The sequence below is a fragment of the Sorangium sp. So ce119 genome (genome assembly GCF_051524405.1).
GTDB classification, from domain to species: Bacteria; Myxococcota_A; Polyangia; order Polyangiales; family Polyangiaceae; genus Sorangium; species Sorangium cellulosum_G.
The window spans coordinates 4,270,190-4,490,000 of record NZ_CP150310.1 but is presented as its reverse complement, the minus strand read 5'-3'; the positions used below and the strand labels follow the sequence as shown (position 1 = coordinate 4,490,000).

The 219,811-nt window shown below is 73.0% G+C and carries 164 protein-coding genes, 2 tRNA genes, 3 rRNA genes and 1 pseudogene (1 of these 170 only partly in view); 95 read left to right on the top strand and 75 right to left on the bottom strand.

Annotated features, from left to right (window positions below; all coding sequences use genetic code 11):
- The 4 genes from WME76_RS16890 to WME76_RS16875 all read left to right on the top strand — a co-directional run.
- Positions 1-175, top strand: a 23S ribosomal RNA gene (locus tag WME76_RS16890) (it extends 2,833 nt beyond the left edge of the window).
- Between the two features lie 128 nt (positions 176-303).
- Positions 304-420, top strand: a 5S ribosomal RNA gene (gene rrf / locus WME76_RS16885).
- 205 nt (positions 421-625) lie between these two features.
- Positions 626-742 (top strand): 5S ribosomal RNA (gene rrf / locus WME76_RS16880).
- A 787-nt stretch (positions 743-1,529) separates the two neighbouring features.
- Positions 1,530-6,512: a DEAD/DEAH box helicase gene (locus tag WME76_RS16875; RefSeq protein ID WP_437961115.1), complete on the top strand. Its 4,983-nt coding sequence runs from the start codon at positions 1,530-1,532 to the stop codon at positions 6,510-6,512.
- Between the two features lie 160 nt (positions 6,513-6,672).
- On the opposite strand, the gene WME76_RS16870 is transcribed toward WME76_RS16875, so the two are convergent.
- Positions 6,673-6,969 (bottom strand): KGG domain-containing protein, encoded by a 297-nt coding sequence (locus WME76_RS16870; protein ID WP_437961114.1) that lies wholly within the window; start codon positions 6,967-6,969, stop codon positions 6,673-6,675.
- Positions 6,970-7,709: 740 nt separating this feature from the next.
- On the opposite strand from WME76_RS16870, the gene WME76_RS16865 reads away from it, so the two are divergent.
- Complete coding sequence (locus WME76_RS16865; RefSeq protein ID WP_437961113.1) at positions 7,710-9,038, top strand: hypothetical protein; 1,329 nt, start codon at positions 7,710-7,712, stop codon at positions 9,036-9,038.
- Here the strand turns inward: WME76_RS16865 and WME76_RS16860 are convergent.
- Positions 9,035-12,898, bottom strand: coding sequence for a protein kinase domain-containing protein (locus WME76_RS16860; protein ID WP_437961112.1), 3,864 nt, complete (start codon positions 12,896-12,898; stop codon positions 9,035-9,037). The two genes, WME76_RS16865 and WME76_RS16860, sit on opposite strands and share 4 nt — an antisense overlap.
- Positions 12,899-13,247: 349 nt before the next feature.
- Between WME76_RS16860 and WME76_RS16855 the strand changes: the two genes are divergently transcribed.
- Together WME76_RS16855 and WME76_RS16850 are read left to right on the top strand one after the other, a co-directional pair.
- A complete protein-coding gene (locus WME76_RS16855) occupies positions 13,248-14,777 on the top strand; it encodes a pre-peptidase C-terminal domain-containing protein (RefSeq protein ID WP_437961111.1) in 1,530 nt (509 codons plus the stop codon).
- A 153-nt stretch (positions 14,778-14,930) separates the two neighbouring features.
- A complete protein-coding gene (locus WME76_RS16850) occupies positions 14,931-15,203 on the top strand; it encodes a hypothetical protein (RefSeq protein WP_437961110.1) in 273 nt (90 codons plus the stop codon).
- An 82-nt stretch (positions 15,204-15,285) separates the two neighbouring features.
- Here the strand turns inward: WME76_RS16850 and WME76_RS16845 are convergent, their stop codons facing one another.
- Positions 15,286-15,924, bottom strand: coding sequence for a response regulator transcription factor (locus WME76_RS16845; protein WP_433937184.1), 639 nt, complete (start codon positions 15,922-15,924; stop codon positions 15,286-15,288).
- 315 nt (positions 15,925-16,239) lie between these two features.
- Here WME76_RS16845 and WME76_RS16840 point away from each other — a divergent pair, with 315 nt between their 5' ends.
- On the top strand, positions 16,240-17,157 hold the full coding sequence (locus WME76_RS16840) for an LpxL/LpxP family acyltransferase (protein ID WP_437961109.1): 918 nt from the start codon (positions 16,240-16,242) through the stop codon (positions 17,155-17,157).
- An 11-nt stretch (positions 17,158-17,168) separates the two neighbouring features.
- Here WME76_RS16840 and WME76_RS16835 read toward each other — a convergent pair whose 3' ends face one another.
- The 5 genes from WME76_RS16835 to WME76_RS16815 all read right to left on the bottom strand — a co-directional run bounded on the left by WME76_RS16835 (position 17,169) and on the right by WME76_RS16815 (position 21,665).
- Positions 17,169-17,945 carry an ABC transporter ATP-binding protein gene (locus WME76_RS16835; protein ID WP_437961108.1) on the bottom strand — a complete coding sequence of 259 codons (777 nt, stop codon included), beginning with the start codon at positions 17,943-17,945 and terminating at the stop codon, positions 17,169-17,171.
- Positions 17,946-18,040: 95 nt separating this feature from the next.
- Complete coding sequence (locus tag WME76_RS16830; RefSeq protein WP_437961107.1) at positions 18,041-19,594, bottom strand: hypothetical protein; 1,554 nt, start codon at positions 19,592-19,594, stop codon at positions 18,041-18,043.
- Between the two features lie 210 nt (positions 19,595-19,804).
- Positions 19,805-21,049 (bottom strand): hypothetical protein, encoded by a 1,245-nt coding sequence (locus tag WME76_RS16825; RefSeq protein ID WP_437961106.1) that lies wholly within the window; start codon positions 21,047-21,049, stop codon positions 19,805-19,807.
- 30 nt (positions 21,050-21,079) lie between these two features.
- On the bottom strand, positions 21,080-21,301 hold the full coding sequence (locus tag WME76_RS16820; RefSeq protein ID WP_437961105.1) for a hypothetical protein: 222 nt from the start codon (positions 21,299-21,301) through the stop codon (positions 21,080-21,082).
- 130 nt (positions 21,302-21,431) lie between these two features.
- A complete protein-coding gene (locus WME76_RS16815) occupies positions 21,432-21,665 on the bottom strand; it encodes a prevent-host-death protein (protein ID WP_437961104.1) in 234 nt (77 codons plus the stop codon).
- A gap of 1,216 nt (positions 21,666-22,881) precedes the next feature.
- Between WME76_RS16815 and WME76_RS16810 the strand changes: the two genes are divergently transcribed.
- The 6 genes from WME76_RS16810 (at position 22,882) to WME76_RS16785 (ending at position 29,203) form a co-directional block, all read left to right on the top strand.
- On the top strand, positions 22,882-23,109 hold the full coding sequence (locus WME76_RS16810) for a hypothetical protein (RefSeq protein ID WP_437961103.1): 228 nt from the start codon (positions 22,882-22,884) through the stop codon (positions 23,107-23,109).
- A 216-nt stretch (positions 23,110-23,325) separates the two neighbouring features.
- Positions 23,326-25,122, top strand: a complete 1,797-nt coding sequence (locus WME76_RS16805) for a serine/threonine protein kinase (protein WP_437961102.1) — start codon at positions 23,326-23,328, stop codon at positions 25,120-25,122.
- Complete coding sequence (locus WME76_RS16800; protein ID WP_437961101.1) at positions 25,115-25,729, top strand: hypothetical protein; 615 nt, start codon at positions 25,115-25,117, stop codon at positions 25,727-25,729. Before WME76_RS16805 ends, WME76_RS16800 begins: the two co-directional genes overlap by 8 nt.
- Before the next feature lie 90 nt (positions 25,730-25,819).
- On the top strand, positions 25,820-27,181 hold the full coding sequence (locus WME76_RS16795) for a glutamine synthetase family protein (protein ID WP_437291760.1): 1,362 nt from the start codon (positions 25,820-25,822) through the stop codon (positions 27,179-27,181).
- Entirely contained in the window at positions 27,178-28,332 is a 1,155-nt protein-coding gene (locus tag WME76_RS16790) for an iron-containing alcohol dehydrogenase (RefSeq protein ID WP_437961100.1), read from the top strand. The genes WME76_RS16795 and WME76_RS16790 overlap by 4 nt, the downstream gene beginning before the upstream one ends.
- 232 nt (positions 28,333-28,564) lie before the next feature.
- Entirely contained in the window at positions 28,565-29,203 is a 639-nt protein-coding gene (locus WME76_RS16785; RefSeq protein ID WP_437961099.1) for a sterol desaturase family protein, read from the top strand.
- Positions 29,204-29,554: 351 nt separating this feature from the next.
- On the opposite strand, the gene WME76_RS16780 is transcribed toward WME76_RS16785, so the two are convergent.
- The gene (locus tag WME76_RS16780) at positions 29,555-29,857 is read right to left on the bottom strand and encodes a hypothetical protein (RefSeq protein WP_437961098.1); all 303 of its coding nucleotides are present in this window, start codon (positions 29,855-29,857) and stop codon (positions 29,555-29,557) included.
- A 225-nt stretch (positions 29,858-30,082) separates the two neighbouring features.
- On the opposite strand from WME76_RS16780, the gene WME76_RS16775 reads away from it, so the two are divergent.
- The 5 genes from WME76_RS16775 to WME76_RS16755 all read left to right on the top strand — a co-directional run bounded on the left by WME76_RS16775 (position 30,083) and on the right by WME76_RS16755 (position 35,365).
- On the top strand, positions 30,083-30,619 hold the full coding sequence (locus tag WME76_RS16775) for a hypothetical protein (RefSeq protein ID WP_437961097.1): 537 nt from the start codon (positions 30,083-30,085) through the stop codon (positions 30,617-30,619).
- Between the two features lie 124 nt (positions 30,620-30,743).
- A tRNA-Gly gene (locus WME76_RS16770) sits at positions 30,744-30,816 on the top strand.
- A gap of 244 nt (positions 30,817-31,060) precedes the next feature.
- On the top strand, positions 31,061-32,509 hold the full coding sequence (locus WME76_RS16765) for a flippase (RefSeq protein ID WP_437961096.1): 1,449 nt from the start codon (positions 31,061-31,063) through the stop codon (positions 32,507-32,509).
- 258 nt (positions 32,510-32,767) lie between these two features.
- Positions 32,768-34,510, top strand: coding sequence for a protein kinase domain-containing protein (locus WME76_RS16760; protein WP_437961095.1), 1,743 nt, complete (start codon positions 32,768-32,770; stop codon positions 34,508-34,510).
- A gap of 69 nt (positions 34,511-34,579) precedes the next feature.
- A complete protein-coding gene (locus tag WME76_RS16755) occupies positions 34,580-35,365 on the top strand; it encodes a hypothetical protein (protein ID WP_437961094.1) in 786 nt (261 codons plus the stop codon).
- Here WME76_RS16755 and WME76_RS16750 read toward each other — a convergent pair.
- Both WME76_RS16750 and WME76_RS16745 read right to left on the bottom strand, forming a co-directional pair.
- Positions 35,329-35,589: a GlsB/YeaQ/YmgE family stress response membrane protein gene (locus tag WME76_RS16750; protein WP_437961093.1), complete on the bottom strand. Its 261-nt coding sequence runs from the start codon at positions 35,587-35,589 to the stop codon at positions 35,329-35,331. The genes WME76_RS16755 and WME76_RS16750 overlap by 37 nt on opposite strands.
- Positions 35,590-35,985: 396 nt before the next feature.
- Entirely contained in the window at positions 35,986-37,857 is a 1,872-nt protein-coding gene (locus WME76_RS16745) for a protein kinase domain-containing protein (protein ID WP_437961092.1), read from the bottom strand.
- Positions 37,858-38,134: 277 nt separating this feature from the next.
- On the opposite strand from WME76_RS16745, the gene WME76_RS16740 reads away from it, so the two are divergent.
- Positions 38,135-39,217, top strand: coding sequence for a tetratricopeptide repeat protein (locus WME76_RS16740; RefSeq protein ID WP_437961091.1), 1,083 nt, complete (start codon positions 38,135-38,137; stop codon positions 39,215-39,217).
- A 78-nt stretch (positions 39,218-39,295) separates the two neighbouring features.
- On the opposite strand, the gene WME76_RS16735 is transcribed toward WME76_RS16740, so the two are convergent.
- On the bottom strand, positions 39,296-40,870 hold the full coding sequence (locus WME76_RS16735) for a protein kinase domain-containing protein (protein WP_437961090.1): 1,575 nt from the start codon (positions 40,868-40,870) through the stop codon (positions 39,296-39,298).
- A gap of 238 nt (positions 40,871-41,108) precedes the next feature.
- Between WME76_RS16735 and WME76_RS16730 the strand changes: the two genes are divergently transcribed.
- Together WME76_RS16730 and WME76_RS16725 are read left to right on the top strand one after the other, a co-directional pair.
- Positions 41,109-43,583: a hypothetical protein gene (locus tag WME76_RS16730; RefSeq protein ID WP_437961089.1), complete on the top strand. Its 2,475-nt coding sequence runs from the start codon at positions 41,109-41,111 to the stop codon at positions 43,581-43,583.
- Between the two features lie 4 nt (positions 43,584-43,587).
- Positions 43,588-45,423 carry an ATP-binding protein gene (locus WME76_RS16725; protein ID WP_437961088.1) on the top strand — a complete coding sequence of 612 codons (1,836 nt, stop codon included), beginning with the start codon at positions 43,588-43,590 and terminating at the stop codon, positions 45,421-45,423.
- Positions 45,424-45,482: 59 nt separating this feature from the next.
- Here the strand turns inward: WME76_RS16725 and WME76_RS16720 are convergent, their stop codons facing one another.
- From WME76_RS16720 to WME76_RS16705, 4 genes are all read right to left on the bottom strand, one after another.
- Entirely contained in the window at positions 45,483-46,697 is a 1,215-nt protein-coding gene (locus tag WME76_RS16720) for a phosphodiester glycosidase family protein (RefSeq protein WP_437961087.1), read from the bottom strand.
- Between the two features lie 90 nt (positions 46,698-46,787).
- Complete coding sequence (locus WME76_RS16715; protein WP_433937158.1) at positions 46,788-47,279, bottom strand: hypothetical protein; 492 nt, start codon at positions 47,277-47,279, stop codon at positions 46,788-46,790.
- Entirely contained in the window at positions 47,276-47,782 is a 507-nt protein-coding gene (locus WME76_RS16710) for a hypothetical protein (protein WP_433937157.1), read from the bottom strand. Before WME76_RS16710 ends, WME76_RS16715 begins: the two co-directional genes overlap by 4 nt.
- 230 nt (positions 47,783-48,012) lie before the next feature.
- Positions 48,013-48,771, bottom strand: coding sequence for a hypothetical protein (locus WME76_RS16705; RefSeq protein ID WP_437961086.1), 759 nt, complete (start codon positions 48,769-48,771; stop codon positions 48,013-48,015).
- A gap of 174 nt (positions 48,772-48,945) precedes the next feature.
- Between WME76_RS16705 and mutY the strand changes: the two genes are divergently transcribed.
- A complete protein-coding gene (gene mutY / locus WME76_RS16700) occupies positions 48,946-50,172 on the top strand; it encodes an A/G-specific adenine glycosylase (RefSeq protein WP_437961085.1) in 1,227 nt (408 codons plus the stop codon).
- Positions 50,173-50,555: 383 nt separating this feature from the next.
- Positions 50,556-50,711 (top strand): hypothetical protein, encoded by a 156-nt coding sequence (locus WME76_RS16695; RefSeq protein WP_020736650.1) that lies wholly within the window; start codon positions 50,556-50,558, stop codon positions 50,709-50,711.
- Between the two features lie 86 nt (positions 50,712-50,797).
- Here WME76_RS16695 and WME76_RS16690 read toward each other — a convergent pair whose 3' ends face one another.
- Positions 50,798-51,370, bottom strand: a complete 573-nt coding sequence (locus WME76_RS16690; protein ID WP_437961084.1) for a hypothetical protein — start codon at positions 51,368-51,370, stop codon at positions 50,798-50,800.
- Between the two features lie 263 nt (positions 51,371-51,633).
- Between WME76_RS16690 and WME76_RS16685 the strand changes: the two genes are divergently transcribed.
- From WME76_RS16685 to WME76_RS16675, 3 genes are read left to right on the top strand one after another with little or no spacing between them, the layout of a single operon-like run.
- Positions 51,634-52,311 carry a hypothetical protein gene (locus tag WME76_RS16685; RefSeq protein ID WP_437961083.1) on the top strand — a complete coding sequence of 226 codons (678 nt, stop codon included), beginning with the start codon at positions 51,634-51,636 and terminating at the stop codon, positions 52,309-52,311.
- On the top strand, positions 52,308-52,721 hold the full coding sequence (locus WME76_RS16680) for a hypothetical protein (RefSeq protein ID WP_061613632.1): 414 nt from the start codon (positions 52,308-52,310) through the stop codon (positions 52,719-52,721). Before WME76_RS16685 ends, WME76_RS16680 begins: the two co-directional genes overlap by 4 nt.
- Positions 52,718-53,752, top strand: a complete 1,035-nt coding sequence (locus tag WME76_RS16675; protein ID WP_437961082.1) for a hypothetical protein — start codon at positions 52,718-52,720, stop codon at positions 53,750-53,752. The genes WME76_RS16680 and WME76_RS16675 overlap by 4 nt, the downstream gene beginning before the upstream one ends.
- Before the next feature lie 28 nt (positions 53,753-53,780).
- On the opposite strand, the gene WME76_RS16670 is transcribed toward WME76_RS16675, so the two are convergent.
- Positions 53,781-55,271 carry a sulfatase gene (locus WME76_RS16670; protein ID WP_437961081.1) on the bottom strand — a complete coding sequence of 497 codons (1,491 nt, stop codon included), beginning with the start codon at positions 55,269-55,271 and terminating at the stop codon, positions 53,781-53,783.
- Between the two features lie 76 nt (positions 55,272-55,347).
- On the opposite strand from WME76_RS16670, the gene WME76_RS16665 reads away from it, so the two are divergent.
- Together WME76_RS16665 and WME76_RS16660 are read left to right on the top strand one after the other, a co-directional pair.
- Positions 55,348-56,451: a hypothetical protein gene (locus tag WME76_RS16665; RefSeq protein ID WP_437961080.1), complete on the top strand. Its 1,104-nt coding sequence runs from the start codon at positions 55,348-55,350 to the stop codon at positions 56,449-56,451.
- An 86-nt stretch (positions 56,452-56,537) separates the two neighbouring features.
- Entirely contained in the window at positions 56,538-58,634 is a 2,097-nt protein-coding gene (locus WME76_RS16660) for a hypothetical protein (protein WP_437961079.1), read from the top strand.
- A gap of 65 nt (positions 58,635-58,699) precedes the next feature.
- Here WME76_RS16660 and WME76_RS16655 read toward each other — a convergent pair whose 3' ends face one another.
- Complete coding sequence (locus WME76_RS16655) at positions 58,700-60,583, bottom strand: aconitase family protein (protein ID WP_437961078.1); 1,884 nt, start codon at positions 60,581-60,583, stop codon at positions 58,700-58,702.
- A 482-nt stretch (positions 60,584-61,065) separates the two neighbouring features.
- Here WME76_RS16655 and WME76_RS16650 point away from each other — a divergent pair, with 482 nt between their 5' ends.
- From WME76_RS16650 to WME76_RS16630, 5 genes are all read left to right on the top strand, one after another.
- Entirely contained in the window at positions 61,066-61,413 is a 348-nt protein-coding gene (locus WME76_RS16650) for a roadblock/LC7 domain-containing protein (protein ID WP_437961077.1), read from the top strand.
- Complete coding sequence (locus WME76_RS16645; RefSeq protein ID WP_437962119.1) at positions 61,410-61,877, top strand: type II 3-dehydroquinate dehydratase; 468 nt, start codon at positions 61,410-61,412, stop codon at positions 61,875-61,877. The genes WME76_RS16650 and WME76_RS16645 overlap by 4 nt, the downstream gene beginning before the upstream one ends.
- Before the next feature lie 39 nt (positions 61,878-61,916).
- Positions 61,917-62,447 (top strand): acetyl-CoA carboxylase biotin carboxyl carrier protein, encoded by a 531-nt coding sequence (accB, locus tag WME76_RS16640; RefSeq protein WP_437961076.1) that lies wholly within the window; start codon positions 61,917-61,919, stop codon positions 62,445-62,447.
- A gap of 22 nt (positions 62,448-62,469) precedes the next feature.
- Positions 62,470-63,816 carry an acetyl-CoA carboxylase biotin carboxylase subunit gene (accC, locus tag WME76_RS16635; protein WP_437291734.1) on the top strand — a complete coding sequence of 449 codons (1,347 nt, stop codon included), beginning with the start codon at positions 62,470-62,472 and terminating at the stop codon, positions 63,814-63,816.
- Positions 63,817-64,108: 292 nt separating this feature from the next.
- Entirely contained in the window at positions 64,109-67,945 is a 3,837-nt protein-coding gene (locus WME76_RS16630; protein WP_437961075.1) for an FAD-dependent oxidoreductase, read from the top strand.
- Positions 67,946-68,074: 129 nt separating this feature from the next.
- Here the strand turns inward: WME76_RS16630 and yhbY are convergent, their stop codons facing one another.
- A complete protein-coding gene (yhbY, locus tag WME76_RS16625) occupies positions 68,075-68,377 on the bottom strand; it encodes a ribosome assembly RNA-binding protein YhbY (protein WP_437961074.1) in 303 nt (100 codons plus the stop codon).
- A 375-nt stretch (positions 68,378-68,752) separates the two neighbouring features.
- On the opposite strand from yhbY, the gene WME76_RS16620 reads away from it, so the two are divergent.
- Positions 68,753-69,547 (top strand): arginyltransferase, encoded by a 795-nt coding sequence (locus WME76_RS16620; protein WP_437961073.1) that lies wholly within the window; start codon positions 68,753-68,755, stop codon positions 69,545-69,547.
- Positions 69,548-69,963: 416 nt separating this feature from the next.
- Positions 69,964-71,019, top strand: coding sequence for a methylmalonyl Co-A mutase-associated GTPase MeaB (meaB, locus tag WME76_RS16615; protein ID WP_437961072.1), 1,056 nt, complete (start codon positions 69,964-69,966; stop codon positions 71,017-71,019).
- 165 nt (positions 71,020-71,184) lie between these two features.
- Here the strand turns inward: meaB and WME76_RS16610 are convergent, their stop codons facing one another.
- The 3 genes from WME76_RS16610 to WME76_RS16600 all read right to left on the bottom strand — a co-directional run bounded on the left by WME76_RS16610 (position 71,185) and on the right by WME76_RS16600 (position 73,238).
- On the bottom strand, positions 71,185-71,478 hold the full coding sequence (locus WME76_RS16610; RefSeq protein ID WP_437961071.1) for a hypothetical protein: 294 nt from the start codon (positions 71,476-71,478) through the stop codon (positions 71,185-71,187).
- Positions 71,479-71,629: 151 nt separating this feature from the next.
- The gene (nth, locus tag WME76_RS16605) at positions 71,630-72,487 is read right to left on the bottom strand and encodes an endonuclease III (RefSeq protein ID WP_437961070.1); all 858 of its coding nucleotides are present in this window, start codon (positions 72,485-72,487) and stop codon (positions 71,630-71,632) included.
- A complete protein-coding gene (locus WME76_RS16600; RefSeq protein ID WP_437961069.1) occupies positions 72,456-73,238 on the bottom strand; it encodes a Fic family protein in 783 nt (260 codons plus the stop codon). The genes nth and WME76_RS16600 overlap by 32 nt, the downstream gene beginning before the upstream one ends.
- Here WME76_RS16600 and WME76_RS16595 point away from each other — a divergent pair.
- Positions 73,189-74,721 carry a hypothetical protein gene (locus WME76_RS16595; RefSeq protein WP_437961068.1) on the top strand — a complete coding sequence of 511 codons (1,533 nt, stop codon included), beginning with the start codon at positions 73,189-73,191 and terminating at the stop codon, positions 74,719-74,721. The two genes, WME76_RS16600 and WME76_RS16595, sit on opposite strands and share 50 nt — an antisense overlap.
- Here the strand turns inward: WME76_RS16595 and WME76_RS16590 are convergent.
- Positions 74,705-80,002, bottom strand: coding sequence for a protein kinase domain-containing protein (locus tag WME76_RS16590; protein WP_437961067.1), 5,298 nt, complete (start codon positions 80,000-80,002; stop codon positions 74,705-74,707). The two genes, WME76_RS16595 and WME76_RS16590, sit on opposite strands and share 17 nt — an antisense overlap.
- A gap of 343 nt (positions 80,003-80,345) precedes the next feature.
- Here WME76_RS16590 and WME76_RS16585 point away from each other — a divergent pair, with 343 nt between their 5' ends.
- From WME76_RS16585 to WME76_RS16570, 4 genes are all read left to right on the top strand, one after another.
- Positions 80,346-80,645, top strand: a complete 300-nt coding sequence (locus WME76_RS16585; RefSeq protein ID WP_061616096.1) for an FtsB family cell division protein — start codon at positions 80,346-80,348, stop codon at positions 80,643-80,645.
- A 288-nt stretch (positions 80,646-80,933) separates the two neighbouring features.
- Positions 80,934-82,568, top strand: a complete 1,635-nt coding sequence (locus WME76_RS16580) for a hypothetical protein (protein ID WP_437961066.1) — start codon at positions 80,934-80,936, stop codon at positions 82,566-82,568.
- A 406-nt stretch (positions 82,569-82,974) separates the two neighbouring features.
- Complete coding sequence (locus WME76_RS16575; protein WP_437961065.1) at positions 82,975-83,595, top strand: hypothetical protein; 621 nt, start codon at positions 82,975-82,977, stop codon at positions 83,593-83,595.
- Between the two features lie 110 nt (positions 83,596-83,705).
- Positions 83,706-85,259 (top strand): M57 family metalloprotease, encoded by a 1,554-nt coding sequence (locus tag WME76_RS16570; RefSeq protein ID WP_437961064.1) that lies wholly within the window; start codon positions 83,706-83,708, stop codon positions 85,257-85,259.
- 174 nt (positions 85,260-85,433) lie between these two features.
- Here the strand turns inward: WME76_RS16570 and WME76_RS16565 are convergent, their stop codons facing one another.
- On the bottom strand, positions 85,434-86,213 hold the full coding sequence (locus WME76_RS16565; RefSeq protein ID WP_437961063.1) for a hypothetical protein: 780 nt from the start codon (positions 86,211-86,213) through the stop codon (positions 85,434-85,436).
- Positions 86,214-86,533: 320 nt separating this feature from the next.
- Between WME76_RS16565 and WME76_RS16560 the strand changes: the two genes are divergently transcribed.
- Positions 86,534-87,649, top strand: coding sequence for a DUF1566 domain-containing protein (locus WME76_RS16560; RefSeq protein ID WP_437961062.1), 1,116 nt, complete (start codon positions 86,534-86,536; stop codon positions 87,647-87,649).
- A 120-nt stretch (positions 87,650-87,769) separates the two neighbouring features.
- Here the strand turns inward: WME76_RS16560 and WME76_RS16555 are convergent, their stop codons facing one another.
- Together WME76_RS16555 and WME76_RS16550 are read right to left on the bottom strand one after the other, a co-directional pair.
- Positions 87,770-88,648, bottom strand: coding sequence for a class I SAM-dependent methyltransferase (locus WME76_RS16555; RefSeq protein ID WP_437961061.1), 879 nt, complete (start codon positions 88,646-88,648; stop codon positions 87,770-87,772).
- Between the two features lie 67 nt (positions 88,649-88,715).
- The gene (locus tag WME76_RS16550) at positions 88,716-90,428 is read right to left on the bottom strand and encodes a serine/threonine-protein kinase (RefSeq protein ID WP_437961060.1); all 1,713 of its coding nucleotides are present in this window, start codon (positions 90,426-90,428) and stop codon (positions 88,716-88,718) included.
- A gap of 321 nt (positions 90,429-90,749) precedes the next feature.
- Between WME76_RS16550 and WME76_RS16545 the strand changes: the two genes are divergently transcribed.
- Positions 90,750-91,577, top strand: a complete 828-nt coding sequence (locus WME76_RS16545; protein WP_437961059.1) for an SDR family oxidoreductase — start codon at positions 90,750-90,752, stop codon at positions 91,575-91,577.
- An 86-nt stretch (positions 91,578-91,663) separates the two neighbouring features.
- Here the strand turns inward: WME76_RS16545 and WME76_RS16540 are convergent, their stop codons facing one another.
- Positions 91,664-94,072, bottom strand: a complete 2,409-nt coding sequence (locus WME76_RS16540; RefSeq protein WP_437961058.1) for a DEAD/DEAH box helicase — start codon at positions 94,070-94,072, stop codon at positions 91,664-91,666.
- Positions 94,073-94,627: 555 nt separating this feature from the next.
- Between WME76_RS16540 and WME76_RS16535 the strand changes: the two genes are divergently transcribed.
- From WME76_RS16535 to WME76_RS16515, 5 genes are all read left to right on the top strand, one after another.
- A complete protein-coding gene (locus WME76_RS16535; protein WP_437961057.1) occupies positions 94,628-94,981 on the top strand; it encodes a DUF4398 domain-containing protein in 354 nt (117 codons plus the stop codon).
- Positions 94,982-95,005: 24 nt separating this feature from the next.
- On the top strand, positions 95,006-95,482 hold the full coding sequence (locus tag WME76_RS16530; RefSeq protein WP_437961056.1) for a DUF4398 domain-containing protein: 477 nt from the start codon (positions 95,006-95,008) through the stop codon (positions 95,480-95,482).
- Positions 95,483-95,619: 137 nt separating this feature from the next.
- The gene (gene lspA, locus WME76_RS16525; RefSeq protein WP_437961055.1) at positions 95,620-96,324 is read left to right on the top strand and encodes a signal peptidase II; all 705 of its coding nucleotides are present in this window, start codon (positions 95,620-95,622) and stop codon (positions 96,322-96,324) included.
- Between the two features lie 200 nt (positions 96,325-96,524).
- Positions 96,525-97,289, top strand: a complete 765-nt coding sequence (lspA, locus tag WME76_RS16520; RefSeq protein ID WP_437291711.1) for a signal peptidase II — start codon at positions 96,525-96,527, stop codon at positions 97,287-97,289.
- Positions 97,290-97,291: 2 nt separating this feature from the next.
- On the top strand, positions 97,292-98,230 hold the full coding sequence (locus WME76_RS16515) for a prolipoprotein diacylglyceryl transferase (protein WP_061618800.1): 939 nt from the start codon (positions 97,292-97,294) through the stop codon (positions 98,228-98,230).
- 257 nt (positions 98,231-98,487) lie between these two features.
- On the opposite strand, the gene tatC is transcribed toward WME76_RS16515, so the two are convergent.
- From tatC to rlmN, 3 genes are read right to left on the bottom strand one after another with little or no spacing between them, the layout of a single operon-like run.
- Positions 98,488-99,372 carry a twin-arginine translocase subunit TatC gene (gene tatC, locus WME76_RS16510; RefSeq protein WP_437961054.1) on the bottom strand — a complete coding sequence of 295 codons (885 nt, stop codon included), beginning with the start codon at positions 99,370-99,372 and terminating at the stop codon, positions 98,488-98,490.
- Entirely contained in the window at positions 99,369-100,013 is a 645-nt protein-coding gene (gene tatB, locus WME76_RS16505; RefSeq protein WP_437961053.1) for a Sec-independent protein translocase protein TatB, read from the bottom strand. The genes tatC and tatB overlap by 4 nt, the downstream gene beginning before the upstream one ends.
- 44 nt (positions 100,014-100,057) lie before the next feature.
- On the bottom strand, positions 100,058-101,425 hold the full coding sequence (rlmN, locus tag WME76_RS16500; protein ID WP_437961052.1) for a 23S rRNA (adenine(2503)-C(2))-methyltransferase RlmN: 1,368 nt from the start codon (positions 101,423-101,425) through the stop codon (positions 100,058-100,060).
- A gap of 51 nt (positions 101,426-101,476) precedes the next feature.
- On the opposite strand from rlmN, the gene WME76_RS16495 reads away from it, so the two are divergent.
- From WME76_RS16495 to WME76_RS16480, 4 genes are all read left to right on the top strand, one after another.
- Positions 101,477-102,793 carry an OmpP1/FadL family transporter gene (locus tag WME76_RS16495; protein ID WP_437961051.1) on the top strand — a complete coding sequence of 439 codons (1,317 nt, stop codon included), beginning with the start codon at positions 101,477-101,479 and terminating at the stop codon, positions 102,791-102,793.
- Positions 102,793-104,166 carry an OmpP1/FadL family transporter gene (locus WME76_RS16490; RefSeq protein WP_437961050.1) on the top strand — a complete coding sequence of 458 codons (1,374 nt, stop codon included), beginning with the start codon at positions 102,793-102,795 and terminating at the stop codon, positions 104,164-104,166. The genes WME76_RS16495 and WME76_RS16490 overlap by 1 nt, the downstream gene beginning before the upstream one ends.
- A gap of 134 nt (positions 104,167-104,300) precedes the next feature.
- The gene (locus WME76_RS16485) at positions 104,301-105,122 is read left to right on the top strand and encodes a glycoside hydrolase family 16 protein (RefSeq protein WP_437961049.1); all 822 of its coding nucleotides are present in this window, start codon (positions 104,301-104,303) and stop codon (positions 105,120-105,122) included.
- Positions 105,123-105,209: 87 nt separating this feature from the next.
- Complete coding sequence (locus WME76_RS16480; protein ID WP_437961048.1) at positions 105,210-106,004, top strand: SDR family NAD(P)-dependent oxidoreductase; 795 nt, start codon at positions 105,210-105,212, stop codon at positions 106,002-106,004.
- Here the strand turns inward: WME76_RS16480 and hflC are convergent, their stop codons facing one another.
- The 4 genes from hflC to WME76_RS16460 all read right to left on the bottom strand — a co-directional run bounded on the left by hflC (position 106,005) and on the right by WME76_RS16460 (position 110,983).
- Positions 106,005-106,955 (bottom strand): protease modulator HflC, encoded by a 951-nt coding sequence (hflC, locus tag WME76_RS16475; protein ID WP_437961047.1) that lies wholly within the window; start codon positions 106,953-106,955, stop codon positions 106,005-106,007.
- Positions 106,955-107,923 carry an FtsH protease activity modulator HflK gene (hflK, locus tag WME76_RS16470; protein WP_437961046.1) on the bottom strand — a complete coding sequence of 323 codons (969 nt, stop codon included), beginning with the start codon at positions 107,921-107,923 and terminating at the stop codon, positions 106,955-106,957. The genes hflC and hflK overlap by 1 nt, the downstream gene beginning before the upstream one ends.
- Positions 107,920-109,599 (bottom strand): MFS transporter, encoded by a 1,680-nt coding sequence (locus tag WME76_RS16465; protein ID WP_437961045.1) that lies wholly within the window; start codon positions 109,597-109,599, stop codon positions 107,920-107,922. The genes hflK and WME76_RS16465 overlap by 4 nt, the downstream gene beginning before the upstream one ends.
- Positions 109,600-109,792: 193 nt before the next feature.
- Entirely contained in the window at positions 109,793-110,983 is a 1,191-nt protein-coding gene (locus WME76_RS16460; protein WP_437961044.1) for a sterol desaturase family protein, read from the bottom strand.
- 982 nt (positions 110,984-111,965) lie between these two features.
- Between WME76_RS16460 and WME76_RS16455 the strand changes: the two genes are divergently transcribed.
- From WME76_RS16455 to WME76_RS16440, 4 genes are all read left to right on the top strand, one after another.
- On the top strand, positions 111,966-113,156 hold the full coding sequence (locus tag WME76_RS16455) for a hypothetical protein (protein WP_437961043.1): 1,191 nt from the start codon (positions 111,966-111,968) through the stop codon (positions 113,154-113,156).
- A 240-nt stretch (positions 113,157-113,396) separates the two neighbouring features.
- On the top strand, positions 113,397-114,404 hold the full coding sequence (locus WME76_RS16450) for a hypothetical protein (protein WP_437961042.1): 1,008 nt from the start codon (positions 113,397-113,399) through the stop codon (positions 114,402-114,404).
- A 142-nt stretch (positions 114,405-114,546) separates the two neighbouring features.
- A complete protein-coding gene (locus WME76_RS16445) occupies positions 114,547-115,827 on the top strand; it encodes a sigma 54-interacting transcriptional regulator (protein WP_437961041.1) in 1,281 nt (426 codons plus the stop codon).
- Between the two features lie 178 nt (positions 115,828-116,005).
- A complete protein-coding gene (locus tag WME76_RS16440) occupies positions 116,006-117,133 on the top strand; it encodes a hypothetical protein (RefSeq protein WP_437961040.1) in 1,128 nt (375 codons plus the stop codon).
- Here the strand turns inward: WME76_RS16440 and WME76_RS16435 are convergent.
- From WME76_RS16435 to mxcG, 4 genes are read right to left on the bottom strand one after another with little or no spacing between them, the layout of a single operon-like run.
- Positions 117,130-119,127 (bottom strand): bifunctional serine/threonine-protein kinase/formylglycine-generating enzyme family protein, encoded by a 1,998-nt coding sequence (locus WME76_RS16435; protein ID WP_437961039.1) that lies wholly within the window; start codon positions 119,125-119,127, stop codon positions 117,130-117,132. The genes WME76_RS16440 and WME76_RS16435 overlap by 4 nt on opposite strands.
- 51 nt (positions 119,128-119,178) lie before the next feature.
- Positions 119,179-120,426, bottom strand: coding sequence for an MFS transporter (locus WME76_RS16430; protein WP_437961038.1), 1,248 nt, complete (start codon positions 120,424-120,426; stop codon positions 119,179-119,181).
- Positions 120,427-120,436: 10 nt separating this feature from the next.
- Positions 120,437-121,759 (bottom strand): aspartate aminotransferase family protein, encoded by a 1,323-nt coding sequence (locus tag WME76_RS16425; RefSeq protein WP_437961037.1) that lies wholly within the window; start codon positions 121,757-121,759, stop codon positions 120,437-120,439.
- A 54-nt stretch (positions 121,760-121,813) separates the two neighbouring features.
- The gene (gene mxcG / locus WME76_RS16420) at positions 121,814-126,241 is read right to left on the bottom strand and encodes a myxochelin non-ribosomal peptide synthetase MxcG (protein ID WP_437961036.1); all 4,428 of its coding nucleotides are present in this window, start codon (positions 126,239-126,241) and stop codon (positions 121,814-121,816) included.
- Between the two features lie 588 nt (positions 126,242-126,829).
- On the opposite strand from mxcG, the gene WME76_RS16415 reads away from it, so the two are divergent.
- The 4 genes from WME76_RS16415 to WME76_RS16400 all read left to right on the top strand — a co-directional run bounded on the left by WME76_RS16415 (position 126,830) and on the right by WME76_RS16400 (position 132,030).
- Positions 126,830-127,042 carry a hypothetical protein gene (locus WME76_RS16415; RefSeq protein ID WP_437961035.1) on the top strand — a complete coding sequence of 71 codons (213 nt, stop codon included), beginning with the start codon at positions 126,830-126,832 and terminating at the stop codon, positions 127,040-127,042.
- Positions 127,043-127,062: 20 nt separating this feature from the next.
- Positions 127,063-129,711: a TonB-dependent siderophore myxochelin receptor MxcH gene (gene mxcH / locus WME76_RS16410; RefSeq protein WP_437961034.1), complete on the top strand. Its 2,649-nt coding sequence runs from the start codon at positions 127,063-127,065 to the stop codon at positions 129,709-129,711.
- A 49-nt stretch (positions 129,712-129,760) separates the two neighbouring features.
- Entirely contained in the window at positions 129,761-131,035 is a 1,275-nt protein-coding gene (locus WME76_RS16405; protein ID WP_437961033.1) for a hypothetical protein, read from the top strand.
- Between the two features lie 98 nt (positions 131,036-131,133).
- Positions 131,134-132,030 (top strand): PepSY domain-containing protein, encoded by an 897-nt coding sequence (locus tag WME76_RS16400; RefSeq protein WP_437961032.1) that lies wholly within the window; start codon positions 131,134-131,136, stop codon positions 132,028-132,030.
- A 76-nt stretch (positions 132,031-132,106) separates the two neighbouring features.
- Here WME76_RS16400 and WME76_RS16395 read toward each other — a convergent pair whose 3' ends face one another.
- The 5 genes from WME76_RS16395 to dhbC all read right to left on the bottom strand — a co-directional run bounded on the left by WME76_RS16395 (position 132,107) and on the right by dhbC (position 137,771).
- Entirely contained in the window at positions 132,107-132,883 is a 777-nt protein-coding gene (locus tag WME76_RS16395; protein WP_437961031.1) for a 2,3-dihydro-2,3-dihydroxybenzoate dehydrogenase, read from the bottom strand.
- A 14-nt stretch (positions 132,884-132,897) separates the two neighbouring features.
- A complete protein-coding gene (locus tag WME76_RS16390; RefSeq protein WP_437961030.1) occupies positions 132,898-133,743 on the bottom strand; it encodes a siderophore-interacting protein in 846 nt (281 codons plus the stop codon).
- Positions 133,744-133,780: 37 nt separating this feature from the next.
- A complete protein-coding gene (locus WME76_RS16385; protein WP_437961029.1) occupies positions 133,781-134,767 on the bottom strand; it encodes an isochorismatase family protein in 987 nt (328 codons plus the stop codon).
- Positions 134,768-134,847: 80 nt separating this feature from the next.
- Positions 134,848-136,521 (bottom strand): (2,3-dihydroxybenzoyl)adenylate synthase, encoded by a 1,674-nt coding sequence (locus tag WME76_RS16380; RefSeq protein ID WP_437961028.1) that lies wholly within the window; start codon positions 136,519-136,521, stop codon positions 134,848-134,850.
- A complete protein-coding gene (gene dhbC, locus WME76_RS16375) occupies positions 136,518-137,771 on the bottom strand; it encodes an isochorismate synthase DhbC (protein ID WP_437961027.1) in 1,254 nt (417 codons plus the stop codon). Before dhbC ends, WME76_RS16380 begins: the two co-directional genes overlap by 4 nt.
- 623 nt (positions 137,772-138,394) lie before the next feature.
- On the opposite strand from dhbC, the gene WME76_RS16370 reads away from it, so the two are divergent.
- Positions 138,395-139,258, top strand: coding sequence for an NAD-dependent protein deacetylase (locus WME76_RS16370; RefSeq protein ID WP_437961026.1), 864 nt, complete (start codon positions 138,395-138,397; stop codon positions 139,256-139,258).
- 4 nt (positions 139,259-139,262) lie between these two features.
- Here the strand turns inward: WME76_RS16370 and WME76_RS16365 are convergent, their stop codons facing one another.
- Positions 139,263-139,841 (bottom strand): prolyl hydroxylase family protein, encoded by a 579-nt coding sequence (locus tag WME76_RS16365; RefSeq protein ID WP_437961025.1) that lies wholly within the window; start codon positions 139,839-139,841, stop codon positions 139,263-139,265.
- 178 nt (positions 139,842-140,019) lie between these two features.
- Between WME76_RS16365 and WME76_RS16360 the strand changes: the two genes are divergently transcribed.
- Positions 140,020-142,998: a helix-turn-helix domain-containing protein gene (locus tag WME76_RS16360; RefSeq protein ID WP_437961024.1), complete on the top strand. Its 2,979-nt coding sequence runs from the start codon at positions 140,020-140,022 to the stop codon at positions 142,996-142,998.
- A 206-nt stretch (positions 142,999-143,204) separates the two neighbouring features.
- A complete protein-coding gene (gene traA / locus WME76_RS16355; protein WP_437961023.1) occupies positions 143,205-144,539 on the top strand; it encodes an outer membrane exchange protein TraA family protein in 1,335 nt (444 codons plus the stop codon).
- A gap of 49 nt (positions 144,540-144,588) precedes the next feature.
- Here traA and WME76_RS16350 read toward each other — a convergent pair whose 3' ends face one another.
- Positions 144,589-145,077 carry a type II toxin-antitoxin system RatA family toxin gene (locus tag WME76_RS16350; RefSeq protein WP_437961022.1) on the bottom strand — a complete coding sequence of 163 codons (489 nt, stop codon included), beginning with the start codon at positions 145,075-145,077 and terminating at the stop codon, positions 144,589-144,591.
- A 62-nt stretch (positions 145,078-145,139) separates the two neighbouring features.
- On the bottom strand, positions 145,140-145,280 hold the full coding sequence (locus tag WME76_RS16345; RefSeq protein WP_437961021.1) for a hypothetical protein: 141 nt from the start codon (positions 145,278-145,280) through the stop codon (positions 145,140-145,142).
- A gap of 75 nt (positions 145,281-145,355) precedes the next feature.
- On the opposite strand from WME76_RS16345, the gene WME76_RS16340 reads away from it, so the two are divergent.
- The 4 genes from WME76_RS16340 (at position 145,356) to WME76_RS16325 (ending at position 150,440) form a co-directional block, all read left to right on the top strand.
- Complete coding sequence (locus tag WME76_RS16340; RefSeq protein WP_437961020.1) at positions 145,356-145,733, top strand: hypothetical protein; 378 nt, start codon at positions 145,356-145,358, stop codon at positions 145,731-145,733.
- A gap of 84 nt (positions 145,734-145,817) precedes the next feature.
- Entirely contained in the window at positions 145,818-146,411 is a 594-nt protein-coding gene (locus tag WME76_RS16335) for a Uma2 family endonuclease (RefSeq protein WP_437962118.1), read from the top strand.
- Between the two features lie 246 nt (positions 146,412-146,657).
- Positions 146,658-148,166, top strand: coding sequence for a metallophosphoesterase (locus WME76_RS16330; RefSeq protein ID WP_437961019.1), 1,509 nt, complete (start codon positions 146,658-146,660; stop codon positions 148,164-148,166).
- Positions 148,167-148,364: 198 nt separating this feature from the next.
- A complete protein-coding gene (locus WME76_RS16325; RefSeq protein WP_437961018.1) occupies positions 148,365-150,440 on the top strand; it encodes a hypothetical protein in 2,076 nt (691 codons plus the stop codon).
- 135 nt (positions 150,441-150,575) lie between these two features.
- On the opposite strand, the gene WME76_RS16320 is transcribed toward WME76_RS16325, so the two are convergent.
- Positions 150,576-150,917, bottom strand: coding sequence for a response regulator (locus WME76_RS16320; protein WP_437961017.1), 342 nt, complete (start codon positions 150,915-150,917; stop codon positions 150,576-150,578).
- A gap of 44 nt (positions 150,918-150,961) precedes the next feature.
- Positions 150,962-153,751 carry an ATP-binding protein gene (locus tag WME76_RS16315; RefSeq protein WP_437961016.1) on the bottom strand — a complete coding sequence of 930 codons (2,790 nt, stop codon included), beginning with the start codon at positions 153,749-153,751 and terminating at the stop codon, positions 150,962-150,964.
- Positions 153,752-154,078: 327 nt separating this feature from the next.
- Between WME76_RS16315 and WME76_RS16310 the strand changes: the two genes are divergently transcribed.
- Positions 154,079-155,065 (top strand): hypothetical protein, encoded by a 987-nt coding sequence (locus WME76_RS16310; RefSeq protein ID WP_437961015.1) that lies wholly within the window; start codon positions 154,079-154,081, stop codon positions 155,063-155,065.
- Entirely contained in the window at positions 155,062-156,939 is a 1,878-nt protein-coding gene (locus tag WME76_RS16305; RefSeq protein WP_437961014.1) for an ArnT family glycosyltransferase, read from the top strand. The genes WME76_RS16310 and WME76_RS16305 overlap by 4 nt, the downstream gene beginning before the upstream one ends.
- A gap of 6 nt (positions 156,940-156,945) precedes the next feature.
- Here WME76_RS16305 and WME76_RS16300 read toward each other — a convergent pair whose 3' ends face one another.
- The 5 genes from WME76_RS16300 to WME76_RS16280 all read right to left on the bottom strand — a co-directional run bounded on the left by WME76_RS16300 (position 156,946) and on the right by WME76_RS16280 (position 161,584).
- A complete protein-coding gene (locus WME76_RS16300) occupies positions 156,946-158,382 on the bottom strand; it encodes a hypothetical protein (RefSeq protein WP_437961013.1) in 1,437 nt (478 codons plus the stop codon).
- Positions 158,383-158,494: 112 nt separating this feature from the next.
- Positions 158,495-158,710: a hypothetical protein gene (locus tag WME76_RS16295; RefSeq protein WP_437961012.1), complete on the bottom strand. Its 216-nt coding sequence runs from the start codon at positions 158,708-158,710 to the stop codon at positions 158,495-158,497.
- 48 nt (positions 158,711-158,758) lie between these two features.
- Positions 158,759-159,775, bottom strand: coding sequence for a DUF3426 domain-containing protein (locus WME76_RS16290; protein ID WP_437961011.1), 1,017 nt, complete (start codon positions 159,773-159,775; stop codon positions 158,759-158,761).
- A 59-nt stretch (positions 159,776-159,834) separates the two neighbouring features.
- Entirely contained in the window at positions 159,835-160,851 is a 1,017-nt protein-coding gene (locus WME76_RS16285; RefSeq protein WP_437961010.1) for a tetratricopeptide repeat protein, read from the bottom strand.
- 271 nt (positions 160,852-161,122) lie between these two features.
- Entirely contained in the window at positions 161,123-161,584 is a 462-nt protein-coding gene (locus tag WME76_RS16280) for a hypothetical protein (RefSeq protein ID WP_437961009.1), read from the bottom strand.
- Positions 161,585-161,838: 254 nt separating this feature from the next.
- Between WME76_RS16280 and WME76_RS16275 the strand changes: the two genes are divergently transcribed.
- Positions 161,839-162,171 carry a hypothetical protein gene (locus tag WME76_RS16275; RefSeq protein WP_437961008.1) on the top strand — a complete coding sequence of 111 codons (333 nt, stop codon included), beginning with the start codon at positions 161,839-161,841 and terminating at the stop codon, positions 162,169-162,171.
- 61 nt (positions 162,172-162,232) lie between these two features.
- Here the strand turns inward: WME76_RS16275 and moeB are convergent, their stop codons facing one another.
- Positions 162,233-163,396, bottom strand: a complete 1,164-nt coding sequence (moeB, locus tag WME76_RS16270; RefSeq protein WP_437961007.1) for a molybdopterin-synthase adenylyltransferase MoeB — start codon at positions 163,394-163,396, stop codon at positions 162,233-162,235.
- Between the two features lie 88 nt (positions 163,397-163,484).
- Positions 163,485-165,044 (bottom strand): hypothetical protein, encoded by a 1,560-nt coding sequence (locus WME76_RS16265; RefSeq protein WP_437961006.1) that lies wholly within the window; start codon positions 165,042-165,044, stop codon positions 163,485-163,487.
- Positions 165,045-165,142: 98 nt separating this feature from the next.
- Between WME76_RS16265 and WME76_RS16260 the strand changes: the two genes are divergently transcribed.
- The gene (locus WME76_RS16260) at positions 165,143-165,847 is read left to right on the top strand and encodes a cob(I)yrinic acid a,c-diamide adenosyltransferase (protein ID WP_437961005.1); all 705 of its coding nucleotides are present in this window, start codon (positions 165,143-165,145) and stop codon (positions 165,845-165,847) included.
- A 50-nt stretch (positions 165,848-165,897) separates the two neighbouring features.
- Here WME76_RS16260 and WME76_RS16255 read toward each other — a convergent pair.
- The 4 genes and pseudogenes from WME76_RS16255 to WME76_RS16240 all read right to left on the bottom strand — a co-directional run.
- A pseudogene (locus WME76_RS16255) lies at positions 165,898-166,527 on the bottom strand (phosphatase PAP2 family protein); the annotation flags it as partial.
- Between the two features lie 221 nt (positions 166,528-166,748).
- Positions 166,749-167,549, bottom strand: a complete 801-nt coding sequence (locus tag WME76_RS16250; RefSeq protein ID WP_437961004.1) for a CDP-alcohol phosphatidyltransferase family protein — start codon at positions 167,547-167,549, stop codon at positions 166,749-166,751.
- 238 nt (positions 167,550-167,787) lie between these two features.
- Positions 167,788-168,948 (bottom strand): hypothetical protein, encoded by a 1,161-nt coding sequence (locus tag WME76_RS16245; RefSeq protein ID WP_437961003.1) that lies wholly within the window; start codon positions 168,946-168,948, stop codon positions 167,788-167,790.
- A gap of 351 nt (positions 168,949-169,299) precedes the next feature.
- Entirely contained in the window at positions 169,300-169,782 is a 483-nt protein-coding gene (locus WME76_RS16240) for a MarR family winged helix-turn-helix transcriptional regulator (protein ID WP_433937061.1), read from the bottom strand.
- A 346-nt stretch (positions 169,783-170,128) separates the two neighbouring features.
- On the opposite strand from WME76_RS16240, the gene WME76_RS16235 reads away from it, so the two are divergent.
- Positions 170,129-172,903 (top strand): transglycosylase SLT domain-containing protein, encoded by a 2,775-nt coding sequence (locus tag WME76_RS16235; protein WP_437961002.1) that lies wholly within the window; start codon positions 170,129-170,131, stop codon positions 172,901-172,903.
- 161 nt (positions 172,904-173,064) lie between these two features.
- Positions 173,065-174,447 carry a hypothetical protein gene (locus tag WME76_RS16230; protein ID WP_437961001.1) on the top strand — a complete coding sequence of 461 codons (1,383 nt, stop codon included), beginning with the start codon at positions 173,065-173,067 and terminating at the stop codon, positions 174,445-174,447.
- A gap of 71 nt (positions 174,448-174,518) precedes the next feature.
- Here WME76_RS16230 and WME76_RS16225 read toward each other — a convergent pair whose 3' ends face one another.
- On the bottom strand, positions 174,519-178,988 hold the full coding sequence (locus tag WME76_RS16225) for a protein kinase domain-containing protein (RefSeq protein WP_437961000.1): 4,470 nt from the start codon (positions 178,986-178,988) through the stop codon (positions 174,519-174,521).
- A gap of 292 nt (positions 178,989-179,280) precedes the next feature.
- Between WME76_RS16225 and WME76_RS16220 the strand changes: the two genes are divergently transcribed.
- Positions 179,281-179,700, top strand: coding sequence for a response regulator (locus tag WME76_RS16220; protein ID WP_433937057.1), 420 nt, complete (start codon positions 179,281-179,283; stop codon positions 179,698-179,700).
- Between the two features lie 90 nt (positions 179,701-179,790).
- Positions 179,791-180,573: a carbon-nitrogen hydrolase family protein gene (locus WME76_RS16215; protein WP_437960999.1), complete on the top strand. Its 783-nt coding sequence runs from the start codon at positions 179,791-179,793 to the stop codon at positions 180,571-180,573.
- Between the two features lie 60 nt (positions 180,574-180,633).
- Here WME76_RS16215 and WME76_RS16210 read toward each other — a convergent pair whose 3' ends face one another.
- Together WME76_RS16210 and hemW are read right to left on the bottom strand one after the other, a co-directional pair.
- Complete coding sequence (locus WME76_RS16210; protein ID WP_437960998.1) at positions 180,634-181,575, bottom strand: pyridoxal-phosphate dependent enzyme; 942 nt, start codon at positions 181,573-181,575, stop codon at positions 180,634-180,636.
- 83 nt (positions 181,576-181,658) lie between these two features.
- Positions 181,659-182,894, bottom strand: coding sequence for a radical SAM family heme chaperone HemW (hemW, locus tag WME76_RS16205; protein ID WP_437960997.1), 1,236 nt, complete (start codon positions 182,892-182,894; stop codon positions 181,659-181,661).
- A gap of 271 nt (positions 182,895-183,165) precedes the next feature.
- On the opposite strand from hemW, the gene WME76_RS16200 reads away from it, so the two are divergent.
- Positions 183,166-185,340 carry a RelA/SpoT family protein gene (locus WME76_RS16200; RefSeq protein ID WP_061614941.1) on the top strand — a complete coding sequence of 725 codons (2,175 nt, stop codon included), beginning with the start codon at positions 183,166-183,168 and terminating at the stop codon, positions 185,338-185,340.
- Positions 185,341-185,364: 24 nt separating this feature from the next.
- On the opposite strand, the gene WME76_RS16195 is transcribed toward WME76_RS16200, so the two are convergent.
- Positions 185,365-185,955, bottom strand: a complete 591-nt coding sequence (locus tag WME76_RS16195) for a YkgJ family cysteine cluster protein (RefSeq protein WP_437960996.1) — start codon at positions 185,953-185,955, stop codon at positions 185,365-185,367.
- A gap of 288 nt (positions 185,956-186,243) precedes the next feature.
- Between WME76_RS16195 and amrB the strand changes: the two genes are divergently transcribed.
- On the top strand, positions 186,244-187,512 hold the full coding sequence (gene amrB, locus WME76_RS16190) for an AmmeMemoRadiSam system protein B (RefSeq protein WP_437960995.1): 1,269 nt from the start codon (positions 186,244-186,246) through the stop codon (positions 187,510-187,512).
- Positions 187,513-187,671: 159 nt separating this feature from the next.
- Here the strand turns inward: amrB and WME76_RS16185 are convergent, their stop codons facing one another.
- On the bottom strand, positions 187,672-188,901 hold the full coding sequence (locus tag WME76_RS16185; RefSeq protein ID WP_437960994.1) for an FHA domain-containing protein: 1,230 nt from the start codon (positions 188,899-188,901) through the stop codon (positions 187,672-187,674).
- A 422-nt stretch (positions 188,902-189,323) separates the two neighbouring features.
- Between WME76_RS16185 and WME76_RS16180 the strand changes: the two genes are divergently transcribed.
- Both WME76_RS16180 and WME76_RS16175 read left to right on the top strand, forming a co-directional pair.
- Positions 189,324-189,398: transfer RNA gene (locus tag WME76_RS16180), tRNA-Gly, on the top strand.
- Between the two features lie 179 nt (positions 189,399-189,577).
- Positions 189,578-190,741 (top strand): AAA family ATPase, encoded by a 1,164-nt coding sequence (locus WME76_RS16175; RefSeq protein WP_433937049.1) that lies wholly within the window; start codon positions 189,578-189,580, stop codon positions 190,739-190,741.
- Here the strand turns inward: WME76_RS16175 and WME76_RS16170 are convergent.
- From WME76_RS16170 to WME76_RS16160, 3 genes are all read right to left on the bottom strand, one after another.
- The gene (locus WME76_RS16170) at positions 190,653-191,858 is read right to left on the bottom strand and encodes a pseudouridine synthase (RefSeq protein WP_437960993.1); all 1,206 of its coding nucleotides are present in this window, start codon (positions 191,856-191,858) and stop codon (positions 190,653-190,655) included. The two genes, WME76_RS16175 and WME76_RS16170, sit on opposite strands and share 89 nt — an antisense overlap.
- 231 nt (positions 191,859-192,089) lie before the next feature.
- Positions 192,090-192,848 carry a hypothetical protein gene (locus WME76_RS16165; protein WP_437960992.1) on the bottom strand — a complete coding sequence of 253 codons (759 nt, stop codon included), beginning with the start codon at positions 192,846-192,848 and terminating at the stop codon, positions 192,090-192,092.
- A 1-nt stretch (position 192,849) separates the two neighbouring features.
- Positions 192,850-193,680, bottom strand: a complete 831-nt coding sequence (locus tag WME76_RS16160; protein WP_437960991.1) for a hypothetical protein — start codon at positions 193,678-193,680, stop codon at positions 192,850-192,852.
- A gap of 286 nt (positions 193,681-193,966) precedes the next feature.
- Between WME76_RS16160 and WME76_RS16155 the strand changes: the two genes are divergently transcribed.
- The 11 genes from WME76_RS16155 (at position 193,967) to WME76_RS16105 (ending at position 207,202) form a co-directional block, all read left to right on the top strand.
- Positions 193,967-194,176: a ribbon-helix-helix domain-containing protein gene (locus WME76_RS16155; RefSeq protein WP_061619353.1), complete on the top strand. Its 210-nt coding sequence runs from the start codon at positions 193,967-193,969 to the stop codon at positions 194,174-194,176.
- A 315-nt stretch (positions 194,177-194,491) separates the two neighbouring features.
- Entirely contained in the window at positions 194,492-196,294 is a 1,803-nt protein-coding gene (lepA, locus tag WME76_RS16150; protein ID WP_437960990.1) for a translation elongation factor 4, read from the top strand.
- A gap of 77 nt (positions 196,295-196,371) precedes the next feature.
- Positions 196,372-197,010, top strand: coding sequence for a hypothetical protein (locus WME76_RS16145; RefSeq protein ID WP_437960989.1), 639 nt, complete (start codon positions 196,372-196,374; stop codon positions 197,008-197,010).
- 23 nt (positions 197,011-197,033) lie between these two features.
- The gene (locus tag WME76_RS16140; protein ID WP_437960988.1) at positions 197,034-198,479 is read left to right on the top strand and encodes a M16 family metallopeptidase; all 1,446 of its coding nucleotides are present in this window, start codon (positions 197,034-197,036) and stop codon (positions 198,477-198,479) included.
- Positions 198,476-199,840 (top strand): M16 family metallopeptidase, encoded by a 1,365-nt coding sequence (locus WME76_RS16135; RefSeq protein WP_437960987.1) that lies wholly within the window; start codon positions 198,476-198,478, stop codon positions 199,838-199,840. The genes WME76_RS16140 and WME76_RS16135 overlap by 4 nt, the downstream gene beginning before the upstream one ends.
- A 346-nt stretch (positions 199,841-200,186) precedes the next feature.
- Positions 200,187-201,173 (top strand): hypothetical protein, encoded by a 987-nt coding sequence (locus WME76_RS16130; RefSeq protein WP_437960986.1) that lies wholly within the window; start codon positions 200,187-200,189, stop codon positions 201,171-201,173.
- Between the two features lie 65 nt (positions 201,174-201,238).
- Positions 201,239-201,772: a hypothetical protein gene (locus WME76_RS16125; RefSeq protein WP_437960985.1), complete on the top strand. Its 534-nt coding sequence runs from the start codon at positions 201,239-201,241 to the stop codon at positions 201,770-201,772.
- Positions 201,773-201,858: 86 nt separating this feature from the next.
- Complete coding sequence (locus WME76_RS16120) at positions 201,859-203,232, top strand: tetratricopeptide repeat protein (RefSeq protein ID WP_437960984.1); 1,374 nt, start codon at positions 201,859-201,861, stop codon at positions 203,230-203,232.
- A gap of 210 nt (positions 203,233-203,442) precedes the next feature.
- Complete coding sequence (locus WME76_RS16115) at positions 203,443-204,981, top strand: serine/threonine-protein kinase (protein ID WP_437960983.1); 1,539 nt, start codon at positions 203,443-203,445, stop codon at positions 204,979-204,981.
- 62 nt (positions 204,982-205,043) lie between these two features.
- Complete coding sequence (locus tag WME76_RS16110) at positions 205,044-205,997, top strand: hypothetical protein (RefSeq protein WP_437960982.1); 954 nt, start codon at positions 205,044-205,046, stop codon at positions 205,995-205,997.
- Positions 205,997-207,202 carry a lipoprotein receptor gene (locus WME76_RS16105; protein WP_437960981.1) on the top strand — a complete coding sequence of 402 codons (1,206 nt, stop codon included), beginning with the start codon at positions 205,997-205,999 and terminating at the stop codon, positions 207,200-207,202. Before WME76_RS16110 ends, WME76_RS16105 begins: the two co-directional genes overlap by 1 nt.
- Before the next feature lie 61 nt (positions 207,203-207,263).
- Here WME76_RS16105 and asnB read toward each other — a convergent pair whose 3' ends face one another.
- The 7 genes from asnB to WME76_RS16070 all read right to left on the bottom strand — a co-directional run bounded on the left by asnB (position 207,264) and on the right by WME76_RS16070 (position 215,644).
- On the bottom strand, positions 207,264-209,276 hold the full coding sequence (gene asnB / locus WME76_RS16100; protein ID WP_437960980.1) for an asparagine synthase (glutamine-hydrolyzing): 2,013 nt from the start codon (positions 209,274-209,276) through the stop codon (positions 207,264-207,266).
- A 1-nt stretch (position 209,277) separates the two neighbouring features.
- Positions 209,278-210,870 carry a class I adenylate-forming enzyme family protein gene (locus WME76_RS16095; RefSeq protein ID WP_437960979.1) on the bottom strand — a complete coding sequence of 531 codons (1,593 nt, stop codon included), beginning with the start codon at positions 210,868-210,870 and terminating at the stop codon, positions 209,278-209,280.
- 21 nt (positions 210,871-210,891) lie between these two features.
- Positions 210,892-211,152 (bottom strand): acyl carrier protein, encoded by a 261-nt coding sequence (locus tag WME76_RS16090; protein WP_061618211.1) that lies wholly within the window; start codon positions 211,150-211,152, stop codon positions 210,892-210,894.
- Between the two features lie 218 nt (positions 211,153-211,370).
- The gene (gene nadE, locus WME76_RS16085; RefSeq protein WP_437291632.1) at positions 211,371-212,345 is read right to left on the bottom strand and encodes an NAD(+) synthase; all 975 of its coding nucleotides are present in this window, start codon (positions 212,343-212,345) and stop codon (positions 211,371-211,373) included.
- Between the two features lie 253 nt (positions 212,346-212,598).
- A complete protein-coding gene (locus WME76_RS16080) occupies positions 212,599-213,564 on the bottom strand; it encodes an aspartate carbamoyltransferase catalytic subunit (protein WP_061618214.1) in 966 nt (321 codons plus the stop codon).
- 8 nt (positions 213,565-213,572) lie between these two features.
- On the bottom strand, positions 213,573-214,136 hold the full coding sequence (pyrR, locus tag WME76_RS16075; RefSeq protein ID WP_061618213.1) for a bifunctional pyr operon transcriptional regulator/uracil phosphoribosyltransferase PyrR: 564 nt from the start codon (positions 214,134-214,136) through the stop codon (positions 213,573-213,575).
- Positions 214,137-214,309: 173 nt separating this feature from the next.
- On the bottom strand, positions 214,310-215,644 hold the full coding sequence (locus WME76_RS16070; protein ID WP_437960978.1) for a hypothetical protein: 1,335 nt from the start codon (positions 215,642-215,644) through the stop codon (positions 214,310-214,312).
- Positions 215,645-215,796: 152 nt separating this feature from the next.
- On the opposite strand from WME76_RS16070, the gene WME76_RS16065 reads away from it, so the two are divergent.
- The 5 genes from WME76_RS16065 to WME76_RS16045 all read left to right on the top strand — a co-directional run bounded on the left by WME76_RS16065 (position 215,797) and on the right by WME76_RS16045 (position 219,687).
- Positions 215,797-216,534, top strand: coding sequence for a YceD family protein (locus WME76_RS16065; RefSeq protein WP_437960977.1), 738 nt, complete (start codon positions 215,797-215,799; stop codon positions 216,532-216,534).
- 4 nt (positions 216,535-216,538) lie between these two features.
- Positions 216,539-216,733 (top strand): 50S ribosomal protein L32, encoded by a 195-nt coding sequence (rpmF, locus tag WME76_RS16060; RefSeq protein WP_020736516.1) that lies wholly within the window; start codon positions 216,539-216,541, stop codon positions 216,731-216,733.
- A 100-nt stretch (positions 216,734-216,833) separates the two neighbouring features.
- The gene (locus WME76_RS16055; RefSeq protein ID WP_437960976.1) at positions 216,834-217,829 is read left to right on the top strand and encodes a beta-ketoacyl-ACP synthase III; all 996 of its coding nucleotides are present in this window, start codon (positions 216,834-216,836) and stop codon (positions 217,827-217,829) included.
- 163 nt (positions 217,830-217,992) lie between these two features.
- Positions 217,993-218,934, top strand: coding sequence for an ACP S-malonyltransferase (gene fabD, locus WME76_RS16050; protein WP_437960975.1), 942 nt, complete (start codon positions 217,993-217,995; stop codon positions 218,932-218,934).
- A 6-nt stretch (positions 218,935-218,940) separates the two neighbouring features.
- Positions 218,941-219,687, top strand: coding sequence for a 3-oxoacyl-ACP reductase family protein (locus tag WME76_RS16045; RefSeq protein WP_437960974.1), 747 nt, complete (start codon positions 218,941-218,943; stop codon positions 219,685-219,687).
- Positions 219,688-219,811 lie beyond the last annotated feature (124 nt).

The following is a 219,811-nucleotide window of genomic DNA, read 5'->3' as shown; positions in this document are numbered from 1 at the left end:
TACGGAACGGATAACCGCTGAAAGCATCTAAGCGGGAAGCCGGCCTCAAGACCAGGTGTCCCGGGCCGCAAGGCCCCTAAAGACCCCTCGTAGACCACGAGGTTGATAGGCCGGGTGTGGAAGCCGAGCAATCGGAGGAGCTAACCGGTACTAATAGGTCGTGCGGCTTGACCATACTTCTAAGGCAAACATCGAAGCGTCGCGCCCGGAGTTCGGGTGACGAGCAGCGTGACACAGCTGGCCCAGCGTAGAGCACCGCGAGAAGCGGGCTCCGCGGGTTCCGATTGGACGCACCCACAAGTTTCCGGTGGTGATATCGAGAAGGTCACACCCGATCCCATACCGAACTCGGAAGTTAAGCTTCTTGGAGCCGATGGTACTGCCAGGGCAACCTGGTGGGAGAGTAGGACGCCGCCGGGATTTTTTTGAGCCTCCGCACAGGCAAGCGCCGTGCACGGGTTCTCTCGCCGCCAAAGTGCGGCTGGTCGCTGCTCCCAGGGCAAGCAGCGATGACGTCGCGCCTGAAGTCAGGGCGACAGGCAGGCCAGCATACCTGGCCAGGGCTGGGGCTCGCTCCTCGCGAGCCCCACCCAACGTCCGACCGGATTGGACGCGCCCGCAAGTTTCCGGTGGTGATATCGAGAAGGTCACACCCGATCCCATACCGAACTCGGAAGTTAAGCTTCTTGGAGCCGATGGTACTGCCAGGGCAACCTGGTGGGAGAGTAGGACGCCGCCGGGGTTTCTTCGAACCTGCGCACAGGCCTCGCTTGTGCGCAGGTTTTTTTTTGTTCTCCGCGCGCCGCTCGATCGCGCCCGCGGGCCTGCTCCGGGCGTTTGCAGCTCGCCGGGCTGCCGGTCTCGACAGCGACCGCGCAGCGGGGCGCCGGCACGGGGACGCCGTCGAGATCAGCGAGGCGGAAGGGGCGTTCCGAGCAGCCCGGCCCCCGGAGGGGGTGTTCGCCAGCCGGCGCGGGGCCCCGCCGAGCTCGCCTCGGACCCTGCATCGAGGCGGTAGGTCCGCCTGAACCCCCTCCCAACCTCCGTAAGCGCCGGCGGGGGGGTCCACGCGGCGGGGGCGGGCGGGCGCGCTGAGCACCGACCGAGGTGCCATAAGGTCTCAGCGCGCTCGAGGTTTCAGGCGCGCCTTGTGTGGCGCGCAACGAAACGTTCCAGCCGGCATGGCCCGAAGGGAGACATGCCGGGCGGTGTTCCATGCGCAAGCTCTCTCGCCGCCCGCCTCGGCGGATGGCCAGCGCCCGCCCGCCCCCGCCGCGTGGACCCCCCCGCCGGCGCGGCCACTCGCAAGCTCTCCCGCCGCCCGCCTCGGCGGATGGCCAGCGCCCGCCCGCCCCCGCCGCGTGGACCCCCCCGCCGGCGCGGGGCCACTCGCGAACGAGCGGTTGCGCCGCCTCCCGCCGTGAGGGATGGCTTTTGCATACCCCCGCAGCCCCCCGCTCAGGAGGGCCTCGTGGAGACTGACGCTCGGCCGAGGCGCCGCGCTGACCGGCTCCGCGCGAGCGCCGCCGATGGCCAAGAAACGCTCCCCCGAAACCGATCCGCTCGCCCGCTTCCACCCGGCCACCCAGGCGTGGTTCCGCGGAGCGTTCGCCGCGCCCACCCCCGCTCAGGCCAAGGGCTTCCCGCCCATCCTCGACGGCGCCTCCACCCTGCTGCTCGCCCCGACGGGCTCCGGCAAGACGCTCGCGGCCTTCCTCGCGGCCATCGACCGGCTCATGGCCTCGCCAGAGCCCGACGCCGCCGAGCGCTGCCGCGTCCTGTACGTCTCGCCCCTCAAGGCGCTCGCCATCGACGTCGAACGGAACCTGCGCGCCCCGCTCGCCGGGATCGCCGCCGCAGCCGAGCGGCTCGGCCTGCCCTACCGCGTCCCCCAGGTCGGCGTGCGCTCCGGCGACACCAGGCCCGAGGACCGCGCGCGGCTCGCCAGGAAGCCGCCGGACATCCTCATCACCACCCCCGAGTCGCTCTACCTCCTGCTCACCGCCAACGCGCGCGATCGGCTGCGCAACGTCGAGACCGTCATCATCGACGAGATCCACGCGCTCGTCGCGACGAAGCGCGGCGCGCACCTCGCCCTGTCCCTCGAGCGCCTCGAGGCCCTCCGGCAAGCGACCCGGCCCATGCAGCGCATCGGCCTGTCCGCCACCCAGCGGCCGCTCGACGAGGTCGCGCGCATGCTCGGCGGCGGCGAGATCGAGGGCGCCGGCGCGGGCGCGCGCTTCGCGCCCCGGCCGGTGACGATCGTCGACGCGAGCGCCCCGAAGGCGCTGGAGCTCCGCATCGAGGTGCCCGTCGAGGACATGACCAAGCTCGGCGAGGTCGCGCGGGCAGGCGAGGGGCCGCCGCCAGGGCCGGCCGACCCGGCGCAGCGCTCGATCTGGCCGAGCATCCACCCGCGGCTCGTCGAGCTCGTGCGCGCCCACCGCACCACGATGATCTTCGTGAACAGCCGGCGCCTCGCCGAGCGCCTGGCCGCCGCGCTCAACGACACCGCGGGCGCCGAGATCGCGCTCGCGCACCACGGCTCGATCGCGCGCGAGCAGCGCCAGCAGATCGAGGAGCGGCTCAAGGCCGGCCTCCTGCCGTGCATCGTCGCCACCTCGTCGCTCGAGCTCGGCCTCGACCTCGGCGCCGTCGACCTCGTCATCCAGCTCGAGGCGCCCCCGTCGGTCGCCGCCGGGCTCCAGCGCGTCGGCCGCGCCGGCCACGAGGTCGGCGGCACCTCGCGCGGGGTCGTCTTCCCCAAGCACCGCGGCGACCTGCTCGCGTGCGCCGCGGCCGCGTCCCGCATGCGCGAAGGCAAGGTCGAGGCGACCCTCTACCCGAGGAACCCGCTCGACGTCCTCGCCCAGCAGATCGTCGCCGTCGCCTCGATGGACACCCTCCACGTCGACGCGCTCTTCTCGCTCGTGCGCAGGGCCGCGCCGTTCGCCGACCTGCCGCGCGCGAGCTTCGAGGGCGTCCTCGACATGCTCTCCGGCCGCTACCCGTCCGACGAGTTCGCCGAGCTCCGGCCCCGCATCGTCTGGGACCGCGTGGGCGGCGCCGTGCGCGCCCGCAAGGGCGCCAAGCGCCTCGCCGTCGTCAACGCCGGCACCATCCCCGACCGCGGCCTCTACGGCGTCTTCCTTGATTCCGGCGGCGACGCGGCGCGCCCCGGCCGGCGCGTCGGCGAGCTCGACGAGGAGATGGTCTTCGAGGCCCGCGAGGGCGAGGTCTTCCTCCTCGGCGCCTCGTCGTGGCGCATCACCGACATCACCCACGACCGCGTCCTCGTCGTCCCCGCGCCCGGCGAGCCGGGCAAGATGCCGTTCTGGCGCGGCGACCAGGCCGGGCGCAACGCCGAGCTCGGCACCTCCATCGGCGCCCTCGCGCGGCGGATCGCCTCGCTGTCCGACGACGAGGCCGAGCGGGCGCTCGCCGACGAGCACGGGCTCGACGCGCGCGCCGCGCGGAACCTCGTCCGGTACGTGCGCGATCAGGCCGCGGCCACGGGCGAGGTCCCGAGCGACCGCGCCATCGTCCTGGAGCGGTTCGTCGACGAGGTCGGCGACTACCGCATCTGCCTCCTGTCGCCGTTCGGCGGCCGCGTGCACGCGCCGCTGTCGACCTGCATCGCCGAGAAGTGCCGCCTCGAGCTCGGCCTCGCGGTCGACACCGTGTGGACCGACGACGGCATCGTCCTGCGGCTGCCCGAGTCCGAGTCGCCCCCCGACGCGAAGCAGCTCCTGCCGCAGGCCGACGAGGTGGAGGAGCTGCTCGTCCGCGGCCTCGGCGACACCGCCCTCTTCGCCTCGCGCTTCCGCGAGTGCGCCGGCCGGGCGCTGCTCCTGCCGCGCAAGTTCCCCGGCAAGCGCTCGCCGCTCTGGGCCCAGCGCAAGCGCGCCGCCGACCTGCTCGCTGTCGCGTCGCGCTACGGCTCCTTTCCGATCCTGCTCGAGACCTACCGCGAGTGCCTGCGCGACGTCTTCGACCTCACCGCGCTCGAGGACCTGCTCCGGCAGATCGCGGCCCGCAAGGTCCGCGTCGTCACGGTCGACGTGCGCGCGCCGTCGCCGTTCGCGGCCACGCTGCTCTTCGCTTACGCGGGCAACTTCATCTACGAGGGCGACCTGCCGCTCGCCGAGCGCCGGGCGCAGGTGCTCGCCATCGATCACGCGCGCCTGCGCGAGCTGCTCGGCGAGGCCGAGCTGCGCGAGCTGTTCGACGCCGACGCGGTGGTGGCCCTCGAGGCGTCGCTCCAGCGCCTCGACGGCCGCATGCCGCTCAAGCACGAGGACCAGGTGCACGATCTCCTGCTCTCGCTCGGCGACCTCACGCGCGACGAGGTCGCGGCGCGCGCGGCGGGCGCCGACGTCCCGCCCGAGGCGGCCCGCGAGCGCGCCGCCGCCTGGATCGACGAGCTCGCGCGCGACCGGCGCGTCATCGAGATCCAGCTCGGCGGCGAGCGCCGCCTCGCCGCCGCCGAGGACGCGGGCCGGCTGCGCGACGCCTTCGGCGTGGTGCCGCCGCCGGGCTTGCCGATCGCGTTCCTCGAGCCGGCCGCCGACCCGCTCGCCGAGCTCGTCGCCCGCTACGCGCGCACGCACGGCCCCTTCCGCGCGGAGGACGTGGCGCGGCGCTTCGGCCTCGGCCCCGCGCCGGTCCTGGCCGCGCTCGCGCGGCTCGCCGAGCGTGGCCGCGTCGTCGAGGGCGAGTTCCTCCCCGGCGGCCGCGGCCGGGAGTTCTGCGACGCCGAGGTGCTGCGCTCGCTGAAGCGCCGCTCGCTGGCCCGCCTGCGGGCCGAGGTCGAGCCGGTCCCGCCGGAGGCCTACGCCCGCTTCCTCGCCGACTGGCACAACCTGCACCGCCGCCGGCGGGGGCTCGACGGCCTGGTCGCGGCGCTCGAGCAGCTCCAGGGCGCGCCGCTCTCGGCCTCGGCCCTGGAGGCCGAGATCCTGCCCGCGCGCGTCGAGGGCTACCGCCCCGGCGATCTCGACGCGCTCTGCGCGGCCGGCGAGGTCATCTGGCGCGGCGTCGAGCCGGTCGGCGACGGCGACGGCCGCGTCGCGCTCTACCTCGCCGAGGCGTACCCGTACCTCGCCCCGCCGCCCGGCCGCGCCGAGGGCGCGCTGGCCGAGGGCATCCGCGCCGCGCTCGCGCGCCGCGGCGCGCTCTTCTTCTCCGACCTCTCGCGGGAGACGGGCGCCTTCGGCCTCGACCTGCTCGGGGCGCTCTGGGATCTCGTGTGGGCCGGCGAGGTCACGAACGACACGCTCGCCCCGCTGCGGGCCCTCGGCCGCGAGTCCCGCTCGAGCGGCCGCCGGCGCGACCGCGATCGCCCCGCGCCCGGCCGCGGCCTCTCCGCCTTGCGGGCGCGCCGGATCGGCCCGCCGGGCAGCGAGGGCCGCTGGTCGCTGCTGGCGCCCCCCGGAGCCGCCGCGAGCGCGGCCGCATCGACCGCGGGCGCGACCAGCGCGAACGCGCCCGCGAACGGATCGGCCGCCGGCGCGACCGGATCGCCCGCGGGCGCGCCCGGCGAGACCGAGCGCCGCGCCGCGCTCGCGCGCGCCCTGCTCGAGCGCCACGGCGTGCTCACGCGCGAGGCGGCGGCGGTCGAGGGGCTCGCGGGCGGCTTCTCCGCCGTCTACGACGTGCTCCGCGCCATGGAGGAGGCCGGCCAGGCGCGGCGCGGCTACTTCGTCGCCGGGCTGGGCGCCGCGCAGTTCGCGGTGCCCGGGGCCGACGACCGCCTCCGCGCGTGCCGCGAGCCGTCCGACGATCCGCGGACGCTCGTCCTCGCGGCCACCGACCCGGCGAACCCGTGGGGCGCCGCCGTCCGCTGGCCCGAGCTCGCCGCGCGCGGCGACGGCGCTCCCGAGGGCGCGGTCCGCGGCCCGGTGCGTCCCCAGCGCGCCGCCGGCGCCCTCGTGATCCTGCACGACGGCCGGCTGCTCGCGTGGATGGGCCGCACCGAGCGGAGCCTCACCACCTTCCTGCCCGAGGCCGAGCCCGAGCGCGGCGACGCGATCCGGGCGATCGCGTCGGCGCTCGCGGCGCTCGTCAGCGAGGGGCGTCGGCGCGCGGTGCTCGTGGCGACGATCGACGGCGAGCCGGCGCACAGCTCGCCCCTGGCGCGCGCGCTCGCGGACGTGGGCTTCACCTCCGGGGCGCACGGCTACCTCAAGCGCGCTCCCACGGCCGAGCGGGGCCCGTGGCGCCCGCGGCAGGTGCCCGGGAACGCGCCCGACTGGGCTCGCCGCGCGGCCGCGGCGGGCGTCGACGGGTCCGAGGACGAGGTCGACGGCTTCAAGCCGCCGCCCGGCCTGCGCTCCTGGCCGGCCCAGTCCACGGCGGGCGGGTGGCGGATGTCGCCCCCCGGCGCGACCGGCGCAGGCGCGGACGACGGCGGAGCGCGCGCGGTCGAGGGCGGCCTTCCTGACGACCTCGACCTGGACGACGACGACGCGCTGTTCGACGACGGCGCGGGGCTCGACGAGGGATCGGCGTGATCTCTCCCGGCGCGCTGCTCCGGCAGCCGCGCCTGGATCACGCCTCCAACAAAAAAGGACCGCCGAGCAGCCAGGAAGGGGCGACCCTTCGTGGTTCCTCGGCGGCTCTTGCTCGTCGTGCGGCGCGGGAGGGATCTCGCGCGGCCCGCTGCCGACGAGGTCAGCCCTGGTGGCTGTGCTCGCTCGGCTTCACGTCATGGTTGCCGCGGTTCTTGCGGGCCCCGTTCGACGACTGGCTCCGCGCCTCGGCGCCCTTGCGCCCGATCGTCGCCATGTGCTCCCGGTTCTGGCTGACGACCTCGCCGCCCTTGCGGCCCGCCGCGCGCGCCTCTTCCGACGTGAACTCGTGCGCCGTGCCCTTCTCATGCGCCGCCTTGCCGCCCTGGCTCGCGATCTGGCGCTGCTGCTCCGCGTTCATCGCCGCGAAGCCACGCTTGCTCTCGCTCATCTGTCCCATGCTCCACTCCTCGGATTGATGTGCATCGTGAACGTCACTCGACGACCGTGACTACCTGCCGCCTAGCCACATCGCGCCGGCGGTGCCGGCGACGCCAGACGCTGCTGCAACGCGGGTGCCAGACGGGAGAGCTCGGACGATTCCCACGATGCGTCGAGGCCGGACAATTGATGACCACATGCCCGCGCCAGGTGTCCTCTCCAGGACCCACTGCGGCAAACTGCCTCACTGTGCGTGCGGCCGTGCGTGGGCGCCCCAACTCGTTGCGGGCTCAGCCGTGGCGGTCTCCATGGAACGTCGTGCGATCTGATTTTCTTGTTGCAATTGCCGGCGCATGCTCGTCGCTCGTCGGACGAGCGGCGAGACGATCTGTCGTCATCACGCGACACAGGGCCCCACGAGGGCTTCTCGGGATTCGCCTGAACAGCCGCCGGGTTTCGCGATCGAGCATCCGGCGACCTCCGGTGTCTCGCTGTATCGCCCTCTGCGTGATCCGCTCGGCGCCTCTCGCTTCTTGTGTGACGGTCTATTTATGTTGATGCGGTTTCGGGTCGAATGGACCGCAGGGATCCTCGGCGGGATCGTGCGGCAGGGCGGGGGAGGGCGGCGCTGGCGCGTTGCGTCTTGACATCGCGGCGCCGCTTCCGCTCTCGTTGCACTGCATCATCACGTCTGCCTCCCTCGAGCCGGCGAGGGCCGCGTCCTGGGGCTGGGGTGACGATACTTGCGGGAGATCCACGATGGCGGTTCCGATTCCGGGGGTTCGGCTCGACGGGGGCCAGCCCTTCTCACCGAAGACGACATCCTCGCCCCGCCGCGCGCGCGGGCGTTCTCCGGGGGCCTCGCGCGGCGCGGGCCTCCTCGCGCTGGCGCTCGTCGCCGGCTGCGGCGGGGCCCCGGGCGCGGCGCCCGCGGAGAGCCCGGCGTCGGGCCCCGAGCCCGCGGCGAAGGAGCCTTTCGACCTTGAAAAGGCGCTCGCCCGTGAGGCCGACGATCTGCCCGCCCGTGAGGTCCGCGCCGCGGACTGGTCGGCGCGCGCGTTCGGGGCGGCGGAGCCGAAGATAGAGCAGAAGGAGAAGCTGGTCGCGATCTCCATCCCCATCGGCACGGCCAGCCAGGTCGAGTGCTTCGTTTACAACACGATGCTCGACTCGGGCGAGGTGATAAGGAACTTCATCGAGCTCCTCGACCCCGAGAAGCTGGATGTCGCCCGCATCATGCCCTGGGAGATCAGCGTGCACCGCGAGAGCCCCGCGGTGTTCGTTCAAGCGCTCTACTTCACCCAGACCGGCGCCGGGAAGGCGGCCGGGCTGCTCAAGATCGCGCTGCACGCCGACAAGGCGCACCCCGTCGCCTGCCTGCACGACGAGGTCGGGTATGTCCGCACGTTCGAGCGGCTCGCCAAGGGGCTCTTCGACTCGTTCGACTCGAAGAGCGCCGCTGCGAAGCCCGAGTACACGGACACGGTGATCCTGCGCCTCGACAAGCTCCCTGTCGGCTTCGAGACGAGCGATCTGTTCAAGGACGAGGACGGGCAGCGACGATGGTTGTCGCGCTCTGCCACCTTCATTCCCCGAGGCCCCAGATCGCTGCACATCGAGGACGAGGCGTCCAACGTGCTCATCGATCCCGAGGGGCGCATCAAGGGAGGCGTCTGGGTCGAGACCTCGCAAGGGGCGGTGAGCCACCGGATCGAGCTGTCGCAGAAGAAGAACTTCCAGTACGACTACGCGGGAGAGGTCGAGGGCAAGAAGGTCCAGGGGACGATCTCCCTCGCGGCCAAGGCGTGGCTCGCCTCGCCGGTCGCCACCGCCTCGGAGCTCGCGCGGCTCCTCAAGAAGAAGGGCGCCTTCGACCTCAAGCAGCAGGAGTACATGCCCTCCGTCGACCCGACGAAGCCCGTCGACGTCCAGTACCTCCGCGACGCCTCGGGCTCCGTCACGGTCAACATGAGCACCATGCGCCTCGTGGGCAGCCTGGCGCCCGACGGCCGCCCGGAGTCGTTCCAGGTCTCGAGCGACGGCGCCGCGCTGACGCTCCAGCGGGCCTACGTCCGAGGGAAGCTCTAGGCACCGCCCCACCGCGCGGCGAGCGCGAGCGTCCGCGCGTTCTCGCGGCGGGCAAGGAAGAGCTCGCGCAACGCCGGGCCACCGACCATGGCGGCCCGGGCGAGCAGCCGGTCGCGCGCCGCGGAGATCGCCGCCCGCGCCCCGGCCAGATCGCCGTTCGCGGCGAGCGACTCGGCGTGGGCGAGGCGGACCAGCGACTCGCCCTCCTCGACGGCGCCCAGCGACTCGAGCGTCGACATCGCCTCGCCCGCCGCGGCGAGCGCCTCCCCGGCGCGCCCCAGGCCGAGCAGCGCCTCGGCAAGCACCGCGAGCGCCGCGGCCCGGAGGGGCGGCACGGCGCCGAGCGACGCCGCCGCGGCGCGCGCCTCGCGCTCGGCCCGCTCGAGCTCGCCGGCGAGGACGTGGGCCTCGGCGAGGTAGGTCCGCGACGTGCCGACGGCGCGCGGGTCGCCCTGCCGCTCCTCCTCCTCGATCGCCTGCCGGAGCGCCCGCTCGGCCTCCGCGAGCTCGCCGCGGTGCGCGAGCACGTGGCCGAGGTTGGCGAGGGCGAGCATCGCCGGATCGTGCAGCCCCATGCGCTGCGCCTCGTCCATGGCGGCGCGCAGCGCCCGCTCCGCGCGCTCGAAATCGCCGAGCTCCGCATGGAAGAAGCCGAGGTTGCTCCGCGCGACGCACGCGTTGCGCCGGTCGCCGGCGCGCTCGAACGCCTCGAGCGACGTCCGCGTGGTCTCGAGGCAGGCGTCGAGACGCCCGCTGGCCATGAGCTGCACCGAGCGCGCGTTGCACACCCGCCCGAGCAGCTCGGGGTCGAGCGCGCTCCGATCGTCCGCGGGCCCGTCGAGCTCCTCGAGCAGCGCGTTCGCCGCCGCGTAGTCGCCGCCGAACGCGACGAAGTTGGCGCACTCGACGAGGCACACGAGCCGCGCGCTCGCGGCCCCCTCGGCGGGCGGCTCGCCGCTCGCCGCGTCGGCCCAGCGCGCGACGCGGTCGTAGTTCCCGAGCTTGCCGGCCGCGAGCGCGGCCTGCTGGACCGCGCGGAACCAGCCCGCGGACCCGCGGCGGAGGTGGTCCGCCGCCTCGACGCCGCGCTGCTCGCCCCGCGCGAACTCGCCGCGCCAGGCGTGGGCCTCGGCCTGCACGAGGCGCAGCGCCCCGAGCAGCTCCCCCGCCGCGCCGCACCGGACGCCGCGCTCGGCGAGGTCGAGCGTGGCGACGAGATCGTTGCCGAGGAGGGCCTGCTCCGCGGCGCGCTGGTACCAGACCGCGGCCCAGCCCGGATCCCCGCCGCGCTCGAAGTGCTCCGCGAGCAGCGCCGCGTCGGCCTCGCCCGCGCGCTCCAGCCACTCGCCCGCGAGCCAGTGGCCGAGCTCGCGATCGCGCTCCGTGAGCATCCCGTACGCCGCCTCCCGGATGAGCGCGTGCCGGAAGGTGTACTCGGCCTCGCCGGCGAGGCTCTCCCCCCGGCCGCGCACGATGAGCTCGCGCTTCTCGAGCACCTCCAGCGGCCGCGCGGCGTCCGCGCCGCCGAGGAGCGCGGCCACGCCCCCGCGCCAGAACGTCTCGCCGAAGACGCTCGCCGCCCGCAGGGCGCGCCGCGCCTCGATGTCGAGCGCCTCGAGGCGGGCCTGCACCATCACGAGCACCGTCTCGGGCACGCCCGCGCCCTTGCCCCCGGCCACGGCGCGGAGCTGCTCTTCCAGGTAGAACGGGTTGCCGTCCGCGCGGTCCACGAGCGCCTTCACCAGCTCGTCGCTCGCGCCCTGGCCGAGCGCCTGGCGCACGAGCCGCTCGCTGGACCGGCGCGTCAGCCCCACGAGGCGCACCTCGAGCGCGCCGCGGGTCATCCAGAGATCCCCCAGCGTCTCGCGCATCTCCGGCCGGCCGAGCCCCAGCACGAAGAACGGCAGGTCCCGCAGGTTGCGCAGCGCCCCGTCGACGAGCCTCACGGTGGGCAGGTCGCTCCACTGCAGGTCCTCGAGCACCAGGATCACGGGCGCGCGCGCGCACTCCGCGCGGAGGAAATCCTCCCAGGCGGCGCGGAGCTGGTCGTTCATGAGCACCGGGTTGCGCCGCGCCGCGCGGAGCTGCACGTCCTCGTCGTCGGAGAACCGCGCGCCGACGAGCTCGCCGAGGAAGGCGGCCACGCGCGCGCCGCCCTCGGCCCCGCGCTGCGCGACGCGCGCCCTGAGCTTCTGCCGCCGCGCCTCGAGCGGCTCGTCGTCGACCAGGCCGATCGCGCGGCGCAGCGCCTGCGCGAGCAGCCCGAGCGCGGAGCCGGCGCGCATCGGGTCGCCGCGCCCGATCCAGATCTGCGCCCCCTCGCCGCGGGCGCGGAGCCGCTGGAGCAGCTCGTACCGCAGCCGCGACTTGCCCGATCCGGCCGGCCCGATCACGACCGCCGCGCTGGACAGCGACTCCTCCACGCACTGGAGGAACGCGGTCTCGAGCAGCGCGAGCTCCCGCTCGCGGCCCACGCACGCCGTCGGCCTGCCGAGCAGCAGCGGCGGGGCGTCGAGGTGATCGTCCCGCTCCCCGTGCAGGCGCTGCCAGGCGCCGTCGGGCGCGACGTCGAACCGGCCTCCGAGCAGCCCCGCGGTCACCTCGTCGACGCGGATCGGCCCCGCCCCCGCGGGCGCGCGGTCCTCCGCGATCATGACGACCGCGCGGTCGATCAGCTCGCCCACGGGCGCGCGGGGCCCGAGCTCCGCGCGGCCGGAGACGAGGGCCACGGGCGCCCCTCCGAGCACCGCGCGCAGGGAGAGCGCGCAGCGCGCCGCCCGCACGGCGAGGTCGGTCGGCGCCTCCGCGCTGGAGAGCGCGATGACGGGCGACTGGTCGGCGAGGATCTCGAGCTGCCCGCGGTAGCGCTCCGCCACCGCGCGCAGCGCCCGCGTCCGGTGGTCCATCGCCTGCGCCGCGCGCGCCGGCGCCTCCTCGACGGTCGCCTCGCGCGCCAGGATCAGGCTCACGACCTTGCGCTCGCTGCTCGTGATCTCGCGCGACCGGGCGCCGGACGACGTCGTGGGCCAGTCGAGCATGCGCTCGCCCAGCGCGGCGAGCTCGGACGCGACGGCGTCGCCGTCGTCCGGGCGGCGGTCGCGCGACTTCGAGAGCATCTGCGCGACCAGCGCCTCGAGCGCGGCCGGGAGCTCCGGGCGGAGCTCCCTGAGCCGCGGCGGCTCCTCGAGGACGATCTTGAGCGCCACCGAGAGCGGGTCGTTTCCCTGGAACGCCGCGCGCCCGGTGAGGCATTTGAAGAGCACGCAGCCGAGCGAGAAGATGTCCGCGCGCGCGTCGATGTCCGGCTCGCCGCGCGCCTGCTCGGGGGCCATGTAGCCCGGGGTGCCGAGCATGGCGCCCGTCGCGGTGAGCCGCTGGTCGACGCCGGCCGCGCGCGCGATCCCGAAATCGATCAGGGTGACGCCCTCCACGGCGGCGCCCGGGAGGAAGAGGTTGCTCGGCTTCAGGTCGCGGTGGACGACGCCCTCGCGGTGGACGGCGCCGAGCGTGGCCGCGACGCGCACGCCGAGCGCCATGGTCTCGGCGAGCGTGAGCTCCGCCCGGCTCAGCCGCTGGGCGAGCGTCTCGCCCGAGAGCCACTCCATCGCGAGGTACATCTGCTGCGCGGCGGTCACCCCGTCGGCGATGTACCGCACGATCCCCGGGTGCTGCAGCGCCGACAGCGTCCTGACCTCGCGCGCGAAGCGGTCCGACCCCCGCTCGCCGGAGCCCCGCAGGATCTTCACCGCGACCGTCTCGCCGCTCCGCCGATCGCGCGCGCGGTACACATCCCCCATGCCGCCGGAGCCCGCGAGACACTCGATCTCGAACCTGCCTCCGACGATCTCACCAGCGCGCATGGGCGCCCGAGCATACAGCGGCTCGCGGCGCGTCCAGCGCCATCGCCGGCCGGCCTGCCTCGCGGCGCAGGTGGCGTGTCTCGTCTCACGGGAAAATTGAATGGCCGAGAGAATTTTGTCTCACCGTGCCCGAGGGCCGGAGCGCTTGAATCGACTCAGCTTTCTTACGAACTGGCGACGATTTGGATGTCCTGCGCCGGTCGGATCAGGTTAGATATCCTCCCGGCCGGCCGAACGTCTCCTCGTGGGAACAGAGCATCGTTTCAAGCGGAAGGAGCTCTCAATGCGCCTTGTGAGATCGCGTGTCTGCGGCTCGGCCGGTGTCCGGCTTGCGGTGATGGTCGCGGGTGTGTCTGCCCTCGCCGCCTGCGTGGCGGACATGGAGGACGATCCGGCGGTGGCCGTCGGAAGCAGCCAGGAAAGCTTCGAGGCGTTCGAGCGGGCGACGTTCCGCGAGCCTGACTCCGGTGTTTACATCGTCGACGGCGACACGCCTGTCGTCGACATCAAGCATCTCCGGGAGTTCTGGGAGACCCACGTGCGCGACGGCGCCCTCATCGTGCAGCGCGCCGGCGGCAGCGACGTGGTCTGGGCATCGGGCCAGAAGAAGAGCCTCACCTACTGCGTGAGCACGAGCTTCGGCGCCCGACATGGCGCCGTGGTGGCGGCGATGACGTCCGCCACCGGCGCGTGGGAGGCGGTGGCCGACGTCGACTTCATCCACGTGAGCGCCCAGGACGCGGCGTGCACTGCCACCAACAGCGCCGTGGTCTTCGACGTGAATCCGGTGAACGTCTTCGGGCAGTACCTCGCGCGGGCGTTCTTCCCCGACACCTCCCGGCGGGAGCGCAACGTGCTCATCGACGACAGCGCCTTCGGAGCGGGGGATCCCTCGCTGGAGGCGGTCCTGCGGCACGAGCTCGGGCACACGCTCGGCTTCCGCCACGAGCACACGCGCCCCGAGTCGGGAGCCTGCTTCGAGGACAACAACTGGCGCGCGCTGACGACCTACGACGTGGCGTCCGTCATGCACTATCCCCAGTGCAACGGCATCGACGACTGGAGCCTCGTGCTCACCGCGAAGGACATCCAGGGCGTCCAGGCGCTCTATGGCCCGCCCAGCGGCGGGGGTGGTGCCGGTGGCGGCGGCGGTGCCGGTGGCGGCGGCGGTGCTGGCGGCGGCGGCGGTGCCGGTGGCGGCGGCGGTGCTGGCGGCGGCGGCGGCGGGACGGGGGGCACGCCGACGACCGAGAACTTCAGCGGCAGCATCGCCAGCTCCGCGTTCGTGGACGTGGGGTCGGGCGCCGGGTTCGACGTCACGCCGGGGACGAGCCTCCGTGTCGTCATGACCGGCACGGGCGACCCCGACCTCTACGTGAGGTTCGGGGCGGCGCCGACGACGAGCGCCTACAACTGCCGCCCGTACACCGGCGGCGCGTCCGAGACATGCACGCTGGATGTGCCGGCCGGACAGACCAAGGCGTTCGTGAAGGTCCGGGGCTACACGAGCGCCACGTTCAACGTGGCTGTGACCTACACGCGGTCGAGCGGCGGCGGCAGCAGCGGCGGCGGCGGCCGGGCGACGTCGACCACGTTCAGCGGCAGCCTCGCGGCGGGCGCGTGGGCCTCCCACGGGCCCCTCGCTGTGGTTCCAGGCACCCGCTTCGAGCTCGGGATGACCGGCTCGGGCGATCCCGACCTCTACCTGAGGTTCGGAGCGGCGCCGACCGCGGCCTTGTACGACTGCCGCCCGTACAAGGACGGCGCGGCGGAGACCTGCTCGCTGACGGTCCCCGCGGGCCAGACGCAGGCCTTCATCTCGGTGAACGGCTACACGACCAGCACGTATCAGCTCAACGCGAGCTACACGACTCCGTAGTTCCCGCCCCGACGCGCATCCCCGAGGTGGGTATCAGGCGCAGGATGAGCAGAGTACGGGGGGCCCGTCATCCAACGGGCGAGCGGCATCTCTGCACAAAAAATCGTCGCCGGAAATTGGGCACTCCACAGGGACCCTTTCTAGGGTGCTCTCATGGACAAGAAAATTGTTGCCGCAACTCTCCTGCAGGCGCTTGCCGTTGCCCAGCGCGAAGGACGCGCCGAGACCCTCGAGTCGCTCGTCGAGACGCTGCGTGTTCGCCGCAAGGACGTCCGGAGCACGCTGACCCTGCTCCACCGCCAGGGCATGGTGGACGTGCTCCGGATGCGACTCACGCTCTCCGGGTTCGCGATCGGCTCGGCGCTGATCGGAAAGACCTTGCCGGCGCTCCGCGCCGCCCCGCGGGCGGCCACCGCCGCGGCGTGAGCCGCAGCGCGGCATTCCGCGCGAGCGAGCGCTCCGAGCGCCCCGGGCGCCCCGAGCGCCCCGGCCGCCGCCCGGGCGGAGCCTAGGCCTCGACGAGGCCCGAGCGCACCGCGAGGCGGGTCAGGTCGGCCACGCTGTGCGTCGCCACCTTCGCGCAGAGGCGCGCCCGGTGCGTCTCGACCGTCTTCACGCTGATCGAGAGCTGCGCGGCGACCTCCTTGGCCGAGCGGCCCATCGCCAGCAGCCGGAGCACCTGCCGCTCCCGGTCGCTCAGCGACGCCACCATGTCGCCGCGCGAGGCCGCGTCGCGCCGCTGGAGCGCGCGCACCATCGCCGCGCTCACGTCCGGCGACACGGCGGTGCGCCCGCGGACCACGGTGCGCAGCGCCTCCACGAGGTCGGCGAGCCGGCTCTGCTTCGACAGGTATCCATCCGCGCCGGCCCGCATCGCCTCGGCCACGCGGAACTCGTCGCGGTGCATCGAGAGCACCACGAGGCGCAGCTCCGCGAGCCCCTTGAGCTCCCGGATCAGCTCGATCCCGCTGTGATCCGCGAGGCAGAGCTCGACCACTGCCACCTGACAGCGGTGGAGCTCCGGCGCGCCGAGCGCCTCCCTCGCGCTCGCAGCCTGAACGACCTCGCCCACCCCTGGCTGAGACGCGAGCGCGTGCGCCAGCGCTTCCCGTACGACGTGTTGATCATCGACGAGCAGGATATTCATGTTGACGGCCCCCCTTACCAAATTGCCTTGTATCAAAGCCGTTTGAACTCCACGAACCTGTTTTCTCGGTAAGGAGCCGCCTGGCAGCGTCGATTTCGTTCCTGCGGTGCCGGACTGGCCTCCTCGCGAGAGCGCCTTGGACGAGCGCGAGAGGGCCAGTTCGTCATGCAGCCTGGCGATCCGAGGCTCGCAGCGGGAACGGCCGTTCGTTCGGCGAGCCGGGGCGCTCCTCGGTCGCTCCGTCGTCCAGGCGTCCGGGCGCTCCGGTCGAAGCCTCTCCCGTGGCCGTTATGTTTGCGCTAGATAGGCTGCCTCATGCCTGGCCTGCGCGGAGCTCTCCTCTCCGGTCTACGACCCGACTCGGCGTTCTGGCGCCGGGCCCTCACCGCGGGCGTCACGCGCGGGCCGGAGCCCTGGGTGCGCCACAGCCCGCCGGTCTTCGGCGTGCTCTTCGCGGCCGCGCTCCCCGAGCTGCGCCGGCGCGTCGAGCAGAACCTCCGCCGCCTGCGCGGCCCGCGGTCGCGCATGGCCGACATGCTGGACACCGCCGCGGTGTTCGCCACCTACGGGAGCTGCATCACCGAGGCGCTCCTGCTCACGAGCGGCCGCGGCTACGCGGTGGAGCGGCGTTCGCGGGGCGTCGAGCACTACCACGCGTGCGCGGCGGCCGGCCGGGGGATCCTCATGGTCACGGCGCACACAGGCGGCTGGGACATCGCCGGGCAGATCCTCGGCGTCGTGCACCCCGAGGGCGTCATGCTGGCGATGCAGCGGGAGCGCGACGCCGAGGCGCGCGCCATCCAGGACGCGGCGCGGCGGCGCGCCGGCGTGCAGGTGGCGCACATCGGCGACGGGCCGCTCGACGCGCTGCCGCTGCTCAACCACCTGCGGCGCGGCGGCGTCGTCGCCATGCAGATCGATCGCGTGCCGCCCGGGATGCGCAGCCGCGAGGTCCCGTTCCTCGGCGCCCGCTGGCGCGCGCCCGAGGGCCCGATCGCGCTCGCCGCGATGAGCGGCGCGCCCATCCTGCCGGTGTTCACGCACCGCCTGGGCTTCCTCGAGTACGAGGCCGTGGTGGCGCCCCCGATCTGGCTCTCCCGCCGCGCCACCGAGGAGGAGCGGGACAGGGCGGCCGCGGAGATGATGGGCGCGATGGAGCGCTTCCTCCGCGCCCACCCGACGCAGTGGTTCCACTTCGCCCCCGACGGCCCCGTCGCGCCGGCGGCGGGCTGAGCGAGCGTGTTCTAGAGCGGACCTTCCGTGAGGCCGTGGACGAACTGCCTGACGCGCGGGTCGTCGCTCGCCTTCGCCTCCTCGGTGGTGCCGTCGAAGATGAGCCGGCCGCGGTAGAGCATCCCCACCCGGTCCGTGACCGTGAGCAGCCGGTCGAGGTCGCTGGAAACCATCACCACGGTCGCGTTCATCGCCCGCTGCTCGGCGCGGAGCAGGTCGAAGATGCGCTGCGACGTCACCGGGTCGAGGCCGGCCGCGGGCTCGTCGTAGAGGACGATCTCGCCGCGCGCGATCGTGGCGCGGGCGACGCCGACGCGCTTCTTCTGGCCGCCGGACAGGCCGGCCGGCGTCCGGTCCTCGAAGCCCGCCAGCGACACCACGCGCAGCCGCTCGGCCACGCGCTCCTCGATCTCCTCCTCGCTCAGGTCGTAGAGCCGCCGCAGCGGGAACGCGATGTTCTCTCCCACCGTCATGTAGTCGAACAGCGCGTTGTTCTGGAACAGCATCCCGAACCTGAGCCGGAACGCCTGGAGCTCGATCTCGCTGAGCGCGTGCACGTCCTTCCCGTCGACGAGCACGCGCCCGCGCTCCGGCCGCAGGAGCCCGGTGATCATCTTGAGCAGCACGCTCTTGCCCGAGGCGCCCGGCCCGATGAGCCCGTACAGGCAGCCCGTGGGCACGGCGAGGTCGACGCCCCGGAGGACGGGCATGCCCCCGAAGCTCTTCGTCAGCTGCTCGATCTGGATCATCGGTCGCGTGGCCACGGTCGCCGGGGAAGGGGCGCTCACGCCCGTACCATAGCCCTGTTCGCGGGGAGGGGGCGCGCGCGCGCTACCATGGCCCCGCTGACGGGGAGGGCGCGCGCGTCCGCGTCATGGCTTCGCTACTTGAACGTCGTCCGCGCCACGTCGAGGCGCGGGTGGGACGGGAACGAGATCCCGCGGATCTGCCCGGCGATGCAGGACGCGATGCCCGGGTTCGACGGGCTCGTGGTGACGGTGACGCCCACGGCGCGCCCGTTCTGCACGGCCGCGCAGACGTTCACCTCCATGCTCGAGGGCACGCCGCACGCGTTCAGGTAGCTGCCGCGGTTCAGCACGTTGCCGTAGGCGCCGGCCGTGAGATCGGGCGGGCCGTTGTTGCCGAGCTTGTACTCCTCGACGTAGCGCGCCTGCGCCGCCTCGCAGCTCAGGCCACCGCCGAGCGTCGGGTAGCTGCCGCCGCCGCTCGGCCGCGCCCCCCCGCCGGCGCGCGCCGCCTTGGCGCTGCCGAGGCCGGCGTCGACCTCGATCGCGACGCGGTCGGTCGCGCCCTGCACCGCGAGCTCGCGCTCCTTCTTGTGGCTGCGCTCGCGGTACCACCAGCCCGCGCCCGCGGCGAGGATGACGCCCATCAGCGCCATCCCGAGCAGCGCCTTGTACTGCGTGCCCTGCTTCTCGGCCGACACCACGGCGTCGAGCGCGCGCTTCTCCTGGACGATGTCGCGGTTCAGCTTCGCCTGCTCGGCGAACGGCGCGAACTCCTCCCAGTCCTGGATCGCGCGCTCCTCCCCGGAGAACGTGTCGCGCAGCACCTGCTCGCCCGTGAAGGATCCGGACGCGATCTGCTGGAGCAGCTCCACGCTCGAGAACGGCCCGTGGTCCATGCCGTCCTTGATGACGACGTAGCGCGGCCGCGGATCGGACTCGAGCGCCGCCTTGAGGTCCGCGAGCTTGCGGGTCGGGTCGTTGCCGTGCAGGCGCTGCGGCTGCGCGACCGGGATGGCGACCGCGAACGGCCCGTCGCCGGACACCGCCTGGATCTTCGGCAGCGACGGGGCCGACGGGACGCGCGCCTCCTCTCCGTGCCCGCCCGGCGGCATCATCGAGAGGTTGATGTCGACCTCGAAGTCGCCGTCGCCGTCGAGGTGCGACGTGTCGGCGCTCGGCGGCATCGACGAGGCGCTCGGGACGATCTGGTAGAGCGCCTGCGCGAGGGCGGCGAGGTCCGCCGGGCGGTGCTTCGGATCGGCGACCAGCGACTTGCCGAGCACCGTTTCCAGCGCGGGCGGGATGTCGGGGATCACGTCCGCCGGCCGGCGCATCCCCGGGCCGACGCTGCTGCTGGTGAGCAGCTCGTAGAGGATGGCGCCGATCGCGAAGACGCTCGCGCGCGCGTCGCCCTCGGTGCCCTTGCGCTCCTCGGGCGCGAGGCAGGCGCGGTCGCGGGGCAGGGCGGGCGCGGCGTGCGCGAGCTCCTCGACGAGCTGGAGCGCGCCGCCCGCGCGGTAGGCGAGCGACGAGGGGTGCACGAACAGGGTCCGCCCCTGCGCGTGCAGCTCGTGGAGCTGCGTGCAGAGCGGCACGACGAGGCCGATGGCCTCGCGGATATCGAAGCGACGACCGGCCGCGCGGCGCGAATCCATCTCGGCGCGGAGCGTGCCGGCGGGGATGGACATGCCGACTGGCAACGGGGTGAGGATGACCTGGGCCTGAGCAGACATCGGGGAGGAACACTACGACAACACGCCCGCTCCGCTCAACGCTGCGACGCGATGCTTGCGGTGTGGACGTGCGAAGAAGCCCGGCGCCGACGTGTGTTGAGCAGCGTGAGCGTGCGCTTCTGACGTCAGCGTTCTTCGGCGCGCGTCGGGTGTGCGTTCATCGCTTCAGGGGGCGCGCCCGGCGGCGGTCTCAGCCGGGGTGGCGGTGTCTGCGCTGACGGCGAGGGTGTGCCCTGCGAAGAAGCGGAGCAGGTCGGCCTCGCGCGGCTTCGGCCAGCGCGCGTGGTTGATCGCGCCCTTCTTCGCGGAGCAGCGGTTCCTCAGGGCGCAGTGGGGCTCGTCCCTGCTCGCCTCGTCGAGGCGCAGGAACGCGGTCTGCGCGGTCTGCGTGTCGCGCGCGCGCAGCCACCGCTCGACCGACTCACATGGGAACACGTCGTCGCACGCGCGGTAGATCGCCATCGCGGGCGGGGGAGGGCCCGGGCACGCCCACGTGGCCGGCGGGGCGTCGCTGCCGAAGGTCGCGAACGCCGCGACGCGGTCGGCGCGCATCATCGCGTAGGTCGCCGCCATGTGGCCGCCGTACGAGTCCCCGAGCGCGTAGATGCGGCGCCGGTCGACGAGCTTCTTCTCGAGGAGCTGGTCGATGAAGGCGTCGACGGTCGCGACGTCGACGTTGGCGTCGCCGGTGAAGTCGACGTCGAACGGCGCGATCGGCGTGTAGGTCTTCGAGCCACGCTCGCGCTCGCCCTGGGTCGGGTTCTTGAAGGCGCGGCCCTGGGGCGAGAGCACGATGAAGCCTGCGTGGGCGGGGTCGCCGGTGAGGTTCCACGTGGCGCCGAGCTTGCGGAGGCCCGTCTCCTTGTCGACGGCGGTCGGGTTGTCGCCCTCGGCGTGGAAGAAGACGAGGAGCGGCAGCGGCGCGCGCGTCTCCACGCCGCTCGGCGCGATCACGCAGGCGTAGCGGGGCGACCCTTCGGCGTCGCGCGCCTCGAGCACCTGGGCGCCGCGGCACGGCGGTCTGCCCAGCGTCTTGCGCAGCTCTCGCCTTGGTTCTCCCTGCTCGGCGACGCACCTCCCCTCGCTGGGCGGCCTCGCCTCGGGCGGCTTCGGCGGCTTCGCGGCGGCGGCGGCCGAGCCGGCCGCGCGGGCGCCTGCGTCCTTCTGGGCCGCGGCCGTCCGGGGCTGTCCGGCGTCGGCCGCGGCGGCGCCGGCGCCTGCGTCCCGCTCGAAGACGCCGAGCAGATCGCCGCCGTCGACCCCGGACGACGGCGTGGAGCACGCCGCGGCGATCCACGCTGCGGCGCCGGCGAGCGAGGCGCCCGCGAGCAGGGCGCGGCCGCGCCGGAGGCCAGGGGGGGCCGGCGTCGAGGTGCGCCGGGCGCGGAGGCCGGGTCGAGAGCGAGGCACGGGCGAACTGTAGTACGAGGGTTCCGGAGCTCAGCCGGGATTTCGCGCCCGGTGGAGCTCGGCGATCGGGTCAACCTCGGGCGGCGGCGGGCTGGCGCGGCCGAGCGACCCGAGCACCCACGCCAGCATGCGCTTCGTGGGCGGCACGAGAGGACGATCACCTCGGCCGTCCTCTGGGGGGAAGTCCTCTGGAAGCGTGAATGCGATATGGCGGTCTTCAGCGACGTTCACGTCGAGCTTGTGAACCTTCATGGACATGCCCGTTGGATCGATATCTGACAGGCACGCAGCAGGTCATCCGACGTGACGAGCCAGGTGTCCCGTCGCAAGCGTCCAGGATCGGCGGCAAACCAGATCACGACGTGCGTGTCGAGCAGCCACTTCAAGCTTCGTCTCCCTCGAACGCGCGCCGGATGTCGTCAGGGAGAGGTGCATCGAAGTCGTCCTTGACCTCGATCTGCCCGCGCAAGCCGCCTGCGACCGGCGCGATGCGGGCCGGCGGCTGCGCCTCGCCGAGCGCGATGAGCTCGACGCGTTGCCCACGAAGCGGCGAGAGGGCGGGCAGGGCGCGCACGATGGCGTCGTCCACGAGCACCTGGATCTTGAGCGCTTGCATTCACGTAGGATGCGGCATCGGGGGTAGAACGTCCATGCTCCGGAGGCCGCTGGACGGAGCGGACGGTGGAGCCGAGGGTCCGTAGCCCGCCGGGCGGGGCCAGGGGTGGACGGACGAAGGCGGGCGGAAGGGGACGTCTGGCCAATCTTCCGGCACGAATGGCGAGCTAGGGCGTAATGCATGCTGCCGTGCTGAGCTGGCCCGGCGTAGCTCGACGGGTCGATCTGCAGTGCAATCCCAGGTAAGCTGGACACCTCAATGGCCGATCCCACTCAGGACATCCTCGCCGCCGCTCTGTCGCTTCCCGAACGAGAGCGCCTCAAGGTCGCGTCCGAACCTGACCCTGGTTCCGCCCACCAGGAGTCCAGCCTGGGATCCGGAGAGCGATTTCAACTCAAGGGTGCAAGGGCGCAAAAAAAGAACAGATTTGCGTCTTTGCGCCTTTGCGTCTTTGCGTTAAAATCTCTCTCTCTCTCTCCTCTCACGAGGTAGATCCCTGGCAGGATTTCTGACCCGCGGTACCAGGCACCAGATTGTCCGTCTGGAGCGAGGCGGCCATTCAGGAATCGGCAAGAGTCGCTGGCGGACGCCGGGAAGTGTTGGAGTCTGGCAGCGGGCTCAGCCCAGCAGACCGAGCGGCGCATCCCCGCGCGCACGCAGCCCGGCCTCGGGAGAAGAAGGAGAACGAGCCGTGGCCGCGCCCGGCGCGAGTTGGAGTGCGGCGAGAGGCCGCCGCTCGGCGTATCAATGTAAGTTATCTTACTCGAAAGGCCTGCCGAGAGGGGGTCAGCGCGAGTTGGGATGCCGCGAAAGGCGACCCGGAGGCAATTCATGTAAGCCATCTTGCTCCAGCATGCTGCTGGGAGGCGCCTGGCGCGCGTCTGGATGCGGCGAGGGCCCACCGGACGGCGTCTCGACGTAAGCCGTCTTACGTCATGGGGCCACCGAGAGGCGTCCGGCGCGAGTTGGAATGCGGCGAGGGGCCGCCCGGCGGCGGTTTATGTAAGATGGCTTTCTTTGTCATCCCGCCGCGAGGCGCTCGGCGCGAGCTGGCAGGTGGCGAGGGACTGCCGAGCGGCGATCGGGATGCCGAGACGCCTCTCGACCCCACCGATCGCGCCCGCGCCCGTCCGGCGCGACCCGGACGAACGTACCGTGGCAACCTCCGGCCGCTTGCGGGGGAGCCCGCCGTGGCTAGGCTGGTGCGCACCCAGCCATGACGCTCTTCGATATCCTCATCGGCACCGCGCTCGCGGCGCTCCTTGCTTTTCAGATCTACGTGACCGTGCGCGTCTTTCGGAGCCGCGTCTACGAGCCCAAGCAGAAGGTCTACCAGGCGCAGCTCGTCTGGCTCCTCCCGATCATCGGCGCCGGGCTGGTGTTCTCGATCCTCCAGGAGGAAGACAAGTCCCGCCGCGACGCCTCCTCGCACCTCGGGAGCTGAACCGGCGCGCCCCCGCCGCCGGGCCGCCAGGTCCCGCCGGCGAACCCGCCCGCATCACGTCCAGCCGCCCGCCTCGCTCGCTTCTCCTCCCTCCGTCCTCCGCGCTCATCTGGCCACCTCGGCGCATCCCGCGCGATGCGACGGTGGCACAATCGAACAGGGAATTTCGGTTTCGCCCTTCGGTCCAGCGGCGCCGTGCGCTATGGCTCAGGGAGCATGGCGGACGACGTCTTCGGCATCGTCGGGACCACGCAGGCGGGTAATTTCCACGTCGAGCAGGTGGTCGCAGAGGGGGGATTCGGCGTGGTGTACCGCGCCATCCATGCCGGTTTCCGCGCGCCGGTCGCCTTGAAATGCCTCAAGGTCTCCGAGGCGAAGACCCCGCGCGAGCGCCAGCTCTTCCTGGAGAAATTCCGCGAGGAGGCCCAGCTCCTCTTCCGGCTCTCCGCCTCCATCCCGGAGGTCGTCCGCCCCCTCCACGTGGACGTGCTGCACCTGAAGCGTGGGGAGTTCGTCCCCTTCCTCGCCCTCGAGTGGCTGGAGGGCGAGTCGCTCGACAAGGTCATCGATCGGCGCAGGCTCAACCGGGAGCCGCCGATCCCGCTCCACCGGCTGATGAAGATGATGCGCCCCATCGCCCAGGCGATCGCGCGCGCGCACCGGTTCCCGAGCCCGAACGGCACGGTGTCGATCATCCACCGCGACCTCAAGCCCGAGAACATCTTCATCACGACGCAGGAGGGCACCGAGCGCCTCAAGATCCTCGACTACGGCATCGCCCAGGCGAAGACGCTCGCCGAGCAGGCCGTCGGCCGGGTGACGAACGGCGACCCGCTGAACGCGTTCTCCCCGGCGTACGGCGCCCCGGAGCAGTGGGCGCCGAAGCGGTTCGGGCAGGCGGGAACATGGACCGACGTCTGGGGTCTTGCGCTCACCATGGTCGAGGCGCTGGTCGGGCGGCAGGTGATCGAGGGCGAGGCGCAGGCGATGATGGGCACGGCGCTCGACGTGAAGCGCCGTCCCACCCCCCGGACCGAGGGCGCCAACATCCCGCCGGAGGTCGACGCGGTGTTCGAGCGCGCGCTCGCCGTGAGCCCGCGCGACCGCACGCGGGACATCGAGACGTTCTGGTCGGAGCTGGAGGCGGCGATGGGGGTCGCGCCGACGTTCGGGCGGGCCTCCGCGGACGACGGGTACTCCGTGCCGCCGCCGTCGTCGTCGATGCGCGCCGCCCCGCAGGTCAAACGCGCCGCGCACGTCTGGCTCGACGCGCCCGCGGACGGCGGGTCGCTGGAGATCGACCTCGACATGGCCCCCGCCTCGATGCGCCCGCCGAAGGGCGGCCGCCGCGACGGCCCGGCGAGCAGCGTGCGCCCGGCGCCGCCCCCGGACTCGGCCGGCCTCGAGATGGATCTGCCCGAGGGGCCGCCCGCGAGCGCGATGGGCGCGATGGGCGCGATGGGTCGCGGCGTGGGCGCGCTCGCCTCCGAGGGCGTGCCCGGGAGCGCGCGAGGCCGGGTGGTGCGCGACGATCGCGCGGGCTTCGCGGAGTCGACGCCCGTCGGCGTGCTCCCCCGCGTCGTCGGGATGGAGAGCGCCCCGCCGAGCACGCGCGCGCGCGCCGGCGGCATGGGCATGATGGAGAGCGCGCCGCCGCTGGAGGTGGCGCTCAGCGTGGCGCCGCGCGCGACCTCGATGGCGCCCGCGGTGCGCCCGCTGTCGGACATGCCGTCGACCCGCTACCGGCCGTCGGCGCGCCCGCCGGCGGACCTGCGGCCGCGCCCCCCGGATCCGAAGCCGCTCGCCGGGCCGAGCCTCCTCCAGCAGCTCGCCCTGCCCGCGGCCTGCATCGTGTTCGCGTGCGTGCTCACGGTGGCCGACCTCATCATCAAGCGATCGGGCGAGGCGCTGAGCTTCGGCCCGGTGCGCGCGTTCTGGGTCGCCGGCGTGCTGCTCCTCGTCGGCGTCGGCCTGTTCTTCTGGCGCATGCTCGGAGATCCCGGAGATGCCTGACGTGACCCCCGGCGGCGCGCTCGCGGAGCAGCGCGCCGACCAGAGCGTGTCGGCCCGCTTCACGCGGCTGATGAACGCGTCGACCTCCCGGTGGGGCGTGCTCACCGATCCCCCGCTCGTGTCGCTCGCCTCGGGCGTCTTCCTGCTCGCGTTCCTCGGCGCGCTCGGCCGCGACGCCGGCCCCTCGGTCGCGCGCGCGCTCGGCGGCCTCGTGCTCGCGCCGCTGGCGATCGCGCTCGTCGTCAGCGTGGCGCTGCGCGGCGCGCGGCGCGCCGTCGTCGCGTGGCTCGCGCGCCAGCCGTTCCCGGTGGAGAACCTGAACGCCGTGCTGAACGGACTGGGCGAGGCGCTCGAGGTCACCTTCGCCGGCGCCGTCCCCGAGACGGCGGAGCTCAACGCCGAGCTCGACAAGGTGCACCCGGATGCGTTCGTGACGGGCGGCGTCGAGGACGCGCGCTCGCTGGACATCCGCATCGGCGTCGTCGACTCGAAGCGAAACCCGGCCGTCACGAACCACCGGCGCTACGTCCGGGTCCGCGAGATCGTCGAGCGCGTGCTCGTGCCGCTCGCGGAGCGCTACCCGATCCAGAGCGTCCGGGTGAAGTAGACGCAAGCCGACGCACGCCGACACAAGCCGACGCGAGGCGCCGCGCGCGGCTTGCCATCCCGCCCGGTACCCCTGCTATCGTCGCGGCCCATGACCGCCTCGACCTCCGAGAAGCTCCTCTCCGATCTGGAAGCGCGGGGCATCACCCGCGCCAAGATCGGCGGCTTTGACATCGACGGGATCCTCCGCGGCAAGTACGTCTCCCTCGAGAAGCTGAAGAGCGCGCTCGGGAGCGGCTTCGGCTTCTGCGACGTCATCTTCGGCTGGGACATCGCGGACGTCCTCTACGACAACGCCAAGGTCACCGGCTGGCACACGGGCTACCCGGACGCGCACGCGGTCCTCGACCCGAGCACGCTGCGCGACCTGCCGTGGGAGCCGAACACGGTGGCGATGCTCGCCGACTTCCGCGACGAGCGCGGCGGCCCGCACCCGGCGTGCCCGCGTTCGCTGCTCCGGAGCGTGATCGCGAAGGGCGAGCGCATGGGCTACTCGGCGAAGTTCTCGTGCGAGTTCGAGTTCTTCCTCTTCGAGGAGACGCCCCGCTCGCTGCACGAGAAGCGCTTCGCCGGCCTGACGCCGCTCAGCCCCGGCATGTTCGGCTACTCGTGGGTCCGCGAGGGCCAGAACCAGAAGCTCATGGCGGCCATCCTCGACCAGATGCGCGCCTTCGACATCGAGATCGAGGGCCTGCACACCGAGACCGGCCCGGGCGTGTACGAGGCGGCGATCCGCTACGACGACGTGCTCCGCGCCGCGGACAAGGCCGCGCTCTTCAAGGTCGCGATGAAGCAGATCGCCCACGAGCACGGCCTCTCGGTGACGTTCATGGCGAAGTGGAACGCCGAGCTCCCCGGCTCGAGCGGCCACCTGCACCAGAGCCTGTGGAAGGACGGCCGCAACGTCTTCGAGGACGCGTCGGCGCCCGACAGGCTCCCGGCCGCGCTGCGCCACTACGTCGGCGGGCAGATCGCGCTCATGCCCGAGCTGACGGCGCTCTACTCGCCCACGATCAACGCCTACAAGCGGTACGTGCCCGGCGTCTGGGCGCCGCTCACGGCGAGCTGGGGCGTCGAGAACCGCACGGCGGCGATCCGCCTCATCGGCCTCGGCACGCCCGGCGCGCGCGTCGAGTACCGCCAGACGGCCGCGGACATCAACCCGTACGTCGCCATGGCCGCGTGCCTCGGCGCGGGGCTCCACGGCATCGAGCACGGCGTCGAGCCGCCGCCGCAGGCCTCGGGGGACGCGTCGTCCGCCGAGTCCTCGCGCCTGTCGCTGCCGCGCACGCTCGCCGAGGCGACGCGGATGCTCGCGGGCAGCCAGAAGGCCCGGGAGATCCTCGGCGAGACGTTCGTCGAGCACTATGTCAGGACGCGCGACTGGGAAGTGCGGCAGTACGATCGCGCGGTCACGGATTGGGAGCTGAAGCGCTACTTCGAGGCGGTGTGACCATGAGCCAGTTCACGGTTTGGAGCTTTCCTACACGCATCCTCTTCGGCGTCGGCGTCGTCGGGCAGACGGGCGCCGAGGCGCGCCGGCTCGGGGCGTCGCGGGCGCTGATCGTCACGGACAAGGGCGTCGTCCGCTCGGGGCTGCTCGAGCCCGTCGCCGCGTCGCTGCGGAAGGAGGGCGTCGAGGTCGCCGTCTTCGACGACGTGCTCGGCAATCCCATCGAGAAGAACGTGCACGACGGCGTCGCGGCGTTCCGCGAGGCGCGCGCCGATCTCGTCGTCGCGCTCGGCGGCGGCTCGCCGCTCGACGTCGGCAAGCTCGTCCGGCTCGGCGTGAACCACGGCCGGCCGCTCGTCGACTACGACGACGCCACGGGCGGCGATCGCTTCATCACGCCCGACGTGCCGCCGATGCTGGCCATCCCGACCACCGCGGGGACCGGCAGCGAGGTCGGCCGCTCGGGCGTCGTGACGCTCGACGTGAACCACCGCAAGACGGTGATCTTCTCGCCGTACCTGCTCGCGAACGCCGCGCTGCTCGACCCGGAGCTGACGCGGTCGATGCCGGCGTTCCTCACGGCGGCGACGGGCTTCGACGCGCTCACCCACTGCGTCGAGGCGTACGTCTCGAAGGGCGATCACCCGATGGCCGACGGCATCGCGCTCGAGGGGATCCGCCTCGCCGCCGCGCACCTCGAGCGCGCGGTCACGCACGGCAATGACCTCGACGCGCGCGGCGGCATGATGAAGGCGGCGATGATGGGCGCCGTCGCGTTCCAGAAGGGGCTCGGCGCGTGCCACTCGCTCGCCCACCCGCTCTCGAGCGAGTGCGGGCTGCACCACGGCCTCGCGAACGCCCTCTGCCTGCCGCCGGTCGTCGAGTTCAACGTCGCCGCCGCGGGGCCGCGCCTCGCCCGCGTCGCGGCCCTCCTCGGCGGCCCCGAGGACGCGGCCGCCTGCGCGGACGCCATCCGCGCCCTGCGCACCCGCATCGGGCTGGCGGCCGGCCTCGAGAAGGCCGGCGTCCCGCGCGACAAGCTCGACGCGCTGGCCGACCTCGCCGCTCAGGACGCATGCCACTCGTGCAACCCGCGCCCGTGCTCGCGCGAGGATCTCCGCCAGCTCTACGAGGCCTCCTTCGCGGGCTGACGCGCGCGCCGCGCCGCGCCGTCCGGCGACCCTCGCGCCGGACGCGCGCCGCGCCGAGCGACGTGCGCGCGCCGCGCCCGCGACGGTCGGGTGGCGCCCCCGCGCCGTCGACGCAGCGCTGACGAGGCGCTGACCGCGACGGGATCTCGGCCATTTGCCGGCATCCAGCGGGTCGCTGGGGGCCGGCCTACCTCTGGCCGACAATGGATAAATGAGGTAGCAGGGGGGCACGATGACCGTGACGACCACCGAGCGCACCGCGCGTCCAGCGACATGCCAGATGTTCGAGACGCCGCTCATCGAGCGGTTTTCACGGATTCATCCGATCACGCCGTTCGTCTTCTGGCTCCCGGTCTACGGGTATCTGGTCGTCCGCGGCGCGCGCAACGGCGTCGGCCTGCTGGAGGGGATCGGGCTCGTGCTGGTCGGCCTGTTCCTGTGGACGTTCGCCGAGTACGTCCTGCATCGATACGTGTTTCACTACGTCGGGCCGCGCCTGTGGCAGCGCCGGATGCACTTCGTCCTCCACGGGGTGCACCATGATTTCCCGCAGGACGCCGACCGGCTGGTCATGCCGCTCGGCGCCAGCATCCCGCTCGGCGTCGTGTTCTACACGCTGTTCCGCGTCGTCTTTGGCCCTGTTCCAGCGGATCCGCTGTTCGCCGGCTTCGGCCTCGGCTACCTCGTGTACGACGGCACGCACTATGCCATTCACCACTTCCGCATGAGCTCTCGCTGGGGGAAGTGGATCAAGCGCCATCACATGGTCCATCACCACACCGGGGAGCACGCGCGGTGGGGCGTGTCGTCGCCGCTCTGGGACTGGGTCTTCGGGACGATGGGCACCTCGCAGCCGGGAAAAGGGAGCTGACCGGGAGAGCGCGCCGCGGGCTCCGGAGCGCGCGTGTGTGATCGTCGGGAGCGTGGGAATCGGTCAGAGGCGCCGTGGGTTGAGAGGCCGTGAATCGGTCGCGCCTGGACGCCTGTGCGTGCGTGGACGATGCGGCGCGACGGCGTCGCGCCGAGCCGATCGAGCGTCGACGAGAGGAGGGGGAGGGGGCGGCGGGTCGGCTCGCCGCGGTGCGCGATCGCCGCGCGCGCGGCCGGGGGCCAGGCGCGCGGCGATCGCGTGACGATCGCGCGGCGCCCGCCGGGGCTCACGCGCGCGGCGGGCGGGCCTGCTTGACGTGCGTCGCGAGGAGATCGAGGTTCAGCGGGCGCTTCACAGCGAGGGGGTCGTGCCGGGCTGACCGGCCGGCACGTCGGGGAGCCGCCTCATCGCGCCGGCATAGAAGGTCCGCAGCGTGTTGCGCCCGCAGTAAGGGCACAGCCACGCCACGTCGAACCGGTCGAGGTGGGCGTTGATGCTGTGCGCCGGCGCGAGCTCCCGATCGGCCTCACCGGAGGCCGACCGACCGCGGGGGGCCCGGGTGGCCCACCCGGCGGTGACGTGCCGGTGCTCGTCCAGGGTGGCTGAGAGGCTTGCCTGGCACTCGCAAGGAGTGGAGATGAGGAACCGACTCATGCGTAACCGTCCTTCGTAGATGTTTCCGTAAAACCATGTCGGCATGCCGCGACGCGGCGTGCCCGGGAAGCGTGCTCGGGCAGCGCCCGGGAGCTTTCTCGGGAACCCTGTCCCGGAGCCATGTCCCGAAAGAGACGCGTCCCCATATAAAGGTTGGTCAGTTTGAGCTCAAGGGGTGTTAGCCTGGAGTACGGTCGCCTTGCTGTGACCGAGGAAGGGGAGTCCATGACCGCTCGACGTGCCGCTCGTGAGCGCGCGACGCTGGCGTCCGGGAGGTTGCAGGTCGTCGAGACGCGGCGGCCTGGACCGCGCTCGGTGCGCAGCTTCAAGATCCTGCTCGCGCACGACGCGCGCGCGGCGACCTGCGATCCGCTGGCCCGCGCGATCGAGGCCGCGCTGGAGAACGTCGAGATCGTGGACGCATCGTCGATCGACGACGCCCTGCTCGCGTCGGCGACCGAGCGGTTCGACGCGTGCCTGGTCTGCCTGGATCTACCGCCGGCCCCGCTCGGCGGCGCGCGCCTCGCGGCCGAGCTCGTGGGCACGAACCACCCGGTCGTGCTCGTGACGAGGAGCCTGCGCTGGCTGCCGCCCGACAGGCCCACGCTGCAGAACCTGCCGTGGATCCCGCCCGACGCGGGGACGGCCGAGATCACCAGGGCGATCACGGAGGCGACCAGCGAGTGCGACAGCATGATCCGCCGGCGCGCGCCGCTGCCCGGCGAGCTGCTCGACGCGCCCGCCTTGCGCGCGCGCCGGTGAGGGCGGCGCGCGCCGCGCGCCGGCCTGCTCGACGCGCCCGCCTTGCGCGCGCACCGGATCGAAAAAGCAGAGGAAGGGGCTTGCTCTGCGGCTCGAGATTCGATAGAAGCTTCCTCCACCTCACGCGGGACTAGCTCAGTTGGTAGAGCATCAGCTTCCCAAGCTGAGGGTCGCGGGTTCGAATCCCGTGTCCCGCTCCGAGGATCACCGGCCCCCCCTTGCGCTGGCGGTCCTCCTGCCGTTGGATGCCGCGAGGCCGAGGAGCGTCTCGTGCTCCGACGCCTCCGGGGCGTCTCCCTGAGCTGAGCTCAGGAGCGGACGACCGGCGCTCGCGCGCTGCGCGAGACGGACATCCTCTGGGGGCGCACGACGCCTGAATCCGGGTACCTCCCGCTGCGTGGACAGCGGTGCCCCACAACATTGGGACACTCGGAGGTGCTCATGCAGGATGGCCGGCGCATCGCGCTCAACGCGGCGCTGATGCTCCTCAAGCAGGCGATCATGGCCGTCCTCGGCGTCGTGTTCGTCGGCTACCTCGCGCGGAGGGTGGGGGTCGCCGCCTGGGGCGAGTTCCAGGCCTCGCTCGCGATCGCGAGCATCGTCACGATCGCCGCCGGCGTGGGCGTGAGGGGATACCTGGCCCGCGAGGTCGCCGTGCGGCCAGAGCTCGGACCACGTCACCTCGGCGCGGCGCTCGCCATCCGCGGCGTCACCGGCACGCTGGTGCTCGGCGCGACCGTGGCCGTCGTGCTCGCGACCCGCTCGGGCGTCGGCGCGCAGCTCGTCGTGCTCGCCGCGGCGTCCCAGCTCGCGACGCTGCTCTACTCGACCATGTGGCTCTCGTTCGAGGCCCACGAGCGCTTCCAGTACATCCTCTACGCGGAGCTCGGCGCCAGGCTGTTCGTCATCGCGCTCTCGGCGGCCCTGCTCGCGCTCGGCTTCGGCGTTGTCGCGGCGGCCGCGGCGTTCCTGCTCGGCAACGTGCTGGAGCTCGGGATCACCGCGCACTACCTCCGCTCGCGGCTCTACCGGCCGGAGTTCGCGACGCCCCCCGCCGAGCTCTGGCAGATCGCGAAGCGCAGCCTGCCGATCGGCGCGCTCGGCGCGCTCGCGAGCGCGCTCCTCCAGGCCGACCGCGTCATGCTCCGCGCCCTCTGCGACGAGCAGGCCGTGGGCGTCTACAGCGCCGCCTGGGTGCTCAGCGAGAACTTCCGCATGCTCCCCGACGTCCTGCTCGGCGCCGCCTTCGCCGCGGGCATGCGCCTCTACACCCAGGATGGCGACGCGTTCGGGCGCCTCTACAGCGGCTGCATGCTCGTCGCCGCGCTCTTCGGGCTGCCGGTCGCCGCGGGCGTCGCGCTGCTCGCGCCGGACATCATCCGGCTCGTCTACGGAACGACGGGCGACTACGCCCCGTCGGCGGACGTCCTCCGGATCCTCGCCTGCGGCGTCCCCGTGACCTTCGCGTTCCAGGTCGTGACGCTGCCGCTGCTCGCCGCGAAGCGCGAGGTCGCGATGGTGCAGATGCTCGCGGTGACGCTCATCGCCAAGATCGCGCTGAACCTGCTCCTCCTGCCGCGCTACCGCGCCCTGGGCGCCGCGTGCGCGACGCTGGCCGTCAGCGCCGGGTCGCTGATCGCGTCGTGGGGCATGACCGCGCGCTGGGCCCAGTTCGTCGAGCTCGGCCGGATCGCCGCGATCCTCGCCGCGACGGCGGTGATGGCCAGCGCGGCCTACGCCGCGCGCGTCCTCGCCGGGATGTGGGCGTCGATGGCGGTGGGCGTCGCCGTGTACGTCGTCCTCCTCGTCGCCCTGCGCGCCGTCTCCTTCGGCGAGCTGCGCGCGCTGCTCGCGCGCCGCGTGCGCGCCTCGCCGGCCGCGGTGGCGTGACCCGCGCGCGGCGCCCGCCTCGCCGGCCCCGCGGCGCGACCGATGTCCGCCGCGGGCGGGCCCGGCGAGCGCGCCCTCCCGTGCGCGCGCGCGGAACGAGGGGCGATCCAGATTCCGCATTTTTCGCCGGAGATGCCGGTCGCCACGGGTCTCTGTGGTTGCCGACATGCGCTCTCATCCGGCGGGATTCACGCAGGAGGAGCACGACGCCTGTGGCTCGGAGGTGACGGTGCCGCGGCCCTCCTCGTGGCATGCAGCGTGAATAGCGGAGGGCCGATGTGGCGGCGCGGGCAGGTCCGGGGGCTGGCCGGGGTGGGGCGACTCCGGCAATGGATGGCGCGGCGGCCGTCCTCGCTCCGCGCCCTCGGCGCGCCGGGGCGAGACGAGGTGAGCGCGGCGGAGCATCCGTGGAGGTCCAGGGAGACGGACCTGCCCATGGGCGACGGCGGCTACGCGCTCCTCGCGCGCCTGTCGGCAGGCGGCATGGCGGAGCTGTTCCTCGCGTGCCGGCGCGGGCCGGCAGGTATCGCCCACCCCGTCGTCGTGAAGCGCCTTCGCCCCGAGGCGCGGCGCGATCCATCGATCGTGCGGATGTTCCTCCGGGAAGCCTGGATCAGCGCCCGGCTCCAGCATCCGAACGTGATCCGGTTCCACGACTTCGTGTTTCACGAAGGGCGCCATCACCTCGTGGTCGAGTACGTCCCGGGCTGCGATCTCGCCGCGGCCGCGCGCGCGCACTTCGCCGAGGGGCGGCCGTTTCCGATCGAGGCGGCGATCGAGATCGGCCTGGGCGTGCTGCGGGCGCTCGAGCACGCGCACGGGCTCCGCGACGACGTGGGGAGCCTCGTCGGCCTCGTGCACCGCGACGTGAGCCCGCAGAACGTGCTCCTCTCGCTGGAGGGCGAGATCAAGCTCATCGACTTCGGCGTCGCGAAGATGACGGCGACGAGCGGGATCGAGGACGCCGGCCCCCTCGGCCCGGCGTGGTCGGCAGGGGGGGCGGTGCCCTCGAGCGGCGCCGGCACGGTGAAGGGCAAGCTCGGCTACGTGGCGCCCGAGCAGCTTCGCGGGCAGCGGGTCGACGCGCGGGCGGATCTCTTCGCGGTCGGGGTGATCCTGTTCGAGCTGCTGACGGGTCGGCGCCTGTTCCACCGGAAGGACGACGGCGCGACGATGAGCGCGGTGCTCTCCGGCGAGGTGCCGGCGATCGCGCCGCTCCGCCCGGCGTGCCCTGCGCTGCTCGAGGAGGCCGTGCGGCGCGCGCTCGCGCGCGATCCCGAGGGGCGCTTCGAGACCGCCGCGGACATGGAAGAGGCGCTCGCCGAGGTGCTCGCGTCGCTGCGCAGCGCGCCGAGCGGGCGCGACGAGCCGAGCTCGAGCGAGCGCGGCCTCCTCGCGGGCCAGGAGCTCGCGGCGCTCGTGCGCGAGGTCACGAGCGGGCGCGATCGGCACCGATCGATGCTCGTGCGGGGCTGCCGGCGATCTGCCGGGCCCCGCGGTCGACCTGGCACGCGGGCAGGGGCCGCGAGCCGCTCCGGGGAGGAATCGCGGGCAGGGGCCGCGAGCCGCTCCGGGGAGGAATCGCGGGCAGGGGCCGCGAGCCGCTCCGGAGAGGGCTCGAGCGCAGCGCCCGCGAGCCGCCCTGGAGAGGCGTCGCGGCGGACGGCCGAGCGGCGCCCCGGGGACGAGCGCGACGAGGCGACGCCGCGGCTGCGCGGGCTGGAGGGGGGCGTGAGCCCGCCCGAGGACAGGCGCGCGCAGGGCGACCTCAGCGAGGCCAGGGACGCCGCCACGCCGCACTGGAGGGACGCGCGCCCGCCGCGGCGCCTTCGGCTTCTGTCCTGGCTCGTGATCGCGGCCGTCACGTTCGCCGCCGGGGCGATCGCGGGCAGGGCGATCGGCGCGACGAGCGCCGGCTCCTCCAGCGCTCAGCGCCCGCGCGGCGACAGCGCGGAAACCGCGCGGCCGAGGGCAGAGGTCCATTCGGCACCGCGCCGGTGATGCGTCGAACGCGAACGGCCCTTTGCGGTGGCACAGGCAACGCCGGGCTCGCTAGCCTAGCCGGCCCTGATGTTCGTCCGGAATCTCCTGAGCCGTTCCTTCGCCATCGCCGCGCTGACCGTACCCCTCCTCGCGAGCTCCACGAGCGGGAGCGCGCTGCCTCGCCCCGCCCCCGGCGAGCCGGAGGAGCCGAGCTGGCTCGGCGCGGCCATCGAGGGGCAGTCGATCTGCGTCGGCTCGACCGTGGCGAGCGCGGGTGAGCTCGGCGACGTCCTGTATTACCGCAGCGCGCCGGGCGAGCGCGGCGAGATCTCCGTCGGGTATTACGCCTTCTTCTCGGAGGAGCGGCCCTGGGGCAACAACTGGCTCACCTGGACCGTGCTGCCAGCGCTCGCCGTGGACCTCGTCTACACGCACGGGCTGTTCTTCGGTCCGGGGATCCAGCGCGTCGCTTACGGCAAGGGCGACGTCGAGGGGTTCAGGATCGTCTACAGCGTGGGCGAGGACGGGCGGCTCGCCGTCGAGCATGGGGTCGCCGACCGCGGCGATCACAGCGAGGTGCAGCTCGATCGCGCCGATCTGCTCTCGGTCGATCCCGCGCGGCCGACCGTCTACTCGCGGTGGTGGAGCCACCAGCTCGGCGGGCAGGGCGCGGCGCCGGGCGATCTCGTGACCCGCCGCTGCTACGGCGCGGGCGCCATCCGGCCGCTGCCCCCGGACGTCGCGCTCGACTTCCGCCTGGACCGGCGCGCCGGGCCGGCGCGCGTCGTGCCCGCCGCGGCGCTGCTCGCGCGGCCCGCGGCGCCTCGGCAGCGCGATCAGGACCTCGCTTTCCGGCCGAGCGTCGCGTTGTAGATCGCGAGGAGGATGACGGCGCCCAGGATCGACGTGAAGAAGCCCCCGCTCGACTGGTACGAGGGGTAGATCCCCAGGGCCCGTCCGATGAAGCCGCCGAGCAGGGCTCCGGCCATGCCGAGCAGCGCTGTCACCACGAAGCCAGCCGGGTCGCGCCCCGGGGTCAGCAGCTTGGCGATGACGCCGACGATGAGCCCAAACAGGATCCACAACAGCACAGACATGGTTCGCTCCTCTCGACTCCGGGTCACGCCGGGGGGCGTCTTCCCGGGTCAACGCGGAGGCCAGCGTTTGCAGACGACGTGCCGGGCGCGGTGCGCTCCGTTCGCACCGCGGTGAGGCGGCGCCCCGCGGCCAGCGCGCGCGGCGGTGATGCCTTCGCGCGCGCTGGGCACCGGCTGTACGCGGCGCGCGGCGGGCGCGGCGAGGTCGAGGATCGCCGTGCTGCAGGCGCGCGCTTCACGTCGCGGAGTGAGCGCTTCGTTCGCACCGCGCCTGCGCCTCGGCGCTCGCCGTCGCCCGGCTCCTCGCCGCGCCCGCGGCGCTGCGCCCTCGATCCCGGCGTCGGGCGAGCGGGCGCTGGCGCGTCGCCCGGGCCCCTCGCTGCCCGGCGGGGGCGCTCACGGCGGCTCGACGGGGCAGGCGTGCTCCGGCGCGTCGAGCGCCCTCTCGCGCGCGTCGCCGGTCGGGGGCGCGTCGCCGTCGCGCCGCGGCGAGTGCGAGGGCGAGGTGAGCGGGGCGAGCGCGGCGCCGGCCGCGCTGAAGAGCAGGCACAGCGATCCGCCGAGCACCGTGGCCGCGACGGTGCCGAGCACGACCGGCGCGAGCCGCCGTCGGCGCCGGCGGCGCAGCCCGCTCGGGCTCCGCAGCCCGCCGGACAGGCGCGCCCGGAGCAGGACGAGCGGGGCGAGCGCGGCGTCGAGCTCGGGGCTGCGATGCGCGTCGGCTGGATCGGGGGAGGGAAGGGCGACCGCGACCGGGGCAGGCGACACGGCGAACGAGGGAAGCGAGGCCGCGTCAGGGGGAAGAGAGGCCGCGGCCGGTGCAGGCGGCTCGCTCGTCGACGGCGCGCCGACGGGCACAGGGGGCGCGGCGAGCTCGACGAGCGCGGCCGGCAGGAACGGCGGGGCGCGGTGGCCTACCCAGGTCGTCGCGGACGAGGCATCGCGGCGCGCGCTCTGCGACGAGCACGGCGGATCCAGCGGCGCGCTCCCCGGGCGCGACGAGGCGCGGTACCCCACCCACGTCGTGGTGCCCGCGGGGCGCGCCGTCGCGGCGGCGCGCCCCGTCGCGGCCTCCTCCGCGGCGCGCGCCGAGCGCGACGAGGGCGCCGCCGGGGCGCGCGCTCTGCGACGAGCGAGCGCGATGTACGCGAGCGACTCGCGCAGCGCGCGCGCGCTCTGCGGGCGATCGTCTGGATTCTTGCGCAGGCACTGTAGAATCAGCGCCTCCAGATCCGGATCGATCGCCGGCTGCAGCGCGCTCGGCAGGGGCGGCGGGGACTCGACGTGCGCCGCGGCGAGCGCGACGGCCGTCGGGCGCTCGAACGGGAGCCGCCCCGTCGCCATCTCGAAGAGCAGCACGCCGCACGCGTAGATGTCGCTCCGCGCGTCGACGGGCTGCCCTGCAGCCTGCTCCGGGCTCATGTAGGCGGGCGTCCCGATGACGAGCCTCCCGCTGTCCTCGTCGGGCACCGCGAGCAGGGGCGCGCCGGGGAGCGCGTCGGGCCCGTCGTCGCGGAGCAGCTTCGCCGTGCCGAAGTCGAGGAGCTTCACCTGCTCGAACGGCTCCCCGTCGTCGTCGACGCGCGGCACCAGGCGGATGTTCTCGGGCTTGACGTCGCGGTGGATGACGCCCGCGTCGTGCGCGTGCTGCAGCGCCGAGCACAGCGGGCGCATGATCGCGATGATGCGCTCCTCCGGCAGGATCGGCGTGGCGTTCAGGAGATCGATGAGGTCCTCGCCGTCGAGGTGCTCCGTGACGAGGTACCAGAGGCTCGGCGTCGCCGCGTCGCGCCCGACGTCGCCCGCGCCGTGCAGGCACGACGGCTCGCAGCCGAAGTCGAGGACCCGCACGATGTTCGGGTGATCGAGCCGGCTCGCCGCCAGCGCCTCGACATGGAACCTCCGGACCGCGTCCCCGGCGAGGACCCCGCCGGAGCGCGATCGGGCGTCGCTGCGCGGCCGCTCGCTCACGCCGCTCGACCCTCGAGGGCCGAGGTCCACCCCGCGCGGCGGCGCGGAGGGGCGCGTCGCGCAGGCGCGATCGCCCGCCTCGGCGCACGCGCGCGGCGACGCGGCGCGCTCGCGGATGATCTTCACCGCGCACGCGCGCCCGAGCCCGACGTGCCGCGCGCGGTAGACGCGCCCCATCGCGCCGGCGCCGATCATCTGCTCGACGAGGTACCGCCCCCCGAGCAAGCGTCCCCTGAGGAATCGCTCCGAGGACGGGAGTCCCGCGTCGAGGGGCGCGGAGGAGCGGAGGCAGTCCATGGCGCTCCCCACGCAGCAGAATGGGTGCCATCGCGCTGTGCGGACGATTCACAGCGCCCCGCAGACGGAGCGGCGGGCGCCGCCGCGCCGCGCGCTCACGGCCGCCGCGCCGGCGGGGCGCTCCCCGGGGCGCTGGCCGCGCGGGCCGCGAGGAGACCGCGCCTTCCGCTGGAAATCGCGCGCCGCCGTCCCCGCGCGCGCGGGGACGGCGGCGCGCGGGGGCTGAATTGTTCTGTTGTCGACGGCCTGTGATAGCGTGGCGCGCGAGGAGGCCCGAGTGCTCTTGAGACGATCCATTCCGTTCGCTGCGGCGCTGTTCCTGTTGCTCCCGACAGGCGAGGTGCGCGCGCAATCGGACCAGGACAGAGCGGCGGCCCGATCGCTGGCCACGCAGGGGGCCGAGGCGTTCACGTCCGGCCGCTTCGATGAGGCGATCGATCTGCTCGGCCGCGCCGAGGCGCTCGTGCATGCGCCGACGCACCTCCTCCTCATCGCGCGCGCGCAGGCGCGCCTCGGCCGGCTCGTCGCCGCCAAGGAGACGTACCTGAGGATCGTGCGCGAGGAGCTTCCGCCCACGGCGCCGTCTCCCTTCAAGAGAGCTCAGCAGGACGCGCGCGAGGAGCTCGCCGCGGTCGAGCCCAGGATCGCCACGTTGCGCATCGCCCTCGAGGGCGCCGGCGGCCGGAAGATCGGCGTGAAGCTGGACGGCCAGCCGGTCGCGGACGCGCTGCTCGGCGTTCACCGCCCGATCGACCCCGGCAACCATGTGGTCGTCGTGGCGCCGCCGGGCCTCGCGCCGATCGAGCAGGCGATCACCCTCGCCGACGGCGAGCGGAAGGAGCTCAAGATCCCGGTCCCGGAGAGCCCTGTCGCGCCTCCTGCGCCGGACGGCGCGGGCGCGGGGCAGGGCACGTGGGGCGGTGCCGACACCGGGGTTCCGCCCGACGCCCCGTCGGGCACCCCGGAGCGGAAGACGAACATGCTGCTGCTGGGCGGGGGCATCGCGGCCGCGGCGCTCGGGGTCGGCGGCGTCGTGGTCGGCTCGGTGTTCCTCGCGAAAGGTGGGTCGACGCAGAAGGAGGCGAACGATCTGAACGCGAAGCACGGCTGCGAGGCGCAGGGGGGCGCCGGCAGCCTGGAGTGCGGGCCGCTGATCCAGCGCAGGATCGAGACGCTCGACGCCGACGCCGCGTCGCAGAAGACGACCGGCGCGATCAACCTCGTCGCCGGCGGCGTGCTCCTCGTCGGCGGCGCGACGATGATCGTGCTGGAGCTGACGTCCAGGCCGGAGCCGCCGAGCTCGGCGTGGATCGCGCCCTACGTGACGCCGACCGAGATCGGGGTGCGCGGCGCGTTCTGATCGGCGCGCTCCGGCGCGCAACCCGGCGCTCCGGCGCGCTCGCCCGGTGGAGCGCTTTTCCTGCCGCGCACCGCGCGCTCAGTAGCCGAAGTCGGGCTTCTGCGGCTTCGTCGACGGTGTTGTCGGCTTCGTCGACGGCGTTGTCGGCTTCGTCGACGGCGTTGTCGGCTTCGTCGACGGCGGCTTCACGACGGGCGGGGGCTTCGTCGGGGTGGGCGGCGTCTGCGGGGGCAGCGGCTTCACGGGCGCCTCGGAGGCGGTCGGCGTCGCGCTGGGCTCGGCGGAGGCGGTCGGAGCAGGCTCCCCGACCGGGGCGCTCGCTGTCACGAGCGGCTCGGACCGCGGCGGCGGCTCCGTCGTCGGCGGCAGCGGCGGCGCGGTGACCGTCGCGCTGCCGGCGCTCGGATCGGCGGTCGCCGCGCTCGTCGTCCCGCCGCGGCCGAAGGCGAGCCAGGCGGCGACGCCCGCGCCGAACAGGGTGGCCGCCGCGGCGATCGCCAGGAAGAGCGGCGCCCTGGACGGGGGGCGGGTCGCGCGGCCCGTGACGCCGGACGACGCGCCCCACGAGTTGGCGGTGAGCTGTGGTGTGTGGCCCATGTTGGGCACCGCCGGCGTGTGGCCCATGTTGGGCACCGCCGGCGTGTGGCCCATGTTGGGCGCCGCCGGTCCGTTCTGGCCCCCCCACGAGCCGTCGGCCCGGACGACGACCGGCGGCGTGGTCGTCTCGGGCGGGGCCGGCACCGACAGCCCGGGGAAGGACGTCCTCCCCGTGCTCAGCAAGGCCAGGCTCGGCCGCGCCGCAGCCCAGGCGAAGAGGGCGCTCTTGAACTCCGCGCAGCTCTGGAAGCGAGCCCCCTGCTCGCGCGCCATCGCCTTCTGGATGATCCCGGAGAACTCGACGTCGAGGTCGGGCACGAGCTGCTGGGGCAGGGGCGCTTTCTCGAGGACGATCTTGAAGAGCAGCTCGTTGAACGTCTCCGCGTCGAACGGCACCTGGCCGGTGGTCGCCTGATAGAGCACCACGCCCATGGCGTAGATGTCGGTCCGCTGATCGACGGGGTTGGAGCCGCGCGCCTGCTCGGGCGACATGTAGTAAGGCGTGCCCACGACCGCGCCCGTGCGCGTCATGCTCATCTCCGCGCCGGCGAGCTGCGAGAACTTCGAGACGCCGAAATCCAGCACCTTCACGAAGTTGCTGAGGCCGGCCTTCGTCGGGATGATGAAGATGTTGTCCGGCTTGAGATCGCGGTGGATGATCCCCGCCGCGTGCGCCGCGCCGAGCGCCTCGAGCACCTGGGCCATGATCGGCACGGTCGCCTCGGGCCCGAGCCGCCCCATCCGCTGGATCTTGGCGCCGAGGGTCTCCCCCTCGAGGTACTCCATGACCATGTACCGCGTGCCGTCCGGCAGCACGCCGAGGTCGAGCACCTCGCAGATGTGATCGGAGCCGATCCGCGCGGCGGCCTGGGCCTCGCGCTCGAAGCGCGCGACCGACTCGGCCTGGCTCGAGATGTTCGCGTGCAGCAGCTTGATGGCGACGCGGCGCCGGATGCGCACGTTCTCGCCCTCGAAGACCGCGCCCATGCCCCCCTGGCCCAGCAACCGGACGATCCGGTACTTGCCGTCGATGATCTCGCCGATCAGCGGGCCCATGACAGCATTCCCGGTGCGGAGAAGCAGATCACGCCGCCAGGCTAGCACGGTCGCACGAGCGCGGCCTACGCCCTCGCGGCGCGAGCGCCGCGCTGCGCCGCGCCGCCCGCCCGCCCCCCGTCCTCGCTGCCCGCATCCCCGGGGCTTTCGCGGCGGCGCTTCGTGATAACGTCGCCCACGTATGGCGGTTTACGAGCTGTCGGTCGATGGCGCCCTGGTTCGCGAAGCGGAGAAGGTCGTGTCTCTCGCGGGTCGCGAGTACCCGACGCTCATCATGCGCTGGGAATCACGCCTGTTCGACCAGCCCTGGATCACCACGCTGGTGCTCGACTACGTGATCGCGCTGCCGCCGCTCATCGTCGGGCAGGCGACGTTCAACGAGGTCAGGATTGCCGCCTTCACGGGGCGCGCTGGCACGAAGTTCATGTACTTCGGCACCGAGATGAGCGCGAGCGTGCCCCGCATCGCGCCCGAGATGGAGAACGCGATCGCGCCGGCGGCGCTCTACCAGGAGTTCCGGCTGGACGAGCAGACTTGCCCTATCCCCTATCTGAAGCTGATCCAGGTCAGTCCGCGCATCTACGGGGAAGGGCTCCAGAACTACTACTCGCCGCCGATCAAGGTCGAGCGCTACGACGGGGTGGCCTCGCCGGACCTCATCGCGGACTTCTTCCCCAAGATCGTGGCGAACCTCGACCCGGTGAAGGGGACGACGCTGGTCGATCCCGCGCAGGGCTTCTGGACGGGCGCGCGCTTCCTCGGCGCCACGGCGATCGCCATCGTCCGGCAGGGCCGCGTGGTCGGGCTGCACCGCCGCGCCGGCAAGACCGACAAGGACCCGGTTCCGCCCGAGGTGAAGCGGCGTGACCCCCGGCTCGACGTGCGCGGCGACTGGGTCGCCGTCGACGTCGGCGCCGCGTCGACCGCCGTCGCCGTCCGGGGAGAGCGCGGCGGCGCGGAGTTCCTGCGGATCGGGACCGACGCGCCGCTCCGGGTGTCGGCCGACAACGAGAACCCGAGCGAGGTCGCCTTCGAGGCGCTCGCGAGGACGACGAAGGCCTGGCGCGACCGGGTGATCCTGCCGCTGACGCGCTGGGGCGACGTGCTCGTCGGGCACGCCGCGCGCGACATGCGCCTGCGGCAGGGCGCCGACGCGCACGAGCGCGCCGCGGCGTCCCTCCCGGCCCTCGCGCTGCTGCGCGAGCGGACCGAGCGCGGCGAGCCGTTCCGGCTCCGCGGCAGGAGCGACCCCGACACGGCCGAGTCGCTGAAGAAGCCGGCGCCGCCCATCATCGACGAGGAGGGGATCGGCGCGCACGACCCGTTCGATCCGATCGAGCTCTACGCGTACTACGTCGGGCTCCACGTGAACCAGCGCGCGCGGGGGCTCCACACGCGCTACGCGATCACGATGCCGACGGGCTGGTCGCCCGAGCGCCGCGCCAGCGTGCTCATCGCCTTCCGCCGTGGCCTCTTCCGGAGCCTGCCCGCGGGCCTCTGCGAGTACCACGACGTCGACGGCCTCCAGGTCGTCGACGCGGGCCCGTCGGCGATCGCCTACGCCGTCCAGGCGTTCCGCATGTTCGGCATCCAGCCGCGGGACAGCGCCGTCCCGTTCTGCGCGATCGACGCCGGCGCCAGCGAGACGGGGATCGCCTTCGGCATCCTGCGCAGCGCCAAGGCGCACGAGGAGGCGCAGGGGCTGGAGCGGATGGTCGAGTACCTCGACCCGGCGGCGATCCCCTGGCTCGGCGGCGAGCGGCTCCTCCACCGGATCGCCTACCGGGTGTACGCCGCGAGCCAGGCCGCGATGCGCGAGCGCCGCGTCCCGTTCGAGCGCCCGCCCGAGGAGGGCGCGCTCGACGGCGCCGAGGAGCTCTTCGCGAGTTCGCCCGACGCGCGCGCCAACACGTGGGCGCTGAAGGAGCTCCTGCGGCCGATCCTCGAGCGGGGGCCGAGCGCGCCCGTCGAGGAGCGGCTCGCGCTGGTCGGGCTCGACGGGGCGTCGTCCGTGGTGCCGCTCTCGATCGATCGCGGCGCGCTCGCCGCCGCGATCGAGGCGTGGTTCCAGGACGGGGTCGACGTGTTCCGGCAGCACCTCGCGGGCGCGATCGCCAAGATCGGGCGCGAGCCGGATCCGTACCAGGGGCTCCGGATCCTGCTCGGCGGGCGCCTCGGGATGAACCAGCGCTTCGCGGAGCTGCTCGCCGGCGCGCTGCCCGCGGGCGTGCAGGTGCACCGCTTCAAGGAGCCGGACAAGGCGAACCTCGGCGCGCCGACCGTCAAGATGGCGACCGCGCTCGGCGCCCTGTCGCTGCGGTTCGATCGGATCGGGGCCACGCTGCGCGCCGAGAAGCGCGACGCGTTCCGCTACCGCGTCGGGCGGGCGCGCCACGGGCAGCTCGCCGACGTGCTCGATCCGTCCGTCGACTACGACGCCTGGCGCGAGATGGGCGCTTGCCTGAAGCCGGACGTCGAGATCCTGTTCATGGCGGCCGAGGACGAGGGGGAGGTCGCCGCCGACGATCCGCGCGTGCGCCGCGCGGTCTGCGCGCTCGGGCGCGGCGCCGTCGGGCAGCGGCTCTACATCCGGGCCGTAGGGCCGGCGCGCGCCGAGGTGAGCGTGGGGCCGCCCGGGGGCGATCCGGCGGCCGGCGCCGTGTGCTGGACGGTCAACCTCGAGACCGGCGCCGCAGACAAGACCGGCGGCTGAGCGTATGGGGGCTCCGCGGCTTCACGCGCCACACGGCGGCCTCGATCCCGAGGCCGCGGCCCACGCCGGGGTCACGCCGGGCGGCGGGCCCCTGGAAGCCCCGCAGGGCGGCGACGCGCCGCCGGCGGCCGAGCCCGCGCTCCGGGCTGACGCTCCGCCGCTCGGCGAGCGCGGCGACGCCGAGGGGCGCGGCGACGCCGAGGGGTGCGGCGACGCCGAGGGGCGCGGCGTCGCGGACGCCGGGCAGACCGAGGCCCGGCTGGCCGCGCAGCTCGCGCGCGCCGAGCGCGAGCGCGAGCGCACCGCGGTCGAGCTCCGCGCGCTCTTCCGCGCCATCCCCGACCTCTGCCTCCGCCTCGACGCCGAGGCCCGGATCGTCGACTGCAACGAGCCGCGCCTCTCGGAGCTCCGCGTCGCGCCGGAGGCGCTCCTCGGCAAGCGCATGACGGAGGTGCTCCCCGGCGAGCTCGGGGAGCAGATGGAGCGCGCGATCCAGGAGGCCCGCGAGGGGGGCGGCGTTGTCGCGCTGGAGCACGCCCTCGCGGCCGCGGGCGGCGAGCGCCACGTGGAGGCGCGGGTGGTGCCGTTCCTCGACGCCGACGCCCTCGTCCTGCTCCGCGACATCACCGAGCGGCGGCGCACCGAGGAGGTGCTCCGGCAGCGCGAGGAGCGCTCGCGCGAGTCGCAGAAGATGGAGGCGCTCGGCCGGCTCGCCGGCGGCATCGCGCACGACTTCAACAACATGCTCATGGTGATGCTCGGCTACGGCGAGCTCCTCCTGCGCCGGCTCGGGCCCGACAGCGCGCTCCGGCGCGACGCCCTCCAGATCACGAAGGCCGGCGAGCGCGCCGCGGCGCTCACGCGGCAGCTGCTCGCGATGAGCCGGCGCAAGGCGCTGCAGCGCGAGGTGCTCGACATCAACGCGGTGGTGCTCGACATGCAGACGATGCTCCAGCGCCTCATCGGCGAGAACATCGATCTGCGGACGAACGTCGGCCAGGATCTCGGCTCGATCAAGGTCGACAAGAGCCAGCTCGAGCAGGTGCTCCTCAACCTGGTCGTGAACGCGCGCGACGCCATGCCGAGGGGCGGCAAGCTCGTCGTCGAGACCTCGCTCGGCGAGCCCGGCGCGAGCCCCACGGCGAAGTCGTTCGCGCCGGCGGAGCTCGACGAGGACGCCGCGCCCGTCGCGGGCGGCCCTCCCTACGTCGTGCTCTCGGTGAGCGACAGCGGCCACGGGATGGATCAGGACACGCTCTCGCACCTGTTCGAGCCGTTCTTCACGACGAAGGCGCGCGGCAAGGGCACCGGCCTGGGCCTCGCCACCGTCTACGGGATCGTGAGCCAGAGCGGCGGGCTCATCGAGGTCGAGAGCGAGGTCGGGCGCGGCGCGACGTTCCGCGTTTATCTCCCGCGCGTCGAGGACCGGGCCGAGGCGGCGCCGCCGCGCGCGCGGCCGTCGCCGGCCGGCGGCGACGAGACGGTGCTCGTCGTCGAGGACGACGACGCCGTCCGCAAGCTCATCGTCGAGGTGCTCGAGCGGCGCGGCTACGGCGTGATCTCGGCGGCGAACGCCGAGGAGGCGCTGGACGTGCTCGCGCACGAGGGGGTCGACGCGATGGACCTCCTGCTCACCGACCTCGTGATGCCAGGGATGAACGGCCGCGAGCTCGCGGAGCGCGCGCTCGCGATGCACCCGCGCGCCCGCGTGCTCTACATGTCCGGCTACGCCGAGGATGTCCTCGCGGGCGCCGAGCGCGACGGCGAGCTCACGCTCCTGCAGAAGCCGTTCACCCCCGACGCGCTCGCGCAGCGCGTGCGCGACCTGCTCGACCGGTAGCTCGCGAAGGGAGCCCGGCCGCCGCGCGTGATGGCAGCGCCGGCGGCAGCGGCCGCGCGCTAGGAGTCCGGCCGCCGCCGCCGCAGGTAGAAGAAGTCGCGCGGGGACGGCTCGGCCACGTACTCCTCCGGCTTGTACTCGACGTCCGGGATGATCGCGGACGTCGCGCGCGGCGCGCCGTCCGCGCCGCGGTCGTACAGGAGGAAGCGCGGGTAGGCGTGGTTGACGTCGAGCTCCGCCACGTCGTGCGCGCCCGCTGCCTTCATCCCGTGGGCGAGGGTGCGCGCCGTGACCGCCTCGCCGAGCCCGTAGAAGAGGCGCTTGCCGGTCGCGTCGACGCCGAGCGCCGACCGCCGGATCACCGTCTCGCCGCTCACGGTCGCGCCCCAGTCGCGGTTCGAGTCGTAGAGCGCCTGGTGGAGCTCGCCCTGCTCGACCAGGCACGGCGGCGTCTGCCGGTAGGCGGCCATGCGCGCCTCGTCGCCGCGCAGCTCGGGCCAGGTGCGGATCCGCACCGCGCCGTTCCGGTAGAGCGCGATCGTGCAGGCCCTGTCGCGCGGCGGCAGGAACGTGTCGCCGTCGAGCATCATCCCGTAGTGGCCGTGCATCGCCTTGAAGCCGCCGTTGAAGGCCGCGATGAGATCGCCGGCGTGGTCCTCGGGCACGACCCCCGGGCGACGTTCGATCGGGATGTCCGGCGAGAACGGCTCCTTCGTGCCCGCGATGAGCCGGAGGTCGACGCGCTCGAGGTCGATGGCCACGACGGCGACCGCCGCGAACACGCGCCGCGCGTCGGGGTGCACGACGCTCTTCCAGAGCACCGGGGCGTCGTCCGGACGCGCGGGATCGGCGATCGGCGTCCAGACACCGTCGCCCGTCGCCGCGACCTGCGGGAAGGGCGGCTCGTACGAGGAGGGCGGCGACGCCGGCTCCGCCGCCCGGCGCTCGCCGCGCCGCTCGGCCTCCGCCGCGGCGGCGGGCGCCGGCTCCCAGAAGGTCTTCGGGGCCGCGTGCCGGTAGATGGCCCGGTTCAGGCGGTCGGCGATGCCGTAGACCACGTCCTCGGCCCACGCGACCGGCGCCGGGCCGACAACGGCCCGCGCGCCGTCGGCGAGCGCCGGGCCGAAGCCGCGGACCTCGTGGATGCCGTACCAGAGCGCCTCGACGGCGATCGCGCAGACCGCGGCGCCGCGCAGCGCGCGCTCGGGCAGGCGAGGGCGGCGTCGCCGCCTGCGCGGGGACCCGCTGGCAGAGGGGGGCGAAGGCTTGTCCACGGCGAAGCAGAGGCTACCCCATCGCGCGGGCAGCCCCAAGTTCCGGGCGTCGAGCGGCCGCGGCCGTTCAGCGGGCGCCGCCGGCGCTCGCTACGGCTGCCCGTGCGCCATCGTCCGGGGGCCATCCTTGAACAGGATCTCGATCTTGCCCCGATCGATGACCTTCGCGACGACGCCGTCGCCGAACTTGCTGTGGTGGATGAGCTCCCCCTCGCCGAAGGTGAGGGTGATGCGGTACGGCTTGAACGCCCCGGAGGGCTGGCCCGCGATGGCGCGCTCCCAGGCGAGCGTCTGATCGCGCTCGGCGCGCTGGGCGGCGGTGAGCCGCTCCACGCCGCCGCCGCGCGGCGACGCCGAGGCCGCCCTCGGCTCGCCGGTGCTCCGCGCCGCGGCGCGCGCGGCCGCGCGGCTCTCGCGCTCGCTCTTCGGCGCTCGGTAGAGGTGGTGCGACATGCAGGTCTTGCACTCGACCTTCTTCACCACGTCGCCGACCATGGCGATGATGCGATGGGTGAGATCGAGGCGGCACTTGGTGCACCAGGCGTCGACCTCGCCGCCGGTCCTAAGCTTCTTCGTCGTCACTTCTCCTCGCGGCGCCGGTCTCGCCCGGTCTCTTTGCTTCGGTCCTTGACGTTCACTTGGGCGGTGACTTCCGGTTTGGGCAAGCCGGTCCTCGGCTCGTCCTGGCTGTCGTCTCTCTTGGCCGCGTCGTTCGGCACGAAGCGGATCTCGGTCTTGATCTCGAAGGAGAGCTTCGTCAGCACCTTCGTGATCTCGTCCGCGAACTGGGTGTGCTCGAGCACGTCGCGGATCTCCTTCGCGACGACCCGGTAGAGACCGTTCTTGGTCTCGTCGATCTGCGTATAGAGGTAGTGGAGTACCTCTTTGGGCAGCTTGAGGTCGCCCACGAAGTGCCGGATGCTCTCGGGCCCCTCGCTGAGCCTGTCGATGCCGCTCTCGACGGCGCGCTCGACCACGCGCTTGAAGATCTCCGGGATGGCGCGCTCGAAGAGGCGCTTCTTGTCGCCTTCGCCTTCCACCTTGTCCCCTTCGTCATCGCGGAGCGGCTCGGTGTCGTCGGCCATGGCTCGGGCTCCCCTAGCGGGACGGGGCGGCCACGTCAATGCGGGGGTGCGTGCGGGGTGCCGGCGTCGTGCCATGGTCCTTGGATCTGCCGGATTTCGGTGACGATGGGGAGCCCTTCGCGCGCTTCCGTCAGCCGGGAGAGCTCTTCCCTCGGCTCGCCGCCGCCCCCACAGCATGTCGCCGTGCCCAGGGCGGAACGCGCCGAGGCCGGTCGGCCGTCCGCGCGGGCTCAGAGCTCCCCGTAGGCGTCGGTCTCGTCGCTCTCGTACGGGTCCACGCCGCCGTCCTCCGACGCCGAGCGTCTGTACGATCTCAGGACCCACACCTCGGCAGCGAACCGGCCCGCGCCGCGTCGGGCGCTGATCTCGACGGTGGCGTCGTCGTCCTCGAGCGGGCAGAAGGGCCGATCCGGCTGGACGATCGGCCAGGCGTCCTCGGTGCCGTCGCTCGCGATCATGGCCCCGCGGCTGCTCCGCACGGCGACGTCCAGGTTGAGGATCCCCGGCCCGCCGACGGCGAACACCCGGTAACACGCGCCCCGGAGGGCCTGCAGCGGCTCCGAGACGATCGCGCCGCCCTCGGCCACGTGCCCCTCGATCGCCTTGGTCGAGAGCCGCCGCATGCCGTTCTCGGGGCCGCAGAGCAGCGACAGGCGGGTCACGTCCTTCACCGGCTCGCCGCTGATCTTGAAGTTTCCATAGCAGCGGACCCAGGGGCCGCCGACGCGCACCGGGAGCACCGGCAGGTCCGGATCTCCGGGGGCTCCGGCGTCACCCTGGCCTGCGTCGGCGTCCGACGGGCCGTCGGACCCGGCCGTGATCACGGGGCGCGGCGGCGCTGCCGAGAGCACGATCGGCGGCCCGGGCTTGCCCTCCCAGGGGCGCGGCTCCTCGCGGCACCCCGGCGCGGCGAGCCCGAGGAGCAGGGCGGCGCCGAGGCGCGCGGCCCGAGGGTGCGACGGGGAGAGGCTGGCGCGCCGGGACGACACCGCGGTCGGCTCTGCGCTAGAGTCCCGCGCGATGGAAGCGTTTTCTGAGCGCAGCGAGCGGCAGCCGGGTAATCCGTGCCAGGCGCGCGGAGCGCGCGAGGTGCCGCGCGATGAACCGCGCGGACGATCGCGTGTCGGAGCGCGGCGCGGGCGCAGCGGGCGGGCCCCTCGCGCGTGAGCTCGACGCCCCGATCGCCCGCGCGCGCGGGCGCCAGCCAGGCCCAGAAGCGCGCCCCGCGCCGGCGCAACCCGCCCGGTGAGCAGCACGGCGCGCCCCCGCCGGCGGCGACGGACCCGAGCGAACGCGACCGCGAGATCGCGGCCGCCCTCGCCGCGTGGTTCGACCGCGTCGCGCGCGACCTGCCGTGGCGGCGGACGCGCGACCCCTACGCGATCTGGCTGAGCGAGGTGATGCTCCAGCAGACGCGCGTCGAGACGGTCATCCCGTACTACGAGCGGTTCCTCGCCCGCTACCCGACCGTCTTCGCGCTCGCCTCCGCCGAGATCGACGACGTGCTCTCGCTGTGGAGCGGCCTCGGCTACTACCGCCGCGCGCGCGTGCTCCACCTCGCGGCGCGCGAGGTCACCCTGCGCCACGACGGCGCGCTCCCCCGCGACGTCGCCGCGCTCCGCGAGCTGCCCGGCGTCGGCGCGTACACCGCGGGCGCGATCGCGAGCATCGCGTACGAACAGCCGGTGCCGCTCGTCGACGGCAACGTCGCCCGGGTGCTCTCCCGCATCGAGTGCATCGACGACGACATCCGCAGCGCCTCGGGCACGCGGAAGCTCTGGTCGGCCGCGGAGCGCCTCGTGCGCGGCGCGGCGGGCAGCGTCCATCCAGGACGCTTCAACCAGGCGCTGATGGAGCTCGGCGCGACCGTCTGCGCGCCCCGCAATCCCCGCTGCGACGCCTGCCCCGTCGACGGCGCATGCGCCGCGCGCGCCCTCGGGAGGCAGGCAGAGCTGCCGGTGATCGCCCCGAAGCGCGACGTCCCCGCGGTTGCGATGGTCGCCGCGGTGGTGCGGTCGGGCGACCGCGTGCTCTTCGTCCGGCGCGCCGAGGGAGGGCTCTTCGGCGGCCTCTGGGAGCCGCCCATGGTCGAGGCGCGCGCGCTCGCGGACGCCCGCGCGCTCCTCGAGCAGGTCGGCGTCGAGCCTGACGCGCCGCTCCGCGAGGCCGGCCGCGTGCGCCACATCCTCACGCACCGCCGCCTCGACGTGACGGTGGCGCGCGCCGAGGTGGCGGCCCCCTGGCGCTGCCGGGCAAAGCTTGCCTCCCCCTACGAGAAGGCGGCGTGGCTCGATCCGGACGTGCTGGATATCGGCGTTTCCAAGCTCGCGCGAAAGGTCCTGTCCGCGGCGTCGGCGCCGGACGGCGGTTCCGCGCGCCGATCGCGGTAGAACCACGCCCTTGCACGCCGGATCGCGCGCGATCCGGCCTGCGGAGAGGCCGGAGACGGCCCTCGGGGCCGCTGTCTCACGGCGCTCCGGGCTCTCCGCGCTCCGCTGCGGGCGTGGAGCTGCGCCGCCTGCGGCCGGGCCGCCGCGACGCAGCGGCGCGGGTCAGGGCGAAAGCCATATGTCGCCGTGGAACGCTCCCGACACCGGCGCCGCGGCGCGGGCGCCGTGGCACGGAAGGCGCTTGGTGGGATGGCGGGCAGGCCCTCTAGCCTCGTGGCCCCGGCGGTGGCCGGAGCTCGATTGAAGCCTGGGAGCTCAGCAACATGGATGCGCGACGACGGACCACTGAGACGCTGCCCACGCCGAGCGCGGCTGTGCGATCCATGACCGTGATGGCGGACGACGGCGCGCTGTACGTGCTTCCGCTGTGCGAGCGGATCGTGCTCGACGTGCTGGCCTACGAGGACGAAGGCCTGCTGGCCTTCATCCGCATCGACGGCGAGGTGGTGGCGGAGCTGCCCGTGCTCGGCCAGGCGTGACCGAACGGTACGCCAGCGCGCGACGTGCGCGGCGGAGCGCCTCACCTCCTCGACGCGCGCCGCAGCGGCCCCGACCGCGCCGCCGCTCAGCCCACGTGCCGCCGCATCCGCTGGGTCACGGGCAGCTCGTCCTCTCCCTCGTCGTCCGGCTCCACGGACTCGACATCCTCGTCCTCCAGGAGATAGGGCAGGTCGCCGTCGTCGTCGTCGTGCGACATGGCCACGTCGCTCATGTCCTGGCCCTTCGTGGCCCCTTCGAGGAACTCCGCCCCGAGATCGCTCGCCAGATCGGCGGCGGCGTCGGCGGCGTCGGGGTTCACCTCGAACTCGGTGCTCCCGGCGTCGTTCGGGTGGTGGTGATAGCCGCGCACCTCGTCGTCGAGCGTCGGGATGACGTCGCTGATCTCGCTGCGCGGGTTCACCTTGCCGCGCAGCGGGGGCGCCGTCTCGGCGTCCATCAGGTCGGCGAACGGCTCGTCCAGCTCGCTCGTCCCGAGCCCCCTCGGGGCGCCCCGGTGCGTCTCGGCCTGCTTGCGCGGCCTTCCCGGGTCGCTGCGATCTTCTCGTTCACGGCGCTGCGTCGGGCTCGTGCGCGGCGCGCGTAGGGTCGACGAATGCGGGGCGGTGCTCTGCCTGCCTCGGGTGCTTGAATTGCTCACGGTGGTCTCCGCATGCAGGGTCCGGTCCGCAGGTGAAGCGGGCGGATACGCCAGGGGGGCGAGGACCGTGCCGAAGGGGACGCACACCGCCCGCGCCCGCGGCTTCGAGGCGCCGGCGACAGCGAGACTGCCGTCGGCAGCGGGTCGCCCACGCATCATCGAGGCGCCGGCGGCGTCGAGCGCGGCGCGCCGCACGCGCTGGGCGGGCGGGACGCAATTGAGCGTGCCAGCGGGCGCCGCCTCGGGGTAGAAGGCGCGTGGCGATGCTGGAACTCCGGACCGGGCTCTCGCTCGTGGCCGTTCTGCTGGGGGCGTCCTGGGGGCGCACCGCCGCCGCCCAGCCCGCTGCCGGCCGAGAAGCCGGGGCGGCCGAGGAGGCGCAAGCCGGCGAGGACCGCGGGGGCGCCGATCTCGAGGCGTACCGCGAGCTCGCACGGCCCCCGGGGACGGCGGCGCGCGTCGTGTCGACGGTCGCGATGGGGCGGGGGATCCGGTTCAACAACCCCTACCGCCTGCAGACGCAGCTCGGCGAGACGGCGGAGTCGCTCTCGCTCACCGCCGGGTACCTCGATCTCGGCGCCGCGTTCGCGCTGGGGCCCGCCGACGGCGTTCAGCACGGCGGCGCGCTCCGCCTCTCGATCGCGGTGGGCGGCGTCCCGCAGGAGTCGCTCACGCCGAGCTACTTCGTCGCCTACCGCGGTGTCCCGCGCGTGCTCGGCTACGGGCGGCTCGGGGCGGCGATCCTGATCGAGCCCGACGTGAACGTCGGCGGTGAGCTCGCCGTCGGGCTCGGGTACTTCCTGCTCGCCGGCGTCGCGCTCTCGGGCGAGATCGTCGGGGATCTCTTCTACGGCGCCGCGACCTACGACGCGGCCTACACCGTCTACCCCGTCGTCTCGGCGCAGCTCGGGCTCCTGATCGACCACGAGCTCTTGCCATGAGCCTGCCGGGACGCGCGCGGCGCCGCGGGCGCCTCCGGGCGAGGGAAGTCGCAGGCGTCGCGGCGCTGCTGCTCCTCGGCGGCGTCGCGCCGGTCGTGGGCGATATCGGGAGCTGCGGGCAGGCGCCGGAGGAGCTCGATCCGTACAAGTTCTTCGCGCTCAAGGCGCAGATCGATTGCGCCCAGTGCGAAGCGTGCGGCCTGCGCACCCGCGCCTGCGCCGCCGCGTGCGGCTTCGAGGTCGCGCCGGAGTTTCCGCCCGGCTGCTACCCGCTGGTGCACGACGGCGAGGTGTGCCTGCACAAGCTCAAGCTGGCGAGCTGCGACGAGTACCGCGCGTACGCGGCGGACGAGCGCCCCTCGACCCCGACAGAGTGCAATTTCTGCCCATTGTCAGGGGAGGCGCCGTGAGCGCGCGCTGCGCGGCCATGCCCCGCCGGCGCCTCGCGGCCGCCGCGCGCCTGCTCTCGCGCGCGGCGCTCGTCGCGGCGCTGTCCGGGTGCGCCTCGAGGCCAGCGATCCTCGCGAACCACGACGACTACGCCGCGTACCGCGCGACCCGCGTGTCGCGGACCCTCGAGGGGCGGCTCGCCGCGGCGTCGAGCTACCTGGAGCGCTACCCGGACGGCGCCTTCGCCGGCGAGGTGCGCGCGTACCTCGCGCGGGCCGAGCCGATCTACTACGCCGCGAAGCGCGGGACCGCCGCGGGGCTCACGGCGTACCTCGCGACGCTCCCGAGGGGCGCCTTCCGCGACGAGGCGACGCACCGGCTGCGCGCGCTCGTCCGCGACCGCAGCGCGGGCGATTCGCTCTCGCGCGCCGCCCGCGAGACGGAGGCGCAGCTCTCGAGGCAGCGGGCGGCGCGGGCGCGCGTGCGCGAGGAGCTCGCCGCGTGGCTGAGCCGCTTCCTGAGCAAGGATGCCTGGGGACGGCCCCTCGCGGAGGCGCCCGCCGAGGTGGTCGTTCCGTTCGGCTTGACGCTGCCGGCGCCCCGGTGCGCGCCTGCCGACGAGCGCGCGGGCCCGGGCGCGGTCGTCTGCGCGAAGCGGATCGAGCTCCCGTTCGTCGTGAGCTCCGGCGGCGAGAGCGCGCCGCGGCGGGCGGAGCTCGAGGTCGCCGTCCTGGAGGACGCGGCGGGCCGCCCGATCGAGGTCGCGCTCCGCGGGCCCGACCTCTTCACGCGCCTCGAGGAGGCGCGCTCGGCTCGCGAGGTCACCCCGGACGATCCCGAGGGCCGCATCGGCGGGATCGCGCTCGCGGTGGAGCTCTCGCGCGGCGCCTTCGCGGCGCGCGTCTCCGCCGGCGCGTCGTGCAGCCGCGAGGCGGAGGCGCCCGTGGTGCTCCACCTGGAGTGCGACGGGGTCCGCCTCGTGGCGCGCGCCGCGGTCGACGAGGGCGAGGACGACAGCGTGACGATCGCCGTCGCCCCGCCGGCGCGCTAGGCCGCCGCGCGGGCGTCCGCCCGGCGCGCTAGCACCGCTTGTTCTTCTTCTTCCCCTTGAGCTTCGCCGTGTTCTTCGGGCAGACGTCCTTGATGGCCGCGGAGCGCTCCTTGTAGAGCGCCTTCATCTCCTCGAAGACGGACGCCTGCTCTCGCTTGAGATCCTTCGTCTCCCCCGGATCCGCGACGACGTCGAACAGGTCGAAGGCGTCGTCGTCGCCGTAGGCGATGAGCTTGTACTGCCCGTGGATCAGCGCGCGGCGCCGGTCGTTGTCGCTCGTGCGCGGCAGGTCGACGATGACGTCGCGCGGCTCGGGCTTCGCGCCGTGGAGCTCGGGCACGAGGCTCTTCCCCGGGAAGGACGGCTCGGGCGGGGCGCCGGTCAGCTCCAGGATCGTCGGCGCGAGGTCGATCGAGCTGCGCGGCTCGTCGATCCGGCGCGGGGTGATCCCGGGCGCCTGGATCATCAGCGGCACGTGGGTGAGCACGTCCCACACCTCGAAGCCGTGGCGGAACATCTTGTGCTCGCCGAACGCCTCGCCGTGATCCGCGGTCACGATGATCGCCGTGTCCTTCCCCCACGGCTGCTGCGCGACGAACTCGAGCAGCTTGCCGACGTGCATGTCGGTGAACTTGACCTCGCCGTCGTACTTGTCGCGGGCTCGCTTGCCGAACGGCTCGATCCCCGCGTGCGTCATGTACACGTCGTGCGGATCGAGGAAGTGGAAATACGCGAAGAAGGTGCCCGAGGTGTTCGCCTTGTCGGAGAGCATCTTCAGCGCGAGCTCGAGGTGCCCCGGGCTCGTGACGTTCCGATCGGTCGTGTTGTCCGCCGAGAGCCCCGGCACGATCTCGTACACATCGAAGCCCTGCCGGAAGCCCGCCTTCTGGTCGAAGTAGAAATGCGCGTGCGCGCTCATCGTCCGCACCCCGGCCTTCTGCAGGAGCTCCGGGAACATGAGCACGCTGTCGGGGTAGTTGCCGAAGAAGTAGCCGCTGCGGTCGACCTCGCTCGGGTAGCGGCCGGCGAGGAAGCCGCCGACGCTCATCGAGGTGTACGACGAGATCGCGTAGTGGCGCGTGTAGCTGACCGCCTTCTTCTCGAACGCCGTCAGCGTGGGCGCGATGTCGCGCTCGTAGCCGTTCCACGGCATGTCCGCGCGCAGGCTGTCGATCGAGACGACGAGCACGTTCATCTTCCCGCGCTGCGCCGCCGGCGCCCCCGCGGCGCCCCCTTCCGCGCCGGCGCCGGCGCTCGCGGCGGCCGGCGCGGCGCTGCCCCCGGCGGCGGCCTGCGGCCCGGTCGCGGCGGGCTCCTGCCGCGCCGTGGGCTCCGGTGTACGCGCGGGCGGCGGCTGGCCGTCGCCCTCGCGGGAGCAACCCGGACCGGCGCCAGCGAGCGCGAGCGCGAGCGTCGCCGCGAGGCGCCGGAGGGCCGGGCGTGATGGCCTCGAGGCGGAGGAGGACGCCAGCGGTCCTCCAGGCTCCCAGGCGCTCGTACGTGAAGCGACCGTGTGCATGTGGCCGTCTTACTCCGACTCGCGCCGCTCCGCCAAAGCCGCACACCGCGGGCGAGTTCCGGTATGCTCTCGGCTCATGGCCCCGGCCCCTCGGAAACCTCCCCCGCTGCCGCCTCAGGGCCGCTCGCAAACCGCGGCGAGAACGGGGGAGCGCGCGGCGACCGAGCAGCCGAGGTCGCTCCCGCCCAACGCGCCGCGGCGCGTCGGCGAGCACGTCAGCCAGGCGCTCAAGGATCACATCACCGAGATGGCGCTCGGCCTGCTCGAGGAGCAGATGCAGGCCCGCATCGTCCACTACCGCGCCGACCTCGAGACCAACCCCGAGCTCGACGCCGTCACCGCGCAGGTCGTCGCCCAGCTCAAGGTGATCCAGGCCTCCGCGGGCGCGGGCGGGGCGAAGAACCACGACGCCATCCGCGAGGCGCACGAGAAGACCCTCTGCACCCTGCTCGAGCGGGTGATCCCCGAGGACCGCATCTCGCTGCTCGTCGAGCGGCGGCTCAAGAAGATCCACAAGAACCTCGCCCGCCTGTTCTTCCAGTCCGAGCTCCACGAGAAGACGCGCGGCCGCGACGGCGCGCCCAAGGTGATCCACCACGGCGAGCAGGCGCTCTTCTACGTGTTGACCCGCTACAAGAACCGGATCGAGGCCGAGCTCGACGGCTTCGAGTTCGCGTCCGAGGAGGCGCGGGAGCAGTCGTTCGAGCTGCTCGCGAAGCTCACGAAGGACATGCAGGACGCCTTCCTGTCGCGGCGATCGAGCGAGCTCAGGCGCATCGTCTCGGTGGTGCACGTCGTGCTCGTCGACTTCTTCAGCGTGCGGCTCGCCCAGAACCTCGCCGAGATCGCCGCGCGGGTCGTGCGGGACGCCCGCACGTTCGAGGGCAGGGCGTACGCGTACAAGGTGACGAGCGACGCGTTCCCTCGCTTCCGCGCCGCGTTCGAGCGGCACCTCATGGTGATGCTCGTCGGCTTCGCCGAGGACGAGCTGGTCGCGCAGCTCGCGGACACGGCGGGCGCCGAGCGCGACGAGACGATCCTCTTCATCACCGATCCGCACCTCTTCAGCATGATCTGCGGCGAGGTCTGCGAGGGCCTGTACGAGTTCCTCTGCAACGAGGGCTTCCTCGACCTGCCGCCCGACTGGCGCCGCGCCTCGACCGCGCCCTCTGACGGCTGACCGACGGCTGACTGACGGCTGATCGACGGCTGACCACCCGCCGCCGACCGTTCACCGAACGCTGATCCAGGAGATCCAGGGACATCATGAGACGCCACGACGTCGCGAGAGCGGGCTCCGGCCTGCTCCTCGCTCTCACGCTGCTCGCCGGCTGCGCGCGCGGCCCGGATATAGACGCCTCGGGGCTCGCGCTGCGGCGCGTGGTCATCTACAGGAACGGGGTCGCGTACTTCGAGCGCCGGGGGCTCATCGACGCCGATCAGGTGACCTTCCGGGTGCGCAAGGAGAAGGTCGGCGACTTCCTCGCGACCCTCGCGGTCATCGAGGCCGGCGGCAGCAGCGTCCGGAGCGCGTCGTTCCCGGTCGAGGTCGACGACGGTTCCGACGACGACGCGCCCGCGCAGCCCGGCCCGGAGGTGACGACCGCGCCGCGGCCGCCGGGGGACAAGGGCGCGAAGGCGCGGGACGAGGACGAGCTCGAGAAGGTGAAGCTCACGCTCGACGGGCGGGAGCACGATCTCGTGGTCGGCTACGTGGCCGAGACGCCGGTGTGGCGGCCCTCGTACCGGCTCGTGATGGGCGCGGCCGGGTCGCCGGGCGCCGCGGGCGGCGACCCGCGCGTCGCGTCGAAGCAGGCGCACCTCCAGGCGTGGGGCATCGTGCAGAACCTCTCGGGCGAGGACTGGAAGGGGGTGAAGCTGTCGCTCGTTGCGGGCGCGCCGCTCGCCTTCCAGGCGACGCTCGATCAGGCGGCGATCCCGCCGCGCCCCATCGTCAGCGACCAGGGCGAGGTGATCGCGTCCGTGCCGACGAGCGAGACGACCTTGGCCGCCGAGGCCGCGCCGCCGCCGCCGCCGCCGCCTGCGCCGATGCCGGCGGACGCGCCGTCGGCCGAGGCGGGCGCGGCCGACGAGTACGCGCGCGAGGCCGAGGAGGCCCAGGCCGACGGCAGGTTCGGGGTCGCGACCCGGGCCGACGCTGCCAAGCCGAAGCGGCGCGCCACGTCGGCTCCGGGCAGCGCCGCGCCGGCGGCGGCGCCGCAGTGGAAGGGGGACGCTCCGGTCCAGCAGTCGAAGGCCGTGGAGCCCAGGCCGATGAACCCCTCGCCGCCGCGCAACGTGAGCGCCCTCGCCGCGGTGGCGATGGAGGCGGGCACGACGCGCTACGACATCCCGTTCCCGGTCGACATCCCCGACCGGAGCGCGACGATGGTCCTGCTCCTGGCGAAGCAGGTGCCCGGCGAGTCGATCTTCCTGTTCGCGCCCGACGGCGGCGTGCCCGCGTCGAGCTCGCACCCGTTCCGGGTGGCGCGCTTCACGAACGACACGAAGGGGCTCCTGGAGCGCGGCCCCATCGCGGTCTTCGAGAACGGCGCGTTCCTCGGACAGGGCATGGTCGAGCCGCTGCCGCCCGGCGCCACGACGACGGTGCCGTTCGCGCTGGAGCGGGGCCTCGCGGTCGACACGACGCGCGAGGAGAGCGCGGAGGGCGCGCGCCTCGCGAAGATCGAGGGCGGCGCGCTCGAGATCGAGCGCGACTGGGTCACGCACACCAAGTACGCCGTTCGCAACGGCGGCGACGCCGCGGCGAGGACGCTGGTGAAGCACCCCCGCCTGCACGGGACGCGCCTGCACGCGCCGCCGAAGGGCACGGAGGACAACGTCGGCACCGGCAGCGCGCTCGTGCCGATCGACGTGCCGCGGCGGGGGACGGCGGTGCTCGACGTGGACGAGCGGCGGATCTTCCGGCAGCAGATCGACTGGCTCAGCCAGCTCGCCGACGACGCGGTGCAGGCCTACCTGAAGGACCCGCGCGCCGACGCGGCCGTGGCGAAGCAGCTCGGCCAGGCCTGGGAGATCCGGGGGAAGCTGCGCCCCGCGATCGACGAGCGCGACAGGCTGATCGCGGAGCAGCAGCGCCTCGAGCAGCAGAGCCACGAGCTGCGCCAGAACCTCCGGGCCATCGAGAAGAACCGGACCGCCGACGAGCTCCGCCGCGACCTCACGGAGCGGCTCGCGAAGTCCTCGGCGCGCCTCGACGAGATCACGAAGCGCGTCATCGTGCTCGAGATGCAGATCAACGAGCAGCAGATCCGCTTCCGTGATCTCACGAACGAGATCAAGCTCCTCGCCCCGCTCTCCCCGGTGCGCGCGCCGCCCGCAGCGCTCCGCTTCGGGCTCTGAGCCCGGCGGGGATGCCGCCATCCCCGCCGGGGGCGACGCCTCTCGGCGGGCGTCGCCGCTCGCCGCTACCTCGCTGGTTTGCTCGCGCTGGGCGGCTGCCGCACGGTGCCCGCGTGCGTCCAGCTCCGCTCCATGCCGGTGGCGAGCCACGCCACCTCGACGCGCTCGCTCCCGAAGACGGCCGCGACGCGGTCGCCCCACTGCGCGGGGGCGGGGAGCTCCACGCTCTTCTGCTCCTTGATGCTGCCGAGCGCCTCCGCGCCGACGAGGAACGTGGCGATGCCCTCGCTCGCGAACGCCGACACCGCGGTGCTCGGGACGAAGGGCGCGACCACCGCGCGCACCGATGACAGATCGGTCGCGCGCTCCGCGACCGCCCGCACCTCGTCGAGCGTCGACAGCACGAGCGCCACGCCGCCGGCCGCCTTGCCCTCGGCCGGCGCGGCCTGCGCCCTCTCGTCCGCGACCGGCGGCGCCGCCTCGACCGGGGCCGGGGCCTTGCGCGCGCGCGCCCCGACCGCCGCGCGCCCGTTCCCCTTCGGCACGCCGGCGAGCACGTCGAGCGTCAGCGGCCCCTTCCAGGGCACCGCCGGCGGCGCCGGCGGCGGCTTCTTCGTGCTCACCTGCTCGCCCTTCTTGTCGCGGAGGATCAGCACGTCGTCGGTCGGCAGCGCGCGCGGCACGGTCACCCGCACCGGCCGCTTGAACGACCGCGGATCGCCGACCGCGCCCGTGGCCACCGCGTAGGCGAGCGTCTCGGCAGACGCCACGACGAACGACGGCGCCCCGGCGATGCGCGGCTCCGGATCCGCTGTGCGCAGCGACAGGCCGCCGGGCGGCGGCGGGTAGATCTCCGACGTCACGACGCGCCGGTCCGGCTCGACGATGCGCGCGCCGGTCGCGACGAGGTCGACCAGGGCGCCCGACTGCGCGAGCACCTCGAGCACCTGCCGCGACGGCGGGGCGACGAGCAGGTCGAGCCGCGAGGGGACGCGCTTCGACTTGAGCAGCAGCGCCGCCGCGAGCATGTCGCGCAACGTCACGCCGGAGTCGCCGCCGAGGACGACCTGCGCCACCGGCTTGCCGGCGAGATCGCGGACCGGCCGCACGACGCCGTCCTCGTCCATGAGCAGCGGATCGACCGTGCCGAGATCGATCGAGACGACCTCCTCGCACGGCGCGCCCGGGTCCGGGACGAGCGCGCGGTGCGCCTTCGACCTGCGCTGATCGCGGAGGAAGACCTCGGTCTTCTCGTCGCTGACGAACAGCGCCGCCGCCGCGCCCACCTGCGGCGCGATGCCGCAGAGGACCGCGCGGTCGCCGACCGAGAGCAGCCGCGCGCTCGGCCCGGCGAACTCGAGGATCACCGGCGCGTGGTGCTCGCCCTCGATGCGCCGCACCACCTCGTCGAGGTTCCTGCGGAGCAGCTCGAGCGCGACGTCCCGCGCGCAGACGAACGGCCGCACCCTCCCCGAGAGGTGGATCTGCACGCTCCGGGGCGGCCTGAGCCAGGCCGAGCCCGTGGCGAGCGCCTGACCGAGCTGGCTCGGCGAGACGACGAGCGACAGCATGCCGATGCCGCCGACCGTCGCGAGCCGCGGATCATCGGTGAGGGCGAGCCGCGCGGGCGCGGCGAAGCGCTCGAGGTGCACCGGCGCGGGGAAGCCGATGCCCGGGCGCGCGATCGGGATGTTGTAGGTCGGGAACTCGGGCGACACCGAGTGCGGGCTCCCCTCGTCGACGTCGGCGAGCGAGCTCGCGTCGGCCACGCAGGTGCCATCGTAGGCGACGGCGACCTCGACCGGCGTCTTCTTCATGCCCGTGGCGATGGCCTCGGCCAGCGCGCGGGAGGGCGCCCTGGAGAGGATTACCTGGTCGACCTTGACCTGGACGAGATCACCGCGAAGCTGAGGATCCGTCGCCCGCCCGGCGAGGATCTTCTGGGGCATCGTGCGGGGGGGATCCCCGGCTCGCGCACGCATAGATGTTGGGCCGTCCTTATTTCTTGCTGAGCTGGAGGGTACGGCGCACGCCGTTCCCGACCACGTTTGACGTCGTCCCGTCGGCGAGACGCGCCGGCGGGATTCGCCCCGGGCGTCGCCGTGAGCGAAAGAACGGCCGCACGTTAGCCGCTCGCCGGGACAAGGGTCAAGGCGTGCTTTGGAGCGGGCCCCCTGGGGCGGGAATCGCCCGGCTGGGACCAGGATGCAAGAGGCAAAGCGCCCTCGCCGTTCGACCTCGTTCAGCGGGTCCCACTCTTCCAATGTTGCCCTTGTTCCCCTGCCGCGCCGCTGGCGGGCGGTCGGCGTGGGCGGCACGAGCGGCGCGGGACGCGCGCCGACATCCCGGACGGGGCGCGGGACGCAGGGGCAGGTTCGTTTGTTTTCCCGATCGTGCCGCGCTTGGGTAGTCTCGGCGCATGTTCCAGGCCGTGCTGAAGGAAGTCGTAGAGAACACCGAGGGCGGCATCGCGACCCTTCTCATGGATTTCGAGGGGATCGCGGTCGACAGCTACTCCAAGCCCGGGGCCGCGTTCGACATCACCACCATCGGCGCGGAGTTCAGCGTCGTGTTGAAGTCGATCCAGCGCGCCGCCGAGATGCTCGACGCGGGCAACGCCGCCGAGATCGCGATCCAGGCCGAGAAGGTCACGACGCTGATCCGCGTCGTGAACAGCTCGTACTTCGTGGCCTTCTCGATGACGCCGGACGCGAACATCGGAAAGGCCCGGTACCTGCTGCGCACCAAGGTGCCCGTGCTGCTGAAGGAGCTCTCCTGAGCGGCTTCAGCATCTCGGTCATCTCCGGGCCGAACCTCGATCGGCTGGGCAAGCGCGAGCCAGCGATCTACGGCACGGCCACGCTGGATGACATCCACCGCGCCGTCGAGGAGGCCGCGAAGGCCCACGGCGCCGCCGTGTCGTGCATGCAGTCGAACTGCGAGGGAGAGCTCGTGACCGCGATCAGCCACGCCGGCGATCGCGGCTTCCACGGCATCCTCCTCAACGCCGGCGCCTACACGCACACGTCGATCGCGCTGTACGACGCGATCCGCGCGAGCGCGCTCCCGACGGTCGAGGTGCACATCTCCAACCCCGACGCCCGCGAGCCGTTCCGCCGCCGCTCACGCATCGCGCCGGCCTGCATGGCGCGCGTGGCGGGCTTCGGTCCGAGCTCGTACGTGCTCGGGTTGCTCGGGTTGCTCGGGCACCTGGAGAAGGCGCGACCGGACGAAAGAGGTTGAACATGAGCCGTCACTCTGGTTGAAAGGCGGCAAACATCGATGGCCGAACGTCCTTCCATGAACATCAACCTCAAGCAGTTGCGGGCGCTGGTGCGCCTCCTCGAGAAGCGCAACGTGAGCGACTTCGAGTTCGAGGACGAACACGTTCGCATCCGGCTCACGCGCGGGGGCTTCGTGCCGCAGGGCGGGGCGCAGCAGCTCGCGCCCGCCGCGTTCCATATCCAGAGCGCGCCGGTCGCGCCGCCCGCCCTGGCGCCCGCGCCGGCGCCCGCCGCCGCGCCGGCGCCCGCCGCCGCGCCGCCGGCTGCAGCGTCGGCGAGCGACGAGGGGATCACCTACGTGACCTCTCCCTTCGTCGGCACGTTCTACCGATCGCCGTCGCCCGACGCGCCGCCGTTCGTCGACGTCGGCAGCGCGATCCGCGTGGGCCAGGCGCTCTGCATCATCGAGGCGATGAAGCTGATGAACGAGATCGAGGCGGACTCCCCGGGCACGATCGTCGAGATCCTCGTCGATAACGGCAAGCCGGTCGAGTTTGGCCAGCGTCTCTTCAAGGTGCGGCGCAGCTAGCGCTGCCCGGGGCGAGGGTGCCGTGTTCCAGAAGATCCTGATCGCCAATCGCGGCGAGATCGCGATGCGTGTCATCCGCGCCTGCCGCCTGCTCGGCATCCGCACGGTCGCGATCCACTCCGAGGCGGACGCCGCGGCGCTGCACGTCCGGTTCGCCGACGAGGCCGTGTGCGTCGGCCCGGCCGACGCGTCGAAGAGCTACCTCAACATCCCGCAGATCATCGCGGCCGCCGAGGTCACCGGCGCCGACGCGATCCACCCCGGCTACGGGTTCCTCTCGGAGAACGCGAAGTTCGCCGAGCTCTGCAAGAAGTGCCGCCTCACGTTCATCGGGCCGACCGCGGAGGCGATGCGGACGTGGGGCGACAAGGTCTCCGCGCGCGCGGTCGCCAAGCGCTTCGGCATCCCGATGCTCAGCGGCACCGGCGTGCTCACGAGCCCGGCGGACGCGGCCGAGCAGGCCGAGCGGGTCGGCTACCCCGTGATCCTGAAGGCCTCCGGCGGCGGCGGCGGCAGGGGCATGCGCATCGTCCGCCACGCCGGCGAGGTGCAGCGCTCGTTCGAGATCGCGACGCAGGAGGCCCTGAGCGGCTTCAAGAACCCGGACGTGTACCTCGAGCGCTACGTCGAGGCGCCGCGCCACATCGAGTTCCAGGTGCTGGCGGATCAGCACGGGGGCGTGTGGACGCTCGGCGAGCGCGAGTGCTCGCTCCAGCGCCGCCACCAGAAGGTGATGGAGGAGTCGCCGAGCCCGGCGATGGACCCCGAGAAGCGCGCCAGGATGGGCGAGATCATCCGGGCCGCGATCCTCGAGACCGGCTACACGGGCCTCGGCACGCTCGAGTTCCTCATGGACGAGCGCGGCGAGCTCTACTTCATGGAGATGAACACCCGCGTCCAGGTCGAGCACCCGGTCACCGAGATGGTGACCGGCGTCGATCTGGTCGCGCAGCAGATCCTCGCCGCCGCGGGCGAGCGCCTCACGCTGCCGGACACGCGCCCGTGGAGCTTCCGCGGCCACGCGATCGAGTGCCGGATCAACGCCGAGGATCCGCGCTCGTTCGTGCCGTGGCCCGGGCTCATCACCGAGTACCACTCGCCGGGCGGCGTCGGGATCCGCGTCGACTCCGGCGTGTACGGCGGCTTCCGGGTGCCGAGCTCGTACGACTCGCTGGTGGCCAAGGTGATCGCGCACGGCGCGAACCGGGCCGAGGCGATCGCGAGGCTCCGGTGCGCGCTCGACGAGTTCATCATCGGCGGCATTCGCACGAACATCCCGCTGCACCAGGCGCTGCTGCGGGATCCGGACGTCATCGAGGGCAACATCTCCACGCACACGATCGAGCGCGTGGTCTCTCAGGGCTTCTGACCGCGACGCACCGTCGCCTGCCCCGCCCCGGTCGGCCCGCGCCGCCATGACGCGCGCGGCCGCCCCTCGGCGCCGGCCGCGGCGGCGCGCGCGTCGCCGTGCGAGCGAGCGGCGCCCCGTCGCGCCGCCCGCCGCGAGCGCGCAACGCCTGCGCTCGCGGCGAGACGACCGCAGCGCGGGATCGACGAATGTTGCCCGGGAGACAGGTCGGAGGTACGCCCCGGTGCTAGTTTACGTCGCCCTCGAGATCGGGTGAGCAAACCCCTTGAAATAGAAAGCATTTGTCGCGGGTATGGAAGCGAACGCTGGAGTGCAGGCTGACTTCTCTTCGTGGGTGCAGGCGACCTCCGAGGTTTCCGAGCTCGAGCTCGGAATCCCTGGTTTCGGATACGCCGACCTCTTCGACCCGGCGAAGCTCGCCGAGCTGACGGAGCGCTTCGAGGACTACTTCCGCTCGTCGGACGAGGGCGCCTACGCGCGCTTCGACGCGTACCGTGCGTTCCTGCGGTCCGATCAGCCGGCCGCCTCCGGGGCCGCCGGCGACGCGGCCCGGCCCGCGCTCACGTCGGAGCAGGTCTCCGAGGCCCTGCTCGCGGCGGCGCCGTACGTCGGCCGCTTCGTTGCCAGGCTGTTCCGCGTCGAGCGCGAGGTGCAGGCGCAGATCGACGCGACCCTCGAGCGGAGCGTCCTCTGGGACTTCAAGCGCGAGTTCTCGAAGAAGCGGCTGTTCAAGCCGAGCGCCGGCAAGGCGTGGCAGGGCACGCCCGTCGAGGCGGCGCACGCGGCGCGGCGGTCGCTCGCGGCCATGGGCGCGCCGGCGAGCGTGCTCGACAGCGGCTCCGCCGCGGAGGAGCTCGCGATCGCGCGCGCGGCGCTCGCGCTGATCGAGGTCGACGAGATCGCGCGCAAGGCGGCCAAGGCCGGCGGCGCGCGGTGGACGGACGAGCTCCGCGGGCGCGCGGCGAAGGCGCGCGCCGCGCTGCGGGAGGACCCGTCGCTCGCGGCGCGCGTGGCGCAGGCGGTCGCGGTCGCGGGCGACGAGCCCACGGAGGCCGAGGACGCGGCGGTGGTCGCGTTCGCGCTCGACGCCCTCGAGGCATGGCTCGCGGCGCGCCGCGCGGACGAGCACGACCCGGCGCGGCGCTGGCCGACGCTCAAGGCGCCGCGCACGCTCGACCACCAGGCGCTCGTGCAGCTCCACCGCAAGCACGACGCGAGCGGCGGCGGCTCGGCCGAGCTCCTCGTCGGCCCGGAGCACCACCGGCGGGATCGCGACGGCTTCGCGCTGACCGACCGGCGCGCCGGCCCCCGCGAGGTCGAGAGCCAGGTCGACTACTGCCTGCTCTGCCACGATCGCGACAAGGACTCGTGCTCCAAGGGCCTGCGCGACAACAAGACCGGGGCGATCAAGTCGAACCCGCTCGGCGTCGAGCTCCACGGCTGCCCGCTCGACGAGAAGATCAGCGAGATGCACACGATGCGCGGGAAGGGCGAGTCGATCGCCGCGCTCGCGCTCGTCTGCCTCGACAACCCGATGTGCCCCGGCACCGGCCACCGCATCTGCAACGACTGCATGAAGGCGTGCGTCTTCCAGAAGCAGGATCCGGTGGACATCCCGCAGATCGAGACCGCGGCGCTCACCGACGTGCTGTCGCTCCCGTGGGGCCTCGAGATCTACGGCTTCCTCACGCGGTGGAACCCGCTCGACCCGCTGAGGCCGCACGCGCTCCCGTACAACGGGAAGAACGTGCTCGTCGTCGGCCTCGGCCCGGCGGGCTACACGCTGGCGCACCACCTCACGCGGCAGGGCTTCGCGGTCGCGGCGATCGACGGGCTCAAGATCGAGCCGCTGCCGGTCGAGCTCACGGGCGACGAGGCGCGCCCGCCGCGGCCGATCCGAGATTTCAAGCGCCTCTACACCGAGCTCGACGAGCGCGTCCTCCTCGGCTTCGGCGGCGTCAGCGAGTACGGGATCACCGTGCGGTGGGACAAGAACTTCCTCACCGTGCTCTACGTCACGCTCGCGCGGCAGCGCTTGCTGCGCATCTACGGCGGCGTGCGGTTCGGCGGGACTGTCGATCTCGACGACGCCTTCCGGCTCGGGTTCCACCACGTCGCGATCGCGGCGGGCGCGGGGCGGCCGACGATCATCCCGCTCAAGAACAACCTCGCGCGCGGCATCCGCAAGGCGTCGGACTTCCTGATGGCGCTGCAGCTCGCCGGCGCCTACAAGCGCTCGGCGCTCGCGAACCTGCAGGTGCGCCTGCCCGCGGTGGTGATCGGCGGCGGCCTGACCGCGATCGACACCGCGACGGAGCTCGCCGCGTACTACGTCGTGCAGGCCGAGAAGACGGCGGACCGGCTCGACGCGCTCGTCGCCGAGCGCGGCGAGGCCGCCGTCCTCGCGATGTTCGACGAGGAGGAGCGGGAGTTCCTGGCCGAGCAGCGGCGCCACGCCGAGGAGATCCGCGACGAGCGCGCGCGCGCCGCGCGCGAGGGGCGGCCGCCGCGGTTCCAGGGGCTCGTCGACGCGTGGGGCGGCGTCTCGCTGGTCTACCGCAAGCGGCTCATCGACTCGCCGGCCTACCGGCTGAACCACGAGGAGGTCGCCGCGTCGCTCGAGGAGGGCATCCGCTACGTCGAGAACCTCGCCCCGGTCGAGGCGGTGCTCGACGAGCGCGGGTGCGTCTCGTCGCTCGTGTTCGATCGCCAGGCGATCGTGGACGGCAAGTGGCGGAGCACGGGCGAGATGGTCACGATCCCCGCCCGCACCGTGTGCGTCGCGGCGGGGACGAGCCCCAACGTCACGTACGAGAAGGAGCGCCCGGGGTCGTTCGCGTTCGACAAGTGGCGGCAGTTCTTCCAGCCGCACCGCGCCTACGTCGGCGAGGACGGCGCGCTCAAGGTCGAGCCGGCCGCGGCGCGGGAGGGCTTCTTCACGAGCTACAACGACGGCGAGCACGCGGTGAGCTTCTACGGCGACAACCACCCGCACTACGCGGGGAGCGTCGTGAAGGCGATGGCGAGCGCGAAGGACGCGTACCCGTCGGTCGTCGCGCTCTTCCAGCGCGACATCGCGCGGCTCGGCGAGGAGCCGCAGGCGGCGCGCGACGCGCGGCGGCGCGACCTGTTCGCCCGCCTCGATCACGACTTCGTCGCGGTGGTCGAGCGCGTCGAGCGGCTGACGCCGACGATCGTCGAGGTGGTCGTGCGCGCGCCCGCGGCGGCGCGGAAGTTCGAGCCGGGGCAGTTCTACCGGCTGCAGAACTACGAGGTGAGCTCGCCGGTGATCCGCGGGACGCGGCTCGCGATGGAGGGGCTCGCGCTGACGGGCGCGTGGGTCGACAAGGAGAAGGGGCTGCTCTCGCTGATCGCGCTCGAGATGGGCGCGTCGTCGCGGCTGCTCGCGGCGCTGCGCCCGGGCGAGGAGGTCGTCGTGATGGGGCCGACCGGGACGCCGACGGACATCCCCGAAGGGGAGACCGTGCTGCTCGCGGGCGGCGGGCTCGGCAACGCCGTGCTGTTCTCGATCGCGAAGGCGCTCAAGGCGCGCGGCGATCGCGTCATCTACTTCGCCGGCTACCGGCGGGGCGAGGACCTCTTCAAGCAGGACGAGATCGAGGTGGCGACCGATCAGGTCATCTGGTGCACGGACGGCGGCGCGGAGATCCCCCCGCGGCGCCCCATGGATCGCCATTTCCGCGGCAACATCGTCCAGGCGATGCGGGCCTACGCCGAGCGGCACCTCGGCGGCGAGCTCGCGAGCCTCTCGGAGGTCCGGCGCATCATCGCGATCGGCTCGGACAAGATGATGAACGCCGTGCGCGAGGCGCGGCACGGCGTGCTGGCGCCGCACCTCGATCCGAAGCACGTGGGCATCGCGAGCATCAACTCGCCGATGCAGTGCATGATGAAGGAGGTCTGCGCGCAGTGCCTCCAGCGGCACGTGGATCCGGAGACGGGCAAGGAGACGCTGGTCTTCTCGTGCTTCAACCAGGACCAGCCCATCGACCACGTCGACTTCAAGAACCTCGCCGCGCGTCTCCGCGCGAACACGGTGCAGGAGAAGCTGTCGAACGCCTGGCTCGATCACCTGCTCGCCGAGCGCCCCGAGCTGCGGCACGTGTGACCGCGGCGCGGTCGGCGCCGTCGCCCGCTGGCGCGCGGCGGCGCCGTGTGGCCGTGCGCGTCGCGCTGGCGACCACGTGGTCGTGTGGCCGCGCGACCGCCGCCACGCGGCCGCGCGCGATCGCTCGGGTCAGCTACCGGTCGGCAGCTTGATCTTCGGCTCCTTGGGGTGGCGCCGGTACAGCAGGATCGTCCGGCCGAGGGTCTGCGCGATCTCGGCGCGGAGCCGCTCGGACAGGGACTCGGCGACGTCTCCGATGTCGTCGGGGCACTCGGTGCCCAGGCGTACCTTCACGAGCTCGTGCCGCTCCAGCGCCGTGTCGACGGCCGCGACCACGCCGTCGGTCAGGCCGGCCTTGCCGAGCTGCACGACCGCGTCGAGGTGATGCCCCAGCGCCCGGAGGTGGCGGCGCTGCTTTCCTTTGAGATCCAAAGCGTTCGGCCTTTCTTGGGCGCCCGCGCCGATCGGGTCCGTGCCTGGACCGCCGTCTCGCGGGCGCGCCGGGTCATACCGGCCCCAAGGCAAGAGGAAAAGGGGCGGGCGCGCCGCGCGGGCTCCGCAAGCCAACCGCCTCGACGTATAGGTGGGTGCATAGGGGCAAATGTGCGACGATTGTCGGCGTCCGCGCGAGCGGGCGGGGTGTTGTCGTCCGGCGCGCGTCTACCCAGGGAGCGGAGCGCGCGGTGCGGCGTCGCGCGCCGTCGCGCGCCGCGCAGGGATTTGCTTGACGTGGCCGCGCAACAGGCATCCCCTGGTTCTAGCGGCCGGCGTATCGACGGGGGCTCGAACGCTCGGATCGGCGGCAACATGGGCTCATCGAGCGAGCGAGAGGCGGTACCGGCGCAGGACGTGGATCTCCCTCGTCTGGACGAGGTGGCGGACCCGATCGAGCTCACGGTCCATGACGAGGTGAGCCCCTGCCCGTACCTCCCGGACGCCGAGGCGCGGATGCCGCTCCGGGTGCCCATCCGGCCGCTCACGCGCGCGGAGTTCGACCGGAGGCTGGTCGCGGGCAACCGTCGCCACGGCAAGCTGCTCTACCGCACCCAGTGCCCCTCGTGCCGCGCTTGCGAGCCGATCCGGATCCTCGTGCGCGACTTCGTCCCCGGGCGCACGCAGCGCCGGGTGCTCCGGCGGGGCGAGCAGGTGGTCGACGTCGAGATCGGCCCGCCCGTGACCACGCGGGAGAAGGTCGCGCTGTACAACCTGCACAAGCACGGCCGGGGGCTGATGCGCGACGACGGCCCCCTCGGCGCGGCGGGCTACGAGGCGTTCCTCGTGGACAGCTGCTGCGAGACGTTCGAGATGCGCTACCGCGTCGGCGGGCGCCTCGTCGGTGTCGCCGTCGTGGACCGGGGGCTGGAGTCGCTGTCCGCGGTCTACTCCTTCTACGATCCCGAGCTCGAACCGCTGAGCCCCGGCGTCTTCTCGATCCTGAAGCAGCTCGAGCTGTGCCGCTCGTGGGGTCTCCGGTACCTCTACCTCGGCCTCTACGTCGAGAAGTGCTCGCGGCTTGTCTACAAGGCGCAGTACCTGCCGCACGAGCGGCTCATCGACGGCCGCTGGCAGCGCTTCGACCGGCCCGCGTCCGCAGCGCCGTGACGCGAGCGCGCCCGGTGCCGGTCAGCGGTTCGACCGGCCTGTACTCGCGGCGCCGCGACCGGGGCGCGCCGCTGGATTTCGCGAGCGCTCCGATCCGAGGACGTGTCAAGAACGTGCCCATGCGGAACCGCGCCCTGGCGTTCACCTCCTGCGCTGTGCTCTCGGCCCTGCTCGCCGTCGCATGCGGCCAGACGAGACCGATCTTCGACCGTGGCGCCGGGGGCGCCGGGGGCGCCGGTTCGTCCGCGAGCGGGGAAGGGGGCGCGGGGGGAGCAGGCGGCGAGCCTGCCGCTGACGGCGGCGGCGGGGCCGGCGGCGATGGGAGCGCGGCCGGCGACGGTGGCGGGGCAGGGTAGGGGGCGCCGTATCGCCCGCGCCCGGTTGTATCCCCGCATCGCCGAGCCTAGACCGCTCGCGTGCACCCGCTCGCAGAGAAGGTCCTCGCCCGCGACACGCGCGCGACGGCGCGGGCCTGCCGGCTCGTCGACGATCGCGCCGGCGACCATGCCGCGATCCTGAAGGATCTCTTCCCGCACACCGGCCGCGCCTGGATCCTCGGCGTCACGGGCAACCCGGGGGCGGGCAAGAGCACGCTCACCGACCGGCTGATCGGCGCCTTCCGGAAGCAGGACCGCCGGGTCGCGGTGGTGGCGGTCGATCCCACGAGCCCGTTCACCGGCGGCGCCATCCTCGGCGACCGCATCCGCATGCAGGCGCATTTCGGAGACCCCGACGTGTTCATCCGTTCGCTCGCGACCCGGGGCGCCCTCGGCGGGCTGTCGCGCTCGGCGATGGATGTCGCGCGCGTGCTCGACGCATGGGGCGCCGACGTGATCCTGGTCGAGACCGTCGGGGTCGGGCAGGACGAGCTCGAGATCACGCGCATGGCGCACACCACCCTGGTCGTCGCGGCGCCCGGGATGGGCGACGAGGTGCAGGCCATCAAGGCGGGCATCCTGGAGTGCGCCGACGTCTTCGCCGTGAACAAGGCCGACCGGGACGGGGCCGACACGGCGGTGCGCGACCTGGAGCTCATGATCGCGCTCGGCGGCGAGGTGGCGAAGGCCTCGGGGCGGGCGCGCGGGCACAGCGCGGCGGCGCTCCACGCCCGCGCGGCGGACGCGGCAGATCCGCCCGGCGAGCCGCCGGAAGGGCCCTGGGTGCCAGCGATCGTGCGGACGGTGGCCACGCGCAACGAGGGCGTGGCGTCGCTCGTCGGGAAGCTGGAGGGGCACCGGGCCTGGCTGTTCGGGACCGAGGCCGGCGCGGCGCGCCGGGAGGAGCGCCTGCGCGAGGCCATGCACGTGCAGCTCCGCGACGCGCTCACCGACGCCGCGGTCGTCGTGCTCGGGCCCGCGCTCGAGGCGGCGGTGCACGCCGTCGCGCGACGCGAGATCGACCCCTACACGGCGTCGGAGCGGCTGGTCGAGGCGTTCCGTACCGGCGTCGTCACGCGAGGCACCGGAGCTTGAGCACGGCCGGAGCGGGCACCGGAGCCTGACCGCGGCCGCGCCGGTCGCCGCCTGGCGAACTCATGCATGGCGCGGTCGCTCGGGCCTCTCTCGCCCGGAGCGCTGCCATGCTCCTCGCTCGCCCTCTCCGGGCCATGGCTGCTCGGAATGTTCGTCGGATACAGCCTATCTGACGCACCGATCCAGCGCGTCTCTCTCGGCCTTGCAGGAGATATCCCACCTGTAGTCGCGGCAGATCCCGGTGTCGTCCTCGCACGCGATGAGCTCGTCGTACCTGTCGAGACAGCCGCGGCGATCCGCGTCTTCGTACCGGTAATCGTAGCGATCGAGGCACTCGTCGTACTCGCGATCGCTGCACCCCTCGCAGTCGCACTTGTAGTCGCAGAGATCGCTCTCCAGGCTGCCGCACCCGGCGGTGAGGAGACACGTGAGAGCGACGATCAGGTGCAAAGCCTTCATCGCCCGAGTCTACCTCGCGCCCTCGGCGCCAGGGCAATAACAAGCAGCAGCTCGCGGCGGGGGCGCGCGGAGCAGCGATGCGCCGCGCTGACCTGCGCCGCGGCTCCGCCGCGGCGCGCTCGATTCGCCACCTCCGCAGCGCGGGTGACGCTCACGGCTGCGCGTCGCGGCGACGAGGCGGGCGCGGCGGCTTGCGCCCCACGTTCTCCGCGCGAAACGCGCTCGGGCACGCGTCGCTGATCCCGCAGCCTCCGCACGCCGGCTTCCTGGCGAAGCAGATGCGGCGGCCGTGGAAGACCAGTGTGTGGGACACCATGTCCCGGTCACGCTGCGGGAAGAGCGCCCCGAGATCGCGCTCGATCTGCTCCGGCTTGTCGCTCTTCGTCCAGCCGAGCCGCTGCGCCAGGCGCTGCACGTGGGTATCGACCACCACGCCTTCCGGCGCTCCGAAGGCGACGCCGAGCACCACATTCGCTGTCTTGCGCCCGACGCCAGGCAGCTTGACGAACTCGGCGAGCGTCCTCGGCACCTCGCCGCCGTGACGCTCGATGAGGCCCCGCGCGAGCCCCACGATGTTCCTGGCCTTCTGGTTGAACATGCCCATCCCGAGCCGCCGGAGCAGCGCGGCGACCTCGGCGGGCTCGGCGCCGGCGAGCGCGCGGGCGTCGGGGTAGGCGCCGAACAGGTGCGGCGTCACCTTGTTGACCAGCACGTCCGTCGTCTGGGCGCTCAGCACGGTGGCCACGAGCAGCTCGAACGCCGACCTGTGATCGAGCTCGCAGTGCGCGTCCGGGTGCAGCGCGCGCAGCTCCGCGAACGTGGCCTGGGGCGGCGTGCTCGGCCGCGCGCGCGCAGGCGCCGACCGAGCCGCGGCGGTAGGCGCGGCCGCCCTCGCCCGGGCCGCCGCGGCCCCGGGCGGGCGGCGCGCGCTCCGTCCTGCGGGAGCCCCGCCCTGCGCGGGGCCGCGCTGCTTTGTCTCAGCTGACGAAGGCGCGCTTGCGCGTCTCATGCTCATCGAGGAGCTTCTCGACGCTCGCGAGGGCGTTCTCCACCGACTCCTGCACCATCTGCAGCACCGTCGTCGCCGAGCCCTTCAGCGCCTCGTAGTAGCGCTGCCGCTCGGTCGAGTGGATGATCGACGGGGGCAGGCCGGTGCGGAGCAGCAGCATGTTCATGAACAGCCTCGCGACCTTGCCGCTGTCGTTCGGGAACGGATAGACCCGGAGCAGATCGTAGTGCGCGCGCGCCGCGATCCGGATGCCGTTCCGCGTCTTCCGCGTCTCGGGGTCGTTCAGCCAGTCGATGATCTGCCGCACCTTGTAGGCGATCTTGTCCGGCGGAGCGTACTCGTGGAAGTAGAGCCGGTGCTGGGGGATATCCTTGCGGTATTTCACCGTCTTGATGTCCCCCTCCTCCGGATGGAGGATCAGGTACAGCTTCTTCACGCAGTCGATGGTGACCGGCGCCCGCTTGTTCTCGCCCTGCTCGCGCACATAGACGATGGCCTCCTTGTGGCGCCGGATGTCATCGTACGTCGGCTGAAGGCTCGAGTCCGTCACGAGCGGCGCCGGACCGCTGAGCGCCGCGCGCAGCTCGTCGAACGTGTAGACCACGCCTTCGAGCGCGCTGTCGTGGTAAATCCACGACATATCGAGGCTGTCGATGTAGCGCCGCCGGAAATCCTCCGTCTGCGCGTTCAGCCGCTGCTCGATGATCGCGCTGCGCTCCTCGATCGTGGCCCGCCGCGGGGGCGGCAGCATCGGCAGCGGCAGCGTGACGACCCGCGGCGGCTCCCGGAGCGGGACGCGGCCCGGCCGGCGTTCGATCGCGGCCGCGCCCTTCCCCTTCGTCCCGCCCGGCCGCGCGCTCTTCCTCTCGGAAACGGGCCTGTCGCTGGCTCGCTGCGGCCTATCGCTGGCGCGCTGCGGCCTGTCGCTGGCGCGCTGCGGCCTGTCGCTGGCGCGCTGCGGCCTGTCGCTGGCGCGCTGCGGCCTGTCGCTCGCGCGTTGCGGCCTGTCGCTGGCGCGCTGCGGCTTGTCGCTCGTCCGGCGCGGGCGCTCCGCCTCGACCGGCGCGGCCTGCTCCCCGCCGCCCCGGAGCTTCAGCCGTTCCTTGAGCTTCGGCTCCTCGGCGGACCTCAGCTTCTTCTTCTTGCGGAGCTTCGTGGGCTCGGCCGCCGGCGCCGCGAGCGCCCGCTCGGAGCGCGCGGCGACCTTCCTCCGGACGAGCCGCGGCTTCGCGACCTTGACCCGCGCGAGCCTCGGCTTCGTCGCCTTGGCCCGTACGACCCGCTTCTTCGCGGCCGCGCGCGTCGCCTTCTTCGCCTTCGCGGTCGCCCTGGTCTTCGCCGCCCTCGGCTTCGCGGCCCTGCCCCGCGTCACCCTGGCCTTCGCGACCCTGGCCCTGGCGGTCTTCGCCCGCGTCGCCCTGGCCTTCGTCGCCCTGGCCTTCGCCGCCCTCGCCTTGACCTTGGTCGCCCTGGCCTTCGCCCGGGCCTTGGTGGTCCTCAGCTTGGCGGCGGCGCGCGTCGACCTCGCCTTCGTCCTGGCGGCTGTCTTCCTCGCCTTCGACGCGCCGGCCCGCTTCGCGGCGGCGCGCGTCGTCTTCTTCGCCTTCGCGGCCGCCGTTTTCTTCCTGGCGGTCGTGCGGGTCGCCCGCGCCGGGGTGCGCGTTGCCTTGCGCCGCGCCGGGGCCGCCGATTTGCGGGTGGTCGCCCGCTTCGTCGTCGCTTTCCGGCGCTTGGCCGCCTTCACGGCCGAGGTGCGTCGCGCAGCAGGACGAGAGGCCGCGGCTTTCCGCTTCGGCTTGCGCGCGGTCGAACGGGCGGCAGGTTTCGCCTTCCGCGTCCGCGCCGTCGAGGCAGATCGCCTCGAGCTTGCCGCGCTCGCCTTGGTCGCTCTCTTCCGGTCTTTTTTCGAAGTTTTTCGGGTCTTCTTTGCCGCCATGGGCGTGCTTTCACACAATCGCTCAGGCTGCCCGCTGCGACGCTGCGGCGAGCTAACATACGATCCAAAAGGGCCTAATGCCGGCCCGCAGCCTAGCAATTTGAGGATTTATCCGTCAACCAGTCCGGTGCGGAAGTCTGCCGAGAGCGACTTCCCTGGGGCTGGATCGACGCTGATCCAGCTAGCACGCGCCGCCGGACGGCGCCCGCGGCGGCGCGGGGCCGCCGGGGCAGCCCTGCGGGCGAGAGGCGGCTTCAGGCCGGGATCGCGCGGCGCGGCGCTCAGCTGTCGACGTTGATCCCGAGCCGCTGCCGGACCGCGAAGTACTCCTCGCTGACGGCGAAGAGCAGGAGCTCCTTGAGCCGCTCCTTCTGGGTCACGGCGGCGCTCGCGTCGTCCGCCGCCTTGATCATCTCCTGCGCCAGCTCGAGATCGTTGGCGAGGAGGAACCCGGCGCGGTCGGCGGTCAGGTCGATCCCGGACACCCAGCGCTTCAGGTCGATGGCGCCGGCCTGGAGGAGCTTGGTCACGATGCTCGCGAGCTGATCGCGCGCCGGCCCGACGATGATCGGATCGAGGACCGACAGGTTCTCCATCACCGGCCCCTCCAGCTCCTTCGTGATCGGGAACGTGGGCGAGATCAGCTTGATCGCCGCGAACAGCCAGGCCCGCAGGCCGGTGCCTGTCGGCACCAGGTGGCGGAGGTACATGCCCGGCCGGTAGTAGGTGAGGTGGCGGGCCGCGATGAACGCCGCGGCCTGGGTCGGCAGTTCCATCTGGAGCGCCGCGGCGCCGAGCACGATCGCCGGCACGTGCGCGTGGAGGAACGAGACCCCCCCGCCGTCGTTCGGGTTCTGGAACGTCAGCGGGGGCTCGAGGCCGAGCACGCCCGCGGCGTAATTGAGCGTCTGCGACATCGGGTAGGGGTGGCGCGCGAGGTCGATCTGGTAGGCGAGCTGGTAGCCGAGCTCCTCGAGGGGCTGCCCGTTCTTCCTCAGCACGGCCGGCTCGATGACGCCGAAGATGGCGGTCAGGAGCGGATCCGCGTCCGGGTGGGTGAGCCCGGTCGTCCACCCCTCCTCGTCGAGCGGCTGCTGCGCGGCGGCGACGTTGTCCGGGCGCAGGCGCCGGAAGAAGCGCTCCTCGTCCGGCTCGGCCGCGCTCAGGCAGCAGAGCGCCTGGCAGAGGCAGAAGGCGGCGTCGGCCCGCTTCGTCTCGGTGTACAGCTTCCGCAGCAGCCGGTACGCGTCCGGCCGGTACGGGTTGCGCCGCACGATCGGGAGCTGCGCGGCCACCGCCTTGTCCAGGTACTGCGCCGGGTTGCTCGCGTAGAGGCTCGCGAGGAGCTCGTTCCGCTCGTCGTTGTCCGGATCGAGCGTCTGCGCCGCCTCGTAGGCGTCGATCGCGTCGCTCATCCAGCCGAGCTTGTCCTTGTAGAGGGCGCCCAGCCGGTCGAACGTCTCGAGCATCTTCGCCGTGTCGTTCTCCTCCGTCGCCCGGTCGAGCTCGACCTTGAGCAGGCGCTCCACGTCCTCGTGGTCACCCTTCTCGCCGCGGAGCTCGATCGCCTCCGCGAGCGCGCGGGTGAGGGACGGGTCGAGCTCGAGGACCTCGTCGTAGAACCGGGCGGCCCGGTCGAGATCGCCGAGCTGCCGGGCGCTCACGATCGCCGCTGTGTGCAGGTACTTCGCCTTCTGCCGCCGGTCGTCGATCTTGGCGGCGAGCTTCAGGACGATGTCGATGAGCTTCGACCAGTCCTTCTCCTCGCTGTAGAGCTGCATCAGCTTCGTGAGGATCTTCCGGTCGTCCGGGCGCTCGTCGAGCGCGGCCACGTAGCTCTTCGCGGCGCGCGTCCGGTCGTTCAGGTGCGTCGCCAGGAGATCGCCGATCTCGAGCAGGAGCGCGCTCCGCTCGTCGCCGGTCACCACGTCGAGCCGCCGGTGCTTGAGGCGCACGACCTCTTCCCAGTCCCCCTTGGCCTCGAAGACCCTCGAGAGCAGGGCGAGCGGGGCAGGGGACTCCGGGATGAGATCGGCGGCCTCGTTCAGCGGCCCGACCGCGCCGCCCGGGTCGCCGGCCGCGAGCCTCGCCTCGCCGAGGCGCAGCAGGGCGTCCGCCCGCTCCCGCTCCGGGAGGCCGGCGCCGAAGCGCTCCACGAGCCCCTCGTAGAGCTCCGCGGCCTCCCTGGCCCGGCCCGCGTCGAGGTTGACCTTCGCGGCGCGCGAGATCGCCGCCGGATCGTCGGGCGCGAGCGCCAGCAGCGCCTTCACGGTGCCGATCGCCTTGCCGCTCGATCCGCTCTTGCTGAGCGCGTCGACGTAGCGGAAGAGCAGCTTGAGCCCCTGCTCCCTCGGGAGCGCGTCGACCCGGTTCGCCAGCGACTCGAAATGCCGCGCCGCCTCGAGGAAGCGGCCGGCCTCGAACGCGAGATCGCCCGAGATCATGAGCCCCAGCACGCTGGTCGGGTCGAGGTCGACGGCCCGCGTGGCCGCCTCCGCGGCGCGCGCGTCGTCCTTCAGGCGCTCCCGGAGCAGGAGCGCCATCTCGCCGTAGAGCCGGGCCTTCGCGAGGTTGCCCTCGGCGGCCTCGGCCTCGCGCGCGATGAGCTCGACGGCGCTCGTCGCGTCGCCCCGGGCGAGGTAGGCCGCGCGCAGCGCCGAGCTCGCGCCCGCGCTGTGCGGCTGCGCGTCGAGGGCCATCTTGTAGCGCTCGATCGCCCCGTCCCGGTCGCCCTTCTCCTCGAGCATCTTCGCCGCCCGGATCCAGAGATCGGCCCGGCTCTCCGCCGTCTTGGCCGTCGCCGCGAGCGACTCGATCGCGCTGAGCGCCGCCGCCGCGTCGCCGGTCGCGGCCCGCACGTGCGCCAGCGACTCGAGCGCCCCGGCGTGGTGCGGATCGATCGCGAGCACCCGCTCGTACGCCTTGCGGGCGCGCTCGGGCGAGCCGATCTGCTCGAGCAGCACGCGCCCCATCGCGAGCAGGATCTCCTCGCGGCGCTTGTCGTCGGGGACGATGCCGAGCTGCCGCTCGTAGAGGGCCACCACGTCCTCCCAGCGCTCGAGGGCGCGGTAGTGCCGCCCGAGCGCGGCGAGCGAGCCCTCGTGCGCGCCGTCGATCCGGAGGATCGCCTCGAGGGCCTCGGCCGCCTTCGCGTGGTCGAGGAACTCCTCGTCGTAGAGGCCCGCGATCCGCTCGTGGAGGTTGATCTTCTGGCGCGGCGTCGCGCTGACGTCGATCTGCCGCTCCAGGTTCCGGAGGAGCTCCGTGTAGCGCCCGGCGCGGCTGTAGATGCGGTCGAGCCCGCGCAGGGCGGTGAGGCTGGTCGGATCGAGCTCGAGCGCCGCCTCGTAGCGGCGCGTCGCCTCGCCCAGATCGCCGAGCCGGTCCTCGTAGAGCTCGGCGAGCTTGCACATCGCCTCGACGCGCTCCTCGCCCCGCAGCGCCTCCGCGCGCCGCTCGAGGATCTTCGCGTAGCCGGCGTGGTCCTCGATGCGCCGGTAGATCCTGAGCAGCGCGTCGCACGTCCTCGCGTGCCCGGGGTCCTCGGCGAAGATCTGCTCGTACAGGTCGCGCGCGCGGCCCGCGTCGTTCAGCTTCGTCTCGAGGAGCTCGGCGGCCGCGGCGCGGAGATCGCGCGCCTCGCCGGGGGTCGCGGCGCGGTCGGCCCGCGAGAGCAGCACCTGGACGAGCTCCTGCCACTGCTGGGCGCGGCGGTAGACCTGCGTGAGCCCCTCCAGCGCCTTCTCGTTCGCCGGATCGAGCCCGAGCACGAACTGGAAGCACGGGATCCCGAGGTCCGCCCGCGCGACCTTCTCCGCGTACCAGGGCCCGAGCCGGTTGAAGAGCGCGATCTTCGGCTCCGGGGCCATCGCCTCGTCGGTGCTCGCCTGGCTCAGGATCTGGAGCGCCTCGGCCCAGATCTTCATGTCGCTGCCGGCCGCGCGCTCCAGGTCGACGGCGTACGCGTCCTGCTCGGGGTCCTGGGCGAGCGCCTGGGCGAACGCGAACACCCCCTGGTCCTTGTCGTCGAGCTCCCGCACGTACAGGTGCCCGATCTCGTTGAGCGCCCGGGCGCGCTCGCCCGCGCTCTCGGCCTTCTCGCTGCGCTGGAGGAGCATCTCCACGAGCTCCTCGTGCTTGCCCAGCGCCTTGCGGAGCTCCTCGAGCGCGCTGAACGCGATGTCGTCGCCGGGATCGCGCTCGAGCAGGCCCACGTAGATGGCCTCCGCCTTGTCGTGGAGCTTGCCCTTCTCGTAGATCCGGGCCGCCCGGAAGTGCAGGAGCTTCTTCGCCGCGGGCGCCTCGGCGCCGCCCTCGGCCCCGGCCTCGCCCGCGTCGACCTGATCGGCGGCCATCGCGAGCGCCTCCGCCACGCGCCCCGGGTCGGCCCCCTGGTCGACGGTCGCCTCGACCGCGAGCGCGAGGTCCGCGTCGGTCGGGCTCGCGACCAGCCGATCGATGAGCTCGTCGAGCTGGGCCTCGCTGATCGTCGCCCCCTTCTGCGGCGGCTTGCCGAGCAGCTCGACGGCGTCGAGCGCCGCGCGCGCCTCCCTCGGCCGGGCGTCCGGCGTCTTGGCGAGCAGGCGCCCCGAGAGCTCGTCGACGTCCTTGCCGGACCACCCGCGCGGCGCGGCCGCGCTCGGCGCGGGCGGCGGCTCGGTGAGGTGCGCGACGGCGACGTCGACCGCGGCCGCGCCGGAGAACACAGGCTTGCCCGTGAGGAGCTCGAAGAGCAGCACGCCGAAGGCGTAGAGATCGCTCGACGGCCCGGCGACCTCGCCGCGCAGCTGCTCGGGGCTCGCGGTCCTGACGAGCTCGGGGCTCGCCCACCCGGCGCCGAGCCGGTCGCCGCCCACGTCGACGAGGACGGGCAGCGGCTGCCCGTCCTCGTCGCGCGCGACGATCACGTTCTCCAGCTTGAGCGCGCCGTGGACGAGGCGCTGGGCGTGCAGCGCGGCGAGCCCGCTCAGGATCCCGCGGAGCAGCGGCCTGGCCTCGTTGATGTGGAGCGGCCCCGACCGCGCGAGGCGCGCCGAGAGCGGCAGCCCGTCGATGTGCGCGTACGCCACGAACGCGCGGCCGCCCACGAGACCGGCCTCGACGCCGCTCGCCAGGTTCTCGTGGCGCACCTGCGCGGCCAGGCGGACGTGGGTGAGGAACCTGCGCACCGCCCGGCTGTCGCGCGTCGCCTCGCGCCGGAGCACCTTGAGCGTCCGCGGCTCGGTGCCCCGGGTCGCCGCATAGACGAGGCCCCGCGGCCCTTCGCCGATTTTTCTCGTGATGACGAAGTCCCCGAACGTCTCGCCGGCCGCGAGCTCCTCGGGCAGGCTCAGCCCCTGGGCGCCGAGGGCGCGGACGCGGGCGTCGACCTCGGCCCGCGAGGCGACGACGGCGTCGATCAACGCCTCGATGGCGTCGACCTCGACGCAATGGTCCGTGAGCGCGCGCGCGAAGGAGGCCTTGGAGGCGCCGCCGCCGATGTCGGCCGGGTTGAAGCCGAGGAGGTCGGACGACAGGGCCATCATTTCATCAAGCGAGAAGAGGCGCTCGAGCTCGCCTCGGACGATATCAATGGACATGGGTCTCCTCGGGACGAGCCCTCGTGCCAGCGTGCGCGCGGCGCTGCGGACCTGCCGGACGGCGGGCGTGCGTCATGCTAGCGAAGCTTGCGGCGCCATGCGACCTTCGACGACGTCCTGTGTCGCTGGCGCCGCAGGTGGTGGTCGCGGCGCGGACGCGCCCGCGTCGGTCGACCGGGACGCCTTCAGCAGGGCGCGCGGCGCTGCGCGCGGCCGCCGCGCGCGCCATGCTGCTGCGCGCGCCGCGCTGGCTGGCTGACCAGGCGAGAGCCGGTGGGAGTCAACGCGGAGTTGCAGGAACGTTGGAGGAAAGTTGACAAGATTGCCGGTGACGTGCGAGCGGATGTCTGTGCGTCGAATAGCGCAGTTCCTGGAGCGGACCCTCCCCATCGCGGTGCTGGTCGTGGCGGTGGTGGGCGCTCCGATCATGATCTTCTCGCCTCACGGCCTGCCGCGCCTCCGGGAGCTCGAGAGAGAGCTCGCCGACGTCGAGGAGGAGAACGCCGAGCTCGGGAGGCAGATCGAGGCGCTCCGCGGCAGGGTGGCGCGCCTCCGCGACGACCCGACCGCCGTGGAGCGGATCGCGCGCGACAACCTGGGTCTCGTCAGGCAGAGCGAGGTTGTCTTTCAGTTCTCCCGCTGAGGACTCGAGGTTTCACAGCCCCCTCCGAGCGCTGTTGTCGGATCGATCACCGCGGCTCCTGCGGGGAGCGCCCGGCGTGATCACGTGAGCTCGCCCGGCGGGCACCCTCGCGCCGCCGGCCGCCTGCTGCCCGGCGAGGGGCCAGGCGCGCTCACGCACGCGCGCTCTGCCGATCCATCCCGCGCGCTCTCCTTATAGAAAGATCTGCCGGCGGCCTCCCGAGGCCCCGGCGCCCCTCGCGACCGCGCGCCGCGCGCCCGCTGCGTCCTTTCTGGTATCGTGGCGCGAGTGTCGCTAGACCTGGGCCGCCTCCTCATCTCCGCCGGCGCCGTCTCCAAGGCTGAGGTCGAAGCCGCCCTCTTCGTGGCGGTCCTGCGGGGCATCTCTTTCCCTCGCGCCCTCATCGATCGCGCGGCGATCAGCGAGCGCGCCCTCGAGGAGGAGCTCGATCGCCGCGGCGGCCTCGCGTTGCGGCAGGTCGTCGGCGCCCGCGAGCTCGTCGCGCGCCTGCCGCGCGCCATGTGCCGCCGCCTCGGCGCCGTCCCGATCCGCGTCGACCCCGGCGTCGGCACCGTCGATGTCGCCGCCGCCGATCCGCTCGATCGCCACATCGCCGACGAGTTCAGCTTTCACCTCGGCGCCCCGGTGCGGATCGTCCGCGCGCCGATCACCGCGATCGAGGAGGCGATCCGCGCCCTTGAGCTCGACGAGCGCGAGCAGGTCCCGGTCCGCTCGCGCCGGGCGACCCCGGCATTCCCCCACGGCGCGCCGCAGTCGACCATCCCGCCGCCGCCGTCGTACGAGGTGCCGATCCCGCTCATCCGGCGCGCCTCGGTGCCCTCCTTCGACGAGCCGAGCCTGGCCGAGCCGGAGGTCGCCCCCGCTGGTCGCCGTGGCCGGGCGCACAACGGCCACGCCCTGCTGGCCGACGCGCCCCCGCCGCAGGAGGATCCGATCCTGCCGCTCCGCCACGCCAAGGCCGCGCCCAGCGCGCCCGCCTCGTCGTCCTTCTCGTCGGTCGCGCGGCGCCCGCTGGACGTCGAGCGCGGCCCCGGCGCGGGCGGGGCCGCGCTGCGCGCCCGGGCGACCGAGCCGCCTGCCGTCTCGTTCCCGCCGCCTCCGCCGGTCGAGATCTCCCCGCCCTTCAAGCTGCTCGCCTCGATCATGCCCCAGAGCTCGCCCGGCCCCGACAGCGGGCGGGACAGCGCCGGGCGGGAGCCGGCGCCCTCCACGCGGCGCCTCGGCCGGTTGCCGCTCGACGCGGCCTCCGGGCTCGCGCCGTCGTCGGCGCGCCGGGGCTCCGCCGACGCGGACGGCCTCTCGGCGCGCGGCGGCGGCCGTCCGGAGAGCGCCGCGCCGCTGTCGAACAGGCGCTCCGGGCGGCTCCCGGCGCTGCCCCCCGCGCCCGAGCCGGATCTCTCCGACGCGCTCGACGACGACCCGCCGCCGCAGCCCTTCGTCGATCTGAGCGACGTCATCGACGCGCTCTACCTCGCGCGCACGCGCGACGATGTCGTCCGGCTCGCGCTGCGGGGGCTGCGCCTTCTCGCGGTGCGCGTCGCGATCTTCGCCGCGCACCGCGGGGTGTTCCGGGGCTTCGCCTGCAACGCGGAGTTCGGCGACCAGGAGGCGCTGCGGAAGCTCACCCTTCCGATGGACCAGCCGAGCGTCCTCGCCACGGCGGTGGCGACCCACCTCTACGTGGGCCCGATCCCCGGCACGCCCACCCACGCCCCGTTGCTCGACGTCATGGTCAACCCGAGCCTCGACGTCGCCGCCGTCTCGGTCCAGGTCGTCGGCCGGCCCGCGATGATCCTGGTCGCCGATCGGATCATCGACGCCTCGAGCGGCTCGCGCCGGATGGTCGAGCTCGCGCGCGCGGTCGGCGAGGCGTTCAGCCGGATCCTGTCCGCGCGCGGGTGAGCTGCCGCGCGACGCCGTCTCGGCCAGCGGCGACGCGGCCACGGCGATCCGGCGCGCTCCACACCGCCGCGGCGGAGGAGCAAGGCGTCGCGCGCGACCCGCTCGGCGGCGCCGCCGAGGACGACGCGGCCGCGGAGCACGTCGCGCGCGGAGCGTCGCTCGATCGCGCAGCGCGCTCGATCGCGCTCCTCTGCGGCGTGCTCGCTCGCCGAGCGTGAGGTGCCGGCGCGGATCGCGTTCGCCATCAGCGGCCGCGGGGGCGGCGCGTGTCAGGTGGAGCATGTAGAGCGCGTCGGGAGGATCTCCCTGAGCGCGTCGGGACAGGCTCGTGGAGCGCATCAGGATGATCTCCCTGAGCGCATCGGGAGTCGCTCGCAGGCACATCAGGGCGCTGCGGATCGCGTGCATGCGCGCACACCTCGAGCGCCCGACGCGCCCCACGCCGGAGACGCTCGCGCGCAGCGACGCCGCGGCCCGCGGCGACGAACTCGAGCCGCGCCTTCTCGACGCCGCGATCGCAAGCGCGACCGTCGCCGTGATCTGCGACGCGCGGCGCGTGGTCGCGGGCGAGCGTTGGACACGCCGACCCGCTGAACTGAACGCTGGTCATCGAAGCCGGTGCCCGCCAGAGCGCGGCGCCTCGGCGGTCGCATCGCGGTTGCATCTGCGGCGCGACCGCGCCCGGTCGACGGCGCGACGCTGCGCCTTCGTTTGCCGCTGTTTCTGCGCTCGCGGCCGCGTCTTCGTGCGTGCCGTGCGCAGCGCCGCCGGCAGCGCGACGCGGGCAGCGCCGCGCCGCCGCGTTGCAGACATGCGCGCCTTGGCTTTCATCTACGCAACCCAGACAGGAAAATCCCGATGCTTGTCGCCCTGCAAGTGCGCGTTGCCCGAACTCAAGAGGTGTGATTTTCCAGTGTATCTGTTCGACGCGATCCGTGTCCTTCGAGTGAAGCAAGAATTTTCTTGTGAGAGGAGAACCTCGTACGCTCCTTTCGAAATTTTTTACAATTCCGAACCCTTTTTATGAACGTCGGTCAGATTTGGCTATCCGACTGAGGGTCAACTTGGGTTAAGGCATTTGTGTCTCACCGAGTTCGCGTGGACAGCGTGATTCGCCTCCCCCGAAAGGAGCCTCAAATGCATCCTGCAAAGCCGCACCAGAGCAATGTGGTCACCCGTAAGTTCGCAGTGGCGGTCGTTGGTTTGACCGCCGTTGTGGCCGGTTGCTCGGCAGACGTCGGCGACGCCGACACCGAGGCAGTCGGCACCAATCAGCTGGGATTTGACCACTTCGAGCGGAGCGTCTTCCGCGAGGCCGATACTGGCGTCTACATTGTTAACGGGGACACGCCTGTCGTCGATATCAAGCATCTGCGCGAGTTCTGGGAGTCGCATGTGCGCGATGGTGCGCTGCTCGTCAACCAGTCAGGCCGGAGAGACGCTATCTGGACGACGGAGCAGCGGCGCGATCTCACCTACTGCGTGAGCACGGATTTCGGGAGCAGGTACGAGACGGTGGTGGCGGCGATGGAGGAGGCTGTCCAGGCGTGGGAGGAGGTCACCGACGTCGACTTCATTCACGTGGAGTCGGCCGACTCGAGCTGCACGTCGAGCGCCAGCAGCGTCCTGTTCGACGTGAACCCCGTGAACGCGGGCGGCCAGTACCTGGCGCGCGCCTTCTTCCCCGGCCAGTCGAGGTCGACGCGGAACGTGCTCATCGACAGGACCGCTTTCGGCAGCACGCAGCCCACGCTGACCGGCATTCTCCGCCACGAGCTGGGGCACGTCCTCGGTTTCCGGCACGAGCACACCCGTCCTGAGGCCGGCACCTGCTTCGAGGACAACAACTGGCGCGCCCTCACGGAGTACGACGGAGCGTCCGTCATGCACTATCCCCAGTGCAACGGCACCGGCGACAGGACGCTGAACCTCACGCCGAAGGACATCGAAGGCGTTCAGTCGCTCTACGGCGGTCCCACCGGCGGTGGCGGCGGCGGTGAAGGCGGTGGCGGTGGCGGTGGAGGCGGCGGCGGTGGTGGTGGCGGCGGCGCTGGGACGCCGGTCACCGAGACGTTCAGCGGCCGTGTCGCGCGAGGGGCGTTCGATCCGGTCGGGCCGGCCGACGGGATCGAGGTCGTTCCCGGGACGACCTTCACCGTCGTCATGACCGGGACCGGAGATCCCGATCTCTTCGTGAAGTTCGGCTCTGCGCCGACGGCGAGGTCGTTCGATTGCCGGCCTTACCTCAGCGACGCCAACGAGACCTGCACGCTCGAGGTCCCCGAAGGCGAGACGAGGGCCTTCATCAAGGTGCACGGCTACACGGGCTCGACCTACGACATCGAGGTGAGCTACTCCGCCCCGGGGGAGCCCGCGGCCGGCGGCGGCACCGCGACATCGACGAGCTTCGAGGGATCCCTCGCGCGCCGCCAGACCGCGCCCCACGGACCGATCGCCGTCGTCCCGGGCACGTCGCTCCAGGCCGTGATGAGCGGCACCGGCGATCCCGATCTCTACGTGCGGTTCGGCGCAGAGCCCTCGTTGAGCACCTTCGACTGCCGTCCTTACCTCGACGGCGCGGAAGAGACCTGCGAGCTGACCGTCCCGGAAGGGCAGTCCGAGGCCTTCCTGCTCGTGAACGCGTACGTGGCCAGCACGTACAAGGTGGACGTCAACTACACGACGCCCTGAACCGCCGGTCGCGCGGACCGCAAACGGCCGAGGCGCGCGAGGAGCGCGATGGGCGAGAAGGTCGCCCGGAGCGTGGAAGACGCGCGACGCGGAGGACACCGAGGACGGCGATCGCCGCTCCTCGGTGTACCCCGTGAAGGATCCCACGAAGCTCCAGCCCGTCCGCGGGTGGGCTCATCCAGAGCGCCAGGACGCAGCGCCGCTCCCACCCGCCTCGCAGGCCGTCGGCTCCGCGGCCACCTCGCCGAGGGGGAGGGAGGTGATGAACTCGTCATCCACCGACAGCGCCGCGTCGCCGAGCACCACGAACGTGTCGCGGCCGTCCTCGACGACGAGCTGGTCGCTCAGGATCTCGTGGCTGGCGGCGGCGACGTGGTCGAACAGGCGGATGCTCGGCGCAGCCTGCGCCGCGCGCCGCGCGACCCACGCCGCGACGGGCGTCACCGTCGAGCTCACCGGCGCGTAGATGGTGGCCTCGCCGGTCGGGATCCGGACGAAGCCCGAGGCGAGTCCGGCGCGGCGGAGCAGCGCGGCGCCGTGCTGCGGATCGAGGATCATCCGCTTCACGACGCCGGCGGCGTCGCTGAGCGAGACGTCCGCGTAGACGAGGCGACCCGAGGCGTCGAGCTCGGCGTACTCGCGCAGGACGCCGCCCGGCGGGAGCGCGCCGGACGCTGCTGGGCCCCTGCTGGGCTCCGCGCGCGACGGGCGGGTCTCGCTGGAGAGCGTCTCCGACCCATCCGGCCGGATCCGTCGCTCCACCCGGCTCTGCGCCCCGGCGGCGCCGAAGAACGTGTAAACCTTCATCTCGGCCTTCGCGCTCGTGTCCCCCGGGAGGCAGTCGGCTGCCCCCCGAGCGACCGGATCCGCGGCCGGACGTGTCGCGCTGTCGCCACAACCCACGAGCAGGCTGCCCGTGAGCGCGACCGCGAACAGTGAGGTGCGTGTGCTCATACCCACTCTTCGCCCGCGCCTCCCGTTTATTTCATGCGCGCTCTTTTTTGACGAGGCTGCCTGCCGGTTTCGCCCAGGCAGGGGGCGGACGCCGCGGCGCGCGCGTTCCGGGCAACCGCGGGGCAGCGCGCGCAGAGGAGCGACGAAGCGGCGGCGCGGGGCGCGACGGAAGCGGCGCGCGCCGCCAACGGCGCGATGGACGCGAGCGGCGCGCGCGGCGCGATGGACCTGGGCGGCGCGTACGCGAGGAAATCGACCCCGGCGCCGCGGTGAATGGTAGGCTGCACGCGCGATCCATCCGCGGACGCCGCTGCTTGCCCATGCCGAACGAGACCCCTCCCGCACATCGCTTCACCTGGCTATTGGCCGCGCTGCTCGTGGAGTCGGCGGCGTTCGCCGGATGCGTTGGAGATCCGTTTCAGGTCGGCGGCGGCGGCGGCGGTGAGCCGATCGGCGGCGGCGGCGGTGAGCCGATCGGCGGCGGCGGCGGTGAGCCGATCGGCGGCGGCGGCGGCGGAGGAGAGACCGGCGGGGGACCACCGTCGATTCCGGTGACCTGGCCGGACTCGCCGACGAAACGCTGCTCGGACGGGACGATCGTGGTGGAGCCGTGCCCGGGACCGTCCGAGCCCTTCTTCGGACAGGACGGCAACTACGAGATCGCCGTTCCCTCCTACACGGATCGCGAGGACACCGTGAGGGACTCGGTGACCGGGCTCGCCTGGGAAAAAGGGCTGGAGGACGTGACGTTCACGTTCGCCGCCGCGCAGGAGCACTGCGACGCCCTCGCCGTCGAGCAGCACGGCGGCCTGACAGGGTGGCGCCTGCCGACCCTGCGCGAGCTCGTTTCCATCATCGATTTCGGCAACACGACGGCGTTCCAGGACATCTTCGTGACCACCCCGGGCAGCATCTACTGGTCCGCGACCGACGTCGCCGGCACGGATGGCTCGTTCGCGTGGGGCGTGCTCACCACCGACGCATCCCTCGGGTACTACGCGAAGGCGGGCATGACCAACGCGCGGGCGCTGTGCGTCGGCGGCGGGGAGGCGATCCCGCCTGCCGATCTTTCGACGTTCGGCGAGGAATGGGCGCTCGATCGCTCGACGGGGCTCGTCTGGCAGCGCCAGCACGCCACCGGGACGTTCGACTGGAGCGACGCGCTCGCGCACTGCGAGGACCTCACCCTCGCCGGCAAGGCCGACTGGCGGCTGCCGAGCGCGAAGGAGCTGCTCTCGATCGTCGATGATCAGCTGACGGGGCCGGCGATCGACCCCGAGATCTTCCCGGGAGCGCCGTCGAGCATCTTCTGGTCGTCGACGCCTGCCCTCGGCAGCGCCGACAGGGCGATCGTCGTCAACTTCAACAACGGCGCGTCGCAGGACAACTCGGTCCGCGATCGGCGGCTCACGCGCTGCGTTCGCTCCGACGGGTGAACGCGCCACGCGCCGCCTGTTCCCGCGCGGCGCGCGCCCGATCGAGGACCGTCGCGGTCGAGCGCGTCGCGCCGAGCCGGCGTTCGTCGCGGCGGCGCAGCGGGCGTTCGCCGCGGCGGCTCAGCCCGCGGGCTTGACGAACTTCAGGACGAAGCGGTCGCTCGTGCCCCGCTTGTCGCCGGCCACCATGGGCGAGGCGTTCCAGTCGCGCGTGTCCGTGGGGCTCCGGAGGAAGGCCGCCTCGGCCTCGAGCCGGAAGCCGGCCCGCTCGACCTCCTCGCGCACGACCTTCTGCTCGATGCGGTGGAGCGTCTTCACCTCGGCGACGCCCGTCCCGTCTCGGCCGCTGTGATCGATGATCGCGAACACGCCGCCCGGCTTGAGCGCGCGGAAGATCGCGCGGTTCATCGCGGCCCGGTCCACCTCCAGCCACACGGCGTCGTGATAGAAGAGGATGAGGAACACGGCGTCGAGATCCCGCGCCTCGGGCGGCAACGGGTCGTCGAGCTCGCGGTCGACCCGGACCACCGTCTTCATCACGGGCTTCTTGAGCCGCTCGCTCCACGGCTTCTCCGCGAAGCGCTCGAGGACGAACCGGTTGTTCTGCCCGTAGACGACCCCCCCCGGGCCCACCGCCCGCGCCAGGAGCTCGGCCGTGTAGCCGCCCCCGGCCATGAGCTCCGCGACCTTCATCCCCGGCTGAATGCCGAAGAATGCGAGCGTTTCCGCGGGCTTCCGGCCGGCGTCGAGCGCCTTGTCGGCGTCGGCACGGTCGGCGGACTCCACGACGGCGCGCACGGAGGCAGGCACCTCGACCGAGGTGACCTGGGACGGCGCCGGGGCGGCCGCGTCGCTCGAGGCGGGGGCCGGGGCGGCCGGCGCCGCGTCGGGCGTGCCGGCAGGGGCGGCGGCCGGAGCGGACGGCGCCGCGGGAGGCGCGGAGGCGCAGCCGGTGAGCGCGGCGAGGGCGAAGGCGAGGAGGGCGTGATGGCGTCGCACGCCGCGCTGCTAGCCGAGCGGGCTGAGCGACGCAAGCGGGTCGACGCCGCGCGCGGCGCCCCGGAGGTCAGCGCAGGTGGACGACGGCGGTGCCGGCGCCCGACACGGTGACGGAGATCTGCTGCGTGCGGGCCGGGTCGACGCCCGAGGTCGCGCGCAGGTTGAAGCTGCCGCATGGCCAGCGGTACTCGCCCGGCGCCCGCACCTCGGCGGGGCCGCCCGAGACGAGCCACGCCTCGCCCGCGTCGATGCGCAGCGCGCCCTGGCACGTCGCGGCGCCCGGAGGAGTTGGGGCGGCGTCCGGCGCGCTCGCCGCTGGAGCCGGTCGTTGCAGCGGCACGATCGCCGCCCGCGCCGCGGCGGCGATCTGCGGACGCACCACGGCAGCGGCGCGCTGCGCTGCCGCGGGGTGCGCCGCGCTCAGCCGGCCCTTGGTGACGCGCACGCCGGCGACCGCGATGCCGGCCAGCGCAGCGCACGCGATCGCCGCCGCGAGCAGGCGCTGCCGCTTCGCCCCCGCCGCCGGGACGGCCACGCCGGGGGCCGAGGGCGGCGGCCGGAGCTCGTCCCGCGTCCGCTGCGCCGGGCCGAGCGCCGCCTTCGCCGCCGGGGCCAGGAGCGGATCGAGCGAGCCTTCGTCGCCCGAGACCGGGGCCACGGCGTGGAATCCGCCGCTGAGGGGAGCGCTCGACGGCTCCGAGAGCGCCGTGTCGGCGCCCTCGAGCGGCTCGATCCCGCCGGAGGGCGCCAGCGACGGCGCGCCAGGGCGACGCGTCACGCGCAGGGCGAAGGGGGCGTCCTCGTCGGCGCGCGTCAGCTCGCCGCCTTCCAGATCGTCGTCGCCGAGAGGGTCAGGCGCAGGGGGGGCGGACGTGGAGGGACCCGCAGGGCGCGACTCGGGCGGCTCCCTCAGCGCCGCGTTCACGAGGGCCGCGAGGTCCTCGGGCGCGCCGATCTCGTGGCCGGCGTCGCGCAGCGCCTCGATCGCCTCCAGCATCGCGCGGGCATCGGGGAAGCGGTCTTCCCGGCGGGGCGCGAGCGCGCGCGCGAGGAGCGCCTCGAGCGCCGGGCTCACCTCGGGACGGAGCTCGCTCGCCCGCGCCATCTGCCCCTCGCGCGCCGCCGCCATCCGCGTGGCGGCGCTGGTCCCCGGGAACGGACGCTCGCCCGTGAGCATCTGGAAAAGGACCACGCCGAGCGCGAACAGGTCGGCGCGGGCGTCGACCTGCTCGCCGTCGAACTGCTCCGGTGGCATGTAGGTCGGCTTCCCGACCAGATCGCGCCGGGCAGCGTCGCCGGCGCCGCCCCGCGTGGCGAGCGCCACGCCGAAATCCGCGATCTTCACCGCGCCGCTCAGCGAGATCAGCACGTTTCCCGGGCTCACGTCCCGGTGCACCATGAGCCGCCCCTCGGCGGCCGAGCGCTCGTGCGCGTAGCCCAGCCCCTTGAGCACCTCGGACGCCACGAAGAGCGCCACCGGCACCGGAACAGCCTCCCCGCGCGCCCAGAGCCACTTGCAGAGCCGCCCGAGGTCCGTCCCGGACACGAGCTCGAGCACGAGATAGAAGTCGCCCGCGTCATCGATGCCGAAGTCGAGCACCGCGTCGATGTTGGGGTGCTCGAAGCGGGTCATCATGCTCGCCTCGGCGATGAACAGCTGCCGGAGGTCGTCGTTGCCGGCGTGCATCGGGACGATTCGCTTGATGGCGACCGGGACCTCCGCGCCGTCCGGCCCGAGCGCGACCGCGCGAAACACCTCGCCCATCCCGCCGCGCGCCATCCGCGGTCCGATGGCGTAATGCCCCAGAACAACCCCCCTCGGTGGCGCGCTCTCCACGATGCTCCGACTCTAGATGGCACCGAGGGGCGGGGTAAAGGGGCGACCGCGCTCGACCACCGGAGATCCCTGCGGTCGATTGCACAAATCGACTCGCGGTGTTGCTGTCATCGACGGAATTGCGCTGTCCTGACCGCCGCCACGCGCGGCCGCGACCCGTCCGGGGCGCACACAGGGCGGTGGTGCGGGTTGCGCCGACGTGCGGCGCGGCGCGCGGCGGATGTCGCTCGACCTGCGTGGGTCTGATACAAGTCCGCTCAGGACATGACGCACTCTGCCTCGACCGAGCCGACTCCCGTTGTCTTCATCACCGGCGCCTCCGCTGGATTCGGCGCTGCGATCGCCCGCCGCTTCGCTGGACTGGGGGCCCGTCTGATCCTCGCGGCGCGCCGTCACGAGCGCCTGGAGGCGCTCGCCGACGAGCTCACGGGCAGGGGAGCGGGCCCATCGAGCGGCGGCGGGCGGGCGGGGGCCGCGGTGCACGTCGTGCAGCTGGACGTCCGCGATCGGGCCGCGGTCGACCGGGCGGTCGCGGAGCTTCCGCCGGGGTTCTCCGAGGTGTCGGTGCTGGTCAACAACGCGGGCGGGGCGATCGGCCTCTCGCCGGCGCACACGGCGGATCCCGACGACTGGGAGCAGATGGTCGACACGAACATCAAGGGGCTGCTCCACTGCACCCGGGCGCTGCTGCCCGGCATGGTGGCGCGCGACCGCGGGCACGTCATCAACATCGGCTCGGTGGCCGCCGAGACGCCGTATCCCGGGAGCAACGTCTACGGGGCGTGCAAGGCGTTCGTGGCGCAGTTCTCGCTGAACCTGCGCGCGGATCTCCTCGGCAGCCGGGTGCGCGTCACCGACATCGAGCCCGGCCTCGCCGAGACCGAGTTCTCGCTGGTGCGCTTCAAGGGCGACCGCGACCGCGCCGCCGCCGTCTACCAGGGCGTGAAGCCGCTCTCGGCCGAGGACATCGCCGAGTCCGTCGTCTGGTGCGCGACGCTCCCGGAGCACGTCAATGTGAACCGGCTCGAGCTGATGCCCGTCATGCAGGCGTACGCCGGCTTCGCGGTCAAGCGCCGCTCTGACCGCATGTGACCTAGCGAGGAGGGAAACCGCCAAGGACACGAAGAGAGCTCAGAGATCTCTTGCGTTGGCGGTTCAATCTCGTCTCGCTCCAATGCTCACGCCTGGTGGAGCAGGAGCGCCAGGAGGCCGAGCGCGGCGCGCTTGCGGAGGCCCTCGACGGACTCGGTCGCGCCGACGCAGAGCGGACAGCCGGCCTGGTCGCAGCGGCAGCCGGCGATGAGCTGCCGCGTGCGCGCGAGCAGCTCGTCGCGCTGCTCGTAGATGCGTTCGGAGAGGCCGACGCCGCCAGGCACGTTGTCGAACAGGAACAGCGTCGGATCGAAGACGCCGGCCACCTCGCCGCCGGGCGGCGGCTCCGGCGCCCGCGCCTCGCTGCCGTCCTCGAGCGTCTGGCCGATGTCGCGCGGATCGCACATGAGCGAGAGCGTCGCGACCGTCTCCAGCGCCCGCGCGATCCCGCGCAGCCCGTCGATGGCGGTCGCGCGGCCGAGGCCGAGCTCCTCGCAGAGCGGCTCCGGCACCGTGAGCCAGAATGACGTCGTGTGCATCTGGATGTCGGGCAACCGCACGTCGCCGTATCCCGTGTTCTCGTGGGTGTAGAACTTGATCTTCTTGTACCCCACCACCTTCTCCACGATGCTCACCTCGCCGAACGACGCCGCCGCCCGGCCGAGCGGGGACGTCGCGCTCTCGTCGAGGATGCTCACCTTGCGGTGGGTGAGCGCGGTCGTGAAATAGTCGGGGACGACCTTCGTCACGAAGGCCTTGTGGTTCTCGTAGTCGAGCCGCTCCACCTGGTACTGCTCGCCGTCGTGCTGGTAGATGGCCTGTTCGTGGAGCATCGTCGGCGCGGCGCGCCAGTCGAGCTCCGCGAGCGTCTTGCCGTGCGCCTTGTCGATGATGACGAAGTTGTCCCAGCCCACGGAGCGCAGGCTCACGTGGTTCGCCGGGTAGGCGTCCGTGGCCCAGTGAAAGCGATCGTTCGACTCGTGGACGACCCCGTTGTCCTGGAGGAAGCGGAGCGCGGCGACGGTGTCGTCCGGCGGCATCGCCGCGTACGACTCCCCCTTGAGGAACGGCAGCTCGAACGCCGCGCACTTGAGGTGCTGCACCAGGATCTCGGTGTTGTGCGGATCGATGCGCGCCGACTCGGCCCCTCGCTCGAGCAGGTAACCCGGGTTCCTCGCGAGGTACTGGTCGAGCGCCGCGCTGGTCGCGCACAGGACGGCGATGCTCGTCTTGCCGCGCCGGCCCGCGCGGCCGAAGCGCTGCCACGTCTCGGCGACCGACCCGGGGTAGCCGGCGCAGATCACCGCGTCGAGCTCGCCGATGTCGATGCCGAGCTCGAGCGCGTTCGTCGCCACGACGCACAGGATCTCGCCCTCGCGCAGCCCCCGCTCGACCCGGCGGCGCGTCTCCGGGAGGTAACCGCCGCGGTACGCCATGATCGCGTCCTCGGCCCCGATCTCCTTGCCGACGCCCTCGCGCAGGTACTTCAGCATGATCTCGACCGAGTTGCGCGACTGGCCGAACACCAGCGTGGGCACGCGGGCGCGCGCGAGATCCCCGGCGAGGCGCACCGCGCTCTTCAGGGTGCTGGCGCGCATGCCGAGCTCGGCGTTGACCACGGGCGGGTTGTACAGGAAGAAGCGCCGCGGGCCGCGCGGGGCGCCGGACTCGTCGATGAGCTCCATCTCGTCCTCGGCGACGCCGAGCAGGCGCGCGGCGTGCGCCCGCGGGTTGCCGATGGTCGCGGTCGCGCAGAGGAACGTCGGGCTCGATCCGTGGAAGGCGGCGACGCGGCGAAGCCGGGCGATGACGTGGGCGACGTGCGACCCGAACACGCCGCGGTAGGTGTGGAGCTCGTCCAGCACGACGTAGCGCAGGCGCTGGAACGTCCGCGCCCAGTGCGCGTGGTGCGGCAGGATCCCCGCGTGGAGCATGTCGGGGTTGGTCATCACAATCGGGCTGCGCTCGCGCGCCGCCCGCCGCGCGTCGCCCGGCGTGTCCCCGTCATAGACGATCGCCGGGATCGTGAGCCCCGCCTCGCGGATGAGCGCGTGCAGGCCGGCCTCCTGGTCGCGGGCGAGCGCCTTGGTCGGGTAGAGGTAGATCGCGCTGCCGCCCTGGCCCGACGCGGCGCCCTCGGCCAGCGCGTCGAGCACCGGGAGATGGAAGCAGAGGCTCTTGCCGCTCGCGGTGGGCGTCGCGACGACCACATGCCGCCCCGCCTGGGCGGGCTCCGCCGCGCCGCCGGGGTCGAGGCGCGCCGCGCGCGCGGCGATGAACGCCCGGGCCTGGTGGTCGTACAGCCGGGTGATGCCGCGCCGCTCGAGCGCGCCGCGGAGCGCCGGCGACAGCGCCTCGGGCATCGGGGCGGTGCGCGCCTCGGCCGGCGGCAGCTCGCGATCGGCCGTGAAACAAGGGCGAACGTAGCCCGAGGCCAGCCACGACGAGATGACCGTCTCGACGCCGGTCTCGATCTTCCAGGGGGGCGACGGCATGACGCGGGCATACTAAACAGATGCGCCGTGTCACTCAACCGGATCGGGCGCGGCGGGCGCGGTGGGTGGATCTTCGATGATCCATCGGGCCGGACCGAGTCAACGCGGCGCGCGGCGCGGATCCGGCGCGAGGGAGGTCGGAACCGACGCGGCAGGCGCGCGTACGGCGGAGAGAGGAGCTCGCGTGTCCGCGGGCGAGATCCGGTGTTCGCGGCCCGCCGGCGCGGCCGAGGTCCTGCTCGCGCGCACACGGGGGCGCCGGCGAATGACCCGTTTGCGCGCAAGGGATGGGAAGCGCGGATACGGCGCGTGAGGCGATGTCTCAGCGTCGTCGCCGCGCCTGCTGCCTCGACGGACAGCGCGCTGCGCGCCTCGTGGGCGCGCTAGGGCGCTGCCCGAGGACCCGCCGGCCTGGTGTGCTGGTTGCCTGAGGATCGAGCCGACCGGCGACGGAGACCCGTAGTCGAGTCCCACATCCGCTGTTTGACCCGCCGATCCCGGACGACCGCGCGACAGCGCGGCCGCTCGTCCGGGGACGGCCACGAGGTGTTGACCATGAGAAAGGCAGTGTTCTTGACGCTCCTCGGCGCGTCGGCGGCGGGGTGCGCCGCGCGCACGGCCACGTTCGACGAGCGGCTCTTCGCGTCGCAGGCGCTGATCCGGACCGCCGAGGAGGTCGGCGTCGAGGAGGTCCCGCGGGCGGACCTCCACCTGCGCCTCGCGCGGGAGCAGGTGCAGAGAGCGCAGCGCCTGTCGGCCGAGGGGACCCCCGATCGGGCGCGGCGCATGCTCCTGCGGGCGCAGGCGGACGCGGAGCTCGCGATCGCCTGCGCGCGCGAGGCGCGGGCCCAGGCCCTCGCGCGCGAGGCGCTCGGAGAGGTCGGATCCATCCAGGAGCAGCTCCGCTAGGGGCGCGGGAGGAGGCGCGGAACCATGCGATGCAACCAGGGGACGGTGGTCATGCTGCTCCTCGGCGGGCTCCTGGGGTGCGCGAGCACCCCGCTGCCGCCGAAGGAGCTCATCAGCGCGAGGAAGAGCTACGAGCGCGCCCGGGCGAGCGCTGCCGCGGAGCTCGCGCCCACGGACCTGCACGACGCCCGCGAGGCGCTGGAGCGCGCGGAGCGCGCGTTCGCCGACGACGATGAGCTCACGGAGGCGCGTGACCTCGCGTACCTCGCGGATCGCCGCGCGCAGCTCGCCGAGGCGCTCGGGCGCATGGCGGCCGCGGAGCGGCAGCGCGGCGCGGCCCTCCAGGCGTATGGCGAGGTGCACCTCGCGCTGCGCCGGAGGCGGGCGCCGCCGGCCGATCCGGTCAAGCCGGCCGATCCGCCCGCGCCGCGGGAGGTGCCGGCGGCGCGGGCGCGCACGCCCGGGGGGGAGCGCCCGCTCGTGATCATGAAGGGGCGGTGAGCGGGCGCGGAGCGGCGTGACGCCGCGGCTGCCGCGCGGCGGTCGCGGCGGCGCACGGACGAGGACGGCCGCCGGCCGGCGTCGCGCTGCTCCAGGCTGTTTGCTCCGCGCCACGGCATCGCGTAGAAGCGAGGACGATGTCCTCCGACGGACCGCACGCACCGCACGGTCTGCAAGCACCGCGCGCGTCGACCGCCGGCCACCTGCCGGACGAGCTCCCCCCGGGCGAGCGGGCCTCGCTCACCTTCATGGCGATCGTGGCCGTAGTCTCGTGCGCCGCCGATCTGGCGACGAAGGCGTGGGCGCACGCGCGGCTCGCGGGGTTCGACGCGAAGCGGTCGGGCGCGAAGGTCTTCACGGTCATCCCGGACCACCTGGACTTCATCTTCGCGCAGAACCCCGGCGGCGCCTGGAGCTTCCTGCGCGGCCTCCCGGACGGGCTGCGGCGGCCGTTCTTCCTGTTCGTCTCCGCCGCGGCGATCGTCTTCATCGTCTCGATCTACCGGCGCGTCCACAGGGACCAGACCGCGATGAAGTGGGGCCTCTCGCTGGCGCTCGGCGGCGCGATGGGGAACCTGGTCGACCGGATCCGCTACGGCTGGGTCATCGACTTCATCGACGTGTACGTGTCGCGCGGCGGCCAGGAGTTTCACTGGCCGACGTTCAACGTCGCCGACATCGCGATCGTCGCCGGGGTCATCCTGATGTCCTCCGACATGATCGCCTCCGCCCGCAGCGCGCCCGCGCCGGACGCCGGCGGCGGGGCTGCGCGCCCTGCGGGCGGCGACGCTGGTCCTCCGCTCTCGACCGAGGCGCCTCCGCCCGCCCCGCCGGCGAGCTGAACGCCGGAATCACCGGAGCAGCCAGCGCTCCCGGAGCAGGCCGCGCGGGGGGAAGGGGAGGCGGCGCGTCCGGCCTGGCGCCGCGCCCGGCGCGAGCAGCGCGCGGCGGGCGGCCGACGTGCGAGACGCACGAGACTGCGCGGCCGCGGAGGGAAGCCTTTGCCGGAGCGCTCCGTTTGTCGTAGAGGAACGCGTTCCGCATGACCGAAGACGCGACGCCGCGAGATGCCGCCGTGGAGACGAAGGGTGCCGACGCGGAGCCGGAGCGCTCCGCGCGCCTGGACGCGCCGGGGGGCGAGCCGCCGGCTCGCGCCGGACGCGACGACGAGGAGCGCGGCTCCTCCCCGGACGGAGACGCCGACGACGTGGTCGCGCCGGCGGCGCCGGTCTACCGCCCGTCCTATCCATTCCTGATCGGCGTCTCGTTGATCACGCTCGCCGCCGATCTCGGCACGAAATGGTGGGCCAAGGACCGCCTGGAGCCGCGGGCCCTCGCGGAGCTCGCCGACGCGCCGCGGCCGCTCGCGTTCCGGAAGATCGAGGTGATCAAGGACCACCTGAACCTGATCCTCGCGAAGAACCACGGCGGGGCGTGGGGCATCCTCGGCGACGAGAGCGAGGCGATCCGCCGCCCGTTCTTCCTGCTGATCTCGCTCGCCGCGATCGTCTTCATCGTCTCGCTGTACCGGAAGCTCCACCCGTCGCAGATCGCGCTCAAGTGGGGGCTGCCGCTCGTGCTGGGCGGCGCGCTCGGGAACCTCGTCGACCGGGTGCGCTACGGGTACGTCATCGACTTCATCCAGGTCCGCTTCACCCCGACGTTCGTGTGGCCGACGTTCAACGTGGCCGACATCGCGATCGTCGTTGGCGTCGGGCTGATGGCGATCGACATGTTCTCTCCGCGCCGCCCCGAGCTCGCGGCGAAGCCCTCCGGCGCGCCCGGGGCCAAGGCGTCAGCGGGCTGACCATGCGCCCCGAGCTGTTCCGCCTGCTCGACGTCGCGTTTCCGGCCTACTTTCTCCTGCTGCTGACCGGCTTCCTCTTCGCGACCGCGATCGGCGCGCTGTGGGCGCGGCGGATCGGCGAGGACCCGGACGTGGTCGTCGACCTGGGGCTCGCCTGTCTGCTCGCGGGCATCGTCGGCAGCCGGCTGCTCCACGTCGTCGCCGACGGATACTTCTGGGATTACGTGCACCTGTGCACCGACCCGTCGCAGGTCGACTGGAAGGTCGAGCAGGCGCTCTGCGAGCCGCGGTACCACGGCGTCTGGGACGCCGCGAAGGGGGTCTGCCACCCGACCGAGCGCGATTGCCTCGCGTGGGCGAAGTTCTGGGCCGGCGGCCTCACGTACTACGGCGGCTTCCTCGGCGCGTCGGCGGCGGCGTACTGGCTGCTCAAGCGCGACCGGTTCCCGTTCTGGAAGGCGGCGGACATGGCGGGCTTCGCGGTCCCGCTGGGCCTCGGGTTCGGCCGGATGGGGTGCCTGCTCGCGGGCTGCTGCTTCGGGATGCGCACCGACGGGGCGCTCGGCCTCTCGTTCCCGCCGAACAGCCCCGCCAGCGAGGCGCAGTTCAAGCTGCACGAGCTCGCGAGCCCGCGCGCGCCGTCGCACCCGGTGCACCCGACGCAGATCTACGAGTCGGCCATGTCGTTCGCGATCGCGGCGATCTGCCTGCTCTACGTGCACGGGCGGAAGCGGTACGACGGGCAGGTCTTCGCGACGTTCCTCGGGCTCTACGCGCTCGGGCGCTTCACGCTCGAGTTCGCGCGCGCCGACGACCGCGGCGGCCTCCTCGGCCTGTCCACGTCGCAGCTCATCGGCGTCGCGATGGCCGCCGTCGCGGTCGCGATCCACGTGAAGCGCAGCCGCAAGGCAGCGCCCGCGGCAGCGGCGCCCGCGGCCTGAGCTCCGCGGCCCGCGAGCTCCGCGGCGCGTCGTGACGGGAGGCGGCGCGCACGGCAGCGGCGCCCGCGGCCCGAGCTCCGGGCGCGTCGCGCCGGCAGGCAGGGACCCGCGGTAGGACCGGGGCCGCGCTCCGGGGGGACGACGTCCGCGCGAGGGCGAGAGGCGGGAAGAAGACCAGCGATCTTCCTGACTTACCGCACTCCTGGGGACCTCTCCGAGGCGATCCCGGCGGCCTCGCGCGCGGGTCGGTCGGTCCGTCAGCCCTTGGTGACTTCCTTCTCCTTGCGCTTCTTGTAGGCCGCGCGCTGGGCGTCCGTCGGCGGCTTGCCGAAGACGTACGCGAGGCCGATCGAGGCCACGTAGAGCAGGCACATCGGCACGGCCATGACGAGCTGGCTGGTGATGTCGGGCGGCGTCAGGACCGCCGCCAGGACGAAGGCGGCGAACACGAACCAGCGGCCGAACATGATCAGCTGGAGGTAGTTGACGATGCCGGCGATGGAGAGGAACAGCACGATGAGCGGGATCTCGAAGATGATCCCGAAGCCGAGCAGGAGCTGGGCGACGAAGTCGAGGTAGTCGCCCATCATCACGGTCGGCGTGATCGTGATCCCCTGATCGCCGACCGTGCCGGCCATGCTCAGGAAGTAGCCGAACGAGATCGGGAACGCGGCGCGCCAGCCGAAGAGACCGCCGCCGACGAACAGGAGCGTCGAGAACAGGACGAACGGGATGACGTAGCGCTTCTCGCGCGCGTAGAGGCCGGGCGCGATGAAGGCCCAGAGCTGGTAGAAGATGAACGGCGAGGCGAGCGCGGCGCCGCCGATCATCGACAGCTTGAAGTACGCGACGAACGCGGCCGCCGGCGCGCCGAAGTGAAGCGACGGGTTGCCCGGCAGGCTCTGCTCCCGCCACGCCTGCACGAACGGGACGGTCAGGAAGTGCAGGAGCTTCTCGCGCACCTCCCACCCCACGATGCAGGCGAGGAAGAAGACGAGGATGCTCCGGACGAGCCGCTTGCGCAGCTCGTCGAGGTGCTCCCAGAACGACATCGGCTTGTCCTCGGAGTTGTCCTCCTCGGCGTTGCCCGCCGCGCCGGTCGTCGAGGTTTCGCTCTTCGCCGCCACCTGCTCCTGGCTCATGACGCCGCTCCGCTCCCCGCCGCGCCCTGCGCCGCCGTCTCCGTCGCCGCTGCCGTCTGGATGGCCGCCGGCGCTGCTGCCGTTGCCGTCTCCGCCGGCGCTGCCGCCGCCGATGCCGTGACCGCCGCCGATGCCGTGACCGCCGGCGCTGCTGCCGCCGCTGTCTCCGCCGTCGCTGCGCTCTCGACCGTCGCCGCGGGGCTGGTCGTGCCGGCCGGCTCGGCGTCGAGCTCGGCGCCGTACGCGTCGCAGCCGAGGACGGGGTACTCGCGCTCCCGGAGCGGCTTCACGTTCGGCGGGGGCTCGGGCGCGGGCTCGGGCTCGGGATCCGGCGGCCTCACGCGCGGCGTGGACGCGACGACCGTGCCGACGGACGCGGCGGCGTCGCGGATCGGCGTCACCAGCGTCTCGATGACGTTGACGCGCGACAGGGAGCGGAGCTCGCGGATCTCGCGCTCCAGCCCCTCCTGGCGGATCAGGTCGTCGATGCCGCTCTGCGTCCGGAGCTCGGTCGTCATGCGGCGAAGCTTCGAGATCCAGCTCCCCGCCGTCCGCATCATGGCAGGTAGCCGCCGGGGGCCGATCACCACGAGGCCCACGATGATGAGGACCACGATCTCGCCGAAGCTGAAGCCGAACACCGGCGCAAGCTAGCGCGCGCGGGGGCGGGGATCCATAGCGACCCTCACACAGGCCGCGTCGGTGTGCCGGGCGCTCCGACAGCGGCGTCCGGCGCCGCTCTGGACCGGGACGACGCCCCGCGGCCGCCCGAGCGCTGCGCTTCGACCTGCGCCTGCGATCGCGCGAGCTGCCCGCAGGCCGCGCCGACGTCGCCGCCGCCCGAGTAACGCACGATCGACCCGACGCCGGCCGCCGTGAGGACCGCGCGGAACGCGGCGAGCCGCGGCGAGCGCGCGAACGGATCGGCCGAGGCGCTCCGCTCCTCGGCGGCGTGCCGCTCCTCGGCGGCGCTCCGCTCCTCGGCGGCGCTCCGCTCCTCGGCGGCGCTCCGCTCCTCGGCGGCGTGCCGCTCCTCGGCGGCGCCGGGCGAGGGCACGGGGGCGTCGGACGCGCCGATGGCGTTGTACGGGATGAGGCTGAGCCGCGGCGAGATCCCGTGCTGCGCCGCGAAGCCGCGGGCGAGCGCGGCGAGGCTCGCGGCGTCCTCGTCGGCGTCGTTCTGGCCCGCGAGCAGCGTGTAGGCCCACATCGGCGCGTGCCCCGTCGCGCGCGCGTGCTCGCCCGCGGCGGCGAGCACCTCCTCGAGCGGGTGCGCGCCGTCGATCGGCATGAGCTGGCGCCGCCTGCCAGGGCGCACCGAGCCGAGCGAGAGGCCGAGGCGGACCCCGGGGACCTCGGCCGCGAGCCGCCGGATGCCCGACGGCAGCCCCGCGGTGCAGACCGTGATGTTGCGCATGTCGATCGCCTGCGCGCTCGGCTCGGAGAGCACCCGGATCGCCTGGATGACCCGGTCGGCGTTGGCGAGCGGCTCGCCCATGCCCTGGAACAGCACGCCGTGGACGCGCGCGCCGCCGCCGACGGTCGCGCCGAGATCCCGGCGGATGAGCCGCACCTGCTCGACGATCTCCCAGGCCTCCAGGTTGCGCGTGAGGCCCATGCGCCCCGTGGCGCAGAAGGCGCAGGCGAGCGCGCAGCCGACCTGCGAGCTCACGCACGCCGAGTACCGGCCCGGCCGCTCGAGCGGGATCCGCACCGACTCGACCATCGCGCCGTCCTCGAGGCGGAAGGCGTACTTGACGAACGGATCCTCGGCGCTCGCGCGCCGCTCCACGAGCGCGAGCGCCCTGACCTCGCCTACCGCGCGCGCAGCGTCGAGCGCGGCGCGCCGGACTGTCGCGGGGGCGCGCGCGGGCAGCTCCCCGAGGCGGTGCGCCAGCGAGACGATGCGGCGCGCGTCGGTTAGATCGATGCCGCACGCGGCGGCGAGGTCCGCCGGGAGCACGGCCTGGAGCGCGAGGCGGGGGCGGCGTTCGTCCATGCTGCTCTGGGGCGAGCCGCTCGAGGGCGAGCCGCTCTGGGGACGGAGATTCACGGCCGGTACCGACTAGCGCGCCAGGGCGGCCCAGTCTACGGTCGGCCGCGCATGCTTCGCCCGATCCGCTGGATGTGGCGCGGTATCGCGCCTCTCCTCGCGGCAGGGCTCGCCCTCGCGCCGCCGGGCGCGGCCCTGGCGTCGCCCGAGGACGTGCTCGGCTTCGGCGCCCGCGCGAGCGCCATGGGCGCGACCGGCGCCGCGGTCGCGGAGGGATACGAGGCCGTCCACGCGAACCCGGCGCTGCTGTCGCTGTCGCGCGAGCGCCGGCTGACGCTGGGGATGGAGGGCGCGATCTTCGACCTGCGCGCGGGCGACCGGCGGCTCCCGTACGCGCCGCTGCGCGGCAGCCTGATCGGCGCCACGGTGCCGATCCCGTTCGGCGGCGCGCTCGCGGACCGCGTGACGATCGGCCTCGGCTTCTTCGCGCCGTTCGACGTGGTGGTCCGCGGCCGCATCCTCTACCCGGAGACGCCGCAGTTCCCGCTCGCGGACCGCACCCAGTCGGTCGCCGTGCAGGCGGCGCTCGGCGCCTCGATCGGGCGCGGCGTCCGGGTGGGGGGCGGCTTCGCCGCGCTGGCCGCGCTTTCCGGCTCGGTGACCGTGGCGACCGACAGCTCCGGCCGCGTGGGCACCCTGGTCGAGGACACGCTCGTCGCGAGCTACGCGCCGATCGTCGGCGCGAGCTACGACCTCGGCGACTACCGCCTCGGGGCGACGTTCCGGGGGGAGCTGGTCGGGCGGTTCAACGTCGTGATCCACGCCGAGGATCTCGGGGGGATCGCCGTGCCGCCGCTGAACATCGCGGGGATCGCGCAGTACGATCCGGCAGAGGTCGCGCTCGAGGTGGCGCGCGTGAAGGGCCCCTGGAAGGTCGCGATCGGCGCGACGTACAAGCGCTGGTCGGACTACCCCGGCGCGGTCGAGGCGACGGTGCGCTGCCCGGACGTCGACCCCGACACGGGCGAGCCGTTCACCGGATCCTGCGCGGCGCCTTCACCCGGGGATCCGGGGTACTCGGACACGGTGGTGCCGCGCGTCGGCGTCGAGCGCAGCGTCGCGCTGCGGCCAGGGGCCACGGCGCACGCGCGCGCCGGCGCCTTCTTCGAGGCGTCGCCGGCGCCCGAGCAGACGGGCGCGTCGAACATCCACGACAACGCGCGCCTCGGGCTCTCGGTCGGCTACGGGCTGGCGCTCGCCGCGCCGCTGCCGCGGCTGACGCTCGACCTGTTCACCCAGGTCCAGCTCCTCCTGCCGCGCGCGCACAAGAAGCGCGGCGCGCCGGGCGCAGGCGCCGGGGAGGACGGCGTCGTGCGCGCGCGGGGCGTGCTCGTCGCGGGCGGGACGACCGTCGGGGTGGCCTTCTGATGCGCCGGCTCTCCTGCGCCGCGGGCGTGCTGCCGGCCTTGCTCGTCGCCGGCCCCGCGCGCGCGCACGCGCCCGACGCGTACGGGCTCGGCTCGCGGGGCGCCTCGATGGGCGGCGCGCTCGTCGCGGACGCGACCGATTTCTCGGCGGGCTACTACAACCCGGCGGGCCTCTGCGGCGCGACGGGCCTCGGCCTCTCGATCGGGTACGCGTACGCGTCGAACCACCTGCGCACGAACGGCCGCGACAGCGGCGTGCGCGACGTCCACGGGCTCTCGGGCGGCCTCGTCGCGCCGGGCGAGGTGCTCGGCGTGCCGTTCGCGTTCGGCCTGGCGATGTTCCTGCCGGACGACGGGCTGTCGCGGATCAAGGCGATCCGCCAGGAGACGCCGCGCTGGGAGCTCTACGACGACCGGCTCTCGATCCTGTTCCTGGCCGCGAACGTCGCGGTGCGGCCGCTCCCGTTCCTGGAGATCGGCGGCGGCGTCGCCTTCCTCGCGTCGACGCGGGGCCGCTTCTCGGTCACCGGCCGCGCGGACGCGCTGTCTCCCTATGATTCGGCGCTCCGCCACGAGGTCGACGCGGATCTCACGTCGATCCGTTACCCGCAGCTCGGCGCCCGGGTGCGCGCCGGAGACCTCGGGTTCGTCGGGATCGCCTACCGCGGGGAGGCGAAGCTGCCGCTGTCGATCGACGCGCGGCTGCAAGGGGTCGTCGACTTCGCGGGCATCGAGGTGCCGCTCCTGTACGAGCTCGAGTCGCGCACCGTCGACGCGTTCCTGCCGCGGCAGGTCGTCGTGGGGGCGAGTTTCCAGCGGATCGAGGGCCTGCGCGTGAACGTGGACGTCACGTGGGTGGACTGGTCGGCGTACGAGAGCCCGGTGGCGAGGACGCGGGCGCACCTCGAGGCCGCGCCGCCCCCGGAGCTGCCGCTCGATCTGCCCGACGATCCGCGGCCCACGTCGGTGGTGCCGCTCCGGTTCGCGGATCGGCTCGTGCCGCGGCTCGGCGTCGAGGTCCTCGCCCTCGCGGCGGGGAGCCTGCGCGAGGTCGCCGGGCAGGAGGGCGAGCGCCGCGCGATCGAGGTGCCGCTCCGCGCCGGCTACGTCTACGAGCGCTCGCCGGTCCCGCCGCAGACGGGCGCGACGAACTACGTCGACGCGGACCGGCACACGATGTCGCTGGGCGCCGGCGTCGTCCTGAACCGGCCGCTGGAGGAGCTGCCGGGGTCGCTGCGGATCGACCTCCACGGCCAGATCTCCGTGCTGCCCGAGGTGGTGGTGCAGAAGGACAACGCGGCCGACTTCGTGGGGGATTACAGCGCGGGCGGGACGATGGTGAACCTCGGCGCGACGGTGACAGCCGCGTTCTGACCTCGTGAACGAGGTGAATCGCGCGGGGGTCGCCGGCGCCGCGATACTTCATGGGTCCTCGCCGGAATACCCATTCACGGCCTCCCGGGTCTTGCAGGCTTGACATCCGGGGTGTTTTGCTTTTCATGGTTTTCATGCAAGCGGACTTCCCTGCCAATCCGATTGAAAAGCCCGGCTATCTGCTCGAGTTCCACGACGAGTTCTCCGGCGCTTCGCTGGACGAGAGCAAATGGATTCCGTGTCATCTGCCGCAGTGGTGCTCCGCGCGCGAGGCGGCGGCCAACTTCCGCCTCGAGCAGGGCCATCTCGAGCTGAGGATCGACGCAGGTCAGAGGCCCTGGTGTCCGGAGTACGACGGCGACGTGCGGTGCTCTTCGCTGCAAACCGGCGTGTTCTCCGGGCCGCTGGGGAGCACCCAGGGGCAGCATCGGTTCAACCGCGCCAGCGTCGTGCGCGAGGCCCAGGTCAGCCGCGCGACGTACACGCCGACGTACGGCTACTTCGAGCTCAGGGCCAGGGGCGTCAGGGTGCCCGGCAACCATGTGGCGCTGTGGATGATCGGCTACGAGGACGCGCCGGAGCGCTCGTCGGAGATCTGCATCTGCGAGGTCTTCGGGAAGAACGCGACGCCGGCGTCATCGAAGATCGGCTTCGGCGTGCACCCGTGGGCCGATCCTGAGATCGTGGACGATTTCAGGGAGGTCGAGCTCCCGATCGACATCGCCGACTTCCACGTCTACGCGGCCGAGTGGACGCCGACGCACATCGATTTCTACGTCGACAACCAGAAGATCGGCGCCGTCCAGCAGTCGCCCAGCTACCCCATGCAATTCATGCTGGGGATCTACGAGCGGCCGCAGGAGACCGTGCCTGCCCCGCCGGGCGCCCCGCAGTACCCCAAGAGGTTCGTGGTCGACTATTTCCGCGCCTATCGGCCGATCGGCGGCTATCGCTGAGCGGGCCGGGCCATCGGCAACACCGCCGGCGCGGCCACCCCGCCGCCGAGCGCTTGACGCGAGCTCGAGTTCTTGGGAGACGACCCTATGTCGACGGATGAGGCTTCTTCATCAGCAGGCGGAGCCCCGCGCTTCGATCTGAAGGGGCAAGTGGCGCTCGTCACCGGGGCCGCCCGAGGCCTCGGGAACGCATGTGCGCTCGCCCTCGCGCACGCCGGCGCCGACGTCGCGCTCGGCCTGCGGGACGCCGGCTCGGCCGGGGAGCTCGCCGAGGCCATACGCGCCCTCGGCCGGCGCGCGCTCCCGCTGCAAATGGACGTGACGCGCACGTCGGAGATCAAGAGCGCGGTGGCCGAAGCGATCCGCCATTTCGGCCGCATCGACGTCCTGGTCAACAACGCCGGGATCGGCCCGCCGAACCCCGCTGAAGACGTGACAGAAGAGGATTTCGATCTCACCGTCTCGGTCAACCTCAAGGGCACGTTCTTCGTGAGCCAGGAGGTCGGGCGGACGATGATCAAGAACCGCAGCGGCAAGATCGTGAACCTGAGCTCGCAGGCGGGGTTCGTCGGTCTACCGACCGAGTCGGTCTACTGCATGACCAAGGCGGGGATCGCGCACCTGACCAAATGCCTCGCGGTCGAGTGGGCCAGGTACGGCATCAACGTCAACGCGGTCGCCCCGACGTTCATCCGGACGCCGGGCACCGTCAAATGGCTGAAGGACGAGGCCTTTCGCGACGATCTCCTGTCGAGGATCCCCCTGGGACGCGTCGGCGAGCCCGTCGACGTGGCGGGCGCGGTGGTCTTCCTCGCGTCGCCCGCCGCCTCGCTCATCACCGGGACCACCCTCCTCGTCGACGGGGGCTTCACGGCCCGGTGACTATTTCCCTCGGACCGACTCCAGGTAACGGTAAAAGTCGGAGTTGGCGCTGAACATCAGAGAGGTGTTGGCGCCCACGGTCTGCCGATAGGCCTCCAGCGTCTTGAGAAAGCCGTAAAACTCGGCGTCCTGGCCGTAAGTCCGGCCGTAGATCTGAGTGACCTGGGCGTCGGCTGCGCCGCGGATCTCCTCGGCCTTTCGCACGGCTTCGGAGCGGATGGCCTGGAGCTCCTTCTGCATCTCACCGAGGATCTCCTCGCTGCGGCCGCGGCCCTCGGAGCGGAACCTCTCGGCGATGCTCTGGCGCTCGGCGATGATCCGGCTCTCCACCTGCTGGCGGACGCTGTCGATGTAGTTGACGCGCTTGATGTGGACGTCCTGCAGCTCGATGCCGTAGCTGGGCACATGCGCCTGGGCGGCCTCGAGGATCTCCCGCTCCAGCTCCTGGCGACCCCTGCGGGGCGCGAGGTCCATGGTCGTGTCGCGCTCGGTGACGATCCCATCCTCCAGCGGATGGGCGTGGACCTGCCAGTCGGAGGAGCGGATGATCTCCTCGAGCTTCGCGCCGGAGACCTTGTCGCGCACGACGGCGTTGAGGATGTCGTCGATGCGGCTCCGGGCGCCGCGCTCGTCGCGCACGCTCTCCAGGAACAGGCGCGGGTTGGCGATGCGATAGTGAACCGTGGCGTCCATCAGGATGAACTCGCGGCCGAGGGTCGGGATCTGCTCGACGTCGCCCTCCCAGGTCAGGAGGCGCCTGTCCAGGCGGCGGAGCTCCTGCACGAAAGGCCACTTCCAGTGGAGGCCGGGCGTTGTGATCGCCTCGCCCTTGAGCTGCCCGAACTGGATGATGAAGGCCTGCTCGGCTTCCCCCACCGTGAAGGCCGCGGAGTAGACGGTGATCAAGAGGACGGCGATCAAGGCGCCGAGGCCTGCGACTTTCGAGCTCATCACTGGGTGCCTCCCGACTGATCGTTCATGTGATAGAAGGACTGCGGCTTGGCGTATCCTTCCTGCACGACGATGATCTTGCCCGCCTTGGGCGCGACCTCCTGGATGGCCTCCAGGTAGAGCCGCTTGCGGGTCACCTCCGGCGCGAGGCGGTACTCCTTGAGGATGGCGTCGAACCGCGCCACCTCGCCCTTGGCGCGGTTGATGCGCTCGACGGCGTACGCCTCGGCCTCCGCGACGATGCGCTTCGCCTCGCCGCGGGCCCTGGGGATCGACTGGTTCTTCTGCTTCATCGCCTCGTTGCTCATCCGCTCGCGCTCCTGGCGAGCCTCGTTGACCTCATTGAACGCCGGGCGCACCCGCTCGGGGGGCAGCACGTCCTGGAGCTCCACCCGCTTGATGCGGATGCCGGCGTCGTAGCGGTCCATCGCCTGCTGGATCTCGGCCTGCGCCTCGTCCGAGATATCGACGCGCGCGGTGGTGAGCACCTCGCTGCTCATGCGGTTGCCGACGATGCGCCGCATCACCGACTCGGAGACCTCCCGCAGGACGCGCTCCGGATCCTCGATCTGGTAGAGGTACTTCACGGGGCCCTGGATGTTGTATTGCACCACCCAGGAGACCTCGATCATGTTGAGATCCCCCGTGAGCATCTGGCGCTCCTCCTCGTACCCCTCGGTAACGTAGGTGCTCGGACCGCCCTCCTTGCCGACCTCGGTGCGGAACCCGAACTCCTGCTTGAGGACGCGCTCGGTGGGGACCTTCTGCACCCTGTCGATGCCGAAGGGCACCTTGAAGTGGAGCCCAGGCCCGGTCTGGCCGATGACCGTGCCGAGGCGGGTGATCACGGCCTGCTCCTCGGGCTGGACGGAGTAGAACAGGCTCTGGATCGCGATGCCGCCGACGATGAGCACGACGACCAGGATGTTGATGGCAAGAACGTTCCTGTTTGTGGATTCGTCTTTCACGAGCGAAGAACCCCCGGGCTGGAATGGTGTGCGTTGAGCGTCCTGGTCTCGGGAAATTGCGTCATCTTCGGGTCGATGTCCTGCCATCCTGCGTTCACCATCTCCGCGGGGCTCGGGTAGAGCTCCTTCATCGTGGGGTACCTGCTCCACGCGTCGCTCAGGAACCGGAGCGCCTCTTCCCGCGTGAGTCGTCGCCTGTCCCTGAACAGCTCCTCGAAGTCTCTCTTCAGCTCCACGTCCAGCAGGCGATATCGCGGGTCGCCTCGATGGGGCGGTTCCGGCCGCGAGGGCTCGTTCCCGAGGAGGTAGCCGAGCGCTCCCCTGAGCCTGACGAGGGGGCCCGATGCGGCGTGCGTCGGCGGACGGAAATCGAACTCGAACTGGACCGGCGCACCTCCACCCTCGCCCTGCGGTGCCGCGGGCTGGGCCTGTGCGACGCCGAGGGGCGCGTCGCCACCCGCGGGGACGAGCGCCGCCGCGGCGGCCTTGATCTTCGGGAACTTCGAGTAGAACGACAGGAACGTCAGCACGCTGCCGAGCAGCGCGATCGTCGCCCATGACACGTACCTGTACGACTCGCCGAGCGATGATTGGTCCGCGAAGAGGCCTATGGTGTACGACGCGCCCTTCGCGCCCAGGGTGCCCGCCATCAGGCCGGCGCTCGACAGGAGCTGGGCCTGAGCGGGCGCACGATCCATCGACAGCCCGAGGAGCAGCGGGAACAGCGCCCCGATGCCGAAGCCGAACATGAAGTTCAGCACGCGCAGGGCGTAGTAGTCCTGGTAGCCGGATATCGACACGGCGGCGACGGTCGCGATCGCGATGAGCGCCGCCATCAGGGTCATCGGCCGGAAGAGCCACGTGAGCCAGCTAGCCAGGAGGCGCGACGAGGCCATGCCGATCAGGAACAGACTGAAGGTCTCCCGCGCCTCCTCGGGGGAGAGCCCCACGATCTCATGGGCATACGTGACGAACCAGACGCTGTGGCCCCACTCGGTGGCGTGCAGGAACAGGCTCGCCATCATGAGCACGAGGACCATCGGGTGGGCCAGCACCGAGAGATGGTCGATCTTGCCGGCGGCGGTGCTCCTCACCGCGTCCAGCGCGTCGAGGTTCGTGGTGAGCGACAGCCCGACGACAACGACCAGGAGCGCCGTGGCGACCACGAAGACCAGGCGCCAGTCGTTCCTCACCCAGCCGTCCGACGAGACGAGGTAGTTCACCAGGAACGGCGTCGACAGGTTGCCCAGGCTGACGGCGAAATCCATGAAGCTCAGGGTCGACGCCCTGTTGCTGATGCTCACGTGGGCGGCGGTGGCGTGCCCCGCGGTGAAGAAGACGCTCCCCGACAGCGACACGAGGAAGATGTACAGCTTGTAGCGGAGCAGGTCCTGCTCGCCGTAGAGCAGGACGAGGCAGACGATCGACGTGACGGCGGTCGCCGTGAACAACGTCTTCGTCCTCGCGGCGTGGTAGACCCTCCCTCCGATGTAGGACCCGAGCAACGTGCCGACCGACCAGTAGACGAAGATCAGGCCGGCCTGCTCGTTCGATATGTCGAACTCCTGCTTGATGTTCGGTATCGTGACGCCGATGACCGTGCTCAGGAGGCCAAAGACGAAGAAACCGATGCACAGGATGAGAATGCCGCTCTTGCGATCCTTGAGCTGCAACATGGAGGCTCCTTGCGAAAGCTTCATCGCGAACCGACGCGCAGGTGCTGCGGGGCGACCCGGGTGAGCGTCAGGATGGACGTTGCGCGCGGGTCGCTCGACCTCGCATCCGGGACGCCGAGGCCCTGCGCTCGGCCGGCCGACCGTCACCCCTGACGAGCACAGGCGCCGGCGTGCGAGGGGCCCGGCGGTCCGATCAGTACTTGGACTTCACGGGCACCGGCGGGTGATAGGATGTCGAGCCGAACAGGATCGCCGGCCAGTGCCGCGGGTGGTTCTGCTGAAGCTCCTTGAACATCCTGAGGTAGGGGTAAAAGATGAACCGCAGCGGGGTGCGGCAATAATCCGAGTCGTCGCCGTAGAGCCCGGTCTCGGGGATGTACTGCGGCGGCTCGACATAGGTCCCGAACACCCTGTCCCAGAGGGTGAACCTCGCGCCGAAGTTGCAGCCGTCCGTGATGTTGTGGTCGTCCTCCCTCGAGTGGTGCGTGAAGTGCACCCCGGGCGTGACGAGCACCGATCGGAACATCCTCAGGAACGGGGACTTGATCTCGGCGTAGGACAGGACGACGGAGTGGGACGGGTTGGTCCAGGCGTCGATCAGCACCAGCACGACGAGGGCCCACCCGCCGTCGCGGAAATCGAGCGAGAAGAGCTTCGTCAGCACCGGCAGCAGGAGGAGGACGAACACCTTGCCCCCGGCCACGTCCAGGAGGTACGACTGGGGGTCGACCGCCTGCGTGAGCTGCGACAGGTTGCGCGAGCGGTGGTGGTTAACGTGGCCGAGGTTCCAGAAGAAGCGGATCTTGTGGCTCCACCGGTGTGACCAGTAATAACAAAAGTCGGCGAGGTAGCATGCGACGACGAGCGCGAGCGGGCCGTTCAGATCCACGATCGTGGGGACGGCGCTCAGCATGGTCGCGTAGTGCTCCAGCAGCCTGTCGACCGATGGATTGCTGAAGGTGAGCAGCGTGGTCAGGAGGAACACGACGTTGACCACGGAGACGTTGATCATGGCCTCCCAGTCGAACGGCTTGCCCGTGATCTTCCGGTAGAACGCGATGTCGGCGATCCCGACGATGGCCCCGAACACGATGCGCACCACCGCGGCGACGATGATCCAGGCGGCGATCGGCGTCTCCACGTCGGAGAGCGCGACCTCTCGCACGTTGTAGAAGACCACCATGCTCTTCGCGCGCAGGGTCTCGAGGAGCGCTGCCGCGTTGTGGTGGTAGGCGAGCTCCGTGACGACCGCCGCGGCGGACAGGACGCCGAGGATGATGAGCTGAGGCCCGGTCCTCTCGAGGTGTATGTCTTTGTCCCATAGCCAGTGCTTCAGCCGCTTCAGCCATCGAAGGCTGTCGGTCTCCTCGTTGGCCTGGTTCAAGATTGTTATCCTCATGCGAAGATCCATCCGTCCTTGAATCGGAGACTGCGACCCTTTCAGGCCGGGAGAGCATTCTTGCTGTGGACTCCTCTGTCAAGGGCACAGCTCGTTTTGACTGATCGGTTCACTCTGGCGTCAGGCTGGATCGCGCCGGGAAACGAGCTCGAAACCATCTCGACCGTGCTTGTTGCTCCTCGCGCGACCGGCGGGCGCCAGGCATCGACGCGATGCTAGTCCAGCTGCCTGTCCCCCGTAGTTCGAAGCTGCCGCCTCCGCGCAGGCGCACGCGGGCCCGCGACGATGTCTCCCCCGCACGCCTGCTGATATGTCAGCTCGGGAAGGGAGGACGATGCGGACCCGCCGATCCGTCGTTGGTGACGAGGGGCGCGTCGCGTCGGAATCTCCCGTTGCCGGGTTGCGTTGTCAAGTCGATAGTACGCTGGCACACCGTCGGCAACTGCCACGCATGAATCCGACAGGCGGACTCGGTGCGCGCCGGTGTCTGCCCCACTGCCTACTTCGGACTACCGCACCTCGCCTGCGGGATCCTGACGGGGCGCGAGGCGGGCTTGTGGCGGCCGTCTCATAGTCTCCGAAAGTAACGTGACGATTTATGGATCGTTAAGATTTGTAAATCCGAGGGGATGAACCCGTGAAAGATGCGACGCCTCACGTGATTTCGGCGGGCGCGTTTGCGAGTGAGTTTGTGGGCGAGTTCGTGGGCCCTTAGCAAGCGCGATGCCGATGTCCGGTCCGGGGATGAACAGCGTCGTGTGGGCCCATCGCGAGGGTGCTCGTGGCGCGGGGTCGGGGTAGGGGAAGGGCCGATGGCCGAGCCCGACAGCCCTCTCACCTCGGGAGCAGAGCGGGCTCATCGGGTCCGGCGGGGCCCCGCCCCGACCCCGCGCCACGAGCACCCTCGCCGGGGGCCGGGCAGCTCGGCCAGACCTCCGCCGCACCAGAGACTGTAGGATCAACCCACATGTCGTTGCGTGAACGTCGAGATGCACGCCATCAGGCGCCGGGGCGGCCCGGTCCGCGCGTGCCGCTGCTCCTCGTGCGACCGCTCGCCCTCTGCGCGGCCTCGTGGCCGCTCGCCTCCTGCGCGACGCTCCCCTCCGACGGAGGCGACGAGGGCAGCCTGCCGAACGCCGGCGCCGGCCCGTTCCGGGAGATCGCTCAGGCGGAGCTGGGCAGCTCCAGGGTGGCCCCGCACGTGATGAACGACGACGAGCGCCTCGCGCGCGACGCCTCGGTCGTCGATCTCGACGGCGACCCGTCCACGCTCGCGGCCGCAGGTTTCTTCGCCGCCACCGTCCGCGCCGAGGGCGCCCCCGACGACGCTCCGCCGGAGCCGCTGGCCCCGGCGAACGCCATCGTCCGCCACGACGCCGAGAACGGCCGCTCGTTCGCGCGGCGCTCCACGGCGGTCTTCGCGTCGGAGCTCGCCTGGGAGGGCGGCGCCGTGGCCGCGCCGTCGGCGCTCCTCGTGGACGGCGAGATATGGCTCTACTACGCGGCGGCCGGCGGCGTCGGCCTCGCGCGCAGCGCCGACGGCATCGCCTTCGCGCGCGAACCGGCGCCGGTGCTCGCGCCGGTCGCGCCCGGCGAGGGCTGGGAGCGCGGCGCGGTCCCGGCGAGCCCCGGCGTGGTCCGCCTGCCCGACGGATCGTTCCGCATGTTCTACGAGGTCGCCGGCGACGCGGGGGCGTCCTCGATCGGGGAAGCGCGCAGCGACGACGGCCTCGCCTGGGAGCGCGTGGGCAGCGGCCCCGCGCTCGCCCCGGCGTCGCTGCCCGACGACGGCGCGCCGGAGGCCGACGACGCGCCGTTCGACGGCGCCGCCGTCCTCGATCCCGCCCCGCTGCTCGCCGTCTCGGCCACCGGCCGTCCGATCCTGCGCGTCTACTATGCGGGCCGCGACCGGGCGGGGCGCTCCGCGATCGGCATGGCCGCCCGCTCCGGTCACGACGGCCCGCTCCAGCGCGCCGCGGCGCCGGTGTTCGGCGCGTCGTCCATGCTCGCGCCGCGCGCGCCGTGGGTGGCCGTCCACCCCGGGTTCTCGCTGCTGTTCGTCACGCAGGCGGCCGGGACGCGCGACGGCCAGCGCTACCCCGTTGTCGCTGCCGGCGTCGCGCCCGCCGACGCCGCGCTGCCGCCGCCCGAGCCGTGAGCGCCCCGGTGACGTGCGTGCGCCCCGACGCCGCGGCACGGGGCTCGACGAGCGGGTCCCGCGATCGACCCGGGCCCGTCGCGCGATCGCGATCGCGATCGCGATCGCGCCCGGCGCTGCCCGGCGCGATCGCGATCGCGCATCCGGGCTGAATCGCGACTGTAAACTATCGAATTCACATCGGTTATCGTCGGCACACGGGGTGCAACGGGCGGCGCTCGGAGAGGAGCCCCGATGTCGATGATGACCCGAAATACCCCCGACACCTCCGTGACGTTCTCGCTCGCGGAGCTCGCGAAGCTCGAGGAGGAACGCGTGCGGCAGGAGCACCTCCAGCGCGCGAGGGCGCGCGAGCAGGAGGCCCGCGAGCAGCGCGAGGCGGAGGCGCGCCGGCGCGCGGCGGAGGCGGCGCGGGCCGCCGCCGAGGAAGAGGCGCGGGCGCGGCGCGAGCTGGAGCAGGCCGAAGCGGAGGCGCGCGCGGGAGCGCGGGCGCGGGCGGCGCTCGAGGTCGCGCGCATCGAGGCCGAGGCGAAGGCGCGCCTCGAGGCCGACAACGCGGCGCGCGCGCACGAGCTGGCCGTCGCCCGCGCGCGCGCCGAGGGCCGGCGCCGCGGCCTGGTGCACGCGCTCGCCGCCGCGCTCGGCCTCGCGCTGTGCGGCGGCGCGGCGGCCGCGTACGGGGTCGCGCAGCGCGTGGCGGGCCTCCAGCAGGAAGCCCGGCAGCTCCGCGACGCACAGGCGGCGCTGGCAGAGGAGCGCGAGAGCGCGAGGGCGGCCGCGCTCGCGGCCCTCGACAGGCGCCACGCGGCGCTGCGCGGCCGGCCCCTCGCGCGCGACGCCGAGGAGGCGCGCGCGACCGCGGAGGCGGCGCGGAAGGCCCTCGATCCGCGGGCGCTGGATCACGACCGGCTGCGGGCGTTCGGGGACGCGCTCGACGCGCTGGAGGCGCGGCTCGACGCGCTCGAGAGGATCGCGGCGCTCGATCAGCGGCACGCCGACCTCGCCGCCTGGGCCGCCGAGCGGCGGCGGCCCGAGGCCACGGCGGCGGCCCGGGTCGCCGCGACGCGCGCGAGGGCGGCGGGCGCCGACGAGGGCGCGGTCCGCGCGTACGAGGGCGCGCTCACCCGCCTGCGGGAGGCGCTCGCCCGGCCCGCGGCGCCGGGCCCGCAGCCGCAGGTCCGGCCCTCGGGGCCCGCGTGCACGAACCCGGGCGACCCGATGTGCGGGCTCGACGGGCGGCCCCTCTGAGGCGCTGACGCTGCGCTCCTCTCCGGGCGAACGACGGCGCCGCCGCCCCGAGCGCGACGCTTCGCCGTCCTCGGCGCGGCGCTTCGCCGTCCTCGGCGCGGCGCTTCCACGCTCCGGAGGCGCATGGCACCCTGCGAGGAGAATGGCCAAGGACGTCCCGAGCACCAGCGAGCACCGGAGCCCGGTGCGGCCCGAGGCCGGCCGGCGGCGGCCGGCGCTGGTGTGCGCCTTCCCGCGGCCCATGGCGTTCGCGCTGCCCGACTCCGGGAGCGTCATCGGCCGCGCGTGGCTCGCCGAGCGCGGCCTCGCCGACACGGAGGTGTCCGGCAGGCACCTGCGGATCGATCGCGCCGGCGGCGCGCTGCGCGTCGCGGACGTCGGGTCGCGCAACGGCACGTGGGTGAACGGATCCAGGCTCGCGCCGCGCGACCTCACGCCGCTCGATGACGGCGCGGTGCTGAGGCTCGGGCGCATCCTCTTCGTCTTCCGCGAGGAGCTTCAGGGGCCGCTCGAGCCGGCGCCGCCGCTCTGCGGGCTCGTCGGCCCGTACGGCCTGCGCGCCGTCGCGCAGCCCCTCGAGGGCCTGCCGCGGAGCCGCCCCGGCAACGTGCTCATCGAGGGGGAGACCGGCGTGGGCAAGGAGCTCGTCGCGCGCGCGGCGGCGGCGGCGCTCGGGCGCGCGGCGCCGTTCGCGGCCGTCAACGTGGCCGGCCTCGCCCGCGGCGTGTTCGAGTCCCAGATGTTCGGCCACGTGGCGGGCGCGTTCTCGGACGCGCGCAGCGCAGCGCCCGGGATCGTCGCGGCCCACGACGGCGGGACGCTGTTCCTCGACGAGATCGGCGAGCTCGATCTCGATCTCCAGGCGAAGCTGCTGCGGCTCCTGGAGAACCGTGAGGTGCTGCCGGTCGGGGCGCAGCGGCCGGTCCACGTGAACGTGCTGGTCGTCGCCGCGACGAACCGGGACCTCGAGGAGATGGTGGCGCGCGGGGCGTTCCGGCGCGACCTGCTCGCGCGGCTCGCGATGGCGCGCATCCGGGTGCCGGCGCTCCGCGAGCGGCGCGAGGACCTCTTCAGCGTGGCGTGCGAGCTCGCGCGGCGCGCCGGCGTCGCGCTCCCGGTCGAGGCGGTCGAGGTGGAGGCCGTGGAGCGGCTGCTCCTCGAGCCGTGGCCGAGCAACGTGCGCGGGCTCGACGCGGCCCTCGCGGCGGCGCGCCGCCTCGATCGCGAGCCCGGGCTGCGGCTGTGGGCGATCGAGGAGGTGCTGGGGGAGGCGCCGGACGACCAGAAGGCCGCGCTGACGCAGGAGCTCGTCGAGTCCGCCCTCGCGGCCGCCGGGGGCAACGTGACGGCGGCCGCGGAGCGGCTCGGCGTCTCGCGCGGCAAGCTGCTGCGCTTCCGCAAGCGCACTCAGGGAGGGGAGTGATCGCGCCTGGTTCTACCCACCAGGAGCCCTGCCAGGGAGCCGGAGCGAGCGATCAACGCAAATTCCGACGTTTCCGATGGCGCGACCTCGATCGGCAGGTGCGGGGACCAGCAGGATTGACGTTGCGGACGCCATGTTCCTCTGATGCCCGGCCCCTGAAATTTCAAGAGGACCACAGATGACCTTCATCACGCTGCCATATTCATCGGGCGACCGTCCACCTCTTCATATCCGGCCCGGCACCATCGATTTTTTATTGAAGGAGGAGGACGGGACGCTCCTCAATGAGCTTCATGGACGTCGCTACCTGGAAAGCCGCTCGATCGAATCCTTGTTGAGCGTCATCCAGGGGGATGAGCCACTCGTGGAAGTTCCATTCCTGAAGAGCTCGACGCGTGTGCGTGGATACATTCGCCTTGGTGCGATCGAGCTCATCACGGCTGTAGGGTGCGTAACGAGGGTACACACTTCAAGTGATCGAGATTGCATTGTCGCAGAGTCGCCGAGCGAGTTGATGGCCAGATTTCCCGACGAGACGTTCGATTGCGTGCACGGCGACGATGGACAGGTCGTTTATTTTCGGCGCGATCGATTGCTTGGAGTATCTCCCCTTGAACATTCGTCCACCTACGTCTACAGCTTCGACAGCCGGGAGTGTGTGTACAGCGACCAGTTCGAGCCGAGCTGGATGATGGACATGACAACCGCTCAGGTCGAAGGCGGTCGAGCATTTTTCCGGGCGAACCGGACAAAAGGCTTCCGGGTGGACCAGGATGGGAATAGTGAATTGCACGGGGTGGTCATGCTTGCGGGCCTATCGGCCGAGGCTGTGCTGAAAGTATGTCCGATCGCGCATCCGGTGTCTTTTGCGCAGTGCGCCGCCGGGCAAGGTGGAACGGAATATAGATACGATTGGGTGTTGGAACGGGACGCGATCCATGCGATCGTTCCGAGGAACCCTGTGATGAACTGGGACACCCGTGTCGGTGTCCCATTTCTAGGTCTCGACACGATCGATCCGGTCGACAAGCTTCTAGCTCAGCTTGATCTGGCGTCGTTTGTTCGGTTGACCCGAACCTCGGCCGGACGCGGTCCGAACGTTCCATGGGACTACGACCCCCGGCATCCGTGGGCCTACTATCGACCGGAATCTATTCTGGCCATGGAAGCGAGAGACCATGGGACAGCAATCGCGACGAGGACTAGCTCGCATATCGTCGATGAAACACCGGAAGAAGTTCTGGGGGCCCTCGTGGGTGCAGCCTGCCGCAGATGTCCTGGCACGATCTCTGACCCGCAGGGCTAAGGGGCCTTGGCGCAGCGGAAGCCGATGCTCCAGCCGCGCGCCGTGGAGGCGCTCGGGCGGCGGTGGGCGGAGCGCACGTACTGGCCCTCGACCGTGTCCCACCCGCCGCCGCGGAGCACGCGGCGGGAGTCGTCGCAATCGTCCCTGTCGTAGGGGCAATAGTGGCTCTCGGTCCACTCCCAGACGTTGCCGGCCAGGTCCAGGACGCCGGCCGGCGATCTCCCTGCCGGCGATCGTCCGACGGGGGCCGTCGCCGGGGCCGCGTCGCCGTCGCTGTACATGCGAGGCCACGGGCCCTTGCCCACCTTCTCGAGCCGCTCCGTCAGCATCCCGCTGCACTCCGGCCCGCAGGCGTTGAGGCGCTCGCCCGAGGGAGGCGCGTGGCCCCAGGGGTAGGTCCACGCGTCCTTGCCGCGCGCCGCGAGCTCCCACTCCGCCTCGGCGGGCAGCCGCTTGCCGGAGGCGGCGCAATACGCCTTCGCCTGGTACCAGTCGACGCAGTTGATGGGGTGGTCGAGCGCCTCGGGGCCGTTGCAGAACTGGCTCCAGAAGGAGCGGCCGTTCGGCGTGAGCCCCTCCGACTCGACGGTCTGCCGCGGGCGCTCGCAGGCCTCGCAGTCCGAGTAGGCCTTCACCGTGACCTCGGTGACGTCGAGGCAGAACGACCTCACGGTCACGCCGTGCCGCGGCGTCTCGTCGCTGGGCGTCTCCGCGTCCGCGTCGGAGCCCATCTGGAACTCGGCGCCCTCGATGAGCACCATGCCGTCCGGGCAGCCGCTCGATCCGGCCGGCGGCGGGCGGAGGAAGAGGAACACCCCCGCGCCCGCCGCGGACGCGGCGGCGGCGAGCGGCGCGGCGCGGCGGAGGCGGGCGGCGCGCGCGCCCGAGGGGGTCCGCGCCGCGGGCCGCGCCGCGGCGAGCGGGTGGAGCGCGGTGCGGCCGGCCGCAGCGTCGGCGACGGAGCCTGCCGTCGCAGGGGCGTCCGCGAGCGCGCCCGCGGTCGCAGGCTCTCGTGCGAGCTCGCCCGCGCCGCGGGGCGCGCCCCGGAGATCGACCGGCGCGGCCACGGTCGTGGCGAACGCGGCAGGGTGATGGCGGCCAGCGGGCGCGTCGACCTCCACGATCCCGGGCTCCAGTCCCAGGAAGGCCTCGACCATCTCGCGCGCCGACTGGAACCGGCAGCTCGGATCGACGGAGAGCGCCTTGGCGAACCAGTCGTCGATCGACGGCGGCAGGCCCGGCCGCTGCTCGGTGGCGGGGCGGAACTTCCCCTTCAGGACCGCCGCGCCCACGGAGACGAACGAGCTGCCCTCGAACGGCCGCGCGCCGGTCAACGTCTCGTAGACGACGACGCCCAGCGACCAGAGATCGGAGCGGAGATCGACGTCCTTGCTCCCCTCGAGCTGCTCGGGGCTCATGTAGGGGGCCGATCCGATCACCACCCCGGTCTCGGTGAGCGCGGGGTTCGCCGACGGCGCCGCCGCGTCGCCCGCCAGCTTCGCGACGCCGAAGTCGAGCACCTTGACGAAGAGCGGGTAGCCCTTGCTTCCCTCCGTGATGAAGACGTTGTGGGGCTTGATGTCGCGGTGCACGATGCCGTGCTCGTGGGCGCTCTCGAGCGCGCTGCCCACCTGCTGCGCGAGCGACCTCGCGGTGGCGAAGCTGAGGCGGCCGCCGCGCTCGAGGAGCTCGGCGAGCGAGAACCCGCGCAGGAGCTCCATCACGAGGTACGGCACGGCGCCGTCGACGGCGCCGTAGTCCATGACCTGCACCACGTGCGGGTGCGCGATCCGCGCCGTGGCCCTCGCCTCCCTCTGGAAACGCGCGACGAGGGCTGGATTCGCGGCCACCCGCTCGGGGCGGATGAACTTCACCGCGACGTCGGTGTCGAGGGCGAGGTGCCGCGCCGCCCACACGACCCCCATCCCGCCCTGCCCGAGGGGCCTCAGCAGGTGCAGCTTGTCCGCGATGACCGCGTCAGGTCGGAGCTCCACGACGACCGGGCGATGGTACCACCGGCGCGCCCGCGCCCGAGGCCTGGCGTGCTAGCCCCGACCGTGCGCCACGCGCGCGGCGCCGGCGCCGCTCGACGGCCCGAGCGCCACGCGGCGCTCGATCAGGAAGAGCAGCGACGACGACGCCAGCGTGAAGGCGATCGCCAGCGCCGCCACGGCGTGCATGCCGTCGAGGCGCTGGTCGGGGAGCTCGTGCAGCAGCCGGGCCGACAGGAACGCGGCGAGCGCCGACGAGAGGTGCTCCAGGGCCGACTGCATGGAGCCGAAGCGCGCCCGCTCGGCGGGGAGCGGCACCTTCGATACGAGCGTGCTGTAGGAGATGTTGCGGATCGCCGTCCCCGTCATGAACGCGACGAAGACGACGAGCACGGGGAGCCCCGGCACGTACGAGTGGAACCCGGCGTAGAGCACGGTCACGAGCACCGCCGCCCCGGCCGTGCTCGTGCGGAACGCGCCGATGCGATCGATCAGCGCGCCCGCGGTGCGCATCACGACGAAGGTGAGCGCGCCGCCCACGAGGTAGAGCAGGCCGAGCCGCTCGCGCGGATAGCCGAGGTTGTGCTGCACGTAGGCCGAGATGTTCGGGATGACGAGGAACGACGCCATCGTCATGGCCGCCGTCGCCGCGTACGAGAGCAGCACGAGCGGGCGGCCGACGAGCGCCCGGAGCTCGCGCAGGGCGGTCCCTGGCGCCCGCGCCCCGGCGAGGTGGCCGCGCATCGAGGGGAGGAGCAGGAGCGCGAGCCCCGCGACGAGCAGCCCGAGCGCCGCGACGGCGAAGAACGGGAGCTGGAAGCCGCCGCGGCGCGCGAGCTCCAGGCCCGCGGGCACCCCGAGCACCGCGGCGAGCGAGTAGGCGCCCATCACGACGCCCATCGCCTTGCCGCGCCGCTCCGGCGGGATCGCGTCGGCGACGATGGAGAACGCGATCGAGGTGGCGGGCCCCCCGAAGGCGCCGGCGAGCACGCGCGCCGCGAGGAGGCTCGGCAGCCCGGTGGCGAGGCCGCCCGCGGCCGTGCCGAGGACGAGGCCGAGCATCGCGATCGCGAGCGCGCGGCGCCGGTCGAAGCGGTCGAGGAAGAACGCGCCGGCGAGCCCCGAGACCGCCGCCGCCGCGGTGTAGCTGCCGCCGATCAGGCCGATGTCGGACATCGGGATGCCGAGGGCGACCGCGAAGTCCGGCCCGAGCGGCATGACCACCATGAAGTCGAGCAGGTTGACGAACTGGACCGCCGCGATGAGGAACAGGAGGCGCCGTTCGGAGCGAGCGTTCAGCACGGCCGCGGGCTCAGCTCTGGGCCTTCACGCCCGCGCCGCGCTCGATGACGCCGCGGCTCGCCAGCTCCAGCAGCGCGTCGCGCGCCGCGTCGATCGTGTGATCGATCTGCGCCTCGGTGTGCGCGCCGCTGATGAAGTTGACGTCCCGGCGGAGCAGCACGCCGCGCCTCGCCATCGCGCCGACGAAGTGCTCCATGCGCTTCGTGTGGACCGCGAGGTCCTCGGCGAAGAGGAAGAACGGGATCGCGTCGTACCCGACCACGCGCAGCGGGGAGCCGGCCTGCTCGGCGCGCTCGTTGATGCCCGCCTTCAGCCGCCTGCCGAGCGAGGCGAGCCGCGCGATGGTGTCGGTCTCGCGGTACTCGCGCAGCGCCGCCCGGCACACCTCGAGCGAGAGCATCTCGCCGCCGAACGTCGTCGACACCTGCAGCTCCGACAGCCGGCTCATCACCGCGCGCGGCCCGGCGATCGCCGACAGCGGCATGCCGGCGGCGATGCCCTTGGAGAGGCACACGAAATCGGCCTCGATCTGGTAGTACTCCTGGGCTCCGCCGCGCGCGAGCCGGAAGCCGGTGACCACCTCGTCGAGGACGAAGAGCACGCCGCTCGCGCGGCACGCCTCGCGCACCTTGCGCAGGAACTCCGCCGTGACGCACCGCTTGTAGGGCAGCGAGAGCAGCACCAGGGCGATCTCCTTCCCCTTGCTCGCGATCAGGTCGAGCAGCGGCTGCTCGTCGGCCTCGGCCATGAGCGGCATGCGGAGCGTGTAGTCGCGCAGCGCCGCCGGGACGCCGGGGGTGTCGAACATGAAGTGGTCGTGCCAGCCGTTGTAGCCGATGGCGACGACCTTCTCCTTGCCGGTCACGTGGCGCGCGAGCCGGACGGCGGCGGACGTCGCGTCGGCGCCGGTCTTGAAGAACCGCGCCATCTCCGCGCCCGGGATCAGCGCGACGAGCTCGCGCGTGGTGCTGACCTCGACCTCGGTCGGCAGCGAGTGCAGGATGCCCCGATCGAGCCGCCGGCGGATGGCGTCGACGACCGCGGGGTGGTTGTGCCCGAGCGTGTTGGCCCCGAGGCCGCAGATGTAGTCGATGTACTGGTTGCCATCGACGTCGCGCACCAGCGCGCCCTCGCCGCCCTCGAGGTACACGGGGAAGGAGCCGAGCGCGAACATCTCGGGCCGCTTCATGAGCGACTGGGTGACGCCCGGGATGAGCCGGCGCGCCTCCTCGAGGAGCTCGTTCGAGCGGTCGAGCCGCAGGTTCGCGGCCGGCCTTCGCGGCAGCTCGCCTCCGGAGTTGCGGTCGGTGGCGTCGAGCGTCTGTGTGTCCATCGTCGTCGTTCTCCTGGATTCAGAGGTCGTGGAGGTCGTGTTGGTGATCCGCGGTCACCGGGCGCGCGGCCCGGCCCGCCCCCGGTTCGAAGGGGGCGGCAGCAGGCCCTGCTCGACGCAGCGATCGAGGTAGCGGTGGAGCAGGGCGCGATCGATCGGCGGGCACTCGATCCCGCTGCCGGCGAGGCCGCGCGCCACGTTGTCGCAGCGCACGCGCCCCAGGCCGAAGGGCGCGTCGCCCTCGGCGCCCGGCTGCAGATCGAAGAAGGCCAGCGTGGCGCTGTCCGCGGCGTCGGCGCCGTCCTTCAGCCGCGCGCGCCACGCCGGGACCGGGCACCGCTCGACCGCGTAGCCGTAGTCGCGCGCCCAGTCGAAGAGCTCCGTCAGCCGGACCTCGGGCGCGGGCGCGACGTTGTACACGGCGAGCGGCGCCCGATCGCCGAGGGAGAGCCGCACGATCGCGCGCGCCACGTAGTCGACCGGCGTCCACACCTCCCTCACGTCGAGATCGGGCAGGAGGCCGGCCGGGATGCCGGCCCGCAGCAGCCGGAAGACGAGGTCCTGCTCGTTGACGAGGCCCGTGCCGGGCGCGCCGACGACGCGGCCGAGCCGGTACACGGCGACCGGGAGACCGCGCTCGCCCGCCTGCTGCACCAGGCGCTCGGCGACCCACTTGCTCTGCTGGTAGCCGTCGCGCAGGCCGGGGTGCGGCGGCACGAACGCCTCGGGGACCTCCGGGCTCGCGGCGACGGGCGGGGCCACGGCCAGCGTCGAGACGTGGTGCAGCGGCTTCGGGCGCGCCGCCGCGGCCAGCCGGAGCATCTCGCGCGTCCCGAGCACGTTGGCCGCGCGCAGGCTCCGGTAGTCGCGCATCACGCTGACCACCGCGGCGTTGTGGTAGATGGCGTCGGACTCCGCGGCGAGCTGGTTGAACCGCTCGGCGCTCAGGCCGAGGCGAGGCTGCGCCAGGTCCGCGGGCACGGGGAGCACCCGCGCGTCGAACCCCGCGAGGGGCAGCCGCTGGCTCAGCAGCGCGCGCCGGAGCCGCTCGTCGGCGTGCGCCGCGCTCTCGGCGCGCACCAGGCAGACCACCTGCGCCTCCGTCCGCGTCAGGAGCTCGTGCAGCAGGTGCGCGCCGACGAACCCGCTGGCGCCGGTGAGCACGACCTGCCGCGGGCGGCGGCGCGGGCCGGCCGACGCGAGCGACAGCGGCACGACGTCGTCCGGGAGCTCGGCGTCGGCCATCATGGCGGCGGGGTGCCCGCCGCTCGCCTGCGCCGGGCCCTGCGCCTGCTCCAGCGCGCGCGCGAGCGCCGAGACGGTCGGGTGGCGGAACACCATGGCGACGGGGATCTCCCGCCCGAGGTCGACGCTGAGCCGGTTGGCGACCTGGATCGTCTGCAGCGATTGACCGCCGCGCTCGAAGAAGTCGTCGTCCGCCGACAGGCCGCTCACGCCGAGCACCTGCTCCCAGACCCGCAGCACCTGCTGCTCGATCGCCGACGTGGCGGCCGAGCGCGGCTCGACCGCCGCGTCGACCAGCGTCTCGCGCATCTCGCGCGCCTCGCGCAGCGCCTTGCGGTCGATCTTCCCCGAGCTCGTCCTCGGCAGCCGGTCCGTGAGCGCGAAGGTGGACGGGATCGCGGCCGCGGGGAGCAGCGACTGCGCGTGCCGGCGCAGCTCGGCCGCCGTCGGGGCAGGGGCGTCGGCGACGACGAACGCGGACAGGCGCTTTCCGCCGTCCGCCGGGGTGTGCCCGACGACGGCCGCCTCGCGCACGGACGGGTGGCGGAGGAGCGCGGCCTCGATCTCGAGCGGGTCGACGCGGTGGCCGCTGATCTTGAGCTCGTCGTCGACGCGGCCGACGAAGAGCATCTGCCCGTCGTCGCGCTGGCGGACGAGGTCTCCGGTGCGGTAGGCGCGCGGGCGCCCCTCGAGCTGGTCGAGGACGACGAAGCGCGCGGCGGTGAGCTCCGGGCGCCCCAGGTACCCCCGCGCGAGCCCGGGGCCGATCAGGTGCAGCTCGCCCACGTCGCCCACCGGCGAGAGCCGCCCCTGCGCGTCGAGGATGGCCGCGCGCACGCCGGGCAGCGGCGTCCCGATCGGCACCTCGTCGTCGTCGTCGCCCGCCGCGCCGTCGCCGCTCAGCGTGGCGGCGGCCGCGACGACGGTCGCCTCGGTGGGGCCGTACGTGTTGAGCAGCCGCGCGCGCGGGCCGACCGCGCGGCGCCAGCGCGCGACGCGCTCCGGCAGGGCGGCCTCGCCGCCGATGATGACCGTGCGCACGCCGGGCGGGAGGGACACCGCGCCGGTCGAGGCGCTGTAGGCGAGCTCGTGCCAGAACGCCGTCGGCAGGTCGAGGACGGTGATCCCGCGCTCGGCGCACGCGTCGAGCAGCCGCGGCACGGACTGGAGCATCTCCTCGGTGCGCAGCACCAGGGCGGCGCCCGCGCACAGGGTCACGAAGATCTCCTCGACGCTCGCGTCGAAGTGCAGCGGCGCGAACTGCATCACCCGGTCGTCGCGGCGCACGCCGTACCGGTGCGTCGCGGCCGCCACGAAGTGGGCCAGCGCGCCGCGGTCGATCATGACGCCGTTCGGACGGCCGGTGGAGCCGGACGTGTAGATCACATAGGCCAGGTGCTCGTCCGCCGTCGGGACCGGCGCCGGCGTCGGGGCGTCGGAGGTCACCTCCTCGAGGAGCACGACGCGCGTCGCGCGATCGCCCGCCAGGAGCCCGGCGTGCTCGGACGTCGTGACCACGAGCGCCGGCCTGGCGTCGTCGAGGATCGCCGCGGTCCTCGAGCTCGGCCCGCCCGGATCCAGCGGGAGGTAGCCGGCGCCGGCGAAGAGCGCGCCGAGGATCGCGGTGACGGCCTGCACGCCGCGCGGCAGGAGCACCGCGACGAGCGCGTCCGGCCCCGCGCCGAGCGCCGCGAGCCGGGCCGCGAGCTGCCGGGCGGCGCCCTCGAGCGCGCCGTAGCTCACGCGCTCGGGGCCGTGCTCCAGGGCGATCGCGTCCGGCTGCTCGCGCGCGCGCTCGCGGATCTGCGCGACCACGCAGCGCGCCGGCGCGGGCAGCGGTCCCCCGTCGAGCACCGCGCCCTGGCGTCGCGCGTCGGCGCGCTGGGCCGCGGCGCGCCGGGCGCAGGCTCGATGGAGCGCTCGAGGGAGCTCGAGCTCGGCGCGCTCGATCGCCTGCTCGGGGGCGGCGGCGAGCGCCTCCAGGAACCCGAGGAAGCGCCGCTGGTGCGCCGCGAGCTCGTCGGCGCTGTAGCAGGCCGGGTTGGCGTCGAGGTCGAGCCGCGGCCCGCGCCCGTCGGACCTGGCGTACACGCCGATCGACAGGTCCTCGACCGGGCCGGCGGAGATGTTGTGGGCGACGGCGCGCTGCCCGGCGAAGCGCAGGTCGTAGTCGAACGGCATGATGTTGACCACGGGGCCGAACAGCCGCCGATCGCCGCCGATCAGCCGGAGATCCCGGCGGAGCTGCTCGTAGCGGTAGCGCAGGTGGGGCCGGAGGGTCCGCAGCTCCTCCGCGACCTGCCGGGCGAGATCGGACAGGCTCGCGCCCGGGCGGACCGGCACGCGCAGCGGCACGATGTTCATCACCATGGCCGGGACGCGCAGCGAGACCGAGCCGAGGCGCCCCATCACCGGCAGGCCGAGGACGACCTCCGGCGCGCCCGTGAGGCGGTGCAGGTACGCCGCGGTCGCGGCCACGATGACGTCGGGCCAGGTCGCCTTCGCGCCGCGCGCCGCCGCCTGCATCCGCTCGACGCTGGACGGCGCGAGGAAGGCCGTCTGCCGCAGGGAGTCGGGCGACATGAGCGACGGCCGGTCGCTCAGGGTCACCGGCTCGGGCCGGTCGGCGAAGCGCCGCGACCAGAAGGCGCGATCGCGCTCGAGCTCCGGGGAGGCGCGGTAGGCGAGATCTTCCTCGATGACCTGGCGCAGCGAGCCGAAGGCGCCGCCGGCGCTCGATCGGCCCTCGATGCGAGCGGTGTAGACCTCCGCCACCCTCCGCGCGACGAGCGAGAAGCCGAAGCCGTCCAGCGCGATGTGGTGGGCGCGCTGGTACCAGAAGGACCTGTCGGCGCCGGCCGTGAACAGCGCCTCGGTGAAGAGCGGCCCGCGGGCCAGGTCCGCGGGTCTGGCGAGATCCTCGCGCATCCACGTCTGGGCCGCGGACCACGGGTCCTGCGCCGCGCTGACGTCGATGTGGTGAAATGGCCAGTCAGGGGAGGGGTCGAGTCGCTGTCGCGGTCCGTCCGCCTCGCTCGTGAAGCGCATGTGCAGCGCCTCGGCCTCGGAGACGGCCTGACGCACCGCGGCCTCGAAGGCCGCGAGATCGAGGCGCCCGGGGATCTCGATGCACTCGCCCGCGTTGTACACCGGGCTCTCCGGCGCGAGCTGCTGGCCCAGCCAGATACCGTGCTGCGCGGCCGAAAGGGGCCAGCGATCATCCTGACGAGCAACCATTGCGACAAGCCTCCTGGTGAATCCACGCTCGGCGGGGACAGCCTCGATGGGCGACCGCAAGAGGCGCTCAGGGGCGCGCGAACACGGCGCGATCGTCGCGCGCGAACAGGGCGGTGACCCCGCTCCGAGGAGCGCGAGACGAGCGCGCGCCGACGACCAGCAGCAGCCCGGGCCCCGAGATCACCAGGGCAGGGGCGACCGGAGGTCAGCCGGAAGCAGTCCCGGACACGAACCCGGCGCGCTTGCGCCGGATCACAGGCCGAACGCAGTCTTCAATGCATGAAAATGAAAGCCACTTTCAATTTCACTATTGTGCCGTGAGGTGGCTGTCAAGAGAATTCGGTCGGGGCCGCGGGGCGGGGCGCTTCGCGCGCATGCCGCTGCCAGCGCGGGCGGGGCGCGTCGCCAGCGCGCCGATCGAGCGCGCGATCGCGGATCTCGGCGCCGGAGCGGCGCTCGTGGCCCCGGCCCGCAGCCGCAGGCGGACGCCCCGCGCCGCGAATTTTCCTGATTGACATAGTTCAGGAAATCATGGTAGGTCCTCGGCTTGAAATTGAAAGTAACTTTCATTAACAGGAGAGCTCGGCGATGAACGACCTGACGTCGAAGAGAACGGCTCCGTCCGGCGGTGGATGCGACCACTGCGGCGTCACCGGGCACGCCGACCGAGACGCCATGCGTTGCGACTGCGGCAGCCTGCTCGCCCGGCACGTGGCCGGCGGCATCGAGCTGAAATGCCGGCGTTGCAAGCGTGTCGTCGTCATCCCGATCTCCGCAGCAGGCGAGGACGCGACCGGCTGACACCGGCCCGGTGAGACTCGATGTTTCGACTACCCCCCTCGCGCGGCGGCGCGCTCGCCGGGATCCTGGTCCTCGTCCTGTGCGGTGTCCGCGCGGCCTCCGCGCAGGACGCGCGGGCGAGCGAACCGGCCGCTGCCGGAGAGCGCGATCAGGGCGCGACGCCAGAGGCCGAGTCCGGGCCGGGGGCCCGCGCGCCGGGCGACGCCGCCGCGCTCGCGGTGCATCCACCGGAGCTCATCGACGCCGCCGAGGCGGCGTATCCGGAGGCGGCGCGCGCGGCCGGCGAGGAGGGCAGCGTCGTGCTGCGGCTGACGATCGACGCCGAGGGGCGCGTCACCGGCGCGGAGGTCGCGACGCCGGCAGGCCGCGGGTTCGACGAGGCCGCGCAGGAGGCGGCGCTGCGGTTTCGCTTCACGCCCGCCCGGCGCGGCGACAGGAGCGTCGCGTCGCGCATCCTGTACCGGGTCGACTTCCGGCTGCCCGCGCCGCCCGTCGCGGCGGTGGCCGAGGCGGCGGCGCCGGCCGGGCAGGCCCCCGCGGCCGTCGCCGGGGCCGCGCCGGTCGCGGGCGCCGGGGCCGCGCCGGTCGCGGGCGCCGGGGCCGCGCCGGTCGCGGGCGCCGGGGCAGCCCGGCCCGCGCTCGAGGTGAGCGTGCGGGGGGCCTCCGAGGCCGAGCGGCTCCGCCAGTCGGCGCAGGCGGTCCAGGTGATCGAGACCGTGGAGGCGAAGCGGCAGTCCGCGGACCTCGGCGAGGTGCTGTCGCGCGCCGAGGGCGTGGGCGTGCGCCGCCTCGGCGGGCTCGGCTCCGACGCGCGCTTCTCGCTCAACGGCCTCGCCGAGGACCGGATCCGCTTCTTCCTCGACGGCGTGCCGCTCGAGCTCGCCGGCCACACGTTCGGCGTCGCCAACGCCCCGGTCAACCTGGTCGAGCGCGTCGAGATCTACCGCGGCGTCGTGCCGCTGCGCTTCGGCGCGGACGCGCTGGGCGGCGCGGTCAACCTGGTGACCGATCGCGAGACCCGCGGCTCGCGCGCGTCGGCGTCGTACCAGGTCGGCTCCTTCGGCACGTACCGGCTCACCCTGAGCGCGCGCCACGGGCACGAGCCCAGCGGGCTCTTTGCGCGCGCGAGCGGCTTCTTCGACCGCGCGAAGAACGATTACCCGATCGATGTCATGGCGCTGGATCCGGAGAGCGGCCGCCTGTCGCCCGCGCGCGCCCGCCGGTTCCACGACGGCTACCTGGCGGCCGGCGCCGACGCCGAGGTCGGCGTCGTCCGGCGGCCGTGGGCCGACCGCCTGCTCCTGCGCGGCTTCTACGTCGCGCACGACAAGGAGGTGCAGCACGGCTCGCTCGTCGACATGCGCGACGGCCGGGTCGTGTCGCCTCCCTTCGGCGAGGTCGCCTTCGGAAGGCAGACAGGAGGCGCGCTCCTGCGGTACGCGCAGCCGTTCTTCGGGAAGGTGCGGCTCGACGCCCTGGCGGGGTACTCGTACGTGCGCACGCCCTTCCTCAACGTGGCCAGGTGCACCTACGACTGGTCCGGCCGCTGCGTGGAGCGCCCGTACCGCGGGGAGCTCGAGGACACGGCGAACGACCAGAGCGTCCACCAGCACACCGCCTTTGCCCGCATCAACGCGGCCTGGAGCCCGGCACCCGGGCACCTCCTGCGCTTCGGGCTCTCGCCGACCCGCATGACGCGCACCGGGAGGAACCTCGTCGTCGCCGAGCCCGACAAGGATCCGCTCACCGCAAAGCGGGACCTGTGGAGCGGCGTGGCCGGCGTCGAGCACGAGGCGATGCCGTTCGAGGGCCGGCTCGCGAACATCGCCTTCGCCAAGGTCTACCTCCAGGGGGTCCGGACCCGGGAGATCTTGCCGAGCGGCCTGCTCGGCGACGTCGACAGGACGATCCACCGGATGGGGGCAGGGGACAGCCTGCGCTTCCGCTTCACCGACGCGCTCTACGCCAAGGCCTCGTACGAGTACGCCACGCGCCTGCCGACGCCGGAGGAGCTGTTCGGCGACGGCGTCCTCGTCGTCTGGAACCTCCACCTGGAGCCGGAGGTGAGCCACAACGTCAACCTCGGCGTGATCCTGGAGCGCGCGGAGACCGGCGCGGGACAGCTCCGGTTCAGCGCCAACGGCTTCGGCCGCTTCACCGACGACCTGATCACGCTGCGAAGGCACCTCGGCTACTCGGAGTACGGCAACACGCTGTCGGCGCGGTCCGTCGGCGTCGAGTCGACGGCCAGGTGGACGTCCCCGGGCGACTGGCTCTCGCTCGACGGTCACGTCACATGGCAGGACTTCCGGGAGGGCTCGACCGGAGCTCGCATCCAGAACCAGCCGTACCTGTTCGGCGGTGTCTCCGCGCGCGCGCAGTGGCCAGGGATCGCGGCGCGCGGCGATGTCCTCTCCCTGACGTGGTACGCCGATTACGTACACGCCTTCTTCGTCGGCCCGGAGGACCACGGCGCCTCCCGCTCCAAGGCGGAGATCCCGTCTCAGCTCCTGCACACGCTCGCGCTCACCTACCTCGTCGAGCGCGGCGGGCGGGCGGTGAGCTCGACCGTCGAGGTGCAGAACCTCACCGACGAGAAGGCCTTCAGCTTCTACGGCATCCAGCGCCCCGGGCGAGCGGCCTACGCCAAGCTCGCCTTGAGCCTGTGAGCCGGAGCTCGTGCGAACTCAGCCCAACCAGACACAAGGAGATCCTTTGATGTTATTCCGTGCGCGCTACGCGAATGCGCTCCTCTTGACGCTGCTCCTCCCTTGCATCGCAGCCTGCGGGGACGACGCGAGCGGCGCCGCGAGCGGCGGCACCGGCGGTGGAGGCGCCGGCGGAGCCACCAGCGGCACCGGCGGAGCGCCCGACGCGGGACCGATGTACGCGCTCACGGTCCAGGTGTTCGGGCCGGACGGCGGCGACACCCAGAGCTACATCCTCGTGACGGACACCCTCGACAGCGATCAGCCGCTGTCGCTCGACGACGGCGTCGAGGTGCTGGGGCGCGCCCTCGGGGTCGGGCCGGACGGCGGCGGCGCTGTGTTCGTGGCGAGCGACGCCGCGGCGACCGTGACCCGCTACGACCTCCGGCAGGACGGCCGCCTCGAAGAAGGGGATACCGTCAGCTTCCAGGGCAAGGGCCTCGCGAAGATCGGCGAGTATGGCAGCCAGTTCCACTTCGTCTCGGAGACCAAGGCGTACTTCTTCGATGGTCCCACCGCGCAGGTGGTGGTCTGGAATCCCGAGGAGATGGCGGTGACGGGCGACATCCCGCTCGAGTCGCTCGTGGTCCCGGACGCGACCCTCACGTACTCCTCCGCGCCGCCGCTGCGCCTCGGCGGCGACGTGATCACCTTCGGCGGCTGGCGGATCGGCCCGGAGGTCCCGAGCCTGGCCGCGGTCGTCGTCGTGGACAGCGCGACCGACGAGGCGACCGTCGTCACCGACGAGCGCTGCGGCTACGTGCGCGACGGCGTCGAGGGCCCCGACGGCATGATCTACGTGGCCACCGAGGCGTACGGCGCGGCGGTGCACCGGCTCAACCCCGACAACGCTGCCGCCCCGTGCATGCTGCGCTTCGACCCCGAGACGAGGCAGTTCGACCCCGATTTCCACGTCGAGCTCGGCGCGCTGTTCGACGGCGACACCGCCGGCTCGCTCTTCGGCGGCCCCGACGGGAAGGCGTTCCTGCGCGTGCTCGACGAGAGCGTCTTCGAGATCGCGGCGGACACCCACCCGCGGGTGCTGGCGAGCGCGGCGGCGTGGAGGTGGGCCAGCGTGACGCTCGGAGATACGCCGGAGGCCACGGTGCTCGACGCCGAGCCGAGCGGCGGCAGCGTCCTGAGCGTCGCGCTCGGCGACCGCACCTTCCTGCTCGAGTTCGCGGGTCAGGAGTCCACGACGCTCAGCGAGCTCGGGGAGGAGGGCCCTCTGGCCGCGGCCCTGACCGCCCCTGGGCTGGCGTTCTCCGCCGTGAAGCTGCGATGACGCGCGCGCCCGATCGCGAAGACGCGATGAGGGGCGACGCCGCGCCCGGGCCCCGCTCGCCGCGGGGACCCCGGCCGCGGCCGCGGTACGGCGCCCTCATGAAGATCGTGCGGCGCGTGCACATGTACCTCGGCCTGCTGCTGTTCCCCTGGATACTGATGTTCGGGATCAGCGGCATGCTGTTCAACCACCCGGAGATCGGGCGCGACATCGACCGCCGGTACCTGTCCGGAGAGCAGGTGTCGGCGTTCACCGGGTTCCAGCCGTGGGACCCGGACGCGCTGGCGCGCCGGGTCGTCGCGCAGCTCAACGCGGGGTCGCCCGCGCCCTACACGCTCGACGAGGACACCTCGGGATCGTTCTCCGGCTGGCCGCTGCTCGCGGCGCCGCGCGGCGACGGGGGGCGTCAGGTGGTGATCCTGCGCCTCGACGACGGCAGCGCGACGATCGCCAGCCACGCTCCCGAGCCCGAGGCCCCGGCGCCCCCGTTCGCCGGCGCCGCGATCGACCTGCCCGATCACCGGATGGCGGCGGTGCAGGAGCAGATGAAAGAGCTCCTGCCCAGGCTGGGCGTCGAGGCCCAGGGGCCCTTGCGCGCCCACCCGAAGATCGCCCCCGAGCTGCGCTTCCGCATGCGCGACGCCGAGGACCGCGCGTGGAACGTCACGTACAACCTCGGGACGGGGCGGCTCGACGGGCGGCTCGACGGCGGTCCGGGGCGCCCCCGTCTCGTGGAAGTGCTCGAAACGCTTCACAAAACGCACCACTTCCCCGTGCACGGCGGGATGACCTGGGTCTGGGCGCTGTTCGCGGACATCACCGGCCTCACCCTGGCGGTGTGGGCGCTCAGCGGCCTCGTGATGTGGTGGCAGATGAAGCCGACGCGCGTCATCGGCGCGGCCGCTGTCGCGGCGGCGCTCGCGCTCTCCGCCGTGGTGATGAGCGGCACGGCGTCGGACGTCCTGTTCGGGAATGTCGAGAAGGACGGGCCCTGAGCGCGGCGCGAGGCTGGGGACCTGAGCGCGGCGCGCCCGCGCCCGCGGGAGGCGATCGCGGGCGCGGGCGGCCGGATCAGGCCCCCAGCGTCGCGCCGCCGTCGACGCAGAGGTCGTGCATCGTGATGTGCCGCGCCTGATCCGAGAGCAGGAACAGCACCGCCGCGGCGACGTCGTCCGTGGAGGCGATCCGGTTCAGCGGGATCCCCAGCTTGAACGCCGCGGGGGAGCCGGCGATGACCGCCTGCGCGCCGCGCTCGTCCGACCAGAGCGCGCGCTGCATCGGCGTGTCCGTCGACCCAGGGGACACCACGTTGCACCGGATGTCGTGCTGCGCGAGCTCCAGGCCGAGGCACTTCGTCCACTGGGCCGCGGCCGCCTTCGAGGCCGCGTAGGCCGACATGTGCATCCGCGGCGTGCGCGCGGCGTTGGACCCGACCGTCACGATCGACCCGGATCGGCGCGGCACCATGCGGCGCGCCACGGCCCGGCCCACGTTGAACACCCCCGTCGTGTTGACCGCGAAGGTGCGCTCCCACGCCTCGTCGGTCAGCGAGAGGGCGGGGCTCACGTGCAGCACGCCGGCCACGTTGACCAGCAGCTCGATCGGGCCGAGCTCTCGCTCGACCCTGTCGACGACGCGCTCCACGGCCTCGGCGTCGGCGACGTCCACCGCGTAGGCCGCGGCGCGGCGGTCGCTCGCCTTGAGATCGGCGACCACGGCGCCGAGGCGCTCCTCGTTCGCGTCCAGCGCCGCCACGGCCGCGCCGCGCGCCGCGAGCGCGCGCGCGACGGCCTCTCCGATCCCCTGGGCGGCGCCCGTGACGAGCGCGGTCCTGTGCTTGAACTCCATCGGTTCGCTCCTCGTCATGCCCTGTCGAGCCCGTCCATGACCCGGTGCCGCTCCGCGTGGTACGCCTCCTCGGACAGGCTCGCCTTCCAGTAGGGAATCGCGTACATCGCCTCGCGCCCGAGGCCGCGCTCGTCGAGCAGGTGATCGCGGATCGCGAGGACGGACGACGACTCGCCAGCGACCCAGGCGAACACGCGCCCTTCAGGCCACGTCAGCGCGCGGACGGCCTGCTCCAGCCGGGGGCTCGGGGCGTGCGCTCCCTCCAGGATGACCCATGTCAGCGCGACGTTCGGCGGGCGCTCGAGGGGCTGGACCTCCGCCGCGTCGGGGACGGCGACGAGGGCGTGGCCGCGCGCCGTCGCCGGCAGGGTCTCGAGCAGCGCGGCGATCGCCGGCAGCGCGGAGAGATCGCCCGCGAGGAGGTGCCAGTCGGCGGGGCCGAGCATCGGATCGGGGCCGCCGGGCCCGGCGATGCCGAGCCGGTCGCCGGGCCTGGCGCGGCGGGCCCACCGCGACGCGGGGCCATCGTCGCCGTGCAACACGAAGTCCACGTCCAGCTCTCCGGCCTGCGCGTCGTACCTGCGCACCGAGTAGGTCCGCGTGATCGGCCGGCGGGGCATCGGAGGCCACACGGGGCCGTCTGGGCCCAGCGTGGGCAGCTCCGGCGCTGCCTGGTCGCCGCGCGGGAAGAACACCTTGATGTGCGCGCCGTCGCTCCGCGCGGGGAACCCCGCGATCGCCTCGCCGCCCAGCGTGATCCGCCGCATGCGGGGGGAGATCGCGGCCGCGCGCAGCACCTCGAGGAGGCGCGGCGGCGTGCGCGCCACCGTCTTTGCAGGGGATGTCTCGGTTCGACTCATGGTGACCTGAGATGTGCCTTGTCGATGACGTGGGCTGTCAGCCCGCGGCCTCCTGGCTGGGCGCCTCCGCGCGGGGCCGCTGCGCGCGGCCGGCGTCGCGCGGGAGCCGGGTCGACAGGAGCTCCCACCACTCGGCCAGCGTCGGGCGCTCGGCGAGCTCGACGAAGGCGACCTCGATCCCTGCCTCGCGCCACCGCTCGACGAGGGTCATGATGCGGATCGAGTCGAGCCCGAGATCGAGGAAGCCCTCGTGCTCGGAGATCATGGAGACAGGCTGCTCCAGGATCTCGGCGACGTCGGCGCGCAGGCGATCGAGGCCAGGCGCCCGGTCGAGCGCCCACCCGGGCGGCGCCGCCACGTCGCGTGGCGGGACACCCGCCCTGTCGCGGGGCGCGAGCGCGGCCACCACCTCGCCGGTCGGGAGCGCGACGCCGCACCGCTGGGCCACGTAGGCGATGGCCATCTCGTGCTGCTCCCGGGAGAAATCCGCGGTCGCGTCGGTGACGAAGAACGGCTGGATGTCGTTCATGAACGCCTCGCACGCGGTCAAGAGGCACCCGATGTGCGCGTAGACCCCGCACACGATGAGCTGGTCGCGGCCCCACCGGCGCATGAGCTCCAGCAGCTCGGTACGCTGGAAGGCGCTGTAACGCCACTTGGTGAGGACGGTATCGCCGGCTCGCGGCGAGAGCTCGCTCACGATCCCTTGCTTTTCCGGCTGCTGCGTGAGCCCCGGCCCCCAGAGGTCCAGCAGCAGGCCGCGCTGCGCGTCCGTCTGCTCGCCGGGCTGCTGCGTGTACACGACCGGGATCCCGCTCGCCGCGCAGCGCTCCCGGACGAGGCGGGTGTTGGAGAGCAGCTCGACGACAGGCGACGCCGCGGTGTCGTAATAGCCGAGGAAATATTGCTGCATGTCGTGGATCAGGAGGACTGCGCGCCTCGGATCCGGGCGCCACGACACCCGGCTCTGCGGGATCTCGTCGGCGCGTGGCATGGGATAGGTCTGGATTCTGGGGATGCCCATGGTGGTTCCTCTCTCACGTGGTCACAACGTCTCGTGTCCGCGGGCCGGCAGCGCGGCGCCGCCTCCGCCCGCGCCGCGCTTCAGGCGCGCGCGCCCTGCTCGAGCCGCTCGGCGATCCACCGCCGGAGCGCCTTCTTGTCGACCTTGCCGACGCTCGTCGTGGGCAGGGCGTCGAGCCACTCGATGCGATCGGGCACCTTGTACTGCGCGACGCCGCGCTCGCGCAGGAAGGCGTTGATCTCCCGCGCGGCCGGCGGCTGCCCGCGGGGCACGAGGAACGCGCACGACCGCTCGCCGAGGAGCGCGTCCGGCATGGCGACGAGCGCCGCGTCGCGCACCTCCGGGTGGGCGAGGACGTGGTTCTCCACCTCCTCGGCCGCGATCTTCTCGCCCCCGCGGTTGATCTGGTCCTTGGCGCGGCCCTCCACGATCAGGTAGCCGGCCGGCGTCCGCCGCACGAGATCGCCGGTGCGGTAGAAGCCGTCGCGCGTGAACGCCTTCGCGTTGTGCGCGTCGGCCCGGTAATACCCCCGGATCGTGTAGGGGCCTCGCGTGAGCAGGTGACCGACCTGCCCGATCTCGAGGTCGCGGTCCTCGTCGTCCACGACCCGGATCTCGTCATGGGGTGAGATGGGCCGGCCCTGCGTCTCGAGGGTGATGTCGTCCGGATCGTCGAGGCGGGTGTAGTTGACCAGCCCCTCGGCCATCCCGAACACCTGCTGCAGGGCGCAGCCCAGCGCGGGCCGCACGCGGCGCGCGACCTCCGCGGACAGCTTTGCGCCGCCCACCTGGAGCACCTTCAGGCTCGACAGGTCGTGTCGCGCCGTCCGGGCCGACTCCAGCCACAGCGACGCGAGGGGCGGCACGAGGGCGGTGATCGTGACCTTCTCCCGCTCGATCCAGGCGAACGCCTCGTCCGGGCTGGGACGACGGCTGAGCACCACGCGGCCGCCGGCGTACAGGGCGCCGAGGCTCCCTGGCGAGCTGAGGGTGAAGTTGTGCGCGACCGGGAGGACGGCCAGGTACACGCTCCCGGCGTCGAGCGCGCAGATCTCCGCGCTGGCCCGCACGCTGTAGAGGTAGTCGTCGTGCGTCCGCGGGATCAGCTTGGGCACGCCGGTGCTCCCGCCGGAGAGCTGAAAGAAGGCGACGTCGCCCGCGGCGGGGCGCGGGAGCTCGATGGGGTCGATATACAGGCTGGAGAGCGCCGTGAACTCGCCCGGATCGCCGGCCACGATCACGTGCTTCAGGGTCGTGGCCTCGCGCTGGACCTGCCTGGCGAGCTCGCGGTAGTCGAACCCGCCGTCCCGGTCCGCGATGACGTGGGCGACAGCCCCGGTGTGCTGGCAGAAATACCCGATCTCGGAGCGCCGGTGGGCGGGCAGCGCCAGCACGGGGAGCGCGCCGAGCCGGAACAGCGCAAAGCACACCTCGAAGAACTCCGCGATGTTCGGGAGCTGGACCACGACGCGGTCCCCGGGCTGGATCCCCAGGCGAAAGAGGCCCGCGGCGAGGCGATCGGCGCGATGGTCGAGCTCACCGTAGCTCAGCCGGCGACCGTCGCCGACGAGCGCGATCCGGTCCGGGTGCCGCGCGGCGCGCTCGCGGAGCAGCTCCCCGAACGTCTCACCGCGCCAGGTGCCGGCGCGACGGTAGAGATCGGCCATCTCGGGCGGCCATGGAGTGAAGCCGTCCAGCGCCCGCCCGCGCTCCTCCGCGCGCTCCACGTCCAGCGCGTCCTCGACGGGCCTCATGCGATCTCCGGCGCCCGATCGAGGCCGAGCGCGGTCAGCATGGTGCCGAGCTTGGCGGAGGTCTCGGCGAGCTCGCGCTCGCCGTCGGAGCCGATGACGATCCCGGCGCCGGCGTACAGGCGGAGCGCGCGACCAGCGATGTCGGCGCAGCGGATGGCGACCGCCCACTCGCCGTCGCCGGTGGCGTCGCACCAGCCCACGAGCCCGGTGAAGAAGCCCCGATCGAACGGCTCGATCGCCTCGATCGCCGCGCGGGCGCGCTCGGTGGGGTATCCGCACACCGCGGGCGTCGGGTGGAGCGCGGTGGCCAGCTTCATCGAGGAGATCGAGAGATCGCGGAGCTCCCCGGTGATCCGGCTCGACAGGTGCCACAGGTTCGCCGTCTGCGTGAGCGACGGCTCCTCGGGGACGCTCAGGCGCCGGCAGAACGGCCGGAGCGCGGCGGCGACAGCGTCGACGACGATCGCGTGCTCGTGCCGGTCCTTCTCGGACGCGAGCAGGGCGATCGCCCGCCGCCGGTCCTCGTCCGGGTCCGGGCTGCGGATCGCGGAGCCGGCCAGCGGATTGGCGATGACCCTGAATCCGGAGCGCGACAGGAGCAGCTCCGGACTGGCGCCGATCAGCGTCCGCGGCCGCGCGCCGGCGGCGCCGCGATCGAGGCCCGACGCCCCGGCGACAGGATCGGAGAGGTTGGCGGCGAAGGTGTAGCCGCTCCGGTTCTGCTGCGAGAGGCGCTGGAGGACGTGGCGGAGATCGACCGGCTCTCGCAGCGTCATCTCCAGCATCCTGGAGAGCACCACCTTGCTCAGCGCCTCGGACCGCATCAGGCCCACCGCCGTCTCGACGGCGCGCACGTACTCGCGCGGCTCCGGGATCCTGCGCAGCTCCTGGATCGCGACAGGCGGCTCTCGCCGGAGGGCGTCCATGGCGGGGTTCAGCGGGCCGGCGGCCTGCACCGACCTCGGCACGATGAGGTGCGCGGGCGACGTGCTGTTGAACGGCACCGCGCCGACCACCACCGGGAGCCCCTGGCCCGCTCTCCCGTGTGTCGATAGCAGCCGCGCGACGCGGTCGGGCAGGCGGTCGCCGTCGTTCGGCTCGAGGATCATGTCGTGCGCGCCCTGCGCGAGGAGGGTGCGTGTCGGCGACGAGAAGAAGAACGCCGATTCAGGGGTGTATTGCTTCAAGAGCTGCCCGGCGCTCTGCGCGGGCAGGCCGACGGCGTCCTGCATCGAAATGGAAGAAGTCATCGAAACACTCCTTGCGAGGTGTGGAATCGGTGGTGGCGACGGCGGCGCGGCGCTCGGGCCAGCGCCCCGGGCCGTCGCCGCGCGGCAGCGGCGGTGTCTCCGGAGCTAGCGCGGGAGCGCGCCAGGCCGCCCGCGGCCCGCGCGCTCGGCGCCTGGGCCGCCGCGGGCTCGACGCGACGGACCGCCGTCGCGCCGTCCGACCGCGGCGGGCGCGACCAGGGCGCGTCTCCAGCGCATCAATCGACGCTCGGCCGCGCTCCCGGCGCCGTCGCGCCGCCGCGCGCGAGGTGAGGACAGGCGCGAGGGCGCCGCCGCGGCGTCGAGACGCGCGGCCGCCGGCGCCCACGTGCGCCTTGCCGAGGGCGTCGAGGCGCGGCGTCGACTCGAACGTCGAAATGGGCTCGTCGTCACATCCAGCTCCGATGGGCTTCGAGAGCCACGTGGGCTCGGGTCATCGGGCGCTGGACGTCGAGTCGCGGGCCGCTGCTACCTGATAAAGAAAATCAGTTTCAAGTGACCTATGACACGTTCAGAGAGGTCCGTCAAGGGTTTCAAGGCGCAGGTCTGTCGGGGGCATCTCGCCTGGCTGGCGAGGCCGGGCGCGGCGGGCCACAACGGGGCGTATGCCGCTCAGCGAAGCGCTCGCCGCCGCCGGACCGCTGGACGACCTCATCGCGCTCCTGCGCGGCAAGCGGCTGGTGGCGCTGACGGGCGCCGGGTGCAGCACCGAGTCGGGCATCCCGGATTACCGCGGGCCCGAGACGCGGCGCCGCGCGCGCAACCCGATCCAGGGGCGGGAGTTCTCGCGCTCGGCCGAGATCCGGCAGCGCTACTGGGCGCGCGCGGTGCTCGGCTGGGAGCGGTTCTCCCGGGCCGAGCCCAACCCGGCGCACCGCGCCCTGGCGCGGCTCGAGAACGACGGGCTGCTCCACGGCCTGATCACGCAGAACGTCGACGGCCTGCACCAGGCCGCGGGCAGCCGGCGCGTGATCGAGCTGCACGGGACGCTCTCCGAGGTCGCCTGCCTCGCGTGCGGCGCCCTGGAGGCGCGCGCCGCGCTGCAGGAGCGGCTCCTCGCGAGGAACCCCGGCTGGCTGCGCCTCGCGGCCGACCTCGCGCCCGACGGCGACGCCGATCTGCCGGCCGAGCAGGTCGCCGGTTTCCAGGCGCCGCCGTGCCTCCGCTGCGACGGGCCTCTCAAGCCGCGCGTCGTCTTCTTCGGCGAGAACGTGGCGCGGCCGATCGTGGACGAGGCGTTCGCGCTCGTCGACGCGGCGGACGCGCTCCTCGTCGTGGGCTCCTCGCTGGCGGTCTTCTCGGGCTACCGCTTCGTGCTGCGCGCCGCGCAGCGGGGGATCCCGATCGCCATGGTCAACCTGGGGTCGGCGCGCGGCGAGGAGCTCGGCGCGCTGAAGGTCGAGGCGCGCGCCGGCGACGTGCTGCCGCGCCTCGCCGAGGCGCTGGCGGGCGCGCCCCGGCTGCGGTGAGGGATCAGCCGCGCCGGTACATGACGTCGGTGCGGAGCACGTACTTGCGCCCGCGCGTCACGGCGGCGCCCCGGTGGAGCCGCCGGTGCTCGAACACGAGGGCCATCCCGCGCTGCGGGGTGATGCCGCGCGCGCCCCAGAAGTCGGTGGTGCCGCCCTCGAAGTCGTCGTTCAGGTAGATCATCGCGGTGAACAGGCTCCGCTCGATCTCCGATCGCACGAACGACCCGTCGCCGTGCCAGTTGAAGTACTCGCCCTCCGTGTACCGGTAGTACCGGAAGCGCTCGTTCAGCCCGACGGCGTGGTGGACGCCCCAGAGGGGCGGCGTCCACGGCGCGAGCCGCTCCCAGAGGCGCACGGCGAGCGCCGGATCGTCGAGGAGGACGCGGCCGTTGTTGCGCACCTCGAGGTTGACGACGTTCGTGCCGCCGATCGGCGCCTGCTCGAAGCCGCGCGACTCGGCGAGGCGGATGAAGCCGGCGCATTCCTCGGGCGACAGGAGGTCCGTCACCGTGAAGACGCGGAGGTCGTCGGCGTAAGCGGTTCGCTGGGCGGCGGGTCGTGCGGCGTGCATCGTGCTCATGCGTGGACCATGCGTCCGGGCGGACCGGATCCGGAAGGGCGGGACCGGGCAGGACCGGGCAGGGGGCAGGAGCCGGGCAAGGCGCAGGAGCCGGGCAAGGCGCGGGAGCCGGGCAGGGGGCAGGGCAGCGCGGTGGACAGGAGGGCGCGGCGTCGCCGATCATCGATCGCTCGCAGCGATGGCACAGGTCCCCAGGGCGGGGCGCGGCGCGGAGCCCGCGGTCCGTTTCAACCACACGCTCCTCCAGAGGGCGCGGCTAGAGCTCGACCTCACGCAGGAGCAGGTCGCCGCGTCGATCGGCGTCGATGTGCGGACCTACCGCCGCTACGAGTCGGGCGCGGTCAACGATCCGCGGCTCGGCTTCTCGGTCCGGAGCCCGTCGCGGCGGCGCATCCTCGAGCGGCTCAGCGCCGAGCTGGGCATCGCCGAGGCGGAGCTGCTCGTCGGCAAGGCCGGAGGCGCGCCGGCGGAGGCCCCTGCGGCCGCGGCGGAGGCCCCTGCTGCCGCGGTGGAGGCGCCTGCTGCCGCGGCGGAGGCGCCTGCTGCCACGGTGGAGGCGCGTGCGACCGCGGTGGAGGAGAGGCCGCCGGTCGCCGCCCCCGCGGGTCTCCAGGGAGGCGCCCCGGCGTGGCGCCCGCTGCACGCGCACACGCTCCAGCGCGCGCGGCACTTCGTCGGGCGCGCGGAGGTCCTCGAGCGGCTCGCCGCGTGGGCCGACGCCTCGCCGCCCGAGCCGCGGGTCATCGCGCTCCTCGGCGTGGGCGGGGCGGGCAAGACCGCGATCGCCGAGCGCTTCCTCCAGGGCCTCGGCGACGCCCCGCGGCCTGGCGGGGTGCTCGTCTGGAGCTTCTACGACGACCCCAGGACCGAGGCGTTCCTGGACCAGGCGGCGGCCTACTTCGCGCCGGGCGCGGGCGGCTCCGGCGCCCCCGCGCCGCCGGCGACGGCGGCGCCCGGCGAGCAGCTCGCGCGGCTCAGGGCGGCGCTGGGGCAGGGGCCGCCCCACCTGCTCGTGCTCGACGGGCTCGAGACCGTGCAGGCCGACGGGAGCGCCGGGCGCGCGCACGGCGAGCTCCGCGACGCGCTCCTCAGGCGGCTGCTCTGCGCGATCGCGGCCGGGCTCGGCGGCGCGCGCGCGCTCGTCACGTCGCGCTTCGAGCTCGCGGATCTCGCCGCGTGGGCCGACGGCGGGCTCGCGGCGATCCGGCCGGCGTCGCTGTCCCCGGACGACGCCGCGTCGCTGCTGCGGCGCTGGGGGATCCGCGGCGACGACGGCGCGCTGCGCGCGCTGCTCGACCGGACGGGCGGCCACGCGCTCTCGGTCGCCGTTGTCGGCTCGTACGTGGGCGCGTTCCTCGGCGGCGACGCGGGGCGGCTCGCCGCGGCGCAGCTCGCCGAGGCGGAGCGCGACGACGCGCTCGCCCGCCGCCTGAGCTCGGTGCTGTCGGCCTACGCGCGCGCGCTCCCGCCGGGCGAGCGGGACCTGCTCGCGCGCCTGTCGGTGTTCCCGGGCGGCGCGGGCGAGGCGGCGCTGCTCCAGCTCGCCCATGCCGGCGGCGAGATCGCGGGCGCCATGGCCGGGTGGGGCGCCGCGGAGCTCGCGCGCGGGCTCGCGCGGCTCGAGCGGCTAGGGCTCGTGTTCGCGGCGCGGCAGGGCGAGGTCTGCTACTCGACGCACCCGTTCGTGCGGCAGCACTTCAAGGCGCTGCTGGGCGTGCCGCCGGAGCGCGTCCACGCCGCGGGGAGCGCCGCGCCGGCGCGGCGCCTCGACGAGGCGCCGCGCCGGCCGCCGCGGGAGCGCCCCGCGCTCGACGCGTACGAGGCGGTGATCGTGGAGCTGCTCGGGGCCGGGCGCGCGGGCGAGGCGTACGACATCTATTCGATCGGCCTCGGGGGCTTCGAGAACCTCGGGCTGAAGCTCGGCGACATGGCGCGCGGCGCCCGCATCCTGCGCGCGTTCGCCGGCGGCGACGATCCCGGGGGCATGCCGGCGTCGCTGCCCGCGCGCGTGCGGGCGGCGCTCGCGTACGACGCGGGGCTCTACGCGGGCGCGCTCGGCGATCTCGCGTTCGCCTGCGCCTGCTACGAGGCGCACAACGAGGCCGCCGAGGCGCTCGCCGACCCGGCGCCGCTCGCGACCGGCCTGCGCACGCTGGCGTACACGCGGCGGCTGCGCGGCGAGCTCGCCGGGGCGCGCCGGCTTGTCGAGCGCTCGGCGGAGGTCGCGGAGCGCGGCGCGGATCGCGCCCACGCCGTGCGCGCGCTGGCGCTGCTCGGCGCGGTGCTGCACGACCTCGGCGAGGTCGACGCGGCGGCCGAGCGCTTCGCGCGGCTCCGGTCGATGGGCGACGCGCCGTTCGCGCGCCGCGGGCTCTGGGAGTCGGAGCACGACCTCGCGCTCGGGCGCCGGGAGAAGGCGCGGGAGGCCACGGCGCAGAACATCGCCGCGTGCCGGCGGCGCGGCTGGGAAGGGCACGTGGCGCACGGCCATACGCTGCTCGGGCTGGCGCTGCTCGACGGCGGCGGCGGCAACGGCGGCGGAGGCGACGGCGGCGGCGGCGGCGGCGGCGGCGGCGGCGGCGGCGGCGACGGCTGCGGCGGCGACGGCGACGGCGGCGACGGTGGTGGCAGCGTCGCGGCCGCCGAGGCGCACCTCGGCGAGGCGCGGCGCTGGGCCTCGGCGACGGGCGAGGTGGAGGTCGCGCTGCGGTGCCACGAGCTCGCGGCCCGGATCGCGCTCGCGCGCGGGCGGCACGACGAGGGCGCGCGGCAGGCGCTGGAGGGGCTGCACGTCGCGGAGACGTGCGGGTTCGGGCCGTTCCGCGCGCGGCTCGCGACGCTCGCCGCGCGGTGCGCGCTCGGGCGCGGCGCGGACGGCGGGCGGGGTGGGGACGGGCAGCGTGGGGGCGATGCGCGGGGTGCGGGCGCCGGGCGGGATGTGGCGGCCGCGGCGGCGCTCGCCGGGGCGGCCGTCGCGTGGGCCGGCGAGGACGCGTGGGCGAGGGCGGACGCGCTGCACTGGGCGGGCGTCGCCGTGGCGCGGTGCGGCGACGCGCCGCGCGGGCGGGAGCTGCTCGCCGAGGCGGCGGCGCTGAGGGAGCGCCTGCGGCATCCGCGGGCGGACGCGTCCCGCGAGGCGCTGGCCCGGCTCGGGTGAGGGGAGCGAGCGCGTTGCGCGCTGTGCGCGAGCGCGGCGGACGGAGCGCGCGGCGCTGCCTCATCGCCCTTTCGTGCTCTCGTCATCGGGGGTGAGGGCGCCTGTGTACCCTCTCGCTATCGCCGTCAGGTGACGTCGAACAGCGTCCGCGCAGCTTCCGCGAACGGCTGCCTCGGTCGCACTCCCTTACTTCGAACGGAGCGTCCATGTTCTGCCGACCTTCCTCCCGCACCACGTCGTCCGCCATCGCCCTCTCGCTCGTCCTGGGTGCATCAGGCTCAGCGCTGGCCGCGCCCGTCGCCATCACCGGGGATCCGGTGGCGCCGCTGCCCGCGACGGAGGGCAATGGCCTTTGCGGTGCTTTCCGCGCCTCGTCCGACCCATTGGAGGACTTTGGCCTCCTGGACAGAGAGGACTTCGTCGAGGGGGTGAACGCCTTCATCGACGATGGGCAGCCCGACGTCGCGAGCTTCGTGGTGCGGACGCCGCTCGATCTCTCGAACAACAACGACACCGGGCTCCAGATGAGCTTCGGCGACTTTCGCGACGCTGTCGCCGGCTGTCCGGCGGGGGGGTGCGACTTCGTCGAGAACGACCCCAGCACGGCGTTCGGCATGCGCCTGCGCGGCTATCTGGCCGTGCCGCCCGAGCACGTCGATCAGCCGCTCCACTTCGGCTTTTACGCCGACGACGCCGTGGCCGTCGTGATCCACGACGCCGCGCAGGCCGCGTATCCGGTGGTGGTGCGGCCGACGGAGCTCGGGTTGCCCAGCTGGCGCCTGACGAACACGGTCACGTTCGCCCGAGAGGGCCTGTACCCGATCGAGATCCTCTATGTCGCGGTCGTCGAGCACTCCGCCCTCGAGATGTCTGTCCTGGTCGGCGAGTTCGAGGATTTCGAGCGAGGCGCCAACGCAACCGGCAGCGTGAGCCTCGCGGAGTCCGGCTTCACGCTCGTCGAGCCGGCGTCGTTCCATCAGGCCTCGTCGGGCGGCGACTCGCTATCGGACGAGGCCTCCTGTGCGCAGTGCGGCCGCGAGTTCGTCGGCCTGGCAGGGAACAACGGCTGCGGTCCGGGCGCCTACTGCAACAGCGCCGCGCTGTGCGAGCCGTGCGCCGTCGCCGCGTTCTGCGGGCCTTCCTGCCAGCCTTGCGCCGCCGCGACGCCGCGCTGCGCCCTCGTGGATGGCACGCCGGCGTGCGTTGCGTGCGCGAGCGACGCGGACTGCGAGGCCGGAAAGGTCTGCGACCTCGACGCGCACGCCTGTGTGGCGCCGCCGTCCGAGCCCGGCGAGGGCGGGGCAGGCGGCGGGGGCGGGGCAGGCGGCGCCGGCGGCGCAGGTGGCGCAGGCGGGGACGCGACGCCCGGGCAGGGCCCGGCGTACCCCGAGGGGGGAGGCTGCACGTGCCGGGCCGGCATCCCGGGCCAGAGCGACGGCGGGATCGCCCTCGCGCTCGCGGGTCTCGGGATCGCGTTCGCGCGCTGGCGGCAGCGAGCATCCGCGCGATCGGGCGTGTCCGGGGAGCGAGCATCGCGCTGAGCTGCGGCGGAGCTGAGCGAGGGGGCGCCCGCCGATCACCGATCACCGATCAGGCGGTCACCGGAGGGCGCCGCGGGAGGCGCTGCAGGATGTCCGTCGTCTCGGCGCTCTGTTTGAGCCCGGCGAGGCGCTTCTCGATATCGCGCTTCAGCACGGCTGCCATCACCGGCTCCAGCACCGGGGCGAGGACCCGCGGTCGCGCCGTGAAGTTGTAGCGGAAGGTGACGCGCGTCCGCCGCGGCGACAGCGCCTTGAAGAGCCACGCGCCCGAGAACTGGCGGAAGATCGGCGGCCCCTCGGTCATGGTGATGGCCACCTGCTCCGGCGGGTTCATCGTGATGTACCGGGCCTCCATCGACAGCCCGTTCTTCGCCCGCACCCACACCCGCACGCCGACCGCGGGCTCGGTCGCGCCGTCGCGATAGCGCATCTCGCGGAGGAACGGGTCCCACTGGAGCCTGAGATCGTAGTCCTGGCCCAGCGCGAAGAGCTCGTCGGAGGCGGCGTCGATCTCGGCGGTGCTCTGGATGGTGGGCATGGCGGCCAGGATAGGACGGCGAGGAGCGCGGTGGCGAGCGCCGTCCGCGCAGCGCGCTCGCTTCAGGCCGGCGAGGCCGCGCGACCGGCGTGGCGCGGGCTGCTCCGCAGGCGGGCGGCGGCGCTCACGCGCTGCACGCGCTGCACGCGCTGCACGCGCTGCACGCGCTGATCGATCGCGCGCCTCCCGCCGGCGCGGTGCATGTCGGTTCGTTGACGTCTCTCGAGGACCCATGTAGCTCGCCGGTCATGGATCGATCGACTCTGGGTTTCGCTTTCATGGCCGTGAGCGCCCTCGCGCTGGGCGGCTGCAACCGGGGATACCAGACGGCAGCGGAGCTCGAGACCGCCGAGCGCGGGCCGACCCACTGCGCCAGCTCCTGTTATGACCTCGGGATGCGGATGTCCGCGTTCGTGCTCGTCGACCGCGGCGTGGCGGGTTGCGTGTGCGAGCCTGTTCAGGCGCCGGCCGCCGCTTATCCCGTGCCGCCGCCGGCCGCGCCGGCCGCGCCGCCCCCGCCCGCAGCGGCGCCGGCCGCGCAGCCCCAGAGCCGCGCGTCGGCCGGGGCCGCGGCGGGCTACGCCGTGCTCGAGGCGCAGCGGCGGCGGGAGGAGGCGGCGCAGCGCGCCTCGATGGAGGCCACGCGGCCGAAGTGAGCTGAGGCGGGCCGTACCGGGCGGCCCGAAGGATGGCCACCCTTGGCTCTGCGAGGAGCAGGCGTGGCATACTCGGCCGGACCGATGAACGAGCCGGCGCGCAGGATCCTCACTACCCATGCCGAGTACCTCGAGCGGGAGCGGGCGAGCCCGACGAAGCACGAGTTCCTGAACGGCGAGATCTTCGCGATGGCCGGCGGAACGCCGGAGCACGCGCGCCTTTGCCTGAGCGTCGGCGCCGAGCTCCGGGCGCAGCTCCGCGGGCGTCCGTGCGCGGTCTACTCCTCCGATCTGCGCGTCCGGGTGAAGGCGACCGGACTGTCCACGTATCCCGACGTCAGCGTTGTGTGCGGGAGGCTGGAGCGCGATCTCGAGGACAAGGACGCAGCGCTCAACCCGGTCGTCCTGGTCGAGGTGCTCTCCGACAGCACAGAGGCCTACGACCGCGGGCAGAAGTTCGCGCATTACCGGCTCATCCCCTCGCTCCGGGAGTACGTGCTCGTCTGGCAGCACGAACCGCGCATCGAGGTGTTCCATCGCAACGAGGATGACTCGTGGACGCTCCGGGAGGCCCGCGCCGGAGAGGGCGCGCACCTGGAGGCGATCGGGTGCACCCTGCCCGTGGACGAGGTCTACCGAGACCCGCTCGCGCAGGCCCCGCCTGCGGCACAGGCGTGACTCCGCGGCGCGTCATGGGCTCCTGCGCGTCGGCGGGGCCTCGCGTGCGCTGAGGCTCGCTGGGCGGCGGCATCGGAGGTGGGTGCAGCGATGCAGAGGAGGGAAGCGGCGAGGCCAGGTCAGGCCCGCTCGCTCGACCCGAGCTCGCTCCCCTGCATGCCATCGCGGCACGCGGCTTGCGATGCACGCCGCCCGGGGGACGCGGCCGTCTCATGTCGAGATCGCCCGGCCCTCGGGAGCAAGGCGATGGACGGCGCAGCCAGGGACATCTTCGTCATCAGCGATCTGCACCTCGGTGACGGCGGCGTGCGCGACAACTTCGAGACAGGCAAGAAGACGCCCGAGCTGCGCGCATTTATCGACCACGTGGGCAGCGAGGGGGGCGAGCTCTTCATCCTCGGCGACCTCTTCGAGCTCTGGCAGATGAACCTCAGCCTCCTGCTCGTGAAGCGACGGTCGCTCCTCGACCAGCTCGCCGCGCTGAGGCTCGTCTACGTGCCCGGCAACCACGACATCGACCTCGCGCACTTCATCGATACGGACTTCTTCCATCACCCCTTCTTCGCCTGCATGCGCGCGCCGTTCGTCCGGGAGCTCGGGGGCAAACGATTCCGCTTCTGCCACGGGCACGAGAGCGATCCGTTCAACGCGGGGGACGACCCGGGCTTCGGCCGCATGCTCTCCATCTTCGCGGGCATCTTCGAGGACCAGAACGGATCTCCCCTCCTCACGAGCGGCGAGAGCGTGGAGGAGGTCCTCGAGCAGTTCGGCGACTCGATGTTGACGATCTGGAAACACGCTCTGGCGAACGTGAAGCAGCGCGGAGGGAGGGGCGATGTGCACCCCGGCTCGGCGTTGACGCCGGCGCAGAGCCCGGGCCGGCTCGGCGAGCACGTCGTCGGGGTCCGGGCAGAGCTCGAGCTGGGCGACCACGACGTGGCGGTGCTCGGGCACACCCACAAGGCAGGTCGTATCGGTGACTGGTACTTCAACAGCGGCTCATGGGCCGGTCCCCTCAACTCGTTTCTTCGCATCTCGCCGGACGGCCATGTCCGCTATCTCGAGTGGAAGGACGGGCGCCCCCTCGAGCGGGAGATGCCCGTCGTGCTCCCGGGCGCGGGCGCCGGCCGCGCCCCTCGGGCGTCGAAGAACCCGGTCGCCGCCGCCCGCTCCGCCGCGAGGACGCTCTTTCCGAAGCCGACGCGGCCGGAGCGCTCCCGGTGGATCCTCATCGCTCAAGGCGTCCTCGCGATCTCGGTGGGCGCCGGCGCCCTGACGATCTCCGTCGGCCACGGCGCGTCCGCGGGGTGGCGGCTGCTCGTCTCCGCCTTCGCCGCGTACGCGCTGCTCGACGGCGCCCTGTCGATGCTGGGCGCGTCGCGCGAGCCGCCCATCAGGCGCCTCCTCTCGCTCGCGCGCGGCGTGGCGAGCCTCCTGCTCGGCCTCCTCGTGCTCGGTCGCGGCCACGTGGTCGAGGTCTTCGTGATCCTCGTCGGCGTCTGGGCGTTCGTCGCCGGCGCGCTGCGCGTCGCGGCGTCGGTCTTGCTCAAGGGCATGGTGGAGTCGAGGTGGCTCTTCGCCGTGGGCGCCGGCTCGATGCTCGCCAGCCTCGTCCTGCTCTCGATGCCCGCGTCGGCGGTGCTGCTCAAGTTCGGGCTGGCCGGTTATCTCTGCTACTACGGCGCGGGGGAGCTCCTGGCCGGCATCTTCGGGCAACGATTGCCCAGGGCGGCCGGCGCGCGCGCCCTCGCGTGAGGTGCGCGCGACCGCGGCGCACGGCCGCCACCCGGGCGCACAAACACGCCCGTGCCGCGCGCCGTTGATCTACGCTCCCGCCCGCCCCGGCAGCGCAGCGGCCGATCCCGCGGGGGGCCGCGCTCGCGGCGCGCCTTCCGCGCACGCACAGGCCTCCCCGCGCCCCGCAGGTCGAGGGCCCCACCCGGAGCTCCAGCCATGAAGACCTCTCTCCCGATCGCCTCCTCCCGCGCCTCGCGCGCCGCCCTCGCCGGGCTCGCCGCCGTCGCGGGCGCCGCCTGCTCCGCCCCGCACCCCCCGCCGCCGGCCGAGCCGCCCCCGGCAGCGCCGCCGGCCGCCGCCCCCCAGGCCGCGCCGCAGGGGCCGCGCTTCGACCAGGTCCCGCGGCTCGACTTCAACCGCATCGCGGTGGAGCTCGATCTGCCGCTCTTCTGGACCGCCGACCGGAACAGCTCGGGCGCCGTCGAGCCCGACGAGGTCGTCGCGCTCTGGCATCACGCCGCCGCGCCCGCCTGGGTCGCGTCCGGGGCGTTCACCCCCGAGTTCACCGCGGCCTACGCCGTGATCGTCAAGATCAAGGCCGAAGGGCACCCGCGCGCCGGCCTCGACGACGCCGAGAAGCGCCGCCGCGATGCCGTTCTCGCGGAGCTCGCGGCCGGCCGACCGTCGCTCCTCCGGTCCGACTTCCGCGGCGCGCCCGCCGAGGACCAGGCCATCGTCGGCCACCTGCTCAAGGTCGCCGAGCTGATCGAGCAGATCCACGCGAAGCAGCTCGGCTCCGCCGGCATGGCCGACAAGATCCCGGCCGACGACCCGGCCAGCCGGGCGCTCTTCTGGCGCAACCAGGGGCCCTGGTGCGAGCAGCCCAAAACCCGGGACGATCCGAGCTGCAGCGCGGTGCCGGGCAACCCGCCCCGCATCACCGGCGCGTATCCGGCGCGCATGCAGCAGGACAAGAAATTTTGCGCCACGCTCGAGGCGCGTCGGGACCAGCAGGCGCTCCTGTCGCCCTTCACGGCCGTGGTCGAGCAGGGCGGCGCCCTCAGGGCCGTGCCCTACAGCGAGGCGTACAGGCCCGAGATGGAGGCGGTGAGCCGCGAGCTCAAGGCGGCGGCGGAGGCGATCCAGAGCCCCGGCGAGGCCGCCTTCAAGGCGTACCTGCTCGCGGCGGCGCAGGCGTTCCTCGACAACACGTGGGAGGCCGCGGATGAGCCCTGGTCTCGGATGAACGCCGAGAACTCGAGGTGGTACCTGCGGGTGGGGCCGGACGAGACGTACTGGGAGCCGTGCAGCCACAAGGCGGGCTTCCACATGAGCTTCGCGCGCATCAACCAGGAGTCGCTCACCTGGCAGAAGAAGCTCGAGCCCGTGAAGTCGGACATGGAGGTGGCGTTCGCGGCGCTCACCGGCGCGCCGTACAAGGCGCGCCAGGTCGCGTTCCACCTGCCCGACTTCATCGACGTCATCGTGAACGCCGGCGACTCGCGCGCCGCGACCGGCGGGACCGCGGGGCAGAGCCTGCCGAACTGGGGCCGCGTCGCGACCGAGGGGCGCGGCCGCACCGTGGCGATGGTGAACCTCCTCCAGGACGACGACACCCGCGCCGCCCTCCGGGAGGCCACGGCGTCGCTGCTCTGCAAGGCCACGATGGAGAGCGTCTCCCTCGAGGGCCCGGTCGCGACGCTGAGCACGGTGCTGCACGAGGCCGCCCACAACCTGGGGCCGACACACAACTACAAGGTGAAGGGTAAGGTCGAGAGCGAGATCTACGGCGGCCCGCTCGCGTCGATGCTCGAGGAGCTCAAGGCCCAGACCGGCGCGCTCTTCTTCAGCGGCTGGCTCGCCCAGAAGGGCGTGATCGATCCGGCGCTCGCCCGCATGTCCGACGCGAGGAACGTGGTCTGGGCGTTCGGGCAGATCGGGCAGGGGATGTACACCGCCGGCGGCGAGCCGCGGCCCTATGGCCACCTCGCCGCGATCCAGCTCGGCAGCCTGCTCGACGCGGGCGCGCTCGGCTTCCACCGCGGCGAGGTGGCGGCGAACGGCACGGACAAGGGGTGCTTCTCGATCCAGACCGACAAGATGCCCGCCGCCGCGGAGGCGCTCGCGAGGACGGTGCTCGGCATCAAGGCGCGCGGCGACAAGGCGGGCGCGCTGCGCCTGCGCGAGACCTACGTCGAGAAGGACGGGGCCTGGAAGGGGCTGCGCGGGGTGATCGAGGAGCGCATGCAGCGCATGCCGCTCGGCAGCGTGATCTACGCGATCGAGCGCTAGAGCGCCGATCGCGCGGGTCGTCCCCCTGTGCTCCGCGCTGGCGCCCCAGCCGGGCGGAGCGCGCCCTGCACGGCCCAGCCCTTCCTGCTCAGCGCGTCGCCGGAGGAGACCAGACCCTCTGCTGGCCGCGCGCGCTCAGCGGACCGCAGACTTGACCAGGCCCAGCAGGTCGTCGAGGTCGACGGGCTTGCGGACGATCCAGAACGCCCCCTCCTTCGAGCAGCGCGCGGCGGCTTCGTCGGAAGCGTAGGCCGTCACCACGATGACCGGCAGGTTCGGGTGGAGCCGCTTCAGGGCGGTCAGGGTCTCATCGCCGCCCATGCCTGGCATCCGCAGATCGGTGATCACCAGATCGAACTGCTCGCCCTTGGCCTGCTCGACCGCCGCTTCGCCGCTCTCCGCGGTGGCGACCTCGTACCCCTCGAAGGAGAGGAACGTATCCAGCGTATCTCGAATGGCTGGCTCGTCGTCGATCACCAGGACCCGCCGCCTGCTGCCCGGAGGCTCGTTCAGCGGGTTGTTCACGTCGCGTCCTCGGTGCGACCCTGCGCGTACGATGCGGGCAGCCACATGCGGACCGTGGTCCCCGCGCCGAGCTCGCTCTCGACGCGGATGTTGCCGCCGTTTCCTTGGATGAACCGCTGCGTCAGCGCCAGCCCGAGGCCGGTCCCTCGTCCCGGCGGCTTGGTGGTGAAGAAGGGCTCGAAGAGGCGCTCCATGTCCTCGGCGCGGATGCCACAGCCGGTGTCGTGCACGTCGATCTGCACGCCCTCGATGTCTCTGCACGGCACGGGGTGAGCCTCGACCTCGACGGCGCCGCCGCGCGGGGTCGCATCGAGCGCATTGCCGATCACGTTGAGCAAGGCGGAGTCCAGCTGCGCCGGGTTCACGAGCACGGTGGGCAGCGGCGCCGCGGTGGCGCTGTTCACCTCGAGGTGGACGCCGCGCTCACACGCCCGTGGCGCGGACAGCTCGTGCGCGCGGCGGAGCGCGGCGGCCACGTCGCACAGCTCCCGGCCGATCGTCTTGCCGCGCGAGTAATCGAGCAGCGCTCGCGTGAGGTCTGAACAGCGGTGGGCCTGCTGCTCGATGGTACGCAGGACCTTGCTCAGCAGCTTCTCATCGGGCAACCCTTGGCCTTCGCGCTGCCGCTTGAGCACGAGCTGGGCGTTCATCAGGATGATGGCGACCGGGTTGTTCAGCTCGTGCGATAGCCCCGCGACCAGGGTTCCGATCGCCGCCATCTTGCCGGCCTGGATCAGCTCCTCCTGCGTCTCCGAGAGCCTCTTCAGGGTCGTCGCGAGCTCGCCGTTCTTCGCCTCGAGCTCCTGGTAGGCGCGGTGCAGGCGCTCGGCCGCGCGGACCCGCGCCTTGAGCTCCAGCGGATCGAACGGCTTGCTCAGGTAGTCATCGGCGCCGACATCGAGCCCCCCCACCGCCTCGGCGCGGCTCGCCCTGGCCGTCAGGAGGATGATCGGGATCGACCGGAGCTCGGGCTCCCGCTTGAGCTGGCGGACCAGCTCGAAGCCGTCCATCTCCGGCATCATCACGTCCGATACGATGACGTCGGGCCGGCTCGCCTTGATCGCCTCGAGCGCTTCGCGGCCGTTGGTCGCAAGCGCGACCTCGTACTCGGCCAGCAAGATCTCCTCGATGTAGGACCGCATGTCCGGGTTGTCTTCCACGACGAGCAGGCGCGGCGCGGGCTCGGCCCGCCGGCTCACGACGCCGCTCGCGCCGCTTGCGCCCGGCGCGCGCAGCTCGGGCTGGGCGAAGGCGCCCGCGCTGGCGCGCGATCCCCGCGCGCTCGCCCGCTCCGGTGCGTGAAGGGGCGGCGTCGCGAACCGACGGTCCACAGCGCGCGGCAGCCGCACGAAGAAGCGCGATCCAACGCTGGGCTCGCTCTCCACGCCGAGGGTGCCGCCCATCAGCTCCGTGAGCTCCTTGACCAGCGACAGCCCGATCCCGGTCCCTTCGTGCTTGCGCGTCGTCGACGCGTCGATCTGTTGAAACCTCTGGAACAAGAGGTGCCTCTTGTCCGCCGGGATGCCCGGACCGGTGTCCTCGACGCAGAGCTCGAACACGCCGTCGAGCGCCCGCAGACCGACCGCGACCCGACCCCCCGGCGGGGTGAACTTGAGCGCGTTGCCCAGCAGGTTGAGCGCGATCTTCTCGAATTTGCGCCGATCGAGGGGGACCATGTCCAGCGCGGGGTCGACCCGGAGCGCGAGCTCCAGGCGGCCGCGCTCCGCCGCTGGCCGAGCCTCTTCCACCATGTCGGCGAGGAGCGCCGTCACGTCGACCGCCTCCCAATCGAGCAGCATCTTGCCGGCCTCGACCTTCTGGTAGTCGAGCACGTCGTCGACGAGCCGGTGCAGCCGCCGCCCGCTGCGCTGAATGCGCTCCAGGTGCGTCCGCACCTTCGGCGACAGCGGCTCGTCCGGGCTCGACAGCAGCGACGCGAGCGGCCCGAGGATCAGCGCCAGCGGCGTCCGCAGCTCGTGGCTCATCGTCGTGAGGAACTCTCCCTTGGCGCGGGCAGCGGCGTCCGCGGCCTCCTTGGCCTTGTGCAGCTCGAGCTCCATCTGCTTGCGCTCGGTGATGTCGGCGTAGATGCCGAGCAGCCCCGTCACCTGGCCGCTCTCGTCGCGGATGGGCACCTTGCTGGTGAGCAGGACCCGCCGCTGGCCGTCCGGGCGGAGCAAGGGCTCCTCGATGTCGAGGATCGGAACGCCATGGTCCATGACCTCGCGGTCGATCTTCACGAAAGCGGCCGCGTCCTCCCCCGTGCCCCAGACGTCGAAATCGGTCTTGCCCACCAGGTTCTCCAGGACCCTGGTGTGGGTGTCGTTGAGGAAGTTCTGGTTTCCTCCGAGAAACCGGCCCTGGCGATCTTTCCAGAAGATGGCGTGAGGGACGTTGGCGATGACGTACTTCAGCACCGCTTGCTGCTGGTCGAGCGCCTCCAGCGCCCGTTGCTGTGCGGTGATATCGATGCACGTAGCGAGGGCGCCGGTGACCTTGCCGCCGGGGTCGCGCAGCGGGATGTAGCGCGCCTCCAACCAGCCTTCCGGCATCTGCCCGACGGTCGTCACGGCCTGTCCCTCGAGGGCACGGCGCGCGTTCTCGGTGACGCACGGGTAGGCGGCGAACACGTGGAACACGGAGCAGCCCACGTGCTCGCCGGGCTTCAGCCCCAAGGCCTCGAGCCCGCGCCCCTCGAACAGGGTGATGATCCCGCGCTCGTCGAAGGAGAAGATCGCGAGCGGCGCATAGGTGAGCACGGTGCGCAGGTGCGCGTGGACATCCACCGGCGCCCGGGCTCGGGAGCTCGATGCCCGGCTGGCGCGCGCTCGGGGGGAGGGGTCGAGATGGCTGACCTCGGCGGGTGGGCGGGAACGGCAGCGCATGGTCCTGAGGGCCAATTAACCTACGGCCGACGCGCGGGACGTCTACGCTCCGCCGCCACGAAATCGGCCACGCGGCAGGAGCCATTCGCCGCGTCTCCGCCATGATTTCCATCGCGTCAGGATCTCGCGCTGTCACGCCGTCTCGTGCTACAGGCCCGAGCCGGTGATCGCCGTCTCCGCGCTGCTCATGCCGGCGGTACGCGCCGATCGGCTCACCCGGAGGGCCCCGTGACCTCGGCGCAGAGCCGTGAGGCGGCCTCGTCCGCGGGCGACTCGACGAGCGCGCGCGGCCGGCTCCGCGCGCTCGGTCTACTCGCGCTCCTCGGCCTCCCCGCGCTCGGCCTCGGCGAGCTCGGAGCGCACGTCTATTTCAGCGAAAGAGCTCCGGATTTCGACGCCTGGCGCGAGGTGAAGGCGCCCCTCGCGGCGATGAAGCAGCCGGGGGACCTCGTGGTCGTCGCGCCCGCGTGGGCCGATCCGGCGGCGCGCCGCGCGCTCGGGGACGAGCTCCTGCCCCTGCGCGACGCGGCCAGGCCGGACGAGAGCCGCTACGCCGCCGCCGTCGAGATCAGCGTCCTCGGGCAGCGCGCCGAGGAGCTTGCGGGCTTCCGCGAGGAGCGCCGGCAGGAGCACGGACGGTTCGTGCTCCGGCGCCTCGTGAACCCGTCGCCCGCGCGCGTCGTCTACGACTTCGTCGATCACGTCGCGCCGTCGTCGGCGGACGTGCGCGTCACCGACCCGCCGGCCGCGTGCCGCTGGAACCCGCGCGCGCGGATCGCCGCCGGGGGCCTCGGCGGCCACCCGACGTTCCCGGCCGAGCGCTTCGAGTGCCCGGGCGGGCCCTTCTTCAACGTCGGCGTCACCGCGATCGCGGACGAGGAGTTCCGCCCGCGCCGGTGCATCTGGTCGCACCCGCCGCGCGACGGCGAGATCGTCACGCGTTTCCGCGACGTCCCGCTCGGCGCGGTGATCCGGGGCCACGCGGGCATGTACTGGATCATCGAGCGGGAGCAGAGGGGCGCGCCGGTCACGCTGTCCGTGCGCGTGAACGGCGAGGCCGTGGGGGAGGCGACGCACGTCGACGGCGACGGGTGGGCGGCGTTCGAGTTCCCGCTCGGCGCGCACGCGGGCGCCGCGAGGGCCGAGGTGGAGTTCGCCGTGACGTCACCGGACTACACGCACCGCCACTACTGCTTCGAGGCAGACACCCGATGAGGCGACCGGCTCCGTCCGCCCCCCTCGCGCCGACGGACGGCGCGATCGCGCTCGCGTTCGCGGCGGCGTACGTCGCCCTCCTGCTCGCGACCGCGGGCGACCTCGGCTACGCGCGCGACGAGGGGTTCTACTTCCACGCGGCGAACCGCTACGGCGCGTGGTTCCAGGCGCTGCTCGACGCGCCGCGCGCCGCGCTCGATCCGGCGGCCGTCGACGCCGCGTGGTCGGTGAACCACGAGCACCCCGGCCTCATCAAGTCGCTCTTCGCGCTCTCCAACCTCTTCCTGCAGAAGCGGCTCGGGCTCTTCGCCATGGAAGGCACGAGCTACCGCTTCCCGGCGATGGTGCTGTCGGGCGCGGGGGTCGCGCTCGTGTACCTCTGGGGCACGCAGGCGCGCGACCGGATCGCCGGCGCGTCCGCCGCCGTGCTCTTCGCGATGCTGCCGCGGTACTTCTACCACGCGCACCTCGCGTGCTTCGACGCGCCGATCGTGACGATCTGGGCGCTGTGCGCGTACGCCTACTGGCGCGCGCTGCGGGACGGCGGCGCGCTGTGGCCGGTGCTCACCGGCATCACCTTCGGCCTGGCGCTCGACACGAAGCACAACTCCTGGTTCCTGCCGATCGTCTGCGTCGCGCACGCGGTCGCCCTGGAGCTCAGGGAGCGGATCGTCGCGCCCGCCGCCGCGACGGAGGAGGCGCCGACGGGCACCCGCGCCGCGCCGCCGCAGCAGCAGCAGCCGCAACGAGCGGCCCGCCGGTCGATCGTGGCGCTCGCGGCGATGGCGACGATCGGCCCCCTCGTGTTCTACGCGCTCTGGCCGTGGATCTGGCGCGACACGCTCTCGCGCCTGCGCGAGTACGCGTCGTTCCACCTGCACCACGAGTACTACAACATGGAGTTCCTCGGCCGGAACTACTGGACGCCGCCGATGCCGAGGGCCTACGCGCCGGTGATGACGGCGGCGACGGTGCCCGTCGTGACGCTCTGCCTGTTCGCCGCGGGGCTCTGCGCGAGCGCGCGCGAGCGCCTCCTCTATCCGCTCGCGCGCGCGGCGGCGCGGCTCGCCCCGCCGGGCGGTGGGGGCGCGCTGGCCGCGGCGCGCGCCTTCGCCGCGCGGCTCCGTCCGCCCGCGGTCGACCCCGGCGGCACGGCGCTCCTCTGGTTCCTCGCCATCGCCGCCGTGTACGGCGCCTGGCTGTCGCCGAGCACGCCGATCTTCGGCGGCACGAAGCACTGGATGACGGCCTACCCGTTCATCGCCCTGTTCGCCGGGGCCGCCTTCTCCGCCGCGGTGAGGCGCGCGCGCGTCGCCCTCCACGCGCTCCACCGTGCCCGGCGGGGCGCCGGCGCGCGGCCCGGGGCCGCCTCCTTCGGGCGCGGCGCGCGGGTGGCCGCGCTCGATCGCGCCGCGCGCGGGCCGCTGCTGCCGGCGCTGCTCGGCGCGGCGGTGTTCGCGGCGCCGATCGCCGAGACGCTGCACGCGCATCCGTGGGCGCTCTCGAGCTACACGCCGCTCGTCGGCGGCGCGCCCGGCGCGGCGAACCTGGGCCTGAACCGCACCTTCTGGGGGTACACCACGGGCTCGGTCGTCGAGTACCTCAACGAGCACGTCCCGCCCCGCGGGACGGTGTACGTCCACGACACCGCCGGCCCGGCCTGGGACATGCTGCTGCGCGACGGGCGCCTGCGGAAGGACATCCGCGGCGTGGGGGCGGTCGCGGGCGCCGACTTCGCCCTCTACCACCACGAGAAGCACATGCTCGGGCAGGCGTACCAGGCGTGGGTCGCGTTCGGGACCACGAGCCCGGATCACATCGCCGGGCTCGACGGCGTGCCGGTGATCCTGGTCTACCGCAACCCGGCCCGCTGAGCGCCGTCAGCGCTTCTTCGCCGCCGCCTTCTTGGCAGGCGCCTTCGCCGCCGTCTTCTTCGCCGGAGCCGGCGAGGCCGCCTTCTTGGCGGGCGCCTTCGCTGCCGTCTTCTTCGCCGGCGCCGCCGCGCTCTTTCCGGTCGCGGCCTTCTCCGCGGAGGAGGGGGCCTTCTCCGCGGAGGCGGGGGCCTTCTTCGGCGCGGCGGCCGCCTTCCTGGCCGGCTCCTTCTTTGGACCCCGGACCGCTACCGCCCTGGTCTTGCCCGCCGCGGGCCGCTCTGCCGCCGGCTCGGCCGGCTTGCGGAGCTTCGCGGCCGTGGCGGGCTTCCTGGCGGGCGCGTCGTCCTCGTCCTCGAGCTCCTCCTCGTCGAGGTCGTCCTCGAGGTCCTCGTCCTCGTCGTCGAGCTCCTCCTCGTCGAGATCGTCGTCCTCGTCCTCGAGGTCCTCGTCCTCGTCGTCGAGCTCCTCCTCGTCGAGATCGTCGTCCTCGTCGAGGTCGTCCTCGTCCACGCCCGCCGGCTCCGGCGCGGGCTCGCGGCGCCGCGACGACGGCGCGTCGCTGCGCAGCGGCGCGGCGGCCGGCCGGCTCGCCGCGCCCAGCTCCTCCAGCGGCTCGCCGAGGAGCGCGGCGATGTCGCGCGTGAACTCCGTCATGTGGCTGTCGACCTCGAGCGCGTCCTGCTCGGACAGCGGGGTGAGCCTCAGCCGGAGCACCCGGTCGCCAGCGAGCTCCCACGACGCGGCGCAGCCGCCCTCGCGCAGCATCCTCGAGGCGAGCGCGTCGATCCGCTGGCGCAGGCCGCCGCGCGCCCCGGGCTCGATCCGGCGCTTCAGCTCGAAGCGGCGCTCCATCATCGGGAGCGTCACCACCTTCGCCTCGACCAGCTCCGAGAGCTCGTCGGCCACGGCCTCCTCGAGCTCGAGCCGCGCGTCGGGATCGCTGCTCTCGACCGAGAACGTCGCCTCGCGGAGCTCGGCGTCGTAGGCCGTCAGCTTGCCGCCGGCGGTGTCCGCGGCGCGCGCGAGCGCCTCGCCCAGGACCTGCGCCGGCGCGCGCTTGCCGACCGTCGAGGCGACGTACCCGAGCGTGTCCAGCCGCACCTGCACCGGGCCGTCGTCCTCGAGGGCGAGCTCCGGCCGCGGCCCGAGCAGCGCGTCGCGCATCACCCGGAAGACGTCGCGCTGGATGACGTTGTCCTCCGTGAAGATGTCCTCCACGTGCTCGGACTCCATCAGCGTGCTCGTGAGGTTCGCGACGAGCTCCTCGACCTGGTCGTCGAGCTCGTCGCTGCCGAACGTGCTCGTGACCTCTCCGTCGACGATCGCATACGGCTCGAGCCGGGGCGCGATGGCCGCGATGACCCCGGACATCCTCTCCTCGAGCTCGCGCGCGAGCGCGGTCGCGCCTCCCCTGGCCACGAGGATGTGCCCGTGCGCCTTCAACGCGTCAACGATGCTCGTGGAAAGTCGGCGGGAGAGATTGCGCTCGTTCACGAGGCGCGCAGCTTACACGGTTTGCGCGGTCTGGCGATACGAGACCGCGGGTCAGACGTGCTCAGGGGTCGTTCTCGATCACCTTGATCAGCACGCCGCCGATGCGCTCCGGGATCGCCGCGCGCGCCGCGTCGGCCCCTCCGGACCGGACGCTGACGCGCACGATGAAGCCGACCCCGTCCTCCCGCTCGACCCCGACGCCGACACACCACGGCTCGCCGCCGACCTTGGCCTTGAGCTCGTCCTTGGCCCGCCGGGCCGATCCCACGTCGCTCATCTCGCTCACCTCTCCTGGGTTCTCGCGCGCGGCCGGAGCCTCGCGCGCTCACTCGCTGTATCCGACCGCCAACACCTGCCACGTCGCTGGCGCGTCGGCGACATCGACGACGCTCGCCGTGAACGTCCCGCTCGCCGAGGGCGCGAGATCCCCGTCGCCCACGGGGATCTGGCTCACGCTGACGACCTTGCCGTCGGCGCCGTAGAGCGAGACGATCGCGAGGACCGACCTCGCCGTGAAGCTCGACTCGTTCGTGATCCTGCCCGACACCTGGTACGGGCTCTGCCCGCGCGTGGGCGTGAACTTCGTGTCCGCGATGCCGAGCTTGGCGAGCTTGCCGCGGAAGGACGGGGCCGCGGGGGCGACCTCGGCCTTGAACGTGGCCAGCGCGGCGGGCCTCGGCGTCGTGAGAGCGCACGGGACCTTCTCGCCCGGCGGCAAGAAGCGCACCTGGGTCGCGCAGTCGCCGCTCCCGAGGGCGGCGCCGCGGGCGTCGTAGAGCGTCACCTTCGCGCTCGGCGCGCCGATGGGGGCCGTCCCCGTGTTGTGGATCTCGCCGACGAAATGGTGGAGCTTCCCCGCGCGGGAGGGAAAGCTCCGGAGGTCGCGGATCTCGGCGCGGAGCACGCCCTGGTCGGCGGGCCCGTCGACGAGGCCGTCGAGCGTCGGGGGCCCCGGGAGCGGCGCTGGCCGCGCGGCGGTCTCGCGGGCCGCGACGCTCGTGTAGAAGTAGATCGCCGCCGCGCCTGCAAGAATGCAGAACAGGAACACGGAGCCGCAGCCGACACCGAGGTAGATCGCGAGGTTGGATCGCTTCGGCGGCGGCCTGAGCGGCGCGACGCCGAGGTGCCCCGGCGCGGCGCCGAACGGCTGCGGCGGATGGCCGCCCCCGCCTGGAGGGCCGTAGCCTCCGCCTGGAGGGCCGTAGCCTCCGCCTGGAGGGCCGTAGCCCCCCGGCGGCGCGCCGTGACCCCCCGGCGGGGGGCCGCCCGGCGGGGGGCCGCCGGGGGGGGGGCCGCCGGGGGGGTAGTTCGCGGCGCCGCGCGGCGCGCCCTGCTGGTCCATGGCCCGCGCAGTATGCCGGAGAAGAGGCCCCCCGGATCAAGCCCGCGGCGCGCCGGACCTCACAGGTGTCGGCGCGCGATCTCGGCCCACGTGCCGGTCGGCTCGAGCTCGAGGTACCTGCGCCAGCACGGGCGCGCCTGCGTCGGGTCGCCGACCTGCTCGTACGCCATCGCCAGGTTGTAGTAGGCGTCCGCGAAGCGCGGATCGCTCGCGATCGCGCCGCGGAAATAGCGGATGGCCTCGGTCGCGCGGCCGCGCTCGAGCATCACGTAGCCGAGGTTGTACTGCGCCTCCGGCTGCGCCGCGTCGAGCTCGAGCGCCTTCATGTAGAGCGCCTCGGCCTGCTCCTCGGCGTTGCGCCGGAAGCAGATGTTGCCGAGGTTCGTGTAGGCGATCGCCAGCCACGGGTCGATCTCGAGCGCGCGCCGGTAGAGCGACTCGGCCTCGTCCATGGTCGACGGGTCCTCGTCGAGCTGGCTGGCCTGCATGTAGAGCTCGTAGGCCGTGCGCGCGCGCTCCCGGCCCACCTTCGGGCGGAGCACGCGCACGACGTCGTCGCGCAGGTCCTTCACCTCGAAGTCGAGCACCATCTGCCCGGTGATCGGCTCGAACGCGCCCGACGCGCTCCGGACGACGACCGCCTTGCCGTCGAAGGCGACGCGGAGCTCGGCGAGGGGGCGCGTCACCCGGGGGAGCGCCGCGCGGATGTTGTCGATCGCCCGCGCGACGTCGCGCAGGCGCACCTTGCGGGCGAGGAGGTCGCGCGCGGCGCGCAGGGCGATCAGATCCGAGAACGTGTACGCGCGCCGGCCGCGCCGGCGGCCGCTCGGCGGCGCGATGCCGGCGCGATCGAGCGAGCGCAGCCGGCCGGGCGAGATGCCGAGCAGCCGCGCGACCTCGGTGCCGGTGAACATGTCGGTGACCGGCTCGCGCGCGCCCGGCGCGGGCATCGGCGCCTCCGGCACGTCGGCCAGCGGGGCGGGCGGGGGCTCCGATACCCGCCCTCCACCAGGGCCGAACACGACGTGGATCACCTTGTCGGAATCGCCGGAGGCGGAACGGTCCTTCTTGCTCATCGCAGCGTCGCCGGCTCCGCGCCGAGGATCGGCGGAGGCAGAGCGCGTCGTGTGGAGCCTACCTCGCCTCGGGCCGGATGGCTCCCGTTCTCCACGCGGGCACGCGCGTCAAGAGGGTGCGGCGCGCGGTCCTGACGGCGTCGGCGTCCGTCTTCCCGTGCGCTCTCCCCTGGGTTTTGCAGCAGGCCTCTCCGCGCGGTGAGCGCGGGCGTACGGGAGCGCGCGGGGTGCGCGACGGCGAGCGGTCTTTGGTGGATCTTTCGCATGGCGATCAGGCGCCCGAGGGGCGCGCCGTCTTCGGCGTGGTGATCAGCACGCGCGCCGTGACGTCCACGGTCAGCGCGATCGACGTCGTGGCCGCGCGCCGCGCGAGCCCGCAGCGGATCTCGGCCTGCATCGGGCCGAGCGGGCCGCCGGCGCGCGCGGTCGCCTCGCGCTGCGCGACGCGGAGCGCCCGCAGCCGGAGGTGGGGGTCGAGCGCGAGCGCCCGGTCGAGCGCCGGGTCGAGCGGCGCGTCCGCGGGCAGCGCGACGAGCAGGCTGGTGGACCCGTAGTACACGAGCGCGCCCTCCTCGTTGCGGGTGCCCCCTTCGCTCAGCACGTCGGCGCGATCGAACAGCGCGTGGAGGCGCCCCGTCGAGCAGGTCACGAGCTCGACGCGCCGCCGGTGAAACAGCGGCGGGCTCTGGACCTTCGCCAGACCGGGACCGGGGAGACGCTCGCAGCGCGGCATTGCGATCGCGATCGTGGCACCGCCGCGCGTCGCTTTCCCAGAAGCGCGCGGAGATCCGCACAAAGTTGCGGCGGCACCCGCTTCTGTGCGGGACGCAGGGCCGCGCGCGGGCGCCACGAATTTGGCCGCGCGCGGCGCGCCTTGCCACGATGCCCGCCGCGCTGAAGGGCGCGACGCGCAGCAACGCAGCAACGCGGCAACGCGACAACACGATGCGCGCCGCGCCGAGGGGCGCGAAGGAGCGACGAGCGACCATGAGCTACACGGGTAACGAGCGCCGCAGGCACCGGGTCTTCATCACCCGCAACACGGAGTATCACGTCCGCGACGAGATCTGCGTCGCCGTCCGCGATCGGGCCGCGCGCAAGTTCAGGCCCGCCCACCTCGCGCTGCACCTGAAGCTCCAGGGCGCGGTCCGGATCAACCCGAACGGCGTCGTGATCCCGGAGCCGCAGCACGCGCGCGTCGGCGCCCCGATCTACTTCACCCAGGTCGACCCGGACGGGCTGGAGCGGCAGATCGTGACGAGCCGCGTGGAGCGGATCGAGCGGCCCGAGAAGACCACGGTGCTCCAGTACCCCTCGTGACGCGCGGGGCGCGCCCTCCCGCGCGGCGAGAGCGCGCGCGGGGAGGCGCGCGTGGCGGCCGTCAGCCGAGGGTGCAGAAGCCTTCGTAGTCGATGTAGCTGGTGATGGTCGGCGACTCGCCGCAGGCCGGGCAGTTCTTGTCGCGGCGCAGCTTGAGCTCGCCGAACTTCATGCGGAGCGAGTCGTAGGTGAGGAGCCGGCCGATGAGGGGCGACCCCTTGCCGAGGATCAGCTTCACCGCCTCGGTCGCCTGGATCATGCCGACGAGCCCGGGGAGGATCCCGAGCACGCCCGCCTCCTGGCAGCTCGGCGCGAGGTGCGGGGGCGGCGGCTCCGGGTAGAGGCACCGGTAGCAGGGGCCGACGCCCGGGAGGAACGTCGTCACCTGGCCCTCGAAGCGGAAGATCGAGCCGTGGACGACGGGCTTCTTCTTGAAGACCGACGCGTCGTTCACGAGGTAGCGCGTGGGGAAGTTGTCGCACCCGTCGACGATGATGTCGAACTGGTCGAAGATGCGGTCGACGTTGGAGCTGTCGACGCGCTCCTGGAACTTCACGACCTTCACGTCGGGGTTCAGGTCGCGGATCGCCGCCTCGGCGCTGTCGACCTTCGGCATGCCCACGCGCGAGGTCGCGTGGAGGATCTGCCGCTGGAGGTTCGAGTTGTCGACCACGTCGGCGTCGACGAGGCCGAGCGTCCCCACGCCGGCGGCGGCGAGGTACAGGGCCGCCGGGCTGCCGAGGCCGCCGGCGCCGAGGAGGAGGACCTTGGCGGAGAGCAGCTTGGTCTGTCCGACCTCGCCGACCTCGGGCAGGAGCAGGTGGCGGGAGTACCGATCCCGCTGCGCCTCCGTGAGGCTCGGGGGCAGCTCGACCGGGTAGTTCAGGTCCTTCCAGCGGACGAAGCCCGGGTTGGCGCTCTCGACGTTGGTATAGCCGAGCTCCTGGAGCGTCTTCGCGGCGAGCGCCGAGCGCGTGCCGCCGGCGCAATAGGCCACGATGTGCGCCGACTTGTCCGGCAGCTTCTGCTCCACTTGCATCTCCAGGAAGCCCCTGGGGATCGAGATCGCGCCCGGGATGTACCCGGCGCGGTACTCCTCTTTCTCGCGCACATCCAGGAGCACCACCGGGACCTTGTCGTCGAGGCGGCGCTTGAGCTCGCTCAGCGAGAGCTCGCGGATGGACTTGCGGACGTCGGAGATGAGGTCGCTATAGGTCGTAGGCATCGTGGCTCCTCAAGAGACTGGGAGACTTAGGTGCGCGGCGCTACGAGTCAACGTCGGACGGAGGATCGCCGATTTCTGGCCGGCTGCGCTAGCGGCCGGGGGGCAGGAGGTCGGGCCTTGACCGGAGCGAGGCGAGCGGCTCCTCCTTCTGCGCCCCCCCTTCGCACTGGATGCGCGCCACCCGGCCGGTGGGCGGCACGGCGTCGACGATCGTCGCCGGGTCGTTCTCGGATTTGCAGAGGGCGAGCACCCGGGTGCCCGGGGCGAGGCGCCCGCTGCGGAGCTGCTTGCGCGAGAGCGTGATCTCCGCGTCGTCCGCGAGCCGACGGACGACGATGTCGGCGCCCCGGACCGCGCTCACGACGCCGAGCTCGAGCGTCGGCTGCTTCTCCCGGAGCGGGCCCCACACGCGCTCGCCCTCGAGCTGGTCGTCCGGCGGCAGCCAGTCGACGGTCGGCTCTGCGGCGAGGCGCGGGAGCGGCGCCCACCCGATCGCAGACTCGAGCGCCGTCGAGAGCGCGGCCGTGCCGGGATCGACGGCGGCCACCAGGGCGTGCTGCTTCGCCTGCCCGAGGATCCACACGGGCGTCGAGGGCGCGAGGCGCTGCTTCGCCTCGGCGTCGACGTTCGAGGCGGGCGCGATCGCGACCGCGCCGTGGGTCCAGCGCATCGACGGCTTCTTCATGGGCTTCATCTGGATCCGCCTCGCCTCGACCCACGCGGCGAGGGCGGCGCGCTTGCGGTCGAGCGCCTCGGGCAGCGCGCTGCTCCCCGGAAGCTCGGCCGCTCCGGGCGCGGGCGCCTCCCAGCGAAGGAGCGCGATGGTGGCGTCGAGCTGCTTCAGCGTGGCCGCCGCGTCCTGCGCGCCGACCGCCTTGCCGGCGAGGTCCGAGAGCCGCGGCGCCGCGGCTGCGCGGACCCGCCCGAGCAGCGCGCGCCCCTGCTCCTCCGAGGCGTCCCCCCGCTTGACGGCGGCGTCGAGCTTCTCGACCGCGTCCGCCCAGCGCCCGGCCGAGACGTCGGGCTCGACCTGCCCATGGAGCGCCTCGGCGACCGTGGCGTCGAGCTCCGCGGTGAGCCGCTCCGAGGCCGCGTCGCCGAGGGCGTTCCTCGTCGGCGCCGCCGCGAGGAACGCGCGCGCCTCCGCGAATTTGCCGGCGGTGGTCGCCGCGTCGACCTTGCCGTTCGCGCACGCGACGGCCTGCGTCGCCACGAGCTTCCGGACCTCCTGGGTGAACGCCTCGCTGTTCAGCTCGTCGATCCGCGCCGACAGCCTGGTGAACGCGCCCTCGCAGTCCTGCTGGTCGAGCAGCTCGCCGGCCTCCGTGGCCCACAGCTTCGCCTCGCGCCGGTCGAGCTTCTCGCGCAGCTCGCCGATCTCGTACCGGTGCGAGTCGACGCCGAGGCCGCTCGCGCCGTCGAGCAGCGCGCGGGCGTCGGCGTACCGCTTGTCGGACAGCGCGCGGCTCGCGTCGTCGATGCGCCGCCGGCTCTGCTCGATGCGCGCCATCTCCGCGGTGACGGCGGGCCGCGGCGCGGGCCGCGCGGCGGGCTCGGCGGCGCAGCCGGCCGCGGCCGGGAGCGCGGCGAGGACGAGGGCGATGGAGAGGGGACGACGGAGCAGCGGCGCCGGTGAACGCGAGGGCATAGGGACAGGACTGTTCCATTCGAACCGGAAGATCGCCAACGCCGCGCCTCCCAGGGGTTGCTTGACCCGGATGTCCTCACGCTTTACGTGAGCTCCCCGTGAGCAACGACGGTACGCGCGGGACGGGTGCCCTCCGGGCAGAGGCCGAGGACGAGCGCGTGTTCAGCGCGCCGAAGATCACGATCAGCCGTGTCTACACGCGGCAGGGGGACGGCGGGCAGACCCGGCTCGTCGGCGGGCAGCTCGTCCCGAAGGACGACGCGCGGATCGAGACGTACGGCACGGTCGACGAGCTCAACGCGCTGGTCGGGGCCGCGCGGCAGACGCTGATCGAGCTCCTGCCGGGCGCGCCCGCCGGGAGCGCCGAGCGGCTGGGGGAGCTCGGGCGCACGCTGCTGCGCGTGCAGCACGAGCTGTTCAACCTCGGCTCGATCCTCGCGACGCTCCCGGAGGACGTGCACCCGAAGCAGCCCCGCGTGACGCAGGCGGAGATCCAGCTCCTCGAGGCCGAGATGGACCGCTGCCAGGCCGATCTCGCGCCGCTTCGCTCGTTCGTCCTCCCCGGCGGCTCGCGGCTCAACACGGATCTCCACGTGGCGCGGACGGTGTGCCGCCGGGCCGAGCGCTGCTGCGTGCGCCTCGCGCAGGCGGGCCAGGCCGATCCGCTGGCGGTCGGCTACCTGAACCGCCTGAGCGACGCGCTCTTCGTCTGGAGCCGCTGGGCGGCCGCGCTCCTCGGGACGCCGGAGATCCTCTGGGAGCCCGACGCCTCGGCGAGCGGCGGCAAGGCGCCGCCCGCCTGATCCGGGCCGCTCTGGTCGGGCAAGGCCCGCAGCACGAGCGTCCACGCGAGCGCGACGTAGGCGTAGCCGAGCAGGGCGTCGAGCAGCCAGTGGTGCTCGAGGTAGATCGCGGCGAACAGCATGAGCGCGGCATAGGCGATCTGGAGGGCCATGGACGGCGCGCCCGCCGTGCGGCGCGTCGCGAGCAGGCCGTACAGCGGGTACGTCACGTGGAGCGACGGCAGCGCGCCGTAGACGGTCGCGCCGCGGCTGTACAGGTCGCGGAAGTAGGTGATCCCGAGCATCGCGTCGACGCGCAGCAGCGCGGCCGGGGAGCTCTGGGCGGCCGGATCGATCGCGCATCCGTGGGCCTGCACGTACCAGGGCGGCGCGGCGGGCAGCAGGCGGTACGTGATCAGGCCGAAGAGGTGCGTCGCGAACGCGAGCCAGGCGAACCGGCGCGCGACCATCGCGTCGGTCCGGTAGAGGTGGAGCCAGTGCGCCAGCATCACGGGCACGTAGGCGCCGTAGGGCAGGGCGCAGAGGAGGTCGAGCGCGGGGCGCTGCAGCCGGGCGAGCAGCTCGCCCGGGGTGAGGCGCCGGCCGCCGATCTCCACGCCGAAGAGCGCGAGCTCCGCCGCGCGCAGCTCGCAGCCGAGGACGTCCCCCGGCGCGACGAGCCCGACGCCGAGCTGCTTCATGGCGTCGTACGCGAGGAACAGGAGCAGGAACGGCAGCGCGTTCAGGAAGAGCCGCCGCGAGCGCTGGCTCGCGTAGACGCTCGTCGCGACGAGGGCGGCCACCGCGAGGTGGTCCCAGCGCGCGGCCCCGCGCCTGGCGAGGAGCGCGGCGTAGGCGAGCCACGGCAGCGCCGGCAGCCACCACAGGGGGCCCCAGAGGGCGCGCGCGTGCCGGAGCAGGATCACAGCGGCGCGCTCGTGGCCTTGCCGCTGCCGAGCAGGCGCCCGCGCGCCGCGCCGGCGTCGCGCGCCGGCGTCCTCGCCCCGGGCAGCTCCGCCGCGTCGGCCGCCGCGAGGGCGGCGCGCGTCCGCTGCACGAGCCGCAGGCCGGCGACGAGCCCGACGCCCGCGACGAGGGCGAGGCACGCGAGCGTGATCGGGTAGGGGAGCGCGCCGGTGAGCCGCGCGGTGGGGACGGCCGGGCCGAAGACGAGCGCCGCGACGACGTAGGCGATGCGCTCATGCCGGCGCATCAGCCCGCTCGGCAGCGCGACCTGGTAGGCGTCGGCCTTGGCGCGCGCGTAGCTCACGAGCGACGAGGCGACCATGGCGACCAGCGGGATCGCGAGCGCCGCGGCGTGCGCGCGGTAGAAGACGGCGAGGCCGATGAGCGGGGCCGCGTCGGACAGGCGGTCGAGGCACGAGTCGAGCACCGCGCCCGCGCGTGACGCCCTGCCGCCCTCGCGCGCCACCATGCCGTCCAGCGCGTCGAGGATCGCGCTCGACACGAGCAGCGCGGCGCCGGTCCGGAAGCGGCCCGCCGCGAGCAGCGGCGCGCAGGCCAGCGACAGCGCGAGCGACAGGTAGGTGAGGGCGTCCGGCGAGACGCGGAGCCGCACGAGCGCGCGGGCGGGGGCGTGGAACGACCAGTAGAAGGCCTCGACGACAGGGCCTGGGAGCAGCGCGGTCCCTGGAGAGGCGCCGAGCCGCGGCATCGTCGGTCGGCCGTGGCGCGCGACGCGCACGGCGTAGGCGCCGAGCACGGCTGTGCAGATTAGGATCGCAAGGGCGCAGGGGAGGACGACCACGGCAAGGGCAATTGCAGGGTTCGAGCCGCGGTCGCCGCGGGACAGGCCGTGCCGCCGCGGGCGGTCGGGCTGCGCCGATGGGGCGGTGAGGGCGCGCGAGGCGCGGGAGCGCGAGCGCGAGCGCGCAGCGGCGCGTGGGCACGTCGCGCGGGAGGGCGCTGGGCCGGATGGCGGAGGAGCGCGCGGGGCGCGGCTACCGGCACGTGGCGCGCGAGAGGCGGACGCCTCGATCCTTCTCTGCGTAAGCGATGCCGAGCTCCTGCCCTGTCCAGGCCAGCGCCGGGTACCTCGCGGGCGCGTCGCCGCTCACCGTGAGCTCGACGCCGGTGGGCGTGAGATCCGGGCTCAGGAGCGTCACGAAGACGGCCGGGTACCGCTCGCGGAACTGGTAGTACGCGACGGCGAGGCTGCGCCCGGTCCACGCGAGCGCCGGCCAGTTCGCGCTGCCTTCGCCCCGCGAGACGACGACCTCGCGGGACACCTCGTTCTGCGCGGAGATCCGGAGCGCGCGGATCTGCTCCGCGCCGCCGCGGGTGTCCTCCCACGCGAGGAACGCGTCGTCTCCGCCGAGCGCGACGCGCGTCAGCTTCGCGGCGACCCCCTGGTGCGCGATCCGCTCGAGCGGGGCGCTCCCCTGGCCCGGCCTCGCGAAGAGGAGCGTGTCGCCCTGCGTGCAGGCCAGCGCGGTCCGCTCGCCGTCGGTCGCGACGGCCGGAAACTGCGCCTGATCCAGCGGCGTCGAGCTGGCCAGCGCGCCGCTGTCGAGCGCGCCGAGCAGCGATCCGCCCGCATCCATCCACGCCAGGAGCACCCCGTCCCGGCTCGCGGCGGCGATGGGCCAGGACTCGGCCGCGCCGCTCTTCACCAGGTCGAAGGCGGCGCCCTCGGCGACGCCCGCCAGCGTGGCCCGTCGGCCGCGCACGACGCTCCCCGTGCCGTCCCGGTCCTGCCAGAGGATGAGCAGGCCTTGCCCGTCGCGGTTTACGCTCGGGTGGCTGGAGATCCCCGGTCCTCCCTCGATCACCTCCTCCCGAAGCCTGTTGCCTTCCGCGTCGAGCACGGCCAGGTGGATGTCGCCCTCGTCTGCGCCGCGCTGCTGCCAGGCGACGGCGAAGCCCGCCCCGGCCCAGGCGATCGACGGCGCGATCCCGTCGCCGCTGCTCACCTCCAGGCCCTGGGCCACGAGCGTGCAGGCGGCGGCCTGGCTCCCGGTCCCTCCGTCGCCGGTCGCTGCGCCGCCGGCCGCTGCGCCGCCGCCGCCGGTCGCTGCTCCGCCGTCTCCCTCGCCGGAGCCGCAGCCCCACGTGGCGGCGATGAGCGCCGCGCCGATCGCGCCAAGAATCCAGTGCCTCATGGTTCCCCCGTTGCGTGGTGATGAGAGGCCCTCGGCGCGGCGTGCGCCGGGCAGAGGCCGCGCCGAAGGCCTCGGGTTGTTCAGGTCCGGCGCGGCGACTCGCGCCGTCACCGGGACGGCGGGAAACGGGTCGCCGTGCGGGACGACCGCTGCTCCTCCGTTCGATGTCCGCGGGGTCGGCCGGTCGCGGCAGCGCTGCGCGCCTCGCGCAGATCGCGCGGCGCACCCGGGCGCCGATCCCCCTTCGCGCGGCGCAGGCGTACCGCGCGCTCCTGGCGCGGGCTCCCGGGCGCATGCGGATCTGCGCTGCCCTGACTGGAACGCGCGCGGCGCGCGCCCGATCCGACGGGGTTACTCGTCGTCCTGCTGCGGCTGCAGCGCCTCGGCGACGGCCGCGAGCACATCCTGCGCGGCCTCGAGCTTGCGCCGGGGCATCGCCTTCAGCGCCTGCCGCACGGCGGCCTCCACCGTCCCGGTGCGGAGGCTGTCGAGCTCGCGCCCGCGCGCGGTGAGGCCCAGGAGCGCGCGGCGGCCGTCCTTCGGATCGACCCGTCGCTCGATGATGCCGCGCTCCTGCAGCCGCTTGAGCACGCCCGTGAGGGTGCTCGGGTGGAGCTGCATGATCTCGGCGAGCTGCCCGGCGGAGATGCCCGGGTAGCGCCCGACGATGCGGATGACGAGCCGCTGCGGGCCCGTCACGCCCATCTTCGCCTCCATGCGCTTCGACGTCGACTGCAGGCCGTGATCGACGGCCCATAGCAGCTTCATGAAGTCGAGCACCTCGCCCAGCCGGGAGCTCTTCTCGGGAGGGGGTGCGGCTTGAGACGAGCGCATCGCCGACGCTTGCTAGCTCGCCCGGAAGCAGGCGGCTAGTGCTTGGCCGCGCGAGGCGCGACCAGCGCCGGCGGGGCCGCGAGGCGGGCGGGGGCGCATCTCCCGTGGAAACGGGGCAGGGCGGGAGGGGGATCACGCCGCGAGGAGGCGCCAGGGCGACGGCCACGCGCGGGTCGCGGCGACGGGCCGGGGAGGGCGATCGGCGGGCGGGGCAGCAGGCGGGAAGGGGGAGGGCGGGGAAGGCAGGGGCAGGGAAGCGCGCCGGGTCGAGCAGCGCACATGACGGCCGCTGTCTCCGCGCTTTGCCGTAGCGCTGGCGGACGGTTTCGGAGCAAGATCGGCGCTGATGAGCTGGGCACGGCGAGCCGCTCTGTGGACCGGGCTCGGCGCGCTGATCTGCGCCTCCGGCGCGGCCGTCGGCCAGGCGCCCTCGGTGCGCGCCTCGCTCTCGGCGGCCTACCGCGCCTTCCGCGATCCCAGCCTGGTCGATCGTGCGCCGGTTGACGCCCCCGCGGTCGACGCGTGCCCTCTGCCCGTCGGCGACGCGCCGCCCGCGCTGACGGCGCTCCTCGTGCGCGAGTTCCAGCCCGCGACGGACGAGGATCTCGAGGACCCCGAGGGGACGGCGCTCGCCACGCTGGCGATGCCGGATCTCGACGTCCCGCTCACGCGGCGCACGATGCGGTTCGTCCGCTTTTTCGCCCAGTCCGACGAGGGCCGCGCCGTCTTCCAGCGCCGCTTCCGGCGCGCCGGCGCGTACCGCGAGATCATCGAGCGATCGCTCCGCGAGGCGGGCCTGCCCGAGGATCTCCTCTGGGTCGCGGCGGTGGAGAGCGGCTTCGATCCCCGGGCGGTCTCGCCGGCCGGCGCGGCGGGGCTCTGGCAGTTCATGCCGAGGACGGGCGAGGCCTACGGCCTGGAGCAGTCCGAGTGGATCGACGCGCGCATGAGCCTCACGGGCGCCACGGACGCCGCGACGGCGCACCTGCGCGACCTGTACGAGCGCTTCGGCCGCTGGGATCTCGCGCTCGCGGCGTACAACCTCGGCCACGACGGCGTCCTCCGGGCGCTGTCGCGGGTGGCGGCGGCGCGCGACCCCGAGGCGCGCGGGCCGATCGGGCTCGCCGAGCTGGCGCAGGCCGGCGCCATCCCGAAGGAGACCGCGGACTACGTGCCGCAGATCGTGGCGTTCGCGATCGTCGCCGCGAACCGCGCGCGCTTCGGGCTGGACCTGCCCGACGTCGCGCCGCTCGCGCCGCTCGACCTCGGCGAGGTCGCGGTGCCGCCGGGGACGCGGCTCCGCACCATCGCGCGCGCCGCGGGCGTCTCGACGGCCGTGCTGCGCGAGCACAACCCCGAGCTCCTGCGCGATCGCGTCCCGCCGGGCCGCGCCGACCACCTGATCGCGCTCCCCGCCGATCGCGTCGCGCGCGCCATGGCCCTCTTCCCTGCCTACCTCGACCACGAGGAGCTCGACGAGGAGGCCGACCCCCCGGGGAACGCGCCCGCCGCGCTGGGCGCCGCGCCGTCGGCGTACGGCGCGGGCGGCGCGCTCGCGCTCGACGACGCGTCGCTGCCGCCCCGCCCCCTGTCGCTCGGCCGGAACCGGCTCCCGCTCTTCACCCCGCCCGGCCAGGCGCCGGCGCCGATGCCGCTCCTCGGCAATCCGGAGGCGCTGGAGGCGAAGCTCCCGATCGTGATGGTCGGCGGCGGCGTGGGCTGGCGCCCTGCGGCCGAGGACGATCCGCTCGGCATCCGGAGCGGCCGCCTCGTCGCGGCGTCGCCCTTCGACGGCGCCGACGGGCCGGGCGCGCGCGGCGCCCTCAAGGGTCGAGAGGCCGAGATCGAGAAGCAGATCGCCCTCCTGGCGGGCGCCGGTCGCGAGCAGGTGCAGCGCTTCCGCCTCCCGAGCGGCATCGCGGTAGACCTCCGCGAAGATCCGGCGGCGCCGCTCGTCTCGATCAGCGCGGCGGTCGCGGTCCCGGCGCGGTCCGCGAGCGACGCCGGCGCCGCGGGGCCCGCGCTCGCCAGCGAGGCGCGCGTCGCGATCACGGTGCCCCCGCGCGACCTCGAGGTCGGGATCGATCTGGTCGCGGCGCGGCTCCGGATGCTGCTCGGCGAGGCGAGCGCGGCGCGCGTGGCCGAGCTCAGGAGGCAGGCAAGCGAGCCCTCGCGGCGCGCGCTCGAGCGGGCGCCGTACGGCCGGTCGTGGATCGCGCTCGGCGAGGCGCTGTTCCCCGCCGGCCACCCGCTCGAGGGCACCCTGATCGGCGCGCGCGCCGACGCGGGCTCGGCGAGCGAGCTCCTGCTCACGGAGTCGCTCCGGCGCGAGCGCGACGCGGCCCAGGCGACGATCTCGCTCTCGGGCGACGTCTCCCGCGCGGCGGTCGAGCAGGCGCTCGCGCGCGCCCTCCAGCGCGTCGCCGCGGAGCCGGAGCGCCAGGTCGGGCCGCACCCGCGCGACGAGCGGCTCGCGCTCGAGGACGCGGTGCCGGCGCCGCGGCTACTCTACGGCTGGATCGCGCCCGCGGAGGGGGGCGCGGACGAGGCGTCGCTCCGGGTGGCGATGGAGATCCTCACCGGCCCGCGCGTCGCGCGGCTCGCGAAGGCCCTGGTCACGGAGGGGCAGCTCGCGTCCGAGGTGACCGGCCGGCTGTCGCTCGGCGCGCAGGCGAGCGTGGCGGCGGTGGAGCTCACGCCCGCGCCGTCGCGCAGCGCCGCGGAGCTGGAGCAGCGGCTCGACGCCGAGCTCGCGTCGCTCGCGGCGTCCGGACCGACGTGGAAGGAGCTGTCCCTCGCGAAGGCCCTGCTCAAGATCGACCTCGAGAAGGAGCTCGCGCGGCGCGCCGCCGTCACCCCGCCGCCCGCGTCCCCTCGGCCGATCACGGATCTGCGGCTGCGCGCCGCGCTCGATCCGGGCAGCTTGCCGCGGCTGCTGCGCGCGCTCGAGGAGGTCGAGCCGGCCGACGTGCGCGCCGTGGTCGCGCGCACGTTTGGCCGCGACCATCGGGTGAGCGTCACGACCTGGCCGCGCGGCGGTGGAAGCGGCGGGAGCGCCCTCGCGACCACGGCTCCCTCATCGCCCGCGCCGCCCGCGCCGGTCGTGCCGCCAACGCCATAGCCCCGCGTTGCGTTGCCCGCGCTTGTATCTAACGAGCGCTACGCCCCTGCCGTAACCGTGAGGATTCGTGTGTTCAGCACACCGTATGCCAGCGGCGTTTCTCACGATGGACTTATGGACAGGTATGGACACCTGGCATCACTTGGAGATAGCAAGGGAGAATGACGACCCCTGCAAAGCCGCTGATGCCTGCAGCGCCAGCGAGCGAACACGCCGCATCGTTCCAGGAAACCGCCTATCGGACCTCCCGCTCCTTGCCGGCGGAGAGCGCGAAGCCGGCGGCCCTCGTGACGCGCAGCGGCGTCGTCGACCGGGCGACGCGGGCCGCGAGGGTGGCTGCCGTCGAGGCGCCCGCCGGGACCTCCGAGCTGCCTTCGCTGCTCGATCAGGTGCACGCGGTGATCGCGCTGAAGGATCAGCCGGTGCTGCGCAACCTGCTCATCACGCAGTGCTACTACGAGCTCTCCGCGGAGCTCGTGAAGCTGCTCGGCGGGCGCAACGCCCACTGGTGCACCTTCGCCACGTGGGCCTCGAAGACCGCAGGGCGGTTCATCCGCAACGAGGAGGTGCCGGCGGTGCTCCGGCGGCTGATCGTCTCGGGCGAGGACGAGCGGGAGTCGTTCCTGCCGCGCTTCAGCTTCACCAGGCTGCGCGGCCAAGGCGAGTCCGAGCGGGAGAGCTCGCCGCGCATCAGCGCCCTCGACCCGCTCACCCCGTGGTGGGGCCACGGGCTCGGGCTGATGGACGTGCCGGAGCGGATCCTGTCCGAGCTGAGCTCCGACATCGCGCTCGGCAACCTCAAGGTGTTCGAGGAGCTCGGACCGCTGTTCGCCCGCATGATCCAGCTCTACCGGGCGTGCCCGCGGCCCGGCGAGGCGCAGCTCGAGGCCCTGATCGAGGGGCTGCAGCCGGGTCCGTCGCCCGACGGCGGGCAGGGGCTGCTCCGCAGCGCCATGGCGCACTACCACGCGGCGATGCTCACGGAGGACAGGGACAAGCAGGCCGAGCTGATCCTCCTCGCCAACGCGCGCGTCGGGCTGCACGAGCAGGTGCGGCTCCAGCCGTACATCGCGCGGGCGCTCAACGGGCCGATCCGCTGCATGATCGAGACGGTCGGCGCGCCCGGGCGGCGCCTGCCCGAGGCGCTGCGGTCCATGGTCCAGGACAAGCTCGACAAGGTGCAGGCGCTCTGGCGCCTCGCGGCCACGAAGGAGATGATGACCATGCGCCTCCCGGACGAGCTCCTCGAGCTCGGCCACGATCTGCCCGCGCCGCCTGGGTCGCCGCTCCACTGCCTGGAGCTCGCGACCATCGAGGATCGCGAGCTCTACGAGCTCCTGCGCGAGTACGACGCGCACGACCACACGACGACCGGCTGCGGCGCGGAGGACTGGGCGTCGCTGAGCGAGCGCATGAGCTACATCCTCGAGCTGTTCCGCTCGCGGCAGTGCTGCCCGAAGCTCCTCGATCGGCCGTTCAACCGCGACCAGCACGTCGAGATCCTCGCCTGGCGCGTGCCGATGCCCATCCACGGCGATCTCTAGCCAGCGCCGCGCGCCCAGCACCGCGCGCCGCCGCGCGCCGGACTCGCCTCGACCTACGCTGACGCCTCGACCTACGCGCGCCGCTGGTCCTCGTCCAGCGCGTCGCCCGCCGCGCCCGCGCGCGCCCCGCGGCGCTCGGACATGTACGCCGCGAGGCCGAGCGCGCCCTGTTGCTCGGCGATCTCGCGGCCCTTGCGGAAGGCGGCCTCGGCCTGCGCTCGCGCCTCCGCGGCGGTCGGCGCGCCGCGCGCGAGGGCGATCTCGCCCTGGAGCCGGTAGAGCTCGGGCTCGAAGTAACGCTCGTCGCTCTTCTCGACGAAGGCCAGCGTGTCCGCGAGCAGCGCGCTGGCCTCGTCGACGTTGCCCGCGCCGAGCTCCGCCTCGATGAGCGCCGACCGCCAGTAGGTCAGCGACACGCGGCTGCCGATGCTCGTCAGCATCGTCAGGCCCCCGCGGATGCGCGCGGCGCCCTCCGCGTGGCGCGCGCGCGCCGCGTCGCCGGCGAGCCCCTGCGCGGCGCGCGCAGCCGTCGCCCAGCCGAGGTCGATCTGGCTGAGCGCCGTCCAGTGGGGCATGCCCACCTCCTCGGAGAGCTTGCTGAGCACGAGCGCGTGCGCGTCGGCGCCGGCGAAGTCGCCGAGCAGGCAGCACAGCACGGCGGCGAAGTGCTCGACGAAGCCGCGGCTCACGGGCTGGTTCAGCTCCTCGCACAGGGCGATCGCCTCGTCGACCGACGCCTTGGCGCGCTCCGGCTCGCCGAGGTGGAACGCGATCCAGGCGAGGTGCGACAGCGAGAACGCCGCCGCGTCGTGGCCGAACAGGAAGGCGAGCGGCAGGTGATGCGCGGGATCGTAGATCGAGAGCACCTTGTTGAAGTGCTCGCGGGCCTCGCGCAGGTGCCCCCGCAGAAAGCGCGTCGCGCCGAGCGCCTGGTGTGCGCCCAGGGAGATGCCGGCGTCGCCCGTGCTCTCGGCGAGCGCGAGGAGCTGCTCGCCGTGCTGCTCCGCCAGCGCGTAGTCGCCGCGGACGTGGAAGAAGATCCAGAGCCCCCACAGCGCCGGGAAGAGCTGCGGCGAGGAGCCCGCCTCCTGGCAGAGCGCGTGCGCGCGCGCGTACGTCGCCTCGACCTCCGGGGCCGCGTAGCCGCGGGTGATCATCAGCGGGACGCCGAGCGTGGTCTGCAGCGTGATCTCGTCGCACGCCCGCTCCTTCGTCTCCGGGAGCTGCCTCAGGAGCTCGAGCCCGCGGCGGAGCTGGCTGATCGCCTCGGCGTGCGCGGAGGAGATGAGCGACGCCTCTCCCGCGCGCTGCCACGCGGCGACGGCGGGGCCGAACATCGCGGCCTCGCTGTAGTGGCGCGCGAGCAGCTCGGGCGGCGTCTCGGGGAAGCGCTCGGCGAGCACGGCGGCGATGCGCGCGTGGTACAGCTGCCGCGTGCTGCGGAGCAGCGACTGGTAGGCCGCGTCCTGCACCAGCGCGTGCTTGAACGTGTACGTCGCGCGCGGCGGGCGCCCCCGCTGGAAGAGCAGCTCGGCGTCGACGAGCTGCGCGAGCGCCTCGCGCAGCTCCGCGGGGCTCGACGCCATGAGCAGCGGCTCGGCGCCCGCGCCGCCCGCGCACAGCTCGAGCGCCTCGTAGCCGAAGGAGCGGCCGAACACCGCGCCGAGCTGGGCGACCTCCTTGGCCGGGCCGAGGCGATCGAGGCGCGACGTCAAGGAGTGCTGGAGCGTGGTCGGGATTTCGAGCGCGTCCATCCACCCCTGCGGGGCGCTCGCCGCGCCGGCCCGCTCCCCTGCGGCTGCGGTGGCGGCCGCCGACTCGAGGACCATGCGCGTGAGCTCCTCGGCGAACAGCGGGACGCCGTCGCTGCGCTCGGCGAGCGTCCGGATCACCTCCTTCGGCAGCGCCGCCTGCTTCGTCGGCGCGCCGCTCGTCGCGTAGGCGCCCGCGAGCTGCTGGACGAGCGCCTCCATCCGCTCGGCGCTGAGCGGGGCGAGGTAGATCTGCGTGAAGTGGGATCGCACCGGCCACGGCGGCGTGAACGTGGGGCGCGCGGTCAGGAGCAGCAGCAGCGGCGACGGCCTCCCCTCGTCGATGAGCCGGCCGAGCAGCTCCAGGGTAGACGGGTCGGCCCAGTGCAGGTCTTCGGCCGTGAGCACGAGCGGCTGCCGATCCGCGAGCCCGAGGAAGAGCTGCAGGAGCGAGGCGATCGTCTCCTGCCGCTGGCGCTGCGGCGTCAGCGCCGGGGCGGCGTGGCGCCCCTCGGTCGGGATCGACAGCAGCGCTGCGAGCAGCGGCACGGCGAGCGGCCCCGCCTCCGCCTCGGCGAGGAGCTGCTCCAGCCGGGCGAGCCTGTCCTCACCGTCCTCCAGCGCCGCGCCGCGCTCGCCCGGCGCCACCCTTCCGCTCAGCGTGCTCGCGCGCTCGCGGTCGCCCACGAGCAGCGCGTTGAGCAGCTCGATCACCGGGTAGAACGCGCTGTTCTGGAGCTGCGGCGAGCAGCGCGCCTCGAGCCACAGGTGCGGCGTCCCGGCCAGGCGATGGCGGAACGCGCGCACGCTCCGCGACTTGCCGATGCCGGCCTCCCCCGTCATCAGCACGACCTGCCCGGCGCCGCCCGCGGCCCGCGTCCACCGGGCCGCGATCTGGTCGAGCTCGTCGTCTCGCCCGACGAGCGGGGTGAGCCCGTGCTGCATCCTCGCGTCCAGCCGATCCCGCGCGGTCGTGCGTCCTTGCACCGCGAAGACCTCGAGCGGCTGGCGCGCGCCCTTCGGGCTGATCTCGCCGAGCGGGTCCACGTAGTAGTAGCCGTCGATGAGCTTCTGCGTGGCGCGGCTGACGAGCACCGTGCCCGGCTCGGCGTGCGCCTTGAGCTGCGTCGCGGCGTTCAGCGTCGGGCCGGCGAGCGACGGCACGGCGTCGCTGTCCGCGACGACGACGATCCCGGTGTGCACGCCGACCTGCACGGACAGGGGCAGCGGCACGAGATCGCGCGCGTTCAGGCGCGACATGTGCTCGACCAGATCCAGCGCCGCCTGCACGGCGCGGAGGGCGTCGTCCTCCCGCGCCACGGGGTGGCCGAAGTAGGCGATCGTCTCCTCGCCGGGGGAGCGGAGGAACACCCCCTCCTGCGCCCCGATCACCTGGGCGCACGCGGCCTGGTACATCTGGACGAGCTCGTGGAACACCTCGCCGTCGACCGTGTCCGCGATGCGCTCGGCGCTGGCGAGCCCGCAGACCAGCACGGTGAGCTGGCGGCGCTCGCCGCGGCCGGTGGCGTGCACCTGGCGCGTGCTGGGCAGGACGCTCGGGCGCGACGGCGACGTGATCCTCGGGGCCACCGGCGTCAGCGACCCATCGGAGTCGCCAGGGTGGAGGGACGGGTTGCGGATCGGCCTCGGCGGCTCGGGGGAGCCGAGGCTGCGGCCCGCCATCGCGAGGGTCGGCGCGGCGCCGAGCCGGGCGTCCTGCTGCTGTTGCTCGACGGATCTGGGGGCCGGGACCGCCGGCGGACCGAAGTCCTCGGAGGCCACGAGCTGGGTCTCCTGGCTCGCCTCGACCTGGTGCGCCGGTCGCGTCACGATCGCCCGCTGCTCCAGCGCGCCGCCGCGCTCCCCCGCGGAGCTGGCGTGGCCTGCGTCGCGGGGCAGGGGCCACGGGATCGTGGTCACGTCGCACGCCTCCAGCAACTCGTAAGCCTCGCGGGCGGAGCGGACGCGGTGCGCCGGCGACTTGGCGGTCGCCTGCTCGAGCAGCGCGCCGAGGGGGTGGCCGCGGAGGGCGCGGGGTATCGGCACCGGTTCGGGGCTGAGCTGGCGGAAGATGACCTCGGCGAGGGTCGCCTCGTGCATGACGGGCGCGCCGATCAGGCACTCGAGGAAGGTGAGCCCCCATGCGTAGATGTCCGCCGCTGTCGTCGGGGTCGACTGCACGAGCTGCTCCGGGGCCATGTAGGCCGGCGTCCCGTTGAACTCCCCGGTGGGCGTGAGGGCGCGGTAGTCGGCGGAGCGCGCCTCGCCGATGAGCGCCGCGATGCCGAAGTCGAGCACCTTGGCGTGCGTCCGCTTGCCGGACCCGGCGACCATGATGTTGTGGGGCTTGAGATCGCGGTGCACGACGCCGCGCTCGTGGGCGAAGCCGATGGCGTCGAGCACATGCAGCATCAGCCGCTTCGCCTCGCTCGGCTCGATCCCCCTCGTGCGCTGGCAGCGCGCGGTCAGCGTCTCGCCGTCGACGTACTCCAGGGCCAGGTAGAGCTCGCCTTCGGGCAGGCGCCCGGCGTCGAGCAGCCGCACGATGTTCGGGTGGCTGAGCTGGGCGATGACCTTCATCTCCCGCTCGAAGCGCGCCTCCAGGGAGCCGGACTCGCGCGAGCGGCGCAGCGCCTCGGGCCGCAGCAGCTTGAGCGCGACGCGCTGGGTGGTCACGATCTGGCGCGCCTCGTAGACGACGCTATGACCGCCGCTGCCCAGGTGGCCGAGCACTTGATACCGGCCGTCCACGAGCGCGCCGACCTCGAGCAATCCATCGCGAGCGGACATCTCTTGATCTCTTACCGCCGAACGCCGCCGGAGTGGACGGCGAACGCCGCGATCGCCCCAGGTTGGTCGCTCGCGGCGGTCGAGGCTGTCCGGAGCAACAGCATCGGCGACGGCGGAGCCCGACCGGGTCGCCGCGGCGCCCGCCGCTGCCGTGCCGCGGCGTGACGTGCTTCGCCCCACTGCGCTGGCCGTGATGCAGGCAACCAGGATTACTTCGGCTTGAGCGCGTGGTGCGGGACAACGAGGTCTGATACCCTCGCGCTCGATGGGCAATGCCCCGCATTCCGGCAGCATGCCGCCACCTTCGAGTGGTCGGGGCCAAGGGACGCTCCTCTACGCCGTCGACGACGAGGAGAGCAACCTGGACCTCATGGAGCGGGCGCTCCGCTCCGGCTACCAGGTCCGCACCTTCGGCGATCCGCGCCGCGCGCTCGCCGCGGCGGTGAAGGAGCCGCCCTCCGTGGTCGTGGCGGACTACCGGATGCCTCACTTCAGCGGGCTCGCGCTGCTGCGCGAGCTGCGCCGGCAGGGGCTGAGCTACGTGCCGGTGCTCGTCTGCGCGCCCACGGACGTGGAGCAGATCCAGAAGATCTCCCGGGAGAGCGCGACGTTCCGGATCATCACGAAGCCGTGGATCGCCTCGGATCTGCGCCGCCAGGTCGACCTGGCGGTGAGCCTCCATCAGCTCCAGGCGGCCCGGAGCCATCGCTAGCCGAGGGCGCCCGGTGCCCTCGCGCCACGCTGCCCAGCGCGACGTGGGCGCATCGCCGCCGCGCGGAGCGGGCGCGTGGTGGCGGGGCGGATGCGTCAGGCGGCCCCGGTGATCGCCCGCTGCCTCGACGTGGTCGCGCTCGAGCTGCCGCAGCGCTTCGGCGACCCGCGGGCCTCGCTCGCCGAGATCGACCGTCTCCTCGGCTCGCCCGCGGCGAGGGGGGCCGAGCTCGCGCTGCTCCCCGAGCTCATCATCACCGGCTATGTCTCGCCGCGGGGCCACAGCGACCTGCGCCGCTTCGCGGAGCCGCTCGACGGTGAGTCCGCGCGGCGGCTCGCCGAGCTGGCGCGCGCGCACCGGATCGCCCTGGCGGGCCCCCTCGTCGAGGAGAGCCAGGGCCACGTCTACAACAGCCTGCTCGTGTTCGATCGCGACGGGCGCCGGATCGGCCATTACCGCAAGCGCCACCCGTGGTTCCCGGAGCGCTGGGCGACTCCGGGCGATCTCGGGACCCCGGTCCTCGATCTTCGCGGCGCCAAGGTGACCGCCGCGATCTGCTTCGACATCCACTTCGTCTCCGACGACGCGGGCGGCGCGCTCGACGAGGCCGATCTGCTGCTCTTCCCGACCGCCTGGGTCGATCCGCCCGGGGAGGGCGACGCGCGCGCCGATCTCCTGCCCGCGCTGGCCCGGCGCCATCGCGTCGCGGTCGTGAACGCGAACTGGGGGCCTTCCAGCCCGGCGCTCCACGGCCAGGGCGGCTCGCGCATCCTCGACGCGCGCGGCCGCACGGTCGCGGCGGCGCCGCGCGACCCGGGGCCGAGCGTGGTGCGCGCCTCCCTGCGCCTCGCGCACGATCCGCCCGGCGCGTGAGGGAGCTCGGCGCGCGCCGTCGCGCCGCGCGGGGCGGCTGGCGCGGTCGTCCGAGCTCGCTCAGGTGAACGGGAGGGCGCTCAGCTCGACGTTGCCGCCGCTCAGGATGACGCCGATCCGCGCCCCCTGGACCTTGCGCAGGAGGACCGCCGCCGCGGGCACGGCCGCGCTCGGCTCGATGAGGAGCTTCATCCGCTCCCACACGACGCGCATCGCCTCGACGATCTCCGCATCGCTGACGGTGACGATCTCGACCCCCTGCGCGCGCAGGACCGCGAAGGTGAGCTCGCCGAGCGAGCTCCGGAGCCCGTCCGCGATCGTCGTCGGGTCGTTCGAGGGGAGGATCTTCCCTTCGCGCAGCGATCGCACGGCGTCGTCCGCCGCCTCGGGCTCGGCTCCGATCGTGCGCGCGCGCGACAGCGCGCTCGTCGCGATGGCGGTGCCGGAGAGCAGCCCGCCGCCGCCCACGGGCGCGACCACGGCGTCGAGGTCCTCCACCTGGCTCGCGAGCTCGAGCGCGGCCGTGCCCTGGCCGGCGATGACGTGCGCGTCGTTGTAGGGGTGGACGAGCACCGCGCCCGTCTCGGCGAGCACGCGGGCGACCGTCTCCTCGCGCGACCGCAGCGTGGGGGCGCAGCTCACGACGCGGGCGCCGTAGCCCTCCACGGCGGCGCGCTTCACGGCGGGCGCGCTCTCGGGCATGACGATATGCGCAGCGACGCCGCGGATGCGGGCGGCGAGCGCGAGCGCGGCGGCGTGGTTGCCCGAGGAGTGGGTCGCGACGCCGCGGCGCGCCTCGTCGTCCGAGAGGGCCATGACCGCGTTGCACGCCCCGCGGAACTTGAACGCCCCGGCCCGCTGCAGGTTCTCGCATTTGAAGAAGACGCGCGCCCCCGCGATGCCGTCGATCGTCCTGCTGGTCATGATGGGGGTCACGTGGGCGTGCGGCGCGATGCGCGCGGCGGCGCGGCGGATGTCCTCGATCGTGGGCAGCGGGCTCATGGGACGAGCATCGGAGCGCGGCCAGCGCCCGACGTCCACTGCGAGCGCGTCACGTGTCACGCGCCCGCGACCGCGGCGCCGCGTCAGAAAAGATCGGCCGCGATGCCGTCGGCGAAGACCCAGGCGGCCCGCGGGACGCTGAGCCGCCCGCCGGTCACCGCGAGGCGGCCGGCGCGCACGAGCCGCTCCGCGGCCCTGCGCCGCGCCGCGCTCCACGCCGGCACCCCGAGCGCCGCGGCGGCGGCCTCGAGATCGAACCCCTCGCGCAGCCTGAGCCCGAGCATGATGCGCTCGGACAGCCGCGTCTCCGGGTCGAGCCGCTCCTCGCTCTCGACCGGGATCGCCTCGCCGCCCTCGGCCATGGCGGCCATGTACCGCTCCGGGCTCACGACATTCCGGTAGCGGACCGCGAACGCGTCGCCGCGATCCTCCGCGCCGGCCGACCGCAGGCCCCAGCGCGGATCCGGGCGCGACACCGTGCCGTATGCGGCGCACCCGAGCCCGACGTAATCAATGCCTTGCCAGTAGCCGAGGTTATGGCGCGCCTCGTGGCCCGGCTTTGCGTAGTTCGAGACCTCGTAGTGGGCCAACCCCTCTGCCTCGAGCGCCTCGTCGATCGCGAAGAACGTGTCCGCGACCCCGTCGTCTCCGGCGAGCGGCAGGCGTCCGCGCCGCGCGAGCTCTCCGAACGAGGTGCCGGGCTCGACGGTGAGGCTGTACGCCGAGATATGGCTCACGCCGGTCGCTGCCACCGCCCGCGCCTCGGCGGCGGCGTGCTCGGGGCGCTGCTCTCGCGCCTGCTCGGCTGTCCCCACGGCGACACCATAGATGAGATCGCCGCTCACGCGCGGCATCCCGGACCGCAGGGCCGCCGCGAGCGCGCCGAGCCCGCCGTCTGGGTCGTGCAGGCGCCCGAGGAACCGGAGGCGCTCCGCGTCGAGCCCCTGGACGCCGACGCTCAGCCGGTTGACTCCGACCGCTCGGAACGCGCGGGCCCGCTGCTCATCGAGCGAGGTGGGGTTGCATTCGACGGTGACCTCGAGGTCCGGCGAGAGCCGGCCGGCGGCCGCCGTGATCGCCGCGAGCACCCTGCCCATCTCCTCCGGCTCCCACAGGGACGGCGTCCCGCCGCCGAAGAACACGCTCCGAAGCTCGCGCTCGCCCAGCGCCTCCGTCCGCCTGCGGAGCTCGGCGAGCACAGCGTCGGCATAACCCCGGTGATCGATCGCCTCCCGCGCCTTCGCGAACGAGACGAAGTCGCAGTAGGGACACTTCTTGAGGCACCACGGGAAGTGGACGTAGGCGGTGATCGGCTCCATGGAATTCACGAAAGCGGGCAGAAACGGACAATCAGACACGGGCAGACGCGGGCAGACCTCAAACGTCAAACAGACGCGAACGGACCCGACCCGATGCACGCGGATGCGAACAGACGCAAGCGGGCGCGAACACACGCGAACAGACACGAGAACGGAGCCGGCGGAGCGCGCTCCCTGCGCCGGGCACGCGCATGGTGACACAATTGCGGGGCCTAGATCGCGGTGTTAGCGTGCAAAAGGGAGGGGGCGCATTGCGCCCGCCGAACTCTTCATGCTGACGTTGACGGAGCTTGTCGATCGCGTTCGGACCTATCAGCCGGCTGCAGACGTCGATCTCATCGCCCGGGCCTACGCCTATAGCTCTGACGCTCACCGAGGGCAGACTCGCAAGAGCGGCGACCCGTACTTTTCGCACCCGGCGAGCGTCGCCGCGATCATCACCGAGCTCAAGCTGGACACGGCGAGCGTCTGCGCCGGGCTCCTGCACGACGTCGTCGAGGATACCCTCGCGACGACCACGGACATCGAGAACAGCTTCGGCCAGGAGGTGGCGTTCCTCGTCGACGGCGTGACGAAGCTCTCGAAGATCAACTTCGCTTCGAAGGAAGATCGGCAGGCCGAGAACTTCCGCAAGATGCTGGTGGCGATGGCGCGCGACATCCGCGTGCTCCTCGTGAAGCTGTGCGACCGCCTCGACAACATGCGGACGCTCGAGTTCATGAAGCCCGACTCGCAGGACCGGATCGCGCGGGAGACGATGGAGATCTACGCCCCGCTCGCGAACCGCCTCGGCATCGCGCGCTTCAAGAGCGAGCTCGAGGATCTGTCGTTCAGGTACATCGAGCCGGAGGCCTGGTCGGATCTCTCGCAGAAGGTCAAGACGACCGCGAAGGAGCGCGACAAGTACATCCACGAGGTCTCGAAGGTGCTCTCGGCCAAGCTCGCGGAGCAGGGCTTCGCGGTCGACGTCACCGGCCGCGCGAAGCACCTCTACTCGATCTGGCGCAAGATGCAGGCGCAGCAGTGCGACTTCGATCAGGTCTACGACGTCATCGCGTTCCGCGTGCTCGTCGAGTCGGTCGCCGACTGCTACGCGACGCTCGGCGTCATCCACTCGCAGTGGACCCCGGTCCCGGGCCGCTTCAAGGATTACGTCGCGCTGCCCAAGCCCAACATGTACCAGTCGCTGCACACGACGGTGATCGGGCCCGGGCGCGAGCGGATCGAGATCCAGATCCGCACCCACGAGATGCACCGCGTGGCAGAGCAGGGCATCGCGGCGCACTGGAAGTACAAGGAGCGCAACTCCGGCGGCATCGACCCGAAGGACGCGGCGCGGTTCGGCTGGCTCCGCCAGCTCATGGAGTTCCAGAAGGAGCTCAAGGACCCGGCCGAGTTCCTCGAGAGCGTCAAGGTCGACCTGTTCCAGGACGAGGTGTACGTCTTCACGCCGAAGGGGGACGTGCGCGTCTTCCCCCGCGGCTCGACGCCGATCGACTTCGCGTACGCGATCCACACGAAGGTCGGCGAGCACTGCTCGGGAGCGCGGGTCAACGGCGCCATCGTCCCGCTCCGCTCGAAGCTCCGGAACGGCGACGTGGTCGAGGTGATGACCAACCCGAGCCAGCACCCGTCGAAGGACTGGCTCGATTACGTCACGACCAGCCGCGCGCGCGCGAAGATCCGCAACTTCCTGCGCACGGAGCAGCGGGAGAAGTCGCTCAAGCTCGGCCGCGAGCTCCTCGAAAAGGAGATGCACCAGCGGAGCATGAGCCTGAGCCGCCTCACCAAGAATGAGGCCGAGCTGCGCAAGGTGATGGATCGGTTCGGCGTCACCTCGGCCGACGAGCTGTTCATCGCGGTCGGCTACGGCAAGGTGAGCGTCCGCGCGGTGTGCGAGTTCCTCGCGCCCACGCCCAAGGAGAACGAGACGGGCACGCCGTCGCTGCCGCCGGAGTCGATCAAGGAAGGGCGCATCGAGTCGCTCGTCCGCAAGGTCACGGGGCGCGACAGCCACGGCATCCGGCTGAACGGCATCGACGACGTCCTCGTTCGCTACACGAAGTGCTGTAACCCGCTTCCCGGCGACGAGATCGTCGGGTTCATCACGCGCGGCCGCGGCATCACGGTCCACCGCCGCAACTGCGCCAAGGCGTTCGACACGGACCCCGAGCGCCGCGTGGAGATCTCGTGGGACTCGCGCGCGAAGATCAACCGCCCCGTGCAGATCAAGGTGATGACGGCGAACCGCCCGGGCATCCTCGCGACGGTGGGCCACACGTTTCACGAGCAGGGCATCAACATCAGCGAGGCCACCTGTCGTGCCGGCGACGACGGCCGGGCGATGAACACGTTCACGTTCCTCTGCTCCGACCTCGCGCAGCTCAAGAGCGTCATCCGTCGCCTGCAGCGGATCCCCGGCGTGATGGCCGTCGAGCGGACCTGAGCTGGCCCTGCGCGCGCGGCGAGCTCAGCGCCCCCGGCGAGCGCGCGCCCTGGACGGGCCTCCCGCGGCGCCGGGATTGGCGTCCGCCAGCGCGCGGGTGAGGGGACGGCCGAGGTCGCCGCCCGACTCGTGACGCGCCGCGACTTCCTGCACCTTGCGGACGAGCCGGGTCACGTCGTGGTGGCGCACCGGGGATCCGGCAGAGGCGCGATCGCAGAAGAAGGTGCGGCACCCGAGCGGTCTCGCCGCGTAGATCGCGCAGCGGCCGGCGCCTGTCAGCATCGGGCACCGCCGCTCCGCGGCTTGCGGCAGCGCGCGCCGCCGGCTCGGGTCTCCGCCAGACGCCGGCGGCTCGGGCGCTCCCGTCCCGCCGGCTCGCACGATCCCCTGGAGCGCGCGAGCGCCCCCTCGGGACGCGATCGCGCGACGTACGGCGGCGAGCTCGATGGACGTCACATACGGCTCCCGACCCGTGATTCCGAACCGACAGCACTCGGTCGAGGCCTGGCAAGTCCAGCCATGGAAGAGCTCCTCCGCCTCGCGGTACACGGCCGAGAGCTCGGCGAGCAGCTCGGCTTCACGGACGGGCGGCTCAGGGGTCGCGGTTCGGCGCATTCGTCGGGAGTCTCTCGTGCTGGCCGCGGGAAGGGTGGCGGGCGCGAAGCGGCCGTGGGGCGGGGTAGGTGCGGAGCCTCGATGGAGGGACCGTAGTCCCGCGCGCATCCGCCGCGAAGCGGCAATCCGAGATGCCGCAGCGGCCTGACGCGCAGCACCGGCCGCGTCCGTTCAGGCGCGAGCTGCCCCTGGGACGCCCCTACGATGACAGAGGGAGCGTCCGCTGTCGCGGGGTCGCGCGAGGCCGCAAGGTGGGCGTCGAGCGCGTACGCGCTATCCTCGCGATGGATGTCGGTTCTGCGCCCGAAGCTTCGAGCTCTGGAGGTTGTCGTCATCCACGATGAGCGCCTCGGCCGCGCGCTGATGCTGCGCGACACCGAGGGCATCGCGCCGTCGGCCATCGTCGTGCCCGCCGCGAGCTCCGCGGTGCTCGCGCGCTTCGACGGGCGGCGGTCGATCGACGAGATCGCGCGAGAGGTCTCCCGGTCGACGGGCCAGCGCGTGGACGCCGCCGACGTGTCGCGGCTGGCGGACGAGCTGGAGCGCGCGTGGATGCTCGACAGCCCGCGATTCCACGCGCGCCGCCGGACGGTCGTGCAGTCGTTCGACGCGGCGCCGATCCGGATGGCTGCCCACGCGGGCGGCGCATACCACGGCGATCGACTGAGGCTCGCCGACTTCATCGAGCGCCAGTGCCTCCGCGCCGCGCGGCCGCAGGGCGGGGCGCCTTCCTGCGCCGCGCCGCAAGGCGCGCCGAAGCGCATGGTCGGCCTCTGCGCGCCGCACATGGACCTCTGGCGCGCCGCGGTCGGCTACGGGCACGCCTACGCCGCGCTGGAGCAGGCGCTGACCGGCCCGGGGCTGGAGAAGGTCGACACGTTCGTTCTGCTCGGGACGTCGCACGCCCCGATGCGCCGCCCGTACGCGGTCTGCGAGAAGACGTTCGCGACGCCGCTCGGCCCGCTCGATCCGGATCGCGAGATGATCTCGGAGCTCGCGGCGGCGAGCCGGTTCGACGTTCACGAGGATCAGTACCTGCACAAGAACGAGCACTCGATCGAGTTCCAGGCCGTGTTCGTGCGGCACCTCCTCGGCGATCGCGCGGCGACGATCGTGCCGATCCTCTGCGGTCTCTCGGATTGCCAGGCGCGGCGACGCGACCCCGCGCAGGACGACGGCGCCGAGTCGTTCCTGAAGGCGCTCGGCGACGCCCTCGCGAAGCGCCGCGATCGCGTCCTCGTGATCGCAGGCGCAGATCTCGCCCACGTCGGCCCGCGCTTCGGCGATCCCGCGCCGCTCGACGAGCGCCAGCGGAGGGCGCTGCGCGATCGCGACCTCGCCTCGATCGAGCGCGCCACGTCGATCGATCCGCCGGGCTTCTTCGCCGACGTCGCTCAGGACCTCGGCACGCGTCGCGTCTGCGGCCTCGGCCCCATCTATACGCTGCTCCGCGCGCTCCCGCCGTCGTCTCGCGGAGAAATGCTGCATTACGAGCAGTGCATCGACCCCGACGAGGGATCGATCGTCAGCCACACGTCTCTCGGATTCTACGGCTGAAGATCCGCGTCCACCGCCGGGCGCGCGATGGCACGCCGCCGCGAGGGGCGCTTCATCGCGAGGCTCGCGGCATCGCGATGCGCGCCCCGTTGCGGAGGCGCGCCGGGAGCTCCTCGACGCTGGCGCGCCGGGAGGCTCCCGGGAAAACGAGGGTGCGGCTCAGCCGCGCGGGACCCTGCGGCGCGCGATGTCGAGGCCGAGCCGGTCGGCCTCGCGGTAGATCGCCTGTCGCGACATGCCGAGGGCGCGCGCCGCCGAGGCGACGGAGCCGTTGGCCCGGGCGAGGGCGTCCTCGAGGCGAGCGCGCGCGAGCGACGGATCCGTCGCCGGCGGGAGGTTCGGCTTCACGCGCGGTCCGCGCGAGAGCGACCCAGCGATCGGCGAGACGGAGAGCGGCCCCTCCGGCGACGCCTGGGCCGCGGTCACGATGGCGGACTCGAGCTGCGGAACGCCGCCCGGCCAGCCAGCGCGGACGAGCGCCTCCAGGAGCTGCGGGGTGAAGCGATCGAGGCCGATCGCGTTGCGCTCCGCGATGTCGCGCACGATGAGCGGCACGTCCTCGCGCCGCATCTCCAGCGTCGGGATGGTGACCCGCTTGCCGGAGAAGAGCGACGCGAACCACGGCGCCACGCGCCCATCGCCGGCGGCCCGATCGAGCGGCTGCCCGGTCGTGGCGATGATGCTGACGCCGCTCGAGCGGCCGACCGAGTGCGCGATCTCGAGCTGCTGCGGGCGCGGCAGGCGATCGGCCTCGAGGACGAGCCACGTCATCGGCCGCGCGCCGGGCGGGATGACCGGCTTGGTCTCCGCGCTTCCGTCGACGACCAGCGTCTCGCCCAGGCCCTCGCGCACCGCGGCGGCGAGGCGGGCCAGCGTGCGCTTGCCGACCCCGGGCGCGCCCTCGATGCAGACGCTGGAGCCCGACTGCACGAGCTTCATCACCGGGTCGATCCAGTCCTTGCGCTGCTTCGACCCGAAGACGAGCGGCCCGAGCCGCGACGGCGCGCCGTCGTACAGCGCGAGGTGCCGCTCGACGAAGACCGCGAGCTGCTGGCCGAGGCGGACCACGTCGCCGTGCATCACGCCGATGCGCCGGGCGCGGACGCCGTTCACCCACGTGCCGTCGTGGGTATCCATGTCCTCGATGTAACAACCGTCCGAGCGGACGCTGATCTTGGCGTGCTCCGGCGCGATCCCGTGCCCCTCGATGCGCCCGTCGCGCGCGGCGCTGCCGATCACAGCGCCGTCCATGAGGCTCACGATCCGCGGCGGAGCGTCGAGGCCGATCAGGACGAGCCCCCAGCCGCCATCGTCGTCCTGTCGCTTGGCGTGGACTCCGGACCGGTACTCCTTCTGGAGGACCGGCGCCGCCGTCTCTGCAACGTCCACTCGCAAAGCAGTCTGTTCGTTCATGCTCCCCCCAAGTCCAAAGGACCTGCCTGGTCGACCCAGGCCAACCAAGAGCGCGCCGATCGGCGGGCACCCTTATGATGTAAGAGCCCGCCTCACGGTGCCGCTGTCACGAACGCGAAGGCTTTTCTGAGCGGCACCGAGCGCGGTGCTGCTTGGCGAGCCCCCTCGCTCGCAATGGCCACACAATACTCGACCAGAGCGGCTGCGCAACCTGCCGGCGACGGAAGATCCTCGGTTTTGTTTCTGAGTGCTTGACTCTGACGACGCCGATTGGTACTCCTCCGCCACGCATCGACGGAGGCGACCTCCAGCGATGACCTGGCGCGAATCGGGAATTCTCTGACAAGCGCCTTGAGACAGAGTTTTCGATTGATTCCCGATTCAGGTGACTGACGTCTGCGGGAGTAACTCAGTGGTAGAGTGCAACCTTGCCAAGGTTGACGTCGCGGGTTCAAATCCCGTCTCCCGCTCCACGAGATAGGCTCTGCAACAGCGAGCAACCCTGAGAGGCCGGTGTGACCCACCGGCCTCTCGTGTTTTGTTCCACCGCCCGGCGCGCGGGCGCCGGGGAGCGCGCCGCGGTCGCCGCCGCGGCGATCGTGACGGCGATCGATGCGCCGGATGGCGGGCCTGTGATACGAGCATTCGCCTCATGTCGGCTCCGCTCCACGAGCGCCTGCGCCTGCTTGCCCACAGCCTAGAGCGGCAGTTCCTGGGCAAGGACGAGATCATCCGCCTGCTCATGATCGCGGTCGTCGCGGGCGAGCACTGCGTGCTCCTCGGCCCGCCGGGGACCGCGAAGAGCGCGCTCATCCGCACGCTCGCGGAGCTGATGCAGGCCCAGTACTTCGAGTACCTGCTCACGCGCTTCACCGAGCCGAACGAGATCTTCGGCCCGGTCGACATCGGCGCCTTTCGCGAGGGCGTCTACCGCCGGAACACCGCGGGGATGCTGCCCGAAGCGGAGATCGTCTTCCTCGACGAGGTCTTCAAGTCGAACAGCGCCATCCTGAACGCGCTGCTCACGCTGCTGAACGAGCGCAAGTTCTCGAGCGGCGGCCAGGTGATCCGCTGCCCGCTCATCAGCGTCTTCGCGGCCTCGAACGAGGTGCCGGGCGACGAGACGCTGACGGCGATCTTCGATCGCTTCCTCCTGCGGGTGCAGTCCGACAACCTCGACGCCTACCACTTCAGCGAGCTGCTCCAGCGCGGCATCCAGCAGGAGATCCGGCACATGGCCGGCGAGCCGCTCCGCCCGCTTGTCGCGGCGCGCGAGCTGGCCGAGCTCGGCCGGGGGTTCGGCGCGCGGATGAACTTCAGTGACGCGTTCCTGTCGGCCTACAAGGGGCTGGTGTTCCAGATCCGCGCCGAGGGCATCTCGCTCTCGGACCGCCGGGTCGTGAAGATGCTCAAGCTCTTCGCCGCGAGCGCGTACCTGGACGGCCGTCAGGTGACGGACGCGAGCGACTTCTTCGTGCTCAAGCACATCTGGAACAACCAGGATCAGGCCGCGATCCTCGAGGGCATCGTGCAACCGGTGCTCGAGGCGTTCTTCCGCGAGCACCCGGATCGCCGTCGCGTCGGCGCGCTCGGCGTGGGCGTGGAGGCGCTCGCCGCGGAGATCGATCGCATCCGCCAGATCCTCACGGGCGGCGCCGCCCTCGGCGACGTCCAGCTCTTCAGTCAGCTCAAGGCGCTCGGCGAGATCAAGCAGGCGCTCGCCGGCATCAATGACGCCCGGGCCCGCGAGCTCGAGGCCCGCGTGTCTCAGCTCCTCGAGGCTTCGTTTCGGAGCGGGCGTTTCGCGCAGATCTAGCCGGCCCGGGGCCGGGCGCGCTCGGCGGGGCGATGTTCGCCCTGGAGCGCGCCCGCGGCTGAGCCGGTCCCGGACCGGGCGCGACCGGCGGGGCGATGTTCGCCCTGGAGCGCGCCCGCGGCTGAGCCGGTCCCGGGCCGGGCGCGACCGGCGGGGCGATGTTCGCCCTGGAGCGCGCCCGCGGTTGAGCCGGTCCCGGACCGGGTGCGCCCGGGGCGTCGGCGCCGGTCCTGGCGCGGGCCCTCGACGGCGCGGGCGTCCGGCTGCGCGCGGCCGGACCGGCGGCCTCCGGCGCGGGTCGATGCGGCGCCTTCGCGCTCGATCGGGCGGCTCCGGCGACCCGCCGATGATCGACCGGCCCGGAGGACGCGCCCATCATCGCGCCGCGGATCCGCTTGGGAACGCCGAACGCCTCGCGGATGTGGAGCAGCTCATCCACCGTCAGCGCGCGCCACTCCCCGGGCCGGAGCCCCTCCGAGCTGACGCCGGCGAACGTCGTGCGGGCCAGGCGCATGACGGGCCAGCCGGTCGCCTCGCCCATGCGCCGGATCTGCTGGTTGCGGCCCTCGCGGAGGGTGACCTCCAGCCACGTCTTGTCTCCCTCGCGCCGCAGGATCCGCGCTTCGGCCGGCAGGGTGACCCCATCCTCCAGGCGAATGCCCTCGCGCCACGGCGTGAGGTCGTCGTCGCTCATGACCCCCTGGACCTTCAGCACGTACGTCTTCGGCACGCCGCCGCGCGGATGGAGCAGCGCGTTGGCGAAGTCGCCGTCGTTCGTCATGAGCAGGATCCCGCTCGTCGCGAAGTCGAGCCGACCCACGGGGTAGAGCCGCGCGCCCGTGCCGCGCACGTGGTCGGCGACCGTCGGGCGCCCCTCGGGATCGCGCAAGGTCGAGACGACGTTCCGCGGCTTGTGCAGGGCCACGTAGACTGGAACCTCGGAGACCAGGCGCTTGCCGTCCACCTCGATCCGGTCCTTTTGCCGGTCCGCCTTCAAGCCGAGCTCGGTCACGACGCGGCCGTTCACGCGCACCCGCCCGGCCAGGATGAGCTCCTCGGAGGCCCGGCGTGAGGCGACCCCGGCGCGCGCGATGATCTTTTGCAGACGTTCTTCCATGATGTTTTCAGGACCTGTGCCGACGCTGCCGGCGGACGGCTCTGATAAGCACGCCCCCCGCGCGGCGTCGACCGACCTCGGGCGCGCGCTTCCCAGAGCCACCGTCGAGCCCTGCGCCAGCGCGCCTGCACCCTTGCCCTGGCGAGCGCCTGTTGCGGCGGGATCACCAGGGCGCGCGCCGCGGGACGGGCAGACGAGAGGGACCTCCGGACCGACTGGAGGAGGCGCGCGCTACTTCTTGTTCCCGGAGGGCTCCGCGCTCCCGCTGCCGTCCACGGCCTCGTCCGCGGCGCTCCGGTCTTCCGCGGCCTTCTTCGCGGCCGCCTCCTCTTCCTTCCTGCGCTCGTCATCCTCGACGCGGCGCCGCAGCTCGTTGTCGTGGTCCCACCGATCGACCCGCTCGTCGGCGTCGATGTCCACGCCCATGCGCTCGAGCCGGCCCATCCGGTAGATCTCCCAGACGTCCGGCTTGCCGTCGCGGTTCGTGTCCCGCTTGATGCGCGCGAGCTTGCCGCCGCTGTAGTACTTCCACTCGTCGGGGTTGCCGTCGCGATCGGAGTCGATCCTCACCTCGGCCAGCCTTCCGCTGGCGAACGTGAGCCAGGTGTCGATCCGGCCGTCGTAGTTCGCGTCGGACTCCTCGTGAAGGCTCTCGCCCTTGTCGTTGTACCTGCGGACGACGTCCTTCACCCCGTCGAAGTTCGTGTCGATCTCGCGGCACACGAGCGCCCGATGACGGTCCTCGCCGGTGCCCACGATCTGCCAGACGCGCCGCACGTTGGGCTGGATCGCGCCCGGCCCGGCGGTCTCGCTCGCCTCGCGATCGGCTCTGCCCTTCCATTCGCACATCGAGCGATCGTCGATGCTGCCGTCGGCGTTGCGAGCCGCCTCGACCTTCGGCGCCTTCGCGCCTTCGAACCCTGGATCCGAGCTGCACGCCGCGCCGAGCAGGCCGAGCGCGGTCAGCGCGATGAGCGCCTGTCTTCTCATGTCATGGTCCCTTCGTGACGGCCGGCTGGCTCGCGGCGTTGGCGGGCGTGGAGCCGGCGGGCGCCGCGCTCGTCGCCGGGGCCGCGCCGGCGGGCGCGGGCGCGGCGCTCGCGGGCGGCGCGCCCGGGGCCCCGGGCTGCCCTGCGGCGCTCGCCCCGGCCGCGGGGGGCGCCGCGCTGCTCGGCGGGGGCGCGATGGGCTTCGGCGCGCCGTACGACTCGGCGCACAGGTCCACCACGCCGGCGGGATCGGGCTTGCCGTCGGCGTTCTTGTCGGTCGCCACGACCGCGCACTTCTCGTCGTTCGGGTTGTTGAATTGCCACCACTGGTCGACGATCTGGTCGCCGTCAGAGTCGCGCTCGCGGCGCACGAGGCGTGTCCCCTCGTAGTAGTCCCAGGTGTCGAGCTTGTCGTCGAAGTTGGTCTCGCGCTCCTTCAGCACGACGGCGCCGCGCTCGTAATGCGCGATCTCGTCGGCGCGCCCGTCGCGGTCGAAGTCCGACTCGCGGCGGCGCTCGGCGCCCCTCGCGTCATAGTAGATGAAGGCGTCGATCGAGCCGTCCAGGTTCAGGTCGACGACCCGGCAGACCTCGCGGCCGTCCTTCTTCACGTGGATGATGTCGGGCGTCCGGTCGCCGTTCACGTCGACCTTCTCCGCCGAGGCGGAGTCCTTCTCGCAGGGCTCGTGGACGATCGCCGTGTCCCGCTCGCCGGTGGCGCTCTTCGCGCCGGAGGGCGCTGGCGTCGACGAGGCGCAGGAGGCGACAAACAGGGGGATCAGGGCCACGAGCGAGCACCTGGACGACGGCCAGGTGAGCGGGAATCGCGTCATCAAGAGATGCCTCCGGCGGGCCGTGGACTTTCGGGACAGAAGCTCGACGCGCCGGGCGAGCCGTCCCGACGCGGACCAGCTTCGGCCGCAGTCTAGACCGCGGCGCGTTCGCACATCAAGAAGCCCACGGGAGGCGGCAAGGCGCCAAAGTGGTAACCGACGCGCACATGGAAGCGCGTGGACCGCGACAGCGCCATTCCGATTGACAACACACGTACCGGCATCTAGGGTAACGTCTTGTCAGTCGTACCTTTCGAGACTGGCGGGTTACCCTCCCGGGCGTGACATGTCGCGGAAGAAAGTCTCGACGACCATCTACATCACGCCCGAGCAGGCCGAGCGGCTGAAGATCCTGCACGAACGCACCAAGGTCCCGATCGCCGTGTACATCCGCGAGGGGATAGACCTGGTCCTCAAGCACTACGAGCACGTGCTGCCAGGGCAGATGTCGCTGGAGAGCACGCCGGCCCCTCCGCCGCCGACCCCGAAGAAATGAGCTCTGGCCGGCGCCCGAGCCGGCGCCCACGCCGCCCGTCCCGACGGAGGCCCGGCGGGCTCCCGGGACCGAGCCCGGCGGGAGGCACGGGCGCCTGGACGCCGCGCGCTGTCCGGGCGGATAGCTTCGCGGCGCGGGTCGCGCTAGGAGCAAGCGCGCCGCGGTCCCACCACGTCCCCGCGGCGCTCGCAGGGCCGCGCGCCGCGGCTCGTTCCCCAGAGGGGGCGCGGACGTGTGGTCCGCTCCTTCGCATCTCGGTCGAGGCCGCGCGCTGCGGCCGCTAACGCTGGTCAGGGTCGCGCCCCGAAGCTCGCTATGCCTGTCGATTCCAAGTTCATCCGCAACTTCTCCATCATCGCTCACATCGATCACGGCAAGTCCACGCTCGCCGACCGCATCCTCGACGCGACCGGGGCGCTCACCGCCCGCGAGCAGAAGGAGCAGTTCCTCGACAAGATGGATATCGAGCGCGAGCGGGGGATCACCATCAAGGCCCAGACCGTGCGGCTCGACTACACCGCGAAGGACGGGCAGACGTACCGGCTGCACCTCATCGATACGCCCGGGCACGTCGACTTCAACTACGAGGTCTCGCGCAGCCTCCAGGCGTGCGAGGGCGCGCTGCTCGTCGTCGACGCCACCCAGGGCGTGGAGGCGCAGACCCTCGCGAACGTCTTCCTCGCGCTCGACAACAACCTCGCGATCATCCCCGTCCTCAACAAGATCGACCTCCCGTCGGCCGACACCGAGCGGACCACGCGCGAGATCGAGGACGTCATCGGCCTCGACTGCTCCGGCGCCATCCCCGCCAGCGCCAAGACGGGGATCGGCATCTTGGAGATCCTCGAGGCGGTGGTCTCGCGGGTCCCGGCGCCCAAGGGCGACCTGGACGCGGCGCCGCGCGCGCTCATCTTCGATAGCTGGTACGACAGCTACCGCGGCGCGGTCGTGATGGTGCGCGTCGTCGACGGCGTCCTCCGGAAGGGGCAGAAGGTCCGCTTCATGGCGACCGGCCGCGACTACGAGGTCACGGAGATGGGCGTGTTCACGCCCCACGCGACCGCCATCACCGAGCTCGGGCCGGGGGAGGTCGGCTTCCTCGTCGGCAACATCAAGAGCGTGGTCGACACGAAGATCGGCGATACGGTGACGGACGCCGTCCACCCGGCCACCACGCCGCTGCCCGGCTTCAAGGAGGTCAAGCCGATGGTCTTCGCCGGGATCTTCCCGACGGACTCGGCCCAGTACGAGGACCTGCGCGACGCGCTGTCCAAGCTCCACATGAACGACGCCGCGTTCGTCTTCGAGCCCGACACGTCCGAGGCGCTCGGGTTCGGCTTCCGGTGCGGCTTCCTCGGCCTGCTCCACATGGAGATCATCCAGGAGCGGCTCGAGCGCGAGTACAACCTCGACCTCATCACGACCGCGCCGAGCGTCGTCTATCACTGCTTCCTGAACGACGGCTCGATGAAGTCGATCGAGAACCCGGCGAAGCTCCCGCCGCCGAACCTCACCGATCGCATCGAGGAGCCGATCTTCCGGATGACCGTCCACGTGCCGTCGACGTATGTCGGCGCGGTCCTCGCCCTGTGCCAGGAGCGGCGCGGGGAGCAGAAGTCGATCCAGTACGCCTCGTCCGACCGCGTGATCATCACGTACGACATGCCCCTCAGCGAGGTGCTCTTCGACTTCCACGACAAGCTGAAGAGCGTGTCGCGCGGCTACGCGTCGATGGATTACGAGCTCGTCGGGTACCGGGCCGATGACCTCATCAAGCTGGACATGCTGGTGAACGGCGATCCGCTCGACGCGCTGAGCATCATCGTGCACCGGGACAAGGCGTACGCCCGGGGCCGGGACCTCGCCGTGAAGCTCAAGGACATCGTGCCGCGCCAGCAGTACGAGGTCGCCATCCAGGCGGCGATCGGGTCGAAGGTCATCGCGCGGACGACCGTGAAGGCGATGCGCAAGGACGTGACCGCCAAGTGCTACGGCGGCGACATCAGCCGCAAGCGCAAGCTCCTCGAGAAGCAGAAAGAGGGCAAGAAGCGGATGAAGATGGTCGGGAGCGTCGAGATCCCGCAGGAGGCGTTCCTCGCCATCCTGAAGATCGACTGAGTGCCCGGGGAGCCGCGGGCGCGGGGCGCGGCCACGCGAGCGTGGCGGCGCGCGTCCACCGCTCGTATAAGCCGCCCATGCAGCCCGCCCCCGTCCGCCCGCGCGCCCTCCGCGTGGCGCCCCCTGTCCTTGCCCTCGGCCTCGCCGTCCTCGCGTGCGACGACCCGCGCGCCCCGGTGCCGGGGGCGCCCATCACCTCTTCTACCGCTTCCGCGGCGCCCGCCGCGCCATCGACGAGCGCCGCGGCGGCCCCCACGGCCACGGAGGCCCCCAGGCGCGAGATGCCGCCGCGGCCCGTGCCGATCGGGTCGAGCGGGCCTATCCAGCCGAGCGCCCCGCCGGAGCAGCAGATGATGGCGATCCAGTACACGCTCGCCATGGTGTCGCCGCAGCCGACGGATCCGCTCGTCGACAAGGCCTACCTCGACGCCATCGTGCCCAAGCTCGCCGTCGCGGTGCGCACCGCGGACAAGGGCAAGACCCCTCCGAACCCGGTGAAGGCCACCAAGGGGAACAGGAAGATCGAGATCGACATGGGCAAGGGATGCACCGAGCGCACCCCGTCGAACCTGATCGCGCAGCGGGCAGGCTCGTCCCTCCGGGAGGCGTACGACGCGGGCATCCTCGTCGTCTCCTGCCACGACGTCCTCTGGGAGTGCCACCAGTCGACACGGGATCCGAGCGATGTCCTGTGTCACGCAGCGCCGCGGCGCTGAGCGTGGTATGGGCAGCGTCTGCCATGCAGGAGACGCTTGCCTACTCGCTCCCCGGCGCCGCCGACGCGCTCCCCCGAACGGATCCGCTCGCCGCGCTGGTCGCCGACCTGAACCGCGATCGCCCGCCGCTCGCCCGGCTGCGCCATGACGCCACCGTCGCGTTCGGCCCCGCCATGCGCGTCGAGCGCTTCGTCCTCGGCAACGGGCTCAAGGTGCTCGTGCTCGTCGACCCCTCGGCGCCCGTGGTCTGCTTGCAGACCTGGTTCGGCGTCGGCTCGCGCCACGAGCGCATCGGGAAGACCGGCATCGCCCACCTCTTCGAGCACCTCATGTTCGGCGAGACGGAGAGCGTCGCCCACGGCGCGTTCGACCGGATGCTCGAGGAGGCCGGCGCCGAGACGAACGCGGCGACGTTCCTCGACTGGACCTACTACCACACGAACCTTCCGAAGGACGCGCTCGAGCTGACCCTGCGCCTCGAGGCCGAGCGCATGGCGCGGCTCGTCCTCCGCGACCCCCAGGTGTCGAGCGAGAAGGAGGTCGTCGCCAACGAGCGGCGGCAGCGCGTCGACGACGACGTCGACGGGGCGGTGAGCGAGCTGCTCTACAAGGAGGCGTTCAAGAAGCACGCCTACGGGTGGCCGACCATCGGCTGGATGGAGGACATCAAGGGCTTCACGACCGAGGACTGCGTCGAGTTCTACCGGACGTACTACGCCCCCAACAACGCGGCGCTCGTCCTCGTGGGCGACGTCGCGCTCGATCAGGCGCTGCGCGGCGTGCAGGACCACTACGGCGCCCAGGAGCCGTCGAAGATCCCGGTCGAGGACGTGTCTCCGGAGCCGCCGCAGACCGAGGAGCGCCGCGCCGAGGTGACGAAGCCGACCGCCACGCACAAGGTCGCGATCGGCTACCACTCGCCGGCGCTCGGGGATTTCGACCACGCGCCGCTCGTGCTGCTGAACGAGATCCTCTTCGCCGGCCGGTCGTCGCGCGTGCACCGCGCGCTCGTGCAGGAGCAGGAGATCGCGAGCGAGGTCCGCGGCTGGGTCGGCTCGTTCCGCGACCCCGCGCTGTACGACATCTACCTCTCGGCCCGCGGTGATCACACCGGCGACGCGCTGCTCGCGGCCCTCGAGCCGCTCCTGGAGGCGGTGCGCCGCGCCCCCGTCACCGACGCGGAGCTCGACCGGGCCAAGGCGCGCGTCGAGCTCTCCGTGCTGCAAGGGCTCGAGACCGTCGCGGGCAAGGCCGAGCAGATCGGCTTCTACGAGACGGTGCTCGGCGACCCCGCGGCCCTGTTCGAGCGGCTCGCCGCCTACCGGCGGGCGACCGTGGGGGACCTGCTGCGCGTGGCGCGGCGTTACCTGGTGAGCTCGGCGCGGACCGTGATCCACGTGATCCCGGACGGCTCGAGCGACGACGACGACGGGGACGAGGCGGGCGAGGAGAGCGAGGAGGCATCGTGAGCCAGAGCGTGAAGAGCGGCCTCGCCTGGGGCGCCGAGGGGCAGGGCAGGGGAGCGCCGGGCGGGCGCGTGGCGCCGCGGGACGGCGCGGTGCTCGTGGAGACGAGCCACGCGCTGCCCATCGTCAGCATCGTGGTCGCGTTCCGCTCCGGGTCGGCGTACGACCCGGTCGGGCGCGAGGGGCTCGCCCGGATCACGGCGCGCATGCTCCGCCGCGGCGCCGAGGGCTACAGCGCGAACGAGATCGAGGAGACCATCGACGCGCTCGGCGGGGAGTTCGGCGCCGACGTGGCGACGAGCGCGACGACGGTGCACTTCGAGGTGATCAAGCGATCGCTCGACCGGTTCATCGAGCTCGGGGCCACGCTCCTCGCGCGCCCGACGTTCTCGCCGACCGAGCTCGCGCGGCTCCTGCGCGAGGCGGAGGCCGAGCTCATCGAGGCGCGCGACAGCGATCGCTCGCTGTGCAGCCGCGCCTTCCGGCGGTGCCTGTTCGCGGGGCACCCCTACGGCCGCCGCATCGCCGGCACCATCCCGACGCTGCGGGAGATCACGCGCGACGACGTCGCGGCCTTCTACGCGCGGCACTACACCCGGCGCAACGCGATCGTGGCCATCTCGGGTGACGTCGAGCCCGCCGAGGCGCACGCGGTCGCGGAGCGCCTCCTGTCCGGTCTGCCCGAGGGCGAGCCGGTCCCCGACCCGGTGAACGAGCCCGAGGGCCGGCGGGGGCGGTGCCTCGTGTTCGTCGACAAACCCGAGCGGACGCAGACGCAGATGGTCATCGGCGGCCTCGGCACCGACGCCCACGATCCCGACCACATGGCCCTCCTCGTCGCGAACACCGCGTTCGGGGGCACGTTCTCGTCGCGGCTGATGCAGGAGGTGCGGGCGAAGCGCGGCTGGTCGTACGGCGCCTCGTCGCGGGCGGGCTTCGATCGGCATCGCGACGCCTTCACGATGTGGACGGCGCCCGCGGCGCAGGACGCCGCCGCCTGCCTCTCGCTGCAGCTCGGGCTGCTCGAGGCGCTGCGGCGCGAAGGGATCACGGAGGACGAGCTCACGTTCGTGAAGCGCTACCTCGTCCGCTCCCACGCGTTCGAGATCGACACCGCCAGGAAGCGCGTTCACCAGCGGCTCGAGGAGATCCTGTACGACCTGCCCGAGGGCTATCACGACGCCTACGTGCAGCGGGTCGAGGCGGTCACGCTCGAGGAGGCGAACGCCGCCGTGCGGCGTCGGATCCCGGAGGACGATCTCGTGATCGGCGTCGTCGGGACCCACGAGGAGATCGGCGAGACCGTCGCCGCGTCGATCCCGAAGCTCGCCGAGGTGAAGGTCGAGCCGTACGATCTCGAGTAGGCAGGGCGCCGCGCGCTGGCGCGTCACCGCAGCGCGAGATCGTCCGTGACGCCGGGGAGCGATCCCCGTCGTCGACGGTCTCGCGGCGCGGCCGTGCTGCCGCGGCGCTGCCCGCCGGGTCGAGCGGCCTGAGCGACCGGCCGGCGGGAAGATCGCGGGCGCCACCGCAACCGGCGTCGAGGCGCGGCATCCAAGGCCGCTGCTTCTTCGCGAGAGCGGGGCAGGGCCCGCGCTGCGCTTCCTGACTTCCGGCGCGATCGGCGGCGATCGCTCCGCAGGTGACGTGCGGCTTCCGTCCCGGCGATCCCGGGCGCCGGCTCGCGAGGGCGAACGACGGGAGCTTGCGATGAAGGCACGAACGATCAACGCGCCGGTCCTTGCCGTGGTGACCGCGCTGGCCGGGCCCGCCGCCGCGGCCGTCCCGATCACGATCACGCACCAGGGGCGCCTGTACGACGCGGCAGGCCAGCCCATCGACGACACGCTCGACGTGGTGTTCGCGCTGTACGACGCGGTCGACGCGCCCGTACCGATCTGGAGCGAGGTCCACACGATCACGTTCGACCACGGGTATTTCTCGGTCGACCTCGGCGAACTCGCGCCCGTCGACAAGCCCGTCCTCAAGGGCACGGCGCGCTACCTGGGGATCACCGTCGGGAACGATCCAGAGATGGTCCCGCGCGCCAGGGTGGCGAGCGTTCCGTACGCGCTCCAGGCCAGCAATGTATCCGGCGACATCACGCCGAACTCGATCTCGATCGGCGGTCAGCTCGTCATCGACAGCAGCGGCCTCTGGGTCGGCGAGCCGGCCGGCCTGCAGGGCGCGCCGGGGCCGTCGGGTCCGCCCGGACCGGCCGGTCCGGTGGGCCCCGCCGGCCCGCCCGGCGAGGCGGGGCCGCCCGGGGCGCAGGGGGCGGCCGGTCCACCTGGGCCGCCCGGTGTGGTCTCGAGCACCTCCGTCTCTGGCGCGGGCCTCGATCCACGGTCGTCGCTTCAGTTCCTCGCGGCGCCGGCGACGGTGAGCGTGACCGCTCCGGGGCAGCGCATCGTGGTCGTGTCCAACAAGGCGCTCGGCACCGACGAGACCCCTGCGGACCAGCTCCTCCTCTGGATCTGCTCGCAGCAGATCGCCCCGCTGAAGGAGATCACCCCCGAGGGGACCGGCGTCTATTCGCTGCGGCTCCCGGCGAACACCAGCATCAGCATGGGGTTGAGCGCCGTGCTCTTGCTGCCACCCGGTCAGTACAACGTGGGTCTCTGCGGGAAAACCGATAGCCTTTTCTGGACCAACAACGACTATTCCTACACCTCCGCTGTCGTCACCATGGAGTAAGGTCGGGCCGGGCGGGTGACCTCGCGCGCGGCGACATGCGCGGCGCGTGCCCCGGCGATCCCACCATGCAGAAGGAGCTGATGACCCCCGCGGCGATCCTGCTCGGCAGCGTCTTCATCGCGGCAGGTCTCTACTTCGGGCTTCAGCGAGAGGCGCCCCCCGCCGCGTCCCATCCGGCAGGCGCGGAAGCCGTGGCTGCCTCCGCGAAGATGCCAGCATCGGGCGCGCCAGCGCCGGCCGAGGCGCCCGCTCCGCCGCAGCCGGCGCCGCGCGCCGCGGATGCCACGGCCGCCTCGCCGGGCGAGCTCTACAAGCGCGTCGAGGCGGACGCCGTCAAGGCCCTCGAGGCGCGGCGGTCGCTCTTCGTGAAGCAGTGCTGGGAGCCCTCGCTCAAGAAGAGCCCCACGCCCGCGCGCGCCAAGTACCTGTTCAACATGACATTCGACGCGTCCGGGAAGGAGATCGCCCGCGGCATCAGCGAGGTCCGAGGGATGGACCGCCCGGACGCAGCGCAATGCCTCCGGATGATCCCGCTGGGGATCGGCGTGCCGCCGCCCGGAGCCCGCATCGCCGTCGAGGTCGAGATGATCCTGCCGTGAGGGCGCGATCGCTGCGGCGCCGCGGTACGGCCGCATCCATCGCGCCGCTGTTTGGTGCGCGATGGGCGCTGGGCTAAGGTCACGTCGTGCCTTGGCTTGCTGAGCTCGCCCTGCACCTGTTTCGCGCGCTGCACCTCATCGTCCTCGCGGTCGCGCCCACGTGGCTGTCGCCGGAGCCGATGCCGCCGCGCGCGCTCGCCCTCGCGGGAGCGCTCTCGGCAGCCGCGCTCGCGGCGGCGCTCGGCCTGTCGGCGTGGTTCGCCGCGCGGCTGGAGACGCGGCTCGCCAGGAACGGGGCCGCGCTGCTGTGGCTCGCGATCGCCACGGCGCTCGCGGCGACGCTCTACTTCCGCGGGCCGCGCGCGCCGCTCGCGCAGGGGGTCTTCGTCGTCGCCGCGCCGCTCTGGGCGGCGCTCGCGACGCTCGCCGCGGCCGCTGCGGAGCACTGGCTCGGATCGAGCTTCAAGCACCGGCGGATGGGCGCCGCGATCGCCCTGATCGGCCTTGGCGCCGTCCAGGTGTTTGGGGCGTCGTCGCTGCTCGGATCGCCCGAGCGGATGTGGTGGGCGGCGCTGCGCCGCGACGGCGCGCACCTGCGCGCGGTCGATGAGCTCACGAGGCCGCTCCTCGAGAAGCGCAAGCTCGACGATCTCGAGGGCATCGCCGGGCGCTGCCTGAAGATGCACCCCGCCTCCGCGGCGAGCGCCGCGCCGGCGACGTGCGCCTGTCTCGCGTTGCGCGCCGAGGCGAGGCTCCACGCCCGCAACGCCGGCGCCGCCCTCCGCGATGCGGAGGCCGCGCGCGAGCGATGCCCGGAGCAGCGGGGCGCGCGCGCCGTCCTGGCCGAGGCGCTCGCCGTCGCCGGCCGCCCCGAGCGCGCGGCCGCCGAGGCGCGGGCCGCGCTCGAGGAGGGCGGCGACCCGTCGCGGCTGCGGTACGCGCTCGCGCTCGCGCACGAGCGCTCGGGTCGCCTCGCGGAGGCGAGGGCGGAGGCGGAGCGCGCGATCGAGGCGGGCGCCGGCCGGAAGGCGCAGCTCCTCGCGGGAGCGCTCGCGATCCTGGCCGGGGATCTCGACGGGGCCACGGCGCGCCTCGCGCCGCTCGCCCAGCAGGACCCGTCCGACGCCGAGGTGCTCTACAACCTCGCGCTCATCGCCGACAAACGCGGCGACTACAACGGCGCGCGCCAGGGCTACCTCGCCGCCCTGAAGGCCGATCCGAGGAACGCCGACGCGCGGTACAACGTCGCGCTCCTGACGTTCCGCGCCGGCATCGTCGAGGAGTCCCGCCACCACGCGCGCAAGTTCCTCGAGGCGTTCCCGGAAGATCCGCGCGGCGGCCAGCTCGCGCGCACGACGGGCACGCCGCTCGGCGCCGCGGGCGGCGACGGCTCCCCGCCGGCGCGGCCCGGCGCGCGCCGGCCTCCGCAAGAGCCCGCCGCGAGCTCGGGCCCTCGCTGAGCTTCGCGCGTCGGCGATCTCGCCCACCAGGGATCCCTGACGCGCGCACACCCGCTCGCGCCCGGCGCCGCCGTCCCGCGCGGCAGACGCAGCAGGCGGCGCCGAGGCGCGCGCCCGGGCCGAATTGCGCTGGCAGTTCATTCATTTTTGCACGGCGCAAACGTGACCCTGGACGGCCACCTGTGATATTCCGAAGGTCTGGGAGGCTGCGTGACACCCGCCGCGGGGACCACCGTTGCCGATCGCTTTCGCCTGGTGCGTCCGCTAAGGCAAGGCGGGATGGGCTCGGTGTGGCTCGCCCAGCACATCGGCCTCGACATCCCGTGCGCGATCAAGTTCATGCACGCGCAGGGGGTCTCGAAGGAGGTCCGGCACCGCTTCGAGCGGGAGGCCAAGGTCGCGGCGCAGATCCGCAGCCCTCACGTGGTGCAGATCCTCGACCACGGCGTGTGGAAGGGCACGCCGTACATCGCGATGGAGTACCTCGAGGGGGAGGACCTCGACACCCGCATCCAGCGCGTCGGGCGGCTCGACCCGCACGACACGATGGCGATCACGGCGCAGGTGGCGCGCGCCCTCACGAAGGCCCACGCGGCCGGCCTTGTCCATCGCGACCTCAAGCCGGCGAACATCTTCCTCGTCCGGGACGACGACCGGGAGATCGCGAAGGTGCTCGACTTCGGCATCGCGAAGGACAGCACGCCGAAGGTCACCTCCAACACGAAGACCGGCTCGCTGCTCGGGACGCCCGCGTACATGAGCCCGGAGCAGGCGCAGGGGACCAAGAGCATCGATCATCGCTCGGACCTCTGGTCGCTCGCCGTCGTCGTGTTCGAGTGCCTGACCGGAAAGCTCCCGTTCGACAGCCAGGCCTTCGGGGATCTGCTCCTCAAGATCATGGTCCGGCCGCTGCCCGTGCCGTCGCAGTTCGCCCCGGTGCCGCCCGGCTTCGACGCCTGGTGGGCCCGCGCCGCGTCGCGCGAGCCGGAGGCCCGCTTCCAGAGCGCGAAGGAGTTCTGCGACACGCTCGCGATCGCCCTCGACATCGCGAGCGAGAGCATCGAGCCGAGGACGAGCCTCACCGGCATGTTCCGCGCGCCCGGCGATCGCGTGTCGGTGGAGGTCGGCTTCACCCCGCGGTCGCAGGAGGGCGCGACGCTCCTCGACGCGGGGCCTGACAGCGCGGTGCCGTCGCTCGGCGACGCGGCCACGCTGGTCGCGTCGTCGGAAGCCGAGGTCGATCGGCTCTCGCCGAACCCCGGCCTCACGGTGGCCTCGCCTGGCGACATCGCGGGCGCGGCCGGGATGTCGGGCCGCCACATGCGCTCGCAGACCGCCAGCGCCCTGGTCTCGGTCGTGACGCCGCCGACCCGGCGGCCCGTCGTGGTGCGCGTCATCGCCGCCGTCGCGGCCTCCGCGGCCGTCCTCGTCGGCGTGGGGGTCTTCCTTCTGCGTGGCGCGGGCCCTGCCGCCCCGGCGCAGCCGCTCGCGCAGCCGGAGACCACGGCGTCGGCGTCCGACGCGCCGCGGGGCCCCGAGGTCGTGGCGTCGGCCGTCGCTCCGGTGAAGGAGCCCGAGCCGCCGGCCTCTGCGGTGTCTGCCGCCGCGCCGGCGCCCGGGGCCTCGGCGACGGCGGCGCCGGCCGGCCCGCGCCCGCCCTCGGCGCAGCCCGCTCAGGTGAAGCCGCGTTCCCCCGCGCCATCGGGTACCGTGCGCCGCAAGCCGAAGCCGACCGACTTCGGCATCTGACGTTCACCGCAGCACCTCGCTCAGACCTCGCTCGTATGGCTCGTCGACCAGGAATCGCTGCCTTGCTGTTCGCGCTGACCTGCGCGCCCGCCGCCCTCGCACAGGTCTCCGATGCCGATCGCGCCACGGCGCGCTCGCTCGCCGTGGAGGGGCAGGAGTCCCTCGACCGGAAGGACCACGCCGCCGCGCTCGATCGGTTCCGCCGCGCGGACGCCATCATCCACGCGCCGACGCTGCTGCTCGGCGTCGCCCGCGCCCAGGTGGGCCTGGGCCAGTGGATCGCGGCGCAGGAGTCGTATAGCCGCATCCTCCGCGAGGGAGCGCCGGAGGGGTCGCCCGAGCCGTTCTTCGAGGCGATCGCGGCCGCTCAGCGGGAGCTCGACGCGCTCGCCCCGCGTATCCCGCAGGTGCTCCTGTCGGTGCGCGGGCCGGACGCCGCCGACGTCACGATCGATGGCGAGCCCGTGCCGCGCGCCGCGCTCGGGGTCCGGCGGCCGGTCGATCCGGGCGAGCACACCGTCCGCGCGACGGCGGCAGGGTTCGCCCCGGTCGAGGTGAAGGTGACCCTCGCGGAGGGCGCCCGCGAGACCGTCGCGCTGGAGCTCACGCCGCTCGCGCCGCCGCCCGGCGCGTCGCCTCCGCCGCTCGCGCGGGCGCCCGGCGCGGGGCCTGTCGCCTCCGGTAGCGGCACCCGCACGACGCTGGGCATCGCGGCGCTGGGGCTCGGCGGCGTCGGCCTCGCGGCCGGCGCGGTGGGCGGGCTGCTCGCGATCGGCAAGCACGGCGACCTGTCGGAGCGCTGCCCTGGAAACCGCTGCGACCCCTCGCTGCAGGGCGACGTCGACACCTACCACGCCATGGGCACCCTCTCGACGATCGGGTTCGTGGTCGGCGCCGTGGGCGTCGGCGCGGGTGCGTTCCTCCTCCTCACGGCGCCGAGGTCACCGCAGCGCGCCGGGATATCGATCACACCGGTGATCGGGCTCGGCTCCGCAGGAGCGAAGGGGAGTTTCTGATGCGCCAGGCGTTCAGGATCGGCGTGATGCTCGGCGTTGCCTCGGTCGCGGCGGCGTGCACGAGCGTGCTCGGGGACTTCGAGGTGGGCGGGGCCAGTACGGGCTCGGCGGGCGGGCCCTCGGGTTGCGCGGTCGGCACGGCCGACTGCGATGACAACCCCGCCGACTGCGAGGTCAACGTGAGCGACGACCCGCAGAACTGCGGCGCTTGCGGCGCGGTGTGCCTGGACGGCGGGACGTGCAGCGCGAACGTCTGCAGCGGGGTCACGGAGATCGCGCGCGGGTACCCGACGCCGCAGTCCCCGAACGCCAAGTTCCTCGTCATCCACGGCGACGAGGTCTACTGGACGGCCGGCGAGGGCGAGGGCGGCAGCGTGCAGAAGGTGTCGGTCCTCGGCGGGCCGGTCACGCCCATCGCCGCCGGGCAGAACGCTCCGTACGGGATCGCGGTGAACCAGGAGGGCGTCTTCTGGTCCAACCTCAACGACACGAACCTCCTGTGGGTGGACCACAACGGAGCGGGCACGCCGAAGGTCGTCTTCGACTCGGACTACGCGACCCTCGGCGTGGCGGCGGACGAGAACGACGTGTTCTGGGCGCAGCGCGCCGGCGGCATCGGCGCGCCCGGCAACGGGAGCCTCATCGGCCGGATCCCGATGTCCGACGGCCTGGCCGACGACGAGTTCCACGAGGACAACAACACGTCGCCGCACCTCATCGCGCTCGACAGGGAGCACGTGTACTGGGTCGACCGCAGCGAGCGCGGCTCGGTGAACAGGACGCCGCGGGGGCCCGGCGAGACGGCCAGGCTGACCGAGGATGAGCAGGCGTACCCGTACGCGATCGCCGTGGACCGGGACCACGTCTACTGGACCAACAGCCCGCGCGAGCGGGACAACGACGAGCCGGGTGCCGTGATGAGGGCGCCAAAGCGGGGCGCGCGGAATGCGACCGTCCTGTGGACGGCCGCCGAGGACGATGACGTGGCGAACCCGACCCCCGACTGCATCGCCGTCGATGACAACGACGATTACGTCTACTGGACCGATCAGGGATCGAGCCGCGTCCTGCGCAAGCGCAAGGACGGCAGCGGTCGCCAGCAGGTGCTGTACGAGGGCGGCACCCCGCGCGGCATCGCGCTCCACGGCCAGTACGTGTACTGGGCGGACGAGAAAGGCGGGGCGGTGCGCAAGATCCACCGCTGATCGGGGGCGCGGCGGGCGCGCGGCGTGAACGCGCGCCCGCTCGTCGCGGTCGAGCGCGCGCTCAGCCCGCGGCGTCGCGCAGCCGGTCGACGTCGACGCCCAGCCGGCCCGACGTGTCGTCGGCGGCCGAGACGACGCGCGCCCCCTGGATGATGTCGCGCGCCATGAGCTGCGTGGAGAGGATCGCGCAGAACGCCATGTCGTCGGTGTTGCTCATCGATTTGCCGCCCGTCCTGCGGCACTTCGCGACGAGCGACGCGACGGGCTGCGCCTGCCAGATGCCCGCCTCCTTGATGGCGTCCGGCGACAGGCACGCCTCCACGTAGTCCGGCGTCCCGCTCCCGAAGAACGGCTGCACCACGGGGGCACGGTACGGCTGCTTCTTCCGCTCGAGCACGCCCGGCGGCAGGAGGTCGCCCATCGCGCGCTTCAGCACGTGCTTCTCGTCGAGCGTGCGCAGCTTCAGCGCGTCCGGCAGCGCGTCCGCCACGTCCATCACGCCGGGGTCGAGGAACGGGAAGCGCCCCTCGACCGAGTTCGCCATCATCATGCGCTCGCCCTGCGACGAGAGCAGGTATCCGGAGAGCAGCGTCGTGATCTCCAGGTACTGCGCGCGCGCGAGCGGTGTCCAGCGCATGAAGTCGCCGGGGAGCTGCTCCTTCAGGCGATCGGCCGCCGCGGTCTCGCCGACGCCCTCGCGCATCGCGGGATCGAGCATCAGCTTGATGCGGCTGGTCGCGTCCCACCGCGGGCGGTGGGAGTAGAACGGGTCGTCCGTCTGCGCGAGGTTCCGCCCGAAGAAGGCCTTGGCCATCTCGACCTGCGCGACCGGCGACCGCTGGAGGTAGGGGTAGAGCCGGAGCAGGAGCTGGGGCCGGAGCTTGCTGTCCGGGTGGCGCGCCCAGAAGCGGCGGACCCGGTCCTCGCGGAAGATGTCGTAGCCGGCGAAGAACTCGTCGGCGCCCTCGCCGGTCAGCACCACGCGGTAGCCGCTCTGCCGCACGAGGCGCGCCAGGATGTAGAGCGGCGCCGGGGCGGTGCGCAGCAGCGGGGCCTCCGCGTGGTAGACGACATCGGGGAAGACGCCCGCGATGTCGGCGTCGCGGCACTGGATCGAGGCGTGGGACGTGCCGAGGTGCGCGACGGCGGCGCGCTGGTACTCGGCCTCGTCGAACTCGCGCTCGGCGAACTCGACCGAGAACGTGCGCAGCGGCACGTCGCGGTTCGAGGCGATCAGCGCCGCCACGATGGTGGAGTCGAGCCCGCCGCTCAGGTAGCTGCCGACGGGGACGTCGGCGCGCAGGCGGATCGTCGAGCCGCCGCGGACCGCCTCGCGCACGCTGGAGACGAGCGGCGCCTCGTCCGCGACCGGCGCGCGCCCCACGGGGAACTCGGGGCGGAAGCGCACCGAGACGCGCGGCGCCACGTCGCGATCGAGATCGAGCGTCGCCACCGCGCCCGGCGGGATCTGCTGGACGGCCTCGTACGGCGTGAGCGGGGCGACCGGCGCCCAGAAGGTCAGCGCCTCGTCGAGCCCGTCGCGCGAGATCGCGCGGGGGATGGTGGGGTCCTGGAAGAGCGACTTCACCTCGCTGGCGAACCGGAGGACGCCGCGGTGGACCGTCCAGAAGAGCGGGTTGATGCCGACGCGGTCGCGCGAGAAGAACGCGCGCCGCCGCTTGACGTCCCAGAGGACGAACGCCCACTGGCCGTTCAGCCGGTCGACCATGGACTCGCCGTACTCGGCGTAGGCGTGGATCAGCGCCTCGGTGTCGCTCTTCGTCCGGAAGTGGTGGCCCTTCGCCGTGAGCTCCTCGCGCAGCTCGATGTAGTTGAAGATCTCGCCGTTGAAGCAGACCCAGAGCGTCTCCTCGGCGTTGGCCATCGGCTGCCAGCCGCCGTCGAGGTCGATGATCGACAGGCGGGCGTGGGCCAGCGCGACGTGGCGATCGCGGTAGATGCCGAAGCCGTCAGGGCCTCGGTGACGGAGCGCCCTGGCCATCCGGAGGGCCAGATCGCGGTCGGGGTTCGGCGCGTCGGTGCGTAGGTTGATCAGGCCGGCGATACCGCACATATCAGATGAGCTCGCTCTTCTTGACTTTGCCGCTCGCCGTCTTGGGGAGCGCGTCCATGAACTCGACGAACTTGGGCACGGCGACCTCGTCGAGCTCGGACCGCACCTTCTTGCGGACGTCGTCCGCGGTCACCGCGGCGTCGGCGGCCCTCACGACCGCGGCCTTCACCGCGACCCCGAGCACCTGGTCCGGCACGCCGACCACCGCCGCCTCGACGACGCCGGGGACCTTGCAGATCACGGACTCGACCTCGAGCGGGCTCACCTTCTCGCCGCGGGTCTTGATGATGTCGTCCTTGCGCGCGACGAAGTAGAGGTACCGGTCCTCATCCATCTTGAAGAGGTCCCCGGTGTGCAGCACCACCTCGCCCGGGAAGGGCCCCGGCCGGAGCGCGCGCGCGGTTGCATCTGGATTTTTCCAGTAGCCGCGCATCACGTTCGGCCCTCGGACGACGAGCTCGCCCACCTCGCCCGGCTCGGCCCGCGTGCCGTCTTCGCGTTCGATCCAGAGCTCCTCGTTCGGCATGGCGATGCCCACGGACGCCGGCCGCTCGAGCGCGAGGGATGGCGGCAGGTAGCAGACGCGCGTGCACTCGGTCTGGCCATACATCGCGAAGAAGGCGACGTTGGGCAGGAGCTCGCGGAGGCGCAGGAGCTGCGGCGCCGGGAGCCCGTACGCGGCGTTGGTCATGTACCGGAGCGCGGAGAGATCGGCCTTCGCGAAGTTCTTGAGCGAGAGCATCGAGGCGAAGATCGTCGGCACGCCCGCGAAGCCGGTGGCGCGCTCCTCGGCCATCTTCTGGACGATGGGCCACGGCATGGAGAAGCCCTTCTCCAGCACGACGGTCCCGCCAGAGGCGTGGGTCACGAGGAGCTGGAAGAGCCCGTAGGTGTGCGACAGCGGCAGCACGCAGAGGATCACGTCGTCCGCCGTGTGCTCGAGGTACGCGCCGATCGCCGCGGTGCTGTTGCGGAGGTTCTGGTGCGTCAGCATGACGCCCTTCGACTCGCCCGTGCTGCCGCTCGTCCAGCAGATGGTCGCGAGATCGAGCTCGATCGCGCGGCGCTCCGGGGCCTCTCCCGGCGCGCCGGCCAGCGCCTCCTGGAAGTCGCGGCCGTCGGGCGGGGCGCCGGCCGCCGCCGCCGGGGGCGCGGCGCCGCTCAGGAACGTCGCCGCCGGCCTCGCGCCGGGCGGGAGCTCGGCCACGGCGGCGAGCGTGTCGCGCATGCCGCGCGCCGCCACCAGCACGCGGGGCTCGGCGAGCTCCATCACCTGGCCGAAGCGCCGCGGCCGCATGGCGGTGCCGAGCAGCGACGGCACCCCGTCGGCCCGCAGCGCGCCGTAGTAGGCGACGACCGCGTCCACGCCGTTGTCGAGCGCGATCATGACGCGGTCGCCGCGGTGCACGCTCGCCTCACGGAAGAGGGCGGCGCAGCGGTCGGCGAGCGCGTCGAGCTCGCGGTACGTGATCCGCCGCCCTTCCGAGACCAGCGCGACGTGGTCGGGGCGCGAGGTGGCGAACGTTCGCAGCGCCGAGTCGATGAGGAAGCGATCCGAGCGCGGATCGCGGCGAGCGGTGTGCTGCGTGCTCATGCGCCCCCCGGGGTGTTCGGGCTAGTTGCTGCTCTTCTTGCTGTTCACGTAGGTCACGAGCCGGGCGATCGAGCCGAAATTCTCCGGCACCATCTCCTCGTCGGCGACCTGGATGCCGAGGTCCTGCTCGAGGAACTGGACGATCTCGAGGACGGCCGTCGAATCCAGGATTCCCTGATCGAGCAAAGGGACCTCGGCCCCGAGATCGGCGGTGGCGCCCCGGTAGCCGAACGAGGTGACCAGGAAGTTGCGAATCGTCGATTCGATGCTGGAAGTGCTCATGGAGTTGGTTTTTACGTCTATCACCCTCCCGGCTTTCCTGTCGAGAGTGCTCGGTGGAGCGCGCGGCGGTGCTCGGAGCGCCGCGGAACGGCGCGCGGCGCGCTCGCAGCCGCGGCAGCATCGCGCGGTGATGTCGGGCAGCGGTGTCGCGCGACATCACCACGCGCGCCGCCGCAGGGGAGATCGCGACTCGCGATCTCGTCGCGGGCCCGAGCTCGTCAGGCGTGGCCCTGGTCGCGGACGAGCAGCGGCTGGGCGTGGAGGTACTGCGCCACGCGGCGCTTTGCCTCGATGTCCTTGAACACGCGCTCCACCTGCTCCGGCGTGATGCCGACGGCGGGCGCCGCCTCCGCGGCCGACACCTTGTTGTTGTAGGCGTAGAGGCAGAGGTCCATCTTGTCGTAGGGGAGCGCGAAGTAGAACTCGTCCTGCCCCTGCGGCATCGAGAACGTGTCGGTCGTCGGCGCGCGCCCGCGGATGTCGGCGGGGACGCCGATGTACTCGGCGAGCGCGTAGACCTGGCTCTTGTACAGGTGCGCGATCGGCTTGAAATCCGCGGCGCCGTCGCCCTGCTTCACGAAGAAGCCCTGATCGTACTCGAGCAGGTTCGGCGTGCCGGCGACCGCGTAGTTGAGCCTGTCGCCGTGGTAGTACTCCATCATCTTGCGGATGCGCTGCTTGAAGTTCGTCGCGGCGACGAGCTGCAGGTAGGCGTTCAGGGGCATCCGCTTCACGCGCGGCTCCTCGCCGGGCGGCTGCGCCGTGAGCTGCGAGACGTTGAGCCTGTCGCTCTCGAGGATCGACGGCAGCGTGATCTTGAACTTCCAGCTCTCGTTGTAGTCCGGGTAGACCATCCGGATCGCCTCGTCCTGCCGCTCGTAGCAGCGGAGGCCGCTCAGCGCTGGCTTGATGTTCTCGATGACCGCCTCGATGCCGAGCTGCTCGGCGAGCATCTTGCCGAGCCGGAGCGCGTCGTCCGAGGTGTCGCGCTCGGGCATGAAGATGCCGAGCACCTTGTCCTTGCCGAGCGCGCGGACGCACAGCGTCGAGACGACGGAGCTGTCGATCCCGCCCGAGATCCCGACCACGGCCCCGCGCTTCCGCAGCGTGCCGAACACCTGGTCCCGGATGGCCTTCTCGATCTCTTGCGCTATCGCCGGGGCATCGATCCTGAGGACGTCTCGCGAAAACATGGTTGGCATCCACCCTTTCAAAAAGATGGACCAGACTATTAAAACGGAGCGCGGCAGGGAACCCCGTTCGCTGCGGGCCGCCGCGAGGCCAGGTAGCTCGCGGAAACAGCGCCTGGCTCCTCGAGCGGGAGGGCCGGAGCGAGGTGGTCCGCCCGCGCTGTCCGGGGTGCGCTGCGCCGCTGTGGGGTTCTCGCTGTGGGGTTGTTCCGCTGCAGGGGCGCGTCCGGGACAGCGCGCCGGCGCGGCCGCGGCGTCAGATGGAGGGCCGCGGCTCGCCGGTCGCGGAGAACTCGTTGGACTCCGCGGCCAGGACCCAGAGCACGGCCATGCGGACCGCGACGCCGGCCTCGACCTGGTCGAGGATCACGCTCTGCTTGCCGTCGGCCACGCGCGGATCGATCTCCACGCCGCGGTTCATCGGCCCCGGGTGCATCACGATCGCGTCCGGCTTGGCGAGCGCGAGCCGGGCCGGGTTGAGCCCGAAGGTGCGGCTGTACTCGCGCATGCTGGGGAGGAAGCTGCCGCTCAGGCGCTCGCGCTGGACCCGCAGCATCATCACCACGTCGGCCCCCTCGAGGGCCGGCTCGATCCGGTCGTAGAGGGTCGCGCCGAGCGACTCGCCCGCGACCGGCAGGAGCGTGCGCGGGCCGGCGAAGCGGACCCGGGCGCCCATCGTGGTGAGCAGGTGCGCGTTCGAGCGGGCCACGCGGCTGTGGACTATGTCGCCGCAGATCGCGACCTCCAGCCCCTCGAGCCGGCCCTTGGCGCGCCGGATCGTGAACGCGTCGAGCAGCGCCTGGGTCGGGTGCTCGTGCGTGCCGTCGCCCGCGTTGACCACCGCGGCGCGCGTGCGCGCGGCGACGTGGTGCGGCGCGCCCGACGCGCTGTGCCGGATGACCAGCACGTCCGGCTGCATCGCCTGGAGGTTCTGCACCGTGTCGAGCAGCGACTCTCCCTTGACGGCGCTCGAGGTGGAGACGCTGATGTTGATGACGTCGGCGCTGAGCCGCTTGCCGGCGAGCTCGAACGACGTCCGCGTGCGCGTCGAGGGCTCGTAGAACAGGTTCACGACGGTCTTGCCGCGGAGCGTGGGCACCTTGCGCACGCTGCGCCGGGAGACGTCGAAGAGCGACTCGGCCGCGTCCAGGAGCGACACGATCTCGGGTTGAGAGAGCCCCTCGATGCCGAGCAGGTGTCGGTGCGGGTAGATCCTCCTCATGCGCTCGCTCACGTCCCTTCCGGGGGAGAGGGGGGCTCGGAGAGCTTCGCGTCGGCGGCGGTGACGAGAGCCCAGAGCTCGCCCGCGCGCTCCACCACGTCGACGCGCTGCCCGGGGGCGAGCTCGACCGCGCGGACGACGTAATCCGGGTGGATCGGCAGCTCCCGGCCGCCGCGATCGACCAGCGCGACGAGCTCGATCCGCTGGGGTCGCCCGTAGTCGAGCACCGCGTCGACCGCCGCGCGGATGGTGCGGCCGGTGTAGATCACGTCGTCGATCAGCACGATGCGCCGGCCGTCGACGGGGAAGGAGATGTGGCTTGGGCCGATGCGCGGGTTCGGCAGGGCGGTCGCGGCGTCGTCGCGGTACAGCGTGATGTCGACGGCGCCGACCGGCGGCGCGTGCCCCTCGATCTCGAGGAGCAGGGCGGCCAGCCGCCTGGCCAGCGGCTCGCCCCCCCGTCGAATGCCGATCAGCGCCAGATCCTCCACGCCGCGGCCGCGCTCGGCGATCTGGAGAGCGACGCGCCGCAGGCCGCGCCCGATGGCGGCCGGGTCGAGCAGAGCTTCCATGGCGCGGCGAGGGCTACCACAGCGGGCCCCGTGCACCCAAGGGCCGTGTGCGCCGTCCGCCGGATCGGCCGTCCGCCCGCGGCAGAGCGCGGGCATCTGGCCGCGCCGCGCGCCGCTGCGGCAAGCGAGCGGCGCCGCGCCGCTGCGGCAGGCGAGCGGCGGTGCCAGCGCGCTCAGTCGGGCTGGTGGAGGACGCGCTGGGTGCGCTCGAGGAAATAGAACCGCTCGAACCCCGCGCGCTGGAAGGTGAGCGCGCCGAACCCGTTCACCGCGATCGCGGCCGCGCCGAGGGCATAGAACGGCACGCCGAACCGGCGGCCCCCCACGGCGACCATGGCGAAGAGGAACGGGGCGAAGTCGTTGGAGAAGCGGTAGCCGAACTGGATCCAGCCGCTGTTCTGGTAGAAGAGGCTCGGCAGCGCGACCGCGGCCGCCGTGGCGGCGAGCGCCCAGAACACGGGCGGCGTGCGCCGGGGCCAGATCGCCCACGCGTAGAGGGGCGTGGTCACCCAGAGCGCCAGCCCGTGCGCGTTGATCTGGAACGGCGCGCCCTGCGCGTGGGAGTACGGCAAGCTGGTGAGCACCACCGCGAGGTTGCGCGGCAGGTAGTGGTACGAGAAGAGCCCCCACTTCTCGATCCGGGCGCGCCAGGCGATGTGGAGGTAGCGGTGCCCGAACTCGGTCGCGTCGCCGAACCGCGCGTGGTTGTGCCAGAGCAGGGCCGAGAGCACGAGCGCGGCCGGCGCGGCGAACAGCGCGAGCCGGCGCAGGACGGCGCGCGGATCGGAGCGGCCTGCGCGGAGCGCCTCGTAGAGGAACAGCGGCGCGGCGAAGCCGAGCGGCGTGCGCGTCGCGAACCCGAGGCCGAGGGCGAGGCCCGCGGCGAGCGGGTGGGCCGCGTCGAGCGCGCAGTAGAGGTAGACGCAAGCGAGCGCGACGCCGACCACGTGCGCCGCGAACCACACCGTCCCTTGCACGGCGCTGAACCAGTAGACGCTCCCGAGCGCGAAGAGCAGCGCGAGCGCGATGTTCTCGGCCTGCGTGCGGCGGCTGCGCCGCGACGCCGAGAGCTTCTCCAGGGCGAGGAAGAGGACGGCCGGGCCGACGCCGGCGAACGCCAGGAAGAACTGCCCGTCGCGTACGCGCTCGGCGCTGCCGGCGAGCTGGACGAGCGGCGCGATGAGGACCGCGGGGAAGGGGGGGAAGCTGACGTAGTAGCGGTCGCCGAGCACGGCGAAGTCGTTGCCTCCCGCGTAGGCCGGCGGCGGCCCGCCGAGGTCGAGGCGGCCGCGCAGCCACGCCTCGGCGAGCAGGGCGTAGTGGTTGTAGGGCGTGTGGGCGGCGAAGATCTCGCGGGAGGAGCTGACCGCGTACACGAGCGTCGCGAGCGCGTAGATCGCGAGCGCGATCGCCCCGCGCCGGCCCGCTCGCCGCGCTTCCCCCGACGGCTCCGTTCGCTGTTCGGCGGCGCCCGCGGCAGGGGCCTCGGGCCTGGCGCTACGGTCCATGCACCGGCGACGCTACCACGCGGCCCCGAACGGACGGCGGCGCCGAGCGAGGAAGAGAGGGAGAGAGCAAAAGCAGCCGAGGCGGTCGTCGCTCGGTCTTGCGAGCCAACGCACCCCGCGCTAAACGCTCCGCTTTCACTGGCCCGGAACCCATGTCCCAGATCGCCGTCTCCGCCAATGACATCGACATTTCCGGCATCTCGCTGGACGTGCCGCTGCCGACCGACTGGTTGAACGCAGAGCTCGCCGACGCCGACGTCAGCGGGCGCGCGCCAGGCCATCTTTCTGCTCGCCTCTCCCGGACGGGGAACGAGATCGTCGTGCGCGGCCGCGTCAAGGTGCCCGTCACCACGCCCTGCGCTCGGTGCCTCTCTCCGGCCCCGCTCGACATCGACGCCGAGCTCTCTCTCCTGCTACGCCCGGCCCCCAAGGCCGAGAGCCACGGGCCGGGGCACCGGCACCGCCGCGACGACGCGGCGGGCCGCAACGGGTCGGCGAAGGCCGAGGCCAAGTCCAAGGAGCCGGAGTACGAGTTCACGGCCGAGGAGGCCGACGTCGACACGTACGACGGCGAGACGGTGGTGCTCGATCCCTTCATCCGGGAGGCCATTCTCCTCGAGATGCCGAACTTCCCCTTGTGCTCGGAAGCTTGCCCGGGTATCGGTCCTGCCGCGTCCCGAGAGGACCGCGAAGGCGGCTCCTCGACCCTCGTCGCGGGAGCGGGGGAGGAGGACGGGGCCGCTCCGGGCCTCGACCCGCGGCTCGCGCCGCTCAGCGCGCTCCGAGACAAGCTCGGACAGAAGCCCAGCGCCTCTGACAAGCGCGCGCAACCTGCCTCGACCTCCCCGGCCAGCGCCGGGACATCGAAGAAGAAGACCAAGAAGGAGTAGCTCCGTGGCCGTCCCCAAGAGGAAAACCACCCCCAGCAAGCGCGACATGCGGCGCGCCAACCACGACAAGGTGACCCCCGTCCAGCTCGTCTCTTGCGAGAACTGCGGGGAAGCCCGGCTCCCGCACCGCGCCTGCGGCGCCTGCGGGCACTACAACGGGCGCAAGGCGAAGGCGACCAAGGCGACCGCGGCCACATGACCGGGGCGGGTGCGCGGACGCCGGCGCGCGAGAACGCTGCGCCCGCGCACCTGGGCGCGGCGAGGGCGCGCGCGAACGCCGACGCGCGAGGGCCCGTCGCATGAGCGCCGCGCGGCCGAGGAGCCGCATCCTCGGGACGGGCAGCTACGCGCCCGCCCGGGTCCTTCACAACACCGATCTCGAGAAGATCGTCGACACCTCCGACAGCTGGATCAGCGAGCGGACGGGGATCCGCCGGCGCCACGTCGCCGCCGACGGCGAGGTCACGAGCGACATGGCTTCCGCCGCCGGCCGCTCGGCCCTGGCGGCGGCGGGCCTCACCGCGGCTGACCTCGACATGATCATCGTCGGGACGATCAGCGGCGATCACCCGATGCCCGCCTGCGCGGTCTACGTGCAGCAGAAGCTCGGCGCCGAGGAGATCCCCGCGTTCGACATCTCGGCGGCCTGCGCGGGCTTCGTCTACGGGCTCACGATCGCCGATCAGTTCATCTCGAACGGCGTGGCCCGGAACGTCCTCGTGATCGGCGTCGAGCTGCTCTCGCGCATCCTGAACTGGAAGGATCGCACGACGTGCGTCCTGTTCGGCGACGGCGCTGGCGCGGTCGTGCTCGGGCCTGCGTCCGACGACGGCCGGGGCATCGTCTCGACGCGGATCTTCAGCGACGGCGCGCTCGCGAACTCGCTGGTCATCCCGGGCGGCGGCACGGCCGAGCCGCTCACCGCCGAGGGCATCGAGCAGAACCGCAACAAGGTCCACATGGTGGGGCAGGACATCTTCAAGGTCGCCGTGAAGAACCTCTCCAGCGCGTCGTTGATCGCGCTCGAGACGGCGGGCATGGCGGCCTCCGAGCTCGACTGGGTCGTCGCCCACCAGGCGAACCTGCGGATCATCAGCCAGGTCGCCGCGCGGCTGAGCCTCCCCCTCGAGCGGTTCGTGCTCAACATCGAGGAGTACGGCAACACCTCGAGCGCCTCCATCCCCATCGCCCTCGACGAGGCGGTGCGCGACGGGCGCATCAAGCCGGGTCACAACGTCCTGTTCTGCGCGCTCGGCGCCGGCATCTCCTGGGGCGCATCCGTCGTCCGGATGTGAGCGGGCCATGCGGGCGCGCCGGCGTTGGGGTCGAGATCTGCGCGTCGCGGCGGCTGAGCTCGCCCGGCGCTCCTGCATGAGCGAGGCTCGGCGGGCGCCGGCCTCGTGACGTGGCTCGGGGACGGACGTCGTCCGCCTCCTCTGCTTGGACGTGAGGACAAACGTGAAAATCGCTTGGCTATTTCCAGGGCAAGGGGCGCAAGAGGTGGGGATGGGCAAGGCCCTCGCCGAGGTTTCGGCGGCGGCGCGCGGCGCGTTCGCGCGGGCTGACGCCGCGCTCGGCGAGCCGATCTCGCGGCTCTGCTTCGAGGGGCCGATCGAGGAGCTGACGAAGACGAGCAACACCCAGCCCGCCATCGTCGCCACGAGCTGCGCCGTGGCCGCGGCGCTCATCGAGCACCTGCCCAACCTCGAGCCGCCGCTCTACGCGGCCGGCCACTCGCTCGGCGAGTACAGCGCGCTGGTCGCCGCCGGCGCGCTCGAGATCGAGGAGGCGGTGCGGCTCTGCCGGATCCGCGGCAGCGCGATGCAGGAGGCCGTGCCGGCGGGCGAGGGGGCCATGGCGGCGCTCATCGGGCTCGAACAGGACGTGGTGCTCGCCCTCTGCGCGGAGGCGGCGCAGGGCCAGGTGGTCGCGCCGGCGAACTACAACGGGCCGGGGCAGATCGTGATCGCCGGCCACAGCGGCGCGGTGGCGCGGGCGGGCGAGCTCGCCGTGGCCCGCGGCGGCAAGTCTATCCCGCTCAAGGTGAGCGCCCCCTTCCACTGCGCGCTGATGCGGCCCGCGGCCGAGCGCCTGCGCCCCGAGCTCGACCGCACGCAGCTCAGTCCGCTCGCCTTCCCGGTCATCGCGAACGTCGACGCCACGCCGAACTCCGATCCGGAGCGGGTGCGCTCTCTCCTCCTGCGCCAGGTCGACGGGACGGTGCAGTGGATGCGGACGATCGAGCGCATGGCGGAGGACGGCGTCACGCACGCCCTCGAGATCGGCCCTGGCAAGGTGCTCGCCGGGCTTGTCAAGCGGATCACGAAGCAGATCAAGGTGCTCAGCGTGAGCGACATGGCGGGGATTGAGCGCGTGAGCGCGTTCCTTTCGGAGGCATAGGCATCGATGTTCGACCTTACGGGCAAAGTTGCGATCGTCACGGGCGGATCGCGGGGAATTGGGCGGGCTGCGTCCGAGGCGCTGGCGGCGCAGGGCGCGCACGTGCTCGTCAACTACGTGCGCGGCGAGGCCGAGGCGCGCGCGGTCGTCGAGGCGATCACCGCGCGAGGCGGCAAGGCCGAGGCGATCGGCTTCGACGTCGCGAACCTGCAGGCGACCGAGGCCACCATCGCCGAGGCGGCGAAGCGGCTCGGCCGGCTGGACATCCTCGTCGCGAACGCAGGGATCGCCATCGACGGCCTGCTCCTGCGGATCAAGGAGGAGGACCTCGACCGCCTCTTCGCCGTGAACGTGAAGGGCGCGATCGCGTGCGCCCGCGCCGCGACCAAGGTCATGATGCGCGCGCGCACGGGCCGTATCGTCTTCCTCTCCAGCGTCGTGGCGGAGATGGGCAACGTGGGCCAGACGGCGTATGCCGCGACCAAGGCGGCCCTGCTCGGCGTGACGAAGTCGCTCGCCCGCGAGTACGCGGGGCGCGGCATCACCGTCAACGCCGTGGCGCCCGGCTACATCGACACCGACATGACGACGACGATCAGCGCCGAGATGAAAGAGGGCCTGACCAAGATGGTGCCGCTCGGGCGTACGGGGCGAGCCGAGGAGGTGGCCGCGGCGATCGCATTCCTGTGCTCCGACGAGGCGAGCTACGTGACGGGCGAGACGCTCCGCGTCAACGGCGGAATGTACGTCTGAGCGCGACCGCCCGCGCACCTCGGAAGGCGCGCGTCTCGCTCGGAAGCAAGCGGCAAACGAGGCGCACACGAAAAAAGCGGCCGCAGGTAATTCGATGATGCAACGCTGAGGGCGATGGGCTACT

Coding starts and splice junctions, on each gene's coding strand:
- WME76_RS16875 (WP_437961115.1), top strand. CDS start 1,530: ATGGCCAAGAAACGCTCCCCCGAAACCGATCCGCTCGCCCGCTTCCAC.
- WME76_RS16870 (WP_437961114.1), bottom strand. CDS start 6,969: ATGGGACAGATGAGCGAGAGCAAGCGTGGCTTCGCGGCGATGAACGCG.
- WME76_RS16865 (WP_437961113.1), top strand. CDS start 7,710: ATGGCGGTTCCGATTCCGGGGGTTCGGCTCGACGGGGGCCAGCCCTTC.
- WME76_RS16860 (WP_437961112.1), bottom strand. CDS start 12,898: ATGCGCGCTGGTGAGATCGTCGGAGGCAGGTTCGAGATCGAGTGTCTC.
- WME76_RS16850 (WP_437961110.1), top strand. CDS start 14,931: ATGGACAAGAAAATTGTTGCCGCAACTCTCCTGCAGGCGCTTGCCGTT.
- WME76_RS16845 (WP_433937184.1), bottom strand. CDS start 15,924: ATGAATATCCTGCTCGTCGATGATCAACACGTCGTACGGGAAGCGCTG.
- WME76_RS16840 (WP_437961109.1), top strand. CDS start 16,240: ATGCCTGGCCTGCGCGGAGCTCTCCTCTCCGGTCTACGACCCGACTCG.
- WME76_RS16830 (WP_437961107.1), bottom strand. CDS start 19,594: ATGTCCATCCCCGCCGGCACGCTCCGCGCCGAGATGGATTCGCGCCGC.
- WME76_RS16820 (WP_437961105.1), bottom strand. CDS start 21,301: ATGAAGGTTCACAAGCTCGACGTGAACGTCGCTGAAGACCGCCATATC.
- WME76_RS16815 (WP_437961104.1), bottom strand. CDS start 21,665: ATGCAAGCGCTCAAGATCCAGGTGCTCGTGGACGACGCCATCGTGCGC.
- WME76_RS16810 (WP_437961103.1), top strand. CDS start 22,882: ATGACGCTCTTCGATATCCTCATCGGCACCGCGCTCGCGGCGCTCCTT.
- WME76_RS16805 (WP_437961102.1), top strand. CDS start 23,326: ATGGCGGACGACGTCTTCGGCATCGTCGGGACCACGCAGGCGGGTAAT.
- WME76_RS16800 (WP_437961101.1), top strand. CDS start 25,115: ATGCCTGACGTGACCCCCGGCGGCGCGCTCGCGGAGCAGCGCGCCGAC.
- WME76_RS16795 (WP_437291760.1), top strand. CDS start 25,820: ATGACCGCCTCGACCTCCGAGAAGCTCCTCTCCGATCTGGAAGCGCGG.
- WME76_RS16785 (WP_437961099.1), top strand. CDS start 28,565: ATGACCGTGACGACCACCGAGCGCACCGCGCGTCCAGCGACATGCCAG.
- WME76_RS16780 (WP_437961098.1), bottom strand. CDS start 29,857: ATGAGTCGGTTCCTCATCTCCACTCCTTGCGAGTGCCAGGCAAGCCTC.
- WME76_RS16775 (WP_437961097.1), top strand. CDS start 30,083: ATGACCGCTCGACGTGCCGCTCGTGAGCGCGCGACGCTGGCGTCCGGG.
- WME76_RS16765 (WP_437961096.1), top strand. CDS start 31,061: ATGCAGGATGGCCGGCGCATCGCGCTCAACGCGGCGCTGATGCTCCTC.
- WME76_RS16755 (WP_437961094.1), top strand. CDS start 34,580: ATGTTCGTCCGGAATCTCCTGAGCCGTTCCTTCGCCATCGCCGCGCTG.
- WME76_RS16750 (WP_437961093.1), bottom strand. CDS start 35,589: ATGTCTGTGCTGTTGTGGATCCTGTTTGGGCTCATCGTCGGCGTCATC.
- WME76_RS16745 (WP_437961092.1), bottom strand. CDS start 37,857: ATGGACTGCCTCCGCTCCTCCGCGCCCCTCGACGCGGGACTCCCGTCC.
- WME76_RS16735 (WP_437961090.1), bottom strand. CDS start 40,870: ATGGGCCCGCTGATCGGCGAGATCATCGACGGCAAGTACCGGATCGTC.
- WME76_RS16725 (WP_437961088.1), top strand. CDS start 43,588: ATGGGGGCTCCGCGGCTTCACGCGCCACACGGCGGCCTCGATCCCGAG.
- WME76_RS16710 (WP_433937157.1), bottom strand. CDS start 47,782: ATGGCCGACGACACCGAGCCGCTCCGCGATGACGAAGGGGACAAGGTG.
- WME76_RS16695 (WP_020736650.1), top strand. CDS start 50,556: ATGACCGTGATGGCGGACGACGGCGCGCTGTACGTGCTTCCGCTGTGC.
- WME76_RS16685 (WP_437961083.1), top strand. CDS start 51,634: ATGCTGGAACTCCGGACCGGGCTCTCGCTCGTGGCCGTTCTGCTGGGG.
- WME76_RS16680 (WP_061613632.1), top strand. CDS start 52,308: ATGAGCCTGCCGGGACGCGCGCGGCGCCGCGGGCGCCTCCGGGCGAGG.
- WME76_RS16670 (WP_437961081.1), bottom strand. CDS start 55,271: ATGCACACGGTCGCTTCACGTACGAGCGCCTGGGAGCCTGGAGGACCG.
- WME76_RS16665 (WP_437961080.1), top strand. CDS start 55,348: ATGGCCCCGGCCCCTCGGAAACCTCCCCCGCTGCCGCCTCAGGGCCGC.
- WME76_RS16660 (WP_437961079.1), top strand. CDS start 56,538: ATGAGACGCCACGACGTCGCGAGAGCGGGCTCCGGCCTGCTCCTCGCT.
- WME76_RS16655 (WP_437961078.1), bottom strand. CDS start 60,583: ATGCCCCAGAAGATCCTCGCCGGGCGGGCGACGGATCCTCAGCTTCGC.
- accB (WP_437961076.1), top strand. CDS start 61,917: ATGGCCGAACGTCCTTCCATGAACATCAACCTCAAGCAGTTGCGGGCG.
- WME76_RS16630 (WP_437961075.1), top strand. CDS start 64,109: ATGGAAGCGAACGCTGGAGTGCAGGCTGACTTCTCTTCGTGGGTGCAG.
- WME76_RS16620 (WP_437961073.1), top strand. CDS start 68,753: ATGGGCTCATCGAGCGAGCGAGAGGCGGTACCGGCGCAGGACGTGGAT.
- WME76_RS16610 (WP_437961071.1), bottom strand. CDS start 71,478: ATGAAGGCTTTGCACCTGATCGTCGCTCTCACGTGTCTCCTCACCGCC.
- nth (WP_437961070.1), bottom strand. CDS start 72,487: ATGAGACGCGCAAGCGCGCCTTCGTCAGCTGAGACAAAGCAGCGCGGC.
- WME76_RS16595 (WP_437961068.1), top strand. CDS start 73,189: ATGATCGCGCTGCGCTCCTCGATCGTGGCCCGCCGCGGGGGCGGCAGC.
- WME76_RS16600 (WP_437961069.1), bottom strand. CDS start 73,238: ATGCTGCCGCCCCCGCGGCGGGCCACGATCGAGGAGCGCAGCGCGATC.
- WME76_RS16590 (WP_437961067.1), bottom strand. CDS start 80,002: ATGTCCATTGATATCGTCCGAGGCGAGCTCGAGCGCCTCTTCTCGCTT.
- WME76_RS16585 (WP_061616096.1), top strand. CDS start 80,346: ATGTCTGTGCGTCGAATAGCGCAGTTCCTGGAGCGGACCCTCCCCATC.
- WME76_RS16575 (WP_437961065.1), top strand. CDS start 82,975: ATGCGCGCACACCTCGAGCGCCCGACGCGCCCCACGCCGGAGACGCTC.
- WME76_RS16570 (WP_437961064.1), top strand. CDS start 83,706: ATGCATCCTGCAAAGCCGCACCAGAGCAATGTGGTCACCCGTAAGTTC.
- WME76_RS16565 (WP_437961063.1), bottom strand. CDS start 86,213: ATGAGCACACGCACCTCACTGTTCGCGGTCGCGCTCACGGGCAGCCTG.
- WME76_RS16560 (WP_437961062.1), top strand. CDS start 86,534: ATGCCGAACGAGACCCCTCCCGCACATCGCTTCACCTGGCTATTGGCC.
- WME76_RS16550 (WP_437961060.1), bottom strand. CDS start 90,428: ATGGCGCGCGGCGGGATGGGCGAGGTGTTTCGCGCGGTCGCGCTCGGG.
- WME76_RS16545 (WP_437961059.1), top strand. CDS start 90,750: ATGACGCACTCTGCCTCGACCGAGCCGACTCCCGTTGTCTTCATCACC.
- WME76_RS16540 (WP_437961058.1), bottom strand. CDS start 94,072: ATGCCGTCGCCCCCCTGGAAGATCGAGACCGGCGTCGAGACGGTCATC.
- WME76_RS16535 (WP_437961057.1), top strand. CDS start 94,628: ATGAGAAAGGCAGTGTTCTTGACGCTCCTCGGCGCGTCGGCGGCGGGG.
- WME76_RS16530 (WP_437961056.1), top strand. CDS start 95,006: ATGCGATGCAACCAGGGGACGGTGGTCATGCTGCTCCTCGGCGGGCTC.
- lspA (WP_437961055.1), top strand. CDS start 95,620: ATGTCCTCCGACGGACCGCACGCACCGCACGGTCTGCAAGCACCGCGC.
- lspA (WP_437291711.1), top strand. CDS start 96,525: ATGACCGAAGACGCGACGCCGCGAGATGCCGCCGTGGAGACGAAGGGT.
- WME76_RS16515 (WP_061618800.1), top strand. CDS start 97,292: ATGCGCCCCGAGCTGTTCCGCCTGCTCGACGTCGCGTTTCCGGCCTAC.
- tatC (WP_437961054.1), bottom strand. CDS start 99,372: ATGAGCCAGGAGCAGGTGGCGGCGAAGAGCGAAACCTCGACGACCGGC.
- WME76_RS16495 (WP_437961051.1), top strand. CDS start 101,477: ATGCTTCGCCCGATCCGCTGGATGTGGCGCGGTATCGCGCCTCTCCTC.
- WME76_RS16490 (WP_437961050.1), top strand. CDS start 102,793: ATGCGCCGGCTCTCCTGCGCCGCGGGCGTGCTGCCGGCCTTGCTCGTC.
- WME76_RS16485 (WP_437961049.1), top strand. CDS start 104,301: ATGCAAGCGGACTTCCCTGCCAATCCGATTGAAAAGCCCGGCTATCTG.
- WME76_RS16480 (WP_437961048.1), top strand. CDS start 105,210: ATGTCGACGGATGAGGCTTCTTCATCAGCAGGCGGAGCCCCGCGCTTC.
- hflC (WP_437961047.1), bottom strand. CDS start 106,955: ATGAGCTCGAAAGTCGCAGGCCTCGGCGCCTTGATCGCCGTCCTCTTG.
- WME76_RS16465 (WP_437961045.1), bottom strand. CDS start 109,599: ATGTTGCAGCTCAAGGATCGCAAGAGCGGCATTCTCATCCTGTGCATC.
- WME76_RS16455 (WP_437961043.1), top strand. CDS start 111,966: ATGTCGTTGCGTGAACGTCGAGATGCACGCCATCAGGCGCCGGGGCGG.
- WME76_RS16450 (WP_437961042.1), top strand. CDS start 113,397: ATGATGACCCGAAATACCCCCGACACCTCCGTGACGTTCTCGCTCGCG.
- WME76_RS16445 (WP_437961041.1), top strand. CDS start 114,547: ATGGCCAAGGACGTCCCGAGCACCAGCGAGCACCGGAGCCCGGTGCGG.
- WME76_RS16440 (WP_437961040.1), top strand. CDS start 116,006: ATGACCTTCATCACGCTGCCATATTCATCGGGCGACCGTCCACCTCTT.
- WME76_RS16425 (WP_437961037.1), bottom strand. CDS start 121,759: ATGGACACACAGACGCTCGACGCCACCGACCGCAACTCCGGAGGCGAG.
- mxcG (WP_437961036.1), bottom strand. CDS start 126,241: ATGGTTGCTCGTCAGGATGATCGCTGGCCCCTTTCGGCCGCGCAGCAC.
- WME76_RS16415 (WP_437961035.1), top strand. CDS start 126,830: ATGAACGACCTGACGTCGAAGAGAACGGCTCCGTCCGGCGGTGGATGC.
- mxcH (WP_437961034.1), top strand. CDS start 127,063: ATGTTTCGACTACCCCCCTCGCGCGGCGGCGCGCTCGCCGGGATCCTG.
- WME76_RS16405 (WP_437961033.1), top strand. CDS start 129,761: ATGTTATTCCGTGCGCGCTACGCGAATGCGCTCCTCTTGACGCTGCTC.
- WME76_RS16400 (WP_437961032.1), top strand. CDS start 131,134: ATGAAGATCGTGCGGCGCGTGCACATGTACCTCGGCCTGCTGCTGTTC.
- WME76_RS16395 (WP_437961031.1), bottom strand. CDS start 132,883: ATGGAGTTCAAGCACAGGACCGCGCTCGTCACGGGCGCCGCCCAGGGG.
- WME76_RS16390 (WP_437961030.1), bottom strand. CDS start 133,743: ATGAGTCGAACCGAGACATCCCCTGCAAAGACGGTGGCGCGCACGCCG.
- WME76_RS16385 (WP_437961029.1), bottom strand. CDS start 134,767: ATGGGCATCCCCAGAATCCAGACCTATCCCATGCCACGCGCCGACGAG.
- WME76_RS16380 (WP_437961028.1), bottom strand. CDS start 136,521: ATGAGGCCCGTCGAGGACGCGCTGGACGTGGAGCGCGCGGAGGAGCGC.
- dhbC (WP_437961027.1), bottom strand. CDS start 137,771: ATGACTTCTTCCATTTCGATGCAGGACGCCGTCGGCCTGCCCGCGCAG.
- WME76_RS16370 (WP_437961026.1), top strand. CDS start 138,395: ATGCCGCTCAGCGAAGCGCTCGCCGCCGCCGGACCGCTGGACGACCTC.
- WME76_RS16365 (WP_437961025.1), bottom strand. CDS start 139,841: ATGAGCACGATGCACGCCGCACGACCCGCCGCCCAGCGAACCGCTTAC.
- WME76_RS16360 (WP_437961024.1), top strand. CDS start 140,020: ATGGCACAGGTCCCCAGGGCGGGGCGCGGCGCGGAGCCCGCGGTCCGT.
- traA (WP_437961023.1), top strand. CDS start 143,205: ATGTTCTGCCGACCTTCCTCCCGCACCACGTCGTCCGCCATCGCCCTC.
- WME76_RS16350 (WP_437961022.1), bottom strand. CDS start 145,077: ATGCCCACCATCCAGAGCACCGCCGAGATCGACGCCGCCTCCGACGAG.
- WME76_RS16345 (WP_437961021.1), bottom strand. CDS start 145,280: ATGCACCGCGCCGGCGGGAGGCGCGCGATCGATCAGCGCGTGCAGCGC.
- WME76_RS16340 (WP_437961020.1), top strand. CDS start 145,356: ATGGCCGTGAGCGCCCTCGCGCTGGGCGGCTGCAACCGGGGATACCAG.
- WME76_RS16335 (WP_437962118.1), top strand. CDS start 145,818: ATGAACGAGCCGGCGCGCAGGATCCTCACTACCCATGCCGAGTACCTC.
- WME76_RS16330 (WP_437961019.1), top strand. CDS start 146,658: ATGGACGGCGCAGCCAGGGACATCTTCGTCATCAGCGATCTGCACCTC.
- WME76_RS16325 (WP_437961018.1), top strand. CDS start 148,365: ATGAAGACCTCTCTCCCGATCGCCTCCTCCCGCGCCTCGCGCGCCGCC.
- WME76_RS16305 (WP_437961014.1), top strand. CDS start 155,062: ATGAGGCGACCGGCTCCGTCCGCCCCCCTCGCGCCGACGGACGGCGCG.
- WME76_RS16295 (WP_437961012.1), bottom strand. CDS start 158,710: ATGAGCGACGTGGGATCGGCCCGGCGGGCCAAGGACGAGCTCAAGGCC.
- WME76_RS16290 (WP_437961011.1), bottom strand. CDS start 159,775: ATGGACCAGCAGGGCGCGCCGCGCGGCGCCGCGAACTACCCCCCCGGC.
- WME76_RS16285 (WP_437961010.1), bottom strand. CDS start 160,851: ATGAGCAAGAAGGACCGTTCCGCCTCCGGCGATTCCGACAAGGTGATC.
- WME76_RS16280 (WP_437961009.1), bottom strand. CDS start 161,584: ATGCCGCGCTGCGAGCGTCTCCCCGGTCCCGGTCTGGCGAAGGTCCAG.
- WME76_RS16275 (WP_437961008.1), top strand. CDS start 161,839: ATGAGCTACACGGGTAACGAGCGCCGCAGGCACCGGGTCTTCATCACC.
- moeB (WP_437961007.1), bottom strand. CDS start 163,396: ATGCCTACGACCTATAGCGACCTCATCTCCGACGTCCGCAAGTCCATC.
- WME76_RS16265 (WP_437961006.1), bottom strand. CDS start 165,044: ATGCCCTCGCGTTCACCGGCGCCGCTGCTCCGTCGTCCCCTCTCCATC.
- WME76_RS16245 (WP_437961003.1), bottom strand. CDS start 168,948: ATGAGGCACTGGATTCTTGGCGCGATCGGCGCGGCGCTCATCGCCGCC.
- WME76_RS16240 (WP_433937061.1), bottom strand. CDS start 169,782: ATGCGCTCGTCTCAAGCCGCACCCCCTCCCGAGAAGAGCTCCCGGCTG.
- WME76_RS16235 (WP_437961002.1), top strand. CDS start 170,129: ATGAGCTGGGCACGGCGAGCCGCTCTGTGGACCGGGCTCGGCGCGCTG.
- WME76_RS16230 (WP_437961001.1), top strand. CDS start 173,065: ATGACGACCCCTGCAAAGCCGCTGATGCCTGCAGCGCCAGCGAGCGAA.
- WME76_RS16225 (WP_437961000.1), bottom strand. CDS start 178,988: ATGTCCGCTCGCGATGGATTGCTCGAGGTCGGCGCGCTCGTGGACGGC.
- WME76_RS16220 (WP_433937057.1), top strand. CDS start 179,281: ATGCCGCCACCTTCGAGTGGTCGGGGCCAAGGGACGCTCCTCTACGCC.
- WME76_RS16215 (WP_437960999.1), top strand. CDS start 179,791: ATGCGTCAGGCGGCCCCGGTGATCGCCCGCTGCCTCGACGTGGTCGCG.
- WME76_RS16210 (WP_437960998.1), bottom strand. CDS start 181,575: ATGAGCCCGCTGCCCACGATCGAGGACATCCGCCGCGCCGCCGCGCGC.
- hemW (WP_437960997.1), bottom strand. CDS start 182,894: ATGGAGCCGATCACCGCCTACGTCCACTTCCCGTGGTGCCTCAAGAAG.
- WME76_RS16200 (WP_061614941.1), top strand. CDS start 183,166: ATGCTGACGTTGACGGAGCTTGTCGATCGCGTTCGGACCTATCAGCCG.
- WME76_RS16195 (WP_437960996.1), bottom strand. CDS start 185,955: ATGCGCCGAACCGCGACCCCTGAGCCGCCCGTCCGTGAAGCCGAGCTG.
- amrB (WP_437960995.1), top strand. CDS start 186,244: ATGTCGGTTCTGCGCCCGAAGCTTCGAGCTCTGGAGGTTGTCGTCATC.
- WME76_RS16175 (WP_433937049.1), top strand. CDS start 189,578: ATGTCGGCTCCGCTCCACGAGCGCCTGCGCCTGCTTGCCCACAGCCTA.
- WME76_RS16170 (WP_437960993.1), bottom strand. CDS start 191,858: ATGGAAGAACGTCTGCAAAAGATCATCGCGCGCGCCGGGGTCGCCTCA.
- WME76_RS16165 (WP_437960992.1), bottom strand. CDS start 192,848: ATGAGAAGACAGGCGCTCATCGCGCTGACCGCGCTCGGCCTGCTCGGC.
- WME76_RS16160 (WP_437960991.1), bottom strand. CDS start 193,680: ATGACGCGATTCCCGCTCACCTGGCCGTCGTCCAGGTGCTCGCTCGTG.
- WME76_RS16155 (WP_061619353.1), top strand. CDS start 193,967: ATGTCGCGGAAGAAAGTCTCGACGACCATCTACATCACGCCCGAGCAG.
- lepA (WP_437960990.1), top strand. CDS start 194,492: ATGCCTGTCGATTCCAAGTTCATCCGCAACTTCTCCATCATCGCTCAC.
- WME76_RS16145 (WP_437960989.1), top strand. CDS start 196,372: ATGCAGCCCGCCCCCGTCCGCCCGCGCGCCCTCCGCGTGGCGCCCCCT.
- WME76_RS16140 (WP_437960988.1), top strand. CDS start 197,034: ATGCAGGAGACGCTTGCCTACTCGCTCCCCGGCGCCGCCGACGCGCTC.
- WME76_RS16130 (WP_437960986.1), top strand. CDS start 200,187: ATGAAGGCACGAACGATCAACGCGCCGGTCCTTGCCGTGGTGACCGCG.
- WME76_RS16125 (WP_437960985.1), top strand. CDS start 201,239: ATGCAGAAGGAGCTGATGACCCCCGCGGCGATCCTGCTCGGCAGCGTC.
- WME76_RS16105 (WP_437960981.1), top strand. CDS start 205,997: ATGCGCCAGGCGTTCAGGATCGGCGTGATGCTCGGCGTTGCCTCGGTC.
- asnB (WP_437960980.1), bottom strand. CDS start 209,276: ATGTGCGGTATCGCCGGCCTGATCAACCTACGCACCGACGCGCCGAAC.
- WME76_RS16095 (WP_437960979.1), bottom strand. CDS start 210,870: ATGAGCACGCAGCACACCGCTCGCCGCGATCCGCGCTCGGATCGCTTC.
- WME76_RS16090 (WP_061618211.1), bottom strand. CDS start 211,152: ATGAGCACTTCCAGCATCGAATCGACGATTCGCAACTTCCTGGTCACC.
- nadE (WP_437291632.1), bottom strand. CDS start 212,345: ATGTTTTCGCGAGACGTCCTCAGGATCGATGCCCCGGCGATAGCGCAA.
- WME76_RS16080 (WP_061618214.1), bottom strand. CDS start 213,564: ATGAGGAGGATCTACCCGCACCGACACCTGCTCGGCATCGAGGGGCTC.
- pyrR (WP_061618213.1), bottom strand. CDS start 214,136: ATGGAAGCTCTGCTCGACCCGGCCGCCATCGGGCGCGGCCTGCGGCGC.
- WME76_RS16070 (WP_437960978.1), bottom strand. CDS start 215,644: ATGGACCGTAGCGCCAGGCCCGAGGCCCCTGCCGCGGGCGCCGCCGAA.
- WME76_RS16065 (WP_437960977.1), top strand. CDS start 215,797: ATGTCCCAGATCGCCGTCTCCGCCAATGACATCGACATTTCCGGCATC.
- WME76_RS16055 (WP_437960976.1), top strand. CDS start 216,834: ATGAGCGCCGCGCGGCCGAGGAGCCGCATCCTCGGGACGGGCAGCTAC.
- WME76_RS16045 (WP_437960974.1), top strand. CDS start 218,941: ATGTTCGACCTTACGGGCAAAGTTGCGATCGTCACGGGCGGATCGCGG.